The organism is Mesorhizobium sp. M0815 (assembly GCF_040319995.1).
In the GTDB taxonomy this organism is placed as follows: domain Bacteria; phylum Pseudomonadota; class Alphaproteobacteria; order Rhizobiales; family Rhizobiaceae; genus Mesorhizobium.
In genome coordinates this window covers 1-206,351 of sequence record NZ_JAMYOU010000007.1, presented here as the reverse complement: position 1 = coordinate 206,351, position 206,351 = coordinate 1, and the positions used below count along the sequence as shown (strand labels likewise).

Below are 206,351 nucleotides of genomic sequence, written 5' to 3'. Positions count from 1 at the left end.
CTCGTATGCCGGCTATGAAGGTGAAGTGATGCGTGGCGCCTTCGCCGGTGTACCGCATGGCCAACTCGAGGCGGCCCGCGCTTTCGGCATGAGCCGTTGGAAAATCTTCAGGCGAATATGGCTCCCGCAGGCGATCAGCCGGGCGCTGCCGACGCTGGCGGGTGAAACCGTTCTCCAGCTGAAAGCAACACCGCTGGTGGCAACGATAACCATGGTCGACATCTATGCCGTAGCCTCGCGGGTGCGCCAGGATCTCTTCGTCACCTACGAACCCTTGCTGCTTCTGGCGTTGGTCTATATGTCCATCACCGGTATCCTGGTGTTCGGCTTCCACCGGCTCGAGGCGCGGATCCCGAGCAAGCTAGGCTAAAGCTGTTAAAGTCGCGAATTCAGGGCAGCTACCATGCAACTCAGTCTCGACCAGGCGACAGGGCTGTGCCGGATGGCCGCACTTGGCGCCGGCGCCAACGAAGAGGCGGCGCAGTCGCTGGCTGCCTCGATCGTCGCGGCCGAGGCTGAAGGACTGTCGACCGTCGGGCTGTCGCATTTCATTGATTATCTCGAAGCGCTGGAAGCCGGCCGTATCGACGGCAATGCCGATCCTGTCATCACCAGGCCAGCGCTCGCGGTTTATCTCTCCGATGCCCGCGGCGGACTGGCGCATACCGGTTTCGACCGCACGATCGATGACCTCGCCAAGGCGGCGCGGCTGTTCGGCGTTGCCATCTTTTCGCAGAAGAATGCCTATACGTGCGGCGCGCTCGGCTATTTCACCGGACGGCTGGCCGCGCAGGGATTGGTGTCGTTCGCCGCGACCAACGGCCCGGCCGTGCTTGCCGGCTCGGGCTCGGTCAAGCCGGTCTACTGCACCAACCCGATGTCCTTTGCCGCACCCGCCGCGGACGGGGCGCCGCTGGTCATCGACCAGTCGTCGAGCGCCACCGCCTTCGTCAACATCCGCAAGGCCGCCGAGGATGGCAAGAAGATCCCCGAAGGCTGGGCTCTGGACGCCAGCGGCAATCCAACCACGGACCCGGCAGCCGCCATGAAAGGCGCCATGCTTGCCTTCGGCGGCCAGCGCGGCGCCAACATCGCGCTGATGGTCGAGGTACTGGCTGCGGGCCTGTCGGGCGCCAACTGGTCCCTCGATGCGCCATGGTTCAGCGGCGGGCCGGACAGTCCGGGAACCGGCCTGTTCGTGCTCGCCGTCGAGCCCAAGCTGCTCGATCCGGACTTCGAGAAACGGATGAAGGACCAGCTCGACCGGTTGCGGCGGCGCTATGGCGTGCATGTGCCGGGGCGTGCCCGGGCCGAGGCCGCGGAGAAGGCGGCGGCGCGCGGCATAAGCGCGCCGAAAGCCGTGGTGCAACGCATTTCCGAATTCGCCGCGCGCTATTCGTCCTGAAGAAATTCGTTTGTCCGATGAGCGGCTGAGGAGGCCGGCCGATCCGGCAGCGCGAGCCTACTTCCCGCAATAATGATCGTTGATGACGTTCGCCGCATTCGCGTCCGGTCCTACCCTGTTGTAGGAGCAGGGTTCGGCGGCCGTCGTGAACAGGTGGTTGTCATAGTAGCGCGGGCCGCCGAACAGAATGTCGATGATGTCTCCGTTGGCCGGAACGTAGCGTTCGGGTTGAGCTTGGTGGTGATGCCGGTTTGCCGCGAATGCCGAGGCACCAATGCTGCAGCCTGTTGCGAAAGCCAGAGCGAAGAGCGCAACGCGTTTTGTCGTCATCGGCAATATCCTCCATTCGGAATCAAACCATACATCTAAAATCGCCGGCCGAACAAAGGTTCCTGTTTCGAATGGAGTTGCCGTAAAGCCGGGCGGCGGCGGCGTTTACTGCCATTTCGAACGGATATCAGAAATCATGCTTCAACAATGCCGGGCGACCGATGGTCGCCCTTTGCCTTTGGCGCGAAACCGACTATGAAACGGCTTCAATCAAGCCCATCTGGATAGCCCGCCGGAGCCAGCCATGACCGAAATCCTGCAGACCCCAAAGCTCGTCGTCGTCTTCGGCGGCTCCGGCTTTGTCGGTCGTCATGTCGTGCGGGCGCTGGCCAAGCGCGGCTACCGCATCCGGGTCGCCTGCCGCCGGCCCGATCTCGCCGGCCACCTGCAGCCGCTCGGCAATGTCGGGCAGATCCAGCCGGTGCAGGCCAATGTCCGGGTGCGCTGGTCGGTCGACCGCGCCGTGCAAGGCGCCGACCACGTCGTCAATCTGGTGGCAATCCCGTATGAGGCCGGCCGGCAGAAATTTACTGCCGTCCACGAGTTCGGCGCGCGTGCCATCGCCGAAGCGGCGCGCGCCGTCGGCGCCGGCGTCACCCATATCTCGGCTCTGGGTGCGGATCTCCACGCGCAATCGGACTATGCGCGCACCAAGGCGCTTGGCGAAAAGGCCGTTCTTGAGACGGTCCAGGACGCTGTGATCCTGCGGCCATCGATCAATTTCGGGCCGGAGGACGGTTTCTTCAACCGCTTTGCCAACATGGCCCGCTTTTCCCCAGTCCTGCCGCTGATCGGCGGCGGTCAGACGAAATTCCAGCCGGTCTATGTCGGCGACGTCGCCGAAGCGGTGGCGCACTCGGTCGACGGCAAGGTCCAGGGCGGCCATATCTATGAGCTCGGCGGGCCGCAGGTGCTCACTTTCAAGGAATGCATGCAAGAATTGCTTGTTATCATCGAACGCAAGCGGTTTTTGCTGCCTATGCCGTGGTGGCTGGCGAACCTCCAGGCATCAATTCTCGGGCTGCTGCCCAATCCGTTGTTGACCAAGGACCAGGTTCTGCTGTTGCGCCAGCACAATGTCGTGTCGGATGCCGCCGTCAAGGACAACAGGACGCTCGCCGGCCTCGGAATCCAGCCACGGTCGATCGGAACCATCCTGCCCAGCTATCTCTGGCGCTACCGCGCCGCGGGCCAGTTCCAACGCAAGTCCGCCGCATAGTACCGGCGCGAATGGACGTTCAGCCGCTTACGAGGCGCGCCGGGTGACTTGCATCGGCAGCCCGCCTTGCGGTTGCGTCGTCAGCTTCTGCACCGGCCAGGGGCGGGTCTCCGCGGTGGTGTCGAAGCGGTAGCGCGACAGCATGATCGCCAACGCAATGATCGCCTCCTGCATGGCGAAGCTGGCACCGATGCAGACGCGGGGGCCGGCGCCGAACGGCAAATACTGGAAACGGTCGATCTTTTCGCGATTCCCCGGATGAAAGCGCTCCGGCATGAAAGCGTCCGGTCGGTCCCATAATTTCCTGTGGCGATGGACGACCCACGGCATCACCAGCACCGCGGCGCGGCGCGGTATATAGAGGCCGTTCCAGGTTTCGGGTTCGATCGGTTCGCGGTTGATCGACGGCGCCGGCGGATAGAGCCTGAGCGCCTCGTCGAAGGCGGCACGGGTCAGCGGCATGGCGTCGAGCCATTTCGTCGGGTCGGGCTCACGCGCCAGCACAGCATCGATCTCGTGCTCGATCTTTTCGCGCTCCCACGGCGCTTCGGCAAGGCAGTAGAGCGTCCAGCCGAGCGCCCTGGCTGTAGTCTCATGGCCGGCGCCGATGAAGGTGATGATGTTGTCCTCGACCTCGGCCCGGGTCAGCCCGCCCGGTCCCTCCGCCTTCAGCAGCAGCGTGAGAAAATCCTGCGGCACCGTGTCCGGAGCGCGCCTCAGCCGCGCCTCGCGCATCTGCACCGTGTCGGTTACGATCTTGCGGAAGTAGGCCATGGTCTTGCGGCCGCGGATGCGCGTCAGGCGCGGCAGCCAATCGGGCGCACGCAAAAGGTCGAGCGGATCGACCCGGCCCATCGTCTCGAACAGGCGGTCGATCTCCTTGGCGAAGCTGCCCGGCTCGCCCGATATCTCGCCCGAAAACAGCGTCTCAGCCAGGATGTCGAAGGTGAGCAGCGTCATGTCGTGGGCGATATCCGACGTGCCACCTAGCTCGTAACGGGTGACGAATTCGAGCGTGCGTTTCAGCATCGGCTCGGCGAAGCCGAAAATGTGACGCGGCGTGAATACCGGCGCCATCGCCTTGCGCGAACGCCGCCACACCTCGCCTTCGGCGGTCAGCAGCCCGTCGCGCAGGATCGGCCGCAGGATCTTCTGGCGCACCGTCGCCATCTTGTAGTTCTTGGCGTTGTCGACCAGCACATGGCGGATGAGGCCGGGATCGTTGGCGATGACCAGCGGCCCACCGACGCCGTTCACCGAAATCCAGGGCTCGTTGTAGGTCGCCTCGCCCCACAGTTCGAGCGGATTGCGATAGACGATGCGGATCATCTCCAGCGTCGAAGGCGGCGCGGTGCGCGGCTTCGGCGCCGGCGGGACGAAGGGGACGGGCTGACTGTCCATGGCTTGCTCCGCTGACCCCTCAATGTAGTGGCTGGCAAGGCAAGCGTCCATGTGGCCGGACGACAAGGCGAGCATCCGCTCTCTGGAATGTGACCGGGGCACCGGAAAGTGCCTGCTTGCTGTGTCCGGCTGTGTGTCTTAGGTGGCAGCACCACAGATGCCACTAACCGGCGGGAGCCTGCCTTGAAGCACCAGTTGAACGTCATCATCGGCAGCACCGGCCGGGCCGCGCCGGACCCGTTTTCGCAAGGTGGTTGGAAAGTTTTGCGCGCGAACACGGCAAATTCGAGCCATTGCTCACCGATATCGCCGCCTTCAACCTGTCGGTGCTGGACGAGCCGCATCATCCTAGACTCGGCAGATACGAAAACAGCCACACGAAAGCCTGGTCGAAAGCAATCGACGCCGCCGACGCGTTCGTCTTCGTAGCGCCGGAATACAATTATTTCGCAGCCCCCGCGATCGTCAACGCGGTCGACTACCTGCTCAGGGAATGGCGATACAAGCCGGCCGCCATCCTCAGCTACGGCGGTGTCTCCGGTGGCTTACGAGCGGCGCAGGCGGTCAAACCGTTGCTGACCGCGGTCGGCGTCATGCCGATTCCGGAAGGCGTGGCGCTCCCGATGTACCAGAAGCTGCTCGACGAGACCGGCGCCTTCCTGCCCAGCGAGCAGGTGCTCGGCGGAGCCAAGACCATGCTGGACGAGCTGTCCCGCTGGAGCGAAGCGCTGAGGCCGATGCGCGCCAGCTAACAACGCGAACGGCCGGGCTTGCCGATGCCATAACTTGCTCATGCCATAAAGAGATGGAATGCTCCGGGAAATGACCGGGCCGGGGCGGTTCGATTTGCGTCTTCTGTTTGCTGTGCTGCTGATCCTCTCGACGGCCTCCGGTGCCATGGCGGAGCGGCGCGTTGCGCTGGTCATCGCCGAGAACGACTACCGGCTGATCCGGCCGCTCGCCAATCCCGTCAATGACGGCGAGGTCATGGAAACGGTGCTGAGGAAGCTCGGTTTCGAGGTCTTCCTCGAAACCAACCGCGACCTGCGGCGCATGCGCCGGGCGCTCGACGATTTCCGCGAGGATGCTAAAGGCGCCGACGTGGCACTGGTGTTCTTCTCCGGCCACGGCGTCGAGATCGCCGGCGAGAATCGGCTCCTGCCGGTGGATGCAGACGCGTCGTCGCTCGCTACGCTGGAAGGGACCAGCCTGCCGCTGGAGGAGATCCGCGCGGCCGTCGCCGCCACCAGCAAGGTCGGACTGATCGTGCTCGATGCCTGCCGCAGCGATCCGTTTGCTGCCACGGGCGGCGAAGGCCGCGGCGCAACGGCGCTGGTAAAAGAGGTCAGCGACAAGGTCCGGCCGGGTCTTGGCCGCATCGGGCGGGCAGAAAACATCCTGTTTGCCTTCTCGGCGGCGCCCGGCGAGACCGCGTCGGATGGGACCGGCCAGAATTCGCCGTTCACCGCGGCGCTGACGAAATACCTCGGCACCGAGGGTCTTGAGATCCGCTCCGTGCTGACGCTCGTGCAGCAGGAGGTCTACGATCTCTCGCGCGGCAGGCAATTGCCCTATGTCGAGAGCGGCCTGCCGCAGTTGTTCTTTGCCACGACAGCCAAGGAGAAACTGCCGGAGCGCGAACGCTTGTTGCTGGCCATGGCCGAGGTGACGCCCGCGATGCGTGGCGAGGTGGAAAAGATCGCCAGCGACGCCGACATGCCGCTGGCACCGCTCTATGGCGCGTTGATCAGTTCCGATGCCGGCCGCCTCTCCGCGGACAGTCTGAACGCCAGGCTGCGTGAGGCAGCCGACGCCTTCGTCAAGGTGCGGAGCGAAATGCAGACGCTTTCCTCCGACGATCTCAGAGTGGCAGCGTTGCGCCGGCAGGCGGAAGAGCAGCTTTCGCTGGGAGCGTTCGATGCCGCGCGGAAAAAGCTTGCCGAAGCAGCCGAGATCGACAATATCTCGCGCAACGCGCTGAAGGCCAATTTCGTCAGTCGCACGCTTTCCGAAGCCGCGACGCGCTATTTGTCCGGCGGGGCAGCGCGCGCCGACCTCGACTACGCCACAGCCATCAAGGATTATGAATCCGTGCTCACGCTTTATGGCGAAGCCGGACAGGTGGTGCTGTCGCTCGACGACGCCGACCGCTTGATCCGCACGCTGGACGAGCTCGGCAAGCTCTATACCACGGTCGGCAACATCGATGCTGCTGGCCGCGCCTTCGAGGCGCTGCAAGCCGATCTCGAGCGGCGGTCGCGCCACGAAACCGATCCCAACGTGAAGCGCGACTTCGCCGTCAGCCACGTCAAGCTCGGCAACGTGCGGATGGCGCAAGGCAATCTGCCGGCAGCGCTGCAAAACTATGAAACGGCCAAGACCATTCTGCAGGACCTGACCGAGGCAGAGCCGGACAATCTGGAGTGGTTCGGCGATCTCGCCATGACCGACGACAAGATCGGTAACGTGCTGGCGACGCAAGGTGATCTGGCCGGCGCCGCACAGGTCTATCAGGAAAGCCTGTCGATCAAGAAACAGCTCGCTGCCGGAGAGCCCGACCGTGCCGAACTGCAGCGCGACCTGACCATCACCTATGATGAGATCGGCCACCTTGCCCATGTCGCAGGTCAACTGGACAACGCACAGGCGGCCTATCAAGAGAGCCTGAAGGTGCGGCTGGCGCTGGCGGCGGACAGACCGGGAGACGCCGATCGGCAGCGTGACGTCTCGGTCAGCCACGATACGATAGGCGACCTGCTGCGCGAACGCGGCGACGCCGCTGGGGCGCTGACGGCCTACAAGGAAGGCCTGGCGATCGTCAAGCAACTGGCGAAACGCGATCCGGACGACACCGAGCTGAAACGCGACCTGTCCGTCGGCAACGCCAAGGTCGGCAACGCGCTGAGCGACCAGCAGAATTGGCCGGCGGCACTTTCGGCTTATCGTCAGGCACTCTCGCAAGCCAGCGCGCTCGCCGCCGGCGACCCGAACAACACCGATTGGCAGCGCGACCTGTCCGTGTGCCTCGAGAAGGTCGCCGGCGTCCTGGCGATACAGGGCGACCACAAAGGCGCACTGAAAGCCTATCTGGACAGCTACGCGATTGCGGAGAGGCTGGCGAAGCTCGATTCCGCCAATTCCGACTGGCAGCGGGACTTGTCGATAACGCTGTCCGAAGTCGCCACGCTCCGCCTCAGGCAGCGCGACGTCAGGGGAGCCCGGCAAGCCCTTCAGGACAGCCTTGCCATTCGCGAGAAACTTGCCCAGTCAGATCCGGACAACGCCACCTGGCAGCGCGACCTGGTGGTTGCCTATATCGACTACGCCCAAGTCGCAAAGGACCCGAAAGCCGTCCTTTCCAAGGCACTCGACATGACGCTGGAGCTCGACCGGACCGGTCGGCTGGCGCCGCGATACAAGTTCATGATCAAGTTTTTGCGTGAGCGGCTGGCCAGGATCGAAGCCAGGCGCCGGTAGCGGGTTCACGCGACGGTCATTCCGTTCGGAAATGCCTGCAAACCTTGGAAAAACCGCCTTTTGCGCCTATATCTACGATACTAGGAATGCGCGATTCGACGCCGATTTTTCGCGCTCTGCACACGGCACCAATCAGACAGGTTTTCATGAGCGACCAGACCGACATCGCCAACGGCGTTGAAGCCGAATACGGCGCCGATTCCATCAAGGTTTTGAAGGGCTTGGACGCCGTTCGCAAGCGGCCGGGCATGTATATCGGCGACACCGACGACGGCTCGGGCCTGCACCACATGGTTTATGAGGTGGTCGACAACGCCATCGACGAAGCACTGGCGGGCCATGCCGACCTGGTGACGGTGACGCTCAATCCGGACGGCTCGGTGACGGTCATCGACAATGGCCGCGGCATTCCGACCGATATCCACACCGGCGAAGGCATTTCGGCGGCCGAAGTGATCATGACGCAGCTGCATGCCGGCGGCAAGTTCGACCAGAACTCCTACAAGGTGTCGGGCGGCCTGCACGGCGTCGGCGTGTCGGTCGTCAACGCACTGTCGGCCTGGCTGAAACTGAAGATCCGCCGCAACGGCCAGATCTACGAGATGAGCTTCACGCATGGCGATGCCGACGCGCCGCTGCGCATCACCGGCAGTTATGAACAAGACAAGGTCCCCGGCACCTATGAAGGGCGCAGCGGCAGCGAAATCACGTTCTTGCCGTCGTCCGAGACCTTCACCATGGTCGAGTTCGACTATGGTACGCTGGAGCACCGGCTGCGCGAGCTCGCCTTCCTGAACTCCGGCGTGCGCATCGTTTTGACCGATGCCCGCCATGCCGACATCGTGCGCCATGAACTGCACTATGATGGCGGGCTGGAAGAGTTCGTCCGATATCTCGACCGAACGAAGAAGCCGTTGCTCGACAAGCCGATTTCGATCCGCGCCGAGCGCGACGGCATCACCGTCGAAGTCGCCATGTGGTGGAACGACAGCTACCACGAGAACGTGCTGGCCTTCACCAACAACATCCCGCAACGTGACGGCGGCACGCATCTCGCCGGTTTCCGGGGTGCGCTGACACGTCAGATAACCGGCTATGGCGACTCCTCGGGCCTGACCAAGAAGGAAAAAGTGTCGCTGATTGGCGACGATTGCCGCGAAGGGCTGACCGCGGTGCTGTCGGTCAAGGTTCCCGACCCGAAATTCTCCTCGCAGACCAAGGACAAGCTGGTGTCGTCCGAGGTTCGCCCGGTGGTCGAAGGCCTCGTCAACGAGGCGCTCGGCACCTGGCTCGAGGAGCACCCGACCGAGGGCAAGGCGGTCATCGAGAAGGTCATCCAGGCCGCTGCCGCGCGTGAAGCCGCGCGCAAGGCACGCGACATCACCCGCAAGAGCTCGCTCGGCGTCACCTCGCTGCCCGGCAAGCTGGCCGATTGCCAGGAGCGCGATCCGGCGAAATCCGAGATCTTCATCGTCGAGGGCGACAGCGCCGGCGGCTCGGCCAAGGGCGGCCGTTCGCGCCAGAACCAGGCCATTCTTCCGCTGCGCGGCAAGATCCTCAATGTCGAGCGCGCCCGCTTCGACCGCATGCTCGGCTCCGACATGATCGGCACGCTGATCACTGCGCTCGGCACCTCGATCGGCAAGGACGAGTTCAATGCCGACAAGCTGCGCTACCACAAGATTATCCTGATGACCGACGCCGATGTCGATGGCGCCCATATCCGCACCTTGCTGCTGACCTTCTTCTTCCGCCAGATGCCGGAACTGATCGAACGCGGTCATCTCTATATCGCGCAGCCGCCGCTCTATAAGGTGACACGAGGGAAGAGCTCGCAATATATCAAGGATGAAGCCGCCTTCGAGGAATTCCTGATCGGCTCGGGGCTGGAAGAAGCGTCGCTTGCGCTCAGCACGGGCGAGGTGCGGGCCGGACAGGATCTGCGCAGCGCCATCGACGATGCCCTGGCTGTCCGCCAACTCATCAACGGATTGCATACGCGCTATAACAGAGGCGTGGTGGAGCAGGCAGCGATTGCCGGCGCGCTCAACCCCGAAATCTTCACCGACCTCGGTCGCGCCAACGAGATGGCCGAGCGCGTTGCCCGCCGTCTCGACATTATCGCCGAGGACACCGAGCGCGGCTGGACAGGCCGCATGTCGACCTCCAACGAGGGCGTCGGCGGCTATGTATTCGAGCGCACGGTGCGCAGCGTCAAGGAGTTCGCGCATCTCGACCTGGCGCTGATCAATTCCGCCGACGCACGCCAGCTCGACCGCTATGCGCCGCGCCTGGCAGAAATCTATGGCGAGCCGCCGGTGCTGCGCCGCAAGGATGTCTCCGAAACAATTTCGGGGCCGCTGGCACTGCTCAATGCCGTGTTTGCCACCGGCCGCAAGGGTCTGACCATGCAGCGCTACAAGGGCCTTGGCGAAATGAACGCCGAGCAGCTCTGGGAAACGACGCTCGACCCGAATGTGCGCTCGCTCTTACAGGTCAAGGTCAATGACGCGACTGACGCGGACTCACTGTTTTCGCGACTGATGGGCGACGAGGTTGAGCCAAGGCGCGAATTCATCCAGGAAAACGCGCTGTCGGTCGCCAATCTGGACATCTGAGCCGCCATCCAGAATACCCAGCCTGCAGGCATGAAGTGCATTGGTGCATCTTGGCGCACCGACGCCGACTGCTGCACCGCAACAAAGATCACCGAGGATCTCCCGGAACGGAAAGTCTTTCAAGGCATTGTAGTTGATCACAATCGCCGCAGGAGGCATTCATGGGACGTGGCATTTTGCTCTGGCTTCTCGGAGTCCCGATTCCGATCATTATTCTGATTCTGCTTTTTGCAAGGTAGGAGGCTTCCATGCCGTCCACCCTAACGACTACCGAGGTTTCCGCACCGACGGAATCCTCATCCCCCGCCGTCAGCTGGGGACCAATCGTCGCCGGCGCCTTTGCTGCGTCGACGCTTACCTTCATCTTGATGCTGCTCGGCTCCGGGCTTGGACTTAGCATGGTGTCGCCATGGTCCGGCTCGGGTGCGTCAGTCACAACTTTCGCCGTTTCCACCGCCGTCTGGCTGATCGTCGTGCAGTGGCTGTCGTCGGCCCTCGGCGGCTACCTCGCCGGACGCCTGCGCACCAAATGGGTCGGCATCCACACCGATGAAGTCTTCTTCCGCGATACCGCTCACGGCTTCCTGGCCTGGGCGCTGGCGACGCTGCTCGTCGCCGGCGTGCTCGGCACGGCGCTTTCGGCCGCGATAGGTACCGGTGTCCAGGCCGCTTCGACTGTGGCATCCGGCGCGGCAATGGGCGCTTCGGCAGGTGCTGCTGCAAACGCTGGTGGCGCCTCGACTGACAACGCCACATCGTATTTCGTCGATACGCTGTTCCGCCCGGCCGATCCGGCAAGGCTCGCTGCCGCCAATCCGGAGAGCGACGCCGCGGCAACGGCGCAGGCATCGCGCATTCTGATCGCGAGTGCCGCAGCAGGCGAAATATCGGCCGACGACAAGACCTATCTGTCGCGGCTGGTGGCCGCCCGCACAGGCCTGTCCGAAGCCGATGCCACCGCTCGCGTCGATGCGGTAATCGCCAAAGCGCAGGAGGCCAAGGTCAAGGCCCAGCAGGCGGCCGACACCGCCAGAAAGGCAGGCGCCACCTTCTCACTGATTGGCGCGCTGTCGCTGGTCGTCGGGGCTTTCATTGCCAGTGCGGCTGCAGCACTTGGCGGCAGGCAGCGCGACGACGAGGAAGCGATTTTCCTGACCAATCGTTGATCGGCGCCTAAGCGAACTCGGTCCGCTTCGAAGATTACCCCGAAGCGGACCTTGCTTTGAGCTGTCGGCGCAGCATTGTCGTGCGTTGCTCGCCACCGACAGCTCAGTCCCCCAGCTTGCGGCCGAGATCGACCGCATCGCGCAGCACGGCAAGGTGCGAGCGCGGCACGCCGGACGGTGCGTTGGCCTCGACGCCGCTCGCCGTCAACGACCAGTAGAGCGTGTGTGTGAAGACGCGGCCGAGCGAGCCGCGCAGCTCGACCTGGATGTTTTCCACGCCCGGACCAAAGTTCTCCGTCATCGGCCCGGAGATCGGGTCGCCGGTCAACCAGCCATTGCCTCTGTCGAAAATGTTGGTCCAGCGCATCGCGGCAAACATCGCGCCATGATGCACCGCCCGCTGTGGCTTGCCCGAATGGCTGCGGCCTTCCTGATAGAGCATAGTCCCGCCCGCCGCCCTGTCGGCGATCGGCGGGCATGCCGAGAACAGCCGCTCGGCGATGCCGCGCCTGAACTCGGCAAGATTGTAGGTCACCAGAAACTCGCTGTGGGTCAGCGGACTGCCGAGCGTGACGAAATCGCTGATCTTCCACGGCAGCGGATGATCGGCGTCACTGTCGCGAAGCTGCCGGTAGAGTTCCCATTGGCCGCGCCGGAATGTGGGGAGGTCATCGAGGCGGTCGGGCCAGGCGGAAGCATCGGTGGCCAGCATCGCCTTATCGACGGCGTGGATCGCCTTCAGCCTCGCTCTGTCGCGAATGGCTTCCAGCTTTCGAGGCCTGAAATCGGCCCATAATATCTGCAACAGATCATAGGCTATGATCGACCCCAGGCTGTGCGAGACCAGCACGATGCGGTCGTAGGCGTCGTCCACCATAAGGCGCTTCAGCAGCTTGAGGCCACGCTCGCGGACCAGCGCGCGCTTCTCGACCGTCGCCGCTTCGGCCCGCACATAGGCGGCGGCATCGCCGAAATAGGGCAGGCCAAACTGGTCCACCGACCAGATAACGAACGACGCCAGGACGGTGACAAGCACGCCGGTCGTCCAGGAGATATAGCCTTGCCAGGCCGACGTTGCGAGCGCCAGCGCCGCGCCAAGGACGACGATGGTGGCCAAAAGCGTGACGACATAGAGTTTGCGCACATCGCGCGGAATATCGGCGGGCTTGCGCCAGAGCAGGGTCGTCACCCAGGCAGCAAGGCGGCTCCGGGTCGTGCCCTGGGTGATGTCGGCCCAGTAAAGCTCGTAGAAATCGGTGCGGCGGCCATCGACATCATACGGTGTGGTGATCCGGCGAAGCTCGTGCGAATTGGTCCGGCTGTCGGGCGTGATCCAGCTCTGGTTGATCTTCGCACCCATTGGGTCGGCCGGATCAGCGACATGGGCATAGAACGGAGCACGGGCCGGATCGTGGCTCCAAACGGCCTGGACAAATCCCCTCAACGTGTCCATGGGCCGCTGTTCGCCCATACCGTGCACGACCACCACCGCCTGGCTGCGCTTGCGCGGCACCTTCTCTGCTGCGGTCAGATCGGCGGCCGGCGACGCGGCAGAACCAGGGTCGGGCACAGCACCTCCACCGATGACGCCGTTAGACAAGACGACGGGTCGCTATCGTAGCTTCAGAACCGGTAACAGCCAAGAAAAAGCCCGGCGCGGAGCCAGGGCTGTATTTCGACGACCGGCAGTGAGTTGGCAACGACGCCGTTTCAGTGATCAATCGCCTTGACGATCTCCTCGGTCATCTTCTTGGCGTCGCCGAGCAGCATCATGGTGCCGTCCTTGTAGAACAGCGTGTTGTCGATGCCGGCATAGCCGGACCCGAGCGAGCGCTTGACGAACAGGCAGGTGCGCGCCTTGTCGACGTCGAGGATCGGCATGCCATAGATCGGCGACGATTTGTCGTCGCGGGCGGACGGATTGGTGACGTCGTTGGCGCCGATGACATAGGCGACATCGGCCTGCGCGAACTCAGAGTTGATGTCCTCCAGCTCGAACACTTCGTCGTAAGGCACGTTGGCTTCCGCCAAGAGCACATTCATGTGGCCGGGCATGCGGCCGGCCACCGGATGGATGGCGTATTTGACGTCGACGCCGTTGGCCTTGAGCTTGTCGGCCATTTCGCGCAGCGCGTGCTGCGCCTGGGCGACGGCCATGCCGTAACCCGGCACGATGATGACCTTTTGCGCATTCATCATCAGATAGGCGGCATCCTCGGCAGAGCCCTGCTTGACGGTGCGCTCGATGCCGTCGTCGGCAGCGGCTGATGTCTCGCCGCCGAAGCCGCCGAGGATGACCGAGATGAAGCTTCGGTTCATGCCTTTGCACATGATGTAGGACAGGATGGCGCCCGATGAGCCGACCAGCGCGCCGGTGATGATCAGCGCCAGATTGCCGAGCGTGAAACCGAGTGCCGCCGCTGCCCAGCCCGAATAGGAATTGAGCATCGATACGACCACCGGCATGTCGGCGCCGCCGATCGGGATGATGAGAAGGACGCCGAGCACGAGCGAGGCGGCAACGATCAGCCAGAACACCAGCTTGGACTCGGTGGTGACGAGCAGCATGATCAGCACAATGAGCGCTATGCCCAGGGCTGCGTTGATGAAGTGACGGCCGCCGATCATGATCGGCTTGCCCGACATGCGGCCGTCGAGCTTCAAGAAGGCGATGACCGAGCCGGTGAAGGTGACGGCGCCGATGGCAACGCCGAGGCTCATCTCGATCAGCGCCTGGGCATGGATATCGGCGACGGTGCCGATGCCGAAACTTTCCGGCGCATAGATGGCGGCGGCCGCCACCATGACCGCGGCAAGACCGACCAGCGAGTGGAAGGCGGCGACCAGCTGCGGCATCGAGGTCATGGCAATGCGCCGTGCCGTGACCGCACCGACCGAGCCGCCGATGGCGAGGCCGAGCACGATCAGCGCAAAGCGGCCGGCGGAAGGGGTGGCCAGCGCCAGCGTCGTGACAATGGCGATGCCCATGCCGATCATGCCGTACATGTTGCCCTGGCGGCTGGTGGTCGGATGCGACAGGCCGCGCAATGCCAGGATGAACAGGATGCCGGAGACCAGATAGAGGAAGGAGGCGAAGTTGGCGTTCATAGCGGCCTACTTTTCCTTCTTCTTGTACATGGCCAGCATGCGCTGGGTGACGAGGAAGCCGCCGAAGATGTTGACCGATACCAGCATCAGCGCAACAAAGCCGAAGCCGGTGGCGATGCCCGAGGCCGAGATGCCGACGGCAAGCAACGCGCCGACGACGATGACGGAGGAAATGGCGTTGGTGACCGCCATTAATGGCGTGTGCAGCGCCGGCGTGACCGACCAGACGACGTAGTAGCCGACGAAGATCGCCAGCACGAAGATGGCGAAGCGGAAGACGAAGGGATCGATCGCGCCGCCGGACAGCGCGTGCGCGGCGTCACCAGCGGCCTCGGTGCCGGGCGCGGTGGCCAGGTTCTGGACCGCAAGGCGGACGGCAGCTGTGGCCTGGTCGAGCTGGTCGAGGGCTTTCTGCAGGGTCTGATCCATCACGCGATCCCTCCGGTGGTCTTGGGCTTCCTCGAAGCGGCCGGCCTCTTCGCAGCCGGCTTTGCCGAAGCCTCGGCAACCATCGTCTTGGCCGGAATGGCCGGCGGTTCGACATGTTGGCCCTTTGGCGGCTCCTGCTCAGCCCTGACGAAGGCGGGATGCACGACCTTGCCAGCATCGGTCAGCATGGTTGCCTTGACCAGCTCGTCGTCGCGGTTGATGGCAAGCGTCTTCGTCGCCTTGTCAACCAGCGTCTCGAGGAAGGCATAGAGGTTTCTCGCATAGAGCAGCGAGGCGGAGGCGGCGACGCGACCGGGAACGTTGAGATGGCCGACGATCTTTACCCCGTTGGCGGTGGTCACCACCTGCCCCGGAACGGCGCCCTCGACGTTGCCGCCACGCTCGACCGCAAGGTCGACGATCACCGAGCCGGGTTTCATCGAGGCGACCATTGCCGCAGAAACCAGCTTCGGCGCCGGCCGGCCCGGTATCAGCGCGGTGGTGATGACGATGTCCTGCTTGGCGATGTGCTCGGCGGTCAGCGCCGCCTGCTTGGCCTGATACTCCCTGGACATTTCCTTGGCGTAGCCGCCGGCCGTCTCGGCCGCCTTGAATTCCTCGTCCTCGACCGCCAGGAACTTTGCGCCGAGCGAAGCAACCTGCTCCTTGGCAGCCGGGCGCACATCGGTGGCGGTGACCACGGCGCCGAGGCGGCGCGCGGTGGCGATGGCCTGCAGACCGGCGACGCCGACGCCCATGATGAAGGCCTTCGCCGCCGGTACCGTGCCAGCCGCCGTCATCATCATCGGCAACGCCCGGTCATATTCGGCAGCCGCGTCGATCACCGCCTGATAGCCGGCGAGGTTCGCCTGGCTGGATAGAACGTCCATCGACTGGGCGCGGGTGATGCGCGGCATGAACTCCATGGAAAAAGCAGTAGCACCGGCCCTGGCCAACGCGGCGACGCCGGCATCGTTGCCATAGGGATCCATGATGGCGATCACGGCAGTGCCCGGCCGATAGACTTTCAGCTCGGCATCGCTCGGCCGGCGCACCTTCAGCACGACATCAGCCCTGGAAACATCGCCGGCCTTGCCGATCGCGGCGCCGGCCTTGGCAAACTCCTCGTCGGGAATGCGCGACGCCGCGCCGGCGCCAGCTTCGACGACCACGTCGAAACCCAGCGCCGCCAGCCGCTTCACCGTGTCGGGCGAGGCCGCGACGCGCGGTTCGTTCGCGTCGAGCTCACGAGGGATGAAAACCGTCTGTCCCACCGCATGATCCTTTCGGCCGCAACCCGTTACCGCAAGACGCCGGCCGGCCCCCGGCGGCGTCCTCGACAAAAATTGGAGGAGTTATCGGAGAATAAAGGCGCCGACGGCCAGGATCAGAACGAACAGGATGGTCCCCGAGAAGAAGCCGCCCACAAAGAAGCCGAACGCCATGGCCAGAAGCACTGCGGCGCAAAACAGCGACCCGTATTTGGCCAGCATCAGGAAGCCGGCATAGGTGCGGTCGTGCTCGGCATAGTCCATCTTCGCGCCCAGTTCGACAGGACCGGTCGGCGTGTGTTCAGCCATAGGAATACCCCTTCGAAGACATCTTTCAGGCACATAGCGAAAAGCCGCGTTAAGGGCAATGGCGCTATTGCCGCATCGCCGCAGCCAACAGTCTCAAGCGAAACTTGAAATCGCTGCGTCAATGATGTGGCGCAACGTGCGCAGCGGCTATGACTGACCCAACCCCCGAAACGAGGCGGGTCGGAGCGCGGCGATACCAATCACAATGGATGGCAGGTCCGCTATTGCCGATGTCGTTAGCTGGCGAGATGCGGGAACAGCCCGAGCAGGCCGACAACGATCAGATAAAGGGCGACGATATAATTGAGCAGCCGCGGCATCACCAGGATCAGCACGCCTGCAATCAGTGAGATAAGCGGGGTGAGGGCGAGCGTGGAAATGGTCATATCGGTTCCTTTGATCGGATGGCTGTCGAAGCGATACGTGGCGGATATCGGCCGTGCCGACCTACCACCAGCACCCTTGCCGTTATCCAGAACGCCGAAGCTACCGGAAGGCTCCATGGGCTCGTTCAGGCGGCTTCGCGAAAATACTTGGCGGTTGGCAGGATGGTCAGCGGAGCGAGTTCGCCGGCACCGGGCGCATTGAATAACATACGCTGCTCCATTGGCGTCGAACGGAAGAATGGAAAGCGCGACAGCGACCGTTCGCGAATAGCGCCAACATCAGCACGGTAGAGCACGACCTTGTTATAGACGCCAGGATAGGCACGAGGCTCACTGATCTTCTCGGCGTAGTAGATCCGCTTGTAGAAGCCGGCGTGATCCTCGCGGATGGTCGAAAGGCAATAGGGCGCGTTGAAGTGAAAACATGCCATGCCGGCGAGCCGCAGCGTGAGATAGGGTATTTGCGGATAGACGCGCGACCATTCCGGGTCGGAGGCGAACCGACTGGGGCAGACGAAGCTCATGCCCTCCTCGAGCATCGGCATGACGATGTCACCGAAAGCTTTGGTGGAAGGCGATCTTGGCGTCGACAGCGTTACGTGATGAATACGCAGTGTGCTGACGAGTTCCTGGTCGATGTAGACACCGAACCGGAAGACGTTAGGCACCTCGTCGAGTTCGTCGTGAATGGTGTGGTTCTCGTTATCGGGAACCATATCGTTGGAACGGTACGACTTGTAGCGCAGGCGATAGATGTCCTCGAGATCCTCGCCCTTGTCGCAACGGCGGTATTCCGTCCGCTCCAGCATCGCCGAAACATTCCTGGCGAAACTAGACATAGTTTCGGACGAATTTTCACCGCCCGCGCTCGCCGCATGGCCGAGCGAACTCAACTGGGCACACATGAACTCTATTCCCCGCGATTACCGCCACCAGCCGACACTACGGACGGGTCATGAGATGTAAAGATGAAAATAAGTACGAGCTCGTTTACCGCTCGTTAAGGTTAACAATTAATAAAATTATACTAAAATACGCGGTTTTCAGCGCAAATCAGCGCCGCGGCGCCTTCCTTGCGGTCTGGATGTCTTTGGCGAATGGCCAGACGGTGCTTGACATCGTCTCGATGCCGGACGCGCTGAGTGCCGACCCGAACAGAAAGCCCTGGACCAGGTCCGGCTTGACCTGCAATGCTAGGATCTTGAGCTGTTCGAAGGTCTCGACACCTTCGACGGTAACCGAAAGTCCCAGCGGCCGTGACAGGTTGACGATGCCCTTGAGCAATTCGAGCGACCGGCTGTTCTGGGTAACGTCGATCAGGAACGAGCGATCGATCTTGATCTTGTCGAGCGGCAGTTTGTGGAGATAGCTGAGGCTCGAATAACCGGTACCGAAATCGTCGAGCGCGATGCGAACGCCGAGCCGCTTCAATTCCTCGATATATTGGCGTGTCAGCGACTTGTCATCGAGCAGCGCCGTCTCGGTGACCTCGATCTCGAGGCGGTCGGCCGGCAGACCGGAACCGGCCAGCGCATCGCGAACCTTCTGGATGACATCACGATTGCGGAAATCCTTGGCCGAGAGATTGACCGACACGCTGGTCTGGGCCGGCCATTTGGCGCATTCCGTGCAGGCCGCATGCAGGACGAAAGTGCTGATGTCGGAAATGATGCCCATTTCCTCCGCAAGAGGAATGAAGATACCGGGGGAGATCGGCCCGAGGTCGGGATGATCCCAGCGGCACAGCGCCTCGCAACTGGCGATCCGCATCGTGTTCATCGCGACGATCGGCTGGTAGACGACTCGCAGCTCCTTGTTTTCCACCGCACTGCGCAGATCCGCCTTCATCAGCTGGCGGCTGCGGAAGGCAGCGTCCATGGAGGCCTCGAACAGCCGCCAGCCGTTCTTGCCAAGCTCCTTTGCCTTGTAGAGTGCAAGGTCGGCCTTGACGATCATGGCATCGACGTCGGTATCCCTGACCCGCGAGAGCGCCGCACCTCCGCTGGCCTGGATGCGCAATCCGTGGCCGGCGACATCGACCTCGCCCTGTAGATTGACAAAGATCTCATCAACCTGGCCGGTCAGATGGCTTTCATCTTCGATGCGTTCGAAGAAGATCATGAACTCGTCGCCGCCGAAGCGGCTGACGGTGATACCTGGCCCGGCGATCGCGGCCAGCCGCTCAGCGACGGCGTAGATCAAACCGTCACCGACCGGATGGCCGAGCGTATCATTTACGCTCTTGAAATCGTCGAGGTCGAGCACGACCAGCCCGCAGAGACGATCCGGATCGCCCGAGGCCATGGCCTCCACGACCAGCTCATGGAAATAGGCGCGATTGGGCAGACCGGTGAGACTGTCGTAGCGCGCCATGAAGCGGATCTTGTCCTCCGCCTCGACGCGGGCGGTCACATCCTCGAAAGTGATGACGCCCAGTTCCTGGCTGCCTTCCCGGGCAGAAAATTCATAGTGCTGGCCGTTGGCGAGCGAGACCAGAACCTTGCGGTCGCGGCCCTCGCGCAGGGCGCGCGTCAGTTGGGCTTCGATGTAGCGGCAATCCTTCGGCGCCAGCATGCCGCCGGCAACGCCGCGCATCAGCAGACCGTGGATCGACCGTCCGAGCAAGGCATCCGGCGATTTGAGCGACATCAGGTGCGCGGCTTCGGCATTGGCCACCGCTACCCGGCCGTCCGGACCGAGCATGACAAGACCATGCGACATGGTGTTGAGGGCGCGGTTGAAACGCTGTGCGATGCGGTTCGCCTTTTTTTCCTCCGAGACGGCGGCAAAAAGCACGTCGCGGACCGTGTCGGCGAATTTGCGAATAGCAAACAGGAATGGGGCGGACAGGAGCCCGAGAAGGATGTGGTAGATATCGCCACGTAAAAGGAACCCCAACGAGATCGGCCACGTCAAGGCAAGCGTCAGGATGGTGACCATGCGCGGGGAGCCATAGTTGCGCCCGGCAATGGAGGTGGCCGTGGCCAGCGTCAGGCAGACGGAGGCGATCTCAGCGAAATTGTCGCGCGCAAAATAGATGCCAAGCAGGCAGAAGGCGCCAAGCGTGAGCCCGTGCAAGGAGCCATAGAGGATGTAGTCGTTCTCGCGCTTGTGCGCCTCTTCCCAGGTCGCCGGCGGGGGCAAGCTGTTGTATTTGCGGAAGTTTCTCATACGGAAGATGCCGACGAGAACCATCGCGATCGCGACAAGCAGATAAAGCGGGTCGCCGCTTTTCCACCAGACAAGGCCGATCAGGAAGGTCTGCGCGACAATGCCGATCGAAAGCGTAACGCCGTCGCGAAACAGAGTTTCCACGAACGGAATGTAAACGTCGACCGGAATCTCGTTTTGTCTTTTCAGATTCACGCCTGGATCCCAACCCTTGGGAACCCAGCAGTGTCACATTGGCCTTAAGAAAGGTTTAGAGAGGCGGTTTGAGACCTGCCGGGATCCCCCGCTGACGCTGCGGAAACAGGGAAACTACCGTTCAGGTAAACAAGGCGTATCACGGTGCGGAATCATTCGGCGGCTTGAAGCTGCGGCCGCAGTGGCGCCGTCGAAAGGCGGTCGAGCAGACGCTGGCGTTCGCCGGCGGCTTTTTCGGCACTGGCCCGCTTGACGTGGCCATAGCCGCGGATGAGCGCCGGCACCGAGACAAGCGCGGCAGCGGCCTCGATCTTGCCCGGTGCCAGCGCGCCGGCGACAAGCTCCAGGTCGGCTTCATAGATGGCAAGAAGCTGCCGCTCCATACGCCTCTCGGCGCTGTAGCCGAACAGGTCGAAAGCGGTGCCGCGCAGGCCCTTCATCGCCGCCAGCAGGCGGAACCCGTTCATCATCCACGGACCAAAGCTCGATTTCTTCGGCTTGCCGTCACTGCCGCGCCTGCCCATGATCGGCGGTGCGAGATGGAATTCGAGCCTGTCGTAACTCTGGAACTGCTTTGCGAGATCTGCGGCAAAGGAGCCGTCGGTATAGAGCCGCGCCACCTCGTATTCGTCCTTGATAGCCATCAGCTTGAACAGGTTCTTTGCGGCAGCTTCGGTCACCACGGTCGAACCGGGCACGACCTTGGTTTCGGCCTTACGCAGCGCTGCCAGTCTGTCGGCATAGCGCTTGCCATAGGCGGCGTTCTGATAGGCGGTCAGGAAGGCGACGCGGCGGGCAATGATGTCGGCCAGCGTCTCGGCAATCGCGGCAGGCTGCGTGGCCTTGCCCGGCTGGGTGAGAAGGCCGCGCACGAAATCCGGCTGGTGGGCGGCGCGGCGACCCCAGCGAAATGCCGCGATATTCATCGCCACCGCCTCGCCGTTGAGCTCGATTGCCTTCTCGACCGCCTCGTCCGACAGCGGCAAGCCGCCATGCTGGAAGGCAAAGCCGAGCATAAACATGTTGGCGCCGAGCGAACTGCCGAACAGCGCGGTGGCGGTGCGGGTGGCGTCGAAGAAATGCGCCTTGTCGTCGCCCGCGGCAGTTCTTATCGCTTTCTTCAGCCGCTCGATAGGCAGCGAGAAATCGGCCGAACGGGCGAACTCGCCCGGCATGATCTCGGCGGTGTTGGCGAGGAAGATGGTATAGCCTTCGCGCACCGCGGCCAGCACCTTCTTTGCACCCGAAACGACGAGATCGCAGCCAAGCACGAGATCGGCCTTGCCGGCCGATACGCGAATGGCGTGGATGTCGTCCGGCGTGCGGGCAATACGGACATGGGTGAACACGGAGCCGCCCTTTTGTGCGAGGCCGGCCATGTCGATCATGCCGCAGCCCTTGCCTTCGAGGTGGGCTGCCATGCCGAGCACTGCGCCAATGGTGACGACGCCGGTGCCGCCGACACCGTCGATGATTGCCGCCCAGCCTTGTTCACCGAGCGTAAATTGCGCCGGCGCCGGCACCCCCGCGAGCGGGTCGGCCGCGCCGGCTATGCCTTCGGCTTTCCTGATTTTGGCGCCGTGGACGGTGACGAAGGACGGGCAGAAACCATTGACGCAAGAGAAGTCCTTGTTGCAGCTCGACTGGTCGATCTTGCGCTTGCGGCCGAATTCGGTCTCGACCGGCTGGATCGAGACGCAATTCGACTGCACGCCGCAATCGCCGCAACCTTCGCAGACCAGCTCGTTGATGAAGATGCGCTTGTCGGGATCGGGGAAGGTGCCGCGTTTGCGGCGGCGGCGCTTCTCGGCGGCGCAGGTCTGGTCGTAGAGCAGCACCGAGACGCCCTTGACCGAACGCAACTCGCGCTGGACGAGATCGAGGTCGTCGCGGTGGTGGATGGTGGCGCCGGCGGGAAATTCCACCTTGCCGGTATATTTGTCCGGCTCGTCGGTGACGATGGCGATGCGCTCGACGCCCTCGGCGCGCACCTGCCTGGCGATCATGTCCACCGTCAGGCCGCCCTCGTGCGGCTGCCCGCCGGTCATCGCGACGGCGTCATTGTAGAGGATTTTGTAGGTGATGTTGGCGTCGGTCGACAGCGCGAAGCGGATCGCCAGCACACCCGAGTGGTTGTAGGTCCCATCGCCCAGATTCTGGAAGATGTGCTCGCGCTTCGAGAACGGCGCCTGGCCGACCCACTGCGCGCCCTCGCCGCCCATGGCAGTGAAGCCGACGGTGTTGCGGTCCATCCACAGCGCCATGAAATGACACCCGATTCCGGCGGCGGCGAGCGAGCCGTCCGGCACCTTGGTCGAGGAATTGTGTGGGCAGCCGGAGCAGAAGAAGGGCGTGCGCGAGGCGATGTCTGACGTGTCGGCCAGCATCGCCTGGAACTGGCGCAATTTCGCCACCCGTGCGGCAATTTCTTCCGACGGGCCGATCGTTAGCAAGATCCTCTCGCCGAGTGCGATGGCAATGTCGTTGGGGTCGAGCGCGCCCTTGGCCGGGAACAGCCAGTCGCCGCGTTCGTTTTTCTTGCCGACGATGACCGGCTGCGTGGCGGTGCCGTAAAGGTTCTCGCGCAGTTGCACCTCGATCAGCGAGCGTTTCTCCTCGACGACAACGATGGTGTCTAGGCCGCGAGCAAAGTCGGCGATGTGCTGCAGGTCGAGCGGCCACGGGCAGCCGACCTTGAACAGCCTGATACCGATACGATTGGCGGCCACTTCGTCGATGCCTATGTCTTCGAGCGCCTGCCGAACGTCGAGATAACTCTTGCCGATGGTGACGATGCCAAGCTTCGGGCTGCTGCCGCCTGAATAGACGATCCGGTTCAGCCCGTTGGCGTGGATGAAGGCCGAAGCAGCGGCGCGCTTGTATTCATGCAACCGCTCCTCCTGGCCGAGCATGTCGATCTCGTTACGGATGTTGAGGCCGCCGGGCGGCATGTCGAAGTCCGGGATGACGATATCTAGCCGGTCGAGCGCGGCATCGACCGAGGCCGTCGATTCGATGTTGTCCTTGACGCATTTGATCGCCGCCCAGGTGCCGGCATAACGCGACATGGCAAAGCCGTAGAGGCCGTAGTCGATGATCTCCTGGACACCGGCCGGATTGAGGATCGGCACCATGGTGTCGACAAACAGGAACTCGGTGGCATGCGCGTTGGTCGAGGATTCGGCCATGTGGTCGTCACCCATCAGGGCCAGCACGCCGCCATGTTTCGACGAGCCGGCGAGATTGGCGTGACGGAACACGTCGCCGGAGCGGTCGACGCCCGGACCCTTGCCGTACCAGACCGAAAAAACGCCGTCACGAGTGCCCTCGCCCAGCAATTCGGCCTGCTGCGAGCCCCAGCAGGCGGTGGCGGCGAGCTCCTCGTTGAGACCGGGCTGGAAGACGATGTCCGACTGCGCGAGCTGGTCCCGGGCCTTCCACAGCTGCATGTCGAGGCCGCCGAGCGGCGAGCCGCGATAACCGGAGACGAAACCGGCGGTGTTCAGGCCAGCCCGGCGGTCGCGCTCGCGTTGCATCAGAAGCATGCGGATGACTGCTTGGGCACCCGACAGGAAGATGCGCTCCTTTGCCAGGTCGAACTTGTCGTCGAGCGCGACATTGTGCAGCGTCATCAGGCATTTCCTGTGCGGAAGCCGCACCTGGAGGGTGCGCGGCCAACGTCGGAGTCAAGTACCTATAGTCTTTCTTCCCTTGCCGGGGAGGTCAAACAAAATCGAAGCCGCCAGGCGGTCCGCAACAAATCATCAACGCCGCGCCCGCCGGCGTAAGAAACCGCGCGTCGGCTGTTTTCGACAGCAATAAAATTCCGCGCCATCCGATGCCGTCGAAAAATGCGTCAGAGACCTTTCGAACAGTCGGGCTTAGGTTCGTTCGGCAACTTGCCGTCCGGGTGGCCGGCAAGGTCCGGATTGGGCGTATAAAGCTGATCGATGACCAGCGGCCGGTCGGGCAGGACGGACTGGTCCTCCGTCGACATCAGAGTGGTGTCGATCTTCTGGAGGATCGTGCCGTCAGCGTCCTTGATGCTGATCGCGATCGCGTAAGGCTTGTCCTTGACGACGCATTGAAGCGCCGGACTCTCCAGCGTCACCTTGTCGAGCTTCGGCCAGATTTTCTGCTCGACTGCCAGCGGCTCGCCGCCGGCCGGGTTTTGGAAGCTGGCGACCGCGACCTGCCCCTCCCCCATCGGCCGCAACGGCCGCAGCGTAACGAGGTAGGTCGCCCTGGCGAGGCGATAGTTGAACACGAATATCTTGCCTGAAATCTCGAACAATTTGCCATCGCCGTTGTCGTCCGTGCCCGTCTCGCGACAGGCGCCGAGCGCTGCAGCCACAATCAGCGCAACCCCGACAACGATCGAGCGCGAAAACAGCCTAGCCATTCTGGACCTCGCCATTGTGGACCTCGTTCGCCGCCGTCCGGCGGCGATAGTGACGGTTTGCCTTCTGGCGGTTGCCGCATACCGCCATGTCGCACCAAAGGCGGCTGGAATTGCGGCTTCGGTCGACAAACAGCCAGCTGCAGTTGGGACAAATCTTCAGCCTGGCGATGGTGTCGCCGCGCAGCAGCGACAGCGCCGAGACCGCCAATGCCGCCTCAAAGGCGATCGGCGTCGCCGGGTCGCCGAACGGTTTTCCAAGCGTCCCGATTTCGGTGCGGCCATGGGCGAGGCCGTCGGCGCAGGCTTCCAGGAATTCAGGCATGTCGGCGGTGGCGATCGCACCTTTCGACACCGCGCGGCGAAACAGCCGATCGGTGGTTTCGCGGATCGACAGTACCACCGGCGCGATCTTGTCCGGCGACGGGGCCTCCAGCCGCCTGCCGCCGAGCTCGGCGGCGCGAAAGCCGCTGGCGGCTTCGGCAAAGCGGGCAATCTCGGCGGGATCGTCGAAACGGTCGAAGGTTTTCTCCGGATGGTGCCGCAGCACAACGGTGTTCGCCGTGTCGAGCGCAAGCATGCCGCCGGTGAAGCGGTGCGGAGTCCAGGATACCGTCATGCGATGAAATCTAACCGATAAATCGCATTTGACAAGTTAGATTCCGAGTGCAACGCTCTTCACGGCTGCGAGCGCCGCGGCTTGTAGCACTTTGATTTTGTGCATGATCCCAGCGAAAGTCGATTTCCGATTATTCGGAGCCATGCACCGAGGATTTTGCATGCTCTATTTCTTCCAGCAGGTTCTGAACGGGCTGCATTCGGGCGCGCTCTACGCACTGCTTGCCTTCGGCTATGTGCTGACTAACGGCATCCTGCACCGCACCAATCTTGCCTATGGCGCGCTGTTCGCCTTTTGCGGGCAAACGATGATCCTCACCGCGGCATTCGGCTATCAGGCACTGTGGCTGACGCTGCTTGCATCGGTCGCGCTCGGCATAGTTGCGGCGTTTCTCTACGCGGCGCTGATCAGCCACGTTCTGTCACGAAGCATCTTCGAACCCTTGGCCGACCGCTCGCCCAATGCGATCGTGGTGACAACGCTCGGTATATTGCTGGTCTTGTCGGAAGCCAGCCGCATCGCCGCCAACACCCACGATCTGTGGTTGCCACCGATGCTGGCCCAGACCATCGTCTTCGCGCAGAGTGCCAGCTTCAAGGCGACGTTGACGCTGATCCAGTTGCTCGATTGCGCTGCCGTGCTGGCGGCCATTGCGCTGGCTGCGTGGGGCTTCACACATTCGAGCTTCGGCCGCAGTTGGCGCGCCGTTTCCGACGATCCCAAGGCTGCTGCGATGTGCGGTGTCGATGTCCGCGCGGTGTTTCGGCGTGCGGTGCTTTTCGGCGGCCTTTGCGCTGCGCTGGCCGGCGTGCTCGCCGGCTTCTACTACGGCAACATCAGCTTCGGCACCGGCCTGGTCTACGGGTTGAAGATCCTGTTCGTGACGGCAGTAGGCGGCTATCTTTCGCCGCTGCGGGCGGCACTGGGCGCCGCCGCTTTCGGCATGGCCGAATCGCTATGGGCCGGCTATTTCCCGCTCGAATGGCGCGATGCCTGGATGTACCTGTTCCTCGTCGCCATGCTTGTGCTGATCGGCGCCGGCCGCGACCAACAGAAGATCGCCTGAGCCGCACCCGACTTTGGTTGGTGAAAGAGCCGCATGTCCTTGGACATGCAAAGGACGCGGCAGCTTTTTTGCCGGTCGTCACCTCACAACTGTGTTTATGCGGGCAGGCCCGTGTTGACCCGCCGAACCACGCACTGCATACCGTTGGTCCACAGCGGCGCAACGGACAGGGAACCGCCGCGCTCTGACACAAGGGAGGAATGCATGGCAGGGCTTCTCGCTCTTTCCAGAACCATTGACCGTTTGAACGAATTCATCGGCAAATGGGTATCGAGGCTGATCCTGCTCGCAATTCTGGTAAGCGCCGCTAACGCCGTCATCCGCAAGCTGTTCGACATGTCCTCGAACGCCTGGCTGGAATTGCAGTGGTATCTGTTCGGCGCCGCCTTCATGCTGGCCGCCGCCTACACGCTGAAGCAGAACGACCATATCCGCATCGACATCGTCTACGGCATGTTCTCGCGCCGCGTGCAGCACTGGATCGACCTTTTCGGTCACGTCTTCTTCCTGATGCCGTTCGTGACATTGATGGTGGTCTATTTCGTTCCCTATGTGTCGCTGTCGTATCGCAGCGGCGAGATGTCGAACAATTCCGGCGGGCTGATCATCTGGCCGGCGAAGGCGATCCTGCTGGTCGGCTTTTTCCTGCTTGCGCTGCAGGGCATTTCCGAAATCATCAAGAAAATCGCCATCATGCGCGGTCATATGGACGATCCCACTCCATTCATATCGGTGCATGAACAGGCCGAGCTAGAAGCCAAGGCGCTCGTCGAAGAGGTGCGCTCGTGATCGAGTTCATCGCCCAGAACATGGCGCCGATCATGTTCGCCTCGCTGATCTTCTTCCTGCTGATCGGCTACCCCGTCGCCTTCTCGCTTGCCGCCAACGGCCTGATGTTCTTCTTCATCGGCGTGCTGCTGTCGCCCTATTCGGGCGGCTCGATCAACCTCGCCTGGCCGTTGCTGCACGCGTTGCCGGACAATTTCTACGGCAGCCGGGTGATGTCGAACGACACGCTGCTGGCGATCCCGTTCTTCACCTTCATGGGCATCGTGCTCGAACGATCCGGCATGGCCGAAGACCTGCTCGACACGATCGGCCAGTTGTTCGGACCGGTTCGTGGTGGCCTGGCCTATGCCGTGATTTTCGTCGGCGCGCTGCTGGCCGCGACGACCGGCGTGGTGGCGGCTTCCGTCATTGCCATGGGGCTGATTTCGCTGCCGATCATGCTGCGCTACGGCTACGACCGGCGGCTAGCATCCGGCGTCATCGCAGCATCGGGCACGCTCGCCCAGATCATCCCGCCGTCACTGGTGCTGATCGTGCTGGCCGACCAGCTCGGCCGCTCGGTCGGCGATATGTACAAGGGGGCGCTGATCCCCGGGCTCATTTTGACCGGCATCTACATGCTCTACATCCTGCTCATGTCGATCGTCCGGCCGAAGTCGATGCCGGCACTGCCGCTGGAGGCCCGCACGCTCGGTCACGGTGTGCTGTCGCTGCTGGCGGCGCTGCTGGCGGCGGTGGTGGTTTCCTATGCCGCGTATCGCTACCTCGCGCCAAACCATGGCGGCAATGCCGATATCCTCGGCGCCACCATCGGCGTGATCTTCATCTATGTCGTGGCGATCATCGACCAGCGCCTGAAGATCAACCTGATGTCGAGGTTGGCACAGCAGGTGATCATCGTGCTGATCCCGCCGCTGGCGCTGATCTTCCTGGTGCTGGGTACCATTTTCCTCGGCATCGCCACGCCGACGGAGGGCGGCGCCATGGGCGCCGTCGGCGCGCTGGCGATGGCGGCGATGAAGGGGCGGCTGTCGCTCGACGTGGTCAAGCAGGCGCTGGCCTCAACGACGCGGCTGTCGTCCTTCGTGCTGTTCATCCTGATCGGCGCGCGGGTGTTCTCGCTGACCTTCTACGGCGTCAATGGCCACATCTGGGTCGAGCACCTGTTGACGTCGCTGCCGGGCGGTGAAGTCGGTTTCCTGATTGGCGTCAACATCCTCGTCTTCGTGCTCGCCTTCTTCCTCGATTTCTTCGAGCTCGCCTTCATCATCGTGCCGCTTTTGGCGCCGGCGGCCGACAAGCTCGGCATCGACCTGATCTGGTTCGGCGTGCTGCTCGGGGTTAACATGCAGACCAGCTTCATGCATCCACCGTTCGGCTTCGCGCTGTTTTATCTGCGCTCGGTCGCCGCACGCGTGCCCTATCTCGACCGGCTCACCGGCAAACAGATCGCGCCCGTCACCACCGGGCAGATCTATTGGGGCGCAGTGCCGTTCGTCTGTATCCAGGTGATCATGATCGGCCTGACCATCGCCTTCCCGCAGATGGTGATGCACTACAAAGGCGCCGTCGTCGATCCAGCGACGATCGACATCAAGGTGCCGGAGATGCCCAGCCTGTCGCCGCTCGGCACGCCGCCGGCCGGTGGCAGCACGGCACCCGCTGCGCCCGGCGCGCAGGACCTGTCGCAGCCGCCAAGCTTCGACGAAAAGCCGCCCGCGAAACCGGCGGCACCGGCAACCGATCTGTCGCAACCACCGAGTTTCAATTGACGAAGGCCCGGCAGCCATGAAGGCGGTGCGACTGGAGCGAGTGGGCGGCCTCGCCGTGTGCGAGGTCGAGAAACCGACTGCCGGACCGGACGAGCTGCTGGTGCGGATCGAGGCGTGCGGCGTCTGCGGCACCGACCGGCATCTTTTCCATGGCGAATTCCCGTGCACGCCGCCGGTGACTCTCGGCCATGAATTCTCCGGCATCGTCGAGGCGATCGGACCTGCCGTATCCGGCTTTGCCGTCGGCGACCGCGTCACCGGCGATCCCAACATCGCCTGCGGCCGGTGCGCGCATTGCCAGGCCGGCCGGGTCAACCTCTGCGGCAATCTGCGTGCCATCGGCATCCATCGCGATGGCGGCTTTGCCGAATATCTTGCCCTGCCGCAGAAACAGGCTTTCGTCCTGCCAGGCGATCTGACGCCGACGCATGGTGCGTTCTGCGAGCCGCTCGGCTGCTGCCTGCATGGCGTGGACCTTGCCGCGATCAGACCAGGTTCGTCGGTTGCCGTGCTCGGCGGCGGCGTGATCGGCCTGCTCACCGTTCAACTGGCAAAGCTCGCCGGTGCGACGACCATCATCCTGTCGACGCGCCAGGCCTCGCGGCGCGCCCTTGCCGAGGAACTTGGCGCAACGGCGACGGTCGATCCCAGCGCTTCCGACATCACCGACGCGATCGTCGGCCGGTCGGGTTTGATGCCGGGCGGCGTCGACGTGGTGTTCGAATGCGCCGGCGTGAAAGACACCGTCGAGCAGGCGATGCGGCTGGCCAAGGCGGGCGGCACAATTGTCGTCGTCGGCGTCATGCCGCAAGGCATGAAAGCGGCGTTCGAACCGTTCGACCTGCTGTTCCGCGAGTTGAAGGTCCTGGGCTCCTTCCTCAATCCCTTTACCCATCGCCGGGCCGCCGATCTCATCGCCTCGGGTGCGATCGAGGTAGACCGGCTGATATCGCGACAAGTCGACCTCGACGAGGCGGTGGCGATCATTGCCAACCCGTCGGCACCAGGTGAGGTCAAGGTCCTGGTAGTGCCTCAGGGCTGATCGATCGGGCCAGTTGCCACCGGCGGGGCGACCGGTTACAGAAACTACGCCGAAAAAGACATTGCCGGTTCGGTAGTCCGGCTCTTCCCGTCCTGAGCACGATGCTCGGGGAAGCCTGTTCGCCACATTACTTGTGGGAGAACCCGCGGCCGGCAAGCGAGGCGAAACTCGCGAGCCGGTCGGGTCACGTCCGGATTTTCGGATGTAGCGGTCCCGCCGGTTTGCGCTCTTCGGTCGAAGCCTGTCCGCATTCAACCCGTGGCAGGAGACGCATCATGAAACTGAACCACATAAATCTCGTCACCACCGAAGTTGCCGGCCTTGCCCGCTTCTTCACCAGCCATTTCGGCTTTGAATTTGTCGCCGTGCGCGGCAAGGACGCCTTCGCGGTTCTGCGTGGCATCGATGGCTTCATCCTCAATCTGATGAAGCCGGGGAAAGGCGAGCCCGCCAGCTATCCGGACGGCTTTCACGTTGGCTTCTTCGTCGGCAAGCCGGAGTTTGTGCATGCAAAGCGAGCCGGGCTTGCCGATGCCGGCCTGCAACCGGGCGAGGTCCAGCAGCTAATGCGCGGCCGCATCCAGTCGACGACGTTCTATTGCCATGCGCCGGGTGGAGTACTGGTCGAAGTCAGTGCGTCCGAAGGCTGACAGGGAAGGACCGCGGGGCGTGGCTCGCGGTCCTTTGACGAGATCCATCAAACGCCTGGAGCGGAATGCATTCAAACCAAACGGGACATCCGCTTTGTTTTAGCCCTTTTCTGCGACGCCGAGTGGAGCCACTCGGCGTCGCAGAATATTCTAGAGCTTGCCGTTGCGCTGCTGGACCATCATGAAGGTGTCGTAATTGTACTCGGCCACCTGCGCCCAGAGATAATGCTCCTTGCGGAACGCCTTGATCGAGTCCCAGATCTTCTTGAACGGCGCGTTCGAGGCTTCCATCTCGGCATAGACTTCGTTGGCCTTTTCGAAACAGGCGGCCATGATCTCCTGGCTGAACGGGCTCAACTTGGCGCCGCCGGCAACCAGCCGCTTCACCGCCGCCGGGTTGAGGTAGTCGTATTTCTGCAGCATGTTGGCGTCGGCCGCTTGGGCGGCAGTGTGCACCAGCGACTTGTAAGCCGGCGAAAGTTCGTCGTATTTCGCCTTGTTGAACATCAGATGGACGGTCGGTCCACCTTCCCACCAGCCGGGATAGTAGTAATAGGGCGCAACCTTGTAGAAGCCGAGCTTCTCGTCGTCGTAGGGGCCAACCCATTCGGCGGCGTCGATCGTGCCTTTTTCCAGCGCCGGATAAATGTCGCCACCGGCGATCTGCTGCGGAACTACGCCGAGCCTTTGCACCACTTTGCCGGCAAAACCACCGATACGCATCTTGAGGCCGGAAAGGTCGGCGACCGTTTTGATCTCCTTGCGGAACCAGCCGCCCATCTGCACGCCGGTATTGCCGCCCGGCAGCCCGAACAGACCCTGCGTCGCCAGGAACTCGTTGAACAGATCGATGCCGCCGCCATGATAGTGCCAGGCGTTTATGCCGCGCGCGTTGAGCGAAAACGGAACCGCCGCCCCCAGCGCCCAAGTCGGGTCCTTGCCCCAGTAATAGTATGCCACCGTATGGCAGGCCTCGACGGTGCCGGCAGTGGTGGCGTCGGCGGCCTGCAGGCCGGGAACGAGTTCGCCGGCGGCGAAGACCTGGACCTGGAAGTTGCCGTCGGTCGCCTCCGACAGCATCTTGGAAAACACTTCGGCGCCACCATAGATCGTATCGAGCGACTTCGGGAAGGACGACGCCAGCCGCCAGGTCACTTTCGGGTTGGACTGGGCGATGGCCGGCGCAGCAAGTGTCGCGGCAGCCGCCGCGGCGCCGAAACCGGTGGTGCCGGCCTTGCGGATGAACGAACGACGATCCATGAAGTTCCTCCCTTTGGATCAACTGACCGACATTCGGGACGCTTCGGGGCCCGGATCGGCTTCGAGCCCGACAATACACAGGCAAGGAGTCGAGTCCAGCGTGGCAGCCCGGTTTGAGTGGCGCATTTCGGGGAAATTCACGGCGTTGGGGCAGATCTTGCAACTATAGTCTAAGGTCGATTAACTGGCCTACGCGACACGCCGAAACTTGCCATGGAAATGCGCCTTCGGATCGCCTATTTTGCAGGCAGATAATTCGTTGCACCCGATGGGATCCGGACCAAATGCACCAGCCGCTCGTCGCCATATCGACCGACGTCCGCCAGTTCGACAATTACATCTGGCATGCCGCCCCACAGCAATATCTTGAAGCGGCGCTTTCGGGTGCAGGCGTGTTCCCGCTGCTGGTACCGTCCTTCGGCGACCGGCTCGACTTCGATGAACTGCTTTCCGCCGTCGACGGCGTCATGGTCACCGGTTCGAAGTCCAACGTTCATCCCTCGCTCTATGGCGGTGACGCCAGCGAAGCCAATGGTCCTTACGACTCCGCCCGCGACGCGACGACGTTGCCACTGATCCGCCGGGCGGTGGAGCGCGGGGTACCGCTGCTCGCCATCTGCCGCGGAATCCAGGAGATGAATGTGGCACTGGGCGGCACGCTGGCGACCGAAATCCAGGAACGCGTCGGTTCGCTCGACCATCGTGCGCCGGCAAGCGACAATCAGGACGAACGCTTCGCCATCCGCCAGAGCGTGTCGATAAAACCCGGCAGCTGCCTGGCCGGGGTCTTCGGCGCCGGCGACATCCTGGTCAATTCGGTGCATCGCCAGGCCATCGATCGGCTTGGCCCGAAGCTGCAGGTCGAAGCGGTCGCCGCCGACGGCACTGTCGAGGCGGTTTCGGTCAAGGACGCCCGCGCCTTCGCTGTTGGCGTGCAGTGGCATCCAGAGTACTGGGTCGAATCTGACAACATCTCGGCAAAGATTTTCCGCGCCTTCGGCGACGCTGTACGTCTGCATCAGGCGGCGAAATCGGGCGCGCGCGCAGCGGCAGAATAGCGCTCGTCAGTTGCCGGCCGACGCCAGCGATAGCAGCGGCAGCGCCGGCGCGTAGGATTCGTAACCGTCGCCATCGGCGACTGAGAACATGACGATTGGATCGGTGCCGTTGGCGCTGAATGTGACCGTGCCGTCATTCTGCTCTCGCCAGAACTTCGCCTGCTCGACACCGGGCAACACCCGGCGGCAATTCGCGGCGACCGTCAACAGCGACAAGCCTTGCGAAATCTCGGCGCCACGGCTGACCGCACAAGACGCCTCGTCACCATGGGCTACCAGCCGGTAGTTGCCGGATGAAGGTGGTGACTCACTGGCTGCACGGCTTTCACCGCTACCGGCATAAAACAGCTGGACGCTGCCGAACAGCACAGCAACCGCCATCAATGCAGGAAGCGTTTTCATCCTGTTTCTCCGCGCATTTCAAGCGCGCCGCGTTCGAAGAGATCAGGAGGCGCGCTTCATCTTGCTGTCATGTGCTGTCAGGCGGACAGACACTAGGAAGGGACCAGAATGATTCCGAAGGGTTAAGCTGAAGTTAATAGATATGGCAGCCCGCTTACGGCCTTGCCTTGACATTTGCCGTCTCCGGCACCGGCGTCAGTGCCTTGCGCTGCGAAAACCACGAGACCAGATTGTCGACGCATAGGTCCGCCATGGCGCGGCGGGTGTGCTGCGAGGCGGAGCCGACATGTGGCAAAAGCGAGGTGTTGGGCGCGGCAAGCAACGCCGCTGGCACATTCGGCTCGTCGGCAAAGACGTCTAGCCCGGCAGCGGCGATGCTGCCGCTGGCAAGTGCGGCGGCAAGGGCTGGCTCGTCGACCGTGCTGCCCCGGCCGATATTGACGAAGACGCCGTTCGGCCCAAGAGCCGAGAGGATTTCGGCATTGACTGCCCTTTCCGTCGCGGCCCCGCCGGGCGCCACCGAGATCAGTGTGTCGACCGCCTCGGCGAGACCTTTCAGCGTCGGGTGATAGTCATAGGACAGGCCTTCGACGCGGCGCCGGTTGTGGTAGGCGATGGGCAGCCCGAAAGCGTCGAGCCGGCGGGCAATGGCGAGGCCGATGCGGCCCATGCCAAAGATACCGACATGGCGCCCGCGCAGGGTCAGCCGGCTCAGCGGATAGTTGCCTTTGCGCAGCCAACTTCCGTCGCGCAGCCAGGCCTCGGCGCGCGGCAGTTCGCGGATGGTGTTGATCAGCAAGCCGAGCGCCGTATCGGCGACCTCTTCGGTCAGCACATCCGGGGTGTTGGTGACCATGATGCCGCGCTGTACGGCGTGGCGGACATCGACAGAATCATAGCCGACGCCGAAATTGGCGATGATCTCGAGCTTTGGCAGCGCGTCCATCAACGCGGCGCTTATGCCGCCGAAGGCGGCTATGCCGCGCACCGTACGGCGCATGTCGTCGGTGACCAGCGACGGATCGGCGCCTTCGATCCGGACGCGGCTGAACGCCCCGTCGATGCGGCCGACCGCATGGTCGTTGAACTGGCCCGGCACCAGAATGGCGACAGCTTGCTGTTCGGTTTTTGTCATGCACGTTCCACCGGTTTGCCGGTCGACTGGCGCACATGCAGTTCCGGCTTGATCAGTTCCTGCGACGGCCGCACCGTCTGTCCGTTGAGTTTGTCGAGCAGCGCGCTGGCGGCGCGGCGGCCAACCTCGCGCTGGCCGTTCCAGACCGTGGTCAGTGCCGGCGTCGCGATCGCCGCTTCCTCGAGGTCGTCATAGCCGGTAACGGAGATGTCGATGCCCGGCACCAGCCCCGCGCGCGCAATGCCGTTCATCAGGCCGATGGCGACGAGGTCGTTCCAGCAGCAGGCCGCGGTAGGCCTGTCTTTCAGCGCCAAGAACTGCCCGGCAGCCTCGAAGCCGGCCTGCTTGGTGCGCGGGCCGGCGATACGCCATGACGGCCTGACCTCGAGCCCTGCCGCCTCCATGGCGTTGACATATCCCTGATAACGGTCGCGGCCGGTCGACGTCTGGTCGGTACCGCCGATCATGGCGATGCGCTTGTGGCCAAGCGAGATCAGATGATTGGTAGCAAGCCCGGTGCCATAGGCATCGTCGCCGCGAAACACCGGCACGTCGGCACCTTCGACGGTGCGTGCAATCAGCACTGCCGGGAGACCGTTCTCCTCGGCCATGATTATGTCTTCGGGCGGTGTGCCGATGGCCGGCGACATGATGACGCCGTCAGCGCCGAGCTGCAGAAGCGTGTCGATGAAGGTGCGCTGTTTCTCGAGTTGGTCGTAGTGGTTCGACAGGATGAAGGTCTGCCGGCTGCGGTCGAGTTCGCTCTCGATCGAACGCAGTATCTCGGCAAAGAACGGGTTCATGATGTCGTGGACGACGACGCCGACAATGCCCGAGCGTGAGGTGCGAAGGCTGGCGGCGCGGCGGTTGTAGATATAGCCGATGGCGCGTGCATGTTCCTTGATACGGTCGCGGGTGCCGCCGGCGACCAGCGGGCTGTCGCGCAAGGCCAGCGAGACCGTGGCCGTGGACACGCCGAGCGCATCCGCGATGGTCGAAAGCTTGATCTTCTGTGCCAGCGCCCTGCGCTCCCGAAGCAATTTAAACTGTTTAAAGGCCGGCTCTTATGCCATCGATCCCGAGCAAATCAAAGTTTTTTTGCCAGCGCTTCCGCCTCCGCGTCCAGCGTCGCGCGGTTGTGCAAGCGAAGCCGGTGCTCGCGGTGGACGATGTAGAGGCCGCTGGCGACGATGACGGTGGCACCGACCAGCGTCCAGCGGTCGGGAAACTGGTTGAAGACGATCAGGCCGGAGATGATCATCCAGATCATCTGCGAATAGGGATAGGGAGCCAGGGCCGTGGTGGTGGCAAGGCGATAGGCCTGCACAAGAAGCCAATGGCCGATGGCGCCGAAGACGCCAAGCATCAGCAATATGAACCAGTGCCAGCCATCCTGCGGCAGCGAAAGCGAAAACGGCAGTGTCGGCAGCAGCAGCACGGCCGGCGCCAGCGCCGAAAACAGGATGAGACTTTCCGAGGTTTCCGTCGCCGACATACGGCGCGTCATGATGACGTAGAAACTGTTCGATAGCATCGAGCCGAGCGCAAAGAGATGGCCGACGCCAAAAACCCCGATGCCCGGCCGGGTGATGATGAGGACGCCGACAAAGCCGCTCATGATCGCCAGCCAGCGCCGCCAGCCGGCCCATTCGCCGAGCAACGGACCGGCAAGCGCGGTGATCACCATCGGGCCGAAGAAGTAGATCGAGGTGGTTTCCGCCAGCTGCAGCGTCCGCAGCGCCAGAATGTTGAACATGGTCGATCCGAACAGGAGCAGACCGCGCGTGAGATGCGCCGGCAGGTTGGCGGGACGAAAACGCAACGGCTCACGCCATCCGCGCAGAAAGACGCCGACAAGCAGGACATGGACCGCGAAGCGGGTCCAGGCGACGATCAGCGCCGAGACGCCAGCCAGCACAAGGTACTTGCTGCTGGTGTCGAGGAAGGTGAAAAACACATAGACGGAAAGCATGCACAGGATCGCCGCCGGCGACGTCGCGCTTTCGTCTTGTCTTGGGGGAGCATTCAATTTCAGGCCGGACGGGAAGCAAGGCAGTCCCTCACCAATGCGGGAATTGTCGCCAGCGGGCAAGCCAAAAGAGGCTGGCACACCGACAGGCGACGACAGGCTCAGTTTTGTTCCTGGTGGCCGGAGAGTCAGGTGTGCATGCGGGCACCCTTGGTGATCTTGTCGACGAGCTTCTTTTCGGCGCGAAGCGCGATGCCGACCACCTTGGCATCCTCCGGCGCAAATTCGGCAAAGACGGCACGGTTGGCCAGATCGTACCCAGTCGAAAACATTTCCTCGACATAGAGCGAAACCGTCACACCACGCTCCAGCGCCCGCCGCTGGATCGTTCCGAGCGCCTGGCCGTCTGCCGAAAGCACGATGACCGGCTGGATCGATAGCGGGTTGTAGATATTGCCGGCGCGGTCACGGTAGGGCTCGCCGATGAGGTCGGGAAACTGCGCGACGATGCCGCTGGTCAGAAAGGCGGTGACGTTGAGCTTCTGCCAGACGGGAAGATCGTCCCTGAGCACGATTGCAAATTTCGTATCGAACATGCGACAGTTTCCAATCCGAAAGGGGGCCAATCCGAGGCTGCGAGTGAAGCGATGCCGCACGGTCTAGACGGGGAAGCCTTTCAGGGTCTTGGACGTTTGTGCGTGGATGCAGCCGAGAACTGCATCGTATCGGCACCCGGTACTGCCGGCATGGAACGCATCGAGGCCCGGTTCCACGGCAACGCCTTCGATCTCCATCGCCACGACACCTATGCAATCGGGGTGACGCTTTATGGCATACAGAGCTTCCGCTATCGCGGCGCGACGCATCAGAGCCTGCCTGGCCAGATCATTATCCTTCATCCCGACGAAATGCACGATGGCGGCGCCGGCACAGAAGACGGATTGCGTTACAGAATGCTGTATTTGGAGCCGTCCCTGATGCTCGATTGCCTCGGCGGCGGGTCACTGCCGTTTGTCGGGGATGCCGTGATGACAGACCGCGATTTCCGCGCGACGCTGCTTTCGGCGCTCGGGCCGCTGGATCAGGAACTGGACGAGCTGTTTGTGGTCGATTTCATGACGCAGCTGATGCAAAGCCTGGCCCGGCACGCCGGTCAGCCGGCGAAACCGATAGCGAAAACTGCGTGGCGTGCCGCCAGTCTGGCGCGCGACTATCTGGAGGAAAATGTCGCGCGGATTGTACGTTCGGATGAATTGGAGGCGATCACCGGATTGGACCGTTATGCCCTGTCGCGGCATTTCCGCGCCACCTTCTCCACCAGCCCGCACCGGTTCCTGTTGATGCGCCGGCTTCAACGAGCCCGTCGGATGATCGAATGCGACGAGCCGCTGGCGCAAATCGCCATCGCAGCCGGCTTCAGTGACCAAAGCCATTTCAATCGGCATTTCAAGAAGGCGTTCGGCGTCACACCCGGACGCTGGTCGGCACTGACGCGGCGGCCGTCAGCGGCGAACGCGTGACCTATTCAAGGATCTTGTCCTCGATATCCAGTTCGTCATCGGGGAGCACCATTTCGCCGTTCGAAAGATTCGCTTCGACACGGGCAAGCAGCTTGAACAGCGATTTCTGATCCTTCTTGTCGAGACCCTTCAATGCCTGCTTTTCGGTCTTCTTCACCGATTTCTCGATGGCGTGGATAATTTCGCGGCCGGTGTCGGTGAGGAAAATATGCGCCTGGCGGGCATCGGCGGAGGAGGCCCGCTTTTCCAGAAAACCCTGCGCCTGCAGCCGGTTGATGGTCTTGGTGATGGTCGGCGGACGCACGCCGAGGCGGCCGGCAAGATTGCCGGGCGTCTGCCCGTCCTCGCGGTCGAGCGCCAGCATGATCTGGTCCTGACCGGCATAGAAGCCATGCGCCAGAAGCCGGGCGGCGAGCGCCGTGCGCGCCAGCCGCGCCGCCGAATGCAGCCGGCTCATTGTTGCAGTCTTGTCCGCCTTGGCCATGCTCATCCCTCCTCGGCCGAACCGGTGCGGACAGCATAGAAGCAGGCCGCCGATTGGCAATGACGATCGAAAACATTCCGGCTCGGAAAATAGCTTTGCCGGCAAGCATCGCGGTGTTCGCCGTGGCTAATGCCAGATGTTTATTTCAGTTAGATGACAAACGACTTTCCGCGACGGCTGGATGGCGACGTGACGAGGTGTCCTCAACCGGCCCTCACCGCGACCACCATCAAGGCCTGATAGGCGTCCGCCATTTCCCGCAGCGCTGCCTGCGACGGCGGCCCGGCCTGCCGCGCAATGCCGTCCCGCATGTTCGATGTATCGCGTTTGCCGGGGCGATCGTTATAGGGCGCGACGGTGGCGAATATATGCTCGCTCAAGCTGTCGGGGAAGAACATCTGGCCGGTCATTGCCGAGCGGTCGTCGGGGAAGATCTTGAAATGGATGTGGGTGGTGCGGCCGCGATACCAGCCGGGATAGATGGTGGCGAAAGAAGCGATGCCGCTTCCATCGCTTCTCTGCCAGCCGCGCAGAAAGCTCTGGCCGGACGTGTCGATATCCTGCCCGTCGCCCTGTCCGGGATAGCCGGAATAGGCGCCCTGGGCGTCGCAATGCCAGATATCGACGCGTGCGCCGGGAAGCGGCCGGCAGGCGGCGTCGACGATTTGCAGCCGCACATTGAGGGCGACGCCCTTCTTGCCCTCGGTGATATCGGCGCGTTCGAGCTTCGGGTCGAAATAGAACGGTCCTTCGGTGACCTCGGGCGTCATGGTGCAGACGCCGGCACCGGCTTCGAACAAAGCAAGCCCGGCATAGGGCGAGACCTGCCCGGCCCTTGCGCCGGCGGGCAGGAATATGCCGCCCGTGGTGACCGCTACAAGACCGAGAGCCTGCCGCCGGCTTAATGGCAAGGACTTGTCGGACATCTGGCGCCTCCTCAGTGCGAACAACCCCTCGCCCTATCTAGGCCCCACCGCCAGCCCGCGCCAATGAACGTTCGGCAATGTGAGGAAAGTTCGGCAATACCGGCCTCTTTGGCGCATCGGTTTGCCTCGTGCAAAAGCCGAGCACACATCCTATATGGAGCCGACAATCCCTATTCGAGGCACAATATGAGCGACGCACAGACGCAGATCCCCGTTACCGTCCTTACCGGCTATCTCGGCGCCGGCAAGACGACACTGCTCAACCGCATCCTTTCGGAAAACCATGGCAAGCGCTACGCCGTCATCGTCAATGAGTTCGGCGAGATCGGCATCGACAACGAGTTGATCGTGGAATCCGACGAGGAAATCTACGAGATGAACAATGGCTGCATCTGCTGCACCGTGCGCGGCGACCTGATCCGCGTCGTCGAAGGTCTGATGCGCAGGCCCGGCCGCTTCGACGCCATCGTCGTCGAGACCACAGGCCTCGCCGATCCCGTGCCGGTAGCGCAAACCTTCTTCATGGACGACGATGTGCGTTCCAAGACCAGGCTCGATGCGGTGGTGGCGCTGGTCGACGCCAAGCACCTGCCGCTGCGCCTCAAGGATTCCCGCGAGGCCGAGGACCAGATCGCCTTTGCCGATGTCGTCGTGCTCAACAAGACCGACCTGGTCACCCCCGAAGAGCTGAGCAAGGTGGAGGCGACGATCCGCGCCATCAACCCGGCGGCACGCATCCATCGCACCACACGCGCCGGCGTGGCGCTGTCCGAGGTGCTCGATCGCGGTGCGTTCGACCTGTCCCGGGCGCTGGAGAACGATCCGCACTTCCTCGAGGCGCATGACGATCACGACCATCATGATCATGATCACCATGATCACGAGGGCCATGATCATCACGATCATGACGGGCATGACCATCATCACGCGCACCCTTCCGACATCCATGATGTGACGGTGCAGTCGGTGTCGCTGCGCGGCGGCGAGATGGACCCGAAAAAGTTCTTCCCGTGGATCGAGAAGGTCACCCAAATGGAAGGCCCGAACATCCTGCGGCTGAAAGGTATCATCGCGCTGAAAGGCGATGACGAGCGCTATGTCATCCAGGGCGTGCACATGATCATCGAAGGCGACCACCAACGCGCCTGGAAGGACGGCGAGAAGCACGAGAGCCGGCTGGTGTTCATCGGCCGCGAACTCGACGCCGAGCGGCTGAAGACAAGCTTCCAGGCCTGCCACGCCGCTTGATTTAGCTGCCCTTTCCCCCTTCTCCCCTTGTGGGAGAAGGGGCGCCCGCAACGCTGGCGCTCTCTCCTCACGACGATCCGAAGCACGGGTTGAGACCCGCAGCTCAACCCCTTAAGGGTGGGGCAGCAGAAATCTCGAACGGAATGGTCTCTCATGCCGACAGTCGCCCCGCTCGATCTCGAAGGCCACTGCCTCGCCGCCGTGTTCCTTGGCGACGTGCCGCATTTCGCGCTGGCCGACGGCACAATCCATCGGCTCGACCATGGCCACAAGACGGTGCAGGCCAATGACGGGCTGCTCGCCGCCCTTCACGATGGCGCAAACGACCGGCTGATCACCGGCGGTGAGGACGGCAAGATCTTTGCCGTGACCGCAGGCGGCAATACTGCGGAATTGGCGACCGCAGGCAAAAAATGGATCACCAGCGTCGCCGCCGGGCCGCAAGGCGCTGTTGCGTATGCTTCGGGCAAAATTGCCTGTGTGCGTTTTGCTGACGGCAAGACCAGGGAATTCTCGCATCCGCGCTCGGTCGAGGGGCTGGCCTTCTCGCCCAAGGGCATGCGCTTCGGCGTTGCCCGCTACAATGGCGCGACGCTGCATTTCCCGGCCGCCGACGGCAAGCCGGTCGAGCTCGAATGGGCCGGCGCCCACACCGGCATCACGTTTTCGCCGGACGGCGGCTTCGTCGTCACCACAATGCAGGAAAACGCGCTGCATGGCTGGAAACTCGCCGACGGCAAGCACATGCGGATGTCCGGCTATCCCGGCAAGGTCAAAAGCCTGTCGTGGAGCGCCAAGGGCAAATGGCTGGCGAGTTCGGGCGCTCCGGCGGCGATCGTCTGGCCGTTTTCGGGCAAGGATGGGCCGATGGGCAAGGCGCCGCTGGAACTCGGCACGCGCGGCAATGCGATGGTCACCTCCGTCGCCTGCCATCCGAGCCAAGATGTAGTGGCGATAGGGTATGATGACGGCATGGTGATGGCGGTGCGCTTCGCCGACGCCAGGGAAGTGCTGCTGCGCCGGCCAGGCAAGGGCGCCATCACATCGATGATGTGGGACAAGGAAGAGCGCCGCGTCGCGTTCGGCAGCGCCGCCGGCGATTGCGGCGTCATCGACATTTCCGCCTAGCCCGTTAGTCGGCTCCGCAAGATACTTTGCCGGTCAATTCAGCCGGCTTGCCATCCTTTTCGGCATCGTCCGTTACATCATAGATTGAGAGCAAATAGCGGCCGTCATAGACGCCTTCGTCGCTGGCCTTGGTCAGGATCGCCAGTTCGACATAGTCGTAGGCGTTTTCGACCTGCCGTTCGCGATAGACGAGCAGCCGCAATTCCTTGTTGTCGAGCCAATATTGCGTGAGGTTCTGATCCTCGAACACAGTCTTGCGCAGACTGTCGCCGACTGGCCTGCCCAGAATTTCGAGCTCGCCGCGAAAATTGAAGGTCGGCCCGCCCATGCCTCTGGTGACCCCGGCATCGACCTCAAATTTGACGGCTGCATCCTCGGCGGAACACCAGATGCCGCCGGATGCCAAAGCCGCACCAACCGACGACAGCAGCGTTGCCGCGCAGATGATCGCCCGCACCATCGTGTCCCCTCCAGCCGAAGTGCCATTGGCGCCCGAAGGCGGCTCGCGGTCAAGCGCCTGTTCCATTCAAATGACCGCTGACCCAACACAGGGCAGCCGCCCGCCAATTGCGGTGGCGGATGCCGATTGTCTAAAGTGCGGCGGAGAGGGCCGCCATGAACGTCATCGACCATTCAAAGACCTCCATCGGCGGCATCGGCCCGGCCCGGATTGCCGAGTTGCGCGAGACCGAGGCAGAAGCCTTCCGCCAGGCGCGGCCGAAATCGATGGCGAAAATCGGCAATGGCCTGCCCGGCTTCTTCGGCGGCGTGCCGATGCACTGGATGAACGACTGGCCGACGCCGTTCCCGATCCTCGTTGATAAGGCCAAAGGCACCGCCATCAGAGATATCGACGGCAACCGGCTCGACGATTTCTGCCTCGGCGACACCGGCTCGATGTTCGGTCATTCGCCGCCGCCGGTCGCCCGCGCCATCCGCCGGCAGGCCGGACGCGGTCTGACCTACATGCTGCCTGCCGAGGACGCGCTCGCCATCGGCCCGCTGCTGCAACAGCGCTTCGGTCTGCCGTTGTGGCAGATCGCGACGACGGCAACCGACGCCAACCGCTTCGCGCTGCGGGTTGCCCGTGCCGTTACCGGCCGGGAGAAGATCCTGGTCTTCAACGGCTGCTATCATGGCTCGGTCGACGAGACGATGGTCCGGCTGGTCGACGGCAAAGCGGTGAACCGACCGGGACTGGCCGGCGAATTCCGCGACCTGACGCGGGCAACTGATATCGTCGAGTTCAACGATCTGCCGGCGCTTGAGGCCGCACTTCAGGGCAACGATGTCGCCTGCGTCATCGCCGAGCCGGTGCTGACCAATTCCTGCATGGTGCTGCCCGAAGCCGGCTTTCATGACGGCTTGCGGCGTCTCACCCGTGCGACCGGCACGCTGCTTCTAATCGACGAGACGCATACGATCTCGACCGGTCCCGGCGGCTATACAAGCAAATACGGGCTGGAGCCGGACCTGTTCGTGCTCGGCAAGCCGATTGCCGGCGGCATACCGGCGAGTGTGTGGGGCATGAGCGAAGGCGTTGCGGCGCGCTATGCCGCTTATATCAGCCGGAAAGAGCCCGGCTATTCCGGCATGGGGACAACGCTGTCGGCCAATCCGCTGCAATTCGCGGCGATGCGTGCCACGCTCGAAGACGTCATGACCGACGAGAACTACAGCCATATGGACCATCTGGCGCGGCGGCTCGACGCCGGGCTGACTGCCGTTATCGATCGCTATCGCCTGCCCTGGCATGTTGCTCGGGTCGGCGCCCGCGTCGAGTTCATCTGCGCGCCAGGCCCGCTGAGGAATGGCGGCGAAGCCGAGAGGGCGCATGCGCCGGAGCTCGAAGCGGCGATGCATGTCGCGCTGGTCAATCGCGGCGTGCTGATCGCACCGTTCCACAATATGATGCTGATCTCGCCGGCAACTCGCGCCGCCCAGGTGAACCGGCTGATCACCGCCTTCGGCGCGGTTGCGGCAAAGCTTACGGCATGAGACAAGCTGGCAGCATGAAACAAGCGCCCAAGCAAAGTTTGAACCTGGTCACGGCATCCCCTTCGGGCTCGACGCCCGCCGAGGCGCAGGCCTTTCTCGACGCCCATCCGGAGATCGAAGCGTTCGACATCGTGCTGACCGACGCCAATGGCGTGGGGCGCGGCAAGATCGTGCGCCGACATGAGTTGATGAGCATCTTCGAGGGCGGCCGGCACATGCCGATCTCGATCCTCGGCCTCGACATCACCGGCGAGGATGTTCACGAGACCGGGCTGATCTGGACGACCGGCGACGGCGACCTGCGGGCGTGGCCGATCCCCGGCACGCTGGTGCCGCTGTTCGGCACCCAGCCGCCGCGCGGCCAGGTGTTGATGGCGATGTACCATCTCGATGGCCAGCCGATGTCGTCCGACCCGCGGCTGGCGCTCGCCCGCCAGGTAGATATCCTCGCGGCCAAGGGCCTGCATCCGGCCGGCGCCTTCGAGCTCGAGTTCTTCCTGCTCGCCAATGAGCGCGATGCCGAAGGCAAGGTGCAGCCGGCGCATGCGGTGCTCGACGGCCGCCGCTCGGCCAAGACAGAGGTCTATTCCGTCGACCATCTGCACGGCATGGAGCCGCTGTTTTCCGACATCTATGCCGCGGCCAAGGTGCAAGGCATCCCGGCCGAGACGGTCATCTCGGAATATGCGCCCGGCCAGTACGAACTGACGCTCAATTACCGCAAGGACGTGATGCGGGCGGCCGACGATCTCGTCATGCTCAAGCGGCTGGTGCGGGCGCAGGCACGCCGTCATGGTGTCACCGCTTGCTTCATGGCCAAGCCGATCGAGAAGTATGCCGGCTCTGGCATGCATTTTCATGTCTCGCTGCTGGATGATGCCGGCAAGAACGTCTTTGCCGAAGCCGGCGGCGAAAGCTGGTCGCTTCCGCTGCTGCGCGGTCTCGGCGGACTGATCCAGACGATGGCGGAATCGATGCTGGTGTTCGCGCCGCACGCCAATTCATGGCGGCGCTTCGTATCGCAATCCTATGCGCCGGTGGCGCCGACCTGGGGCGTCAACAACCGTTCGGTGGCGCTGCGTGTGCCAGCCGGCGATGCCAAGAACCGCCGCATCGAGCACCGGCCATCGGGCGTCGACGCCAACCCTTATCTAGTCGCGGCAACGGTGCTGGCCGGCATCACTAGGGGTCTCGACGAAGGTCTTGACCCCGGCCCTGAAACCACCGGCAATGGCTACGAATCCGCCGTCACGCGCACGACGATGCCGGTCGACTGGCGTGCCGCGATCGAGGCGGCAAGGGCGTCGACCTTCCTCAAGGGCGCATTGGGCGAAGACCTGCACCGGACATTCGTGGCGATCAAGCAGTCGGAATATCTGCGCGTGGCGCGCACGGTCAGCGAACTGGATTATCACCTCTATCTGCACGAGGTTTAGGGCTTCACATCGTCGGCCATCTGCCGGTGAAGGCCCATGCGGAATAATTTCAGCGGAACCTTCGGCGGGCTTTGCTCATTGCGTGTCTGATTGCAGGAGCGAACAAGGCCGCCTTAGTCATGATCGCCAGGATGCAGACAACCCCGACGCCGCACCATGCCAAGGTGCAGTCGAGAGGCTTGCCTGCAAGCAAGTCCCCGGACACGACAGAAATCGACGCCAGGACGATTCCTGAACTGCGCGAAACGGCCAAGATCTGCCGCCGCTGTCCGCTATGGCGCGATGCCACGCAGACCGTGTTCGGTGAGGGTCCTGATAAAGCCAAGGTGATCTTCGTCGGCGAACAGCCGGGCGACCAGGAGGACCTGGCGGGCAAGCCTTTCGTCGGTCCGGCCGGGAAGGTGTTCGACGCGATCCTGGATGATGCCGGCGTCGATCGGCTGAAAGTCTACGTCACCAACGCGGTTAAGCATTTCAAGTTCGAGCCGCGCGGCAAGCGGCGCATCCACTCCAAGCCGAATGCCGGCGAGGTGCAGGCTTGCCGCTGGTGGCTGGACAAAGAGATCGATCTGATCAAGCCCAACCTGGCGGTGGCACTCGGCGCCACTGCAGCGCAGGCGCTGCTCGGCAAGGTGGTGCCGATCATGAAGATGCGCGGGGCGGTAGTGGAGCGCGACGATGGCTTGCGTGTCTTCGTCACCATCCACCCGTCCTTCATTCTGCGCATTCGCGAGCCGGCGGACAAGCGGGCCGAACGCGAGCGGTTCCTGCAGGATATGAGAGCGGTGAAAAGGCTGATGGCGGCCTGAGCTATTTGATCAGTATCGCCCGGAGATCGTTGATGTTTGTGCCGGTCGGACCGGGTACGAAAAGGTCATCTACGGCATTGAATGCCGTCCAGGCGTTGTTGCCGGCAAGCATGGCCTTGGCATCGACGCCCGCCGCGCGCATCCGCGAAACTGTCGAGCCGTCGGCGAAGGCGCCGGCATTGTCTTCCGAACCGTCAATGCCGTCGGTGTCGGCGGCCAGTGCGTGCACGCCCGCCATGCCGGTGATGCCGATGGCGAAGGCGAGCAGGAATTCCGAGTTACGGCCGCCTTTGCCTTTCGCGCGCAGGGTCACCGTCGTCTCGCCGCCCGACAGGATCAGCACCGGCTTTGCAAATGGCCGGCTGCGCGTCGCCACCTCGCGCGCGATTGCGGCGTGGATGCCACCGACCTCGCGTGCCTCGCCCTCGATGGAATCGGAGAGAATGACGGCCTGAATACCTCGGCGCTTCGCTTCGGCCGCTGCTGCTTCCAGCGAGACGCCGGCCGAAGCGATCAGATGCACCTCGTTGCGGATAAAACGCGGATCGTCCGGACGTGGCGCATCGGCCGCCGGCGACTTGATATGCGCCATGACCGAAGCCGGCAGCTTCATGCCATAGGCAGCGATCGACGCCAGTGCGTCCTCACGGCTGCCTATGTCCGGCACGGTCGGACCAGAAGCGACCAGAGCCGGATTGTCGCCCGGAATGTCTGATACCACCAGCGAGACCACCTTGGCCGGATATGCGGCGGCCGCCAGCCTGCCGCCCTTGATGGTGGAAAGGTGCTTACGGATCGTGTTCATCGCGGTGATCGGCGCACCGGAGGCGAGCAGCGCCTCGTTGACGGCGATCTCATCGGCCAGCGTCAGACCTTCGGCGGGTGACGGCAGCAGCGCCGAGCCGCCGCCGGAAATGAGCGCCACGACAAGGTCGTCCGCAGTCAGTCCCTGGACTTTTTCGAGCAGCCGCCGCGAAGCTTCCAGCCCGGCGGCATCCGGCACCGGATGCGCCGCCTCGATGATCTCGATGCGCCGGCAGACCGCGCCATAGCCGTAGCGGGTGACGACCAGCCCTTCGATCGGCCCGTCCCACGCTTCCTCGAAAGCAGCCGCCATCTGCGCCGAGCCTTTTCCTGCACCGATGACGATCGTGCGGCCCTTCGGCCTTGCCGGCAAATGATTCTTGATCGTCCTCTGGGGATCGGCGGCGGCAACGGCGGCGTTGAAGATGGATATAAGGAAGGATTTCGGGTCGAGAATGGTCATACTGAGCTGCCACCGACGTTCTGCGAACTTCTGCGGCGTCTGCGCTGCCCCTCACCCTTACCCTCTCCCCGTCCAGAGACGGGGAGAGGGGGTCGCAACCCATCTATCAACTGGACACGCCAGCGTTGGAGCGCTTCCCTTCTCCCCGTCGCTACACGGGGAGAAGGTGCCGGCAGGCGGATGAGGGGCGGCGCCAACGTCACGATGTTGCTTCCGGCGGCAGGACCAACTCCTGGCTATCGACGCCCAAGTAGCTACACAGCGCATCGACGACCACGCCATGGTCCTCACGCTCCGGCAGGCCCGAGACGGCGATCACGCCGATGACACCGGCGCCCTTGACAGTGATGGGAAAGCCGCCGCCGGCCAGCACGTAGTCGACAATGTCCAGCCCCTCGCCAGGCTTGAAGCTGCGGTCGGGGCGCTGCTGCTCCAGCACCATGCGGTAGGTGCTTTTCAGGAACCGCCGCACGACGTTGATCTTGCGCCGCGCCCAGTCCGGATTGGAAGCGTTCGAGCCGGGCATTGCCGCATAGAACAGCGGCCGATCGAAGGTTCTGATATCGACGATGATCGGCAGGTTCTCGGTCAAAGCCCGGTCGCGGATCGCCGAGCCGATCTCGAAAGCGACAGCCTCGTCAAAGGCGGAGAAAACAAGCGCGGCTTCCTGTTTCTTGATCAGAGCGATGTCGTCCGCAACGGCCATGTCGTTCCCCTGTTAATCTCGTCGCACGCTTTGGCCGATGGCTGCCGTTCGGTCAAGCCGGGACGCCGGGACCAGCTAGGTCGCCATGTCCGCCTTAACTGCCCGACCGGCGACATAGACCTCGTGCACGGCGCGGTCGTCGCCTAGCGTCTGCAGCAGAAACAATTCCTCGGCGAGCGTGTCCGCCGTCTCCACCCGCAGCCGCATCGCCGGCGTGGCGCGGGCGTCGAGCACGACGATATCGGCGTCGCTGCCTTCCTCCAGAGTGCCGATCTTTTCCGCAAGCGACAAGGCCTCGGCATTGCCGCGGGTCAGTTGCCAGAATGACTGAAACGGATTGAGCTTCTCGCCATTCAGCGCGATCACCTTGTAGCCCTCGTCCATGGTGCGCAGCATCGAATAGTTGGTGCCACCGCCGACATCGGTGGCGGCGGCGATGCGGAGCGGCTTCTCGCGGCGGCGATAGCGCTGATAATCGAACAGGCCCGAGCCGAGAAACAGGTTGGAGGTCGGGCAGAACACCGCCACCGAGCCGCTATCCGAAAGCACATCCGCCTCGCGTTCCGACAGATGAATGCAGTGGCCGAACAGGCTTTTGCGGCCGAGCAGTCCATACTGCTCGTAGATGTCGGTATAGTCCCGCGTCTGCGGATACAATTGCTGCGTAAAGGCGATCTCGGCGTGGTTTTCCGACAGATGCGTCTGCATATGCAAGTGCGGATATTCGCGGCAGAGCGCGCCCGCCGTTTCCAATTGCTCGGGTGACGAGGTGATGGCGAAGCGTGGGGTGATGGCATAGTGCTGGCGCCCCTTGCCGTGCCACTCCTCGATCAGCGCCTTGCTGTCGTCATAACCCGATTGCGGCGTGTCGAGCACGCCGTCCGGCGCGTTGCGGTCCATCATCACCTTGCCGGCGATGTTGAGCATGTTGCGGTCATGCGACTCGGCAAAGAACGCCTCGGCCGATTCCTTGTGTACCGAGCAATAGGCGGCGACAGTCGTCGTGCCATGACGCAATACTTCATCCAGGAACAGCCTGGCGATACGGCGGCCATGCTGAGCGTTCCCGAATTTTGTCTCTTCCGGAAAAGTGTAGGTGTTCAGCCAGTCGAGCAGCTCGGCGCCGAAGGAAGCGATGACCTGCATCTGCGGAAAATGCGCGTGCGCATCGATGAACCCGGGCAGCAGCAGATGCGGCCGATGGTCGACCTTTCTTGTTCCCTCGCCCGCCTTTTTCTCGACCTCGGCATAGGCGCCGGCGGCAATGATCCTACCATCGCGGAGCAGCAGGCCGCCATCTTGCTCGTAGCGCCAGGCGGAATGGTCGTCGACGGTTTCGGGCCAGCGCAAAAACGACAGCGTGCGGCCGCGCAGGAGCGTGCTGGTCATTTCCTTGCGCCTTCGAACCATGCCACCAGCAGCGCCCGTTCCTTGTCGGTGATCTGGGTGACGTTGGCGGGCGGCATGGCGTGGCTGCGGCCGGCCTGCAGGTAGATCTCGCCGGCGTGCTCGGCGATGCCGGCATCGGTGTCGAGCATCACGCCCTTCGGCGCGTGGTAGATGCCCTCGTAGGACGGCTCCGCGGCGTGGCACATCGAACAGCGGCCAAGCACCGTATCGCGCACGGCAGGGAAATGCGCCGAGGCAACGTAGACCTGGGCCGCCGCCGACGCCTTCGCCTCGCCGGTCAGCAACTTCGGCACCGTCGACAGCCAGATGATGACCAAGAACAGCACGGCCGCCGCCAGCCAGGTCCAGGTCGGATTGCCTTTGCGCGCATGCCTGGTGTTGAAATAGTGCCGGATCAGCACGCCGATGATGAACACCAGCGAGGCGATGACCCAGTTGAACTCTGTCCCGAACGCCAGCGGATAATGGTTCGACAGCATCAGGAACAAAACGGGCAGCGTCAGGTAGTTGTTGTGCAGCGAGCGCTGCTTGGCGATCTTGCCGTATTTCGGATCGGGCTTACGGCCGGCGATCAGGTCGGCGACGACGATCTTCTGGTTGGGGATGATGACCATGAAGACGTTGGCCGACATGATCGTCGCGGTGATGGCGCCAAGATGCAGGAACGCGGCGCGGCCGGTGAACAGGTGGGTCAGTCCCCAGGCCATGAATACCAGCACCCCATACAGCACCAGCATCAGGCCGGTGTCGCTGTTGCCGAGCGGCGAACGGCACAGGAGATCGTAGACCACCCAGCCGACGCCGATCGTCGCCAGCGACAGCAAGATGCCTGTAGGCACCGACATGGCAAGCACATTCGGATCGATCAGGAACAGGTCCGCCCCGGCATAATAGACCACGCACAGCATCGCGAAGCCTGACAGCCAGGTGGCGTAGGATTCCCACTTGAACCAGGTCAGGTGCTCGGGCATTTCGGCCGGTGCCACCAGATATTTCTGCACGTGGTAGAAGCCGCCGCCATGCACCTGCCATTCCTCGCCGAAAGCGCCTGCAGGCATGCCCGGGCGTTGGCGCAGGCCGAGGTCGAGCGCGACGAAATAAAAGGACGAGCCGATCCAGGCGATGCCGGTGACGACGTGCAGCCAGCGCACGGCGAAACTCAGCCAATCCCAGAATATCGCGAAATCCATCATGAAAAATCGTCCCTGCCGATCGACTGACTTTACGGACTGGAGCGCAAACGGAAAGGGCTGAGGTGCACGATGACTTTCAAAAAAAATTGGAAAATACTAGGCTGATCATACGCAGCCACATGAGAGCCCCGAAAGCCGCATGGCCTATCTCGATAACATCGCCGTTTTTGTTCGCGTCGTCGAACTCGGCAATTTGTCGGCGGCTGGGCGCGACATGCGCATTTCGCCGGCGGTCGCTTCCAACCGGATCAAGGAGCTCGAGAAGCATCTCGGTGTCAGGCTGTTCAACCGCACGACGCGGCAGTTGATGCCGACCGAGCACGGCACGGTGTTCTATTCCGGCGCCAAGCAGGTGCTCGAGGCGGTCACCGAGGCCGAAGCTGCGGTCAGCGCGTTATCCGGCCAGCCGCGCGGCACCATAAAGGTGACAGCGCCGCTCGGCCTCGGGCGGAGACTGGTGGCATCCGGCATCCCGGATTTCCACGACAGATACCCAGATATCGAGGTGCGGCTCCGGCTTTCCGACCACAATGTCGATATCATGAAGGAAGGCATCGACGTTGCGTTCCGGCTGGGCATCATCGAGGATTCCAGCCTCAGGATGCGCGGCATCATGGACTGCGAGCGAGTGCTGGTGGCGGCTCCGCAATATCTGGAGGCGCGCGGCGAGCCGAGCGAGCCGAGCGAGTTGATCGGCAAGAAGCACGATTGCCTGATGCTGCGCTATTCCGGCGCGCGCGAATATGTCTGGACCCTGCAGACGCGGAACGGGCCGCAAAAGTTCGAAGTGCACGGCCCCTACGATACCGATGACGGCGACGTGCTGACCGGCTGGGCGCTGTCCGGCCGCGGCATCATCAACAAGCCGCGCTTCGAGGTCGAGCCGTTTATCCGCGACCAGCGGCTGAAGGTGATCCTGAGCAAAACGCCGCCGACGCCGGTGCAATTCGCCGCCGTCTACCCGCATAAGAAGCTGCAGGATCCGAAGGTGCGGCTGCTGCTCGACTTCATGGCCGAGCGCTGCCAGCGGCTGATCAGGGATATTCTGGCCGGCAAATGATCGCCGGCTGGCCGGTTGCTTTCCGTCCAGCCGGCGAAGATATTTCTTATGGAATCTCACTCACCAGGGAAGACCGATGGCCAGCGGCGCCACAATGCATCTAGCCGTTTCACTAGCTCCGGAAACTGCTCCCTCCTCTCCGTCCGACGTCGTTCCGGATTTCAGTCTGCTGACGCGGTCCGTGCAAAAAGCCGAAGCGGCCGGCCTGGATATGGTGTTGCTCGCCGATTCCGCGCCGGTTGCAGGCGGACCGAACCGGCAAATGCGCTTCGAAGCAACGACCTTGCTGGCAGCGCTGGCGACGGTGACAAGCAGGATCGGTCTCATCGCCGCGGCGTCAATGGTCGCCCACCAGCCCTATAATCTCGCGCGCCGTTTCGCTTCGCTCGACATTATCAGCCATGGCCGCGCCGGCTGGAACGCCAGCATGATGCCCGACCCGCGCGAGGCGGCCAATTTCAGCCGACCGGAAGGGTTTTCCGGCGACGCATTCCGCCTGCGCGCCGAGGAATTCGTCGGCATCGTGCAAGGCTTGTGGAAAGGCTGGGACGCAGACGCGCTTCTGTTCGACAAAAGTGGCGGCCGCTTCTTCGATCCCGAGAAGATGCACCTTCTCGACCACAGGGGCGAATATTTTTCTGTGCGCGGGCCGCTCAACGTGGCGCGGTCGCCGCAGGACACGCCGGTGCTGGTCATGTCCGGCCTGTCCGAGCCCGACATGGATATCGCCGCCCGCACCGCCGATGTTGTCCTGCTAGACCAGCGATCGATCGACTGGGCTGACGATCTGAAGCGCCGTGCGCTTGCCTTCGGGCGCAGGCCGGAGGGGCTGAAGGTGCTGATGAATGTTGTCACGGATGGCGAGATGGCCGCCATGCCGGATATGTTTGCGGATAGGCTCGAAGAGTGCTTTCGCTCGAAAGCCTGCGACGGTTTCAACATCGCCGTGCCGCTCACGTCGGCGCTCGACGATTTCATCGGTCTCGTGCTGCCGGAGCTTCGCCGCCGCGGCCTTGTCCGGTCCGGCTACAGCGCAGCGACACTGCGGGCCCATCTCGGGCTTGCAGGGGAGGATCGGCAATGAGCGCCGGTCGAGGCCAGATGAAGCTCGGCGCCTTCCTATGGGCGACAGGCCACCACATCGCCGCCTGGCGCCATCCGCAGGCGCATGTCACGGCTGGCATCGACATCGATCATTACATCCAGCTGGCGCGGACGGCGGAAGCGGCGAAGTTCGACATGATCTTCTGCGAGGACGCCGCCGGTGTGCGCGAGGCCAATGTCGACATCGCCAGCCAAACGTCGCGCTCGATTGGCTTCGAGCCGATCAGCCTGCTTGCGGCGCTCGCGGTGCAGACGGAGCGCATCGGCCTCGTCTCCACGGCATCGACGAGTTACAACGAGCCTTACGGGCTGGCGCGGACCTTCCTGTCGCTCGACCATCTGAGCGGCGGGCGTGCCGGCTGGAACCTTGTCACTTCGGCCAGCCAGATCGAGGCCGCCAATTTCGGCTCGACCGGTCTGCGCCCGCATGCGGACCGTTACGGGCGGGCGCGCGAATTCGCTGCCGTGGTTGCCGGCCTTTGGCGAGGCCAGGGTGGACACGAAGGCAGAAGTTTTTCGGTGCGTGACCCGCTCGATCTGCCGCGCTCGCCACAAGGTGCACCGGTCATGGTGCAAGCGGGAGCGTCGGACGAGGGTCGTGACCTCGCCGCCCGGACCGCCGACGTGGTCTTTACGGCGGCGCAGACATTCGAGGAAGCGAAGGCCTTCTACGACGACCTCAAGGGACGGCTGGCTGCCTATGGGCGCAAGCCGGACGACCTCAAGATCATGCCTGGGGTGGCGCCGGTCGTCGCGGCAAGCGAAGCGGAAGCCCGGGCAAAACATGATGAACTGCAGGAGCTGATACCGGACGATGTCGGCGTTGCGCTGCTTTCCAGCTATCTCAGCATATCCGATCTCTCGCGCTATCCCATCGACGGACCGCTGCCGCAGCTGCCGGCCAGCGAAGGCATGCAGAGCCGGCAGGCGCTCGTCATCGAGCAATCGCGCCGCGACAACCTGTCCATTCGCCAGCTTGCCCGTCATTTCGCCGGCGCGCGCGGCCATTGGCGCGTCGTCGGAACTCCGGCCCAGATCGCCGACCAGCTCGCAGCACGCTTCGAGGGCGGCGCGGCAGACGGTTTCAACGTGATGCCATCCTATTTTCCCGGCGAACTCGATGCCTTTGCCACGCTTGTCGTGCCGGAGCTGCAGCGGCGCGGTCTGTTCCGTACGGATTATGACGGCAGCACGCTGCGCGACCATCTGGGCTTGAAAAGGCCGGCGTAAACGAAGAGCGGAACGAAAGTCGGAGATCGCCGTTTTGGGATGCTGTGCCGCGGCGATGAGGGCGTCTGCGCGCATGCTCGATTGACCTTCCACAAACTTCGCCCTCTTCAAACCACGCGGACGCAACCGCCACAGGAGCCGATCATGGATGCCATCGCCACCCGCAACGACCTGCAATCCAATGCCAAGAAAGAGTGTATCGATCTTCTCAACGCCCGCCTCGCCGACGCCATAGATCTGGCCTTGATCACCAAGCAGGCGCACTGGAACGTCAAGGGGCCGCAATTCATCGCCATCCATGAGATGCTCGACACGTTTCGCGAGGAGATCGACGGACATGTCGACACCATTGCCGAGCGCGCCGTACAGCTCGGCGGCACGGCGCTCGGCACATCGCAGGAGGTGTCGAAGGCGACTATGCTCGAGGCCTATCCGACCGACATCCACAAGACCCGAGATCATCTGGCGGCGCTGATCGACCGCTATGCCGCGACCGCCAAGCGGGCACGCGCGGCGATCGACGAAGCGGCGGGAGCGGGCGACGCCGACACCGCCGACATCTTCACCGCCTATTCACGCTCGCTCGACAAATTGCTGTGGTTCCTCGAGGCACACACGCAGGAACAGGAATAGAAGGAAACGTCAGCCCGCCATCGCCTTGCCACGACGTGCTTTGGACGGAGCTGCCGGTTCTATCGCGTGGGCGGCCAACGCCGTCATGATCTCGGCTGCGGCGAGTGCGGCGATCACTTGCGGGCGCTTGTCCTTGACGGCATCGCCGCCGATCGGCGAGACGAGGCGGTCAAATTCCGCCTCGCTTCCGTCCGCCGACTTAAGGAACCAGTTCCGAAACGTCGCCTTCTTGGTTCTGGAGCCTATCATGCCGACATAGGCGGCATCCCGGCGTTTCAGCGCCTCGGCGACGATCAGGAAATCCAGCGCGTGGTCATGGGTAAGGACGACGAAGGCGGATCCAGCCGGGGCTTCGCGCACCATCGCCTCAGGCATCGGCGTCAAACAGGTTTCGACCGTGTCTGGCATGCCCTCCAGCGCTTCGGCTCGCGTCTCGGCAATGACGACATGCACCGGCAGCAAAGCCACCGCCGAGGCCAGCGCATGGCCGACATGGCCGCCGCCGAAGATGTAGACATGCGGCAGCTGCGCCTCCTCGGCTTCCGCCGCCGCGACCAACTTGGCCTCAAGCGCGGCGTCAACCAGCCGGATCAGCACCTCGACCCTGCCGCCGCAGCACTGCCCGATCTCCGGGCCGAGCGCGACGTCGAGCGTCGCGACAGCGTTGCGGCCAGCCCCCTTCTCCCCGTAACTATACGGGGAGAAGGGGCAGGCAGGCGGATGAGGGGCGGCGCCAGCCTCGACAGATTCGCCAGAACCTGAGGCCGATCGACCAAGCATCTGCCGCGCTTTGTCGATCGCCATATATTCGAGCTGGCCGCCGCCGATCGTGCCGAAAGTGGCCGATCCTGAGACGAGCATGAAGGCACCCCTCTCGCGCGGCGTCGAGCCTTTTGTCCCGGCCACCTCAACCAAGGCGACCCGGCAGGCACCGGCAAGAAAGGCTTTCAGGCTCTGCATTTTCGCGTTCATCATTCGCGTTCCCTGTTGGGAAATATAGAGTTTTTCGGCCTGAATTGCACGTTTTCCGGGATTCAAGTGCCGGTCCTGGCTTCTCGCTTCAGCCGTTCGATCGCCATCAGCACCCGTTCCGGCGTGGCAGGCGGGTCAAGGCGCGGGCAGATCTTGTGGCCAGCAACGCTCGCCACCGCATCCGACAGCGCATGCAGCACCGACATTGCGAGCGGAAAGGGCGGCTCGCCAACCGCCTTGGAGCGGTGCACCGTCGGCTCGCCTGCTTCCGCCCAGTCGGCCAACGTGATGTTGAAAATCTTCGGCCGGTCCGAAGCGAGCGGGATCTTGTAGGTCGACGGCGCATGGGTGCGCAGCCGCCCCTTGTCGTCCCACCACAGTTCCTCCGTGGTCAGCCAGCCCATGCCCTGGATGAAGCCGCCCTCGATCTGGCCGAGGTCGATGGCGCGGTTCAGCGAACGCCCGGTTTCGTGCAGAATATCGGTGCGCTCGACGACATATTCGCCGGTCAGCGTGTCGACCGAAACTTCCGAGCAAGCCGCGCCATAGGCGAAATAATAGAAGGGGCGACCCTCGCCCTTGTCGCGGTCCCAATGGATTTTCGGCGTCTTGTAAAAGCCAGCCGCCGAAAGCTGGATGCGCGCCATATAGGCCTGCCTGACGAGATCGGCGAAGGCGATCTCCTGATTACCGATGCGCACCCGGTTTGGCAGGAATAGCACCTGGTCGCGGGGCACCTGGAATTTCTCGGCGGCGAAATTGGTCAGCCGGTCCTTGATCTGGCGGGCGGCGTTCTGCGCCGCCATGCCGTTGAGGTCGGAGCCGGAAGACGCGGCAGTGGCCGAGGTGTTCGGCACCTTGCCGGTCGTCGTCGCGGTGATCTTGACCTGATCGAGGTCGATCTGGAACTCTTCCGCCACAACCTGCGCCACCTTGACATAGAGGCCCTGCCCCATCTCGGTGCCGCCGTGGTTCAGGTGCACTGAACCATCGGTATAGACATGCACCAGCGCGCCGGCCTGGTTGTAATGGGTGGCGGTGAACGAGATGCCAAACTTGACCGGCGTCAGCGCCAGTCCCCGCTTGATGAAGCGGCTGTTGGCATTGAAAGCATCGATGGTGCGGCGGCGCCTTGCATAGTCGGAACTCGCCTCCAGCTCGGCGACGATGCGGTGGATGATGTTGTCCTCGACCGTCTGGTGGTAGGGCGTGATGTTGCGGTCGCTGGTGCCGTAGAAATTCTTCTTGCGGATTTGGAGCGGGTCCTTGCCGACGGCAAACGCGACTTCGTCGATGACGCGCTCGGCGCCGACCATGCCTTGCGGGCCGCCGAAGCCGCGAAAGGCGGTGTTCGATACCGTATTGGTGTAGAGCGGCGCCGATTGCGCGTGCACCGCCGGCCAGAAATAGGTGTTGTCGCAATGGAACAGCGCGCGGTCGGTGACCGGGCCGGAGAGGTCGGCCGAGAAGCCGCAGCGCGCGGCGAACATGAAATCTACGCCGAGAATATTGCCCTCATCGTCGAAGCCGACCTCGTAGTCGACGAGGAAATCGTGGCGTTTGCCGGTGGCGATCATGTCGTCGTCGCGGTCGGGCCGGATTTTCACGGCCCGATGATGTTTCTTCGCGGCGATAGCGGCCAATGCCGCAAACTGATTGCCTTGCGTTTCCTTGCCGCCGAAAGCGCCCCCCATCCGGCGGATTTCCACCGTCACCGCGTGGCTCGGAACACCGAGCGCATGGCTGACCATGTGCTGGATTTCGCTCGGGTGCTGGGTCGAGGAATAGATGGTGACGTCGTGGTCCTCGCCAGGGATGGCCAAGGCGATATGACCCTCGAGATAGAAATGCTCCTGGCCGCCGATGCGCATCTGCCCTTTCAGCCGGCGTGGCGCTGCCTTGATCGCAGCCGCTGCATCACCGCGCTTCAGGGTCAGCGGCGGCGTGACCAGCTTGTCTTTCCGGGGATCGAGCTCGCCAATATCGGCGACGAACGGCAATTCCTTGTATTCGACCTTGGCCAGCCTCGTCGCCCGGCGCGCCTGCTCGCGGGTTTCGGCGATGACGCAGAAGATCGGCTGGCCGAAGAATTGCACCTTGCCGTCGGCAAGCACCGGCTCGTCGTGGCGGCCGGTCGGCGAAATATCGTTTTCGCCGGGCACGTCGCTCGCCGTCAGCACGTCGATGACGCCGGGTGCGGCGCGGACCCCCGACAGGTCCATGCTGGTGACGGTGGCATGCGTCGCCGCCGAAAGCCCAAGACAGCCGTGCAGCGTGCCGGCCGGTTCCGGCATGTCGTCGATATAGACGGCCGTGCCACTGACATGCTTGTGCGCGGAATCATGGCGCTGATCGGTGGCGACGCCGCCGGCGATTTTTTGCGCCTTCAAGTTCGGAGTGGCGTGCTTGTTCATCATGCCGCCTCGTGCCGTGATACCTGGATCGGCGCCCGGGTGCCCATGGTTTCGGCAAAGAAGCGCAGCAGCAGGTTGCGCGCCGCCAGCGCCCGGTATTCGGCGCTTGCCCGCATGTCGGTCAGCGGGGTGAAATCGCCGGCGTACGCGGCCATCGCCGCCTCGACCGTCGCTTCCGTCCAGGGCTTGCCAAGCAATGCCTTTTCTACGCCAAAGGCGCGCTTCGGCGTTGCCGCCATGCCGCCATAGGCGATGCGTATCTCCGCCACCGTGCCGTCCGCGGCCAGCGTCAGGAAAAACGCGCCTAGCGCTGCGGTGATGTCTTCGTCGCGGCGCTTGGTGATCTTGTAGACGGCAAATTTCGTCTCGCTGCCCGGCAGCGGAACATGCACGGCCTCGACGAATTCGCCGGGCTGCCGGTCCTGTCGGCCATAAGCAATGAAAAAATCCTCGAGCGGGATCGTCCGCCGCTTGTCGCCGCGGCGCAGCGTCAGGCGGGCACCGAGTGCGATCAGCGGCGGCGGCGTGTCGCCGATCGGCGAACCGTTGGCGATATTGCCGCCGATGGTGCCCATGTTGCGCACCTGGTCGCCGCCGATGCGGTCGAACAGCGGGCCTAGCGCCGGGATGCGTTTCGCCAGCATCGAGAAGGCTTCGCTATAGGTGACACCGGCGCCGATCGAGATGACGCCCTTGTCCTCGGACATCTCGCACAATCCATCGAGATTGCCGATGAAAACCGCCGGCGCAATATCGCGCATGTGCTTGGTCACCCAAAGGCCGACATCGGTCGAACCGGCGACGATAGTGGCGCCCGGCTCCTCGACCAGCACGCTGGCGAGATCGTCGGCATTGGCCGGCACGATCAGCCGCTTGTTGCCGGAGCCGATCTCAATGCGCGAACCGTCCTTCATCGCGTCGAGCTTGGCCGTGACTGCCTTGCGCTCGGCCGCCAACGGATCCTTTGCCGCCTTGCCGTAGCTGGAGATGGCACGTGCGGCGCGCATGATCGCCTCGTAGCCGGTGCAGCGGCAGAGATTGCCTTGCAGTGCCTTTTCGATGGCGGCGTCCGACGGCTCCGGCGACCGCATCCACAGCGCATAAAGCGACATGACGAAACCCGGCGTGCAGAAGCCGCATTGCGAGCCGTGGAAATCGATCATCGCCTGCTGCACGGGGTGCAGTTTTCCTGCGTCGCCGCGCAGATGCTCGATGGTCACGACATGCGTGCCGTCTAGCGAGCCAAGGAAGCGGATACAGGCATTGACGCTTTCATAGACCAGTGTTCCACCGGAGAGCCTGCCGACCAGCACCGTGCAGGCGCCGCAGTCGCCCTCGGCGCAACCTTCCTTGGTGCCGCGCAGCGAGCGGTCGAGCCGCAGCCAGTCGAGCAGTGTCTGGTCGGGTGCAACCGTGCCGAGCGCGACGTCCTCGCCATTGAGGATGAACCGGATTTCGTTGCGTGTCTTGATCCCGGCCATCTCAGCTTCCCCGGTAGGTCGAATAGCCGTACGGCGACAGAAGCAGCGGCACATGATAGTGCATCGGCTCGGCCATACCGAAGCGGATGGGCACATGGTCGAGGAAGGCCGGTTCCGGCAGTTTTGTCCCCTGCCGGCGCAGATAATCGCCGGCCGCAAAGACCAATTCGTATTCGCCGGTACGGAACTCCGCGCCGGCAAGCAACGGAGCATCGCAACGGCCGTCATCATTGGTGACGACCGTTTTCAGATGCGTCCGGGCCTGGCCGTCAAGATGATAGAGCTCAATCGACAGACCGGCCGCCGGTTTGCCGGCCGCGGTGTCGAGGACATGGGTCGTCAGGCGCCCGCCTTCGGCTTTCGACGTTTCCGCCACTGGCTGCTCCATTCCCTGCACAGTCGAACACTATTCATGAATTGTGCGCCAATTAAAGGCGATGCATAAGTCCCGGTCGAGCGGAGCGCGACAAAAACACTTTCAAAAATTTCGGGGGAATGCGCAGGCACTCCTTTCGACTATCCTGATCACAATTTCCGGCAGGAGCGAGAATGCGTTACGAACGAGACATGCGCGGCTACGGAGCCAATCCGCCGGATCCGAAATGGCCCGGCGGGGCGCATGTCGCGGTCCAGTTCGTCGTCAATTACGAAGAGGGCGGCGAGAATTGCGTCCTGCACGGCGACAAGGCCTCGGAGGCTTTCCTGTCGGAGATCGTCGGCGCCGCGCCCTGGCCCGGCCAGCGCCACTGGAACATGGAATCGATCTACGAATACGGCGCCCGCGCCGGCTTCTGGCGATTGCTGCGCCTGTTCAGCGCGGCACAGGTGCCGGTCACCTGCTACGGCGTCGCCACGGCCCTGGCGCGCTCGCCCGACCAGGTCGCAGCGATGCAGGAGGCCGGCTGGGAGATCGCCTCGCACGGGCTGAAATGGATCGACTACCGCGACCACGCGCCAGAAGACGAGCGCCGCGACATGGAAGCGGCGATACGGCTGCATTATGAGGTGACAGGCGCGCGGCCGACCGGCTGGTACACCGGCCGCACGTCGATCAACACGGTGCGTCTGGCGGCGGAAGAAGGCGGCTTCGACTATGTGTCGGACACCTATGACGACGAACTGCCCTACTGGTTCGAGCATGTGACACCGAACGGGTCGGCGAAGCCGCAGCTGGTCATCCCCTATACGCTCGACGCCAACGACATGCGCTTTGCCACGCCGCAGGGCTTCAACTCCGGCGACCAGTTCTTTGCCTATCTCAGGGATAGTTTCGACACGCTCTATGCCGAGGGCAAGGCAGGGCGGCCGCGCATGATGAATATCGGCCTGCACTGCCGCCTGGTTGGGCGGCCGGGCCGGGTCGCGGCACTGAAGCGCTTCATCGACTACGTCAAATCACACGACAAGGTCTGGCTGGCACGGCGCATCGACATTGCAAAACATTGGCAGGAGACGCATCCGTTCCGGTTGCCGGCATTGCGCCCGTCGAAAATGGAATTCGAGGCCTTCGTCCACGCATTCGGCGGCGTCTTCGAACATTCGCCGTGGATTGCCGAGCGCGCCTACGAGTTGGAACTCGGCCCGGCGCATGACAGTGCCGGCGGCCTGCACAACGCGCTCTGCCGCGTCTTTCGCGCGGCCAGCGAGGCCGAGCGGCTTTCCGTGCTCAATGCCCACCCCGACCTTGCCGGAAAACTGGCGCAGGCCAAGCGGCTAACCGCGGAATCCTCCAGGGAACAGGCTTCGGCCGGGCTAGACGCGCTGACCGACAACGAGCGCGAGCTGTTCGCAAAGCTCAATGCCGCCTACGTCACCGGTTTCGGTTTCCCGTTCATCATTGCGGTGAAGGGCAAGACCAAGGAGGACATCCTGGCCGAGTTCGAAACGCGTATCGGCAACAGCCGCGATGTCGAATTCGAAACCGCCTGCAGACAGGTCGAGCGCATCGCGCTGCTTCGTCTCAAGGACATGCTTCCACAATAGGCTTTGGCTGCCGCGATGGGCCCTGGCTTCCGCAACAGGCTTGAATTTATGGATATGATGAAAATGGCCGAGCGAACCTATTATGCGCCGCAGGGCGGACATCCCGGCCAGAGTGAATTGCTGACCGGACGCGCCGTGTTCACACAGGCCTATGCCGTAATCCCCAAAGGCGTGATGCAGGACATCGTCACCAGCGCCTTGCCGTTCTGGGATGGGACACGGGTCTGGGTGCTGTCGCGGCCGCTGTCGGGTTTTGCCGAGACGTTTTCGCAATACATCGTCGAGCTCGCGCCCGGCGGCGGCAGCGACCGGCCAGAACCGGATGATGATGCCGAGGGCGCGATATTCGTGGTTGAAGGCGAGCTGAGCGTGTCGCTAGCCGGAAAGAAGCATGTGCTCAGGCCGGGCGGGTTCGCGTTTCTGCCGCCAGCGAGCGGGTGGACGGTGCGCAACGAAAGCGGCGCTGCCGTCCGCTTCCACTGGATCCGAAAGGCTTACGATGCGGTCGACGGCATCGAGCTGCCGCAAGCGTTCTTCGCCAACGAACAGGATATCGTACCGACGCCGATGCCAGGTACCGAAGGCCGCTGGGCAACAACGCGCTTCGTCGATCCTGAAGACATCCGCCACGACATGCATGTCACCATCGTGACGCTCGAGCCGGGCGCGGTCATTCCCTTCGCCGAGACGCATGTCATGGAGCACGGGCTTTATGTGCTGGAGGGCAAGGCGGTCTACCGTCTCAACCAGGACTGGGTCGAAGTCGAGGCCGGCGACTATATGTGGCTGCGCGCCTTCTGCCCGCAGGCTTGTTATGCCGGCGGGCCAGGCAAATTCCGCTACCTCCTCTACAAGGACGTGAACCGCCACGCCAAGCTCGGCGGTGTGGGCATCGAGGGTCGCGCGCGGTGATCCGCATCGTCGCGCGGCCGCTGACCCGCGAGAATTTCGCCGAATTCGGCGACGTCATCGATATGGGCGGCGACAACCATTATCCGATCAATGGCGGCAAGGCCGAGCGCTATCACGATCTCGCCACCGCTGAAGCACGAGGGCCGAATGCGCACGTGCTGATCTCGATGGTGCGTGGCACGCCCTATGAGCTGCCGTTGAAGCTTACCATGGTCGAGCGCCATCCGTTTGGCAGCCAGGCCTTCATTCCGCTGTCACCACGGCCGTTCCTGGTCATCGTCTGCCATGACGGCGAGGAAGGCCCGGGCGAGCCGCATGCGTTCATCACCGCGCCCGGGCAAGGCGTCAACTATCCGCGCAATTTGTGGCACGGCGTGCTGACGCCGATCGGCGAGCCCCAGGACTTCCTGGTCGTCGACCGGGGCGGCGACGGCTCCAACCTCGAAGAGTGCCACTTCTCGCACGCTTATGAGATTCATCTTCCCGATGGGAGCCGGTGATGGCTGACATTTCGCTGATCGACCGCCTGCTCGACGTCATAGAGCACGACATCGTGCCGAAGACGGCGAAGGGTGTCGCGCATGGCAACAAGTTGTTCGGCGCGGCGATCCTGCGCAAGGACGACAGCTCGCTGGTGCTTGCCGAAACCAACAATGAGACGGAAAACCCGCTGTGGCACGGCGAGGTGCATTGCCTGAAGCGCTTCTACGAAATGCCGAAGGCCGAGCGCGTCGACACCGCGGATGCCATCTTTCTCGCCACGCACGAACCTTGCTCGCTCTGCCTGTCGGCGATCACCTGGACCGGCTTCGACAATTTCTACTATCTGTTCAGCCACGAGGATTCGCGCGACAGTTTCGCTATCCCGCACGATTTGAAGATCCTGAAAGAGGTCTTCACCCTCGATCCCGGCGGCTACAATGCCGAGAATGCCTATTGGAAGAGCTTTTCGATCCGCAGACTGGTACGATCGCTGTCGGGGCCTGAGCGCGAGCGGCTGGAGGCGCGGATCAGCGCCATCTCTGCAATCTACGACGAACTGTCCGGCGCTTACCAGGCGAGCAAGGCCGAAAACGACATCCCGTTGAATTGACGCGGATTGACCAGCCGAATTCGTTGGCTGGCCCACGACGACATCCTGCGGACTCCATCATCTGGCGCTCCTGGAGTCTGCCGGCATGAAAATCGTCACTGAATTCCCACGAAAGATCGTCGAATTTCCGGATATGGGGATCGTCATGCCGGACGGCTGCCGGCTGTCGGCGCGGGTGTGGATGCCGGCCGATGCCGCCGACGATCCGGTGCCGGCAATCCTCGAACATCTGCCCTATCGCAAGCGCGACGGCACGATCTATCGTGATCAGCTGACGCATCCCTATTTCGCAGGCCACGGCTACGCCTCGATCCGCGTCGACATGCGCGGCAACGGCGATTCCGAAGGGCTGATGGACGATGAATATTCCGAGCAGGAATTGCAGGACGCTTGCGACGTCATAGCCTGGGCGGCGGCGCAGCCCTGGTGCAACGGCAATGTCGGCATGATGGGCATTTCGTGGGGCGGCTTCAACTGCCTGCAGGTAGCAGCCAAGCAGCCGGCGGCGCTGAAGGCGGTTATCAGTCTCTGTTCGACAGTCGACCGCTACGCCGACGACATCCACTACAAGGGCGGCTGCCTGCTGATCGAGAATTTCGGCTGGGCTTCGACCATGCTGTCCTATTCGTCGCGGCCGCCGGATCCGTTGCTGGCCGGCGACAACAGATGGCGCGAGCTGTGGCTGACCCGGCTGGAGAACCAGCCCTTCCTGGCGCCGCTGTGGTTGAAGCACCAGCATCGCGACGCCTATTGGAAGCGCGGCTCGATCTGCGAGGACTATTCCGCCATTCATGCCGCGGTGCTGTCGATCGGCGGCTGGCATGACGGTTATCGCAATACGATTTCCCATCTCGCCGCCAATATCGAGGCGCCGGTCAAGGGCATCGTCGGCCCGTGGATCCACAAATACCCGCATTACGCCGCGCCCGAACCGCGCATCGGCTTCCTGCAGGAGGCGTTGCGCTGGTGGGACCGCTGGCTGAAGGACCTCGACACCGGCGTAGAGGCCGACCCGGCCTACCGCGCCTATGTGATGGACAGCGTGCGTCCGGCGCGCTGGCATCCCGAGCGGCCGGGCCGCTGGGTCGCTGAAACGGAATGGCCGTCACCCAACATCAAGACGCAAGAGGTTGAGCTTATCGCTGAAGGCAACCACGCTATCGTCACTTCGCCGCAAAGCTGCGGCCTTGCCGGTGGCGAATATTTCCCCTTCACCTTTGGACCGGAACTGCCGGGTGACCAGCGCCCCGACGATGCGCTGTCGGTGTGTTTCGACCAGCCGGTGCTGAACGAAGCGATCGACATCGTCGGTGCTCCCGAATTTGCGGTCAGGGGCTCGGCGGACCGGCGCCAGGCGAACATCGCGGTTCGGCTGTGCGACGTCCATCCGGACGGAGCGTCGGAGCTGATCTCCTACGGCGTGCTCAACCTGACGCATCGCAACTCGCACGAATTTCCCGAAGCGCTGGTGCCCGGCGAAATCGTCAACGCCCGGGTGGTGCTCGACCAATGCGCCTATCGCGTGCCGGCCGGTCACCGCTTGCGTGTGGCCATTTCCAACAGCTATTGGCCGATGATCTGGCCGTCGCCGGAGCCGGTCCAGCTGGAATTGTCGGCCGCGACATTGATGCTGCCGCTGCGCCCGCCGGCGACAGGCGACGAGGTCACCTTCCCCGCCCCCGAAGGCGCCACGCCCTGGGCAACCGAAACGGTCCGCGCCGCCAATTCCGAGCGTCATGTCGATCGCGACGAAAAGACCGGAATGATCACGCTTTCCATCGTCGACGATTTCGGTGAGGTGCGCGACCTGGAACACAGCCTTGCCAATGGCAGCATCGCGAGAGAGACGTGGGCGATCCATCCTGACGATCCGCTGTCAGCCTTGGGCAAGACGCATTGGACCCAGACGCTGTCGCGAAATGAATGGTCGGTGCGCACCGAAACCTTCGCCGAAATGCGCTCCGACGCGCAAAGCTTCATGGTTAGCGCCAGAATTGAAGCCTATGAAGGCGAGAAACTGGTCTTCGAGCGCGACTTCGAGGAGAATATCCCGCGGGTACTGCTTTGAGCACTTATAGCGATTGGTCCAATTGCGACGCACGATTTACGCCACGGCATGTCGCATTCGGTCTTGCTTACCCCTTTCCCTTACGGTCATTATTCTCCCGATTGAAATGAGAAAAAACGACCATAAGGTCGGACCAACAGAGTGAGGAACTCAACATGTCGAACGAACTGGAATATCTGAGCCGGCGCGTTGCGTCCGGCAAGCTGAGCCGTCGCGATTTTCTCGGCCGGGCGGCAGCGCTCGGCGTCACCGCAACCTTCGCCAATTCGCTGCTTTCCAGCGCTTCCCGCGCGGCGGGTCCGGTCAAGGGCGGCACGCTCAAGGCCGGCCTCGTCGGTGGCGAATCCACCAACAGCCTCGATCCGGCGCTGTTCATGACGCAGGTGCCGTTCGCCTTCGGCAAGATGTGGGGCGAACTGATCGTCGAGCTGTCTCCCGAAGGCAAGCTCGAGAACCGCATTGCCGAGGAGATCGGCTCGTCGGACGACGCCAAGACCTGGACGCTGAAGATCCGCGACGGCGTCGAGTTCCACAACGGCAAGAAAGTGACTGCAGAGGACGTGGCCGCCACCCTCGAACGCCATTCGGACGAGAAGTCGAAATCCGGCGCGCTCGGCTATATGAAAGGCATCGAGAGCATCAAGGCCAGCGGCAAGGAAGTGGTGTTGACGCTGAAGGAGCCGAATGCCGATCTTCCCTATCTGCTTAGCGACTATCACCTGATCATCCAGCCGAACGGCGGCAAGGACAAGGCCGATGCCGGCATCTCGGCGGGTCCTTACAAGGTCACCACCAACGAGCCCGGCGTGCGCCATGGCGGCGAGCGCTTCGCCAACTACTGGCAGGGCGACAAGATGGGCCATGCCGACCAGATCGAGATCATCGTCATCAACGACGCCACGGCGCGTACGGCGGCCCTGCAGGGCGGCCAGGTCCACATGATCAACCGCGTCGAGCCGAAGATCGTCGACCTGATCAAGCGTGTGCCCGGCGTCACCATCCGCAACCATTCGGGACCCGGCCACTACGTCTTCATCATGCACTGCAACACCGCGCCGTTCGACAACAACGATTTGCGCATGGCGCTGAAGCTGGCGATCGACCGCGAGGAGATGCTGAACAAGGTGCTGCGTGGCTATGGCTCGCTCGGCAACGACTTCCCGATCAATGCATCGTACCCGCTATTCACCGAGATCGAGCAGCGCAAATACGATCCCGACAAGGCCAAGTTCCACTACAAGAAGTCGGGCCATGACGGTGCCGTCCTGCTCCGGACGTCGGACGTCGCCTTCCCCGGTGCCGTCGATGCCGCACAGCTGTTCCAGCAAAGCGCGGCCAAGGCCGGCATCAAGCTGGAGATCAAGCGCGAACCGGGCGACGGCTACTGGTCGGAAGTCTGGAACAAGCAGCCCTTCTGCGCCTCCTACTGGGGCGGCCGGTCGACGCAGGACCAGATGTACTCGACTGCCTATCTGTCGACGGCCGACTGGAACGACACACGGTTCAAGCGTCCGGATTTCGACAAGATGGTGCTGGCGGCTCGCGCCGAGCTCGACGAGGCCAAGCGCAAGGCAATGTACCACGACATGGCTGTGATGGTGCGCGACGAGGGCGGCCTGATCCTGCCGATGTTCAATCAGTTCATCGACGCGACGGGCGCCAAGGTTGCCGGCTGGGTGGATGATCCGCATCAGGAGTTGATGAACGGATATGCTCTCGCGAAGTGCTGGCTCGAAGCCTGAGCCCGGCCTTGCGGATATGTCCTCACCCATCGTGAAACTGGTGGCCCAGCGCATTGCGCTGGGCATCATCCTTCTATTGGCCGTTTCGGTCCTGATCTTCGCCGGCACCCAGATCCTGCCCGGCGATGTTGCGCAAGCCATTCTCGGGCAGTCGGCGACACCGGAGTCGCTCGCCAATCTGCGCGAACAGCTCGGGCTCAACGATCCGGCTTACATCCGTTATTTTCGCTGGCTCGGCGGCATTCTGACCGGTGATCTCGGCACGGCTATGTCGAGCGGTCAGGATATCGCAACCTCTATCAAGGGAAGGCTGTGGAACACGCTGTTCCTCGCCTTCTGGGCGGCGGTCGTCGCGGTGCCGCTGGCGATCATCCTCGGGCTGATCGCGGTGCGCTACCGCAATGGCTGGGTCGACAAGCTGATCTCGGGACTGGCGCTGGCCTCGACGTCCTTCCCGGAATTCTTCGTCGGCTATGTGCTCGTCTTTTTCTTCGCGGTGCAACATCAATGGTTTCCCGCCATTTCCACCGTCTATGACGGAATGCCGTTCGGCGAGCGCATCCAGGCCATAGCACTGCCGGCGGCGGCGCTGACCTTGGTGGTGCTCGCCCATATGATGCGCATGACGCGCGCCGCGATCCTCAATGTCATGCAGTCGGCCTATGTCGAAACCGCCGAACTCAAGGGGCTTTCCGCCTTCGCGGTCATCCGCAGGCATGCCTTCCCCAATGCTATTGCGCCGATCATCAACGTCGTAATGCTCAACCTGGCCTATCTCATAGTCGGCGTCGTCGTTGTCGAGGTGATCTTCGTCTATCCGGGTATGGGCCAATATCTCGTCGACCACGTCACCAAGCGTGACGTGCCTGTGGTGCAGGCGGTCGGGCTGATCTTCGCCGCCGTCTACATCAGCCTGAACATCATCGCGGACATAGCGGCAATCGTCGCCAATCCGCGCCTTAGACATCCGAAATGAAGGGGTCGGGTATGCTCGTCATCAAACGCATCCCCATCCCGGCATTGATCGGCATCGTGCTGACGGCGCTGTTCGTTCTGGCGGCGATTTTTGCGCCGTGGATCGCGCCGCATGGCAATGCCGAGATCGTCAGCGACGTCCCTTGGGAACCGATGTCGGCGGCGCATTGGCTGGGCACCGACAATCTGGGCCGCGATCTGTTGTCGCGCATGATCTATGGCGCCCGCATCACCCTGTTCATCGCGGTGCTGGCGACCGCGCTATCGTTCTCGCTCGGCGCTATACTCGGCTTCTCGGCGGCGGTTTTCGGCGGCTGGTTCGACACGCTTCTGTCGCGTCTCGTCGATCTCCTGATGTCGATCCCGACGCTGATCATGGCCCTTGTCGTGCTTTCCGTGCTGCCATCCAATCTGGTGACGCTGATCCTGGTCATGGGCGTTCTGGATTCGACCCGCGTCTACCGCCTGTCGAGGGCGGTCGCCGTCGACATCAACGTCATGGATTACGTCGAGGCGGCCAAATTGCGCGGCGAAGGCAGCGGCTGGATCATCTTCCGCGAAATCCTGCCCAATGCGCTGTCGCCGCTGGTTTCGGAACTCGGCCTGCGCTTCATCTATGCCGTGCTGTTCCTGTCGACGCTGTCCTTCCTTGGGCTTGGCGTACAGCCGCCGGACGCCGATTGGGGCGGTATGGTCAAGGAAAACAAGGATGGTATCGTCTTCGGCATAGGCGCCGCCCTCATTCCGGCGGCGGCGATCGCAGCGCTAGCGATTTCCGTCAATCTCGTCGCCGACTGGGTGCTCAACCGCACGACAAGCCTGAAGGGAGGACGCGGGTAATGGCTGACAAGCAACCTAAGCCCGGGCAACCGAGGTCCGGCGTGCTGCTCGACATCCGCAATCTGCGCATCGAGGCCACGGTATATCCGCCGGGCGAGGCGCCGAAGAACATCGTGCTGGTGCACGATGTCTCGCTGACGCTCGAAAAGGGCAAGGTGCTCGGATTGATCGGCGAGTCCGGCGCCGGCAAATCGACCATCGGCCTGTCGTCGATGGGCTACGGCCGCGGCGGCGTGCGCATCACCGGCGGCGAGGTCATCCTCAATGGCCGCGACATCCTGAAGGGCGGCAACGAAGGGTTCCGCAAATTGCGCGGCCGCGAGGTCTGCTATGTCGCGCAATCGGCGGCAGCTGCCTTCAACCCGGCGCACAGGCTGATGGACCAGGTGGTCGAGGCAGCACTGCTGCACGGCACGGCGACGCGGGCCGAAGCCGAAAAGCGCGCCGTGGCGCTGTTCAAGAAGCTCAGCCTGCCGAACCCCGAAAGCATCGGCGAGCGCTTCCCCCACCAGGTGTCGGGCGGTCAGCTGCAGCGCGTGATGACGGCAATGGCGCTGTGCTCGGAGCCCGACCTGATCGTCTTCGACGAGCCGACCACGGCGCTCGACGTGACGACGCAGATCGACGTCTTGGCGGCGATCAAGGATGCCATCCGCGACACGCATGTCGCGGCGCTCTACATCACCCACGATCTTGCCGTCGTCGCCCAGGTATCGGACGAGATCATGGTGCTGCGCCACGGCCGGCTGGTCGAATGGGGCGGCACGCGCCAGATCATCAAGGAGCCGCGCCAAGAATACACCAACGCGCTGGTTTCAGTGCATGAGATCGAACATCAGGAGCAGAAGCCCGGCACGAGCCCGTTCCTGTCGGTCAAGAACATCACCGCCGCCTATGGCCGCAGCCACATCAAGGTGTTGAAGAACGTCTCGGTCGATATTTTCCCGGGCCAGACGCTGGCGGTGGTCGGCGAGTCCGGCTCCGGCAAATCGACGCTGGCGCGCGCCATCACCGGCCTCTTGCCGCCCGAACAAGGCACCGTCACCTTCGACGGGCGGCCGCTCGCCAACCGGCTTGCCGACCGGCCGAAAGAGGATCTGCGCCAATTGCAGATGATCTACCAGATGGCCGATGTGGCGATGAACCCGCGCCAGACGGTCGGCACCATCATCGGCCGGCCGCTGGAATTCTATTTTGGGATGCGCGGGCGCGAGCGCGACAAACGCGTCGCCGAACTGCTCGACAAGATTGAAATGGGCAAAGGCTATATCGACCGCTATCCGGCCGAGCTTTCGGGCGGCCAGAAGCAGCGCGTCTGCATCGCCCGCTCGCTCGCCGCCAAGCCGAAGCTGATCATCTGCGACGAGGTGACCTCGGCGCTCGACCCGCTGGTCGCCCATGGCATACTGGAGCTGCTGCTCGGGCTGCAGAAAGAGGAAAACGTCGCCTATCTGTTCATCACCCACGACCTGGCCACGGTCAAGTCGATCGCCGATTCAATCGCGGTGATGTATCGCGGCGAGGTGGTGCGCTACGGCGCCAAGAGCACCGTGCTGACGCCACCCTTCGATGCCTACACCGATCTTTTGCTGTCGTCGGTGCCCGAAATGGAGATCGGCTGGCTGGAAAAGGCGATCAAGGGACGGCGCATGGCCAGCGCGGGAAATTAGACACTCCCGTGGCGCTCAAGACAAAACTTTTGGTCATCATCCTCGACGGCGTGCCTTACCGGAACTGGCGGCGGCTGATGGGCAATCTCGAAGGCTGGGTGCAATCAGGCGAAGCCCGCGTATGGAAAATGCGCTCCGTCCTGCCGTCGACCTCGGCATCCTGCTACGCCTCGATCCACACCGGCGTGCCGCCCCAAGTGCACGGTATCCTGTCGAACGAGAACCGGTTTCGCGTCGAACAGCCTGATATTTTTTCCGAAGTCAGCAGGGCCGGCGGCAAGACGGGTGCGGTCACCCATTCCTACTGGTCCGAATTCTTCCGGGCCTATCCGTTCGACCTGGTCGAGGACATGGAGTTCGACGAGCCGGGCGGGCCGATCGGCCACGGCCGGTTCCACACCATGACCGGCTATAATGCCAGGAACCAGATGACGCCGAGCGACGTCGACCTGTTCGCTACCTTGACCATGCTGACCAGGCGCTACGGCATCGACTACGGCATCCTGCACAGCTGCACGCTGGACTCGATGGGCCACCGCTTCGGCCATGACTGCCATGAGATGGATCATGCCGTCTATGCAATGGACGCCATGCTCGCCGGCTTCCTGCCGCGCTGGCGGGAGGCCGGCTACGAGGTGATCGTCACCGCCGATCATGGCCAGACCGATCGCGGCCATCATGGCGGCCACGACGAGGAGATGCAGGATTTCGCACTTTACTACTTCGGATCCGGCGAGGGTCCGGAAGCCAAGACGCTGCTCGATCAGCTGCAGCTCGCGCCAACGGTGCTTGCGCGCCTCGGCGTGCCGGTGCCGGCGACGATGAAGGCAAAGCCATTTCTCGACTGATTGGTGCCTGGCCTGCTTTGCTTGCGGAGAACATAAAGCCGGTCGAAATGCGCGACGCCAAATGGAGGCCAGATACAGGAGTCAAAGTTCGAGACAGACCTTGCCAAAATGCTTTTGGGACTCGTAGTGCTTGAAGGCATTGGCGATCTCCTGCAGGGGAAAACCGCGGTCGATCGCAGGCTTCAAACGGTTGGCCTCTATGGCACGGATCATGTCGTTCTGGTCTGCCCTGCTGCCAATCGAGATTCCGCTGATCCTGATCTGATTGGAAAACAGGGCCGGGATCGAAACTTGCCCGGCAAAACCAGTCAAGACACCGATCAGTGCGATGTGGCCGCCCATCCTGCAAGCTGTTATCGACTGCGCCAATGTGCCGGGCCCGCCAACCTCGATCACATGATCGACGCCGCGTCCGTCCGTCAATACCCTTGCCTTCTGGCCCCAATCCGGCACCGCCTTGTAATTGACGACAATGTCGGCTCCAAATCGCTTTAACTTTTCCAGCTTCTCCTCCGATGAGGAGGTGGCAATAACCCGAGCGCCTGCAATTTTTGCGAATTGCAGCGCGAACAGCGATACACTTCCCGTGCCAAGGACCAGCACCGTATCACCAGGCTTCACCTGGCCGCACACCATCAGGGCTTTCCAGGCGGTGACGCCGGCACAAGTAAGCGTTGCCGCCTCCACATGCGTGAAGTCTGCCGGTGCCCTTGTGAAGGCATGCCAGGGCATGCACACATACTCGCGGGCATAGCCGTCAACATCATCTCCCAATTCGCCCTTCTTATTGGCTGGCGTCGGTTCGCCTGCCAGCCAATGGGGCCAATAGGTGCTGACGACGGCATCTCCGACCTTGAATTCTTGGACATCGTCTGAGACCGCAACCACCTCTCCGGCGCCATCGGACAGCGGGATACGGCCATCGGCGCACGGTTTCTTTCCCAGCGCCACCATACTGTCGTGGAAATTCAACGAACACGCTCGTATCCTGACAAGCAACTCACCCGGCCCTGGTTCTGGGCAATCTTCCTCGACCAGCTTGAGATTTTCCAAGCCTCCCGGCGCTTTCAGCCTAATCAATCTCATGGAAAGCTCCTTCCGACCGCGCAAGGCTTCATGCGCCCCACCACTCGCGTGGACGCTTGACCGCGGCGAACACCGCCATGGGCGACTGATCCACGAGAATCGCGGCCGCAAAGCTGTTGTTGGTCATAACATTTCGTTTCTTCAGGCTGGATTGCCATTTGCGATCGGGACCTTAGTCGCCCGGCAGCGGACTGTTGAGTTACAAAACTGTCGGGAATCCCTGCACGGCGATGGCGTCCAATTACGCCTCGCCCGAGGCTGAACGACTGCACCTTACCCGATGGTTATGAGCCGCCTTGTGGCCGCCGTCATTGCGAGCCTGACGGCCGAGACAGTATCGCTAAAAAGGGGGAGAACGGTACACTCTGGCAACCTCTCCGCTCTTCGGTTAGCCTCCGCAAATATCCGGCGGAGGCGGTGAACCCTTTTTGGGCCGATCAGCGACAGATGCCCGAAGTGGAGATCGGCGGGCTGGAGAAGGCGAATCAAGGGACGGCGGATGGCAAGCGCGGGAAATTGAGCACCTAGGGATTCCCTCGCGTCACGGGAAATGCCGAGGATCGGTGCGCGGATCACGTGCGAGAACGGGTACTTTCGGGAGGTCACGTCGCGGCGAGCTTTGCGAGCCGGCGATAATCGCAATCCACCAGATTGGGGAGGCGCTGAAGTTCCTCGACATCAAACCACCGGATCTCGGTGTGTTCCTCGCAAATGTTGCTTGGATCCCCGCCTTCCCAGCCGATGACCTTGAAAACGTGGTGCAACGCCTTCCCATAGAGCTCGGGATGGCGCTCTCCAATGCACCGCATCCAACCGAAATCTGTTGGCGTCACTCCAATTTCTTCCTGAATCTCGCGAACGAGTGCCTCTTCCAGCGTCTCTCCGGCTTCAACGCGGCCGCCGATCGTGTCCCAATGCCCAGGCCACGCGCTCTTCCAGGCAGCGCGAAGACCCATCAAGACCTTCCGGTCGTGGTTCACCAGCAATGCACCGACCGTAACTGTGGGATTCCTGATCATTTGCGGAGCGTATTCGCTGCAGCGATGTTTGCAAAGGCGGCGTCTTCCCTCCCCCGCAGGGAGAAGGAGAAAGCGCACCTCTGGCAACCTCTCCGCTCTTCGGCTAGCCTCCGCAAATATCCGGCGGAGGCGGTGAACCTTTTTGGGCCGATCAGCGACAGAGCAGGCAGGAGCCAGGCGGCTCGACCGGCGATGACGGCCGCGGAGACCGATCGCGCGCTCGTCGAGCGGGTCGCGAAGGGCGACCGTGCCGCCGTGCGGCTCCTGTTCATGCGCCACCACGCGCGAGTCTACCGCTTCGTGGCACGCCAGACGGGATCGGAACTGATGGCCGACGATATCGCGAACGAGGTGTTCCTCGAACTCTGGCGGCAGGCGCCGGCCTTCGAGGGGCACTCGGAGGTCTCGACATGGCTGCTCGGCATTGCCCGCTTCAAGGCGCTGTCCCTGCTGCGCAAGAAGAAGGAAGACTGGATCGACGACGATGACGCGGCCCAGGTCGCCGACGGTGCCGACACGCCGGAAGTCGTGACGATGAAGGAAGACAAGGCCGCTGCCTTGCGACGCTTCATCGATGCCATGCCGGAAGAGCATCGCACGGTGATCGACCTTGCCTATTATCACGGGCAATCGGTGAGCGAGACCGGCGAGGTGCTCGGTATTCCGGTCGCCACGGTCAAGACCAGGATGTTCTACGCCCGCAAGAAACTCGGCGAAGCTCTCAGGGCCGCCGGTTACGACAGGGGGTGGCCATGAGCGCCGCTGAAAAAATGTCACGCCGCGACGAAATGGAAATGCTGCTGCCGTTTTATCTGAACGGCTCGCTGGAAGGCGCCGAGTTGGAAGCCATCGAGGAATGGCTGGAGAGCGATCCGGTGGCGATGGCCGCGCTTGGCGAGGCCGAGGCCGAATTCTCAGGCACTGCTGCCGCAAACGAGGCAATCCGCCCGCCGGCCGATGCGCTCAGCCGCTTTGCCAAGGCGCTCGACGCCGAGGCCGGCCCGGCCCGCGCGCCGGCGGCGTCACCCTGGCTGGCGCAGGCCTGGAGCCGCTTCATGGCGGTGCCGGCCGGCGTCGCCTGGGCCGCGGCCGCGGTGCTGCTGGCCCTGGTCGTCGCGCAATCCTTTGTCCAGACCCGCAGCAGAGGTGGCGACTTCGAGATTGCCGGATCGGCAGACGATCTGGCCAAAATGCCGTTTGCACTGGTGAAGTTCAAACCGGATGCGAAGCTGTCCGATATCGTCGCTTTTCTCGACCAGAACCAGTTGAAGATCGCCGGCGGGCCGACCGCCGACGGTGTCTTCCGCCTCGGCGTTCCGGCCAAGACCGCCGCCGACTATCAGAAGCTGCTTGGCCTTATTGCCGCCCAGCCTTTCACCGAAGCTGCCCTGGAGGGAAGGAAACCGGCTGATGGCGGCTAAGGCGGTCATTCGATTGACGGCGGCGATGACAATCTTCGCCACGTCCGCGATGGCGCAGACCAACGACCCGAACCTCACCCAGGCGGAGATCGACTGCCTGAACCGGGCAAGTGCCGCCGGCACCGACTGCGCCAAGGACGGCGACGACGGGAAGGATAGCGGCGGCAAAACGCCGGCTAAGGCTTCAACGGTGAGTGCCGTGTTTCTTCCCGCGCTGATCGTCGACTTGTTCCCCAATCCTGCCGTAGTCACCGAGGCGCCGATACCTCCCGGCAATACTGCGGCCCCGCCGACCGCTCCGCCTTCGGGTCTGCCGGCAATACCGGCGGCCGCGCCGGGCGGTCCGGTCGTAGCGCCCACCGATCTTGTCGCAACCGAGCCGCCGCGCGCCGTGATCGGCGATTTCGTGCCCGACGAGGTGCTGGTCACGGTCAATGGCGATGCCGGCGCGGTCCAGCAGATCGCCGCCTCGTTCGGCCTCGAAATACGCTCGGAGCGGCAGTCGCGGCTGCTCGGCAACACGCTGGTGCGCTTCGGCATTCCCGATGGCCGCCCAGTCGGCGTCGTGCTGGCGCAGCTTGCCGCCGACGGCCGCACTTTGCGGCGTGAGGCCAACCACGTCTATTCGCTGCAGCAGGCGGCCAGCATCGTCAATTATGCGTTCGAGCGCATCGCGCTCGACGCCAAGGAAGCCAGCGGCGAGAATGTCCGCGTCGGCGTCATCGACACCGGCATCGACGACAGCAATCCCGCGCTCTCCGGTGTCATCGCCGAGCAGTTCGATGCCATGCCCGACGTGCCGATCAAGGCGCGCGACCACGGTACTTCGGTCGATGGACTGATCGCCGGCACCGGCGCGTTCAAAGGCATGGCGCCGGGCGCCAGGATCTATCACGCCCGCGCCTTCGAGGGCGGCAAGTCGACCATGGACGTCATCCTTTCGGCGCTCGACTGGGCGGCGGAGCAGGATGTCCGCATCATCAATATGAGCTTCGTCGGCCCGAAGAACGACCTGCTCGGCATCGCCTGCCGCAATGCGCGCGCGCTCGGCATCGTGCTGGTCGCCGCCGCCGGCAATAACGGGCCGAAGGCGCCCTATGGTTATCCGGCCGCCTTCGACGGCGTGATCGCGGTGACGGCCACCGATGCCAAGGACGGGCTGATGCCGCAGGCCAATCGCGGCGCCTATGTCTTCATCTCCGCCCCGGGCGTCGAGATGGTGGCGCCAAGCGGCGCCGGCTCGGATGTGGTGACCGGGACGTCCTTTGCAGCAGCGATCGTGACCGGTGCCGTCGCCAACCTGTTGCATGCCGCGCCAGACCGCTCCGCCGATTGGGTCGAGAAAGCACTTGCCGCCACGGCAAAGGATCTCGGCCCCAAGGGACGCGACAATGATTTCGGCTTTGGCCTGCTGGACACCAAGGCGGCCGAGGCGGCCAAGGACTAAGTCTCGTGTTTGAACCGAGCCGTCTCATAACGCTGTCACGAAACTTGTCTCACGCCGTGCTATAATGACCAAGCCAACCTGCACTACGCCGCAGTAGGGAAAATGCTTCACCGCTGCGGGCACACAGAATGTGGACCTGTGGTCGCCAATCCGGATCAGAAATAAAAACGACAGGGAGGATGACGTGTCCCTCGACGCCAGTGGCTTCGATCAAGCAGTTGAAGAATACCACCTGGCTCTGGATGAGTTCATGAAAGGAAACCCCGCGCCAGCGAAGAAGCTCTTTTCCCAACGAGACGATGTAACACTGGGCAATCCCTTTGGCCCTTTCGCGCATGGATGGAAGCAGGTCGTTGAGACGATGGAGCAAGCGGCATCGAACTACAGGGACGGCGACGCTACCGGCTTCGAGAACATAGCGAAGTGTGTGACGTCTGAGCTGGCATACATCGTCGAAGTGGAGCGGCTCAGGTCCAAGGTTGGCGGTCGGAGCGATGTCACGCCTGTTGCGTTACGCGCGACGAGCGTCTTTCGCCCAGAAGATGGTCTGTGGAAGATTGTGCATCGTCATGCCGATTCGATAACGACGGCTCAGCCGGCCGATTCGGTACTCCGCCGATAGCGGTTGTGGTATTGGGGAAGCGATCGATCTCCTTTGCTGCTGCAGCGCGGCTATTCTTCAGTCCGTTCTCTGCTAAGGGTTGGCCCGCGTCATCGGGCTCGCAGGGTCGACGGCCGCTCTGGGTCGAACTCGGTTGCCGGGAGCGATCGAGTTTTGACCTTTACATCGGCGCGCCGGCCCTGGATGCCCTGACCACTGGTCGAACGGCCAGACCTCGCCGCGCGCGGCCTGCTCCGGCCGGAGATCCGCGACGCCAGCCGTTCGGCAATGCGCGCGCCGGCCAGGCGGATCGACTACGACGGCTCAAGTCGCGTTTTGCCGAGGACGCGCCAGAAAATAGAACGCGGCGATGTGCGTGATCATCAGCAGCGGTACGTAGATGATCGGGATCGCGTAGGTGGCGCCCAGTTCCCCCGCGCGTGCAGGAAGCCCGATCTGAATGGCGTGGTAATAGTCGACGATGAGGTCGACCGTCCCGACGACGTTGAAGGCGACGACCAACGGCCAGAAGAGCGGGCGTATCCTCACCGTGAGCAGCGCCAGCATGGCCAGCACGCCAGTCGCGAAATCGCCGTAGGCGGCAAACACGGCGAAATCGGCGGGCAGATTGGGGCTTACGACGCCCGGAACGATGAAGACGAGCCCGAAGAAGCGGAAGCTGTGCAGCGTAGCGATAGCACGTTGCGCTGCGACCCGGTCCATCGACCTGAGCCACGGCAAACCGTATGCGCCGAAGCAAAGCAGCCACGCGACATAGCCGAGAACAAGATGGGTTTGGAACACTATTTCCGTGGACATTTGGCCTTCTCTCAACAGTTGATTCACGCGGCTTTAAGCCCGCTACCGCAATTCGACTATCCGGTGTAATCACAACAACCTATGAAGCAGAACTACACAGTCCGACATGGTGCGCTGGAGGGCGTCGAGGCGTTCCTGGCCGTCGCCAGGCGCCGCAACTTCCGCCGTGCTGCCGCCGATCTCGGCGTGACGCCGTCCGCTGTGAGCCAAGCGGTGCGCGCGCTGGAAGCTCGCCTGGGTACGGCGCTGTTCGTCCGCACGACGCGGAGCGTCGGTTTAACCGAACCTGGCCAGCGGTTCCTCGACCGTGCCGGCCCTGCATTCGAAGAGCTCGTCGCGGCCGGCGAGGCTGCCCGCGATATCGGCCAACGGCCGACCGGTCTGCTGCGTCTGTCTGTGCCCCGCGCCATCGTGCCATTGATGTTGGAGCCGGTGCTCGCGTCGTTCTGCCAAGCCTATCCTGAGATCGAACTGGAGATCGCCGTGAGCGACCAGATGGTTGATCTGGCGACCGGCGGGTTCGATGCCGGCATCCGCCTCGGCCAGCTCATCGCCGCCGACATGGTCGCGGTGCGGCTGACTCCGCCGTTCTCGTTCGTGGTCGTCGGCAGCCCTGATTATCTCGAGCGCCACGGCCGTCCCGAGCGTGTCGAGGACTTGCGCCACCACGCCTGCTTACGCTTGCGCCGCTCGAATGGCGCGATCGCGCCCTGGTCCTTCGTCGACGGCAATGGCGCGATCGAAGCGATCGTCTCAGGCCCGCTGATCGCGCACGACTATTCGACATTGGTCGGGGCTGCGACGCGGGGCGTTGGGCTGGCGCAGACACCACGACCACTCGCCGAAGGTCTGATAGAAGAAGGAAAACTCAAGTCGGTGCTGGACAGCATCGCCACGACGACGCCGGGTGTCTTCCTCTATTATCCAGGCAAGCGCCAAGTCCTGCCGAAGCTGCGCGCCTTCATCGATCACCTCAAATCTGCGGCCTGACACCAGGACGCACTCGCTGGTGCTGGCCAACAGCCGCCAAGAGTCGACCTCGGCCGTTCAGAGTGATTGCCTCTAGGCCGGTGCGCCGGCGACCGATCCCCTGACCACCAGGTCGACCGGCCAGACCTCGCCGCGAGCCCCCTCCTCCAGGCCGGAAATCCGCGCCGCCAGCCGTTCGGCGATGCGCGCGCCGGCCAGGCGGATCGACGAACGCGTCGTCGACAGCGGCACCGAAAAATTCTCCGGCTTCAGCCAGGGAAAGACGTCGTCATGGGCGATCAGCGACAGGTCGCCCGGAATGGTCAGGCCGAGATCGCGCACCGCGCGCACCACGCCGAGCGCCATGATCAGGCTGGAGCAGGCGATCGCCGTCGGCGCGTCGCTTTGTTCCAGCAAGCGCCGGGCAGCGCGGTAGCCATTCTCCTCGGTCATGGTGAGGGAACAGACATGCTGATCACCAAGCACCAGGCCGCTTGCCGCTAGCGCGCGCCGAACGCCGCGCTCGCGGTGGATGGCGAAGGTCTCGCGATCGTCGCCATTGATCAGCGCCAGACGCCTGTGACCGAGCTGGACGAGAAGCCGCGCCGCCTCGTGGAAGGCGCCCTCATTGTCGATGTCGGTGAAGGGATAGTCGAAATCGAAGCCTTCGCTGCGGCCATGGACGATGAAAGGAATGCCGAGCGTATTGACCAGCGCCACCCGGCGGTCGGCCGGCCTCGGCGACGAGATATAGACCGCGTCGACCTGCCGGTTGGCGACAATACGGCGGTAGGTCGTCTCCTGGTCGTCGGCATCGGCCGGTGACAGCACCAGGTCGAGCTCGTGCGAACGCGCATAGTCGCCGAGGCCGGACAGGAACTCGACGAAATGCGGGTCGATGTCGACGGTCGTCCCCGTCGGCAGCACATAGCCGATCATGCCGGTCTTGCCGGTCGCCAGCCGGCGCGCGCTCGGATTGGGGCGATAGCCGTGACGCTTGGCGGCATCGACCACCCGCCGGCGCGTTTCCTCGTTGACTTCCGGGTAGCCGTTCAATGCGCGGCTGACCGTGGTCTGCGAAAGCGCCAGCATGTGGGAGAGCTGCTTGAGGTTCACCGGAGGCCTCCAAAACCTCAAAGCGCTTTTAATCTGAATCGAGCTGGCCGCTACGAACCGCCTTGCCGAGCGCAATGACCATACGCACGGTTCGGACCGGTTTGAAGCCGAATTTGCTGCTGCACCGCCAGAAAACTGTGCTGCAGCGCACTTTCGCTGGCACTCGGCCGCAGAAATTAAATCGATTAGCGTGGCTTTCTCTTGACTCCGGATCAATTCAGTGGCGTGATCAAAATCACCAAAGCGCTTTGGAAGACTCTACGAAAGGTTGCAGTTCCTTTCCGACTGAGTCACAGTCCTGCAGCGCCGGCGGACGGAATGGAGGTTTCGTTCGGTGTTTGTCACCACTGGGAGGGAATACCGATGAAGAAAATGCTTCTGCTGGGCGCTGCGTTTGCCACGCTCGCCCTGGCCATGCCGGCGCAAGCCGAACTGAAGTTCAAGCCGGGCGAAGATCCCCGTTTCAACTGGGCCAACTACGAGGAGCTCAAGAAGGTCGACCTCAAGGGCGAGACGCTGACGATCTTCGGACCGTGGCGCGGCGAGGACGAAGGGCTTGTCCGCACCGTTCTCGATTATTTCTCCGAAGCCACCGGCGCCGAGATCAAGTACTCCTCGTCGGAGAATTACGAGCAGCAGATCGTCATCGACACGCAGGCCGGCAGCCCGCCCAACATCGCCGTGCTGCCGCAGCCGGGTCTGATCCAGGATCTGGCATCGAAGGGGCTTTTGACGCCGCTCGGCGACGACACCGCCACCTGGGTCAAGGACAATTACGGCGCCGGCCAATCCTGGGTCGACCTCGGCACCTTCAAGGACAAGGACGGCAAGCCCGGTTTCTTCGCGTTCCCCTACAAGGCCGACGTGAAATCGCTAGTCTGGTACTCGCCGGATAATTTCGAGGAAGCCGGCTACAAGGTGCCGAAGACGCAGGAAGAGCTTGCCGAGCTCGAAAAGAAGATCATCGCCGACGGCGGCACGCCATGGTGCATCGGGCTTGGTTCGGGCGGCGCCACCGGCTGGCCTGCGACCGACTGGGTCGAAGACATCATGCTGCGCACCCAGACGCCCGAGACCTACGACAAATGGGTGAAGAACGAAATTCGGTTCAACGATCCGGCCGTGGTCAACGCCATCGACATTTTCGGCAAGATCGCGACCGACGACAAAATGGTCGAGGGCGGTGCAAAGGCGGTTGCGGCGACCGATTTCCGCGACAGCCCGAAGGGCCTCTTCTCGGTGCCGCCAAAATGCTATCTGCACCACCAGGCATCATTCATCCCGACCTTCTTCCCGCAAGGCACCAAGATCGGCGAGGATGCCGACTTCTTCTATTACCCGCCCTACGCCTCCAAGCCCGATCTCGGCACTCCGGTGCTGGGCGCCGGCACGCTCGCCATGATCACCAAGGATAGCAAGAGTGCCCGCGCGTTCATCGAATTCCTGAAGCTGCCGCTCGCTCATGAGATCTGGATGGCGCAGGGTGGCTTCGTGACGCCGTTCAAGTCGGTCAACAAGGACGCCTATGCCAGCGACGCGCTGAAGAAGCAGGGCGAAATCCTGGCCAACGCCTCGACCTTCCGCTTCGATGGGTCCGACCTGATGCCGGGCAAGATCGGCGCCGGCGCCTTCTGGACCGGCATGATCGACCTGGTCGGCGGCAAGTCCGCCCAGGACGTCGCCACCGATATCCAGAAAAGCTGGGACGCGATCAAGTAAGCGGCCGGCTTGCGTTCCCAATGTGATGCGGTCCGGGCCTCAAACGGCCCGGACCTTATCCGGTGCTTGGCGTCGCGTCGATTGTCGTGAGCACAACGCATTCCGGCATGATGCGCGCCCAGTGACCTGCTTTTCGGCTGGTCGCGCTCCAGACAACTGAATCGGCGCATGATCCCGCCGCCAAAGCCATTCTCGACTGGCGGATCCGTGCGCAGGGGGAGGGACCCATGGCGGCTCAGATTTTTTCGGCGATATTCGTCATCATCATCGGCGTGGGCGGCTGCGTCGCCTATTTCTGGGGCGCCAACAAGGCACTCGATACGATCTTTCCGGCACGCGGCGTTGCCGGCAAGGCGGCGATTAACAATCTGCGGCGGCAGGGGGTGATCCGGCCGTGGCTGTTCGTCGGGCCGGCGATGATCATCCTCACCATCTACCTGATCTACCCGGTGGTGGAGACGCTGAGGCTGTCGTTCCTCGATCGCGGCGGCGGCCATTTCGTCGGCTTGGCCAACTATCACTGGGCGTTCGGCGACCGCGAGTTCCGCAACTCGATCCTCAACAACATCATCTGGCTGGCAGTGGTGCCGGCCGCCTGCACCTTCCTCGGGCTGATCATCGCCGTGCTCACCGACAAGATCTGGTGGGGCACCATCGCCAAGAGCCTGATCTTCCTGCCGCTGGCCATCTCCTTCGTCGGCGCCAGCGTCATCTGGAAATTCATCTACGAGTATCGCGGCGACGGCCAGACGCAGATCGGTCTGCTCAACGCCATCATCCAGTATTTCGGCGGCCAGCCGCAGGTCTGGATATCGCTGCCGTTCTGGAACAACTTCTTCCTGATGGTCATCCTGATCTGGATCCAGACCGGCTTTGCCATGGTCATCCTGTCGTCGGCCTTGCGCGGCATTCCGGAAGAGACGCTGGAAGCCGCCGTCATCGACGGCGCCAATCCTTTCCAGATCTTCTGGAAGATCATGGTGCCGCAGATCTGGGGCACCATCGCCGTAGTCTGGACCACCATCACCATCCTGGTGCTGAAGGTTTTCGACATCGTGCTGACCATGACCAACGGCCAGTGGAACAGCCAGGTGCTGGCCAATCTGATGTTCGACTGGATGTTCCGCGGCGGCGGCGATTTCGGCCGCGGCGCCACCATCGCCATCATCATCATGATCGCGGTCATTCCGATCATGGTCTGGAACATCCGCCAGGCGAACAAAGAGACGGAGGGACATTGAGATGGCCGTGGCGACCGGAAAGTCCTTTGTCAGCCGTTTCGGCGTCCATATCGCCGTCTTCATCTTCGTTGCGATCTGGACGATCCCGACGCTCGGCATCCTGGTCTCGTCGCTGCGCGACAAGGACCAGATCATCGCTTCGGGCTGGTGGAACTCGTTCACCAGTTCCAGCCAGACGGAAGCCGGACGGCTGCCGCCCGCTTCGGCGCAGGTCGAGAAGGACGGCAAGTTCGTCCTGCAAGGCAATATCTTCGGCGACGGTCCTGCCCGCAACATCAGCGCCTTCGGCGTCAAGTCGGCAGCGCCGACGCAATATCCCGCCGGCACGACAGCCGATCTCGGGGACGGCGTGACCCTGCAGCTCAATGCCGACGGCAGTTTCGTCATGACCTCGCCGAAGGCTTTCGAAAGCGAACGCGGCCAGCGCGTCTATTACGCCTCGTCGGCGCCGCCGAAATTCACCACCGACAATTACGACACGGTGCTGTTTTCGGAAGGCATCGGCCGCTCCTTCATGAACTCGCTGACAGTCACTATTCCGGCGACCGTGATCCCGATCCTGATCGCCGCGTTCGCCGCCTACGCTTTGGCGTGGATGCGCTTTCCCGGCCGGGCGCTGCTCATCGCCGTCATCATCGGCCTCCTGGTCGTGCCGCTGCAGATGTCACTGATCCCGCTGTTGAAGCTCTACAACGGCGTCGGCAGTTTCTTCGGCGTGCCGTCGAAAACCTATCTCGGCATCTGGCTGGCGCATACCGGCTTCGGCCTGCCCTTCGCCATCTATCTGTTGAGGAGTTATATTGCCGGCCTGCCACGCGAGATCATGGAATCGGCGCGGATCGACGGCGCCAGCGATTTCGAGATCTTCGTCAAGATCGTCCTGCCATTGTCGTTCCCGGTGCTGGCCTCGTTCGCCATCTTCCAGTTTCTCTGGGTGTGGAACGATCTGCTGGTGGCGATGGTTTTCCTCGGTACCGAGGGCGACCAGATCGTGCTGACCGCCAAGCTCAATGCGTTGCTCGGTTCGCGCGGCGGCGACTGGGAGATCCTGACGACATCGGCCTTCGTCACCATCATCGTGCCGCTGATCGTGTTCTTCTCGCTGCAGCGCTATTTCGTCCGCGGGCTGCTTGCCGGCTCGGTGAAAGGAGGTTGAAATCATGCAATCCGCTTTGAAGGCGACCCCGAAGCCCGATCTCGCGATCGATCGCGACTGGTGGCGAGGTGCCGTGATCTACCAGATCTATCCGCGCAGCTATCAGGATTCGAACGGCGACGGCATCGGCGACCTCAGGGGCATCATCGGCCGGCTGCCGTACATCGCCTCGCTTGGTGCCGACGCCATCTGGATCTCGCCATTTTTCAAATCGCCGATGAAGGATTTCGGCTACGACGTGTCGGATTATTGCGACGTCGATCCGATGTTCGGCACGCTGGCCGACTTCGACGCGCTGACCGCAGAGGCGCACCGGCTTGGCCTCAAGGTGATGATCGACGAGGTGCTCTCGCACACCGCCGACATCCATCCATGGTTCAAGGAAAGCCGTTCGAGCCGCAGCAATCCAAAAGCCGACTGGTATGTCTGGGCGGATGCCAAGCCGGACGGCACGCCGCCCAACAACTGGCTGTCGATCTTCGGCGGCTCGGCCTGGCAGTGGGACACCAGCCGCCAGCAATATTACCTGCATAATTTCCTGGCCGAGCAGCCCGACCTCAACTTCCACAGCCGCGCGGTCCAGGACGCGCTGCTCGATGTCACCCGCTTCTGGCTGGAGCGCGGCGTCGATGGCTTTCGCCTCGATACCATCAATTTCTACTTCCACAGCCAAGGCCTGGAAGACAATCCGCCGCTGCCGCCCGAGCAGCGCAACGACCAGACGGCGCCGGCCGTCAACCCCTACAACTACCAGGACCATCTCTACGACAAGAGCCGGCCTGAAAACCTCGGCTTCCTCGAACGCTTCCGCGCCTTGCTCGACGAATATCCGGCGACGGCCGCGGTTGGCGAAGTCGGCGATTCGCAGCGTGGGCTGGAAGTGGTGGCGGCCTATACGGCAGGCGGCAAACGCGTGCATATGTGCTACTCCTTCGACTTCCTGGCGCCGGAGAAGATCAGCGCGGCAAAGGTCCGCTCGGTGCTGGAAACCTTCGGCAAGGTGGCCAGCGACGGTTGGTCGTGCTGGGCCTTCTCCAACCATGACGTGATGCGCCCTGCCTCGCGCTGGGCTGCCGGCGAGCCCGACCCGACCGCCTACCTCAAGGTCATCTCGGCGCTGCTGATGTCGTTGCGCGGCTCGGTCTGCATCTATCAGGGCGAGGAGCTCGGGCTTAGCGAGGCCGAGCTCAGCTTCGAGGATCTGCAGGACCCATACGGCATCCGCTTCTGGCCGGAATTCAAGGGCCGCGATGGCTGCCGCACGCCGATGGTTTGGGACGGCGCTGCCCGCAATGGCGGCTTCTCGACGGCAAAGCCCTGGCTGCCGGTGCCCAGCAAGCATCTTGCGCAAGCGGTCAATGTGCAGCAGGGCGACGGCGGCTCGCTGCTCGAGCACTATCGGCGCTTCCTGGCTTTCCGCCGCGCCCATCCGGCGCTGGCCAAGGGCGATATCGAGTTCATCGAAAGCGAGGGCGACACCGTCGCCTTCACGCGCCGCGAAGGCAACGAGCAGATCGTCTGCGCCTTCAATCTCGGAGCAAAGCCGGCCGAGGTCGATCTCGGCGGCCGCTCACTGCAGCCCTTGCCGGGACACGGGTTTTCGGGACAGACTGGCGCCGGCACTATCCGCCTCGGCGGCTACGGCGCCTGGTTCGGGCGTATCGACTGAATTCAAGGAAGAACTGGAGGGTACCATGGCCGATGTCACGCTAAGGCAAGTGAAGAAATCATACGGCAATCTCAACATTCTGCACGGCGTCGACCTCGACATAAAGTCGGGCGAATTCATCGTCTTCGTCGGTCCGTCTGGTTGCGGCAAGTCGACCTTGCTGCGCTGCATCGCCGGGCTGGAGGAGATCACCTCAGGCGAGCTCAAGATAGACGGCGAAATCGTCAACGACGTGCCGCCGTCGAAGCGCGGCATCGCCATGGTGTTCCAGTCCTATGCGCTCTATCCGCACATGACCGTCTACGACAACATGGCGTTCTCGATGAAGATCGGCAAGGAAAGCAAGGCCGAGATCGACAAGCGGGTGCGCCAGGCGGCCGAGATCCTGCAGCTGACCAAATATCTCGACCGTCTGCCCAAGGCGATGTCGGGCGGCCAGCGCCAGCGCGTCGCTATCGGCCGCGCCATCGTGCGCAATCCCAAGGTCTTCCTGTTCGACGAGCCGCTGTCCAACCTCGACGCGGCGCTGCGCGTCGCTACCCGCATCGAGATCGCCAAGCTCAAGGAATCGATGCCGGCCACAACGATGATCTACGTCACCCACGACCAGGTCGAGGCGATGACGCTGGCCGACCGCATCGTGGTTCTGAAGGAAGGCCATATCGAACAGGTCGGCACGCCGATGGAGCTCTACAAGCGGCCCGGCAATCTGTTCGTCGCCCAGTTCATCGGCTCGCCGGCGATGAACATCCTGCCGGCAACGATCGACAGGACCGGCGACCCCACCGTCGTCAGCCATGTCGGCGGCCGCAAGGCAACGGTGCCGATCACAACACCCGCCTCGGTGAAAGGCGCTGCGGTGAGCTTCGGCGTGCGGCCGGAGGATCTGATGATTGCCACCGGCGCCGACTATTTGTTCGAAGGGACGGTCGATTATGTCGAGCAGCTCGGCGAGGTCCAACTCGTCTATGTCGACATCGGCCGCGCCGACCTGCCGCTGGTGACCAAGCTGCCGGGCAATGTCGAGGTCAAGCGCGGAGCGACGCTGCGGCTGACGGCGGACGCAGGCGACCTGCATATTTTCGACGCCGACGGGCGCTCTTTCGCGCTCCATGAAGCAGAAGCAAAGGCGGCTTGAAGCAGGCGCTTTTCCGCCATGCAAAGACAAGAGCGGCGGGCATGGCCCGCCGCTCTTGTTTGGAATTCCAGTTCGGCTGTTAGAGCGGTTCATCGTTTCGTGGAAACGCCGAACCGCTCTATCTCTTTGTTTTGACGCAATTCCGGACGGAAAACCGTTTCACACTTTTCCTGGAATTGCTCTAGTTGTTACCGAAGAGGTTGCGGTCGGCGCCCTGAGGCGCGGACTTGGGCACATCGCCAGACGAATTCAGCAGTTTGTAGATCGGCGAATTGCTGTCACGTACCGAAAACGTCTGCGTCTTGTCGACGTTGACGGTCGACTGCTTGTTGATGTCGGTCCCGCCAACATTGTCGTTGCGGGCATAGGCGCTGCCGGCGGCAATCAAGAGAGCGAAGGCAGTAAGAACAATCTTTTTCATTTGGGTACTCCTGGATTTTCGAATCAAGCGGCGGGCTCACCCGCCGCTTTGATGCTGGGATCGGCTATTAGTTGTTGCCGAAGAGGTTGCGGTCGGCGCCCTGGACGACCGGCTGCTTTTCAGCATGGTCCGACGTCTTGACGGAAGCCGTGTACGAGCTATCGACGGAAGGCGCAGGCTGGTTGGCACCGTTGGAACCATAATTGTCGCTAGCGGCGAAAGCGCTGCCGGTGATGGCCAGAACGGCGGCGGCAGCAAGAACGATCTTTTTCATTTTAATACTCCTGAATTTCTCGGGTCCCGGGCGGCGGATAATGCCCGCCGCCCTGATGCTGGGATCGGCTGTTAGTTGTTGCCGAAGAGGTTACGGTCGGCGCCCTGGACAGGCTGCTCGTCAGCATGAGCCGGCTTCTGAATGGAAGCCGTGTACGAGCTGTCGACCGAAGCGGCAGGCTGGTTCGAACCCTTGGAACCAAAGTTGTCGCTGCCAGCGAAGGCGCTGCCGGTGATGGCCAAAACGGCGACGGCGGCAAGAGCGATCTTTTTCATTTTAGTACTCCAGTATCTCAGTTTTTCCGTCCGGCGAGCGGCGTGTCTTGGGAGGAATTCGCGTCGTTCGGACAGCCCCGATGTGGGAAAGGCAATGGCCAGTTTCCAATCACGAAGTTGTTTGGTGTGGACCAAGAATCTACACCTTGAAATTGTGCCAGAGATTCCCTCCGCCACAATTTTATTGCTAAATATCAAGTAGATAGCCCATAGCATCGGTCTGGCTGCAAGGTGGCTTGGAGAGGCAGCGTTCACAGCGTCCTGCACGCATTGTCAACAGAAACGAACCGTTCGGTTCGATTTTTTAAACCGATAAAAGTAGCAGCAGCGGTTGTTTGTCGAATCGTTAACCATTTCAGCCAAACGCGACCTTGCCGTTCTACCTGTTTTCGGCCCGTTTATGCCGGGCAGCGAAGACTGCAACGGAGCAAGCAGAACCGGATCAGACCCCGTAGCGTTCGGTGCGGATGAGTGCCGCCGGGACGCCGGCATCGATCAGTGCCTCGGCGGCGGCCGTCACGAATGCGTTCGAGCCGCAGACGAAGGCCAGCTTCGGCGGCGCGGGCAGCCTCGTCATGGCTTGCACCATCATCGCGGCGTCGATCCGCCGCGCATAATCCGCCGGACGGCGGGCCGGCTCGCGCGTCAGCGTCAGCACCAGGTCGAAGCCATCCCGGCGCTCGGCGAGGTCGATCAACTCGTCGCGAAAGATCACCTCGTCCCAGACCCGCGCGGAAAATACCAAGGCGGCGGCGACCAGCGACCCCCGCATCGCCCGGTGACGGACCATCGACATCAGCGGCACTACGCCCGACCCGCCGCCGACGAGCAGGAGCGGTCCGCCATCGCTGTCGGACCAGACGAAATGGCCGCCGAGCGGCCCGCGCAATTCGACGTCGTCGCCCACCGCCGCAATCTCGTGAAAGAACGGCGAGACCTCGCCGTCCTCGAGTTTTTCAATCGCCAGTTCGATGGTCTCGCCGGTCTCCGGCGCCGAGGCGATGGAATAGGAGCGGCGCGCCTGATAACCGTCAGGCGCCGTCAGCCTGACGTCGACATGCTGTCCGGCACGGTAAGCGAAGGGCCGCGATGGCTGCAGGAAAAAGCTGGTGACGCGCGGCGTGCGCTTTTGGATGCGGGTGATGGTGACTGTCTGCCAGGGCGACTGCGCCGCCGGTGCGTCGCTCATGGATCGTTCGTGTAGCGCTGCTCGCGCCACGGGTCGCCATAGATATGATAGCCTCGCAACTCCCAGAAACCCGGCTCGTCACGCTCGGTGAACTGCAGCCCGTTCAGCCATTTGGCCGATTTCCAGAAATAGAGATGTGGAACGAGCAGCCGCGCCGGCCCGCCATGATCGGGGGTGATCGGCTTGCCCTCGTAAAGCAGTGCCACCATCGCCTTGCCGCCGGTGAGATCCTTCGTCGGCACGTTGGTGGAATAGCCGTCGAAACCCAGCGCCAGCGTGAAGGCGGTGGGCGGCTCGATGCCGGCGTCGGCAAGGATGTCGTCGACCAGCACGCCCTGCCACGCCGTGTCGAACTTGGTCCATGCGGTCACGCAATGGATGTCGCGCGTCATCTTGGTCAAGGACAGCGCATTGAACTCGGCCCAGTTCCACTTCTTGATCGGCCGCGGCCCGTGCTTAAGCGTGAACGACCAATCCTCGGTGCGCACATGCGGCGTCGGGCCGGCCGACAGGACCGGGAAACCTTGCTCGAGATACTGCCCCGGCGGGATACGTGCATTCGTATCCGTCGGGGGCTTTCGTCCGGAAGAGAAGCCTCGGGTAACCATCGAGAATATCCGTTTGCGCAAGGTCCAATCGACCCTTGTCAGTTTTCTCGAAGACGCGCCCGCGGGCAACCGAAATCTTGGCTCGGCCTGGCGGCAGTGCTCTACGTCGATTTTGGCAGCGCGGCGCGTGCCTCAGCCACTGGCAAAGGGCACGGCGACAAACATCTGGGCGTCGCCGCGCTCGACAAGCAGCAGCACCGATTTCTTGCCGGATTTGGCAGCCTGAGAAATCGCCTGGTTAGCCTGCCTGGCGCTCCTCACCGGATGCTGGTCGACGGCGACGATGATGTCGCCGGGCTGAATGCCGGAAGCCGATGCCGCCTTGTTCGGGTCGACGCGCTCGACCAGTGCGCCGTGCTGGTTGCCTGTCATGTTCATTGCCTGGCGCACATCCGGGGTGACGTCCATCAGGCCGAGACCGAGCGTCGGTGCGCGAAGGCCCTGCTCCGTCGACGGCTGACCCTGATCGCCGGCCACCGATCCCGTCGCCATATCGTCTTCGTTGCGCCCGATCTCGACGGAGATCTGCAGGCCCTTCCCCTTGCGCCAGACATTGAGCGCTTCCCTCGTGCCGGGCGCAATGTCGGCGACGGCGCGTGACAGGTCCCTTGGATCCTTTATGTCCTGGCCGGCGAAGCTGGTAATGACATCGCCTGTCTCGATGCCGGCCTTGGCGGCCGGCGATCCGTCGCTGACCTGCGCGACCAGCACGCCGGCGGGGTGATCGAGGCCGATGGCGCTCGCCATATCAGGCGTCACCGGCTGGATCTGGACGCCGAGATAGCCGTACTGGATGGAGCCGCCCTTCATCAGCTTGGCGACGACCTTTTGCGCCTGGTCCGAGGGGATGGCGAAGCCGACGCCGACGCTGCCGCCATTCGGCGAAAAGATCGCCGTGTTGATCCCGACGACATTGCCGTTCACATCCGTCAGCGGGCCGCCGGAATTGCCCCGGTTGATCGGTGCGTCGATCTGGATGAAGTCGTCAAACGGCCCGCTGTGCAGGTCGCGGCCGCGCGCCGAGACGATGCCGGCCGTGACGGTGGTGCCAAGGCCGAAAGGATTGCCGAAGGCGAGCACCTGATCGCCCGGCATGAGCTTGTCGGAATCGCCCCATTTGACGGTCGGCAAGGGCTTGCCGGCTTTGACCTCGAGCACGGCAAGATCGTTCTTGGCGTCATGGCCGATCAATTTGGCGGGAAGCTCGGTGCCGTCGTCGAGCGTCACCTTGATCGACTGGGCGCCGTCGACGACGTGATTGTTGGTGACGATGGTGCCGTTGGCGCCGACGATGAAGCCTGAGCCGAGGGCCTCGGTGCGCGGCGCCTGTTCCGGCGGCGTCTTGGGGGCGGGCTGTCCCTGGCCATCGAAGAAATGGCGGAAATAATCGTCGAAAGGCGAGGTTCCGCCAAAGGGAGAGCCATCGCTCGTGGTGTCCGGCTGTTGGGCTTTCATGACCGTCGTGATGGTCACCACTGCCGGTTTGTCGGCCGCCACGACCGGAGCGAACGAACCGCTGGGAGCGGTCATGCCGGTGACAGGTGGCGTCACTGTTGCCGCCAGGACATCATTCAGCCTGGGAGCGAGAGGCAGGGCGAAGGGGCTGACGATCAGCGCGGCGCCCAGCAAAGCGGCGACGCGATGTCTGCGAAGGGTCTGGATTGGTGACATGGCCGTTGTCCGGGCGAGAGATTGATCGGGCGCCGCAGCGTTCCGTCACCGGAGCGCTCTATCGGCGTGTCGGCCTTGCCTGTCTCGCCTGGCACGGCGGCCGACCGGATCGACAGCCCCGCATCTAGGGCGCCGATCATGGTTTCCAGATAATATTACGAAGATTTAATTTCCGGCTGGCAACCGCCTTGCGCGTTGGCGCCGAAAGCCGAAAATAAAAAACCCGCCTCGAGGGGCGGGTCGTTGGGGCAAATCAGCACCATACCCAAATTAGTAGCATAGCTGCCGGCACAAAGCAAGAACAAAATAGCTACCCAAGACAAATCGCCTCAGGTTTGTGCCGCCCCTCACCGCCCCTGCCGAGGCTTCCTATGCCGCTGTCCCGTCCGTTCGCCTGAGATACGCCGAGGCGATCTCGCGCATCCGCCTGCCGTCGAAGCTCGGTCCATGACCGCCATGGCCGATGCGGATCGGCAGCTCAAGCAGCCGCTGCATCGTGCGGCGATAGGCGGCACGATCCGAATCCGGCAGGTCGTCGATCAGCGTGGCGTCGTAGATGGCGTCGCCGGCGAAGAACAGGCCGTCGGCCTCGTCGAACAGCGCGATCGAATCAGGAGAGTGGCCGGGCAGATGCAGGACGCGGAATTGGCGGTCGCCGAGGTCGACCCTATCGCCCTCGTCCAGGGTCCTAGTCAGCGGCGCCGGCGGAATCCTGTAATCGGCGGCTTTCCAGCCCTCCGCCGGCAGCCTGGAGACAGCCCCTTCCAGATCATGGAACATGTAGGCGTAGGTCACTGCTTCATCCATGCTGCCGAACTGCGCGGCGCTGTGGCGCGGCCCTGCCCGCAACGGAAACTCGTGCAGCGAGCCGACATGATCGAGATGGATATGCGTGGCGACGGCGAGCAGCGGCTTGCCGGCCGGCGTGTCGATCTGCGGCGCCAGCGGGCAGATCCCCATGCCGGTGTCGACCAGCAGGTCGACGTCGCGGCCGCGCAAATGCCAGATATTGGCGCGCACGAATTCATGCACGAAGGGCTCGGTCAGCATGGTCGTCTCTGCGTCGACGATGGTTTTGCTGAACCAGTTGTCCATCAGATCAAGGCCGGCATCAGACGAACGGCTTGCCGACCTTGTATTTTTGCGGGACCAGCCGCTTCAGATAGGCCATCCCCGCATCGGACAGCCGGTTGACATCGGGCAGCATGAAATCATCCGGCATATGGCGCGTCTTGCCGGCGACGTTCTTCAGCGGCACCTTCTTCAGCACGGTTTTCTTGCCGTCATATTGCAGCGCCACCGAACCGCCGCCCTCGTCGGCGACCGTGACCGCGAAGGCGCCGGCGTCGAAGGCCTCCTGCGCGTCCACCGCGCTGATGGCGCCGACATAGCCGCGCGGCATGTAGCCGAGCGCATCGACGCGCGCCCGCTTGCCCGGCAATCCCTCGGCCAGCGCGCGCTCCAAGGCTGCCGGCAGGTCGCTGCCCGACAGCTTGACGTTGCCGTGCTGGTCGCGCTCCAGCCTTTCCGGCGGCACCAGGCTTTCGACCAGCGCCTTGCCGTCGGCGGTGCTGACGCCTTCGGAGACGGCAACGATGCAGCGCTTGTGGCGGTCGAGCGTGGCGCGCACGTCGTCGATGAAGCCGGCCGCCGAGAACGGCCGCTCCGGCACGTAGACGAGATGCGGGCCGCTGTCCTGGTCGAGCTGCCATGCCGCGGACGCGGCCGTCAGGAAACCGGCATGCCGCCCCATGACGATGCCGACATAGATGCCCGGCAGAGCGCGGAAATCGAGATCGACCGAAAGAAACGCCCCGGCGACGAACTCGGCCGCCGACATGAAGCCGGGCGTGTGGTCGTTCTCCTCGAGATCGTTGTCGATGGTTTTCGGCGCATGGACGAAGGCGATCTTGCCGCCGGCGGCGTCGGTCAGGATCTGCTGCGTGCCCGACGTGTCGTTGCCGCCGATGTAGATGAAGGCGTCGGCGCCGGCTTTCTTCAAGCCGTTGAGGATGAGGTCGCAATAGGCGGCATCCGGCTTGTCGCGCGTCGAACCAAGCGCGGCGCTCGGCGTCGCCGCGATCAGCCGCAAACGGTCCTCGGGGATGGCGGAAAGATCGACGTAATTGCCGTCACGAATGCCGCGCACGCCGTGGATGGATCCCAGCACCTTGGCGCCGGGATGCCGCTTGCGGATTTCGAGCGCGGCGCCGACCACCGTCTGGTTGATGACGGCGGTTGGGCCGCCGCCTTGCGCGATGACAAAAGTTCCGGCCATTGGTCACGTCTCCCGGGCGATGAAAATCGCAGGCACATTCGCCTGTCTTGCGGCATCGCGCAACGGCAGAGTGATCGCTGAAAGCGAAGCCGCCGGTCAGACGACGACGACCGGATTCTTCTTGGAGACGCGGCTGTAGAGATCGATGATGTCCTGGTTGATCAGGCGCACGCAGCCCGACGACATCGCCTGGCCGATGCTCCGCCATTCGGGCGAGCCGTGGATGCGATAGCCGGTATCGCTGCCGTTCTGATAGATGTAGAGGGCACGCGCGCCGAGCGGATTGTCGAGGCCGCCCGGCTGTCCGCTCTGCCATTTCACCAGCTCCGGCTTGCGGGCGATCATCTCGGGCGGTGGGGTCCAGACCGGCCATTCCTTGCCGTACTGGATGTTGGCGCGGCCCGACCAGCGGAATCCGTCCTTGCCGATGCCGACGCCGTAACGGATCGCTTCGCCGCCGGGCTGCACCAGATAGAGCAGCCGCTCCTGCGAGTGAACGACGATCGTGCCGGGTTGCTCGCCGGTCGGATCGACGACAATCTGGCGGCGGAACTCCGGCTTGACCTTGAGGTAGGGCACCTCCGGTACATTGAAGCCACCGTCGGTGAGCGAAGCGTACATCACGTCGGGGCTGGTGATGTTCTTGTCGACGCTGATGCTCGGACGCACGGGCCGGATCGAGCCGGTGGTGACGTCGTCGAGCTGGAGCGACGGCAGATCCAGCGTCTGGCTGCAGCCGGCGACGCCGAGCAGCGCCAGCGCACCGGCGCCGGACAGCACCGTGCGGCGGGAAAGCTGTATTTCGGTTTCGATTGCGTCGCCATTATGCGGCAGCGACAGACCGTGCGGCAACTCACGCATTTACCCAAACCCTACGCTATCGGCGGGAAACACGGTCCGGCCGGATAGCAGGCATTTTCACCAATCATGGTTGAAAAAGCGTGAAGGCCAGCCATCTGCCGTTAACGAGGGGCTTTTTCGGTTTTTGCCTCTTTACATCTTCGCGAGGCCAAGGATTTATCCTCTTCTTTGAGCTCAAGGAGAAGAAAATGTCCTTCGAAAACTGGGCCGCATTTGCCGCCGCCTCGGCAGTCCTTCTGGTCATTCCGGGCCCGACCATCCTGCTGGTGGTGTCCTATGCGCTCGGCCAGGGCTGGCGCACCGCGCTGCCGATGGCAGTCGGCGTGGCGCTCGGCGACTTCACCGCAATGACACTGTCGATGCTGGGCATCGGCGCGCTGCTGGCGGCGTCGGCGACCGTATTCACCGTGCTGAAGGTGATCGGCGCCGGCTATCTGATCTATCTCGGCATAAAGCTGTTTCGCGCCGGCGGCGCGCTGCGGGCCGAACCGCGCACCGATGCGGTGTCATCGGCCAAGATGACGGCACATGCCTGGCTGGTTACCGCGCTCAATCCGAAAAGCATCACCTTTTTCGTCGCCTTCCTGCCGCAGTTCCTCGACCGGCATGCGGATTTCTGGACACAGATGCTGATCTTCGAGACGACCTTCCTGGCGCTCGCCTTCGCCAATGCCTTCGGTTATGCGCTGATTGCGGCAAGGGCGCGCAACGTCGTGCGCAATCCCAAGGCGATCCGCATCTTCAACCGCACCGGCGGCACGCTGCTGGTCGGCGCCGGCATCGCCACGGTGGCGATGCGCTCGGGCAACTGAGGACAAGCCATGGCGGTCAGGGATGCATTTGGCCTAGCGCTGTCTGGCGCGACGGAGGCCGGGTTTTCGTCCTACAGCCAGGCTGTGCGCGAATTGCAGTGCTTCATCGGCGATCCTGTCGGTTCCGTTGACCGGGCAATCGCCGAAGATCCCGGCTTCGTCATGGCGCATGTGTTCAAGGGTTATCTCTTTGGCCTCGCCACCGAGCGTGAAGCGACGGCGGTGGCCAAGGCATGTCACGAGGCAGCGCTGCCGCTTGCCGCGACGACGCGCGAGCAGGCGCATGTCGCCGCGCTTGGCCACCTTGCGGAGGGCCGCTGGCACGAGGCCGCCCGCGTGCTGGAGGATATCGCCATCGAGTTCCCGCTCGATGCGCTGGCGCTGCAGACCGGCCACCAGATCGACTTCTTCACCGGCAACGCCCGCATGCTGCGCGACCGCATCGGCCGCGCGCTGCCGTCCTGGCAGAGCGGCATGCCGGGCTACCACGCCATACTCGGCATGCAGGCCTTTGGCCTGGAGGAAATGGGCGACTACGCGCGCGCCGAAAAACTTGGCCGCACGGCGGTCGATATCGAGCCGCGCGACGGCTGGGCCCAGCATGCCGTCGCCCACGTCATGGAGATGCAGAGCCGGCAGAAGGACGGCATTCTGTGGATGCGCGCCAACCCCGAAGCGTGGACGCGGGAAAGCTTTCTGCAGGTGCACAATTGGTGGCATCTGGCGCTGTTCCACTACGACCTCGGCGAGACCGACGACGTGCTGGCGCTCTACGACGGGCCGATCTATGGCGAGCGCTCGACGCTGGCGCTCAACATGGTCGATGCCTCGGCGATCCTGTGGCGCCTGCATCTCGGCGGCGTCGATGTCGGCGACCGCTGGACGGCACTGGCCGCCAACTGGTTGCCCAAGGCCAGCGCCGGCCATTATGCCTTCAACGACGCCCACGCAATGATGGCGTTTGTCGGCGCCGGCCTCGAAGCGCCGGCCCGCGGCTTGCTCGAGGCGCAGCGCGAGGCGATGCAGGGCAAAGACGACAACGCTGGTTTCACCAGGGATGTCGGCCATCCCCTGACGCTCGCCATCAAGGCATTCGGCGACGGTAATTATGCCGGGACGATCCGCCTGATCCGGCCGATCCGGGCGATCGCCCATCGCTTCGGCGGCAGCCACGCCCAACGCGACGTCATCGACCTGACGCTGATCGAAGCGGCAGTGCGTTCCGGTGATGGCGCGCTGGCGCGGGCGCTTGCGGCGGAACGCGCGCTGGCACGGCCGGACAGCCCGCTATCGGCACTGTTTTCACGGCGCGCAACCGCTCTCGCGGCGAATTGACCAAGACTAAATCTTGCCTTAAAAACTGCCCCGGCAAGATTTTTTCGAGTGTCGAAAAAATCTTCGCGTGTTGACCGGAGCGCTTGTCCGGCGGCACGATTGCCGGGATATCTTCGCCGCCTCTGTCGCAGGCAGAGGCGGGGAGCAAGAAAGACCGTCGCCGCCAGGCCTGACGGACATGGGAGGAAACATGTATCTCGGCCTCGATCTCGGCACGTCGGGCGTCAAGGCGCTGCTGATCGATGCAAGGCAGAGCATCGTCGGTTCCGGCCATGCGCCGCTCGACGTGTCGCGCCCGCATCCCGGCTGGTCCGAGCAGAACCCGGCTGAGTGGATCCGCGCCTGCGAAGCGGCGATCGCCGAGCTGCGATCCGCGCATGCGAAGGAGCTCGCGGCGGTCAAAGGCATCGGCCTTTCCGGCCATATGCATGGCGCCACCCTGCTCGACGCCGCCGACCAGGTGCTGCGCCCCTGCATCCTGTGGAACGACACACGCAGCCACGCCGAGGCGGCCGCACTCGACGCCGACCCGCGCTTTCGCAAGCTGACCGGCAACATCGTCTTTCCCGGCTTCACCGCGCCAAAGCTCGCCTGGGTGAAAAACAACGAACCGGCTGTTTTCGCCAAGGTGGCAAAGGTCCTGCTGCCGAAGGACTTTTTGCGGCTCTGGCTCGCCGGCGAGCATATTTCGGAAATGTCGGATTCGGCTGGCACGTCGTGGCTCGACGTCGGCAAACGAGCCTGGTCCGCCGAACTGCTCGCCGCCACGTCGCTCGACGAAAGGCAGATGCCGTCATTGGTCGAAGGCACGGCAAAGGCCGGTGCCTTGCGCAGCGAACTGGCTGCGAAATGGGGCATGCAGGCGGGCATCCCGATCGCCGGCGGCGCCGGCGACAACGCGGCCTCGGCCTGCGGCATGGGCACGGTCGGTGCCGGCCAGGCTTTCGTCTCGCTCGGCACGTCAGGCGTGCTTTTTGCCGCCAATGCGTCCTATCTGCCCAACCCGGAAAGCGCCGTGCATACATTCTGCCATGCCCTGCCCGGCACCTGGCATCAGATGGGCGTCATCCTGTCGGCAACCGATTCGCTCAACTGGCTATCGGCAATCGCGGGCAAAGGTGCTGGCGAGTTGACCGCCGAACTCGGCGATGCGCTGCAGGCGCCGACCGGTGTCTCCTTCCTGCCCTATCTCTCAGGCGAACGGACGCCGCACAATGATTCCGCCATTCGCGGCGCGTTTACGGGGCTTGCACACGAATCCGGCCGCGCGGCGCTGACCCAGGCCGTGCTCGAAGGCGTCGCTTTCGCTTTCCGCGACAGCCTGGAAGCTCTGGCCAAGGCCGGCACGACGCTGACCCGGGTGACGGCGATCGGCGGCGGCTCGCGTTCGCGCTACTGGTTGAAGGCCATCGCCACCGCGCTTGGCCTGCCCATCGATATTCCCGCCGAGGGCGATTTCGGCGCCGCGTTCGGTGCGGCCCGGCTTGGCCTGATCGCGGCGACCGCTGCCGATCCGCGCGCCGTGTGCACGGCGCCGGCGACGGACGCCACGGTCGAGCCGGTCGCCGCCCTCGGCGACGCCTATGCGCAGGCCTATCAGCGCTACCGCCAGCTTTACCCGGCGATCAGGGCTGTAACCGCGTGAGCTGGCGCTTACCCCCCTCTGGCCTGCCCTCTTTGCCACCATTTGGCATCTCCCCCTCAAGGGGGGAGATCGGCAGCGTCGACGGCTATGCAAGTCTTGCAAGATCGGTGATTGGCGAAGGCGGAAAGGCCAGCCAATCTCCCCCCTTGAGGGGGAGATGCACGGTAGGGCAGAGGGGGGTGCTTGGCCCCCACTTTGCCGAGATTTCCTCACTGTGCCGGCACCTTGTCGAGAAAGCCGGTGACGCTTTTCAGCCGGCCATTTTCGATGACGCCGATATCGGTGCCTTCGATGACGGGCTCGGTGCCGTCCGGCCCAAGGTTCCACGAAAAGCGGATGGCGTCAGCGAATCCGTCCGGCTCGCCTTTCAGCGAGAACCTGAAGCCGGCAAAGCGCTGCTGCACGCCTTCGATCAGCGCGGCGATGCCGTCATGGCCGTCGCCCTGCATGATCGGATCGCGGTAGCCGACATCCTCGGTGAAGGTCGTCTTGAGCAAGGCTTTCCTGCGCGCGGCGTCACTCTCGTTCCAGGCGGCGATGTAGTTTTCGGCAATGGTGTTGAGGTCGGTCATGGTCTGTCTCCTTCGTTGGATGCTCTTGACATGAGCCTTTTCGACCAGCGCCAGCGCGAAACCAATTACGCTTGAGGTAATCAGGCCGAACCATGCGAGAGGAAAAGAACATGACCAGCGGTTTTTTCGGCGACATCCAACAGATCAAATATGAGGGACCGGATTCGACCAATCCGCTGGCCTACCGGTTCTACAATCCCGACGAGATCGTCGCCGGCAAGCGGCTGGAAGACCATCTGCGCTTTGCCGTCGCCTACTGGCATTCCTTTGCCTGGCCAGGCGGCGATCCGTTCGGCGGCCAGACGTTTGACCGGCCGTGGTTCCCCAAGGCCGGCGGTACCGACACGATGGAGCTGGCCAAGCTCAAGGCCGACGTCGCCTTCGAGATGTTTTCGCTGCTGGGCGCGCCTTATTTCTGCTTCCACGATGCCGATGTGCGGCCGGAGGGCCGGGACTTTTCCGAAAGTGCGGCGCGGCTCGACGAGATCGCCGATTATTTCTCGGGAAAGATGAAGCAGACTGGCGTCAAGCTGTTGTGGGGCACGGCCAACCTGTTCTCCAACCGCCGCTTCATGTCGGGCGCCGCCACCAATCCCGATCCGGACGTCTTTGCCTATTCGGCCGCGACGGTGAAACACTGCATCGACATCACCAAGCGGCTGAACGGCGAGAACTACGTGCTGTGGGGCGGCCGCGAGGGCTATGAGACGCTGCTCAACACCGACCTTGCCCGCGAGCAGGAACAGGCCGGCCGCTTTCTCAATCTGGTCGTCGACTACAAGCACAGGATCGGCTTCGAAGGCACCATCCTGATCGAGCCGAAGCCTCAGGAACCGACCAAGCACCAGTATGATTACGACGTCGCCACCGTCTATGGCTTCCTCAAGCGTTTCGGACTGGAGAACGAGGTCAAGCTCAACATCGAGCAAGGCCACGCCATCCTGGCCGGCCATTCGTTCGAGCATGAACTGGCGCTGGCCAATGCGCTCGGCATTTTCGGCTCGATCGACATGAACCGCAACGACTACCAATCGGGCTGGGACACCGACCAGTTCCCAAACAATGTACCGGAGATGGCGCTCGCCTATTATCACGTACTGCAGGCGGGCGGCTTCAAGACCGGCGGCACCAATTTCGACGCCAAGCTCAGGCGCCAGTCGCTCGATCCGCAGGATCTGCTGATCGGTCATATCGGCGGCATGGATTGCTGCGCTCGAGGCCTCAAGGCAGCGGCACGCATGGTCGAGGACAAGGCGCTGTCGGCGCCGCTCGCCGAGCGCTATGCCGGCTGGGATTCGGCCGAGGCCAAGGCGATGCTTGCCGGCAAGCGCACGCTGGAGGAAATTGCTGATCGCGTCGTCAAGGAGAAGATCGAGCCGCAGCCCCGATCCGGCCGCCAGGAACTGCTCGAGAATATCGTCAACCGGTACGTCTGAGGCGTACCGATTCGCGGCCGCATTGTTCAGCGGCCGCCGGCTGACGACTTTCCGCGGGGCCGAAACCGACAAGGTTTGCCCCCTTGCGAAACTTTCGGTCTGCTTGCTGACCGGGCCTGGCATTTGCCCTAGCCGTGATCGAGGCCTCTCAAATAGGCGCAGAACATGTCGGCCATGGCGTCGGCGTAGGCTTCAATCTCCGTGGCGGTTCGAGGCGCCTCCGAGAACTGCTTCCCCACCGTGCTCAGCGTCGTCATGACGAGGTCGCCGGCCAATTCGCGGGTCACTTGCGCGGCGTTGGGCAACGCCTCCTGCATGAAGAGCTGGATGGTGCGGTCTCCGGACGCCCTTGCCGCCCGCGCCTCAGGCGCGTCGCGGTAAAGCGGTGCGGCGTCGTCGAGCGCCACACGCACCGCGGCCTCGTCACACTCCGAGCGGAGGAAGGCGTGGACCAGGCCGCGCAGCCTTTCAAGCGGCGGTTTCCTGATATCCTCGAGGATGTCGCGCAGCAAATCGGTCGTCTGCCGCCATTCGTCACTCTGGAGCCGGAACAGGATCGCCGCCTTGTTCGGAAAATACTGATACAGCGATCCGACGCTGACACCGGCCTTCTCGGCCACCCGCGCCGTGGTGAAGCGCTGCGCGCCTTCCCTCGCCAAAACCTGAACAGCAGCCTCCAAAATCGCAGCAACGAGCTCCGCCGAGCGGGCCTGCTTGGGCTGTTTTCGCGAGGAAATCCGCGGACTTCGGTGATCGCTCATTGAGAGGCGCGCCAATGCGATTATTGAATGCGAATGATTAGTCGTATTTTGAATGCCGCACAAGAACGCATTCAATTTTGACTGGAGACCAATATGACCACACTGACGACAACGCCGCTGGCGCCCCTGCTGGACCGCCTGTTCGAGGAAGCCGCTGCGGCAACGAGCCCTGCCGTGGCGGAGCTCTCCGCCGAGGAGCGGCCGCTTCATTCGGAGCAAGACCGAATACCTCGATTTCTACGGGCGGCTAAAGGATCTCTGGCTTCCGTTTCGCGAGAGACCGGCACGCTGCTCTACATGCTGGCACGGAGCAGCGGCGCCCGGACGATCGTCGAATTTGGAACCTCGTTCGGCATCTCGACCCTGCACCTTGCCGCAGCCTTGCGGGACAATGGCGGCGGCCGCCTGATCACCAGCGAGTTCGAGCCATCCAAGGTGGCGCGCGCCAGGAGCAACCTCACAGCAGGCGGTCTCATCGACATGGTGGAAATCCGAGAGGGAGACGCGCTGCAAACATTAAGCGTCGATCTTCCCGAAACGGTCGACCTGCTGCTGCTCGATGGCGCCAAAGCGCTCTATCCCGAGGTCTTGACCCTAGTTGAAAGTCGCCTCAGGCCGGGCGCCTTGGTCGTTGCCGACAATGCCGATCTTTGCCCCGAATACCTCTCGCGGGTGCGCTCGACCGGAAGCGGCTACATGTCCACGCCGTTCGGCGAGGATGTCGAACTGTCCATGCGGCTCGGCTGACGCACCGCCTGATCTGTCGGAAAGATCGTGCCCAAGATGGGCGGCGGCGGACAAAACTTTGCCCGGCATCGCCCATCAATCGCCTCGCTCTTGCCTTCAAACAGCCGTCACGGAGTTCCTATAGTGTGGTTCGTGGCGGGAATCAGAAAGAAGGAGGCGAAACGATATGCAGCACGAACGCGAAATCGACGCCCTGCTCTCATCTGGCGAGGCCGGATCGATCATCGACCGGCTGATGGCGCTGCCGCACCCCAAGCATGGTGCGCTGAGTGCAAACGAATGGGATCGCGCGGTCGCCAGCCGCTTCGAGACCCATCTGGCGAGACAGATGCGCTCGCAGATCGACGGCAACAAGCGTCCGCCAAGACGCTGCCTGATCCACCTTTGTCTGTGCATGTCGTTACCCCAAAACCGCTACGCACTTTTGGGCGACATGCATTATCCTCGACGCAGCCTGACCGGCGCTTCGCCGAACGCTCTTGAAAACGCTCTGGAAAATGCCGCGGCGGACGAAAACCCCGTTCGCCCGGCAATGTCCGCCATGGCGATGCGCGTATCGACCACCAGCCGGCGCGCGGCGCCGAGGCGCAGCCTGAGATAATAGGCGCCCGGCGTTTCGCCGATCGACTTGCGAAAGATACTTTCCAGCGTCCGCCCCGTCACCCCGGCGCGCTTGGCCACGGCGGCGACAGTCAGGGGCTGGTCGACATGCGCTTCCATCAGCCGGATGGCTTGCGCCAGCCTGGGATCGTAGCCGTCAAGACGGCCGAGCGAGACCAGCGGCTGCGCGTCCGTCGCGGCGCGCGCCTGGTCGTAGATGAAGACGCTCGCGACATCGAGCGCCACGGCCATGCCGAGCCGCGTGCGGATCAGATGCAGCATCAGGTCGAAGGTCGGCGAGGCGCCGCCAGAGGTGAATACGGGACCGTCGATGACGTAGCGGTCGGGGCGCACGTCGACGCCGGGAAAGGCCGAAGAAAAATCCTCCATATCCTCCCAGTGGGTGGTGGCGCTGCGCCCCTCCAGCAAGCCCGCGCGCGCCACCAGCCAGGTGCCGGCCTCGACGCCGCCGCAGGCGCGTGCCGCGCGCGCCGCCCGGCGCAGTCCGGAAAGCAAGGCTGAAGTGGCGTAGTTCTGCGTGCCGAAGCCGGCGACGACGACCAGCATGTCGGTTGTGTCAGCCGCATCGAAGCGGCCGCTGACCGCCACCGGCAGGCCGCATGTGGTGACCGGCGCCTCGCCTGTGACCGAGACCAGCCTGAAATCGAACAGCGTCTCGCCGGCAATACGGTTGGCGGCGCGCAACGGGTCGACGGCCGACGCGACGCACATGATCGACGAGCCGGAGAATACCAGCAGCGTCACCTTGAGCGGCAGACGTTCGGCACGAAAGATCGTCGGTTTTTCGGTTTTGGTCACATGATCTTCGTAAAACGCAAAACAGTTTCCGGCAAGTCAGGCATTCTTGCCCTACGTTCTATTGGGAGAGAGTCCGATGCCGTTAGCGATGAACCGTGAGGTCTTCATTACCTGTGCCGTGACCGGGTCCGGCAGTTCGCAGGACCGCAGCCCGCACGTGCCGCGCTCGCCCAAGCAGATCGCCGATTCGGCCATTGAGGCGGCAAAGGCAGGGGCTGCGATCGTGCACTGCCATGTGCGCGATCCCGAGACCGGCAAGCCTAGGCGCGACGTGCACCTCTACCGCGAGGTGACCGAGCGCATCCGCGCGGCTGACGTCGACGTGGTTTTGAACCTGACCGCCGGCATGGGCGGCGACATGGTGTTCGGCCCACCGGAAAAGCCGCTGCCGCTGAACGAAAAAGGCACGGACATGGGCGGCGCGACCGACCGCATGGAACATGTGCGCCAGTGCCTGCCGGAAATCTGTACGCTCGACTGCGGCACGATGAATTTCGCCGAGGCCGATTATGTCATGACCAACACGCCCGGCATGCTGCGCGCCATGGGCGGCATGATGACGACGCTCGGCGTCAAGCCGGAGATCGAGGCCTTCGACACCGGGCATCTGTGGTTTGCCAAGCAATTGGTCGAGGAACAAGTGCTGAAGCCGGACGCGCTGGTGCAATTGTGCATGGGTGTGCCGTGGGGGGCGCCGGACGACCTCAACACCTTCATGGCCATGGTCAACAATGTACCGTCGACCTGGAACTGGTCGGCGTTCGCCATTGGCCGAAACCAGATGGCCTATGTCGCTGCCGCGGTGCTGGCCGGCGGCAATGTCCGTGTCGGGCTGGAGGATAATCTCTGGCTCGACAAGGGGGTGCTGGCGACCAATGCGCAGCTGGTCGAGCGGGCGGTCAGTATCGTGTCGAATATGGGCGCCAGGGTCATCGGCCCGGATGAGGTGCGAAAGAAGCTGAACCTGACGAAGCGCGCACCGCTTTGAGCAAGGGCGGGAAGAACCCGGTTGGGAGGAGCCGCCGATGAAGACCGTGAAGTTCACCGCCATGAAGGACGGCGACCGCGAGGATTATGCCTTCCTCACCGAGCATGAGATCGACCATGCGGCAAAGACCGGCGAGCGTCTGCTCGACGCGCTTGTCCAGCTCGACGAAGGGCTGTCGGGCTACAAGATCACCCGGCTCGGCCATTCGCTGCAGGCGGCGACGCGGGCCTGGCGCGACGGCGCCGACACCGACTGGATTGCCTGCGCCTTGCTGCACGACATCGGCGACATCTACGCGCCCTATAATCACGACGAGTATGCGGCGTCGATCCTGAAGCCCTTTGTACGCGAGCAATGCACCTGGGTGGTGGAAAAGCACGGCGACTTCCAGCGCCTCTATTACGCACATCACCTCGGCGGCAACCCGCACGCCCGCGACCGTTTCGCCGGGCACATCTACTTCGACGATTGCGATGAGTTTTGCGAGCGCTGGGACCAGTCGAGCTTCGACCCGGATTACGAGACATTGCCGATCGATTTCTTCCGGCCCTTCGTGCTCGAAGTGTTCGCGCGCAAGGCCTATGACGCGTCCGTGATCCGTGCCGGCGAGCGTGTCGCCCTCACCGACCCCGCAACAGCCAGCACAAGAACCGGAGCCTCCGCATGAGCATCATCAACAAGGCGGCAGCCATCGGCGGCGGCGTCATCGGCGCCGGCTGGGTCGCGCGGCTGCTGCTCAACGGAATCGACGTGTCGATCTTCGATCCCGACCCCGAGGCGTCACGCAAGGTCGGCGAGGTGATGAAGGGAGCGCGACGCGCCTACAAGCAGATGCTGCCCGGCGGCCTGCCGAAAGCGGGCAAGCTCACTTTCGCCAAGACGATCGCCGAGGCGGTCGCCGATGCCGACTTCATCCAGGAAAGCGTGCCGGAGCGGCTCGACCTCAAGCACCGCGTGCTGGCCGAGATCGACCTTTATGCGCCGGCCAACGCCATTGTCGGTTCCTCCACCTCCGGCATCAAGCCGACCGACATGCAGGTGGCGATGAAGAAACATCCGGAGCGGTTGGTGGTCGGCCATCCGTTCAACCCCGTCTATCTCTTGCCACTGGTCGAAATCGTCGGCGGCGAACAGACCTTTCCCGAGGCGATCGAAGTCGCCAAGGAGATGTATGCCTCGATCGGCATGAAGCCGGTGGTGATCCGCAAGGAGATCGAAGCCTTTGTCGGCGACCGCCTGCTCGAAGCGGCCTGGCGCGAGGCGCTGTGGCTGGTCAAGGACGGCATCTGCACGGTCGAGGAGCTTGACGACATCATGCGCTATGGCTTCGGCCTGCGCTGGGCGCAGATGGGCATGTTCCAGGTCTATCGTGTCGCCGGCGGCGAGGCCGGCATGCGCCACTTCATGGCGCAGTTCGGCCCGTGCCTGAAATGGCCATGGACCAAGCTGATGGATGTGCCGGAGTTCAACGACGAATTGGTCGAGCTGATCGCGACCCAGTCGGACGACCAGGCGCACGGTCTGTCGATCCGCGAACTCGAAAAGATCCGCGACGACAATCTGGTCGCGATCATGGAGGCACTGTCGAAGCAGAACAAAGGCAAAGGCTGGGGCGCCGGCGCCCTGCATAAGGACTATACCAGGCAGCTGGCCAAGCTTGCGGCGAAGAAGCCCACCGCCTCCAAGGCTGCCGAGAAGGCCAAGGCTGAAAAGCCGAAGAAAAAGAAGAAAGGCTGAGACCATGGATTTTGGTCTTTCGGAGGAACAGAAGCTCATCGTCGAGACGACGCGGGCCTTCGTCGAGAACGAGCTTTACCCGCATGAGCGCGAAGTGGAGCGCACCGGCGTGCTGCGCCGTGAGCTGATCGAGGAGATCAAGGCCAAGGCGATCGAAGCTGGTCTCTATGCCGCCAACATGCCGGCCGATGTCGGCGGCGCCGGGCTCGATACGGTGACCTGGCTGCTCTATGAAAAGGAGCTCGGCCGCGCCAATTACGCGCTGCACTGGACCTGCGTGGCGCGGCCTTCCAACATCCTCCTTGCCGGCACGCCGGAGCAGCGCGAGAAGTATCTGTTCCCGTGCATTCGCGGCGAAAAATGGGATTGCCTGGCAATGACCGAGCCGGGCGCCGGCTCCGATTTGCGCGGCATGAAGGCAACCGCCGTGCAGGACGGCGACGACTGGGTGCTGAACGGCACCAAGCATTTCATAAGCCACGCCGACCTCGCCGATTTCGCCATCGTCTTCATGGCCTCGGGTGAAGAGGATTCTGCGCGCGGCAAGCGTAAGAAGATCACCGCCTTCTTCGTCGACAAGGGCACCAAGGGCTTTACCGTGCGCGACGGCTACCGCAACGTCTCGCATCGCGGCTACACCAATGCCATCCTCGAATTCGACGATTGCCGTCTGCCGGCCACTCAGGTTCTGGGCGAGGTGCACAAGGGCTTCGACGTCGCCAATTCATGGCTTGGCGCGACGCGCCTGCAGGTCGGCGCCACCTGCCTCGGCCGCGCCGAACGGGCGCTTGGCCACGCCATCGAATACGCCGCGCAGCGCCAGCAATTCGGCCAGCCGATCGGCAAGTTCCAGGGCGTGTCGTTCAAGCTCGCCGACATGGCGACCGAGCTGAAGGCCGCCGACCTGATGGTGTTCGAAGCCGGCTGGAAGTACGATCAGGGCACCGTTACCGACCAGGACATGGCCATGGCCAAGCTGAAGGCCACCGAGATGCTCGCCTTCGTCGCCGACGAGGCGATCCAGATCCATGGCGGCATGGGGCTGATGGACGATCTGCCGCTGGAACGCATCTGGCGCGACGCCCGCGTCGAGCGCATCTGGGAAGGCACCTCGGAAATCCAGCGCCACATCATCTCGCGGGCGCTGCTGCGCCCGTTCGGGGGCTAGAGCATGATCCCAAAAAGTGGAATCTGGTTTTTGGAAAAGATCATGCTCAAACGAAAAGATGACGATGCACAAACTTGAGCGGCTTTTGCGCCCACGAACGATCGCAGTCTTCGGTGGCGTGCAGGCTGCTGCCGTCGTCGCGCAGTCGATCAAGATGGGCTTTGCCGGCGAGATCTGGCCCGTGCATCCGAGCAAGGACGAGGTCGCCGGCCGCAAGGCGTATCGCTCGGTGGCCGAATTGCCCGGTGCGCCGGATGCCGCTTTCATCGGCGTCAACCGGCACTTGACCATCGAAGTGGTCAAGGCGCTGGCCGAGCGCGGCGCCGGCGGTGCGGTCTGCTTCGCCGCCGGCTTCCTCGAAACCGAGGCCTATGACGAGGACGGCGAGCGGCTGCAGGCCGAGCTGGTCGCGGCGGCGGGTCCCATGCCGATCATCGGGCCGAACTGCTATGGGCTGATCAATTACGCCGACGGCGCGCTTTTGTGGCCCGACCAGCATGGCGGCATCAGGCTGCCTGAAGGCGGTCGCGGCGTTGCCATCATCACCCAGTCGTCGAACATCGCCATCAACATGACGATGCAGAAGCGCGGCCTGCCGATCGCCTTTCTGATGACCGCCGGCAACCAGGCGCAGACCGGGCTTTCCGAAATGGCGCTCGGCCTGATCGAGGACGACCGCGTCACCGCGCTCGGCCTGCATATCGAGGCCTTCGACTCGGTAGCCGGCTTCGAAAGGCTGGCGGCACGGGCACGAGAGCTGAAGAAGCCTGTTATCGCCATGAAGGTCGGCCGCTCCGAGCAGGCGCGGCAGGCGACCGTCTCGCATACCGCGTCGCTGGCCGGCTCGGACGCAGCGTCCGGCGCGTTCCTGAAGCGGCTCGGCATCGCCCGCATCGATTCGATCCCGGCCTTCATCGAGGCGCTGAAGCTGCTGCACGTCACCGGTCCCCTGCCCGGCTACCGGCTGTCGTCGATGAGCTGTTCGGGCGGCGAGGCGTCCGTCATGGCCGACAGCGCCGAAGGCCGCTGGGTGACCTTTCCGCCTCTCACCGCCGAGCATCGCATTCAGGTCAAATCGACGCTCGGCCCGCTGGTCGCGGTGGCCAACCCGCTCGACTACCATACCTTCATCTGGAACAACGAGCCGGCGATGACCGCCACCTTCACCGCCATGGTGTCTGGCGGCTTCGACCTCAACATGCTGGTGCTCGACTTTCCGCGCCCCGACCGCTGCTCCGACACCGACTGGTGGGCGACGCTGCGCGCCTTCGAAGCGGCGCTGAAGACCAACAGCGCGCAAGGCGCGATCGTCTCCTCGCTGCCGGAGAACCTGCCCGAGGAATACACTGCAGGGCTGATGGCGCGGGGCATGGTGCCGCTGTTCGGCATTTCCGAGGCCATGGACGCCGCCCAGGCGGCAGCCTTCATCGGCTGGGCGTGGCGCGAGCCGCTGGCGCAGCCGATCGACACCTCGGCGTCTGGCGCGCCGGCCGGCGACCATGTCACCCCGGACGAGGCGGAGGCGAAAGCGCGGCTCATCGAGGCCGGGCTCCCGGTGCCGAAGGGCGAGCGCGCCGGCAACGCGGTCGAGGCTGTGATCTCCTCGATGGCGCTCGGCTTCCCGGTAGCGCTGAAGGCTCTTGGCGTCATCCACAAATCCGAGCTCGACGCGGTCCGGCTCAATTTGAGGGATGCCGAATCCGTCAGCACCGCCGCCCATGATCTCGGCCCGCTCGGCACCGGCCTTTATGTCGAGCGCATGGTGCGCGATGGCGTCGCCGAGCTGCTGGTCGGCTTCACCCGCGACCCGATGTTCGGCGCGGTGATGACGCTCGGCACCGGCGGCGTGCTGGTCGAGCTGTTGCGCGACAGCGTCACGCTGATGCTGCCGGCGACCCGTGACGACATCGAGGCCGCTTTGCGCGGGCTGAAACTGTTCCCGCTGCTCGACGGCTATCGCGGCCGGCCGAAGGCCGATGTCACGGCGGCAATAGAGGCGATATCGGGCATTGCCGGCTTCGTGCAGCAAAATGCCGGCGAGATCGAGGAACTCGACATCAATCCGCTGATCGTCTGCGCCGAGGGCAAGGGCGCCTGGATCGCCGATGCGCTGCTGGTGCTGGGAGGCAAGAAGAATGGCTGAAATCATCACCACCCGCCGCGAGGGCACGATCCTCGAAGTCACGCTCGACCGGCCCAAGGCCAACGCCATCGACCTGAAGACGTCGCGGCTGATGGGCGAGACGTTCAAGGCGTTCCGCGACGATCCCGAGCTGCGCGTCGCCATCGTCAAGACCGCCGGCGACAAGTTCTTCTGCGCCGGCTGGGACCTGAAGGCCGCGGCCGGCGGCGACGCGGTCGACGGCGACTATGGCGTCGGCGGCTTCGGCGGGCTGCAGGAACTGCGCGACCTCAACAAGCCGGTGATAGCCTGCGTCAACGGCATGGCGGTCGGCGGCGGCTTCGAGCTGGCGCTGTCCTGCGACCTCATCTATGCGTCGGACCACTCCTCCTTCGCGCTGCCCGAAATCCGCGCCGGCACGCTGGCCGATGCGGCGACGATCAAGCTGCCGAAGCGCATCCCTTATCATGTCGCAATGGACCTTCTGCTCACCGGCCGCTGGATGGATGTCGCCGAGGCGCATCGCTGGGGCCTGGTCAACGAGGTGCTGCCCAAGGAAAGACTGGAGGACCACGTCTGGGAGATCGCGCGGCTGCTCGCCAGCGGCCCGCCGCTGGTCTTCGCCGCGATCAAGGAGACGGCTCGGGTCGCTGAATCGCTGACGTTCCAGGACGCGATGAACCGGGTGACGCGCCGGCAGCTGCCAACGGTTGACGCACTCTACGGCTCGGAGGACAATCTCGAGGGTTTTCGCGCCTTCGCCGAGAAGCGCGACCCGGTGTGGAAGGGGAAGTGACGCTGCGGAGATGATGGCGATCCTTCACACCCCCCTCTGCCCTGCCGGGCATCTCCCCCGCAAGTGGGGCGATCGGATGTCGCATCGGATTTCGCCAATTTCCAGCGTTGCAGGACAAGCGGCAAGGCCAAAGCTGCCGATCTCCCCCCTTGCGGGGGAGATGGCCGGCAGGCCAGAGGGGGGTGTCCAAGCTCAACCTTGGCGGCCCATTCGGCGCCCATGACCAACTACAAAACCCTCATCGACGCCGAGACCTGGGCCTTCATCGAGCGGACCAATTCCTATTATCCACCCGATACGATCGACTACACCATCGCCGAGCAGCGCGAGATCTATAACCGGATGTGCCGCGAGTTCTTTGCCGGCTATCCCCAAGGCGTCACCGCGGAAACCACAGCCATTGCCACACCCTGGCACATCCCGACCCGCGTCTACCGCGCCCCGGCGCCGGAAACGGCGGCGATGGTGCTGTATTTCCATGGCGGCGGTTTTATCCTCGGCGGGCTCGACAGCCATGACGACCTATGCGCCGAGCTTTGCAGCCGCACCGGCTACGAAGTGGTTTCGGTCGACTACCGGCTGGCGCCGGAACACCTTCATCCGGCCGCCTTCGACGATGCCATCAGCGCCTTCGAATGGGCGTCGACCACCTACGAACGGCCTATCCTGCTCTGCGGCGACAGTGCCGGCGGCAATCTCGCCGCGTCCGTCAGCCACGCGACCCGCGGCCATGCGCGCAAGCCGATCGGCCAGATTCTGGTCTATCCCGGCCTTGGCGGCGACAGCTCCGCCGGTTCCTACGTCACCCACGCGGAAGCGCCGATGCTGACGGCGCGTGACCTCGTTTTCTACAGGGACATCAGGACCGGGGGCGAGGACCGCACCGGCGATCTCACCTTGTCGCCGCTCGCCGACGCCGACTTTGCCAATCTGCCGCCCACCGTCGTGATCACCGCCGAATGCGACCCGCTGTCGTCGGACGGCGAAGCCTATCGCGACCGCATCGTTGCCGCGGGCGGACGTGCCTGGTGGCTCGACGAGCCGGGGCTGGTGCATGGCTATTTGCGCGCCAGGCACACGGTCGGCCGCGCCCGCTCGAGCTTTACCCGGATTGTCGATGCAGTGACGGTTCTGGGGAAGGGCGAATGGATCTGGTGAGGGATGTCCTCCTCACCAGAACGGGCTTTTATCGGCCGGTACAGCTCTATTTGCGGCGGCGTCGCCGGCCGGAAACCTGCTTCAGCCAAGGTCCTAAATGAAAGGCGCTCATCAGCAGGTACATCGGGACCATGCCGGCCAGCGGTGACGCTTCTTGCCCGGTCGAGCACATCATATCCGGCGCGCCGCCGAGCAGTGTCAGCAACGCCATGGTTGCGAAGGTCGGCGCGGCGGCGAAGGACAGCCAGTCGGCTGCGCCAAGGGCGGCCGGGCTCGCATCGCCGCCGGATCCGCCTGCATGAATCTCGCTCATGTCCGTTGTCCCTGGTAGTGAGCGGGATGCGTTCGAATGAACAGCGCATCCCGCTCCTCCATTTGTCTTAGCCGCATTTCGGCGACGCCAAAGATGTTCTATTCGGTGCGATTCCGGAACGCGGCCTCTCCGGCGTCCGATATCTCGACCCATTTTTTGTCGGGGACGGCTTCGGCGCCGTAATTGTCGTGCCAGTTCCACCACTTGTATGTCGGCGTCTGCGGATAGCCCTCGGGCGAATCCTCCCAAACCTCCTGGCGGCCGAGCGGCGTCAGGTCGAGGTAGCTCCATACGGTCCCCATCGCCTCGTCGCCGCGGTTGTTGATGAAGTAGGTGCGGAACACGCGATCGCCGTCGCGGATGAACACGTTGTGGCCGTGCCACTCGTCAACGCCGAAATCAGCATCGAAGCTGTCGGTGATGGTGTACCAGGGCATCTTCCAGTCCATCCGCGCCTTTAGCCGCGCAATGTCGGCCTGCGGTGCGCGCGAGGCGTAGGCAAGCGTGGTGTCGCGCGCGTTCAAATGGGCGAGATTGCCGACCTGATCCGCCCCCAGCGAACAGCCGCGGCAGGCGTGATCGGGCCAGCCAAATACGCCGGGCTCGAAGAAGGCACGGTAGACGACCAGCTGGCGGCGGCCCTCGAACAGGTCGAGCAGGCTCACCTTTCCGTCAGGCCCTTCGAACATATAGGACTTCTCCACCGCCACCCATGGCATCCGCCGGCGCTCGGCGGCCAGTGCGTCGCGAGCCCGGGTCATGGTCTTCTCCTTCACGAGCAGCTGCTGGCGCGCGGCCTCCCATGCGTCAGGCGAAACGACCGGTGGTGTCTTCATCGCGAGCCGCGTCGCCTGCTCGCCTGTGCCATTCTGATGTGCCGTCATTGTGCATCTCCCTTGCTGGTTTGTCGCCCGCACCGGCGCGACGTGTTGGGTCGTGAGATAGGATAGGGGCTGATAGCGGATTGGCGAGAGTGACAAGTGTGACGCGATTCCGACGGGTTCGCTGATCACGGCCAATTTCGCCGCCAGCGACGCCTCTGCGCTCATTCGCGCCCGGACTGCTGAATGGGCCGTGCGCCGGCCAGGTAGCGATCATTGTCAAACGGCTCGGCCTGGTTGCTTTCCGGGCTCCACAGCTGCCGGTGGGTTCGTGTGAGATCGCCGAGATAGACATGCAGCGCACCTGATCGCGCGCTGCCGGTATTCGCAACCGAATGCACGGTATTTGACGCCATGTGCACCACGGCAGGCGCTGCGATGTCCTGCCTTTCGGGGACATCGAGTTCGCTGCCGGCAACAGGATAGATGAAGTTCGTCTCGCTGCCCTTGTAGATGCCGATCAAGGCATCCATCAGGTGGTTATGAGGCGGGTACTGAAGGCCGGGCGACAGCGTGATGTGATAGATCGTCAGGTTCGGGCCCGCATGCAGAAGCACCTCGTCGTCGTCCTCTTCGTGAGCGAGTGTTCCCGATGCGTGAAAACGGTTGGTGTAGTCGCCCAGGACCGCCCTTACCGCTTCGAGGGGATCTGGCCCCTTCGCGGCATTGACGATATCGTCGGCAACGGCGTAGAGAGGCGAGTTGGCGGGCAAAGGCATATCAGTTTATCCTCCCTGAAATGCTCAGATTTACAATCTGAGATGCTCACGCTAGCGAATGCTGAGGCCAGCGTCAACGGGACAGCCAGACGGACAGAATATGAAAACGACGAAGTTGACCGCCGAACCGGCAAGACCGGCCACGGTCGAGGCGACAGCACTGTCAGCCGCCGACGTCCTTCGCAGGGAACAGGCATATGAGCAGCTGAGGAACGACATCATTGCCTGCGTGCTGCGCCCCGGCGAAGCGCTGACCGAGAAACAGATCGGCGATCGATACCTGATCAAAAAGGCGACCATCCGCGCGGCGTTGGCCCGCCTGATGCAGGAAGGGTTGGTCAGGAGCGAGCCGCGCCGCGGCTACGTCGTTGCGACGCTCAGTCTGCGGGACGTCAACGAGATCTTCGATGTCCGCAGCTTGATCGAGCCGGAAGTGTTCAGGGTGGCGGCATCGAACATGACCGAGCGCGGGCTGGAGGATATCAGGCTGGCAGCGAAAAAAGTGCTGAAGCCGGAGACGCTACGCAGCCACATTGCCTTCCTTGCGGCCGATCGTGCTTTTCGTCTGGCCCTGGCGGAGCTCTCGGGAAATTTACGACTGGCGCATCTACTGGACCAGATACTCGACCAGTCGGCGCGGGTTCTCCACCTGGGCTTCAAGTCGCGCGACTTCACCCAGTTGATCATCGCCCAGCAAAAGGAACTGGTTCTTGCCTGCGAGGCAGGCGACGTTTCGGCCATCGTGAAACTTGCTCGTGCGCAGTGCCTGTTCCTCAAGAAGCAGGTGCTCGAGGCTTTGCTTGCCGGTTCCAAGCTTCAAGACGTCAATTTGCAACCCTTCGCCTAAAGCGCCTTGTTTCACCCCACCGCTCGCGCCGCTGCCCGTCCGGCACTGCGGCCGGAAAAGATGCAGCCGCCGAGAAACGTACCTTCGAGCGCTGCATAGCCGTGCATGCCGCCGCCGCCGAAACCGGCTGCCTCGCCCACCGCGTACAGCCCTTCGACCGGTTGGCCGCCGGCGCCCAGCACGCGGCTGTCGAGGTCCGTCTCAAGCCCGCCGAGCGTCTTGCGGGTCAGGATGCCGAGCCTGACCGCGATCAGCGGGCCATTGGCGGGATCGAGCAGCTTGTGCGGCCTTGCGGTACGGATCAGCCGGTCGCCGAGATAGGCGCGCGCGCCGCGCAGCGCGGTAATCTGCATGTCCTTGGAGAACGGATTGTCGAGCTGCCGGTCGCGAGCGCGGATTTCGCGCTCGACCTGCGCCAGTTCGAGCAGCGGCTCGCCGCCGGCCAGTGCGTTCATGCGGGCGACCAGCGCCGGCAGTTCGGGCTCGACGATGAAATCCTCACCCTTCTCCATGAACGCCTTGACCGGCGCGGGCACGCCGCTGGTGGCACGGCCAAGCACCTGGCGCCAGCTTTTCCCCGTCAGATCGGGGTTCTGCTCGGAGCCGGACAGCGCGACCTCCTTCTGGATGATCTTTTTGGTCAGGATGAACCAGGAATAGTCGAAGCCCGTGCTCATGATGTGGCTGAGCGTCGCCAGCGTATCGAAGCCGGGATAGAGCGGCACCGGCAGGCGTTTGCCGCGCGCATCGAGCCACAGCGATGACGGGCCGGGCAGAATGCGGATCGCATGATCGGTCCAGATCGGTGCCCAGTTCCTGACGCCCTCGACATAGTGCCACATGCGGTCGCGGTTGATGAGCCTGCCGCCGGCGGCCTCGGTGATCGCCAGCATGCGGCCGTCGACATGATCGGGAACGCCGGTGATCATGCGTTTTGGAGGCGCACCCAGCCGTTGCGGCCAATTCTCCCGGACCAGCTCGTGATTGGCGCCGATGCCGCCGGAGGCGACGATGACGGCCTGCGCCTTCAACTCGAAATCGGCTGTGATCTCGCGCGAGCTCTTGCGGCCGCGCTCGGCATCGCTCGCCGCCAATATGTCGCCGCGCACGCCGTCGACGGCAGCACCCGTCCGGCTCAATTCGTTGACCCGGTGACGGAACCTGAAGCTGATCAGCCCGCGCTTCTCGGCCTCGCGCACGCGCTGCACGAACGGTTCGAGCACACCAGGCCCGGTGCCCCAGGTGACATGGAAGCGCGGCACCGAATTGCCGTGGCCGACGGCGTTGCCGCCGCCGCGTTCGGCCCAGCCGACCACCGGAAAGAATTTCAGGCCGCGCTGCATGAGCCAGGAGCGCTTCTCGCCGGCGGCGAAGCCGAGATAGGCCTCGGCCCAGCGGCGCGGCCAGAGATCTTCCGTGCGGTCGAAGGCTGCAGTGCCCAGCCAATCCTCGAGCGCCAGCTCATACGAATCGCGGATGCGCATGCGCCGCTGTTCGGGCGAATCGACAAGGAAGATGCCGCCGAGCGACCAGAACGCCTGGCCGCCAAGCGACTGCTCCGGCTCCTGCTCGACGATGATGGTCTTCTTGCCGGCCTCAGTCAGTTCGGCCGCCGCGACAAGACCGGCAAGGCCGGCGCCGACAATGATCACATCCGCGTCGTTTGGCATCTATTTGGCCATGATCTCGTCCAAAAACCGGTCCCTCATTTTTTGAGATCATGGCCGGCCTAGACTGTCTCCCAGCCTTCCTTCTCGCCGGCGCGGAAGATGGCATCGATGACCTTCTGGTTGAGCACCGATTCTTCCAGGGTGAAAACGCGGTCCTTGCCGCCCTGTGCCGCCCGCGCGAAGGCCTCGACTTCCAGCCGGTATTGCTGCGTGCCGGGAAAGCGGAATACCTGCGCCTCGCTGTGGTTCTGGTTGTGCAGCTCGACGCGGTGATGGTCATAGAGCCCGGCGTTGAACGGTGAGAACACCTCGATGAATCCCTTCTCGCCGTGGAACACCATCACCTGGCGTGCCGCCATCTGCGTCGACAGGTAGAATGACAGCTCGAAATCGCCGAAATCGGCGCGGATCGAGGAATAGATGTCGGTGCCGAACGTCTTGTCGCGCTCGATCGTCGCCTGGACGCGCAGCGGCTCCTTGCCCGTCGAAAAGCGTGTCGACACCGTCGGGTAGACACCGATGTCGGGCAGCGCGCCGCCGCCGAGATCGAGCTTGTTGCGCATGTTGTTGGGGTCGACATTGTAATAGGAGAACGCGCCCTGGACATGGCGCAGCCGGCCGATGGCGCCGTTGGCGATCAGCTCGCGCACCTTGATCCATTGCGGATGGTAGACGACCATGAAGGCTTCGCAGACCAGCACCTTCCTGGCATCGCGCAGCTTGATCAGCGGCGGAATATCCTTGGCATCGAGCGCCAGCGGCTTTTCGACCAGAACATGCTTGCCGGCCTCGATCGCCTTGGCCGTCCATTCGACATGCTGCGAGGTCGGCAGCGGAATGTAGACGCCGTCGATGTCGCTGGAGGCGAGCAGCTCCTCATAGGAGCCGAAAGCGTGGCGCGCGCCGAAGCGTTCGCCCAGTGCCCGGGCTTTCGACAGATCGCGGCTGGCGATCGCCGACAGCACGCCGTTCTCCGCCTCGACGATTGCCGGCAAAAGCTGCTCGCGGCCGATCTTGGCCGTCGACAAAACACCCCATCGGAACATCAGATTTCTCCTCTCGATTGCAGGCCTGGAGGTTTGCCCTAATTCAGGAGAAAAGCCAATGCGGGAGCCTGGCGGCGAACAGGGCGATCATCTGCGGCTTTTCCGGATGCCGGCGCTGCTCTTGCGGGGGCGACGAACCCAGGTCCTGCAAAGACTATCCCCTTCTACCCGTCAGCGTCATGTCGAAGTCGACGACGTTGGAGTAAATCGGCGTGCCGACATCCATGCCGTAGCGCGACCGCAACACCTTGCCGGTGACATGGAATTTTATCGTGCCCGCCCTGAGGCCGCCGAGCTCGGCCGTGAACTTTTCCTGAAAGGTCTTGCCGCGCGCCGTCAGCCGGCCGGTGACAAGGGCTGACGTGGCGCCGGTGCGTTTGACGCTGGTCGAACGGAACTGGATCTCCGGATTGTTGGCCGCGTCGAAAACCGCGTCCGAGCGAAGAAAGGCGTCGATGCGACTTTGGCCGGTACCGACGCTTTCGGGGAAGATGGTGAAATTGACCTGGGACCGGCCGACATCGCTGTTGTCGATGAGGATACTGCCCTTGAAGCGGGAGAAAGCACCGTCGAGCCCTCCGCCGCCGAGCTTGCCGATCGAGAAGTGGATGCTGGAACTCCCCGGGCTGATGGTGTAGCTGCCGGCCGCGTCGCCAAGGGCGACGGCGGCGAAAACAGGCATAGCAAAACAAGCGGCGGCTGCCGCAAATCCGAAGATGCGCGCGTACATGGAAATGGTCCTCTTGGCAGGCAACGCTTTCTTGCGTCCTCGCCCCATGAACGAATGAGCCGCCCGCTCTATTCCGTGTCGCGATGTGACGAAGCCGTGATCATGCGCATCAGCACGGTATCCCTCAGCCAGAAATGATGACGCAGCGCCGCGGCCAGATGCAAAGCGACAAGTCCGATGCCGGCATAGGCGAGATACCAGTGCGTCGCTGCCCAGAAGCTTTCAGCCACGTCCGATTCGCCAAGCGGCAGATTGGGCATAACAAACAGATTGAACGGCACGCTCGGGATCTCCAGCACCGAGACCGAGACCAGCGCCCAGCCGGACAGCGGCAGAGCGAGCTGAAACGCATAAAGCGCAAGATGGACAAGTGGCGCGATGCGGCGCTCGAACGGGCCGACCGAGCGCGGCAGCGGCGGGGCCGGTCTGCCAAGGCGCCAGGCGATGCGCAGGATGACCAGCCCAAGCAGCAGGAAGCCGAAGGATTTATGCAGCTGGATCAGTTCGAAGGCGGTGCGCTGGCTGGACAGTCGCACCATGACGAAGCCGAGCACGAACTGGCCGATAAAGAGCGCCGCGATCAGCCAGTGAAGGATGATCGCCGTCCAGCCGTAGCCGGTGGCCTGGTTTTTGGGCAGTGCTGACATGGTCGGTGAACGAATGCCAGGTCGGCTTTCTTCCACCTCTCCCTTATGGGGAGGGTTGGCTTACTCGCCGACCTTGAAGAAATCGACAAAGGCCCTGAGCGCCGGCCGCATCTGGCGGCGGCTTGGGTAATAGACGAAGAAGCCGTCGAAAAGCGGGCACCAGTCCTCCAGCACGCGAACAAGCTTGCCGGCGGCGAGCGCGTCGCGGACATAGTCCTCGAACACGAAGGCGAGCCCGGCGCCGTCGACCGCGGCGTTGGCAATCAGATGGTCCTCGTCGAGGATCAGCGGCCCTTTCACCGGGATTTCGATCTCCTCGCCGTTCTTCTCGAATTCCCAGCGATAGAGAATGCCGCTGGAGAAGCGGAAGCGGATGCAGCGGTGACCGGCAAGATCGCGCGGATGCTGCGGCTTGGGCATGGTCTCGAAATAGGATGGCGCGCCGACGACTGCGCCGCGAAGGTCCGGCCCGATGCGCACGGCGATCATGTCGCGCTGCAGGCTCTCGCCCAGCCGCACGCCGGCATCGAAGCCGCCCTCGACCACATCGGTGAAGCGGTCCTCGATGACGATCTCCAGCACGATGTCGGGATAGGCAGCGGCAAAGGCGCCGAGCCTTGGCGTCAGCGTCAGGTGGGCCGCGGTGCGCGGCACGGTCAGCCTGAGATTGCCGGCCGGCCGGTCGCGCGCCTCGATCGCCGATTCCAGCGCCAGGTCGATCTCCGACAGCGCCGGCCTGAGGCGCTCGAGCAGCTGCGCGCCCTCCTCGGTCGGAGCGACGCTGCGCGTGCTGCGCGCCAGAAGGCGCACGCCGAGGCGCGCTTCGAGGCTGGAAACCGCGTGGCTGACCGCCGATGGCGCGATTGCCAGTTCCTTGGCCGCGCCGCGAAAACTGCCGCATTGGGCGACCGTTGCCAGTACAGCGAGCTGTGAAAGATGGGTTCGCTTCATTGATCTATTTTTTGGAACAGCCTGTGCAAATTAGAGCCGATTATCGAACGCAGCGCAAGACGCTATCTCTGCGGCATCACAACCATCACAACAAGGAGATACGTGATGCAAACCCGCAAGCTCGGCAATGAACTTGACGTCTACCCGGTCGGCCTCGGCTGCATGGGGATGACCTTTGCCTATGGTGGCCAGCCGGAGGCGGACGCGATCGCCACGCTGCGCCACGCTGTCGACATCGGCGTCAATTTCTTCGACACGGCCGAAGTCTATGGCCCCTACGAGAACGAAATCCTGGTTGGCAAGGCGCTGAAGCCGGTGCGTGACAAGGTGACGATTGCGACGAAATTCGGCTTCAAAATCCTGGAAGAAGGCAGCGGCATGGAGCGCATGGCCGGCGTCGACAGCCGCCCGGAACACGTCAAGGCGGTTGCCGAAGCGTCGTTGAAGCGGCTGGATACGGAGGTCATCGACCTCTATTACCAGCACCGCGTCGATCCCAACGTGCCGATCGAGGATACGGTCGGCGCCATGGCCGAGCTGGTGCGCGAGGGCAAGGTGCGGGCGCTCGGCCTGTCGGAGGCGAGTGCGGCGACCATCCGCCGGGCGCATGCGGTGCATCCGATCGCCGCGGTGCAGAGCGAATATTCGCTGTGGAGCCGCGATCCGGAGGAGGAGGTGTTTGCCGTCTGTCGCGAGCTCGGCATCGGCTTTGTCCCCTATAGCCCGCTCGGCCGCGGCCTGCTCACCGGCACGATCGCCAAGCCCGATGTTCTCGGCGCCGACGACTGGCGCCGCGGGTTGCCGCGCTTCCAGGCCGACGCCATGGCGGCCAATGCGGCGGTCGTCGCCGTGCTGGAAAAGATGGCCGCCGAGAAGGGCGTGACGCCGGCGCAGCTGGCGCTCGCCTGGGTGCTGCATCAGGGCGACTTCATTGTCCCGATCCCCGGCGCGCGAAAAATCCGCCATCTGGAGCAGAATACGGCGGCAGCCGATATTGTGCTGAGCCAGGCCGAAGTGGCGTCCATCGGCGACGCGCTGTCGCCGGAAAAGGTGGTCGGCAAGCGCTATACCGAGGAGCTGCTGGCCCTGGTCAACGGTTGAACGGCGATCGACGGCGTAATCGAAACGGGGCGTTTCGGCGCCCCGTTTTCGGTCGCACCGCAATGCAAATAATTGCGAGATATTGGCGCGAGGCACCCCCCTCTGTCCTGCCGGACATCTCCCCCTCAAGGGGGGAGATTGGACGTCACCTCGGCTTTCGCCAATCACGGACGTTGCAGGAGCGAGCGGATCGCCGAAGCTGCCGATCTCCCCCCTTGAGGGGAGATGTCCGGCAGGACAGAGGGGAGTGCTGTCCCGCCGACATTTCCTACCAAGGCACGACACTGATCTCCGGCCAGTTCTCCCTCGCACGCGCGCCCTTCATCTCGTGCGTCTGCCGATTATCCAGTGCACGGTTCGGGGTAACGCGAAACGAGAAGATGTCGTCGAGCCCGAACGGCGCCACGAGCGCGAGTTGCCCATCGGTGCCGAATCTAACGCCGACCGCATGGGTTTTCGAAGCGAAATAGGACAGCGCCTCGGCGGACGACGACAGTCTGGGATAGGAACCGCCAAAGCGCGCCTCAAACCACAGATGCACCCGCGCCTGGTTGCGCACTTCGACCGGCAGCGTCAGTCCTTCGAACTGCTTCGCCGCCCGGCGGATGACCGTGTCCTCGGCCTCGTAAGACAGATCGCTCTCATCGAAATAGAACAGATCGACATCACGAATGCCATATCCCGAAGGCTTCGCCGTCAGATGATTCCAGACGCTGTTGTAAAGCGCGCCGGACACGACCAGCCAGTCGGGGAGGTCGAGCGCCCGTACCCGCGACAGCGTCTCGCCGACCAGCGGATCGGCCGAGACGATATCGAGAAAGGCTGCACGCTGTTCCTCGAAGGGCAGCCCTGAATAGCGCAAATGGTTCATCGCCCTTTGGAGGGCGATTCGCCATGCGTCCGCAATCCCTCAGCCGCGCAGCACGCCGCCGGTCTGTTTGCCGACATTCTCGACGATGCGCTTGGCCAGCGCCTCGAAATCCTCGTCGGTCAGCGTCTTTTCGACCGGCTGGATCGAAACTTCGATGGCGATCGACTTCTTCGCCGCGCCGAGCGCTGCACCCTCGAAAACATCGAACACCGAGACGCCGGAAATCAGCTTCCGGTCTGCGGCAAGGGCGGCGCGAACGAGTGTGCCGGCTTCGACCGCCTTGTCGACGACGAAGGCGAAATCGCGCTTGACCGCCTGGAAGGCGGACAGATCGAGCCTCGGCTTTGTCCGCGTCGGCTTGGCCTTCGGCTCGGGCACGGCATCGATGAACACCTCAAACCCGCAAAGCGGACCGGAGACGTCAAGCCCCTCCAGCGTCTTCGGGTGGAACTCGCCGAACGTGCCAAGGATTACCTTCGGCCCGAGCTTGATCGTGCCGGAGCGGCCGGGGTGATACCAGGCCGGGCTGCCGGCCTCGATCTGCAGCCGCTCGACTGGCGCGCCGCAGGCTTCGAGTGCTGCGATCGCATCGGCTTTGGCGTCGAAGACGCCGACGGCGCCGGCGTTGCCGGCCCAATGACGGCCGGAGCCCTCGAGCTTGGCGGTGCCGCGCCGAACGCCGGCGGCAACACGCCGCTGCTGGTCGGCGCCGTCGCCCTCGTAAGTGCCCGACACTTCGAACAGCGCGACATCGCCGATGCCCTTGGCGGCGTTGCGCTGCGCGGCTGCGATCAGGCCCGGCAGCAGCGACGGCCGCATGTCCGACATATCGGCGGCGATCGGGTTGGCAAGCTTCAGCGCCTGCTGGCCGCCGCCGAACAAATCGGCGTGTTTTGCCGGAATGAACGACCAGGTGACGGCTTCCATCATGCCGCGCACGGCAAGTGCCCGCTTGGCGGCGCGGGTGCGGATCTGCAGCACAGTCAGGATCTTGGCGTTGACCGCGTCGTGGCTGCCGAGCGGCTGCGGCGCGATATTGTCGACGCCGTGGATGCGCATGACCTCCTCGACCAGGTCGGCCTTGCCGTCGACATCCGGCCGCCAGGACGGGACCGCCACATTGACGACATCGCCCGTGCCCTCCGGCTTGAAGCCGAGGCGGGCAAGAATGTCGAGGCTCGTCGAGCGCGGCACGTCGATGCCGGTCAGCCGCTTCACGTCCGACAATGGGAACGAGACGATCTTCGGCCGATGGCCGGCATAGCCGACGACTTCGGTTTGCGTCGGCGTACCGCCGCAGAAATCGAGCACCAGCCTCGTCGCCAGCTCCACACCGGGAATCATCATTTCCGGGTCGACGCCACGCTCGAAGCGGTAGCGTGCATCGGTGATGATGCCGAGCGTGCGGCCGGTGCGGGCGGTGGCGATCGGGTCCCAAAGTGCCGACTCGATCAGCACGTCGGTGGTGTTCTCGTCGCAGCCGGAATGCTCGCCACCCATGATGCCGGCGATCGACTCGATACCATCCTGGTCGGCGATGACGCACATCTCCGGCGTCAGCGTGTATTCGCGGCCGTCGAGCGCCAGCACCTTTTCGCCGTCGCGTGCCCGGCGCACGGTGAGATTGCCGGTGACCTTCGCAGCGTCGAAGACATGCAGCGGCCGGCCGCGATCGAAGGTGACATAATTGGTGATGTCGACCAGCGCACTGATCGGCCTCAAGCCGATGGCGAGAAGCCTTTGCTGCAACCATTTCGGCGACGGTCCGTTCTTGACGCCGCGCACCAGGCGCAGCGCAAAGCCGGGACAGAGCTCCGGCGCTTCGATCGTCACCTTGACCAGCGTCTCGCCCTTGCCGGGGATCGGCTCTATCGGCGCGCTCTTCAGCGTGCCGAGCCCGCTCGCCGCCAGATCGCGGGCGATGCCATAAACGCTGGTCGCATCCGGCCGGTTCGGCGTCAGATTGATTTCGATCAGCGGATCGTCGAGATGGGCATAGGCGGCGAAACTGGTGCCGACCGGCGCATCGGCCGGCAGGTCGATGATGCCGTCATGCTCCTCGGACAGTTCGAGCTCGCGCTCGGAGCACATCATGCCGTGGCTTTCGACGCCGCGGATCTTGCCGACGGTCAGCGTCACGTCGATGCCGGGAATATAGGTGCCCGGTGCTGCAAAGGCGCCGATCAGGCCCGCGCGGGCGTTCGGCGCGCCGCAGACAACCTGCACCGGCGCCCTGCCGTCGCCGGTGTCGACGGTCAGCACGCGCAGCCGGTCGGCGTCGGGATGCTGGACTGCCGTCAGCACCTTGGCGATGACGAAAGGTTTCAGGCTCGCCCGGTCGTCGACATGCTCGACCTCGAGGCCGATCGAGGTGAGACGTTCGACGATTTCCGCCAGCGAGGCATCGGTCTCGAGATGATCCTTGAGCCAGGAGAGGGTGAGTTTCATGACTGTGTTCCGTCTGGTCTGGGCACGCTGCACTTGAAGCTATGCGGCCGCGCGTCGGACATGTGCAGGAAGGCGACCTGCCCGCGGATTTGCTGCGGCCCGATTGTCATGCGCTCAAGCCCCCAAACAGCGTCGGCATGTCGAGCGGCCTAAAACCGTAATGCGACAGCCAGCGCACATCGGCGTCGAAGAAGGCGCGCAGGTCCGGCATGCCGTATTTCAGCATGGCGATGCGGTCGATGCCCATGCCCCAGGCAAAGCCCTGGTATTCGTCGGGATCGAGCCCGCCGTAACGGAGCACATTGGGGTGGACCATGCCGCAGCCGAGGATCTCCAGCCAATCTGAGCCTTCGCCGAAGCGCACCTCGCCCGGCCGCGAACGGTCGCACTGGATGTCGACCTCGAGGCTGGGCTCGGTGAAGGGGAAGAAGGACGGCCGGAAGCGCATCTTGACGCTCGGCACCTCGAAGAAGGCCTTGCAGAACTCCTCCAGTACCCACTTCATGTTGGCGACGTTGGCCGATTTGTCGATCACCAGCCCCTCGACCTGATGGAACATCGGCGAGTGGGTGGCATCGGAATCCTGCCGGTAGGTCTTGCCAGGAATGACAATGCGGATTGGCGGCTTCTGCATCTCCATGGTGCGGATCTGCACCGGCGAGGTGTGGGTGCGCAAAAGCTTGCGTTCGCCCTGCTCGTCCGGCTGGAAGAAGAAGGTGTCGTGCATCTCGCGCGCCGGGTGGCCTTCCGGGAAGTTCAGCGAGGTGAAATTGTAGTAGTCGGTCTCGATGTCGGGACCTTCGGCGATGGCAAAGCCGAGATCGCCGAAGGTCGCCGCGATCTCGTCGATAACCTGGCTGATCGGATGGATGCGGCCGCGCTCGGCCGGCGATTGTCGCACCGGCAAGGTGACGTCGACCTTCTCGGCGGCAAGCCGTGCCGTGATCGCCACATCTTTCAGCTCGGCGCGGCGCGCCGAAAGTGCCTCTGTGACGCGGTTCTTGAGGCCGTTGATTGCCGGGCCTTTGACCTGGCGCTCCTCGGCGCTCATCGAGCCGAGTGTCTTCAGTATCTCAGAGACCGAACCCTTCTTGCCGAGGGCAGAGACACGCACCGCCTCGATTGCCTGCTCGTCGGCGGCAGAGGCGATCTCGGCCATCAGGGAATTTTCGAGAGTTTCCATGTCACTCATGTTCCAGACCCGATTGGAAGCAAAGAAAAACCCGCGCCAGCCCTGCCAGCGCGGGTTTCCCAAATCAAGTGTCGAATAGCTTGGGAAGCGCTGGTCTTAAGCGACAGCGCTTTCAAAAGCGTTCGGCGTGGTGTTCTTGAGGTATTCGAGCGCGACCTTGGCCTTGGCCACGAGTGCGGCAAAAGCCTGCGGCTCGTGGATGGCCATGTCCGACAGGATCTTGCGATCGATCTCGATGCCGGCCTTGTTGAGACCGTCGATGAAACGGCCATAGGTCAAGCCATGCTCATGCGTCGCCGCATTGATGCGCTGGATCCACAGCGCGCGGAACGAACGCTTGCGATTCTTGCGGTCGCGATAGGCGTACTGCAGCGACTTTTCCACCGCCTGCTTGGCGATGCGAATGGTGTTCTTGCGGCGGCCGTAAAAACCCTTGGCGGCTTTCAGGACCTTCTTGTGCTTGGCGTGCGAGGTGACGCCTCTCTTTACGCGTGCCATGTCATGATCTCCTTAAAAGCAATTCCAGGAAAAGTGCCTAGCGGTTTTCCGTTCGGAATTGCGTAAAACAAATGCGTGTCCAGACCGAATGCCCTTATTTTGGCGCATGATGTTTTCCAAAAAGTCTGCAACTTTTTGGCATCATGCCCTAGAGGCCGTTCGGCAGAAAATTCTTGATGACCTTCTTGCCATCCGGTTCAGCCAGAACCATCGTGCCGCGGGCATTTCGAATGAACTTGTTGGAACGCTTGATCATGCCGTGACGCTTGCCGGCCGCAGCCGACAGAACTTTACCCGTACCTGTGATCTTGAACCGCTTCTTGGCGGCCGATTTGGTCTTCATCTTGGGCATTTTGCTACTCCGTTTATATGCGCACCAATGCGCTTTTTGTTCGCTTCAGGCCGACCAAAGCCCGAAAAGCAAATGAAACCGCCACGGCATGCCCTGCCGGGCGGTTTTTTTGGAACGCAGTCATATACGTCAAAGCGAGGGCGCGCGCAACACCCAGCGCTCAGCAACCTTGTAGTGCTCAGGGGAAACGGAACAGCACCGGTAATATGCCCGACTGCTGGGCGCCGTCGATCAGTTCGAAAGCCGGCAAGGCAAGGAGGAACACCAGCCCGTCCAGTAACGTGGTTCGCAGCAGGCGCGGCTTGAAGCTGCCGGTGTCGCCTTCCTGATACAGTGACAGTTTCGGGAAGAAGCGCGGCACTTTCGCCAGATAGGCCTGGTATGGCGCGCCGAGAACCTCCTTGAGGAATTTCTCCTCGCGCAGGATAACGATGTAGAAGGCACCCGCGCAGAGCGCTCCAAAGCCGATCGTGGCCGCGATGGAGCCGATCTGTGCGCCGACACCAGCGGCAGCTAAAGTGGAGAAAAGGTAGAGTGGGTTGCGCGTGATCGAATAGGGTCCGCCGGTCACCACTTCGGAGGATTTGCGTCCGCCGATGTAAAGCGTCGACCACAAGCGCCCGACGATGCCGAGAAAGATCAGCACGACGCCGACCATTTCGATCGTTTCATGCACTGGCGTATCGGGCGGGAAAACCGACTGGCCGAACAGCAGCGCCGCGAACATCACCATGATGAGAACGGCAAGTACCATCCTGCGCATATGCTGGTAGCTGCCAAGCCCGTGCTTAACTTGCGCGTATCTGACTTCATTGACCATGTCGGGAATCCGATCGTCGAGGGAACCAGAGCGTCGTTGCTCTCGCCGGCGATCGCAGCGTCTGGCCAAGAAAACAGGCGCCCCGCCGATCGCCGGGACGCCTTGCAACATGATTCAGGCGGATTTAATGCATGTCGCCCAAAAGTGCGCAGCGGTTTTGGGACAACGACATGCACAAAACAGAACCAAAGCGCAACGCGCTTTAGCGGGGCGCCAGCACCATCATCATCTGGCGGCCTTCGAGCTTCGGTTCGGCTTCGACCTTGGCGATGGGCGCCACTTCCTCGCGAACCTTGTTCAGAAGCTGCATGCCGAGTTCCATGTGCGCCATCTCGCGACCGCGGAAGCGCAATGTCAGCTTGACCTTGTCGCCTTCCTCGAAAAAGCGCCGGACGGCCTTCATCTTGGTCTCATAGTCGTGGCTGTCGATGTTCGGGCGCATCTTGATCTCCTTGATCTCGATGACCTTCTGGTTCTTGCGCGCCTCGGCCGCCTTCTTCTGGTTGGCGTATTTCAGCTTCCCGAGATCGAGGATCTTTACGACGGGCGGCACTGCATTGGGCGATATCTCGACCAGATCGAGCCCAGCCTCTTCGGCGAGCAGCAATGCGTCGTTGATGGAGACATCGCCCCGGTTCTGGCCTTCGGCGTCGATTAGCTGGACCCGGGGAACCCGGATATCACGGTTGGAGCGCGGGCCTTCCTTGGTGGGCGCCGCTGCTTTGAAAGGTCTGCGAATGGTCGTGGTCTCCTTGAGCCGTTTCGTTAAGGGGTTCTTCAGTTCAGAATTGCGAACGCGCAATGTGGTGAGCGCGCGGTCGGAGTCAATAGCACAGCATTCTCAGGAAATCACCTGCTCGATGAATGCTCCTCTGCACCAAGCGAAGAAAGTAACAGAGCACTTTTCGTTGAACCCCCGCTTGTGCCAAAAGACCGGCGCGAGGGAATACACCATGAGCACCACCACCCCGATCTTCCTAGACGTCGACGGGACGAGCATCGCCGTCAGGCATGCGGCAGGTGCCGAGCCCGGCATCGTCTGGCTTGGCGGCTACAAATCCGACATGCTGGGCACCAAGGCCGAAACCCTGTCGGAATGGACGCGCAAAGAAGGCCGGGCCTTCCTGCGCCACGATTATTCCGGCCATGGCGAATCGGGTGGCGCCTTTGCCGACGGCACCATCTCGAAATGGCTGGGCGAGAGCCTGGCGGTTTTCCGCCGCTTCACCCAGGGCAGGCAAATCCTGGTTGGTTCGTCGATGGGCGCGTGGATCGCGCTGCGCATGGTGCAGGAATTGCGTAAGGCGGGCGAGAACAGCGTCGCCGGCCTTGTGCTGCTGGCCCCGGCGCCCGATTTCACGTTCGAACTGGTGGAGCCGGTGCTGACCGGAGCGCAGAAGCGCGACCTCAGGAAAAAGGGTTTCTTCGAAGAGCCGTCGGACTATTCCGTCGAACCGTACATCTACACGCGCGCACTGATCGAGGACGGCCGCAGCAACCGGGTGATGACCGGGCCGATCGACACGCACTGCCCGGTCCATATCCTGCAAGGCCTGGCCGATCCCGACGTGCCGTCGAGCCATGCGCTGAAGCTGGTCGGCCAGCTGCCGGCCGACGACGTCACGCTGTCGCTCATTCCGGACGGCGACCACCGCCTGTCGCGACCTCAGGATCTCGACATGCTGGTGCGGGCGGTGGACGCGATGGTGCGGCAGGCGGGATAGAGATATGCGCATTTCCATTCCGGTGTCCGCCTTTGTGGCGGCGATCGTCGGCTTCGGCGGTACGCTGGCCATCGTCATTGCCGCCGCCAAGGCGGTCGGCGCAACGCAGGTCGAGACCGCAAGCTGGGTGACGGCACTCTGCCTGGCGATGGCCATCGAGAGCCTGTGGCTGTCGTGGCGCACGAAAATGCCGGTCATCACCGCATGGTCGACGCCGGGCGTCGCGCTGATCGCCGCATCGACCGGCTTTTCGATGGGCGAGGCGGTTGGCGCCTTCATCGTCACCGGGGTCCTGCTGGTCGCCACCGGCCTGTTCGGGCCATTGACCAAGCTGATCGCCAGAATACCGGCTTCGGTCGCGTCCGGAATGCTGGCCGGCATCGTCGTAACCTTCGCCATCAATGCGGTGAAGACCGTGCCCGTCGACCCCTGGCTGATCCTGCCGCTGGTTGCGGTCTTCTTCGTCATCCGCCTGTTCAACCCGGCGCTGTCGGTGCTGTTGGTGCTGATCGGCGGCGGTCTCGCGGCCTTTCTTACCGACCGGGTCGGCGGTCTGCCGGCACCGGAACTCTCGAGCTTGACGCTGGTAATGCCGCAGTTCACCGCCGCTTCGATCATCGGCCTGGCATTGCCGCTCTATCTGGTCACCATGGCCTCGCAGAACCTATCCGGCCTCGCCGTGCTGAGGGCAGCCGGCTATCATCCCGAACCCGGGCCGCTGATCGGCGTCACCGGCCTGTTTTCGCTGCTGACGGCGCCGTTCGGCGCCTCGACGACCAATCTTGCGGCGATCTCGGCGGCGATCTGCACCGGACCCGACGTGCATCCCGATCCGGCCGAGCGCTGGAAGACCGGCCCGTTCTACGCGCTGGCCTATCTTGTCTTTGCCCTGTTCGGCGCCTCGCTGGTGGCGATCTTCGCCGTATTGCCGCAGAGCCTGATCGCGCTGGTCGCCGGCCTGGCGCTGATGGCACCGCTCGCCAATGCGCTGTCGATCGCCTTGAAAGACGAGGACGAGCGGATGGCCGCTACCGTCACCTTCGCCGTCACCGCATCGGGGCTGACGCTGTTCGGCGTCGGTGCGGCGTTCTGGGGCCTGATCGCCGGATTGGTCGTGCTTTTCCTTGAAATGCTCAAAAAGCGATAATCATTTCAGCCGCTTGTCCGGTTTTGGCGGTTGCTGTCTTGAATCGCCGTTTTCTCCATCCCATTTCGATTCCACGCAGCCGGATTTGGCTGTCTCCAACTGAAGGATTGGGAGAAATGAACACATCTGCATTGATCCGTCCGGCCTGGACGCCGGCGACCATCGCGCTGATGGTGATCGGGTTCATGGTGTTCTGGCCGCTCGGCTTCGCCATGCTCGCCTACATCATCTGGGGCGACCGGCTCGACGGCTTCAAGCGTGACGTCAACCGCGCCACCGACGGCATCTTCGCCGGCTGCCGCCGCGGTTCCGACAAGGCCGCGCGCTGGGGCCATGGCTCCGCCCGCACCGGCAACGTCGCTTTCGACGACTGGCGCGAAAAGGAACTCGAGCGGCTTGCCGAGGAACGCCGCAAGCTCGACGAGATGCTGAGCGAGTTCGACGAATATGCCCGCGAATTGCGCCGCGCCAAGGACCAGGAAGAGTTCGATCGTTTCATGGCCAACCGCAACAAGTCGACGTCTCCCATGACCGGGTCGACGACGAACAACAAAACCACCGGCAAGCCCACGCCAGGCCTGCTCGACGAGTAAGGGTCCCGTGCCCAGATAGATAATCCAACGGCGTCGCGTCAGCGGCGCCGTTTCTTTTTTGTTCTAGTCGTTTCCCTCGAATCACGTATCGTCCCGGAATGTCCTTCGGCTTCTTTCGCACCCCGACGAAACCCAAGCCCACGCCCGTCGTGGAGCGCGAGCATTGCGTTGCCGGCCGCACGCTGCCGCTCAAGATCGTCGAGAACGACAGGGCGCGGCGCCTGACGCTGCGCATCGATTCCGGCGGCCGCGGCCTGCGCATCACCGTGCCGCCGGGGCTGCGGCGCGGCGAGGTGGAAAAATTCCTCGACCGTCATCAGGACTGGCTGGAGCAAAGGCTGGCCAAGGTGCCCAACCGGCCGCAGGTGCGGCCCGGCATCAAGATACCGGTGCGCGGTGTGCCGCATCGCATCGTCCATGAACCGTCGAAACGCGGTACAGTCACGCTGTCGCGCGACGAGCGCGGTCCGCTGATGATCGTGCACGGTGAGCGCCTGCATCTGCCGCGCCGCATCGCCGATTTCCTCAAGCGCGAAGCCAAGCGCGAGATCGAGGCGCTGGTGACCAAGCACAGTGCTGCGGTCGGCAAGCGCGCCAAGGCGATCCGCTTCAAGGATACGTCGAGCCGCTGGGGGTCCTGCACGTCGGACGGCAATCTGTCGTTTTCCTGGCGCATCATGATGGCGCCGCGGCCGGTGATAAACTACCTCGTGGCGCACGAGGTGGCGCATCTCAAGGAGATGAACCACGGCCCGAAATTCTGGAAATTATGCGAGCAGCTGTGCCCGGACACCGAGCGCTGCAAGGATTGGCTCAAGCGCAATGGCGGCGCGCTGCAGGCGATCACGTTCGAGTAGTTGTCCAATCAATCGTCATTCGCCGCGTTCAACTCCTCCGGCCGCAACCCCTCATCGACATGGCGCGGCCAAGGCAGAAAATCCTTCTCGAAGCCATCGTTGCTGAAATAAGCCAGCGCCCGATGCGCCTCCGCGCCGTTGAAGGCTGCCTTGTCCATCAAATGAGCGATGACCTCATGGGCCTGCGCCAGCTTTTGCCTGAGTTCCGCGACGGTCTTTTCCGGCATGGTCTTTGTTCTCCCGCCTTTGTGCCTGAGCAAGGTAGCGCGTTGCGCTCTTATATTAGCAAGGTGGCGCGTTCCGCTCTTACATTAGCAAGGTAGCGCGTTCCGCGCCGGCGGCAAACAGGATGCTTTTTCTCGACTCTTTGGTCGTTTCGTGCCAATCCCGCGCCATGGCGCTGGACATCAAGATATGCGGATTGAAGACTGACAAGGCACTGGCCGCGGCATTGGCCGGCGGCGCCAGCCATGTCGGCTTCAATTTCTTTGCCAAAAGCCCGCGCTATGTCGAGCCGGTGGAAGCCGGCCGCCTGCGCGAAGCGGCGCGCGGCAAGACCAAGGCGGTTGCGGTGACGGTCGACGCCAGCGACGCGTTCCTGGACGAGATCGTCGAAAAAATGCAGCCCGACATGCTGCAGCTTCACGGCGCCGAAACGCCCGACCGGGTGGCTGAGGTGAAGGCGCGCTACGGCTTGCCGGTGATGAAGGCACTGCCGGTCAGCGAGGCTGCCGATCTCGAGCGGGTTAAACCCTTCATCGGCATTGCCGACCGCTTTCTGTTCGATGCCAAGCCGCCTAAGGGTTCGGAACTGCCGGGCGGCAACGGTCTTGCCTTCGACTGGCGCATTCTGACCGGCCTTGACGCCGGCGTCGATTACATGCTTTCCGGTGGGCTCAATGCCGGCAATATCGGCGACGCCCTTCGGCTGGCGAACCCGCGCGGAATAGATCTTTCCTCAGGCGTGGAAAGCGCGCCGGGGGTCAAGGAACCGGCGCTGATCGAACAATTTTTCCGGGCCGTCGGGGCAGCACGCGACAACCGCGCCGCCTGACCACGCTTCAAACCACAGACCAGGAGATCGGCGATGGATAAGCCGGCGATACCGAATTCCTTCCGCACCGGCCCCGACGAGCAGGGCATGTTCGGCATTTTTGGCGGTCGTTTCGTTGCCGAAACGCTGATGCCGCTGATCCTTGAGCTGGAGCGGCACTGGAACGAGGTCAAGAACGATCCGGACTTCAAGGCCGAACTGACCGATCTCTCGACGCATTACGCCGGGCGGCCGTCGAAGCTCTATTTCGCCGAAGGCTTGACCAGGCATCTTCGCGAGGTTTCCGCAGCGAAGGGCCTCGGGGGCGGCGCAAAGGTCTATTTCAAGCGCGAGGATCTGAACCACACCGGCTCGCACAAGATCAACAACTGCCTCGGCCAGATCCTGCTCGCCAAGCGCATGGGCAAGACGAGGATCATCGCCGAGACCGGAGCCGGCCAGCATGGCGTCGCTTCCGCTACAGTGGCGGCGCGCTTTGGGCTTCCCTGTATCGTCTATATGGGCGCGACCGATGTCGCCCGGCAAAGCCCCAACGTCTTTCGCATGAAGCTTCTGGGCGCGGAAGTGCGGCCGGTGACCGCCGGCCACGGCACGCTGAAGGACGCCATGAACGAGGCGTTGCGCGACTGGGTGACCAATGTCGAGGACACCTATTACCTGATCGGCACCGCCGCCGGCCCCCACCCCTATCCAGAGCTGGTGCGCGACTTCCAATCGGTGATCGGCACCGAGGCGCGCGCCCAGATCCTCGAGCAGGAAGGCCGGCTGCCGGACACCATCATCGCTTGTGTCGGCGGCGGTTCCAACGCCATCGGCCTGTTCCATCCCTTCCTCGACGACAAAGAGGTTCGCATCATCGGCGTCGAAGCCGGCGGCCGCGGCCTCGATGGCATCGAGCATTGCGCTTCGATGAGTGCCGGCGCGCCCGGCGTGCTGCATGGCAACCGTACCTACCTCCTGCAGAACGCCGACGGCCAGATCATGGACGGCCACTCGATCTCGGCCGGGCTCGACTATCCCGGCGTCGGGCCGGAGCACTCGTGGCTGCGCGATTCCGGCCGCGTCGACTATGTGCCGATCCTCGACGACGAGGCGCTCGAGGCGTTTCAGCTGACGACGCGCGTCGAGGGCATCATTCCGGCGCTGGAATCCGCCCACGCTATCGCGCAGGCGGTGAAGATCGTGCCTGATATGGACAAGGACCAGATCGTCATCGTCAATCTGTCCGGCCGCGGCGACAAGGACGTGCATACGGTGGCCAATATGCTGGGCATGGAGATCTGATCATGACCACCCGTATCGACCGCCGCATGGCGAAGCTGAAGGCCGAAGGCCGACCGGCACTCGTCACCTATTTCATGGGCGGCGACCCCGACTACGACACGTCGCTGTCGATCATGAAGGCGCTGCCTGGCGCCGGCAGCGACATCATCGAGCTCGGCATGCCGTTTTCTGATCCAATGGCCGACGGCCCGGCGATCCAGGCGGCCGGCCTGCGGGCGCTGAAGGGCGGCCAGACACTGGTCAAGACGCTGAAGATGGCCTCGGAATTCCGCGCCGGCGACAATGAAACGCCGATTGTCTTGATGGGCTACTACAATCCGATCTACATCTACGGCGTCAAGCGCTTCCTGAGCGACGCGCTGGCCAGCGGCATAGACGGGCTGATCGTCGTCGACCTGCCACCGGAGATGGACGAGGAGCTTTGCATCCCGGCACTCAAGGCCGGCATCAACTTCATCCGGCTGGCGACCCCGACCACCGACGACAAGCGCCTGCGCAAGGTGCTGCAGAACACGTCGGGCTTCGTCTACTATGTCTCGATGACCGGCATTACCGGCTCGGCGCTGGCCGACACCGGCAAGGTGGCGGCAGCGGTCAAGCGCATCAAGAGCCATACCGACCTGCCCGTCTGCGTCGGCTTCGGCGTCAAGACCGCCGAGCAGGCGCGCACCATCGGTGCCTCGGCCGACGGCGTCGTCGTCGGCACGGCGATCGTCAATGCGGTCGCCAACGTGCTCGGGCCGAAGGGCGAAAAGACCGCCGATCCGGCAGAAGCCGTCGCCACGCTGGTCAGCGGGCTGTCGCAAGGGGTTCGCGCGGCTCGCCTTGCTGCCGCCGAATAGTCTTGATCATCTGGTTGACCATGATCTTTGCCGAAAACCGGTTTCCACTTTTCGGGATCATGGTCTAACTCTTCGTAAGGACAGGAGCCGAAGCGATGAACTGGATCACCAATTACGTCCGCCCGAAGATCAATTCGATGCTCGGCCGCCGCACCGACATGCCGGAAAACCTGTGGATCAAGGATCCCGAGACCGGCGAAATGGTGTTCCACAAGGATCTGGAGCAGAACCAGTTCGTCATCCCGTCCTCCGGCCACCATATGAAGATATCGGCCAAGGAACGGCTGAAGTTCTTCCTCGACGACGGCAAATACGAAACGCTGGAAAACCCCAAGGTGGTGCAGGATCCACTCAAGTTCCGCGACGAGAAGCGCTATGTAGACCGGCTGAAGGATGCCAAGGCCAAGACCGGCATGGAAGACGCCATCATCAATGCGCTGGGTACCGTCGGAGGCCTGCCGGTGGTGGTGACGGTGCAGGATTTTGCCTTCATGGGCGGCTCGCTCGGCATGGCGGCCGGTGACGCCATCGTGCATGGCTTTGAGGTCGCCCTGCAGCGCAAGCGGCCGCTGATCCTGTTTGCGGCCTCCGGCGGCGCCCGTATGCAGGAAGGCATCCTGTCGCTGATGCAGTTGCCGCGGACCACGGTCGGCGTCGACAGACTGAAGGAGGCCGGCCTTCCCTACATCGTCGTCCTGACCAACCCGACGACCGGCGGCGTCACCGCCTCCTACGCCATGCTGGGTGACGTGCACATTGCGGAGCCCGGCGCCCTGATCGGCTTTGCCGGCCCGCGCGTCATCGAGCAGACCATCAGGGAAAAGCTGCCCGACGGCTTCCAGCGCGCCGAATATCTGATGGAACACGGCATGGTCGACATGGTGGTGTCACGGCTGGAGATGCGCCAGACGATTGCGCGGCTGCTGAGAATGCTGCTCAAGCTGCCGGAAGAGCAAAAATCGCAGGAGCCGGAAATCCTGCCGCCGTCGGTGATCCCGGTCGAGGCCAGGCCGCAAGCCTGACACGACATCATGCGGCGCGGGCGGCTGTTGTGTGCCGTTGTGCGCACGCTTAGGATTCCTTCATGACCACGCTTGCCGCCGACCGCGAAATCGAAAGCCTGATGGCGCTTCACCCGAAGGGCTTCGACCTTTCGCTTGACCGCATTTCGCGGCTACTCGAGCGCCTCGGCAACCCGCAGGACCAGCTGCCGCCGGTCATCCACATCGCCGGCACCAACGGCAAGGGCTCCTGTGCCGCCTTTTCACGGGCGCTGCTCGAAGCCGCCGGCTACCGCGTCCATGTCCACACATCGCCACATCTGGTGAACTGGCATGAGCGCTACCGACTGGCCGCCGATGGCGGCGGCAGGCTGGTGGACGACAAGGTCTTCGCCGAAGCCATCGCCCGCGTCGCCAAGGCCAATCAAGGCCAGAAGATCACCGTGTTCGAAATCCTCACCGCAGTCACCTTCGTGCTGTTTTCCGAATATCCGGCCGATGCCGTCATCCTCGAGGTCGGCCTTGGCGGCCGATTCGACGCCACCAATGTCATCGCCGAGCCGGCCGTGTCGGTGATCATGCCGGTCTCGCTCGACCACGAAGCCTATCTCGGCGACCGCGTTGAACTGATCGCCGCCGAAAAGGCCGGCATCATCAAGCGTGGATGCCCGGTCGTCATCGGCGCGCAGGAAAGCGAGACGGCGCAGCAGGTGCTCATCGAAACCGCCGAACGGCTCGACTGCCCCGCCTTCGTCTATGGCCAGGATTTCCTCGCCTATGAGGAAAACGGCCGCATGGTCTATCAGGACGAAGACGGATTGATGGACCTGCCGCCGCCGCGCCTGCCGGGGCGCCATCAATTCGCCAATGCGGCAGCGGCGATCGCAGCGGTCAAGGCGGCGGGCTTCGAGATCAGCCACCGCGCCGCCGAGAAGGCGATGACGAATGTCGCCTGGCCGGGCCGCATGCAAAAGCTGCCTCAGGGCCGGCTGAGCGAACTGGCGCCGAAGGGCGCCGACATCTGGCTCGACGGCGGCCACAATCCCGGCGCTGGCGTGGTCGTCGCCGAGGCGCTGGCCGAGCAAGAGGACAAGAACCCGCGGCCGCTGTTCCTGATCTCGGGCATGATCAACACCAAGGACCAAAGCGGCTATTTCCGTGCCTTCAAAGGGCTGGTGCGGCACGTTTACACCGTGCCGGTGAGCACGAGCGACGCGGGCGTGCCGAACGACGAACTGGCGACGCGCGCCATCGAGGCCGGCCTGTCGGCCGAACCCGTCAGTTCCGTCGCCAATGCGCTGATGCTGCTGCGCGACACGTGGGACGGACCGTCGCCGCGAATCCTGATCGGCGGATCGCTTTACCTGGCCGGTGCGGTATTGGCCGAAAACGGCACACCGCCGGTTTGAGGCGTGCCTCCACCCGGGCCATGATGACGCCACACCTATCAGATCACCGCGAGGAGCCAATCATGATCAAGGTAAAGCAGCTCGCTCACGTTTGCATTTTCGCGAATGACCTAGAGAAGACGCGAAGCTTCTATCGGGACGTCCTCGGCATGGATACGCAGTTCAATTTCCTGCGCGACGGCAAGATTTTCGGCTTCTATCTCAATTGCGGCAGCCGTAGCCATGTCGAGGTGTTCCAGAAAGACGGCGCGAGCTATAGCGACTTGAACCAGATCAACCACTTCTGCCTCGAAGTGGAAAACATCGACGCCGCGATCGCCCACCTGAGGTCAAAGGGGGTTGATGTCACCTCAAAGAAACGCGGGTGCGATGACACCTACCAGGCTTGGATCCGCGACCCCAACGGCGTGAAGATCGAACTGTTCGAATACACTGAGAAAAGCGCACAATTCGTCGGCGGCGATCGTATCGCGGATTGGTGATCGCGCGTCGCCGGACAATGTGGCGGCGCAGCCGATGCTTGGTGGATTACTTCAGCTCGACCTCGATAAAGGCGAATTCGCCGTCGTTCGCGCTGATGACGTCATGTTCGACGCCCTCGTTGCGGAAATACGGCGCGCCCTTCTTCATTTCGGCGAAGGATTCGCCATCCTTGGTCAGGAGCTTCACCTTGCCGTCGGTCAACGGCACGATCACATAGTCGTGGCCATGGCGGTGCCAGCCGGTGTTGTCGCCCGGGGCGAAGCGGTATTCGGTGACGATGACGCGCTCATTGTCGATGAAGACGGTGGCCTTGGCGGATCCGGTCATATCGCTTCTCCTTTGTATTCAGAAGAGAAGAATACGGGGCGGCAAGCCGCGAGTGCCAGAGCGGCCCACCAATGACGCCAGCAAAAGAAAGCCCGGCGCGAGGCCGGGCTTTTCTGCAAAATTTTGATCGGATCAGGCGAGACTGCCGTTGATCCAGTGCGACAATGCCGTTTTCGGCGCAGCACCGACCTTCATATCGGCGACTTCGCCGCCCTTGAAGATCATCAGCGTCGGGATCGAGCGCACGCCGAACTGCGCGGCCAACTCAGGATTCTCATCGATGTTGAGCTTGGCGATCTTTATCTTGCTGCCGAGTTCGATGGCGATATCCTCAAGCGCCGGGGCGATCATCTTGCACGGGCCGCACCATTCCGCCCAGAAATCGACCACGACCGGCTCTTTGGCGTTGAGCACGTCGGCCTGGAAATTGCTCTTGTCGACCTTGACGGTGGCCATGCTGAGATCCTTTCGATTTGTTCGTCGCACCAAATGTGGTGGTGATCGTGTCCGTCTTCAAGCAAGTGTTGTGTCACGCTCCCGTGAGTCTAGCAAGCGCGTCGTCCATTGCGGCCGCCGGCAGTTCGATCAGCCGCGGCGCCTCGGTGAACAGCAGCGCCGCCGAGACCTCGCGTCCCGGATAGAGCGGCTGAAGCAGCGCGCGATAAAGTGCGAGTTGCAGAACATAGGCTTGCGGCACTTCGGCGAGCGTAGCTGGCGCTGGCCGATTGGTCTTGTAGTCGACGATCGAAACCTTGTCCGGCGTTACTGCCAGCCGGTCGATCTTGCCGGAGATCAAGCGCAGTTTGCCCCTCACCTCCAGGCTGCCCATGATGGCGACTTCAGCGCGCGAGTTTGGTGCAAACAGCGGCGCGAAGCGGCTGTCGGCAAGAATTCTGGAAACGCCAGCCAAGGCTTTGTCGCGCTCGTCTTCAGGCCATTGAGCTCCGGCGCGCGCCAAATAGCGCTCGGCGGCATCCTGGCGTTTTCCCTCGGCGATGCCGGGCAGCATCTGCAGCAATTTGTGCAGCGCCAACCCGCGAATCACGGCAAAGCCGGGCTCGGCGTCGGCATCCAATACCGGCGAACGCGTGTCGGCCACCGCTTGCCGCGCCTCGTCGATCAGCACCGAGGCGCCGGACGGCGAGAGCGGCCGCGGCAGTTCCTCGAAAGGCGGCAAAGGCTGGAACAGGGTTTCCGGCAGTGGCGCAAAGCGTTCCGCCTGCCGTGCCTCATCCACTGCCGCCAGTGGCATGGGCGGCAGCTTCGTCACCTGGAAACGATGCACGGTCTCGCCAGTGGCGGGATGCCGGCGTTCCGCGCTTTCAGCGGCGCCGACCAGCGCGCGGCTGACGACCGAATGCCAGGTGCCGGTATTCTGCGCCCGCTTGCCATGGTAGCCGCAGACGATCAGCCGATCCTCGGCGCGAGTCATGCCGACATAGAGCAGCCGGCGGTATTCGTCGTCGGCGAGCTCGCGGGCGCGGGCCGATGCGGCGCGTGAAAATCCATTGGCGACATCGCTGGCCGACCGCCAGAGATAGCCCTTGCCCTCCCAGCAGTCGCCCGACCCTTCGAACGGCATCAATCTCGGCAGGTGCTGGTCGCTGAACGGCGCGGAGCCGCCATCGACCAGGAATACCACCGGCGCTTCCAGGCCCTTGGCGGCATGCACGGTCATGACGCGAACCTCGTCGCGGGTCTGGTCCATTTCGCGCTTGATCTCGGGGCCGGCGTTTTCCAATGTCGACAGGAAGGATTCCAGTCCCGGCAGGCCGGTCCGCTCCTCGGCCAGGCAGAAATTCAGGAATTCGTCGAGGATGTCGCCGGCCTCCGGACCGAGCCGCGCGATCATCTTCTTGCGCAGGCCGTCGCGGGCGAGAGCTCCGGCGTAAAATTCGAACACCGGCTTGAATGCGACTTCGTTCGACCATGTGTCGAGCCGGCTGACGACGGCGGCCAACGCCTCGCTTTCGCCGGCATGCCGGCGCAGCGAGGCGAACAGCGAGACGCCCGACGGCCTCTCGGCAGCAAGCGCGAAAAGCTGCTCTTCCGAGACATCGAAGATCGGGCTGCGCAGCACGGCGGCCAGCGACAGATCGTCCTGCGGCTGGATGAGAAAATGGCCGAGTGCGATCAGGTCCTTCACCGCGATGTGGCCGGGCAGGCTGAGCCGGTCGGCGCCGGCCACCGGAATGTCGCGGCGCTTCAGCGCCCGCGTCAGCGCATGGACGAAGCGATCGCGCTTGCGCACCAGCACCAGCACGTCGCCGGGCCGCAGTTTCTTGCCGCGGCCTTCGATAGTCTCGCCGCCGCCGATCCAGCCGGCAATGGTTGCCGCGACGTTTTCAGCGACGCGTACTGCCGGCGCATGGGCATGGTCGACCGCTTGCGTCCAATCGTCTGGTTCGTCGACGACATCGGCGCCGATCGACGGCCAGACCTCGACATAACCCGGCGCATCGGTGCGGATCGCCTTGTGGTCGAGCGGATCGGGATCGTGGCTGATGCCGCGCCGCACGTTCGGGTCGGCAAAGACACGATCCACCGCCGCAAGCACGTCGTCGGTCGAGCGGAACGACCAGGTCAGCTTGAGATCGGCGAAGGCGGCGGCGGCGCTTCTAACTTTGCCGGCAAACAAAAGCCGGCTGTCAGCAAAGGAATCCGGGGCGGCCCCCTGAAAGGAATAGATCGACTGCTTTTCGTCACCGACCGCAAAGATGGTGCGGTGGACGGCGTCGCGGGCGCCGAGCCCGGCAAAGAACTCCTCCGCCAGCCGCTTGACCACGTCCCACTGGTCGGGACTGGTGTCCTGCGCCTCGTCGAGGAGGATGTGGTCGATGCCCTGGTCGAGCTTGTATTGCACCCATGGGCCGGCGTCGGGCCGCGCCAGTAGATTGACAGTGCGGGTGATCAGGTCGTTGAAGTCGAGGAAGCCGCGGGCGCGCTTCAATTGCTCGTAGCGGGCGATCAGCCAGTCGGCGATGGTCAGCGCGGCACGCGTGCCTTCCAACATCCTGAACAAGGCCAGGCGGTCGGAGATTTCGAGAATGGCGTCGACCGCCACGAGATAACGTTCGGCAAGATCGGGCAGCCGGTCGAGCAGCGCCTTCTTGAACGTCTTTGCCGGATCATAAGGCTCGCCATCGGCCCTCAAGAAAGCCTTGGAGAGCAAATTCAGGCGTCGGACCGGATCGTCCTCGGCAAAGGCAAGACGGGCGTATGGCAGCAGATTGTTCAGCACGATGCGCGCATCGGCGGCCTCGGCCGCCCGTGAAAAGGTGACGAGATAATCCGGCAGGAAGCCGGGCAGCGGCCAGACCGAGGCGGCGATGCCTTCGGCGGTCTGGCCGGCGCGGAAATGGAACTCGTCGAACAGCGCCTGAAAACCATCGCCGCCGGCCGCGGCGACGAAGGTGCGCAAACCGTCGCGCTTGCGCACGATCTCGCCTAGCAACGCGTCGAGCCCATGTTCGCCGCCGCGCTCCAGCACGGTGGCGAAAGCCTCGGCCAGTGCCGCATCGCCTGCAACGCCGCCGGAGATCATGTCGCGGCGGGCGGCGGCGAACAGCGAAGCCTCCATTTGCGGATCAAGCATTTCGAAATGCGCCGGGATGTTGGCTTCCAGCGGGAACTGATGCAGCACCGATTCGCAGAAGGCGTGAATGGTCTGGATCTTCAGCCCGCCCGGTGTTTCCAGCGCCTCGGCAAACAGCCGCCGCGCCTGGCGCATGGTTTCGCGGTCGGGCTGGCGGCTGTCCAGCGCCTCTATCCGTGTCGAGAGCTCGGCATCACCAAGCGCCGTCCATTGCGATAGGGTCGAAAACACCCGGTTCGACATGTTGGCGGCGGCGGCGCGCGTATAGGTCAAGCACAGGATCTTGGACGGATCGGTGCCGCGCAGCAAAAGCCGGATGACGCGCTGGGCGAGCACATGGGTCTTGCCCGATCCGGCGTTTGCCGACACCCATGCGGAGTTATGCGGGTCGGAGGCGCTCGCTTGGCTGGCGGCGGTGTCGCTCGGGATGGGATAGGCCTTCTTCACGCCTCCCCTCCCTCCTCGTCGGCGTCGCCGCCGGCGGACCATTCCAGCACGCGGGCGAGATGGTCGTAGTCGCCGTCGGTCTCACCTTCGCGGAACGGCAGCGCCCGCGACAGATAGCCGGTCGCCGGGTCGGCGTAGTGGATCAGCAGTTTTTCCAGCCGCGCCCAAGCCTCTTCGGCGAGATCGGCGGCGGTTCGCGGCTTGCGGTTGTATTCGAGGATCGATTCCTCGAACACCTCTCCGTTCGGCTTCAGCCGCACGAAGGCCAATTGCGACGGCTCGCATGCGCCAAGCTCCTTGAAGGCGCCGCGACGCAGCAGCGCGCCCTCCAGCGCCAGTTGCGGCGCGAGCAGCGTGTGCGCCTGCGCTTTGGATGGCGAGGAGCCGGTCTTGTAATCGAGGATGTCGGCCATGCCGCCGGCCAGCAGATCGATGCGATCGGCATAGCCGGACAGGGTCACGCCGGATCGGCCGACGCCGGTCTTTTCGGCGCGTTCCTCGGCGTGCCGCCGTACCACGGCGGCGGCCCGGCCGCGCTCCCATTCGATAATGCCGGCGGCAAGCTTTTCGAAGCGCGGCCACCACACCGCCTCGACATCGGCGGGCAGGGCAGCCTCGGCAAAGCAGGACCGGCCGGCGGCGATGAGCCCGTCCAGCGCCTCCGGCGCGCGCGGGTCGGCCACCCTCGCTGAGAAGAGGTGCAGAATGGCGTGAAACAGCGTGCCGCGCTCGGCAGCGCCCGGATCACGAACGACCGGATCGAGTGGCATCAGGCCGAGTATCCTTCTGGCATAGACCGCATATGGGTCGCGACGTAGCGTCTCGATCTCGGTGACCGAGAAGTGGTGCGGCCGCAGGGCGAGCGGCGGTTTCGGCTGCGGCCTCGGCGCAAAGTCCTGCTTTTCGCCGGCATCAAGCGCACGCGCCCAGGCAAGCAGTTCATCGCCGCGCCGGCGAAGTGCCACAGCATGGTCCTCGCCGACGAAGGTAAGGATACGCTGCAGCCAGCGCGACGGCACCGACGGAGCGTCGCCGGAACGGGCGGAGCGAGCCAGCACCACTTTTTTGGCGCCCATGGCCATCTGGAAATCATGGGCGGCAAGGCCGATGCGCCGCTCCGGCGGTTCAAGATCGATGCCGGTCTTCATCAGCCGCGACATAAAGCGGTCACTCTCCGGCTTGCGCGGCCACACGCCTTCGTTGAGTCCGCCGACGACCAGCGTGTCGATATCCTGAAGCCGCGCTTCCAGCACGCCCCAGATGGCGATGCTCCTGTCGGTGCCCTGCGCCGGCTTGACCATTTCGGGCGCAATCAGCGCCTCCATCACATCGGGCCATTCGTCCGCGGCGAAGGAGAACGACACCGAGGCCGCGACCAGACCGCGCAAGAGCTCGGCAAGCTTTTCACCGGCATCGCCGGCATAGAGTTCGCTGAGGCTTCCGTCAGCAGCGCGGCCGAGGCTTTCGAGCACGCCGACACTGGCGCGCACAAGCGTGGCAAGATCGGCATTCTCCTCGCCGCGAAAGGCAACCAGCGGCGCCAGCGCAGCCGTTAGCCGGATCAGCAGATCGCGCGCCTGTTCGATGCGCCTGACCGAGAGGCGCGATCGCCAGAAAGGCGGGCGGCGATTGCCGCCGTCGTCGAATTCGGCAAGCCGGGCACCGAAGAGTTGCGGCAGCGACGCGACGTCCGGGCGACCGGTGCCGCCGCGCAGCGCCACGAGTTCGACGATTTCGGCCGCATGGCGGACGCTTGCCCGCTCCAGGCCGAGGCCAAGCAAGGGATGCTTGAGCAGTGACAGCAGGGCGACCGGATCGCCCGGGCGGAACGCCGCCTGAAGCGCCAGCCGGAGCAGGCTGGCGGCTGGCGTGTTGATGAGCGGCGTGCCGCCGGAATCGTCGGCGGCGACGCCGAAGCGCAACAGCTCGACCGAGACGCGTCGCGCCAGCGCGCGGTCGCCGGTGACCAGTGCGGCGCGCTGGCCGGGCCGTTCGACGGCCTGTTTGAGCGCAACGGCGATCGCCACGGCTTCGTCGCGTTCGCTGGCGGCCTCGAGAAGCGTCACACCAGCGAAGGCCTCGGCACTATCGCCAGCGGTGAAGCGCGCGCGCGTCTCGGCCCAGAGCTCGGTGGTCTCCGCCGGCCGCAGCGCCTCGCCGACAAGTGCGGCGCGCAGCGCAAGTGGCCGCGGCGCAACAGCAAGCTCCCCGACATCGGCCCGAAGCACCCCGATCTTGCCGATCAACTTTGCCAGGCCGTATTGCGGATGGCCAAGCAAAGCCGGCCGCGCACCAGGTGCACTGACGGCGGCAAAGGACGGCTCGTCCAGCGTCCGGTCGAGGCCGGGCAGCACAACAGCGCCATTGGGCAGACCGGCGATTACGGCAAGCAGCTCGGCCGTGGCGGGGATGGAGCCGGTAGAGCCGGCGGCGATCACCGGCCCGGCGGGTGGATTGCGCTTCAGCCGCGCCGCTTCCAGCCTTATCAGGGCATTGCGATGCGCTGCCGGATTGGAGCGACGGCGTTCCTCGAGCAGCTTCGGCCAGTTCTCAGTCACGATGGTCAGGAAATCGAGCGTCACCTGCCACCAGCCTGCAAGGTTGCCGGTTACAAGGTCGGCGAGCCTCGCCCAATCCGTGCCTTCCGTCTCGATCTCATCCATCAGCCGTGCAAGGTCGCGCGCCAGCCAGATGGCGTCGGCGGCGGAGGCCGGGATGACGATCTCCTCGTCGAACAATGCCGCGACATGTGCCGGCAGGCGGCGTTTCCACGCCCGCACCAGCGGCGCAAGCAGCAGAAGACGCTCGACCGCGGCGATCGGCGGCGCAAAGTCGATGGCGGCCGAAGCTTCCGTCTCGAAGGCGGCTTCATCTTCATCAAACTCACCAAGTGGGCGGATGACCGGCAGGATCGCCGAACGGCTTCCCGAGCGCGAGAGAGCATCGACGAAGACGCCGCGGAGCGCCCGCGCTGCACGGCGCGTCGGCACGTAGATGGTGAGATCGGCCAGCACCAGCGGATCGCCATCATAGGCAAAGCCGGGAACCAGGCGCCCTGCAAGCAGCGCCTCGGCCAGCGTCGGCAGGAACGGCGCTCCGGGCGGGATCGAGAAAACGCGGCGGGAGCCGCTCATTTCGACTCGGTAAGAGCGCCGGGTGCCTCAGCAAGAGCATCAGGCGTGCCGGCAAGCGCGGCGGCGACCGCTGCTTCCGCCCGCGGGATCGCGTCGGGTGTACCGACAGTGATCCAATGGCCACGCATCGTCATGCCGAACAGGCGGCCGGCGGCGATTGCCGCATCGAAATAGGCGTTGAGCGACAGCGGGCCGGCCGGCGCGTCCTTGAAGATGCGCGGATGGACGATTGCGGCGCCGGCATAGATCAGGCCGGCCGGATCGTTGTTCGCACGCCGCAACGCGCCGTCCGGCGCCATCAGGAAATCGGTGCCGCCGCTATGTCCGGTTGCCGACTGGAGATCCGCAAGCATCAGCAGAATGTCCATTGTCGCGCCCTCCCATGCAAGGGCAAGTCGCCTGAGATTGGAAACGCCCCTGTCGATCCAGAAGGTGTCGGCGTTGAGCACATAGAAGGGTGCCCCTAACTTGGGCAATGCCTTGACGATGCCGCCGGCAGAGTCGAGCAGGCCGCTGCTCTCATCCGAGATGACGATTCTCGGCGCACTGCGGCGGGCTACATGGTCCACGATCTGTTGCGGCAGGTAATGGACGTTGACGACGGCCTTGGCGACACCGGCTTCGGCTAGGCTGTCCAGCCCCCAGTCGAGCAATGTCCTGCCGGCGACCTTGACCAGCGGCTTCGGCATGGTCTCGGTGATCGGCCGCATGCGCTTGCCGAGCCCGGCGGCAAGCACCATGGCGGTCGTCGGCATCGGTCCCGACGCTTTCAGGCCCAAATCCTTAGCCTTCAAATCGAGCGTTCCTCCAGCAAGCCGTGGGCGATGTAGAAATCCTGCAGCCCGGCCAGCGCCGGATGCGCCAGCGCCCGGCGAAGATAATCGCGGATGCGCGGCAGATGCTTCAGATAATAAGGCTTGCTGTCGCGTTTTTCGAGCCGCACGAAAATGCCGAGGATCTTGGAATTGCGCTGTGCGGCCATGATTGCATAGGTTTCGCGGAATTCGTCTTCGTCGAAGACGCCGGCGTCGCGTCGCGCGGCGATATAGGCGGCGAGCGTGTGCTTTTCGATTTCAGGTGAAATGGTGACGCGCGCGTCCATGGCGAGCGAGGCGACGTCGTAGGCTGACGGACCGATGAGCGCATCCTGGACATCGACGACGCCGAGACGATCGTGACCGGAACGGTCACCGCGCCAGATCAGGTTGGGCGAATGGAAGTCGCGCAGCATTAGCGTGTATTCGCGCCCCTCGAGCCGATCGAGCACCGCATTCCATTCGCTGCGATAACCGGCGCGCAACGCCTCGCTTGGCGGAGCGCCTGATATCGCAGGGACATACCAGTCGACCAGCAATTCGGCCTCGATCATCATGGCGTCGCGATCGAAAGGCGGCACCTCGTGGAAGACGCCGGGGCCGGCCTGCATGCTGGCCGGCCATGTTTTGCCGTGCATCATGGCAAGCAGTTCGGCCGCCGCCGCGTAGCGCTCGGCCACCGGCTGGCCGCGCTTGTCCAGGAACCCTTGGGACCCGAGATGCTCCAGCAGCAGAAAACCCTGGTCGAGATCCTGAGCATGGATTTCCGGGACGCTGACGCCGCCGGCCCGCAAGGCACGGTCAATGGCGACGAACGCCGAAACGGATTGCGCGGTGTGGGCGATCTCGGCATAGGGTTTGCCGTCGCGGACTGGCGGTCCGAGCACCAGCCTTGGCGAGTTCATCAGCACGCGCGGCGGAAATCCGGCGAGCGTGACGATCTCGTAGGAGCGAGCCGAGGCATCACCGATGAAATATCGCCGCTGCGCTTCGCCCCAACCGGCCTGGCCGAGAAAATCGCGCATGGCCAGCGATCGCGCCGCGCGCTCGAAGGCGGCGCCCCCTCCCGATAGTCTCGCCAATCGGCCGTCGCCCTGCTGGAGAAGTTCGACCAGCACCGAGGTTTTCGGCAAATATGCCTCTGCCCGTTCCGGCCATTCGACCAGTGCGGCCCCTTGCGTCAGCGCCTCGTCGAAACCCAGCTCGTCCAACTCGGATGCCGCGCCCAAGCGGTAGAGATCGAAATGATGGACCGGCACACGCGTGTCGTAACTCTGGACCAGCGTAAAGGTCGGGCTCGGCACGTCGAGGCCGGCATCGTCGGCCAGTGCCTTGACCAGCGCCCGCGCCAAGGTCGACTTGCCGGCGCCGAGATCGCCCTTGAGAGCGAGCACGTCGCCAATGCGCAGCGACATGGCGAGGTCCTCACCAAGCCTTGCCGTCGCAGCCTCGTCGGCGAGAAAACGCTCCAGCACCAATACCGCCATCGAACGCGCTACTCGGCCGCCGCGCGGATGCCGGACGGCGTGTCGGGAAAGGCGCAAACAACCGTAGTGCCCTTGTCCCTGCCGGTCTCGATGCGGACGCTGCCGCCATGCAGTTCGACAAAGCTCTTGACGATCGACAGGCCGAGCCCGGCGCCGCGGCGGCGGCCGCCATTGGTGCGCGGCTCGAAGCGCCGGAACACCGAGTCAAGCAGGTCCGGCGGCATGCCAGGGCCGTCATCGTGAACGGAAAATTCCACGCCGTCGGCAAGTTGGCGGCAGGCGAGCGTTATGGTGCTCGCCTCCGGCGCGTAATTGGCGGCATTGCTGAGCAGATTGTAGAGGATCTGGCGGACCCGGATTTCGTCGCCGTGGAAGGTTTTCGGCGCGGCCGCTGCGTCGATCCTAAGCTTGATCGCATGTTCCTCCAGTCGGTCGGCGACCAGTTCGGCGGCGGCTGTAATGGTTCGATCGATGTGAACTTCGGAAATGTCGAGTTCCATGATGCCGGCATCCACCGTCGCCAGATCGAGGATGTCGTTGACGATGGTGAGCAGGACCGAGGAGGACGAGCCGACATGCCCGATATATTCGCGTTGCTTCTGGTTCAATGGACCAGTCGACGGCAGTGAAAGAAGCTCGGTAAAGCCGATGATGTTGGTGAGTGGCGAGCGCAGCTCATAGGAGACGTGCTGCACGAATTCGTTCTTGATCTGGTCGGACTTTTGCAGCGCCTCATTCTTGTCCTTCAGCGCCCGCTCGACATTGACGCTGTCGGTAACGTCGACGAAGGTCATCATCACCTGGCCGTTGGGCAAGGGGATGACGGCGTAGCGCAAAACGGTGCCGTTGTTCAATTCGGTCTGGCCGTGGCGGTCGCGGCGCTCGTCGTCGAAGCCGGTGATGGCGGCAACGAACCCGCCCCACGGACTGTCGACGGCACGGCGGTCGCAAAGGTCGCGGATCGTCGAGACATGGACGTTGGGTTTTGAGGCATCGGCATCCAGCCCCCACAGTGCTGCGAAGGCCGGGTTGGACAATCTCAGCCTGCCGTCGGGACCGAATACAGCGACGCCTTCGGCAAGGTTGTCGAGCGTCTCGCCCTGAACCCGGACGGCGGTCTGGTAGCGGCTTTCAAGGTCCATCTTCTCGGTCAGGTTCTCGAACACCCAGGTGACGCCGCCCTTGGGCTGCGGGTTGGCGACGACGCGAATGGTCTTGCCGTCCGGCAGATGCCACCAATGCTCCTGCGATTCAACCGCGCGATAAGCGCCGAGCAAGCTCTCTTTCCAGCGCCGCCATTCGGGCTGCTCGGCAATCTTGCCTTCGCTGCGCAGGCGGTCGAGCAGCAAGGCGTTGTCCGGCGCGCTGTGCAGGAAGCCGCTGTCGAGGCCCCATAGTTTCTGGAACGCCTGATTGAAAAACCGCAATTTCTCGTCGGTATCGAAAATCGCCACGGCAGTGTTGAGCTGATCGAGCGTATCGGCGTGGCTCTGCACGGTCCGCTCATACTCGGCGCGAATGGCCTCGATGGCGCTGATGTCGCAGGCAAGACCAGCCGAACCATCCGCCCCGGCAAAGTCGGTCACGGCAAACATACGGCGGTCGCCTTCGATCACAGTGGAGAGCGTCTGTTCGAAGACGGGGTGCGACTTGTGCTGCGCAGCAATCGTGTCGCGCGCCTGGCCGCCGAGGAATTCCTTGCTGTCACGAACCGCCGATTCGGCATTCTCGGCCTCGACCGCTTCGGCATAGGCCCGGTTGACCCATTTCAGCCGCCCGTCGACGGTGCGTAGCCATGACGGCATCTTGAGCGCATCGAGAAGTCCGATCAGCGTCTCATGGTCGGCGGCCAAGCGCTGGTTCTCGATCTTCAGCCTGGCCTGGCTTCGCTGTGTCTCCGAAAGCGAGACGAAGCGAACCAATACATGCGCCGCACTCTTGCGGCCGTGAACCTCGAGCGGCTGGCCGGCCTGCGATTCGATGACCAGATCGAAGGGCTTTGCCTTGTCCCGCAGCGCCGCCACGGCATGTTCCAACGCGGCCGCCGAACGCGGCATCAGCCAGCGGCCGAAAGCCAGGAAGGCCGCCCGGTCCTCCGGCGCGCCGCTCTCGATCGGCAATGTTCCGACAAGCTCGGGTTTCTTGTTTTCGGCGGCCCATACGACCACGCGCTGGTCGCGGGAATGGAGCAGCGCCTCGGAGCGCTGCAGCGCGGCATTGACGTCGGCGATGCGGGTCCTGAGCTCGGCATTTTCCGCCGCGGTGCGCGCCCTTTCGCGGATCAGAAAGATGGCCGACAGCAATGCCGCCCCCATGACGCCGACAAACATGGCGAGTTGCATGACCTCGACCGTGCTGACCGACAGCCCGGCCTTTTGCGCCACGCGGGTTTGGGCATGTGCGGCAAAGCCAAGCAGCGGACCAACCAGCGCGGAAGAAGCAAGCAGCACCCCGACACGGCTGCCGGCACGGCATAAAAGGCTGCCGCCTCTGGCAGCGGAGCCCGTGATCGAATCGTTATGGCCGCCGGAAACGGCCTGTCCCGCGCAAGGCGGGTTATCCCCCGGCATGTCTTGGTCCTCTTCGCCGCCTGAATGCAAGACCGCCCTGATGCGTGCGCCCGGGCCTCGTCCCCGGACCGCGAATCAGCACCATAGCGCTTGCGCGAATCGGCGTGAAGAATCAATCAGCGCAAAAATAAAGCCGGGCGAAAAGTCAATCGCCCGGCTTCAATATCTAGTGGCAAGTTTCGTCGTGGTTAATAGCGGTAGTGTTCCGGCTTGAACGGTCCCTGCGGGGTGACGCCGATATAGGCGGCCTGTTCGCCGGACAGTTCGGTCAGGCGGGCACCGAGCTTATCGAGATGCAGGCGCGCGACCTTTTCGTCGAGATGCTTCGGCAGGACATAGACCTGGTTCTCGTACTGACCGGGCTTGGTGTACAGCTCGATCTGGGCCAACACCTGGTTGGTGAAGGACGCCGACATGACGAAGCTCGGGTGGCCGGTGGCGTTGCCGAGGTTGAGCAGACGGCCTTCCGACAAAAGGATCATCCGCTTGCCGTCCGGGAAGGTGATCATATCGACCTGCGGCTTGATGTTGGTCCATTTCAGGTTGCGCAGCGACGCCACCTGGATCTCGTTGTCGAAGTGACCGATGTTGCCGACGATCACCATGTCCTTCATCAGGCGCATGTGGTCGAGGGTAACGACGTCCTTGTTGCCGGTGGTGGTGATGACGATGTCTGCCGTCGGTGCCGCGTCTTCGAGCGTGACCACCTCGAAACCGTCCATCGCTGCCTGCAGCGCGCAGATCGGATCGACCTCGGTGACCTTGACGCGGGCACCGGCACCCTTGAGCGAAGCCGACGAGCCCTTGCCGACGTCGCCATAGCCGCAGACGACCGCGACCTTGCCGGCCATCATCGTGTCGGTGCCGCGGCGAATGCCGTCGACAAGCGATTCCTTGCAGCCATATTTGTTGTCGAATTTCGACTTGGTGACGGAATCATTGACGTTGATCGCCGGGAACGGCAGCAGGCCTTTTTTCTGCAACTGATAGAGCCGGTTGACGCCGGTCGTCGTCTCTTCGGTGACGCCGCGGATCGCTTCCTTCTGCTTGGTGAAGAAGCCGGGCGATGCCTGCATGCGTTTCTTGATCTGGGCAAACAGGATCTCTTCCTCTTCGCTGCCCGGATTGGACAGCACATCCTCGCCGGCCTCGGCGCGGGCGCCGATCAGGATGTACATGGTGGCATCGCCACCGTCGTCGAGGATCATGTTGGAGGTGCCGCCATCGGCCCACTGGAAGATCTTGTCGGTGTAGACCCAATAATCCTCCAGCGTCTCGCCCTTGACGGCAAACACCGGAATTCCGGCCTCGGCAATGGCCGCGGCAGCGTGGTCCTGGGTCGAGAAGATGTTGCAGGAAGCCCAGCGGATATCGGCGCCGAGCGCCTTAAGCGTTTCGATCAGCACCGCGGTCTGGATGGTCATGTGCAGCGAGCCGGTGATGCGCGCGCCCCTGAGCGGCTTCTTGTCGCCGAATTCCTCGCGGCAGGCCATCAGGCCCGGCATTTCGGTTTCGGCGATCTCGATCTCCTTGCGGCCCCAGCCGGCAAGCGCGATGTCGGCGACCACATAATCCTTGCTACCCGTCATGGCAGTGCTCCGATGCGAATTGATTGCGGGACGCGCCCCGCCCCGAAGGCGTGTGGGAGGGCGCGAGTTGCCGGCCTGACTAGCAGATCGGGAGTCGGACGACAATGGGATATAAAGAAATCTTTATCCGTGCATGTCTTCAGCGGCAACCAACACGAGAGAGCGCCGTCAGCATTCCTCGCCAAAACGGGAAGCAACCAGTTGCTCCAGCGCATCGATGACCTCTTCGGCCTGCGGGCCGCTGGCGGTGACGCGGATCGAATAGCCGGGGCTCGCCGCCAGCATCATCAGGCCCATGATCGAGGTGCCGCCGACCTTGACGCCGTCCTTCTCGACCTGGACCGTGGCATTGAAGCCGCTGGCAATTTGAACGAACTTGGCCGAGGCGCGCGCGTGCAGGCCGCGCTGGTTGACGATCGGAAAGTCGCGAACGATCTTGTCCTTTTCCGGCAACAGCGCGCTCATTTGCTGCTCAGGAGCTGACTGGCGACGTTGATGTATTTGCGGCCGGCAGCCTGCGCCTCATCCAGCGCGGCCGCCATGTTGTCGCCTTTGCGAACGCTGGACAGCTTGATCAGCATCGGCAGGTTCATGCCGGCAATGACCTCGATGCGGCCGGATTCCATCACGGAAATGGCGAGGTTGGAGGGCGTGCCGCCGAACATGTCGGTCAAAACGATGACGCCTGATCCGGTATCGACGCGGCCGACTGCGTCGATAATGTCGCGGCGGCGTTGTTCCATATCGTCGTCGGCACCGATCGCCACGGTCTCGAAATTGTCTTGTGGCCCAACGACATGTTCCACGGCATTGCGGAACTCGGCGGCCAGTTGACCGTGCGTTACAAGCACGAGTCCGATCATTCTTTGGTGGCTCCCGTCATCGCCGCTTCACAGGCGCATTTTATGCTCGCCGACCGTTCCAGGTGGCGGGAGCGCTATCTTGTCGACGCAAGGCCCGTTGACAAGCCCAAAATTGCGCCGGCCCAGACCAATTTGACGCATTGCAGCAAAAAATCCAAATCGGATCAAAGGAAAGGCGCAATCGACAGGCGCGACATCACTGCCGGCAAGGCCGCCGCGACATTGCGCCCGGCAAGATCGATGCGCGGCACTGGTACGCCGAAAACGAGTTCGCTGCAGTCTTCCTGGAAGCGGGCCATTTTGCCGGCTGGCACCAGCCGGATAATGAGGTCGATCACGCAGCTTGGCTCGAATGGTATCGGCTTGGGGCCGAATCCCGGCACCTCGACGAGGCCGGCTATGCTGACTGGTGCGCGGCAGACCAGCCGCCCCTCGCAATCGGCAGCATAGAGCTGGTCATCGCCGATCAGCCGCGAAAACAGCCCGCGCTGGCTGCAATGATCGATCAAGGCGAGCGCCAGCGTCGTTTTGCCCAAGCCGGACGGTCCGGTGATGAGAATGCCGCAATCACCTATCAGGATGGCGGTGCCGTGAATGTTTTCAGGCTGCACAATAGGACCAGGCGTGATTGGAATTCATCCGTCAGCCTTCGGCCGGCAGCGTCACCACGAAGCGGGCGCCCTTGATCTCGCCAGGCTTGGTGCCCGGGATGTTCTCGGCGCTCAACGTGCCGCCATGGGCTTCGACGATCTGCCGGGATATCGACAGGCCAAGGCCCGAGTTCTGGCCGAACGCCTCGCCGGCCGGCCGGTCGGTATAGAACCGCTCGAAAATGCGATCGATGTTGTCGGCCCGGATGCCGGGGCCATTGTCGTCGACGGTGACGATGTTGAACTTGCCGGCGCGCGCCAGCGATATGGTGATGTGGCCACGTTCTTCGGGAACGAACGAGCGGGCATTCTCGATCAGGTTGGTGATCACCTGGCCGATCCTTAGATCATGGCCGACGACGAAGTAGCCTTTCACGCCCTGCGGCAGTTTGGCGACCTTGAATTCGATCTCGACCGCCTTCTTGTTGCGTGTGGCCTCGCGCGAGACGGCGACCAGATCGGTGATGAACTTCTTCAGGTCGACAGTTCCCGCGTCTTCCCGCGCCAGTTCGGCATCGAGACGGGAGGCATCGGAAATATCGGTGATCAGGCGGTCCAGGCGCCTCACATCGTGCTGGATGATATCCATCAGCCGGCTGCGCGAATTGTCGTTCTTGGCCAGCGGCAATGTCTCCACCGCGCTGCGCAGCGAGGTGAGTGGGTTCTTCAATTCATGCGAGACATCCGCGGCAAAACTTTCGATCGCCTCAATGCGGGCGTAGAGCGCATTGGTCATGTCGCGCACGGCGATCGACAAATTGCCGATCTCGTCCTGGCGGTCGGAGAAGTCGGGAATTTCCTCGCGGTTCTTGACACCGCGGCGAACCCTGACCGCCGCCGCGGAAAGCCGGCGCAGCGGGTTGGCGATGGTGGAGGCCAGCAGCATCGACAGGATAGCGGTAACCAGCGCGGCGATGCCGAACACGCGCAGGATCGCCTTGCGCTCGGCCGCGACGATCTTGTCGATGTCGCCACCTTCGGTCGACAGCATCAGTACGCCGAGAACGGCACGGAAGCGCTGGATCGGCACCGCCACGGAAACGATCTGCTCGCCCTGCTCCGAGATCCGCACGATCGTCGACGGACTGCCGGTAAGCGCCTTGACCACTTCGGGAAACGCAGCACCGTTGCCGCCCGGCTGCTCGCGATAGACGGGCAGCTGCTTATTGCGGAAGAAATCGAAGACGAATTTCTGGATGCGCTCCAGAAGATCCGGCTGCTCCTCTTCGACCGGCGGCAGATCGTAGCGAAGGATCTGACCGCGCGAATAGAGATGGCGGGAATCGAGCAGCAGGTTGGCGTCGCGGTCGTAAATGCGGGCGCGCGTGCGCGTCGGCGAGATCAACCGCCTGAGCACCGGCGCCACGCGCTCCGGATTGATCGGGAAATCGAGATTGTCGAGCTGATCGGAGCCCGGGCCGAGGCTTTCGCCAGCCTGCAACTCAAGCAGCTTTTCCGGATCGATGCTGATCGAATCGGTCTCGACCGTCGCCGATGCAGCAATCGCGCCGGCAATGATCTCGCCCTGGGTCATCAGGCTCTCGACACGGGCGTCGATCAGCCCGTCTCGAAAGGTGTTGAGGTAGAGAATGCCGGTGACCAGGACGGCCAGGCCGGCAAGATTGAGAAAGAGAATACGCCGCGTCAGGCTGGAAAAGATGTGATGGCCGAGAAACCGGCGCATCGGCACCGTGATTTTCGACACGAAGGCGGGCAGAATCCGCGGCGGGCGCCTGGCGGCGCCCGATCGTCTCACTCGCTCTACTTCCACTGCCATCGAATAGCAGCTCCCGCTCGACTCAAGCTTCGCGGAACCGATATCCGACTCCGTAAAGGGTTTCGATCATTTCGAAGTCATCATCGACGGCCTTGAACTTTTTGCGCAGCCGCTTGATGTGACTGTCGATGGTGCGGTCATCGACATAGACCTGCTCATCATAAGCCGAATCCATCAGCGCATCACGGCTTTTTACGACGCCTGGACGCTGGGCCAGCGAATGCAGGATGAGGAACTCGGTGACGGTAAGCGTCACCGGCTCGCCCTTCCAGGTGCAGGTGTGGCGCTCCTGGTCCATGACAAGCTGGCCGCGCTCAAGCGACCGAGCCTGCTGGTTGGGCGCCTTGGCGGCCGCCTCGCGGGTACTGGCGCGGCGCAGCACGGCGCGGACGCGCTCGACCAGAAGACGCTGCGAGAAGGGTTTGCGAATGAAGTCGTCGGCGCCCATCTTGAGGCCGAACAGTTCATCGATCTCGTCGTCCTTGGAGGTCAGGAAGATCACCGGCAGGTCGGATTTCTGGCGCATCCGGCGCAGCAGCTCCATGCCGTCCATGCGCGGCATCTTGATGTCGAGGATGGCGAGGTTCGGCGGGCGCGCCGCCAGTCCCTCCAGCGCCGACGCCCCATCCGTGTAGGTTTCAACCCGATAACCCTCGGATTCGAGGGCGATCGAAACCGAAGTCAGAATGTTGCGATCGTCGTCGACAAGCGCGATTGTTGCCATTTCAAGCGGCTCCCTCATGAGCTGTCCCTTCTTTCGTCGAGAAGGGGCTTTTGCAGGACAAATTAGGTACAAAATGTGGCATAGGCTCTATCCGCTGTCACGCGCGGCATGCCGGCGGCCACAATTGTACCTCGATATGGATTGGACGAATGAACATCGCCAATCCTTTGGGCAACCATCAGTGTTTTTGCACATATAAACGATTTAAACAACTTTCAAAATATTTAAATCGATTAATGATTTGATATCATTCGCCTTTTCTGGTTTTGACGTTTTTAGCTCCTGCAATGGGGGTTCCGGAATTCGCCGGTAAAGACGCGGTAAATCGAAGAAGGGACACCCATGTCGGAAGCCGGCAAACGCAATCCTGCATGTATAATCGATCGGATCGGCCTGAGAACCACGGGCGTGGTGCGCTATAATTTCGGCGCGGCCGCGCTCTACGAGGAGGCAATCCGCCGTGGCGAGGCCCGACTCACCGCCCATGGCGCGCTTGCCGCCGAAACCGGGCAGCACACCGGCCGCTCGCCCAGGGACAAATTCGTGGTGCGCGACGAAAGCACCGCGCCGCATGTATGGTGGGACAACAACAAAGCGATTTCGCCGGGGCAGTTCGATACGCTGCTTGCCGATTTTCGCGCCCATGCGGCTGGAAAGGACCTTTATGTGCAGGACCTGGTCGGCGGCGCCGACGAGGAGCTGAAGCTGCCGACCCGGGTGATCACGGAGCTTGCCTGGCACTCCTTGTTCATCCGCAATCTGCTCATCCGGCCGGCAGCCGCCGAACTCGAGCATTTCGTGCCCGATTTGACGATCATCGACCTGCCGTCGTTCCGCGCCGATCCCGCCCGCCACGGCACGCGCGGCGAAACGGTGATCGCCGTCGATCTTTCGCGCATGATCGTGTTGATCGGCGGTACCTCCTATGCCGGCGAGATGAAGAAGTCGGTATTCACCGTGCTCAACTATCTGCTGCCGGCAAAAGGCGTGATGCCGATGCATTGCTCTGCCAATGAAGGACTCGCCGGCGACGCGGCCGTCTTCTTCGGCCTTTCCGGGACCGGCAAGACGACGTTGTCGGCCGACCCGTCGCGCACGCTGGTCGGCGATGACGAGCATGGCTGGGGACCGCACGGCATCTTCAATTTCGAAGGCGGCTGCTATGCCAAGACGATCAAGCTTTCGGCCGAAGCCGAGCCGGAGATCTTCGCCACCACCCAGCGCTTCGGCACGGTGCTGGAGAATGTCGCGCTCGACGCCGGTCGCGTGCCGGATTTCGACGATGGCGGGCTGACCGAAAACACACGCTGCGCCTACCCGCTCCACTTCATTCCGAACGCCAGCAAGACGGGGCGCGCCAACCACCCGAAGAATATCATCATGCTGACCGCCGACGCGTTCGGCGTGATGCCGCCGATCGCGCGGCTGACCCCGGCGCAGGCGATGTACCATTTCCTCTCCGGCTATACCGCCAAGGTGGCGGGGACCGAGAAAGGCGTTACTGAACCCGAAGCGACATTTTCGACATGCTTCGGCGCACCGTTCATGCCGCGGCATCCGTCGGAATACGGCAATCTGCTGCGCGAGCTCATCGCCCGCCACGGCGTCGATTGCTGGCTGGTCAACACCGGCTGGACCGGCGGCGCTTACGGCACCGGCAAGCGGATGCCGATCAAGGCAACGCGGGCGCTGCTTGCGGCAGCACTCGACGGCTCGCTGAAAGCGGCCGACTTCCGGACCGACGCCAATTTCGGTTTCGACGTGCCGGTGACGGTTACCGGCGTCGACCGCGCCATTCTCGACCCGAGATCGACCTGGATCGACAAGCCCGCCTATGACCGGCAGGCGGCAAGGCTGGTTGGCATGTTCGTCGACAATTTCGAAAAGTTCGAGGCCCATGTCGACGCAACCGTGCTCGGCGCTGCACCACGCATGCAGGTAGCGGCTGAATAGCCGTCGCGCTTCAAGGCCCGGCTTCGATCGGGCCTTTTCTTTTTTCGCCTGCCGCGCCATGACTGCGGCATGAACGCCGACGAAAAAATCATCATCACCGACGATGCGGTGATTAATCCGGGTGACCTGCACGAGGACTTCATCCGTTCGTCCGGCCCGGGCGGCCAGAACGTCAACAAGGTGGCGACGGCGGTGCAATTGCGCTTCGATGCTGCCAATGCACCGGGCCTGTCGGAGCGTGTGCGCGAACGGACCATCAAGCTTGCCGGCCAGCGCGCCACCAAGGACGGCGTCATCGTCATCGAAGCCGGACGCTTCCGCACGCAGGAGCAGAACCGGGCGGACGCCCGGGCGCGGCTGACGGCACTGGTCGCCAAGGCCGCCGAACCGCCGCCACCGCCGCGCAAGAAGACAAGGCCGTCCAAGGGCGCGGTCGAAAGACGGCTGAAGAGCAAAGCCGGGCGCGGCTCGATCAAGAAAATGCGTGGCCGGGTCGAGGATGACTGACAGCCGAATCGGCTTCGGATCCCAGATCGCCGGTGTGAAATGTGCAGCCACTGCCGGAGGCGGCTTTCGGGTCGCCGTTTTCGTTTGACGGTGGCATTCTGATTTTCCAGACCAACGGATCAAGCGACCCGATGCTCGTGCTGCCCAAAGGCGTCCGCCATATGCCTGGTTACCTGTCGCGCGCCATGCAGGAAGTGCTGGTGGAAGATATCAGGGAGGTCGTGCAGGAAGCCCCGCTGTTCGTGCCGGCGATGCCGCGTACCGGCAAGGAGATGAGCGTGCGCATGACCAATTGCGGCCCGCTGGGCTGGGTCACCGACAAGGAGCACGGCTATCGCTACCAGCCGACTCACCCGGTGACCGGAAGGCCATGGCCGCCGATCCCGGAGATGCTGCTCGAACTGTGGCGGGACGTATCTGCCTATGCGCACCCGCCGGAGGCCTGCCTGGTCAATTTCTATTCCCAGGATGCCAAGATGGGTCTTCACCAGGATCGCGACGAGAGCGATTTCTCCGCGCCTGTCGTCTCGGCCTCACTCGGCGACGATTGCCTGTTCCGGGTCGGCCAGACCATGCGCGACGGCGCCACCAAATCGTTCAGATTGAAGAGCGGCGACGTCGTCGTGCTCGGCGGCGAAGGCCGCCTCTGCTTTCACGGCGTTGACCGCATCTACCCCTCGACCTCGGCATTGCTCAAGAACGGCGGCCGCATCAATCTGACGCTGCGTCGGGTGACGATGCCGAAATAGGCTGTTCGGGTGGCCGGTCGCCCGGCCGGACATAATCGTCGCGCAGATAGATGCGCTCGGTCTCGTCCTCGACGAGAATGCGATAGTGCGCCAGGATCGCGTCAAAGCCAAAACGCTCCATCAGTTGGCTTGTCCAAGGGCCATCATCTTTCCTGATAACTTTCGTAGAGATAATAATATCAGGGCGCAGACGCTCAAATTCTTGGCGTTTGCTTTCAGCGTAACGCTCCATGATCATCTCGTAATGCGTGGCTTGGGCGACGTCACGCGAAAGCGTGGCTTGCCGGGACAGAGCCATTGCAAACGCTCCAAGCCAGTCATTGGGATCGGCCGAAACGAACTGGCCGCCGATCATGCGGCTTAGTGGATGTCCAGTGTCTATATCTGGACTGATCAAGGCGACGTTTGGTCGATCGGTCGCGGCGCGTATCACGGCGACCAACACCGCGCCTGGCTTCTGAGTGCCCCAGTTCGGTAAGAAGGCAGCCACAATCGCCAGCGACACCAAGGCTCGCGGGGGAGCCGCCAGGCGGGAGAGCAGCCCTGCCGATTGCCGCTCGCTTCTCGGCAAGGCCAGCAAGCAAAGACTAGCCGCTACAGCGTAAAAAATCGATGGGTAGGCATGATACGTCCAGCCTTTGTCCTGGTAGAACAGCGGGAACAAGCCGGCAATAGATGCTGCCAGCGCTACGGCAGCCAGCTCTGGGAAATGGCCGACCGGCCACGACCACCAGCCGCGTCATGGTTTTTCCGAGGCCTTGCTCAATTCGGGTGGCCGGTCGCCCGACCGGACATAATCGTCGCGCAGATAGATGCGCTCGGTCTCGTCCTCGACGAGAATGCGGTAGTGCGCCAGGATGGCGTCAAAGCCAAAACGCTCTGTCAGTTGGCTTGTCCACATCGCGTTGTTTTTCTTGAAGACAATGATATCCGGGCGCAGACGCGCGAATTCTTTGCGTTTGCTTTCGACGTAACGCGCCATGATGGCCTGGTAACGCGTGGCTTCAGCGGTATCACCGGAAAGGGCTGCCTGCCGGGACAGGGAAAGCGCGAACACTCCGAGCCAATCGCTGACATGGGTCGAAACGAACTGCCCATCGATCATGCGGGTCAACGGATGTCCCGAGGACATATCCGAACTGATCAACGCAATAGTAGGCCGATCGGTCGCGGCGCGAATGGCGGCAACCAGCGCCGGCCCCGGTTTCTGGGTGCTCCAGTATGGCAAGAAAGCGATTGCCACCCCCGCCAGTGCCCAAGCTCGCGAAGGCGCCGTCACGAACGCCAACAGCTTCGACGGCTGCCGCACGATCCTGGGCACTGCCAGCAGGCACAAAATGGCTGCCACGGCGCAAAAGATCGCGGGATAGGCATGATAAGACCAGCCTTTCGCTTGGTAGAACAGGGGAAACATGCCGGCGATCGATGCAGCCAGCGCTACCGCCGCCAGCTCTGGAAACCGCCCGGCCGGCCACAGCCACCAAATCAGGAAGACGAGGAAACACCACGCGAAACCGTGGCCGATCACGATGGGCCAAAAGATGCCGAGCTTTCCATAAACATCCGCCAAGAGGGGATAGATGTCGCGCAGGAATTCCGGATGGATCAGCGTGACCGCGCCGAGATAGACAATGCAGATGCCGCCAATGACCCAGTGTTCCAGGGCGAAGATCGATTTCAGGCTGCGCCGGCGCACTGCAACGACCAGCGCTGGCGCCAACACCATGATCGCATAGTAGGGCTTGACCAGCAGCAAAATGCTGCCCGACAGGCCGGCGAGTACGGCGATCCCCGGGCCTGGTTGGGCGGCTGCATCTCTGCGCGCACGCCAGGCGTGAAGCGCAAGCAGCGGCATGAAAAGCGCCATGCCGATATGCTCTCGCTCGCTGAAGGCGTTGCCGGGGAAGATCACCAGCATTGCGCAAAACGCTGGCCCCAGTGCAAACAGTGATGCAGTTTCGGTGAAACCCCCGCGCTTGACGATCACGCCCGAGAGCGAAAGTCCGATAAGCACGGCAAGGTATGTCCAGGCCTCAACCAGGATTTCCGGGGCGGCGCCCAGCAATCTGGCCACAGCCACTGGCGGCAGATAGAGCCATACGCTGAATGGAGGGTTGGTCTCGTGGATCTGCGAGTAAAGCCGCTCACCGGAGAGCATCCGCTCGCATACCGTGATCAGCCAGCTAGTATCGGGAACAGTCCCCCAACGCCGCTGCCAGACGATGGAGAACACGGTGACTGCGGCAATGGCCAGGACATTGCGGCTAGGAAGCAGCGCCGCCGCGATATTCCGGCCGCGCCACCGGCTCAAGCCGTCAATGTCGTTCGAGACGCTCATGATGTTGCACCGAGGCTCTCGAGCTCGAGCCATACGTCGTCCAGCGGAGCGATTGGATCCAGCCGTGCCATGGTCTTCCGGGAGCCTCTGCTCAATTGGTTTGGAGCGGCGCAGGCGCCGTGTAACGCAGATAGACAGTGATTTCCGGCTCGTGGTGCAGCAGACGATAGTCGGCCAAGGCGGCTCCGATCCGCTTGTCCTGCAGCATCAGGGCTGTCCGCGCGGGCGAGCCTGACAGCACGACATCGGGCTTCTTCGCTGATATCTCGGCGGCGTATTCGCCGATCACCCGATCGCGGATGCTTTCAAGTTCCCGTCTCCGTTCGAGATCGCCGGTGGCGCGGGCGAGCGTGTCAGCGTTGGAGACCGCCCAGGCGCTCGGATGGCGTGATATGAACCTGCCGTCGACCAGCCTGGCGAGGGGATGGGCAACCTGCATCCGGTCGGCGATCGACATGATGGTCGGGGTTTCGACCGTTGCGCGGATCGCGGCGACAGAGCGCCCGATCGGGCCGTTGTCCGTCGTCAGCGCCGCGTACTGTGCCCTGACCGCTAGTTGCAGCACCAGCACGCAGCCGAAGATCAGGGCGGCCTTGCGAATGAAGCCTGCACTGCGGAATGTGCCGAACCGCAGAAGCTGGATGCCAAATGCAAGTGTTGCAACAACGACCATCGCCAGGGCGTGATTGGGCCAACCCTTGCCCATGACGATGAAGGCCGGAATGAACCCCAGTGCGGTCAGAAGCGGAATCCTGACGTCCCAGTTCGTCTGCCTCAGGCCGCCGGCCGCAAGCACGGTAGCGGCGGCCAGAAGCAGCACCACTTTCGGCCAGTTCGCCAGCATATCGGCGGTAGAGGCCCTCAACGGAAGATAGACCTCGCTGACCAAGGGCAGGACTTCGCTTAAATAAGCACGGTCGAAGAGCGCGATGGACGCGACATAGGCGGCCACGATCGTAGCGCCAAGCAAGTTCTCCACGACGAAGAGCGGTTTCAGCGACCGCCTTTCAACCGCAAGACAGAGTGACGGCAACATGAAGGCCAGCGCAAAATAGGGCGGCTTGACCATGACCACGATCGCCGCGCCGAAGCCCGCGACCATGTGCTCCAGGCGCGAGCCGGCGCTGAAATCCGGGTTCCGCTGACGTGTGCATTGCAACGCCACCCAAGGCAGAATGGCAATCAACGCGAAGTGCTCGCGTTGGCCGAATTGATCCGGCATGAAACAGAGAACCCAGCCCAGGGCCGCCGCTGCTGCCCAGAACGCATGGGGCTGCCGGTAAACCGGTTCATCGCGCGCGAGAATGCGGACAGAAACGAAAAGACTGGCCAGGCTCAGGCAAACGACACCAAGCGTCAGCCAGAATTCCGCACGTATGCCGGTGAGCTTTTCCAGGAGCATGAACGGCATGTAGAGCCAGATCGAGAAAGGTGGGTTGGTCTCCATGATGTCGGTGTTGAGCCGCTCTCCGCCAAGCAGCCGATCACAGACGACCAGAAGCCATGACACGTCGACATTGGTCGGTATCGCAATTGTTGTCAGCCAGACGGCGTATATGACGACCAGGCAGGCCAGCAGCAACGGGGCGCCCGCCACGCCCGCAAACGGCGAGAAACGGTTGGCACCGGGCAGCAGTTCACTGAGGGATCGCGCGCTAGAGACCACGAAACACCCAGCGTCCGAGGACGACATAGTTGATGACCGGCACGGCAATGCAGGTAAGCAGGATCGGGACTGCGGCAGGGACGCCGAGCATCTGGGTCAAAAGCCCCGGCAGGGCGATTGCGACAGCGAGGCCGGAAGCGGTGAGCAGGAGAAAGCGGGGCAGTTCCATCGCGTGGCTGCCGCCCGAGGTGAAGGTGAAATATTTATGCCCGGTGTAAGAAAACAGCGCGGCAACGGCGTAGGCCGCAAACGATGTGAGCGCCGCCGGCAGGGCCGCCGTCGCCTGCCCACGCGACAGCAGGAGAGCACAAACGGCATAGATCAGCGTCGACGCAATGCCAATTAGCGCAAAGCGCGATAGTCGACGATACGAACCGGTGCCCATTGCGCGGTCAAGCTGCCAATTTCTCGTCGAGGCGACCGGTTTCGACGGCGTCGTCCTTGCGGAATACCGCCAGCAGCGAAACACCGAAGGGCAGGCTTGCATTTGGTATGATGCGGCCTTCCGCCGAAAACACTGCCTTCATCGCCGCATTCAGTGGTTTCGACGGCGTTGCATGGCCGGCTGGCAAGGCGGGCTTGCGCAACCTATCCACCAGCCGTGCCAGTGCCGCTACAGGAAAGAGTGCGGCATTTGTGTAGCTCAGCCGGTCGATCCTGAAACCAGCCCTTTCAATTCGTTCACGCAGCAGATTGCGTGAATAGCGCCGCATATGATGCAGCCCCACATCATGCGTGCTCCACAACCATTGGTGTGCGGGCACCGTAAGGATGACGCTGCCGGCTGGTTTCAGCATCTGGCGGATCGCGGCAAGCGATGCCTCGTCTTCGGCGACATGTTCCAGCACGTCGAACAGGCAAACCAGGTCGCAGCTTTGCGGCGTGACAGGAATGTTGTCCGGCAGATGTCCGGCAAGGAAGTCGCGGCCGGTCTTTTCCCAGGCAATCCTGCGTGCGAGATCGCTCATCTCGACTGCCGTCACGGTGCCGAACTGCTCCAGCATCCGGATGTTGCCGCCGGTGCCGGCGCCGATCTCGACGATGCGCGCCTTTTCGGGCAGGTCGATGCTGCGAATGACCGCCTCTGCGATGGCGCGACGCCCGCAGAACCACCAATGCTCGTCTTCGGTGGCGGCCATCTGTCGGTAGGCGTCGAGCTCCATTAGCTCATTCCCTCATATTTGCGGCGCACAATGTAGATCGGACGCTGCTTGATCTCGGCGTAGACCCTGCCGAGGTATTGTCCGATGATGCCGATGCCGAGCAACTGGATGCCGCCAAGAAAAAGAACGCTGACCAGCAGCGAGGCGTAGCCGGGCACATCAACGCCAAAGATCATTGTCTTGGCGACGATCAGCAGGCCGTAGAGGAACGACAGCGCGGAAATCGTCGCGCCGACATAGGTCCAGATTTCAAGCGGAGCGGTGGAGAAGCTGGTGATGCCTTCGAGCGCGAAGTTCCACAGCTTCCAGCCGGAGAATTTCGACTGGCCGGCGATCCGCTGATCGCGGACATATTCGACGCTTGCGGTGCGGAACCCGACCCAGGCGAACAGGCCCTTCATGAAACGACGGCGTTCGGGCAAAGACCGCAGCGCCTGGATGACCTGACGGTCGATCAAACGGAAGTCGCCGACATCGTGCGGGATCTTCTGCTGCGCGATCCAGTTGTGAACGCGGTAGAACATCGAGGCGGAGCGCTGCTTGAGAAAGCTGTCGCTCGACCGGTTGGCTCGCTTGGCAAGAACAACCTCGAACCCCTCGCGCCACTTTTCCACAAGCAAGGGGATGACATGCGGCGGATCCTGCATATCGACGTCCATCGGGATCGCGGCATCGGCATCGCAGCTGTCGAGGCCCGCGGTCATCGCGGCTTCCTTGCCGAAATTGCGTGAAAGGTCGATTATGTGGATGCGAGGGTCTGCTTGTTGGGCTTCGATCAGCTTTTCGAGCGTCGTATCGCTGCTGCCGTCGTTGACGAAGATGAACTCGAGGGCAACGCCATTGTCCTTCAGCGGAGCGGTGCTTTCGCACACCGCCTTCAGGAACGGGGCAATCGCGCCTTCCTCATTGTGGACCGGCACGATCAGGGCAATCGTGGCGGCGCCGCTGCCCGGATGTGCGACGCGGTCCGCTGCCGGCCGATCAATATTTAGGAATGGCGCATTCATTGTTTGCCGAGCCCGCAGATCAGGCCTGACAATAGGAAGACGGGGTTAAGATGACTTTAAGGAATGAATCGGGATTTCACAGTTTTCGGAGCGCCACTTCCTCGACCAGATGATTGGCGCCCTTGCGCAGGATGAGATCGGCGCGGGCGCGGGTCGGCAATATATTCTCGCGCAAGTTCTTCAGGTTGATGTTGGTCCACAGGCCCTCGGCGATGGCGCGGGCCGCATCCTCGGAAAGTTGCGAATAGCGGTGGAAGAAGGAGGCTGGGTCGCGGAAGGCGGTTTCGCGCAGCCGCATGAAGCGGGCGATATACCAGTGATGGATAAGCGCCTCCTCGGCATCGATATAGATGGCGAAGTCGAAGAAATCTGACAGGAAAGGCACGATCTTGCCGTCCTTCGGCAGCTTGCCAGGTTGCAGGACATTGATGCCCTCGAAGATCAGGATGTCCGGCCTGTCGATGGTCTGGAACTCGCCCGGGATAACGTCATAGGTCAGGTGCGAATAGACCGGCGCGCGGACGTTGCGCTGCGCCGATTTGATGCCGGACAGGAAACGCAGCAGCGCGCCGACGTCGTAGCTGTCGGGAAAGCCCTTGCGCTCCATCAGATTGTTGCGGCGCAGGACTTCGTTCGGCAGCAGGAAACCGTCGGTGGTGACCAGATCGACCTTGGGACTCGACGGCCAGCGCGCCAGCAGCTCCTTTAGCACGCGCGCCGTGGTCGATTTGCCAACCGCCACGGAACCGGCAATGCCGATGATGAACGGTGTCTTGGCCACGTCCAGCGCGTTGAAAAAAACCTGGCGTTGCCTGAACAGGAGTTGACTGGCTTCGACATGGGCCGACAACAGCCGCGACATCGAAAGGTAGATGCGCTCGACCTCGTGGAGATCGACCGGATCGTTCAGCGACCGCAGACGACGGACCTCGTCCTCGGTGAGCGTCATCGGCGTATCGGCGCGGAACCGCGACCATTGCTCCGCCGAGAAGAACCGATAGGGTGAATACTTCTCGGTAGGAGCGAGCTGGTCCATCGAGTTCCTCCGCAGCGATCAGCCCCGGTCCAGCCGAGACGCCTTTTCGGCGATGCCCGAACGACCGGTGCGGCGTTCAAGCTCGTTGAGCACATCGCTCAGCGGAATGTCCGCTATGCCGAGAACGACAAGCCAATGATAGATGAGATCGGCGCTTTCCGAAACAAGCGCGTCCCGGTCGGCGCTGACGGCTGCGATCACCGTTTCGACCGCCTCTTCGCCGAGTTTCTGCGCTGCCTTGCTCATGCCGCGCTGAAAGAGCTTGGCCGTCCACGAATCCGGATCGCCGGAACGTGCGCGTTCGCCAATGATCTTCTCCAGATCGGAGAGTGAGAACTCGGTCATAACGGCGTTTACAGCCTCTTCTTAGCCGGAAAGGCTCTAGGACCGATTACCCGGCGAGTCCAGCCGCATCGGCAGTCCGGCCTGAGCCATATGCATCTTGGCTTCGGCGATGCTGTAGGTGCCGAAATGGAAGATCGAGGCTGCCAGCACCGCGCCCGCATGGCCGTCGCGAATGCCTTCGACCATGTGATCGAGCGTGCCGACGCCACCGGAAGCGATGACCGGCACGCGTACGGCGTCGGCGACCGCGCGGGTAAGCGCTATGTCGTAGCCGGCCTTGGTGCCGTCGCGGTCCATCGACGTCAACAGGATCTCGCCGGCGCCGAGATCGACGATCCGCCGAGCGAACTCGACGGCATCGATGCCGGTCTTCTCGCGGCCGCCATGGGTGAAGATCTCCCAGCGATCAGCCTCGCCCGCAGCGGACACTTTCTTGGCGTCGATGGCGACGACGATGCACTGGTTGCCAAACTTGTCGGCAGCCTCGGCGACAAAATTTGGGGTTTTCACCGCCGCCGTATTGATCGACACCTTGTCGGCGCCGGCCAGAAGCAGCTTCCTGATGTCGGCGACCTGGCGGACGCCACCACCGACAGTCAGCGGCATGAAACATTGTTCGGCCGTTCGGGTAATGACATCGAAGATGGTCTCGCGGTTTTCCGACGAGGCAGTGATGTCGAGAAAGCAGAGCTCGTCGGCGCCGGCCGCGTCATAGGCTTTTGCCGCTTCGACGGGATCGCCGGCATCGACCAGGTCGACGAAATTGACGCCCTTGACGACGCGACCGTTCTTGACGTCGAGACAGGGGATGACGCGGGCTTTCAGCATCAGATCCTCTCGATCGCCGCAAGAAAGTCGACAAGCAGCTGGCCGACGACGGACGGAACCTCGGACTGGGAATCAAAGGCCGGATCGTAGGCCGAGAGCGTCACGCCCACGATCGGGATGGATCTGGCCAGCCCGCAGGCAAGCTGCCGCAGCTGTTCCGGACTCGGACCGCCCGGATGCGTGTAGCGGTTCACCTGCAGCACATCCGGATCGAGGACATCCAGGTCCAGATGCAGATGTCCCCGAACAGCCCCTGCCGCTGTGAGCTTTCCCACCATATCGAGCGCACCGGCACATTCGGCGCGCACGATCGGCAAAGTTTCCAGCAGGCGCTTTTCGTCGGGATCGAGGTCGCGGGCATCGACCAGCATGCAGTGCGCCGGGTCCATCGGCCGGAATCCCGGAATTGCTGCCGCCATCGGACGCCAGCAGAGCCCGAGTGTCGCCGCCAGCGCCATGCCGTCGAGAAAGCCGTAGGCGGACGTCTCTGGCGTGTTGAGATCGCCATGCTGATCGATCCAGATAATCGAATCCGCGTCTTCACCGGCAACCGCACCGGCGGCGGTCAGGCAATTTCCAGCAAGGACAATGGGGAAGCCTCCTCCGTCGCGGGCGAGGCCGACCTTGGCCGCGACGGCGTTGCAGACGGCGAAGCCGGTTGCGATTTCGCGCCCCTGCTCGTCTCCCACCTTGCCGATATCTTCGACGGCGACGTCATGGCCGGCCACGGTCAGAGCTTCGACGAGCCCACCGCCGATGATGGCGTCCGGCCCCTGGCCGCACCCTTCATGATGGTGCCCGCTGTCATAGGGGGCGAGGATAATCGAGACTTTCATGATGACGCCCCTGCCATCGGTTTGCCACGCAGGATCGCCAGTGCCTCGGCCGGGTCGATGCGGCCGTCGTAGAGCGCGCGGCCGGAGATCGCGCCTTCGAGCTTCCGCGCATCGGGCATGGTCATGCGCACAATGTCGGCGATCGAGGCGAGCCCGCCCGAGGCGATGACCGGGATCGAAACCGCCTCGGCGAGATCGATGGTGGCGTCCCAGTTGATGCCGGTCAGCACCCCGTCTCGATCAATGTCGGTGTAGATGATGGCAGCAACGCCGGCGCCCTCGAATTTCCTCGCCAGTTCGATGACGCCGAGGCTCGAGGCCTCCGCCCAGCCTTCGACCGCGACCTTGCCGCCCTTGGCGTCGATGCCGACGGCGATCTTGCCCGGGAATGCCTTGCAAGCCTGCCTGACCAGATCCGGATCGCGCACCGCCACAGTGCCAAGAATGACGCGGGCCAGCCCACGGTCGAGCCAGTCCTCGATCTGCGCCAGAGTGCGGATGCCGCCGCCGAGCTGCACCGGGTTGTTCGTCGCCTTGAGGATGGCGCCGACTGCCGCGCTGTTGACGCTCTGGCCCTTGAAGGCGCCGTTGAGGTCGACGACGTGCAGCCATTCGAAGCCCTGCTCTTCGAAGGCGCGCGCCTGAGCGGCGGGATCGTCATTGTAGACCGTCGCGGTCGCCATGTCGCCATGCTTGAGGCGCACGCATTTGCCGTCCTTGAGGTCTATCGCCGGAAACAGGATCACCTTCAGGCGCCTTCGACGATGACAAAGTGGCCGGTCGAGCCGGCGAGCCTGTACTTCAAGGCCTCCTGGTATTCAGGCGAGCCGTAGCAGGCGATCGCCGTCTCGTAGGATTCGAATTCCACCAGCACGTGGCGATTGCCTGTCGGCCCTTCCGGGCTGGTATACCGTCCGGCGCGCACGGGAAACTTCGCGCCGTATTTCGCAAAAGCCGCGGCATTGGCCTCGATGTACTGCTTGTAGACCTCGGGGTCGCGGACATCGACCATCGCCATCCAATAGCCCTTCTTGCTCATGACCTAGGGCCTCCATTGCAGGAAGTTGGTGATCAAAGCGAGGCCGAGCGCCTGGCTCTTCTCGGGGTGGAATTGCGTTCCGGCGAGATTGCCGCGGGCGACAGCGGCCGTCACCGGGCCACCGTAGTCGGCGACCGCCAGCACCTCGTCCTCCTTCCGTGCATCGAGATGGTAGGAGTGGACGAAGTAGGCGTGCAGCCCCTTCCCGCCCGTCGCAATGCCGGAAAACAGCGGATGCTTGCGCTTCAGGTCAATCGTGTTCCAGCCGATCTGCGGGATCTTCAGTGTCGGATCGGCCGGCGTGATCTCCTTGACGTCGCCGGCGATCCAGCCAAACCCTTTCGTAACCGTTTTCTCCAAGCCTCGCTCCGACATCAGCTGCATGCCGACGCAGATGCCTAGGAACGGCCGTCCCTTGACGATCGCGACCTCCTCGACCGCTTCCCACATGCCGGCCACAGCGCGCAGTCCAGCGGCGCAATCGGCATAGGCGCCAACGCCGGGCAGGACGATGCGGTCGGCGGTCCTGACCCGCTCGGCATCGGCTGTGAGTTCAATCGCGGCGGCAATGCCGGCTTCATGAGCGGCACGCTCGAAGGCCTTGGTGGCCGAGCGCAGATTGCCCGACCCGTAATCGATGATCGCGACCCGCATCTCAGCGCTTTCCCGGAATATGGGTCAGCCCCAGTGCCATGCCCATCGGCGTCGGCCGGGCAAGTGCTGCGTCCGGGACGATGCGCTGTGCGGGGGACCGTGCATTCGAATCCGCATCGGTTTCCAACGCGTAGCGAATGTCGGCATCGTCGAGCCTGTCGGCCTCGACGACACCCCATTCACGCCAGCCACGGCGGCGCAGTGCTGCGATCCGCAGGGCCTGCCCTTCCAGTCCGACAAAGAGCATGACAAGGAGGGACAAAAGCGAGCCTGCGCTTTCCAGGCCCAGGCTTTCGCCCAGCATCGAAAGCAGGCCCATGGCGACAAAGGCCAATGCCGCCTCGACCCACAGCCGGTGCCAGGCCAGCCACAGCGGCGGCAATAGGAAGCCGAGCCAGGCAAAGCCGTCACGGACAAAGGTGGTGTCCACCCTTTCGCTGCGGCCTGGCGGTTCCATCGCGACATAGATGGCCATGGCGCTACCCTTTCAGGGATCCCTTGGTGGAGGGAACCGCGTCCGGCTGGCGCGGGTCGCGCTCGAGCGCCGAACGCAGCGCACGCGCCACGGCCTTGAAGCAGGTCTCGGCAATGTGGTGGTTGTTGGCGCCGTAATGATTGGTGACATGCAGCGTGATGCCGGCATTCTGCGCCAGCGCGTGGAAGAATTCGCGCACCAGCTCGGTGTCGAACGTACCGATCTTCGGCGATGAGAACGAAACATTCCAGACCAGAAAAGGCCGGCCGGAGACGTCGATCGCCGCCCGCGTCAGCGTCTCGTCCATGGCGAGATCGATCGAAGCATAGCGCATGATGCCGCGCCGCTCGCCCAATGCCTTGGCCAGCGCCTGCCCAAGCGCGATACCAGTATCCTCGACCGTGTGGTGGTCGTCTATGTGCAGGTCGCCCTTGGCCTTCACCGTCATGTCGATCAGCGAATGGCGCGATAACTGGTCCAGCATATGGTCGAAGAAGCCGACGCCCGTCGAAATGTCGGATTTGCCCGAGCCGTCGACCTGAACCGACACGGAGATGTCGGTTTCCTTGGTCTTGCGGCTTATCTCGGCGGAACGGGGCACCATGACCTCATCCTTGTCTCAGATTTGCACGATTCAGGCGTTCACATGCCTGAAAACGAAAGCCTTCTAGCAGCATGATCCGGCGATTGCCAGTTACCGCTGCGGAGCACTATCCGGCCCGGTGGATGGCCGGTTTGCAATCGTCTGGCCTATGCATACATATGGCCGATCAAGTCACTCGTAACGCGCCAATCGCCTTGATGGGATCGGTGCTGACCGGAGCAGAAAATGTCTAATGAACTGACCATGCATGCCACGACCATCCTAACCGTGCGCAAGGGCGGCAAAGTGGTGATCGCCGGCGACGGCCAGGTCAGCCTCGGCCAGACCATCATGAAGGGCAACGCCAAGAAGGTGCGCCGCATCGGCAAGGGCGGCAACGTCATTGCCGGCTTCGCCGGCGCCACCGCCGATGCCTTCACGCTGCTGGAGCGGCTCGAAGCCAAGCTCGAACAATATCCCGACCAACTGACACGCGCCTGCGTCGAGCTCGCCAAGGACTGGCGCACCGACCGCTATTTGCGCCGGCTGGAAGCAATGATGCTGGTGGCCGACAGGTCGGTGTCGCTGGCGCTGACCGGCACCGGCGACGTGCTGGAGCCCGAATTTGGCGTGATGGCCATCGGCTCCGGCGGCAACTACGCGCTGGCCGCGGCCCGCGCCCTGATGGATACCGATAAGGACGCCGAGGAGATCGCCCGCAAGGCGATGCAGATCGCGTCCGACATTTGCGTCTACACCAACAACAGCTTCGTCGTCGAAACCCTCGATGCCGCCTGAGCGGAGCCTCCGCTACGGTTTTCGGCCGGTGACCGAGAGGGACCTGCCGATGATCGCCGGCTGGCTTGCCGAGCCGCATGTCACCGAATGGTGGAACGACCCAGAGACCGAGATCGCGGAGATCCGCGAGCATATCGACAGCATTTCGGTCGAGCCGCTGATTATCGAGCTCGACGGCAAACCCATCGGCTATTTGCAGAGCTACGATCCGCATCTGGAGGACGGTCATCCCTATAGCGACCAGCCGTTCGGCACGCTCGGCATCGATCTGTCGATCGGCGTGCCGGAGCTTGTCGGGACCGGCCACGGCTCGGCGATCGTCCGGCAGTTCGTCGAGCAGCTTTTCGAGGAAGGTGCGCCGCGCGTCATCATCGACCCGGACCCGGCCAATGCACGGGCTATCCGTGCCTATGAAAAAGCCGGTTTCAGGGCTATCGATCGCAGGAAGTCGGAATATGGCGATGCCGTGCTGATGGCGATTGATGCCCCAGAGGGTGATGCCGAACAGGGTGACGCAGAAGAGGGGCAATAGCAGCATGAGCGTATCCAGCGACAAAACCGTCTCGGCCTACGAAGACAGTTGGCGAATGGGGCTTCTGTTGGTTCTCGGTCTGGTCATATTCCAGGCAGGGGTCCTCTACGGCATGGGGCGGACGCCGATTTGCACCTGCGGCTACGTCAAGCTGTGGCACGGCATCGTGCAGAGCTCCGAGAATTCCCAGCATATCTCCGACTGGTACAGCTTCTCGCACATCATTCACGGCTTCCTGTTCTATGCGCTGGCGTGGTTTCTTTTCCCGCGCTCGCCGATCGGGCTCAGGCTGGCCTTTGCGGTGGTGATAGAGGGCGGCTGGGAGCTGCTCGAGAACAGCCCTTTCATCATCGATCGCTATCGCGCCGGCACGATCTCGCTCGACTATTATGGCGACAGCGTCATCAATTCGGTGTCGGACACGCTGGCCATGGTGCTGGGGTTTGTCATGGCGCGAAGGCTTCCTATATGGGTGATCGTAACCCTCGCCCTCATCTTCGAATTCGGTGTCGGCTATCTCATCCGGGACAATCTGACACTCAACGTGATCATGCTGCTGCATCCGTTCGAGTCCATTCGGCAGTGGCAAAGTGGAATTTAGTGACATGAGCACCTTCTCTCCCCGCGAAATCGTTTCGGAACTCGACCGCTTCATCATCGGCCAGAAAGACGCCAAGCGTGCCGTGGCGATTGCCTTGCGCAACCGCTGGCGCCGCCAGCAGCTCGAGGGCCAGATGCGCGAAGAGGTGATGCCGAAGAACATCCTGATGATCGGCCCGACCGGTGTCGGCAAGACCGAGATTTCTCGCCGCTTGGCGCGCCTTGCCGGTGCGCCTTTCGTCAAGGTCGAAGCCACCAAGTTTACGGAGGTCGGCTATGTCGGCCGCGATGTCGAGCAGATCATCCGCGATCTGGTCGAGATCGCCATCGGGCTGGTGCGCGAGAAGATGCGTGAGGACGTCGAGGCGCGTGCCCACATCAACGCCGAGGAAAGGGTGCTTGAAGCGCTCGTCGGCAAGACGGCGAGTCCGGCCACCCGTGACAGTTTCCGCAAGAAGCTGCGCGACGGCGAGCTTGACGACAAGGAGATCGAGATCGAAGTGGCCGATACCGGCAATGGCGGCATGCCCGGCTTCGAGATCCCCGGCATGCCGGGCGCCAATATCGGCGTGCTCAACATCAACGACATGCTGTCGAAAGCGATGGGCGGCAAGAAAACCAAGATGCGCAAGACGACCGTTAAAGAGTCCTACGGGCTGTTGATCAGCGACGAGTCCGACAAGTTGCTCGACCAGGACGAGGTGGTGCGCAGGGCACTCGAATCGACCGAGAATGACGGCATTGTCTTCCTCGACGAGATCGACAAGATCGCCTCGCGCGAAGGCGGCATCGGTGCCGGTGTTTCGCGCGAGGGCGTGCAGCGCGACCTGCTGCCGCTGGTCGAAGGCACCACGGTTGCGACCAAATACGGACCGGTGAAGACCGACCACATCCTGTTCATCGCTTCAGGTGCGTTCCACGTCGCCAAGCCATCCGACTTGCTGCCGGAATTGCAGGGCCGCCTGCCGATCCGTGTCGAGCTGCGGGCGCTGGAGAAGGACGATTTCGTCCGCATCCTCACCGAGACCGAAGCCAGCCTGATCAAGCAGTATATCGCACTGATGAAGACCGAGGGAGTCGACCTGGTCTTCACCGATGACGCGATCGACTCGTTGGCCGGCATCGCTGTTGACCTCAACGCCAGCGTCGAGAACATCGGCGCCAGGCGGCTGCAGACGGTGATGGAACGGGTGCTGGACGAGATCTCCTATGACGCACCGGACCGCAACGGCACCTCCGTGACCGTCGATGCCGCCTATGTGGAGAAGCATGTCGGCGACCTCTCCAGAAACACGGATTTGTCGCGTTTCATCCTGTAGGAGACGCTTCATCCTCAAAGAGGCCGGGGAATTGCTCCCGGTCTCCGCCAAATTCAGCCCGGCATTTCCGATGTGTGGCCAAATGGAAGCATCCGGCGAGCTTTCGTCCCGTCGGGTGCAGGCGTCTCTCGACTCCCGTTGGAGCATTACCTAGTTTGCCCGGCGACTATTTGGGCGGCGGCGCATGAAAAAACTGATCCTCGTCATTCTCGGGCTGACGCTGGCGGCAGCCATGTTCGCCGCGCAAGCGGCAACCATGGTGCCGCCCGGCAACCGCAACACCGAGCAGCCCGACATACCGGGCGCATCCAGCCGGCGCACCCAGGCGACCAACACCACCTTCCAGGCGAAATACCGCAAAGTGTTTGCGCTGCTCCAGAACGATGCCGAGCTGCGTGGCAAGATCATGCAGGCAGCCGCGGCCTATGGCATCGACCCGATGCATATCGTCGGCGCCATCGTCGGCGAGCACACCTACAATGTCGATGCCTACGACCGGCTGCAGACCTACTACGTCAAGGCGATCTCGTATCTGTCGAGCAAACTCTCCTTCGCCTATGAAGGCGAAGACATCACCGATTTCGTGCAACGGCCGCAATTTGCCAAGTGCGCGGGCAAATCGGACAGTTACGAACTCTGGGAATGCCGCGAGCAGGTGTGGAACCGGTCGTTCCGCGGCAAGACCGTCAACGGCGAGAGCTTTCCCAACGACCGCTTCGGCGCGACTTTCTTCCAGCCCTATTATGCCGGCCAGACTTTTGGTCTTGGCCAGCTCAATCCGCTGACGGCACTGCAGATGAGCGATCTCGTGCACAAGGTTTCCGGCCTGCCGGAGCTCGACGTCGGCGACCCGAACGCGGTCTACAAGACCATCATGGATCCTGACCTGACCCTGCCTTATGTCGCGGCAACGATCCGGAAGTCGATCGACGCCTATAAAAGCATTGCCGGCTTCGACATCTCAGGCAATCCCGGCATCACGTCGACGCTCTACAATGTCGGCAATCCGGAACAGCGTGCCTATGCGCTGAAGGCCGAGAACGACAAGCGCCGCGCTGCGGGCGAGCCGGAAAAGCTGCCTGAGGAAAATTACTATGGCTGGCTAGTCAACGACAAGCTGCCGGAGCTGAAGGCGCTGTTTTAGCGGTGAAGGTCTGCGGTGGAGCCTGCGCCAGGAAATCGCCTATCTGCTTGAACTCTGTGGCTTCGAACCCGTCGATCCTTTCAAGGGATCGCCCCCGGCTGGGGAACAGCTTTGTCGCGCGCGCGATCTGATGGGCAGCAAGGGGTGGATATTGTTGAAAAAAGTCCGGCGCATCCCTAAGCGAACGCCGCCAGCAGAATCCCATTTCCATTGTCAGATCTCTTGCGGAATCTGGATCCGTAATAGGTCTCCGTTCGGTTGCCTACTAAGAGAGGTAACGGGATGCATAAGCGTATGCGAAGTTGGGGCAAAGGAGTGCAGATGAGTGATCCGCTTAGGTCCATTGATCGGCCCGGTTTAGGGCGTGCAACGATGGGCTACCAGCCGGCCGAGAATGATTTGTTGAGCGAGGTGCTGCGCGATCTACGCCTTGCCCATGCGAGATATGGCCGCAGCGAGTTGACGGCGCCCTGGGGCATCGCCGTGCCGTTCAGGGAGGGTGTACGTTTTCATGCGATGCTCGAGGGTCATTGCTGGATACAAGCCAAGGGCTTGCCGCCGCTGCTGCTCGAAAACGGCGATGTGCTTCTTCTTCCCCACGGAACAGAGCACACTATGTCCGATCGGCCAAAACGGCGAACCTTGCCGCTCGCCGATGTCAAACCAGCGTTGATCGGGAACGGAACTTACGAGTTGAAGTCTGGCGGCGGCGGCGCGCGATCGTTGATCGCATGCTGTACGATCGGCTTTGAGGGCCCGACAGCAAATCCGCTGCTGGAACTGCTACCTTCTGTGATGCACATCCGGCATGCCGAGCATGGCGATACTGACCTACCAAGCCTCATTGCGATGATGGCGCGCGAGGCTGAAGGGCAAAGAATCGGCTCGGCAACGATAATGGCGCGCCTTGCCGATATTGTCATGACGCAAGTAATCAGAACCTGGGTCGAGACATGTTCCGACGATCTGACTGGTTGGCTGGCGGCCGTGCAGGATCCACAAATCGGGTCGGCGCTTGCAAGAATCCATCGCTCCCCTGGGGAAGACTGGCCAGTCGATCGCCTGGCTGCATTGTCCGGGCTGTCGCGATCGAGGTTCTCGCAGCGGTTCAAGAGCCTGTTGTCGGTATCCCCCGCCCGCTATCTCCTGCAATGGAGGCTTCGGCTGGCGGCATCCTGGTTGCGTAACGGATATATGTCGCAGTCACAGATCGCATCGGAGTTGGGATATGAGTCCGATGCGTCCTTCAGCAGGGCGTTCAAACGCTTCATGGGTGTCTCACCCGGCGCTATCCGAGATTCAGGGCTGCGTGTGAGCGGAACAGAATCCTGATCGGGTTCATGCGAGGCTGTTTCGACCAGCCGCAGATACGCTCCTGTTGCGACCGCGTGTAATACGGAAAATACGCGCGACAAACGGTCAAATATTCAGTCGTTTCTGCCATAGCAACGCCATACCAGCATCTGCCAATTTCAATGGCCGCAACCACTTCGGTCGGCCGTTCCGGCAGGAGTACCACATGGCGCTGACGTTGCCTGATCTTCCTCGACCAACCGCTGGCGAAGACACGCCCTATTGCGTTATCGCTAAGCATCGCGCCACTCCCGGCCAAGGCTCCGCGCTTGTCGCCCGTATGCTTAAAGATCTCCAAGCGACGAGATCGGAAGCCAGCTGTCTTCAATTCCACATCCATCGAGATCGGACCGACCCCGATCTCATCGTTATCTACGAGGTCTGGCGCAGTATCGATGCACTCAAGAGCCACTTCGGCGAAGCCTATGTCCAGAGCTTCGTCGTAGATGCTGGTGAGCTCGAACCGGGCGACATGGAGACGCAGTGGCTGGAGATGCTGAGTCCGTATGCCAGCGGCAGAGATCCAGGATGAACGGTGACGAGCAGTCTCTTTCGAATCAGCGTGTCGTGATCGTCGGCGGGACAAGCGGCATGGGCATGGGTGCGGCCCGCGCAGCCTGTCAAGCAGGCGCCGACGTCATTGCGCTCGGGCGGCGCCCTTCAGCGAGAATGGTTGCAGAGCAAAGGGTCCACGGTTCGATCACGTTCCAGTCGCTGGACATGACCGATGATACAGCGGTCGAGCAAATGTTCGAAACACTAGGGACGCTCGACCACCTTCTCATCACCGCGACCCCGCCGAGTCCGGGAGGTCCCTTCCTCTCCCAGACGATGGCCAACGCGCAGGCCGTTCTGCACGGCAAGCTCTTGGGCAGTTGGTCTTGCGCGCAGCACGCAGCGCCTAGGATGCCGAAAGGTGGTTCGATCACATTCACGACCGGTGGCTTGGTGACCAAGCCTCGCATGGGCGCATCGATGATGATGGTCGCCTTTGCTGGTCTGGAGGCGCTGACGCGAGCCCTTGCGCTCGAACTCGGTCCGATCCGCGTCAACACAATCCGACCAGGCGTCATAGACAGCGAAATGTGGGCCGGCATGCCGCAGGCGAAGCGCGCGGCGTTTTTCGCGCTTGTGCGTCAGCGCTTCCCGGCAGGACGCGTCGGAAAAATCGACGATATCGGCAAGGCCGCACTTTTCCTGATGGCCAATGACTTCGTGACCGGCGCCGTTATCGAAGTTTCCGGTGGTGAAACGCTGGTCAGCATCGAATGACGGAGAGGTATGAGATGAGTATCCACGAGTTCACCCGACAAAATTCGCAACGATTGCCCCAACTGAGCGCGTCATAGCAATTCCCGGGCGAGCGATGAGCTGGAGATAAAGTATGATCAAGACACTACACGTTGCCCTATTCGTCGTTGCGTTCGTCCTCCCCATTCCTTTCGGCGCATTGGCTCAAGGCAGCTCGGCTGCAGCCGAGCCCCCGACCCAGTCGGAGTTGCCGAATTGGCTTCGCCGTGGATTGCCGGGCCCGGGGCATGAGGTCCTGGCGCCAATGATCGGCACCTGGCGCGTCCAGATGAGCTTCTACGGCACACTCGGCCGTAGCCCCGATCAGCCGCCGCTCGTGACGGACGATCTCATTAGCCATCGTCAGTGGTTGGCGGGCGGCCGTTACATCGAAGACATAATGGAGGGAACGCTGGATGGAGCGCCGGTCTGGCGCAAAGGATGGCTCGGCTACAGCATCATGGACGGACGTTACGAGTGGGTCACGATCGATCCTGTCAACACAACCATGATGTATTTTAAAGGCGTCCCTAATTCGGGGGATCAAAGGCCGATCAGCATGTCCGGCACCTTTACCGACCAGGGCGTGGCGGGCGAAGAAACAGTCGGCAAGCAGGTCGGCATGCGCACTGTAATCAAAATCGAGAACAACGATCGCCACATCATTGAGCTCTATTTCACGCGTCCCGGACAGCAAGAAACACTGGCAACGCGCGCCGTCTATACGCGACTGAAGGCGTGAGCGATCGCTCAAGGGTGGCTCGGACGTTGTAAGTAGCTTGCGCGGGTTCCATCGCTCGGCCGGGATATGCCGGGAAGGTCGAGTTCAGTTCCGACGATCTCAAAGCGTCCAGTTCGGCGCCTGGAACTGCTTTGAAAGACGACCGGACGCTGAGCGCCCGGCAAGTCAGAGATCGGACTCTGAACGAAGCGCGTTCTCGGAGCTGAGATGAGGATCAGTCCAGCGAACATTGCCCCGAGCAGGCACACCTCTCCGACTTCTGCGCCGATCGCGGTGGAGAGACCGGCCATCGCTAGCTCCTCTATCAACTCGCTCAGCCGGACGACAGGGTCGGCAGTCGAAGCAGGCTGGTTCTATCGACGGCGGCCGCCTTGCCACGGCCTGCCAATGCGGGATCGATTCCGGCATCGCGTAGCTGGCGGTCGCTAAGTTGAGCCAGCTCACGCCGTTGCGCTGCGGCCCTAAGGGATCGGGCGACGACCAGGTGCATAACACGGAGAACACACTGGACTGGAGGCGTCATGATAGCCTCTTTTCACAGAGCCCCGGCCGTATACGGGCAGGGCGGCGGGCTGTGGTCAGCCCGTCTACTGAGGAGAGAGGGTCGCGCTGCGATTTCAGAAGGAGGAAATTCGGTTACATCTGAAACTCGGTTGGCTGGAAGGGGTCGTCTCGGCCGTGACGGCAAGCGCTTAGCTGACATCTGGGATCGAGATCGGATCATTCGCCTCATGGCAACCTTTCGGCGCAAAGTCGCGCGAACGACCCCGTTCCAACCCTCATGAGACGTTTCCATCGCGGGCAGGAACGACCGCTCAGGGTCGTCTCCCGCCATCAGGTGCAGGATTGTCACCACCAGAACGGCAAGCGCTCCGCAAGTTCTTTCAAATGGCTCTGGAACCCGCGCTGGCTCATGTCGCCAGCAGCGACTTCAGCTTGATAGTTTGCGAGCCTAGCGCTTCCGGCGCCGGCTTTGCCCTTTTCGCGATCAGCATCTCGGCCAGCCTTATGTCGCGGGCGACCGCGTTGCCGGGGCCGATGCCACTTGCCGCAACCAGCCTGCCGTCCTCGGCGAGATGGAACAGGATGAAGGCGCCGTCGCCGAGCTCGCGACGCACAATGCTGCGGCCTTCGTCCGACAGGCCGGCGATCTGCAAGGTCAGGCCGTACTGATCCGACCAGAACCATGGCACCGCCGCGTGGGCCTCGCCGGCGCCAAGCATGTTCCTGGCCGCAAGCGCGCCCTGCTCCTGCGCATTGCGCCAGGCTTCCAGCCGCACTCGCCGGCCGCCATAGATGGCGAGCGGAAACGAGCAGCAATCGCCGGCGGCAAAGATGTCGGGGTCGCTGGTGCGAAGCTCGGCGTCGACGGCGATACCATTGTCAATCGTCAGCCCTGCCTCCGCGGCAAGTCCGGTCACCGGCACGGCGCCGATGCCGATCACGGCAAGATCGGCGACAATGTCGTGTCCACCGGCAAGCACGATGCGCACTTCGGCGCCGTCATCGGCAATGGCGTCGATGCCCTCGCCGCACAGGATTTTTACGCCTTCGGCTTCATGCGCCTGATGGATAACCTGCGCGATCTCGGCCGGCACGCCGCGCATCAGAATGCGCGGCTGCGCCTCGATAACGGCAACAGTGGCGCCGAGCCTGCGTGCCGCCGTGGCGAGCTCGAGACCGATGAAGCCGCCGCCGATGATGGCGACGCGATTTCCGGCGCTGAGATGAGCGCGAATGGCCAGTGCGTCGTTGAAGGTCCGCAGATAGACGCAGCGCCCGCCAAGGCCCGGAATCGGCAGCTTGCGCGGCAGCGACCCTGTCGCCAGCAGGAGCTTGTCGTAGGCCAGGACCGAGCCGTCCGACAGGCGCACGACATGCGCCACGCGGTCGATCGCCATCGCCTGAACCGAATGGATATGCCTGATCGATCTTTCGGCCAGGACCGCCTCACTGGCGATCGCCTTGATCAGGGGCGCGTCGGCGACCATCGCGTCTTTCGACAGCGGTGGCCGCTCATAGGGCAGATGCGGCTCGTCGCCGACCAACGTCACCGGGCCATCATAGCCGAGCTCGCGCAGCGCAAGGGCGGCGCGCCCGCCGCATTCGCCGGCGCCAATGATGACCATTCCCTTCGTCATCATCAACCGATCCGGACAAGGACTTTGCCGGCGTCGACTTTGACCGGATAGGTCCTGAGATCGACGCAGACCGGCGCGCCCCTGGCAGCCCCAGTCTTGTAATTGAAGCGGCCATTATGCTTCGGGCATTCGATGATATCGTCCATCACCAGCCCGTCGGCCAGATGCACCTTCTCATGCGTGCAAAGCCCGTCGGTGGCGAAATACCCGTCCTCGGGGCTGCGGTAGATGGCGAAGGTGCGACCGCCATGGTCGAACCGCATCACATCCTCCTCGTCGATGTCCTCGGCGTCACAAGCCTCGACCCAGTCGCTCATTTGCGCCTTCCCCGATTCTTGGTGCCCCGGCGTAGGCTTGTCATTCAGCAGCCACCGCAACAGCAGCGTTATCGTTGTGGAAATCCTCGCGATAGGGCCTCGCCGTCGGCGGCAGTTCGCGCTTGATGAAATAATCCTCATTGCGCAGCTGGCGCAGGAAAGCCGGTATCATCTCGCGATAGCCGGCCAGGATGGACGGTGTCGGCGCCGGCAGATCGTGCTTGATCAGCTCATGCAGCCTGGGCAGCGCATGGTAGGGCACCATGGGGAACATGTGATGCTCGACGTGGTAGTTCATGTTCCAGTAGATGAAACGGCTTATCGGGTTCATGTAGACGGTGCGGCTGTTCAGCCGGTGATCGGTGACGTTTTCAGCCAGGCCGCCATGCTGCAGCAGGCCGACCATGACATGATGCCAGGCACCGTAAAGCCTGGGCAGCCCGACCAGCATCAGCGGCAGGAACGAGCCGGTAAGAAGCGCCAGCGCGACCGTCGCGGCATAGATCGCCGTCCAGATGCGAGCAATGCGGATTGCCTTCGGCTGCTCCTGGTCGGGAATGAAGGTTCTTTCGGCCGGACTGATGATGCCGGCCGCATTGCGCAGCATGTCGCTCATCGCATGCCAGGCATCGAGAATGCCGACGAAATTGAGCACGACGCGCAGCAGATCGGGCGGGCGCATGACCGAGATCTCCGGATCGCGGCCGACGATGATGGTATCGGTATGGTGGCGCGTGTGGCTCCAGCGCCAGGTCACCGGGTTGCGCATGATCATGAAGCAGGCGATCTGATAGACCACGTCGTTCATCCACTGCGTCCTGAAGGCGGTGCCGTGGCCGCATTCGTGCCAGCGTGAATCGGTGGAGGAACCGTAGAGGACGCCATAGACGAAGAAGAACGGCACGCACCACCAGCTGCCCCAGAACAAGGCGGCGCCCGCGCCGCTGAGGATCATGGCGCCGAGCCAGATGATGGTATCGCGGATCGCCGGGCCGTCGGAGCGCTGCATCAGCTCCTTCATCTGCTTGCGCGGCACGTCGGTGTGATACCACTCGGCCGCCGCCAGCCCGCTCTCGACGGCAAGCTTCGCGTCGCGGCCGACCAGGCTGTAGTCGCGTTGGGACGCTGCTGCTGAGGTTGTGTTCCCGGTTTGGAGTCCAATATCCACCATGGCGGAGGCCTCGATCATATTCGGTCAGTGTTCAAAATAACGCCGAGCGCTGATAGACTCAATATCACAAAGATAGTTTCTATCATTTTCCATCAGAATGGTTTAAAAGAGTCGGATAGTTGGAGCGAGGCAGCGATGGCGAAACGGCCGACGATCACCGACCTGGCACGCATTTCGGGGGTCAGCGTTGCCACCGTCGACCGGGTGCTGAACAACCGCTTGCCGGTGCGCGAGGAAACCGCGCGCCGCGTCTATGACGCCGCGACCAGCATCGGCTATCACGCGGCCGGATTGATCAAGCAGCGGATGCGCCATGAATTGCCGGAGTATCGCCTCGGATTTCTGCTGTTGCGGCGGGAAGACGTCTTCTACAGCGAATTTGCCCGCGAACTTGAACTGGCAGTATCGCAGTCGCCGCGCTTTCGAGGCGTGGCGACCATCGACTTCGCCGATTCGCTGGCGCCGGATGAGATCGTCGAGCGGATGCGCAAGCTGGCAGCCAAATCCAGGGCCGTCGCCTTGGTCGGGCCTGATCACCCGACGCTGACGGTGGCCGTCGAGGCGCTCAAAGCCAACGGCGTACCGGTGTTCTCCCTGCTTTCCGACTTTGCGTCCGGCATTCGCGAGGGCTATGTCGGCCTCGACAATCGCAAGGTTGGCCGCACCGCTGCCTGGATGATCTCGAAGGCCGCGAAGAGACCTGGCAAGGTCGCCCTCTTCGTCGGCAGCCATCGCTTCCACGGCCACGAGCTTCGCGAGATCGGTTTTCGCTCCTTTTTTCGCGAGCAAGCGCCGGAATTCACTCTCCTTGAGACGTTGGTCAATCTGGAAGCGAACCAGATCACGCATGATGCAATGATCGAGCTTCTGGCCCGCCACCCCGATCTTGCCGGCTGCTATGTCGCCGGTGGCGGCATGGAAGGCGCGATCTCGGCGCTGAGGGAGGCAAAGCCGGCAGAGATGCCAGCGGTCGTCTGCAACGAGATCACGCCTGACTCCCGCGCGGCGCTGGCGGATAATTTCCTGACGATGGTGATCTCGACGCCTCTGGCAGCGCTTTGCCGCGAGCTTGTCGGGCTGATGGCGCATGCCATCGAGACCGGCGCCGCGAATGCGCCGGGTCAGACCTTTCTGCCCTTCGACATTTATCTGCCGGAAAACATCTGACGTCGCGGTCATTGGCGGCAGACATGATGTAATCTATCAGAACGCTTTCAGGCCTGGCTTGCCTGAGCGTTCGTCTAAAAGAGCTCGAAATGCCGAAAATCCATTCCTCATGGCGAAATCTCGCTTGACGCCCACGCGAAATGGAATAAATATTTCACCAACTGAGCATTTTGGTTCTTTCGTTCCGGAAGATCTGTTTCAGGCAAATGCCTTCCGGAACTAAAATGGCAATCGGGAGAGAATTCCCTGCGAGATCGGGGATTCCGGGTAGATCGGTGCAGCCGGACACCAATGTGGAGGAGAAATAAAATGAAAAAACTGCTTTTGGGCGTCGCGTTCGCGGCGCTAATGAGTTCGTCCGCCTTTGCTGCCAAGATCGGCGTGTCGATGGCGTTGTTCGACGACAATTTTCTCACCGTGCTGCGCAACGGCATGATCGAGCAGGCCAAGGGCATGGACGGCGTCGAGCTGCAGGTGGAAGACGCGCAGAACGACGTCGCCAAGCAGCTCGACCAGATCAAGAACTTCGCCGCCTCGGGCGTCGACGCAATCATCGTCAACCCGGTCGACACCTCGGCCACCCAAGCGATGTCGGACGCAGCCGCCGCTGCCAAAATTCCGCTGGTCTATGTCAATCGCGAGCCGGTCAACGTCGACACGCTGCCGGAAAACCAGGCTTTCGTCGCCTCGAACGAAGCCGATTCTGGCACGCTCGAGACCAAGGAGGTCTGCCGCCTGTTCAAGGAAGCCGGCAAGAAAGAGGCCAATGTCTATGTGATCATGGGCGAGCTGTCGAACCAGGCCGCGGTGCAGCGCACCAAGGACATCGATGATGTGATTGCCACGCCGGATTGCAGCTTCATCAAGATCATCGACAAGCAGACGTCGAACTGGAAGCGCGAAGAAGCGCAGAACCTGATGACCAACTGGCTGTCGACCGGCAAGCCGTTCGACGGCGTCATCGCCAACAATGACGAGAGCGCCATCGGCGCTATCCAGGCGATGAAGGCCGCCAATATCGACATGAAGTCGGTTGTCGTCGGCGGCGTCGACGCTACCCAGGACGCGCTAGCGGCGATGCAGGCGGGCGACCTCGATGCGACGGTGTTCCAGGACGCAGCCGGCCAGGGCGCTGGCGCGCTTGATGCTGCGCTCAAGCTAGCGAAGGGCGAGAAGGTCGAGCACAAGGTCTACATCCCGTTCCAGCTGGTCACGCCGGCAAATATCGACAAGTTCCTAAAGAAGAACTGAGGCGGACCTGTCCGATACGGAGCGGCGCGCCAAAGTAAGACAGCGCCGCTCCGCTTTTTCCCCCTCGGCCTGAACAGCGCCGGGTGGAGACCGTGGCTGACGGAGGAAGCACGATTGGCACAGACATCTCACGGCGTCGGCGGGCTCAGCTATGATGCGAAGCGGCGCGCATGGCCGGCCGAATTCAACGTCTTCCTGGCGCTCGTCATCCTGGTCGGCGCTTTCGAGCTGATCGGCCGGGTTTTCCTGGGCGACAGCTTCCTGTTCAATACCCGCGACAATATCGATGCGATCTTCAACGAAGCGCGCCTGCAGATCATCATCCTGCAGGTGTCGATCGTCGGTATCATTGCCATCGGCGTGACGCAGGTGATCATTACCGGCGGCATCGACCTGTCCTCGGGTTCGATCGTCGGCGCCACGGCGATGATAGCCATGAGCTTCGCCCAAGTGGCGACGGTCAACGGCAACCCGAACCCCAAGGCGATGTTCATTGCCCAGGGCTGGACCGACCTGCCGGTGATCGTGCCGGTGCTCGTCGCAATCGGCTGCGGCCTGCTGGCCGGCCTGGTCAACGGTGCCTTGATCGCCTACACGCGCATCCCGCCGTTCATCGCCACGCTTGGCATGATGGTCACCGCGCGCGGCATCGCCAAATGGTGGTCGAAGGGGCAGCCGATCTCGTTTCCGACCGAGAGTTTCGCCGCCATCGGCAAGGGGCTGATGCCGGTCATCATTTTCATTTCGCTGGCGGTGCTGTTCCAGCTGATCCTGAGCTACACCAAATATGGCAAGCACTGTTATGCAATCGGCTCCAATGAGGATGCCGCGCGCATGTCCGGCATCAACATCGCCAACCACAAGATCCTCGTCTACGTCATTGCCGGCATCCTTGCCGCGCTCGCCGCCGTGGTGTTGAGCTCGAAGAATCTCACTGCCCAGGCCGGCATGGGTGTGATGTACGAGCTCGATGCGATCGCCATGGCGGTCATCGGTGGCGTGTCGCTGTCGGGCGGCCGCGGCTCGATTATCGGGACGGTGATCGGCTCGCTGATCTTCGGCGTCATCATCTCCGGCTTCACCTTTTTGCGCCTCGACGCCTATTATCAGGAGATGGTCAAGGGCGTGATCATCGTCGGCGCAGTCGTTCTCGACCAGTGGCGCCAACGCCTGCGGGCAATGAGGGCTTGATCATGTCGGACATCGTCCTGAAAACCGAAAACCTGACCAAGTATTATGGCGGCGTCCATGCGCTGGAGGGTGCCAACTTCGAGCTGCGCAAGGGCGAGCATGTCGCCATCATGGGCGACAACGGTGCCGGCAAATCGACCTTCGTGCGCCAGATCACCGGCGTCGAGCAGCGAACCAGCGGCAGGATGTCGTTCGACGGCAAGGAAGTGAATTTCGCCGGGCCGATCGAAGCCCGCGAGGCGGGCATCGAGACGGTGTTCCAGAACCTGGCGCTCGCCGACGACCTCGACGTGCCGTCGAACCTGTTCCTCGGCCGTGAAAGAGTGCTGTTCAATCTTGGGCCCTTCTCGATCCTCGACCGCAAGTTCATGCGCAAGGCGACCGAAGCAGCCCTGGTCCGCACAGCGGTCAAGATCCCCAACCTTTCCAACACCATCCGCCACATGTCGGGCGGCCAGCGCCAGTGCGTGGCGATTGCCAGAACCGCGACCTTTGCTTCCAAGCTCATCATCATGGATGAGCCGACGGCGGCGCTCGGCGTGCAGGAGACGATGCAGGTCGAAAACATCATCCGCACGCTGAAGGAAAATGGCGAGCCGCTGATCCTGATCTCTCACAACATGCGTCAGGTGTTCGATCTGGTCGACCGCATCGTCGTTTTCCGGCGCGGCCGCATCGTCGCCAATTTGCGCAAGCAAGATACCGATGGCAACGATATCGTCTCCTACATCACCGGCGCCAAGACCGGGCAGGCGGAACTTGCGGCGTAAGGCCAACGTCGTGTTACGGGGGCTGACACGCCTTCTCTTTCCAACCATTCTCAAAGGAAATTCTTCATGCTTCGCTTTGCTCTTCTCGGTGCCGGCCGTATCGGCAAGGTCCACGCCCGTGCGGTGGGCTCCAACCCGCAGGCCAGGCTGGTTGCGGTTGCCGACGCCTTCGAGAAGGCGGCGACCGATTTGGCCTCTGCCTATGGCGCCGAAGTGCGCAGCATCGATGCCATCGAAACTGCCAGCGATATCGATGCGGTCGTCATCTGCACGCCGACCGACACCCATGCCGATCTGATCGAACGCTTCGCCAGGGCGGGCAAGGCGATCTTCTGCGAGAAGCCGATCGATCTCGACGCCGGCAGGGTGGAACAATGCCTGGCCGTCGTCGACAAGGCCGGCGCCACCCTGATGGTCGGCTTCAACCGCCGCTTCGATCCGCATTTTGCCGCCGTGCGCAAGGCGATCGACGACGGTGCGATTGGCACAGTCGAAATGGTGACCATCACCTCGCGCGATCCCGGTCCACCGCCGCTCGACTATATCGGCCGCTCGGGCGGCATCTTCCGCGACATGACCATCCATGATTTCGACATGGCGCGCTTCCTGCTCGGCGAGGAGCCGGTGGCGGTCAGCGCGCACGCTTCGGTGCTGGTCGACAAAAAGATCGGCGAGGCCGGCGACTTCGACAGCGTCAGCGTCATCCTCGAAACTGCCTCCGGCAAGCAATGCGTCATCTCCAACTCGCGCCGAGCCACCTATGGCTACGACCAACGCATCGAGGTGCATGGCTCGAAAGGCATGATTGCGGCCGAGAACCAGCGGCCGGTGTCGATCGAACTCGCCAATGAGAAAGGCTATACGCGGCCGCCGCTGCACGATTTCTTCATGACTCGTTATCTCGACGCTTATGCCAACGAGATCGCTGCCTTCATCGCGGCAGCGACGTCAGGCAAGAAGGCGGCGCCGAGCGGCAAGGACGGGCTGGTGGCGCTCAGGCTGGCAGATGCGGCGCTGAAATCGGCCAAGGAAGGCAAGACCGTCCGCCTCGACAAAACAATCTGACTATCAAGCACAGGAGCAAGGCGATGAACGGTTCAGCCGGTCGCAATTCCGAAACACGCGCCATCGTCACCGGCGGCGCACAAGGCATCGGCTTTGCCGTCGCCGAAGCGCTGGCCGATGAGGGCTGCCGGGCGCTAGCGCTGATCGGCCGCTCGAAGGAGAAGGGCGACAAGGCTGTCGCCATCCTCAAGGGGGCAGGCGTCGATGCCATCTTCATCAGCGCCGATGTCGCCAAAGTCGCCGACTGCAAGCGTGCGGTCGAAACGGCGATTGGCCATTGCGGCACCGTCAACGCGCTGGTCAACGCCGCCGCCACCTCGGCTCGCGGCTCACTGGTCGAGACCTCAGAGGATCTATTCGACCAGATATTCCAGACCAATGTGCGCGGCCCGTTTTTTCTGATGCAGGGCGTGGTGGCGCATCTGCTGGCGCGCCAGGCACCGGGCTCGATCGTCAACGTACTGTCGATGTCGGCGCATTGCGGCCAGTCGTTCCTGGCGCCCTATTCATCGAGCAAGGGAGCGCTGGCGACGCTGACCAAGAATGTCGCCAATGCCCATCGCGGCAATCGCATCCGCTGCAACGCGGTGCTGCCCGGCTGGATGGACACCGAGGGCGAGGCAATCGTGCAGAAGAAATGGCATGACGCGCCGGACGACTGGCTTGAAAAAGCCGAGGCCGCGCAGCCGATGGGCCAATTGGTGAAGCCGGCGCAACTTGCCCGATTGATCAGCTATATGATCAGCCCGCAGTCCGGCGTCATGACCGGGTCGCTGGTCGACTACGACCAGAGCATCGCGGGGGCGTCACCGGAATAGGATCAGCCGTGTAGCCTTGCGTCAGAAGCAGTTTGCCATGAGTGGCCGAGATGCCCCAAAATATCAAAGCCGGCATAATCGGTTCCGATCGACCTCACTCAGGCACACGGGCTCTGAAACCCTCTCCTTCCCTGTTGCCGCCGTATCGCCATTCCCATATAGTCAAGATAGTCAGAATGGTCATGGGAGGTCGAAATGCCGTCTGCGCCCAGAGAGGATACTAACTGGACGGTCGCTGGGGCAAAGGCCCGGCTCTCGGAGGTTATCGAGCGCGCGCAATCTTCGCCGCAGACGATCACCAGAAACGGTAAGCCAAGCGTGGTTGTCGTCTCGGCCGAGGAATGGCAGCGGAAGACCGCGCGCAAGGGTACGCTTGCGGAGTTCCTGCTGGAGTCGCCGCTGCGCGGCGCCGATCTCAACCTTGAGCGCCAGCGCGACGAACCGCGTGATCTGCCGCTGTGAGGCTTCTGCTCGATACGAATGTCCTGTCCGAGGTGACAAGGCCGGCGCCGGATGTGCGCGTTCTGGACTGGCTGGGCGGGCTTGATGAGGACCGCTCATTCATTAGCGTCGTGTCGATCGCGGAGATCCAGCGCGGCGTCGCCCTCATGGACGAGGGCCGGAAACGCGAGGCACTGGCCGAATGGCTCGCACGGGACCTGCCGCAGCGCTTCGAGCAGAGAGTTCTTCCGGTGGACGAACCGGTTGCCTTGGCGTGGGGCGACCTGATGGGCCTTGCGAAGCGCCGCGGTCGCGGTCTGTCGTCGATGGACGGCCTGATTGCAGCCACGGCGATTGCGCAGGAACTCACCTTGGCAACGCGTAACACGAAGGATTTCGAAGACTTCGGAATTGAACTCGTCGATCCCTGGACTGCATGAACCCGCTCGGCGCTGCATGCTGGGCCACTACGTCAGTAGCATCATCAGACACGTGACAATCGCCTCGGCTTCGACTATATGAGCCTCATGATCAACCTGACCGCCACCTATTGGTACTTTAGCAGCTCGCTGGCGGCGGGAGGATTGCGCTCGATCTGAAGATTGCAGCAGCAAGATCCGAACAGCCGCCAGACCTGGCGGCTTTTTTGTTTCAGCCGGCAGGTCTCCCAATCAGGAGCAGAAAGCCGTGTTGACCACCACAGACGATCTTCGGGTCAAGGAAATAAGGGAATTGAGTACGCCGGACGAGGTGATGCGGGAGATACCGCGCACACTGACGGCGACGCGGACCGTTGCCGCGTCACGCAATGCTGTCCATGCCGTGCTGACCGGCACCGACGACCGGCTGGTGGTCGTCGTCGGCCCCTGTTCGATCCACGACCCGGCCGCTGCCGTAGACTATGCCAGCCGCTTGGCATCGCTGCGAGAGAGCCTGTCGGACCGGCTGGAGATCGTGATGCGGGTGTATTTCGAGAAGCCGCGCACGACGGTCGGCTGGAAGGGCCTGATCAACGATCCCGACCTGGACGGCAGCTTCAACATCGACAAGGGGCTGCGGATGGCCCGCAACGTGCTCGCCGCCGTCAACAATCTCGGCCTGCCGGCGGCGACCGAATTCCTCGACATGGCCACCCCGCAATATATCGCCGACCTCGTCGCCTGGGGCGCGATCGGCGCGCGCACGACCGAGAGCCAGATCCATCGCGAACTGGCATCGGGCCTGTCCTGCCCGGTCGGCTTCAAGAACGGCACTGACGGCAATCTGCGGATCGCCGCCGAGGCGGTGAAATCGGCCGCCCAACCGCATCATTTCATGGCGGTGACGAAGGGCGGACGCAGCGCCATCGCGACGACTACCGGCAACGAGGACTGCCACGTCATCCTGCGCGGCGGCATTCAGCCCAATTATGACGCAACAAGCGTCGCGGCTGCCTGCGCGGAACTCGGCCGGATCGGCGTGGCGCCGCGGCTGATGATCGATGTCAGCCACGCCAACAGCAGCAAGAAGCCGGAAAACCAGCCAGGGGTGGCGGCTGACGTGGCTGGCCAGGTCGCGGCAGGCGACGAGCGCATCATCGGCGTCATGATCGAGAGCAACCTCGTCGCCGGCCGGCAGGACGTCGTGCCGGGCAAGCCGCTCGTCTATGGCCAGAGCATCACCGATGGCTGCATCGACTGGGCAGCCACCGAGACGGTGCTTCACGGCCTTGCCGACGCCGTCGAGCGGCGCCGGTCGGTGCGCCGAAGCATGATATCAAGCCGTTCAGGCGCCGCCTGAGCACTTCTCCTTCTCCCCTTGTGGGAGAAGGTGGATCGGCACGCAGCGCCGAGCCGGATGAGGGTGCTGGAAGAAACTCGGCGTAAAATATTGAGGGATTTTAAGCGCTTATTTCTTCGCTGTAGCGATCCGTCCAACACCCCTCATCCGACCGAGCTTCGCTCGGCCACCTTCACCCTCAAGGGGAGAAGGGGAAGCCAGCGCCGGGCTTACTACCGCACAGCGATCCAGCGCTGTTCCGCGAACGAGCGCGCCATCGCGTGCACCGTGCGCTCGATCTCCAGGCCTTCGTCGAAGTCGATGATCCGCGCCGGCTTGCCGGCAAGCCGCGTCAACAGTTCCCGGCATTCGATGATCTTGAGGTCATTAAAGCCAAGGCCGTGGCCGGGCGCCGGCAGGAAGGCGTCGTAAGGCCTGTGGTGCGGGGCAACCAGGACTGTCCGATAGCCTTGCTCCGTCGGTCGGTCGGCTGTCAGATAGAGCTGGAACTCGTTCATCCGCTCCTGGTCGTACAGGATCGAGCCCTTCGAACCAAAAATCTGGATGGCGATCCGGCCCTTGCGGCCCCAGGCCGAACGGTTGACCAGCAACGTGCCGGCAATGCCGTTTTCGAGATGCATCAGGATGCTGGCGATGTCATAGGTCTCGACGGCGCGGCGCCCGCCCGAGGCGACGCGGCGTTCGGCATAGGGCCTGGCCATGTCGCACATGACTCGGGCGACGCGGCCGAACAGTACCGCTATGAGCGACAGCGGATGCACGGCGAAATCGTCGAGCGCGCCGTAACCGGACGCCGCCTCGTGCTTCCAGAAGAACAGCGCCTCCGGATCGGCCATGAAGTCCTCGTCCATCTCGATACGCAGATGGTTGACCTCGCCGATGATCTTCTCGTCGAGCAGCGCGCCGATATGGCGGATCGCCGGGTTCTGAATATAGTTATAGCCCAGCGCGGCAACCTTGCCGGATTTCCGCGCGGCCGCAGCCATCGCTTGCGCCTCCGCAAAACTTGGCGCCATCGGTTTTTCACACCACAGATGCTTGCCGGCTTCGAGGATGGCGATGGCCATTTCCGGGTGGAACTGGTTCGGCGTAGTCAACGAGATGACATCGACGTCGGGATCGTCGACGACTGCGCGCCAGTCGCCGGAGGCCTTGGCGAAGCCGAATTCGCTGGCACGGCGTTTGGCAAGGTCCTCGTTGACCTCGCCCAGATGGACCAGCCTTGGCTTGTCGACATCGGGGAAGACGGTGCCGACCGCGTTCCAGGCAATGGCGTGGCACTTGCCCATGAAGCCCGTGCCGATAAGACCTACCCCGACCATCCGCTTGCCTCCCTGTGTGCAAAATTTTGTGTGGATGAATTAGTCCATTTTGTTTGCAAATGGAACGCTTGTCTCATTTTTTATGGTGTTCTTGCACAGGTCCGCTATGATGGGGCACAGAGGGAACCGACGATGAGCCTGGGCGGAGCGACGATGGACGAACGGGTGCCGCGCGATTTCGAAACGCTGCGGGCGACGATCCTGGAGCGGCGTCAGAGCCTGCCGAAACGTATCGCCCAGATCGCCGCCTATGCGCTCGACAACCCCGACGATATCGCCTTCGGCACCGCTGCCAGCATCGCCGCCTCCGCCGGTGTTCAGCCTTCGACCCTGATCCGCTTTGCCCAGCAGCTTGGCTTTGACGGTTTCACCAGCCTGCAGCTGGTGTTTCGCGAGCGCCTGCGCGAGCGCAACTCGTCCTACGATGAAAGGCTGGCGGCATTGCGCGCCAAGGCCGAGGAAGGCGCCGGGCACCGGGCGATTTTCGACGGTTTCGTCGCCGCAGCCAGCACCTCGCTCAACGACATTTCGCGCACGCTGAATGAAGACCATTTCGAAGACGCAATCGCCGTTCTGGCCAAGGCGGAAACCATTTATGTGCTGGCCAAGCGGCGCTCCTACCCGGTCGCCTCCTATATCGCCTATGCGTTGGGCAAGCTCAAGATCCGCAACCAGCTGATCGAATCGGCCGCCGGCCTGAACGCGGAGATGATCGGCTTTGCCTCTCCAAGGGATGCCGTCATCGCCATCAGCTTTTCGCCCTATGCCCCTGCCACCATCGAGGAGGCGCGCGTCATTTCGGAGCAAGGCGTGCCGATCGTGGCGATCACCGACAGCTCTTTTTCGCCGCTCGCCCAATTCGCCAGGGTCTGGTTCGAGGTCGCCGAGGCCGATTTCGCCGGCTTCCGCTCGCTGTCGGCGACGATGGCTTTGGCCATGGCGCTGACCGTTGCCGTCGGCGAGAAGCGGCGCGATAGCGGCCGCAAGCGCAAGGCCTAGATCACCTCTATTGCCGTTTCGCCTTCTGCCAAAAGCCGCGCTGCGTCGCGGGCAGGCGGCGACCCGAACTGGCGGGCATACTCCCGGCTGAACTGGGAAGCACTCTCATAGCCGACAGCGAAGGCGACACGCGCCACGTTGCCCGGCTGAGCAATCAGCAGATGGCGGGCTTCCAGCAAGCGGATTTGCTTTTGATACTGGATTGGGCTCATGGCCGTCGCCGCCTTGAAGTGACGATAAAACGCAGCACTGCTCATATGGGCGATCTCGGCCAGATCGCCGACCCGGACCGGCTGATGGGGGTGCGAACGGATCCAGGCGATCGCCCTGCCGATCCGGGACAGATGGCCATCGGCGCGCGCAAGTTCACGAAGCTTTCCGCCCTGGGGGCCTTGCAGGAGCCGAAACAGCATCTCCCGCTCGAGCATGGTCGCGAGCACGGGAATCTCCGCTGGCCGGTCAAGCAACCGCATCATTCGACGCAACGCGTCGAGCAGATCGTCATCAACGGGAGTGGTGGAGAAGAAACTGTCGCCACCGAGGGCTGGCGCGTGCTCGACGAGGAGCGCGGCGACGGCTTGCAGGTCAAGGGTCAAGCCAATGGCCAGATAAGGACGCGCCGCGCTCGCTTCGACTATCTGGCTGATAGTGGGCGTCTCGACAGTGTAGATGAAATAGCTGGCCGGCTTGTAACGAAGAGCCCGGGAGCCGATCAGGACCGTCTTTGCGCCCTGCAATACGAATAAGATCCCCGACCCCCACACACCCGGCAATGGTGCCGTGGCGACTTCGCTGCAGCCGATCGAAACGCGGGGAACCGCCGTTCTTGTTCGTCGCCCGCGCGCATGGCGGCCGGCGATCTCGATCAACTCCTGCAGCGCCTCGTTCATTGCGCCAGCATCGCGCATTCACGCTGGCCGCGCAACAGCGTGAGAGGATTAGGCAAGAGCCTGAGAATTTCCGGCGCGCGGCGCCCGCTGCCTCGCGCCATTTGTGGGTCTTCCACAAGAAAAATGGAGAGACCGAAATGACGACTTCGAAGACCGCGCTGGTGACCGGCGCCAACAAGGGTATAGGCCGCGAAATCGCCCGGCGACTGGCGACCATGGGCTTCAAGGTCTGGCTCGGCGCCAGGAGCGCCGAACGCGGCATGGCGGCGGCGCAGGCATTGTGCGCGGAAGGCCTCGACGCAGAGTGGCTTGAGCTGGACGTCACGAGGGATGACAGTGTGAAGGCGGCAGCCAAGGCGCTCGGGCAGGCCAGCCCCTGCCTCGACGTGCTGGTGAACAACGCCGGCGTCGCCATCAATTACGACCTGCCGCCGAGCCAGCAGCGGATCGCCGACATCCAGGCCACCTACGACGTCAATGTCTTCGGCCCGATCCGCGTGACACAGGCATTCCTGCCGCTGCTGCTGGCAGCACCTGCTGCCCGTATCGTGATGGTGAGCAGCTCCACCGGGTCCATCGGCCGGGCGCTCGATCCCGCCACCGCGAATCACGCCGTCAATATGATGGGCTACGGCAGCTCCAAGACAGCCTTGAACGCCATCACCGTGGGCTTCGCCAGGGAGCTCGCGCTCCAGGGCATCAAGGTCAACGCCGCGGCGCCCGGCTATACCGCCACCGATCTCAATGGGTATAAAGGTCAGCGCACGGTGCAGCAGGCAGCCGAGATCGTCATTCACCTGGCGACCCTGGACGCCAATGGCCCGACCGCCGGGTACTTCAACGATGACGGCCCGCTTCCTTGGTAAATCAGCTGGTTTCAGCGGCAGACGCTTGACGTTCGTCTGACTTCAAAGTTTCTCACCGCGCCGGCCTTTGCAGAGCACTTTTCGGCCTTGGGAATGCTCGTTCCATATTGACTATGGATTGGAATTATTATTTCATATTACCGGCGCCACGCTGCCGCTCGCGCGTGTTACCCAAGACAACAAAGCCGATGGGAGGTTCGAATGGGCGAAGCCGTGGAAGCGAGACATGCGCCGCTCGACATCATCACGATCGGCCGTGCGTCCGTCGATCTCTACGGCCAGCAGATCGGCTCGCGCCTGGAAGATATCACCTCCTTTGCCAAGTCGGTCGGCGGCTGTCCAGCCAATATCGCGGTCGGCACTGCCAGGCTCGGCCTGCGCTCGGCGTTGCTCACCCGCGTCGGCAATGAGCAGATGGGCCGCTTCATCCGCGAGCAGCTGACCCGCGAGGGCGTTTCGGTCCAAGGCCTCAAGACCGATCCGGAGCGGCTGACCGCCCTGGTGCTGCTGTCGGTCGAGGATGAGGGCGTCTCGCCGATGATCTTCTATCGCAGCGATTGCGCCGACATGGCGCTTTCGGAAGACGATATCGATGAGGCCTTCATTGCTTCAGCACGCGCGGTCGTCGTCACCGGCACGCATTTTTCACGGCCCAACAGCGACGCCGCGCAACGCAAGGCGATCCGTGTCATGAAGGCCAAGGGCGGCAAGGTGGTGTTCGACATCGACTACCGCCCTAACCTGTGGGGCCTCGCCGGCCATGCCGAAGGCTTCGAGCGCTATGTGAAATCCGACCGCGTCTCGGCGCAGTTGAAGACGGTGCTGCCCGACTGCGATCTCATCGTCGGCACCGAAGAGGAGATCATGATCGCCTCCGGCGCAGACGATTGCCTGAGCGCGCTGAAAACCATCCGCTCGCTGTCGACGGCGACCATAGTGCTGAAGCGCGGTGCCATGGGCTGCATCGTCTATGACGGGCCGATCAGCGACGATCTCGAGGACGGTATCGTCGGCAAGGGGTTTCCGATCGAGGTCTACAATGTGCTCGGCGCCGGCGACGCTTTCATGTCGGGCTTCCTGCGCGGCTGGCTCGGCGAGGAAAGCCTGGCGACGGCCGCGACCTGGGCCAATGCCTGCGGCGCCTTTGCCGTATCGCGGCTGCTCTGCGCACCTGAATACCCGACTTTCGAGGAATTGCAGTTCTTCCTGAAAAACGGCAGCAAGCATCTGGCGCTGCGCAAGGACGAGGCGATCAACCACATCCATTGGGCGACCACGCGCCGGCGCGACATCCCCTCTCTGATGGCGTTCGCCTGCGACCACCGCGTCCAGCTGGAGGACGTCGCGGCAAAGGCCGGCGCCGATCCGTCGCGAATCCCGGCTTTCAAGGTGCTGACGGTCAAGGCTGCGGCAAAGGTCGCGGCTGGCCGCGGCGGCTATGGCATGCTGCTCGACGAAAAATACGGGCGCGAGGCGATGTTCGAATTCGCCCACCATTCCTTCGCCTGGCTCGGCCGGCCGGTCGAGTTGCCGGGTTCGCGGCCGCTTCGCTTCGAGTTCTCGCAAGACATAGGCTCGCAACTGACCGAATGGCCGGTCGACCACTGCATCAAATGCCTGTGCTTCTATCATCCCGACGATCCCGCGGCGCTGAAGAGCGAACAGCAGCAGAAACTGCGCGCTTTGTTCGAGGCCGCGCGGAAAGTGGGGAGAGAACTTCTGGTCGAGATCATAGCCGGCAAGCACGGCAAGCTCGACGACATGACCATCCCGCGGGCGCTTGAGGAACTCTACGCACTCGGCATCAAGCCCGACTGGTGGAAGCTCGAACCGCAGGCATCGACCGGCGCATGGGCAAAGATCGAGGCGGTGATCCTGAAGAACGATCCGTGGTGCCGCGGGATTGTACTGCTGGGTTTGGAAGCACCGCAGGACGAATTGGAAGCGGCCTTCGCCGCCACCGCCAAGGCGCCCATCGTCAAGGGTTTCGCTGTCGGCCGTACCATCTTCATCAACGCGGCCGAACAATGGCTTGCCGGCAAGATGTCGGACGATGAGGCGGTTGCCGACATGGCGTCGCGCTTCGAGAGGCTGACCGAGGCATGGCTTGCCGTGCGCGGCCGCAAAGCAGCATAAGAAGGCGCGGCATAAGGACTGCGGAGGAAAACGACATGACCAAGACAATCCGCCTGACGATGGCGCAGGCGCTGACCCGCTTTCTTGCCCAACAGATGGCCGAGATCGACGGCAAGAAAGTGCCGATCTTCGGCGGCGTCTGGGCAATCTTCGGCCACGGCAATGTCGCCGGCGTCGGCGAGGCGCTCTACCAGGTCCGCGACGAATTGCCGACGTTCCGTGCCCATAACGAGCAAGCGATGGCGCATGCGGCGATCGCCTATGCCAAGTCCAATTTCCGCCGCCGCTTCATGGCGGCGACCAGTTCGATCGGCCCTGGCGCGCTGAATATGGTGACGGCGGCAGCACTTGCGCATGTAAACAGGTTGCCTGTCCTGTTTCTGCCCGGCGACGTCTTCGCCAATCGCATTCCCGATCCCGTCCTGCAGCAAGCCGAGGATTTTTCCGACGGTACGGCGACGGTCAATGACTGCCTCAGGCCGGTGTCGCGCTATTTCGACCGCATCACCCGGCCGGAGCAGATCATGCCGGCGCTCAACCGCGCCATGCAGGTGCTGACCGATCCGGCTGAGTGTGGCCCGGTAACGCTGGCGCTGTGCCAGGACGTGCAGGCCGAGGCCTATGATTATCCCGAGAGTTTCTTTGCCGAGCGGCTCTGGACCCAGCGGCGAGCGCGCCCGGACCGCCAAGAGTTAGCAGCTGCAGTGGCGGCGCTGAAGAGCGCGAAGAAGCCATTGGTGATTGCCGGCGGTGGCGTGCTCTATTCGCAAGCGTCGGATGAATTGGCGAAGCTGGCGCAAGACGCTGGCATTCCGGTGTGCGAGACGCAAGGCGGCAAATCCTCGCTGCCCGACGATCATCCGCTGAACATGGCGGCGGTCGGCGTTACCGGCACTTCGGCTGCCAACAGGCTGGCCGAAGAGGCCGACGTCGTGCTTGCCGTCGGCACCAGGCTGCAGGATTTCACCACTGGCTCCTGGGCGTTGTTCAAGAATTCCGGCAAGACCATGATCGGGCTCAACGTCCAGCCTTTCGATGCCGGAAAGCACCAGGCGCTGCCGCTGGTCGCCGATGCGGCTGAAGGGCTCGCCGAACTCGGTGCGGCGCTGAAAGGCTGGAAAGCTCCTTCTGGCTGGACCGACAATGCGATCAGCGGCAAGAAGGACTGGCAGGCGGATGCCGGCAAGGTGACGGCGTCGACCAATGCCGCCTATCCGTCCGACGCGCAGGTGATCGGCGCCGTACAGCGCGCCATGGGCTCCGGCGTGGTACTGCTCCATGCCGCCGGCGGCTTGCCCGGCGAATTGCACAAGCTATGGCAGGCGGGCGCGCCCGGCTCCTATCATGCCGAATACGGCTTCTCGACCATGGGCTACGAAATCGCCGGCGGGGTTGGGGGCAAGATGGCCAAGCCCGACGAGGAGGTTGTGGTGATGATCGGCGACGGCTCCTACCTGATGCTCAATTCCGAGGTCGCTACGTCGGTGATGCTCGGCCTCAAGCTGACCATCGTGCTGCTCGACAACCGCGGCTATGGCTGCATCAACCGGCTGCAGATGGCGACCGGCGGCGCCAACTTCAACAATTTGCTGAAGGACGCTCGTCACGAGACCTTGCCCGAGATCGACTTCGCCGCGCATGCTGCAAGCATGGGTGCGATTGCCGAAAAAGTGGCGTCGATCGCCGGGCTGGAAACGGCCCTGGCGCAAGCGAAGAAGAATACGCGAACGACCGTGCTGGTCATCGACACCGACCCGCTGGCTTCGACCGAGGCCGGTGGAAGCTGGTGGGATGTCGCAGTGCCGGAAGTCTCGGCACGGCCGCAAGTGAACGCGGCGCGCAAGAAATATGAGGAAGCGCTGAGCGGGCGGCGGTTTTAACGCGCCCGCCAACGCCGCCTCGAATGTCAGAAATTGGAGTGACGACTTGAAAGCCAAACTGGGCATGTCCCCGATTGCATGGTGGAACGACGATCTTGCCGAACTCAGCGATGATGTGTCGCTGGAGGAGTGCCTGCGCCAGTCGCGCTCGGCTGGCTTTACCGGCATGGAAATGGGCCGCCGCTTTCCCAACGATCCGGAGATCATGCTGCCGATCCTGAAAGAGGCCGACGTGACGCTGTGCGGCGGCTGGTTCTCCGGGACGCTGGTCGACGAAGACATGGCGAAGAACAAGGTTCGTATCCAGCCGATGATCGACCTGTTCAAGGCGGTGAATGCGCCCTGCATCGTCTATGGTGAAGTCGGCCGTTCCATCCAGGGCGACCGCTCGAAACCGCTTGCCATCAAGCCGAGGCTGTCGGACGATGAGATGAAAGCCTACGCTAGGCGGCTAACCGAGTTCGGCGAATGGTGTGCCGGGCAAGGCATGCCGCTCTCCTACCATCATCATATGGCGGCGGTGATCGAGACCGAGCCGGAGCTCGACGCTTTCATGCGCTATTCGGGAGAGGGCATTCCGCTGCTGCTCGATGCCGGTCACCTGGCCTTTGCCGGCGGCGATGTGCTGCGCGCGATAGACAACCACCACCGGCGCATCAACCACGTGCATGTCAAGGACGTACGCATGCAGGTGATCCAAAAGCTGGATCGCAACAAGCAATCCTTCCTCGACGCGGTAGCACTTGGTGCCTTCACCGTGCCGGGAGATGGATCGCTGGATTTTGGCGCCATCGTCCAGAGGCTCGCCAACCACGGCTATGAAGGCTGGTTCGTGGTCGAGGCCGAGCAGGATCCGAAGAAGAACCCGCCACTCAAGATGGCACAGGTCGGCTACAAGGAATTGATGCGGGTGATGACGGCGGCCGGCTATACGGTTGAGACACTGGGCTTTCCCAATGCTTGAGAGTTCGCGAGGAAGGGCTGACCCGATGCCGGCGTTTATCCGATGAAAGACTCCGAGCACCCGTTTTTCCGGCCTTTGTGGCGGCGCGTCGCCATTGTCGCGGTCTGCCTGGTCTGGTCGGTGATCGAATTCGCTACCGGCACGCCGTTCTGGGGCGTGATCGCGCTCGGCTTCGCCGGCTATGCGGTCTGGCAGTTTTTCTACCTCTACAAACCGGCCGACGAAGACAAGCCATCGGCAAACGCCAAACCGAAGGAATGACCATGTCGAAGCTGCTCGTCAAAGCCAATAAGGGCCACGGCCGCATAGCCCATGTGACGCCGCAAAACGCCGGCTGGACCTATGTCGGCTTCGATCTGCATCGGCTGAGGCCCGGCGACACCGCTTCCGGGCAAACCGCGGATCGTGAGGTCTGTCTGGTATTCGTCACCGGCAAGGGCAAGGTCAAGGCCGGCGGCAAGGATCTCGGGCTCCTGGGCGAACGCATGTCGCCGTTCGAGGGCAAGCCGTGGTCGGTCTATGTGCCGCAGGGCTCGGAGTGGTCGGTGAGCGCCGATACCGATCTCGAACTCGCCGTGTGCTCGGCGCCGGCGCTTGGCGGCGGTCTGCCGGTCCGCATCATTGCGCCGAAGGATCTCGGCCAGGAGACCCGCGGCAAAGGCACCAACACGCGCTACGTCACCAACGTCCTGCCGGAGGGCGAGCCGGCCGATTCCCTGCTGGTGGTCGAGGTCATCACGCCCGGCGGCCACACATCGAGCTATCCGCCGCACAAGCACGACCAGGACAATCTGCCGGCCGAATCCTATCTCGAAGAGACCTATTACCACCGCCTCAATCCGCCGCAGGGCTTTGCTTTCCAGCGCGTCTACACCGATGCCGACCAGAACGGCTCTCGTTCGCTCGACGAGGCGATGGCGATCGAGGACGGCGACGTCGTGCTGGTACCCAAGGGTTATCACCCCTGCGCCGCCTGCCACGGCTATGATCTCTATTATCTCAACGTCATGGCCGGACCGAAGCGGACGTGGAAATTCCACAACGCGCCCGAGCACGAATGGCTGATGGCCTGACCGTTTCCCCTTCGCTTCTCAACCGCTGGTCCAAGCCGAAAAAATCGTCGGCTAATGACCAGGCTGTGTCGTTTGTTACCGAAAACGCTGCAAAGCTTCGTCATTTCGTCATGCAAATCGCCTATGGCAGCGGGGCTGACGAGGAACTTCGATGCGCTACGCGATCTATTTCACCCCCCTGCAGGACGAACCGCTGGCGCGGATCGCCGCCAATTGGCTCGGCCGTGATCCCTTCGGTGCCGCCACGAGGCCGGTCGAGGCGGTGGGCGAGTTGTCGGCAGCGGAAGTTGCCTTCCATACCGCCTCGGCGCGCCGCTACGGCTTTCATGCGACGCTGAAGGCGCCCTTCCGGCTGGCTTCAAACGAGACGGAGGCCTCGCTTCGCGCCGCACTCGACGATTTTGCCGAGGCGACGCCGGTGGTGACGGGCCCGCGTCTCGTCGTCAGCCAAATCGACAGCTTTTTCGCGCTCGTGCCGGAAGCACCGCTGCCGGGGCTCAACCGTTTCGCCGATGATGTGGTGCGCGGCTTCGACCGCTTTCGCGCGCCGCTGACAGACGCGCAGATTGAACGCCGCAGCCCCGACTCGCTGAAGCCCGATGAGTTCCGCAATCTCTGCCAATGGGGCTACCCCTATGTCTTCGAGACGTTTCGTTTCCATATGACCCTGTCCGGCCGGGTGTCGTCACAGGAAAGCCCTCGTCTTCGCCGAGCAATCGACAGCCTGTTTGCGGACGTGCTGCAACGGCCGGTGCCGGTGGACGCGCTGACGCTGTTTGTCGAAACTGAGCCGGGTGCGCCGTTCATGGTGCTGTCCCATCACGCGCTCGGGCGCCCGGCCAGAAGAACTGCCTGAGATGACTATTTGCTTTAACCGCATTGTGCGACGCCAATCCATTTTCAGTTGGCTGCAAAATGCTCCGAGGACTGCCTGAAATGACCGCCGAGACCGTTCTTGACAACGCCCGCATCGTGCTTGCCGACCAGATCGTCGAAGGGTCGATCGTGCTGCGCGACGGCGTGATCGCCGACATTGCTCCCGGCGCTGGCCGCAGCGGCAAGGACATGGGCGGCGACTTCATCATCCCTGGGCTGGTCGAGCTCCACACCGACCATCTCGAAGGCCATTACGCGCCACGGCCGAAAGTGCGCTGGAACCCGATCGCCGCGGTGCTCGCCCATGACGCGCAGGTGGCAACCGCCGGCATCACCACCGTGCTCGACGCCTTGCGCGTCGGCATGGACGAGGACGCCGACCTGACAGCGGCCGACATACGCAAGCTGGCCGAGGCGATTGAGGACAGCGTCCAGCAGGACCGGCTCAGGGCCGACCATTTCATCCATCTGCGCTGCGAGGTTTCGGCGCCGGACTGCCTCACAGCCTTCGCCAATTTCGACGGCGACGAGCGGGTCAGGCTGGCGTCGCTGATGGACCACGCGCCGGGACAGCGGCAATTCGTCGATCTCGAAACCTATGCGTATTACTACCAGCGCAAGCTGAAGCTGACCGACCGCGATTTCCAGAAATTCTGCGAAAAGCGGATGGCGGAATCGGCGAAGAACTCGAGCCCGAACCGCAGCTTCATCGCCGCTGCCTGCAAAGAGCGCGGTATCGTGCTCGCCAGCCATGACGACGCAACCGTCAGCCATGTCGATGAAGCGATCGAGCAAGGCGTCCGTGTCGCCGAGTTCCCGACCACCGAGGAGGCGGCTCGGGCTTCGAAAGAGGCAGGGCTCGGCGTTTTGATGGGCGCGCCGAACGTCATGCGCGGCGCTTCGCATTCGGGCAATGTCTCGGCCCGCACACTGGCCGGCGACGGCCTGCTCGATATCCTGTCATCGGACTACATTCCGTTCAGCCTGATCCAGTCGGCCTTTTTCCTCGGCGACGTGGTCGAGGGCATCTCGTTGCCTCAGGCAGTGGCGATGGTGTCGAAGAACCCGGCCGAGGCGGTCGGCCTCACCGATCGCGGTGTCATCGAGCCCGGCCGGCGCGCCGATCTGGTTCGCGTGCGCGTCGACGATCACGTCCCGGTTGTCCGCACGGTGTGGCGGCAGGGACGGCGGGTCGCATGATGGTGTCGGCATCGGTCGAGCGTGAATTGTCCGCCGCGGGATTTCCAATCCGCGACGGTGTCTTCGTCGCCGTCGTCGGACCGAGCGGTGCCGGCAAGGACACGGTGATCGGCTATGCGCGCGCCATGTTTGCCGACGAGAGCCGACTGGAGTTCGTTCGCCGGGTGATCACCCGGCCGAGCGATGCGGCCACCGAGGATCACGATACGCTAGCCGACGCTGCCTTCGTCGAGGCCGAAGCGGATGGCGCCTTCGCGATTTCCTGGGAGGCGCATGGCCTGCGCTATGGCATCCCGGCCGAAGTCGACTGGTCAGTCTCCAACGGCCGTGTCGCGATCGCCAACGTCTCGCGCGCGATCATCCCGACGCTGCGGGACTGCTACGCCAATCTGGCTATCGTCGAGATCACGGCTGCACCGGAGATCCTGGCCGAGCGGCTGGCCTTGCGCGGGCGCGAGTCGCGCGGCGAAGTGCTGGCACGGCTGGCGCGCAGCGCCAATGTGGCGCTGTCCGGACCGGGCGTCACCTCCATCGACAATAGCGGCCCTCGTGAAGCCGCCGGCGAGCGCTTCACCGAGGTGCTGCGCAAGGCCATGGCCTTCTCCGACATGTCGGGCCTCATCTAAGGAGCGCCCATCCGATGCATTCGGGATGGGCGCTACTTGTCTAACCCATATCTTTTTGGAAACCGGTATCCACTGTTCGGGATCATGGCCTCATGCGGCGTGCCGGTCCCGACCAGCGTGATGAGTATCCGTGCTAGTGGTTGTCGAAGGCTTCGCTGGTGCATCCGCCGGTGTATCCAGAACTGCAACGTGATGCCGATAGACCATCTCCCAGCCCTTCCAGCCGGTGAACAGCAGTATGCAGACCACTATGAACGACAACAGCGCGCCCCACGGTCGGACCGCGGCCTCGGCGCCTTGGGCATAGCGAAGGTAGAAATTGATCAGTGCCACAACGACCGCGGTCAAGTTGCCCAGCATGTGGTACCAGGCGTCGGACAAGGCGCGAATGCGCGGCTCGTTGAGAAAGTCGATGAAACCGGCTGTGGCAGCGAGAAGCGCCATTACGATAGCTGCCCCGATCAGCCACATCGATGCCCGTGCCCAGAAGGCGTCGGCAGTCCCCCAGAAAACCAGGTCGGTGACAAAGGCACCGACAAGAAACGCGACAGGAAAAGGTATCAGCATCGGGTGGAGGGGGTGAGTTCCTACCTTTGCGGTACTTACTGGATTCATGGGCATGGGACGCCTCCGCGTAGCAAAGCTTAAATAAACGCTCAGATACGGGTTTCGTTCCAAATAGAGATTAACCTGAATTGCTGTCGCGAAGCTCAGGCTGACCTTTTCATGCCTGCCAATGGCAGTCGGCGTATTTCATCCAGCTATTTTTGCGTCATTCCGCGGCAGCACCCGCCACGCCCTTGCGGGTGGCTTCCAGCATCCGCCGCCGCGCCCTGAACACGCCCCATTGCTGGTCGACCAGAACGCCGATGAGGATCACCCCGCCCATCACGGCGAAGTTGAGCGAGGACGGGATACCGAGCAGGTTGACGAGGTTCTGCAACTCCTGCAGCAGCACCGTGCCGAGCAGGACGCCGATCAGCGAGCCTTCGCCGCCGCGCAGCGAGAAGCCGCCGAGCACCGCTGCCGCGATGGCGTAGAGCTCGTAGAACTGGCCGTGGCTCGCCGGCGAGATCGAGCGTGTGTACATGGCGAAATAGATAGCCGACAGCGCCGTCAGCACGCCGCAGATGACATAGGCGGCCATGACGATGCGGCCGGTGCGGATGCCGGAATATTTCGCCGCTTCCTCGTTCTTGCCGATGGCGTAGAGATATCGCCCGAACACCGAACGGTGCAGCACCACCCACATGACGACGGCGATGACGATCAGCGCGATGAAACTGTTCGGCACGCCCCAGGACCGCCCCGCCGTCAGGAACTCGAGTTCCGGGAAGTTCTGTCCGAAGGCAAAGCCGGCGGTGCCGTCGGCGGTATAGAAGCGCGCCACGCCGCGATAGATCAGCAGGCCGCACAAGGTCACCACGAAAGGCTGCAATTTGAGCCGGGTGATCAGCCAGCCATGCGCCAGCCCGATGATGCCGCCGAGCACCAGGATCAGCGGCAGGGCGACCGGCCAGGCCATGCCGCGCGTGGCGATGAAGTCGATGAACAGCACGCCGAGCAGCGCAACCACCGAGCCGACCGACAATTCGATGCCGCCGGTGATGATGACGAAAGCCTGGCCGATCGACAGGATGCCGAACAACCCGATCAGGTTCGAGGTGTTGGCGAGATTGATCGGCAGCAGGAAGCGCGGGTTGATGATCGCTACCACCGCGCCGACCGCCAGGATCAGGATCAGCAGGCCGAGATCTTTCTTGCTCATCGTCGTCTCCCAATGCCGGCGAACTATTTCGGCTGCTTGCCGACCGCCAGCAGCAGCACGTTTTCCTGGCTGAACCGTTCCTTGTCGAGAATGCCGGAGATCTGGCCTTCATGCATGACGGCGATGCGGTCGGAAACACCGATCACCTCCTCCATGTCGCTGGAGATCATCAGCACGGCGACGCCGGCATCGGCCAGCGCCCGCATCAGCCCGTAGATCTCGGCCTTGGCGCCAATGTCGATGCCGCGTGTCGGCTCGTCGAGGATCATCACCTTCGGCTTCATCGCCAGCCATTTGGCCAGCACGACCTTTTGCTGGTTGCCGCCCGACAGCGTGCCGGTACGCGTCTGCACGGAGGGCGCCCTGATGCCCAGATCGGTCTTCTGTTTCTCGGCGGTGGCGGCCTCGGCGCTGGCCGAGACCAGCGAGCGCCGCGAATGCGCCGGCAGATTGGGCAGCGAGATGTTCTGGGCAATCGACAGATCGAGCAGGATGCCGGTCAGCTTGCGGTCTTCCGGGACGAGGAAAATACCGTTGGCCACTGCGTCCGCGGCCGAACCAAGAACCCGATCTTTTCCGTCAAGTTGGAACGAGCCGCCAAAGCTCTTGTCGATGCCGAACAGCACGCGCGCCAGCTCCGTCCGACCGGAGCCGACGAGACCGGCAAGGCCGAGGATCTCGCCATGCCTGACGTCGAGGTCGACGGGCCGGTCGGGATAGGCGGCGGTGCGAATGGCCTTGACCGACAGCGCGACAGAGCCCGGCGGGCGCGCCGATTCTGCGGCCTTCTCCCTCTCCTTGAGCATGCGGCCGATCATCAGCTTGACCATCTGGTCGTGATTGATGGCGCTCTTCGGCAAAGTTCCGGCGAGCATGCCGTCCCTGAGCACGACGACGCGGTCGGCGACGCGCTCGACCTCGTGCAGGCGGTGTGAGATGAAAATGACGCTGATGCCGTCTGCCTTCAGCGCCTTGATGACACCAAGCAGCTTGTCGGTTTCGGCGATCGGCAGGCTCGAGGTCGGCTCGTCGAGGATAACCAGCCTTGCCTTGATCGACAGCGCCTTGGCGATCTCGACCATTTGCTGCTGGGCCAGCGACAGCGCCGATACCGGCGTATCGGCCGAGAAATTGGCGCCCACGCGTTTGAGCAGCGGCGCCGCCAGCGCTCGCAGCCTGGCGCGGTCGACCAGCTTGAGCGGGCCGGCGCGCAGCGGTTCGCGGCCGAAGAAGATATTGGCGGCAACGTCGAGGTTTTCGAACAGGTTGAGTTCCTGGTGGACGAAGGCGATGCCCGAACCGATGCTGGCCTCGACAGTCAGCCCGTCATGGGCGGCGCCATCGACAATGATGGTGCCGGTGTCCGGCCTGGTGACGCCGCCGAGGATCTTCATCAGCGTCGATTTGCCGGCGCCGTTTTCGCCGACCAGGCCGATGACCTCGCCGGGCCTGACCTCGATCGAGAACCCGTCCAGCGCGACAACGCCGGGATAGGTCTTGCGCACACCGTTGAGGCTCAGGAACGGAGCGTCCGTGGATGCAACGATGGATGGGTCGGAATAATTCATCACGCCTGACAGCAGCCGGTGAGCCGTTTTGGACTCAGACTGACGGGCCTCGCGAGGCCCGTCAATAGAACGCCGGCGCAAGGCGCACCGTGGGGCGGCGCAACCGAGGTTGGTGAGTTTGCAGACATCGCCGTGGGGGGGGGGGGGGTGGCGTGGACATCGTGCGTGGCGGTGATAGTGGTGGGGG

General features: G+C 63.1%; 196 protein-coding genes and 1 pseudogene. 98 read left to right on the top strand and 99 right to left on the bottom strand.

What is annotated here, in order from left to right; all coding sequences use genetic code 11:
• Together NKI01_RS11380 and NKI01_RS11375 are read left to right on the top strand one after the other, a co-directional pair.
• On the top strand, nucleotides 1-370 hold a 370-nt coding region (locus NKI01_RS11380), incomplete at its 5' end, for an ABC transporter permease subunit (RefSeq protein WP_352484391.1).
• Between the two features lie 33 nt (nucleotides 371-403).
• Nucleotides 404-1,405 carry an Ldh family oxidoreductase gene (locus tag NKI01_RS11375; protein ID WP_352547920.1) on the top strand — a complete coding sequence of 334 codons (1,002 nt, stop codon included), beginning with the start codon at nucleotides 404-406 and terminating at the stop codon, nucleotides 1,403-1,405.
• 57 nt (nucleotides 1,406-1,462) lie between these two features.
• Here NKI01_RS11375 and NKI01_RS11370 read toward each other — a convergent pair whose 3' ends face one another.
• Nucleotides 1,463-1,735 (bottom strand): hypothetical protein, encoded by a 273-nt coding sequence (locus NKI01_RS11370; protein WP_292660454.1) that lies wholly within the window; start codon nucleotides 1,733-1,735, stop codon nucleotides 1,463-1,465.
• 244 nt (nucleotides 1,736-1,979) lie between these two features.
• Between NKI01_RS11370 and NKI01_RS11365 the strand changes: the two genes are divergently transcribed.
• Nucleotides 1,980-2,954, top strand: coding sequence for a complex I NDUFA9 subunit family protein (locus NKI01_RS11365; protein ID WP_352484388.1), 975 nt, complete (start codon nucleotides 1,980-1,982; stop codon nucleotides 2,952-2,954).
• Between the two features lie 27 nt (nucleotides 2,955-2,981).
• Here the strand turns inward: NKI01_RS11365 and NKI01_RS11360 are convergent, their stop codons facing one another.
• Nucleotides 2,982-4,355 (bottom strand): cytochrome P450, encoded by a 1,374-nt coding sequence (locus tag NKI01_RS11360; protein ID WP_352963184.1) that lies wholly within the window; start codon nucleotides 4,353-4,355, stop codon nucleotides 2,982-2,984.
• Between the two features lie 183 nt (nucleotides 4,356-4,538).
• On the opposite strand from NKI01_RS11360, the pseudogene NKI01_RS11355 reads away from it, so the two are divergent.
• The 4 genes and pseudogenes from NKI01_RS11355 to NKI01_RS11340 all read left to right on the top strand — a co-directional run bounded on the left by NKI01_RS11355 (nucleotide 4,539) and on the right by NKI01_RS11340 (nucleotide 11,616).
• Nucleotides 4,539-5,107: pseudogene (locus tag NKI01_RS11355) on the top strand (NADPH-dependent FMN reductase).
• A 58-nt stretch (nucleotides 5,108-5,165) separates the two neighbouring features.
• Nucleotides 5,166-7,832, top strand: coding sequence for a caspase family protein (locus NKI01_RS11350; protein WP_352716432.1), 2,667 nt, complete (start codon nucleotides 5,166-5,168; stop codon nucleotides 7,830-7,832).
• Nucleotides 7,833-7,978: 146 nt separating this feature from the next.
• Nucleotides 7,979-10,450 carry a DNA topoisomerase (ATP-hydrolyzing) subunit B gene (gene gyrB / locus NKI01_RS11345; protein WP_352716434.1) on the top strand — a complete coding sequence of 824 codons (2,472 nt, stop codon included), beginning with the start codon at nucleotides 7,979-7,981 and terminating at the stop codon, nucleotides 10,448-10,450.
• A gap of 248 nt (nucleotides 10,451-10,698) precedes the next feature.
• Nucleotides 10,699-11,616, top strand: a complete 918-nt coding sequence (locus NKI01_RS11340; protein WP_023718037.1) for a hypothetical protein — start codon at nucleotides 10,699-10,701, stop codon at nucleotides 11,614-11,616.
• 103 nt (nucleotides 11,617-11,719) lie between these two features.
• On the opposite strand, the gene NKI01_RS11335 is transcribed toward NKI01_RS11340, so the two are convergent.
• From NKI01_RS11335 to NKI01_RS11285, 11 genes are all read right to left on the bottom strand, one after another.
• Entirely contained in the window at nucleotides 11,720-13,186 is a 1,467-nt protein-coding gene (locus NKI01_RS11335; protein WP_352484386.1) for a hypothetical protein, read from the bottom strand.
• 140 nt (nucleotides 13,187-13,326) lie between these two features.
• A complete protein-coding gene (locus NKI01_RS11330; RefSeq protein WP_352484385.1) occupies nucleotides 13,327-14,724 on the bottom strand; it encodes an NAD(P)(+) transhydrogenase (Re/Si-specific) subunit beta in 1,398 nt (465 codons plus the stop codon).
• Between the two features lie 6 nt (nucleotides 14,725-14,730).
• Nucleotides 14,731-15,153 (bottom strand): NAD(P) transhydrogenase subunit alpha part 2, encoded by a 423-nt coding sequence (locus tag NKI01_RS11325; protein ID WP_036244434.1) that lies wholly within the window; start codon nucleotides 15,151-15,153, stop codon nucleotides 14,731-14,733.
• Nucleotides 15,153-16,427: a Re/Si-specific NAD(P)(+) transhydrogenase subunit alpha gene (locus tag NKI01_RS11320; protein WP_352484384.1), complete on the bottom strand. Its 1,275-nt coding sequence runs from the start codon at nucleotides 16,425-16,427 to the stop codon at nucleotides 15,153-15,155. Before NKI01_RS11320 ends, NKI01_RS11325 begins: the two co-directional genes overlap by 1 nt.
• 81 nt (nucleotides 16,428-16,508) lie before the next feature.
• Nucleotides 16,509-16,733, bottom strand: a complete 225-nt coding sequence (locus NKI01_RS11315; RefSeq protein WP_023718042.1) for an aa3-type cytochrome c oxidase subunit IV — start codon at nucleotides 16,731-16,733, stop codon at nucleotides 16,509-16,511.
• A 236-nt stretch (nucleotides 16,734-16,969) separates the two neighbouring features.
• A complete protein-coding gene (locus NKI01_RS11310; protein WP_023718043.1) occupies nucleotides 16,970-17,119 on the bottom strand; it encodes a DUF3096 domain-containing protein in 150 nt (49 codons plus the stop codon).
• A gap of 125 nt (nucleotides 17,120-17,244) precedes the next feature.
• Nucleotides 17,245-17,928, bottom strand: coding sequence for an N-acyl amino acid synthase FeeM domain-containing protein (locus tag NKI01_RS11305; RefSeq protein ID WP_245278538.1), 684 nt, complete (start codon nucleotides 17,926-17,928; stop codon nucleotides 17,245-17,247).
• A 244-nt stretch (nucleotides 17,929-18,172) separates the two neighbouring features.
• Nucleotides 18,173-20,485 (bottom strand): putative bifunctional diguanylate cyclase/phosphodiesterase, encoded by a 2,313-nt coding sequence (locus NKI01_RS11300; protein ID WP_023718046.1) that lies wholly within the window; start codon nucleotides 20,483-20,485, stop codon nucleotides 18,173-18,175.
• 152 nt (nucleotides 20,486-20,637) lie between these two features.
• Nucleotides 20,638-24,117 (bottom strand): indolepyruvate ferredoxin oxidoreductase family protein, encoded by a 3,480-nt coding sequence (locus NKI01_RS11295; protein ID WP_352963178.1) that lies wholly within the window; start codon nucleotides 24,115-24,117, stop codon nucleotides 20,638-20,640.
• 224 nt (nucleotides 24,118-24,341) lie between these two features.
• Nucleotides 24,342-24,887: a hypothetical protein gene (locus tag NKI01_RS11290; protein ID WP_023718048.1), complete on the bottom strand. Its 546-nt coding sequence runs from the start codon at nucleotides 24,885-24,887 to the stop codon at nucleotides 24,342-24,344.
• Nucleotides 24,880-25,503 (bottom strand): CGNR zinc finger domain-containing protein, encoded by a 624-nt coding sequence (locus NKI01_RS11285; protein WP_352963175.1) that lies wholly within the window; start codon nucleotides 25,501-25,503, stop codon nucleotides 24,880-24,882. The genes NKI01_RS11290 and NKI01_RS11285 overlap by 8 nt, the downstream gene beginning before the upstream one ends.
• A 160-nt stretch (nucleotides 25,504-25,663) precedes the next feature.
• Between NKI01_RS11285 and NKI01_RS11280 the strand changes: the two genes are divergently transcribed.
• The 5 genes from NKI01_RS11280 (at nucleotide 25,664) to NKI01_RS11260 (ending at nucleotide 30,822) form a co-directional block, all read left to right on the top strand.
• Nucleotides 25,664-26,569 (top strand): branched-chain amino acid ABC transporter permease, encoded by a 906-nt coding sequence (locus tag NKI01_RS11280; protein WP_023718050.1) that lies wholly within the window; start codon nucleotides 25,664-25,666, stop codon nucleotides 26,567-26,569.
• A 204-nt stretch (nucleotides 26,570-26,773) separates the two neighbouring features.
• Nucleotides 26,774-27,358 carry a TRAP transporter small permease subunit gene (locus NKI01_RS11275; RefSeq protein ID WP_352963172.1) on the top strand — a complete coding sequence of 195 codons (585 nt, stop codon included), beginning with the start codon at nucleotides 26,774-26,776 and terminating at the stop codon, nucleotides 27,356-27,358.
• A complete protein-coding gene (locus tag NKI01_RS11270) occupies nucleotides 27,358-29,130 on the top strand; it encodes a TRAP transporter large permease (protein WP_031193698.1) in 1,773 nt (590 codons plus the stop codon). Before NKI01_RS11275 ends, NKI01_RS11270 begins: the two co-directional genes overlap by 1 nt.
• A 16-nt stretch (nucleotides 29,131-29,146) precedes the next feature.
• Nucleotides 29,147-30,172 carry a zinc-dependent alcohol dehydrogenase family protein gene (locus tag NKI01_RS11265; RefSeq protein WP_023718053.1) on the top strand — a complete coding sequence of 342 codons (1,026 nt, stop codon included), beginning with the start codon at nucleotides 29,147-29,149 and terminating at the stop codon, nucleotides 30,170-30,172.
• A 275-nt stretch (nucleotides 30,173-30,447) separates the two neighbouring features.
• Nucleotides 30,448-30,822, top strand: a complete 375-nt coding sequence (locus NKI01_RS11260; protein ID WP_352484380.1) for a VOC family protein — start codon at nucleotides 30,448-30,450, stop codon at nucleotides 30,820-30,822.
• 150 nt (nucleotides 30,823-30,972) lie between these two features.
• Here NKI01_RS11260 and NKI01_RS11255 read toward each other — a convergent pair whose 3' ends face one another.
• Nucleotides 30,973-32,082, bottom strand: coding sequence for a TRAP transporter substrate-binding protein (locus NKI01_RS11255; protein WP_023718055.1), 1,110 nt, complete (start codon nucleotides 32,080-32,082; stop codon nucleotides 30,973-30,975).
• Nucleotides 32,083-32,366: 284 nt separating this feature from the next.
• On the opposite strand from NKI01_RS11255, the gene NKI01_RS11250 reads away from it, so the two are divergent.
• Nucleotides 32,367-33,140, top strand: a complete 774-nt coding sequence (locus NKI01_RS11250; RefSeq protein ID WP_352484379.1) for a gamma-glutamyl-gamma-aminobutyrate hydrolase family protein — start codon at nucleotides 32,367-32,369, stop codon at nucleotides 33,138-33,140.
• A gap of 6 nt (nucleotides 33,141-33,146) precedes the next feature.
• Here the strand turns inward: NKI01_RS11250 and NKI01_RS11245 are convergent, their stop codons facing one another.
• The 5 genes from NKI01_RS11245 to NKI01_RS11225 all read right to left on the bottom strand — a co-directional run bounded on the left by NKI01_RS11245 (nucleotide 33,147) and on the right by NKI01_RS11225 (nucleotide 37,242).
• Nucleotides 33,147-33,542: a hypothetical protein gene (locus NKI01_RS11245; protein ID WP_352484378.1), complete on the bottom strand. Its 396-nt coding sequence runs from the start codon at nucleotides 33,540-33,542 to the stop codon at nucleotides 33,147-33,149.
• A 154-nt stretch (nucleotides 33,543-33,696) separates the two neighbouring features.
• Entirely contained in the window at nucleotides 33,697-34,677 is a 981-nt protein-coding gene (locus tag NKI01_RS11240; RefSeq protein WP_023718057.1) for a 2-hydroxyacid dehydrogenase, read from the bottom strand.
• Complete coding sequence (locus tag NKI01_RS11235) at nucleotides 34,674-35,696, bottom strand: LacI family DNA-binding transcriptional regulator (protein ID WP_023676245.1); 1,023 nt, start codon at nucleotides 35,694-35,696, stop codon at nucleotides 34,674-34,676. The genes NKI01_RS11240 and NKI01_RS11235 overlap by 4 nt, the downstream gene beginning before the upstream one ends.
• A 68-nt stretch (nucleotides 35,697-35,764) precedes the next feature.
• A complete protein-coding gene (locus NKI01_RS11230) occupies nucleotides 35,765-36,649 on the bottom strand; it encodes a DMT family transporter (protein ID WP_352484377.1) in 885 nt (294 codons plus the stop codon).
• 185 nt (nucleotides 36,650-36,834) lie between these two features.
• Nucleotides 36,835-37,242, bottom strand: a complete 408-nt coding sequence (locus NKI01_RS11225) for a DUF2000 family protein (RefSeq protein WP_023718059.1) — start codon at nucleotides 37,240-37,242, stop codon at nucleotides 36,835-36,837.
• Nucleotides 37,243-37,293: 51 nt separating this feature from the next.
• Here NKI01_RS11225 and NKI01_RS11220 point away from each other — a divergent pair, with 51 nt between their 5' ends.
• Nucleotides 37,294-38,166, top strand: a complete 873-nt coding sequence (locus NKI01_RS11220; RefSeq protein ID WP_023718060.1) for an AraC family transcriptional regulator — start codon at nucleotides 37,294-37,296, stop codon at nucleotides 38,164-38,166.
• Nucleotide 38,167: 1 nt separating this feature from the next.
• Here NKI01_RS11220 and NKI01_RS11215 read toward each other — a convergent pair whose 3' ends face one another.
• A complete protein-coding gene (locus tag NKI01_RS11215) occupies nucleotides 38,168-38,650 on the bottom strand; it encodes a MarR family winged helix-turn-helix transcriptional regulator (protein WP_023718061.1) in 483 nt (160 codons plus the stop codon).
• Nucleotides 38,651-38,853: 203 nt separating this feature from the next.
• On the bottom strand, nucleotides 38,854-39,576 hold the full coding sequence (locus NKI01_RS11210) for an intradiol ring-cleavage dioxygenase (RefSeq protein ID WP_352484376.1): 723 nt from the start codon (nucleotides 39,574-39,576) through the stop codon (nucleotides 38,854-38,856).
• A gap of 186 nt (nucleotides 39,577-39,762) precedes the next feature.
• Here NKI01_RS11210 and NKI01_RS11205 point away from each other — a divergent pair, with 186 nt between their 5' ends.
• Both NKI01_RS11205 and NKI01_RS11200 read left to right on the top strand, forming a co-directional pair.
• A complete protein-coding gene (locus NKI01_RS11205) occupies nucleotides 39,763-40,824 on the top strand; it encodes a CobW family GTP-binding protein (RefSeq protein WP_023718063.1) in 1,062 nt (353 codons plus the stop codon).
• Nucleotides 40,825-40,977: 153 nt separating this feature from the next.
• A complete protein-coding gene (locus NKI01_RS11200; RefSeq protein WP_352963169.1) occupies nucleotides 40,978-41,952 on the top strand; it encodes a WD40 repeat domain-containing protein in 975 nt (324 codons plus the stop codon).
• Between the two features lie 4 nt (nucleotides 41,953-41,956).
• Here NKI01_RS11200 and NKI01_RS11195 read toward each other — a convergent pair whose 3' ends face one another.
• The gene (locus NKI01_RS11195) at nucleotides 41,957-42,478 is read right to left on the bottom strand and encodes a hypothetical protein (RefSeq protein ID WP_348633211.1); all 522 of its coding nucleotides are present in this window, start codon (nucleotides 42,476-42,478) and stop codon (nucleotides 41,957-41,959) included.
• Between the two features lie 89 nt (nucleotides 42,479-42,567).
• On the opposite strand from NKI01_RS11195, the gene NKI01_RS11190 reads away from it, so the two are divergent.
• From NKI01_RS11190 to NKI01_RS11180, 3 genes are all read left to right on the top strand, one after another.
• Nucleotides 42,568-43,950, top strand: coding sequence for an aspartate aminotransferase family protein (locus NKI01_RS11190; RefSeq protein WP_023718066.1), 1,383 nt, complete (start codon nucleotides 42,568-42,570; stop codon nucleotides 43,948-43,950).
• Nucleotides 43,951-43,964: 14 nt separating this feature from the next.
• Entirely contained in the window at nucleotides 43,965-45,386 is a 1,422-nt protein-coding gene (locus tag NKI01_RS11185) for a glutamine synthetase family protein (protein ID WP_352547943.1), read from the top strand.
• 86 nt (nucleotides 45,387-45,472) lie between these two features.
• Nucleotides 45,473-46,195 carry a UdgX family uracil-DNA binding protein gene (locus NKI01_RS11180; protein ID WP_280940411.1) on the top strand — a complete coding sequence of 241 codons (723 nt, stop codon included), beginning with the start codon at nucleotides 45,473-45,475 and terminating at the stop codon, nucleotides 46,193-46,195.
• A gap of 1 nt (nucleotide 46,196) precedes the next feature.
• On the opposite strand, the gene NKI01_RS11175 is transcribed toward NKI01_RS11180, so the two are convergent.
• From NKI01_RS11175 to NKI01_RS11160, 4 genes are all read right to left on the bottom strand, one after another.
• Nucleotides 46,197-47,462 (bottom strand): glycerate kinase type-2 family protein, encoded by a 1,266-nt coding sequence (locus tag NKI01_RS11175; protein WP_352789371.1) that lies wholly within the window; start codon nucleotides 47,460-47,462, stop codon nucleotides 46,197-46,199.
• Between the two features lie 199 nt (nucleotides 47,463-47,661).
• A complete protein-coding gene (locus tag NKI01_RS11170) occupies nucleotides 47,662-48,168 on the bottom strand; it encodes a heme-degrading domain-containing protein (RefSeq protein ID WP_352963166.1) in 507 nt (168 codons plus the stop codon).
• 75 nt (nucleotides 48,169-48,243) lie between these two features.
• Entirely contained in the window at nucleotides 48,244-49,557 is a 1,314-nt protein-coding gene (gene guaD, locus NKI01_RS11165) for a guanine deaminase (RefSeq protein ID WP_352963163.1), read from the bottom strand.
• Complete coding sequence (locus NKI01_RS11160) at nucleotides 49,554-50,771, bottom strand: urate hydroxylase PuuD (protein WP_023718072.1); 1,218 nt, start codon at nucleotides 50,769-50,771, stop codon at nucleotides 49,554-49,556. The genes guaD and NKI01_RS11160 overlap by 4 nt, the downstream gene beginning before the upstream one ends.
• A 139-nt stretch (nucleotides 50,772-50,910) precedes the next feature.
• Between NKI01_RS11160 and NKI01_RS11155 the strand changes: the two genes are divergently transcribed.
• The 4 genes from NKI01_RS11155 to dps all read left to right on the top strand — a co-directional run bounded on the left by NKI01_RS11155 (nucleotide 50,911) and on the right by dps (nucleotide 54,798).
• Nucleotides 50,911-51,831, top strand: a complete 921-nt coding sequence (locus tag NKI01_RS11155; RefSeq protein WP_023718073.1) for a LysR family transcriptional regulator — start codon at nucleotides 50,911-50,913, stop codon at nucleotides 51,829-51,831.
• A gap of 76 nt (nucleotides 51,832-51,907) precedes the next feature.
• On the top strand, nucleotides 51,908-52,915 hold the full coding sequence (locus NKI01_RS11150) for an LLM class flavin-dependent oxidoreductase (RefSeq protein WP_031193704.1): 1,008 nt from the start codon (nucleotides 51,908-51,910) through the stop codon (nucleotides 52,913-52,915).
• Nucleotides 52,912-54,165: an LLM class flavin-dependent oxidoreductase gene (locus tag NKI01_RS11145; protein ID WP_352547948.1), complete on the top strand. Its 1,254-nt coding sequence runs from the start codon at nucleotides 52,912-52,914 to the stop codon at nucleotides 54,163-54,165. The genes NKI01_RS11150 and NKI01_RS11145 overlap by 4 nt, the downstream gene beginning before the upstream one ends.
• Nucleotides 54,166-54,309: 144 nt before the next feature.
• The gene (dps, locus tag NKI01_RS11140; RefSeq protein ID WP_023718076.1) at nucleotides 54,310-54,798 is read left to right on the top strand and encodes a DNA starvation/stationary phase protection protein Dps; all 489 of its coding nucleotides are present in this window, start codon (nucleotides 54,310-54,312) and stop codon (nucleotides 54,796-54,798) included.
• Between the two features lie 9 nt (nucleotides 54,799-54,807).
• Here the strand turns inward: dps and xdhC are convergent, their stop codons facing one another.
• From xdhC to uraH, 4 genes are all read right to left on the bottom strand, one after another.
• Nucleotides 54,808-55,770 (bottom strand): xanthine dehydrogenase accessory protein XdhC, encoded by a 963-nt coding sequence (xdhC, locus tag NKI01_RS11135; protein WP_352789439.1) that lies wholly within the window; start codon nucleotides 55,768-55,770, stop codon nucleotides 54,808-54,810.
• A 62-nt stretch (nucleotides 55,771-55,832) separates the two neighbouring features.
• Nucleotides 55,833-58,184, bottom strand: coding sequence for a xanthine dehydrogenase molybdopterin binding subunit (xdhB, locus tag NKI01_RS11130; RefSeq protein ID WP_023718078.1), 2,352 nt, complete (start codon nucleotides 58,182-58,184; stop codon nucleotides 55,833-55,835).
• Entirely contained in the window at nucleotides 58,184-59,665 is a 1,482-nt protein-coding gene (xdhA, locus tag NKI01_RS11125) for a xanthine dehydrogenase small subunit (RefSeq protein WP_352963160.1), read from the bottom strand. The genes xdhB and xdhA overlap by 1 nt, the downstream gene beginning before the upstream one ends.
• A 1-nt stretch (nucleotide 59,666) precedes the next feature.
• Complete coding sequence (uraH, locus tag NKI01_RS11120; RefSeq protein WP_023676223.1) at nucleotides 59,667-60,041, bottom strand: hydroxyisourate hydrolase; 375 nt, start codon at nucleotides 60,039-60,041, stop codon at nucleotides 59,667-59,669.
• A gap of 173 nt (nucleotides 60,042-60,214) precedes the next feature.
• Between uraH and puuE the strand changes: the two genes are divergently transcribed.
• From puuE to NKI01_RS11070, 10 genes are all read left to right on the top strand, one after another.
• Complete coding sequence (puuE, locus tag NKI01_RS11115) at nucleotides 60,215-61,648, top strand: allantoinase PuuE (RefSeq protein WP_023718080.1); 1,434 nt, start codon at nucleotides 60,215-60,217, stop codon at nucleotides 61,646-61,648.
• 63 nt (nucleotides 61,649-61,711) lie between these two features.
• Entirely contained in the window at nucleotides 61,712-62,560 is an 849-nt protein-coding gene (locus tag NKI01_RS11110) for a bifunctional allantoicase/(S)-ureidoglycine aminohydrolase (RefSeq protein WP_023718081.1), read from the top strand.
• Nucleotides 62,557-63,060 carry an ureidoglycolate lyase gene (locus tag NKI01_RS11105; RefSeq protein ID WP_023718082.1) on the top strand — a complete coding sequence of 168 codons (504 nt, stop codon included), beginning with the start codon at nucleotides 62,557-62,559 and terminating at the stop codon, nucleotides 63,058-63,060. The genes NKI01_RS11110 and NKI01_RS11105 overlap by 4 nt, the downstream gene beginning before the upstream one ends.
• Nucleotides 63,060-63,653: a nucleoside deaminase gene (locus NKI01_RS11100; RefSeq protein WP_023718083.1), complete on the top strand. Its 594-nt coding sequence runs from the start codon at nucleotides 63,060-63,062 to the stop codon at nucleotides 63,651-63,653. The genes NKI01_RS11105 and NKI01_RS11100 overlap by 1 nt, the downstream gene beginning before the upstream one ends.
• An 85-nt stretch (nucleotides 63,654-63,738) precedes the next feature.
• The gene (locus NKI01_RS11095) at nucleotides 63,739-65,721 is read left to right on the top strand and encodes a CocE/NonD family hydrolase (protein WP_352963157.1); all 1,983 of its coding nucleotides are present in this window, start codon (nucleotides 63,739-63,741) and stop codon (nucleotides 65,719-65,721) included.
• Nucleotides 65,722-65,876: 155 nt separating this feature from the next.
• Nucleotides 65,877-67,463, top strand: coding sequence for an ABC transporter substrate-binding protein (locus NKI01_RS11090; protein ID WP_352464554.1), 1,587 nt, complete (start codon nucleotides 65,877-65,879; stop codon nucleotides 67,461-67,463).
• Nucleotides 67,464-67,479: 16 nt separating this feature from the next.
• Nucleotides 67,480-68,439 (top strand): ABC transporter permease, encoded by a 960-nt coding sequence (locus NKI01_RS11085; RefSeq protein WP_023718086.1) that lies wholly within the window; start codon nucleotides 67,480-67,482, stop codon nucleotides 68,437-68,439.
• An 11-nt stretch (nucleotides 68,440-68,450) separates the two neighbouring features.
• Entirely contained in the window at nucleotides 68,451-69,278 is an 828-nt protein-coding gene (locus NKI01_RS11080; RefSeq protein ID WP_023718087.1) for an ABC transporter permease, read from the top strand.
• Entirely contained in the window at nucleotides 69,278-70,948 is a 1,671-nt protein-coding gene (locus NKI01_RS11075; RefSeq protein WP_352847758.1) for an ABC transporter ATP-binding protein, read from the top strand. The genes NKI01_RS11080 and NKI01_RS11075 overlap by 1 nt, the downstream gene beginning before the upstream one ends.
• Before the next feature lie 8 nt (nucleotides 70,949-70,956).
• A complete protein-coding gene (locus tag NKI01_RS11070) occupies nucleotides 70,957-71,796 on the top strand; it encodes an alkaline phosphatase family protein (protein WP_023718089.1) in 840 nt (279 codons plus the stop codon).
• An 81-nt stretch (nucleotides 71,797-71,877) separates the two neighbouring features.
• Here NKI01_RS11070 and NKI01_RS11065 read toward each other — a convergent pair whose 3' ends face one another.
• Entirely contained in the window at nucleotides 71,878-72,882 is a 1,005-nt protein-coding gene (locus NKI01_RS11065) for a zinc-dependent alcohol dehydrogenase family protein (protein WP_352547952.1), read from the bottom strand.
• A gap of 602 nt (nucleotides 72,883-73,484) precedes the next feature.
• Complete coding sequence (locus NKI01_RS11060; protein ID WP_031193706.1) at nucleotides 73,485-73,901, bottom strand: NUDIX hydrolase; 417 nt, start codon at nucleotides 73,899-73,901, stop codon at nucleotides 73,485-73,487.
• A gap of 192 nt (nucleotides 73,902-74,093) precedes the next feature.
• On the opposite strand from NKI01_RS11060, the gene NKI01_RS11055 reads away from it, so the two are divergent.
• The 4 genes from NKI01_RS11055 to NKI01_RS11040 all read left to right on the top strand — a co-directional run bounded on the left by NKI01_RS11055 (nucleotide 74,094) and on the right by NKI01_RS11040 (nucleotide 77,391).
• Entirely contained in the window at nucleotides 74,094-74,657 is a 564-nt protein-coding gene (locus NKI01_RS11055; RefSeq protein WP_352963154.1) for a sigma-70 family RNA polymerase sigma factor, read from the top strand.
• A complete protein-coding gene (locus NKI01_RS11050) occupies nucleotides 74,654-75,322 on the top strand; it encodes an anti-sigma factor (protein ID WP_352963152.1) in 669 nt (222 codons plus the stop codon). Before NKI01_RS11055 ends, NKI01_RS11050 begins: the two co-directional genes overlap by 4 nt.
• On the top strand, nucleotides 75,312-76,769 hold the full coding sequence (locus NKI01_RS11045) for a S8 family serine peptidase (protein WP_352963150.1): 1,458 nt from the start codon (nucleotides 75,312-75,314) through the stop codon (nucleotides 76,767-76,769). The genes NKI01_RS11050 and NKI01_RS11045 overlap by 11 nt, the downstream gene beginning before the upstream one ends.
• Nucleotides 76,770-76,953: 184 nt before the next feature.
• Nucleotides 76,954-77,391, top strand: coding sequence for a YybH family protein (locus NKI01_RS11040; protein ID WP_352963148.1), 438 nt, complete (start codon nucleotides 76,954-76,956; stop codon nucleotides 77,389-77,391).
• A 303-nt stretch (nucleotides 77,392-77,694) separates the two neighbouring features.
• Here NKI01_RS11040 and NKI01_RS11035 read toward each other — a convergent pair whose 3' ends face one another.
• Complete coding sequence (locus NKI01_RS11035) at nucleotides 77,695-78,189, bottom strand: DUF8737 domain-containing protein (protein ID WP_352484362.1); 495 nt, start codon at nucleotides 78,187-78,189, stop codon at nucleotides 77,695-77,697.
• A gap of 81 nt (nucleotides 78,190-78,270) precedes the next feature.
• Here NKI01_RS11035 and NKI01_RS11030 point away from each other — a divergent pair, with 81 nt between their 5' ends.
• Nucleotides 78,271-79,179: a LysR family transcriptional regulator gene (locus NKI01_RS11030; protein WP_352963146.1), complete on the top strand. Its 909-nt coding sequence runs from the start codon at nucleotides 78,271-78,273 to the stop codon at nucleotides 79,177-79,179.
• A gap of 72 nt (nucleotides 79,180-79,251) precedes the next feature.
• On the opposite strand, the gene NKI01_RS11025 is transcribed toward NKI01_RS11030, so the two are convergent.
• Nucleotides 79,252-80,274 carry a substrate-binding domain-containing protein gene (locus tag NKI01_RS11025; RefSeq protein ID WP_352495219.1) on the bottom strand — a complete coding sequence of 341 codons (1,023 nt, stop codon included), beginning with the start codon at nucleotides 80,272-80,274 and terminating at the stop codon, nucleotides 79,252-79,254.
• A 363-nt stretch (nucleotides 80,275-80,637) separates the two neighbouring features.
• Between NKI01_RS11025 and NKI01_RS11020 the strand changes: the two genes are divergently transcribed.
• From NKI01_RS11020 to NKI01_RS11000, 5 genes are all read left to right on the top strand, one after another.
• Complete coding sequence (locus tag NKI01_RS11020; RefSeq protein ID WP_352963144.1) at nucleotides 80,638-81,993, top strand: ABC transporter substrate-binding protein; 1,356 nt, start codon at nucleotides 80,638-80,640, stop codon at nucleotides 81,991-81,993.
• Between the two features lie 227 nt (nucleotides 81,994-82,220).
• Nucleotides 82,221-83,234, top strand: coding sequence for a carbohydrate ABC transporter permease (locus tag NKI01_RS11015; protein WP_352963142.1), 1,014 nt, complete (start codon nucleotides 82,221-82,223; stop codon nucleotides 83,232-83,234).
• A gap of 1 nt (nucleotide 83,235) precedes the next feature.
• Nucleotides 83,236-84,390, top strand: coding sequence for a carbohydrate ABC transporter permease (locus NKI01_RS11010; protein WP_023718340.1), 1,155 nt, complete (start codon nucleotides 83,236-83,238; stop codon nucleotides 84,388-84,390).
• 4 nt (nucleotides 84,391-84,394) lie between these two features.
• On the top strand, nucleotides 84,395-86,059 hold the full coding sequence (bglA, locus tag NKI01_RS11005) for a beta-galactosidase BglA (RefSeq protein ID WP_352963140.1): 1,665 nt from the start codon (nucleotides 84,395-84,397) through the stop codon (nucleotides 86,057-86,059).
• 25 nt (nucleotides 86,060-86,084) lie between these two features.
• On the top strand, nucleotides 86,085-87,197 hold the full coding sequence (locus NKI01_RS11000; protein ID WP_352963138.1) for an ABC transporter ATP-binding protein: 1,113 nt from the start codon (nucleotides 86,085-86,087) through the stop codon (nucleotides 87,195-87,197).
• Nucleotides 87,198-87,378: 181 nt separating this feature from the next.
• Here the strand turns inward: NKI01_RS11000 and NKI01_RS10995 are convergent, their stop codons facing one another.
• The 9 genes from NKI01_RS10995 to NKI01_RS10955 form a co-directional block, all read right to left on the bottom strand.
• On the bottom strand, nucleotides 87,379-87,618 hold the full coding sequence (locus NKI01_RS10995) for a DUF680 domain-containing protein (protein ID WP_352963136.1): 240 nt from the start codon (nucleotides 87,616-87,618) through the stop codon (nucleotides 87,379-87,381).
• 67 nt (nucleotides 87,619-87,685) lie between these two features.
• Complete coding sequence (locus NKI01_RS10990) at nucleotides 87,686-87,892, bottom strand: DUF680 domain-containing protein (RefSeq protein ID WP_023718336.1); 207 nt, start codon at nucleotides 87,890-87,892, stop codon at nucleotides 87,686-87,688.
• Nucleotides 87,893-87,963: 71 nt separating this feature from the next.
• A complete protein-coding gene (locus NKI01_RS10985) occupies nucleotides 87,964-88,167 on the bottom strand; it encodes a DUF680 domain-containing protein (protein ID WP_352963194.1) in 204 nt (67 codons plus the stop codon).
• Nucleotides 88,168-88,609: 442 nt separating this feature from the next.
• Nucleotides 88,610-89,356 (bottom strand): FAD-binding oxidoreductase, encoded by a 747-nt coding sequence (locus NKI01_RS10980; RefSeq protein ID WP_023718334.1) that lies wholly within the window; start codon nucleotides 89,354-89,356, stop codon nucleotides 88,610-88,612.
• Nucleotides 89,353-89,964, bottom strand: a complete 612-nt coding sequence (locus NKI01_RS10975; protein WP_352817125.1) for a molybdopterin-dependent oxidoreductase — start codon at nucleotides 89,962-89,964, stop codon at nucleotides 89,353-89,355. The genes NKI01_RS10980 and NKI01_RS10975 overlap by 4 nt, the downstream gene beginning before the upstream one ends.
• Before the next feature lie 132 nt (nucleotides 89,965-90,096).
• Nucleotides 90,097-91,635, bottom strand: a complete 1,539-nt coding sequence (locus NKI01_RS10970; RefSeq protein WP_352963134.1) for a DegQ family serine endoprotease — start codon at nucleotides 91,633-91,635, stop codon at nucleotides 90,097-90,099.
• A gap of 369 nt (nucleotides 91,636-92,004) precedes the next feature.
• Nucleotides 92,005-92,730 (bottom strand): MBL fold metallo-hydrolase, encoded by a 726-nt coding sequence (locus NKI01_RS10965; protein WP_352910668.1) that lies wholly within the window; start codon nucleotides 92,728-92,730, stop codon nucleotides 92,005-92,007.
• Between the two features lie 16 nt (nucleotides 92,731-92,746).
• A complete protein-coding gene (locus NKI01_RS10960) occupies nucleotides 92,747-93,913 on the bottom strand; it encodes a diphosphate--fructose-6-phosphate 1-phosphotransferase (protein ID WP_352451606.1) in 1,167 nt (388 codons plus the stop codon).
• Nucleotides 93,914-94,009: 96 nt separating this feature from the next.
• Complete coding sequence (locus NKI01_RS10955) at nucleotides 94,010-94,774, bottom strand: L,D-transpeptidase (RefSeq protein WP_352484715.1); 765 nt, start codon at nucleotides 94,772-94,774, stop codon at nucleotides 94,010-94,012.
• 188 nt (nucleotides 94,775-94,962) lie between these two features.
• Here NKI01_RS10955 and NKI01_RS10950 point away from each other — a divergent pair, with 188 nt between their 5' ends.
• The 3 genes from NKI01_RS10950 (at nucleotide 94,963) to xylB (ending at nucleotide 98,566) form a co-directional block, all read left to right on the top strand.
• Complete coding sequence (locus NKI01_RS10950) at nucleotides 94,963-95,586, top strand: LysE family translocator (protein ID WP_023718327.1); 624 nt, start codon at nucleotides 94,963-94,965, stop codon at nucleotides 95,584-95,586.
• Between the two features lie 9 nt (nucleotides 95,587-95,595).
• On the top strand, nucleotides 95,596-96,921 hold the full coding sequence (locus NKI01_RS10945) for a tetratricopeptide repeat protein (RefSeq protein WP_352963131.1): 1,326 nt from the start codon (nucleotides 95,596-95,598) through the stop codon (nucleotides 96,919-96,921).
• 190 nt (nucleotides 96,922-97,111) lie between these two features.
• The gene (gene xylB, locus NKI01_RS10940) at nucleotides 97,112-98,566 is read left to right on the top strand and encodes a xylulokinase (RefSeq protein WP_352547959.1); all 1,455 of its coding nucleotides are present in this window, start codon (nucleotides 97,112-97,114) and stop codon (nucleotides 98,564-98,566) included.
• A 209-nt stretch (nucleotides 98,567-98,775) separates the two neighbouring features.
• On the opposite strand, the gene NKI01_RS10935 is transcribed toward xylB, so the two are convergent.
• A complete protein-coding gene (locus tag NKI01_RS10935; protein ID WP_023718324.1) occupies nucleotides 98,776-99,138 on the bottom strand; it encodes a nuclear transport factor 2 family protein in 363 nt (120 codons plus the stop codon).
• Nucleotides 99,139-99,248: 110 nt separating this feature from the next.
• Between NKI01_RS10935 and xylA the strand changes: the two genes are divergently transcribed.
• A complete protein-coding gene (gene xylA / locus NKI01_RS10930; protein ID WP_023718323.1) occupies nucleotides 99,249-100,574 on the top strand; it encodes a xylose isomerase in 1,326 nt (441 codons plus the stop codon).
• 128 nt (nucleotides 100,575-100,702) lie between these two features.
• Here xylA and NKI01_RS10925 read toward each other — a convergent pair whose 3' ends face one another.
• The gene (locus tag NKI01_RS10925; protein ID WP_352484707.1) at nucleotides 100,703-101,335 is read right to left on the bottom strand and encodes a TetR/AcrR family transcriptional regulator; all 633 of its coding nucleotides are present in this window, start codon (nucleotides 101,333-101,335) and stop codon (nucleotides 100,703-100,705) included.
• 93 nt (nucleotides 101,336-101,428) lie between these two features.
• On the opposite strand from NKI01_RS10925, the gene NKI01_RS10920 reads away from it, so the two are divergent.
• On the top strand, nucleotides 101,429-102,082 hold the full coding sequence (locus NKI01_RS10920; protein ID WP_352963128.1) for an O-methyltransferase: 654 nt from the start codon (nucleotides 101,429-101,431) through the stop codon (nucleotides 102,080-102,082).
• Between the two features lie 438 nt (nucleotides 102,083-102,520).
• Here NKI01_RS10920 and NKI01_RS10915 read toward each other — a convergent pair whose 3' ends face one another.
• Complete coding sequence (locus NKI01_RS10915; protein ID WP_352963126.1) at nucleotides 102,521-103,501, bottom strand: GlxA family transcriptional regulator; 981 nt, start codon at nucleotides 103,499-103,501, stop codon at nucleotides 102,521-102,523.
• 76 nt (nucleotides 103,502-103,577) lie between these two features.
• On the opposite strand from NKI01_RS10915, the gene bcoG reads away from it, so the two are divergent.
• The 7 genes from bcoG (at nucleotide 103,578) to NKI01_RS10880 (ending at nucleotide 111,470) form a co-directional block, all read left to right on the top strand.
• Complete coding sequence (gene bcoG, locus NKI01_RS10910; protein ID WP_023718318.1) at nucleotides 103,578-104,489, top strand: 3-dehydrocarnitine:acetyl-CoA trimethylamine transferase BcoG; 912 nt, start codon at nucleotides 103,578-103,580, stop codon at nucleotides 104,487-104,489.
• 37 nt (nucleotides 104,490-104,526) lie between these two features.
• On the top strand, nucleotides 104,527-105,156 hold the full coding sequence (locus tag NKI01_RS10905) for an HD domain-containing protein (protein ID WP_352484703.1): 630 nt from the start codon (nucleotides 104,527-104,529) through the stop codon (nucleotides 105,154-105,156).
• Nucleotides 105,153-106,226 carry a 3-hydroxyacyl-CoA dehydrogenase NAD-binding domain-containing protein gene (locus NKI01_RS10900; RefSeq protein ID WP_023718316.1) on the top strand — a complete coding sequence of 358 codons (1,074 nt, stop codon included), beginning with the start codon at nucleotides 105,153-105,155 and terminating at the stop codon, nucleotides 106,224-106,226. Before NKI01_RS10905 ends, NKI01_RS10900 begins: the two co-directional genes overlap by 4 nt.
• Nucleotides 106,227-106,230: 4 nt before the next feature.
• A complete protein-coding gene (locus NKI01_RS10895; RefSeq protein ID WP_352484702.1) occupies nucleotides 106,231-107,394 on the top strand; it encodes an acyl-CoA dehydrogenase family protein in 1,164 nt (387 codons plus the stop codon).
• A 64-nt stretch (nucleotides 107,395-107,458) separates the two neighbouring features.
• On the top strand, nucleotides 107,459-109,537 hold the full coding sequence (locus NKI01_RS10890) for an acetate--CoA ligase family protein (protein WP_352484700.1): 2,079 nt from the start codon (nucleotides 107,459-107,461) through the stop codon (nucleotides 109,535-109,537).
• Nucleotides 109,530-110,312, top strand: a complete 783-nt coding sequence (locus tag NKI01_RS10885; RefSeq protein WP_352484699.1) for a carnitinyl-CoA dehydratase — start codon at nucleotides 109,530-109,532, stop codon at nucleotides 110,310-110,312. The genes NKI01_RS10890 and NKI01_RS10885 overlap by 8 nt, the downstream gene beginning before the upstream one ends.
• A gap of 219 nt (nucleotides 110,313-110,531) precedes the next feature.
• Nucleotides 110,532-111,470 carry an alpha/beta hydrolase gene (locus tag NKI01_RS10880; RefSeq protein WP_352963123.1) on the top strand — a complete coding sequence of 313 codons (939 nt, stop codon included), beginning with the start codon at nucleotides 110,532-110,534 and terminating at the stop codon, nucleotides 111,468-111,470.
• A gap of 46 nt (nucleotides 111,471-111,516) precedes the next feature.
• Here NKI01_RS10880 and NKI01_RS10875 read toward each other — a convergent pair whose 3' ends face one another.
• From NKI01_RS10875 to NKI01_RS10865, 3 genes are all read right to left on the bottom strand, one after another.
• A complete protein-coding gene (locus NKI01_RS10875) occupies nucleotides 111,517-111,783 on the bottom strand; it encodes a hypothetical protein (protein WP_023718311.1) in 267 nt (88 codons plus the stop codon).
• Between the two features lie 98 nt (nucleotides 111,784-111,881).
• The gene (locus NKI01_RS10870) at nucleotides 111,882-112,619 is read right to left on the bottom strand and encodes a DUF899 domain-containing protein (protein ID WP_352855822.1); all 738 of its coding nucleotides are present in this window, start codon (nucleotides 112,617-112,619) and stop codon (nucleotides 111,882-111,884) included.
• Between the two features lie 209 nt (nucleotides 112,620-112,828).
• On the bottom strand, nucleotides 112,829-113,383 hold the full coding sequence (locus tag NKI01_RS10865) for an autotransporter (RefSeq protein WP_352963121.1): 555 nt from the start codon (nucleotides 113,381-113,383) through the stop codon (nucleotides 112,829-112,831).
• A 100-nt stretch (nucleotides 113,384-113,483) separates the two neighbouring features.
• Here NKI01_RS10865 and NKI01_RS10860 point away from each other — a divergent pair, with 100 nt between their 5' ends.
• Complete coding sequence (locus NKI01_RS10860) at nucleotides 113,484-114,230, top strand: GntR family transcriptional regulator (RefSeq protein ID WP_352591855.1); 747 nt, start codon at nucleotides 113,484-113,486, stop codon at nucleotides 114,228-114,230.
• Nucleotides 114,231-114,241: 11 nt separating this feature from the next.
• Here NKI01_RS10860 and NKI01_RS10855 read toward each other — a convergent pair whose 3' ends face one another.
• From NKI01_RS10855 to NKI01_RS10835, 5 genes are all read right to left on the bottom strand, one after another.
• Entirely contained in the window at nucleotides 114,242-115,900 is a 1,659-nt protein-coding gene (locus NKI01_RS10855) for an FAD-binding dehydrogenase (protein WP_352963119.1), read from the bottom strand.
• Nucleotides 115,901-115,959: 59 nt separating this feature from the next.
• Nucleotides 115,960-116,946 carry a Gfo/Idh/MocA family protein gene (locus NKI01_RS10850; protein ID WP_352484691.1) on the bottom strand — a complete coding sequence of 329 codons (987 nt, stop codon included), beginning with the start codon at nucleotides 116,944-116,946 and terminating at the stop codon, nucleotides 115,960-115,962.
• 154 nt (nucleotides 116,947-117,100) lie between these two features.
• On the bottom strand, nucleotides 117,101-117,676 hold the full coding sequence (locus NKI01_RS10845) for a YceI family protein (protein WP_352484690.1): 576 nt from the start codon (nucleotides 117,674-117,676) through the stop codon (nucleotides 117,101-117,103).
• A gap of 68 nt (nucleotides 117,677-117,744) precedes the next feature.
• Nucleotides 117,745-118,323 (bottom strand): cytochrome b, encoded by a 579-nt coding sequence (locus NKI01_RS10840; protein ID WP_352484688.1) that lies wholly within the window; start codon nucleotides 118,321-118,323, stop codon nucleotides 117,745-117,747.
• Nucleotides 118,324-118,383: 60 nt separating this feature from the next.
• Complete coding sequence (locus NKI01_RS10835) at nucleotides 118,384-119,274, bottom strand: LysR family transcriptional regulator (RefSeq protein ID WP_352484687.1); 891 nt, start codon at nucleotides 119,272-119,274, stop codon at nucleotides 118,384-118,386.
• Between the two features lie 105 nt (nucleotides 119,275-119,379).
• Between NKI01_RS10835 and NKI01_RS10830 the strand changes: the two genes are divergently transcribed.
• On the top strand, nucleotides 119,380-120,375 hold the full coding sequence (locus NKI01_RS10830) for an aldo/keto reductase (RefSeq protein ID WP_352963117.1): 996 nt from the start codon (nucleotides 119,380-119,382) through the stop codon (nucleotides 120,373-120,375).
• A gap of 268 nt (nucleotides 120,376-120,643) precedes the next feature.
• Here the strand turns inward: NKI01_RS10830 and NKI01_RS10825 are convergent, their stop codons facing one another.
• The 7 genes from NKI01_RS10825 to infC all read right to left on the bottom strand — a co-directional run bounded on the left by NKI01_RS10825 (nucleotide 120,644) and on the right by infC (nucleotide 127,295).
• Complete coding sequence (locus NKI01_RS10825) at nucleotides 120,644-121,246, bottom strand: nucleotidyltransferase family protein (RefSeq protein WP_352858938.1); 603 nt, start codon at nucleotides 121,244-121,246, stop codon at nucleotides 120,644-120,646.
• 39 nt (nucleotides 121,247-121,285) lie between these two features.
• Entirely contained in the window at nucleotides 121,286-123,694 is a 2,409-nt protein-coding gene (gene pheT, locus NKI01_RS10820) for a phenylalanine--tRNA ligase subunit beta (protein WP_352963112.1), read from the bottom strand.
• 106 nt (nucleotides 123,695-123,800) lie between these two features.
• Nucleotides 123,801-124,886: a phenylalanine--tRNA ligase subunit alpha gene (gene pheS / locus NKI01_RS10815; protein ID WP_352963109.1), complete on the bottom strand. Its 1,086-nt coding sequence runs from the start codon at nucleotides 124,884-124,886 to the stop codon at nucleotides 123,801-123,803.
• 96 nt (nucleotides 124,887-124,982) lie between these two features.
• On the bottom strand, nucleotides 124,983-125,384 hold the full coding sequence (gene rplT / locus NKI01_RS10810) for a 50S ribosomal protein L20 (protein WP_006201247.1): 402 nt from the start codon (nucleotides 125,382-125,384) through the stop codon (nucleotides 124,983-124,985).
• Nucleotides 125,385-125,532: 148 nt separating this feature from the next.
• Nucleotides 125,533-125,736, bottom strand: a complete 204-nt coding sequence (gene rpmI / locus NKI01_RS10805) for a 50S ribosomal protein L35 (protein WP_006201248.1) — start codon at nucleotides 125,734-125,736, stop codon at nucleotides 125,533-125,535.
• Nucleotides 125,737-125,914: 178 nt separating this feature from the next.
• Entirely contained in the window at nucleotides 125,915-126,556 is a 642-nt protein-coding gene (locus NKI01_RS10800) for a methyltransferase family protein (RefSeq protein ID WP_023718299.1), read from the bottom strand.
• A 202-nt stretch (nucleotides 126,557-126,758) separates the two neighbouring features.
• Entirely contained in the window at nucleotides 126,759-127,295 is a 537-nt protein-coding gene (gene infC / locus NKI01_RS10795) for a translation initiation factor IF-3 (protein WP_023677573.1), read from the bottom strand.
• Between the two features lie 214 nt (nucleotides 127,296-127,509).
• On the opposite strand from infC, the gene NKI01_RS10790 reads away from it, so the two are divergent.
• The 4 genes from NKI01_RS10790 to NKI01_RS10775 all read left to right on the top strand — a co-directional run bounded on the left by NKI01_RS10790 (nucleotide 127,510) and on the right by NKI01_RS10775 (nucleotide 130,877).
• On the top strand, nucleotides 127,510-128,280 hold the full coding sequence (locus NKI01_RS10790; RefSeq protein ID WP_023718298.1) for an alpha/beta hydrolase: 771 nt from the start codon (nucleotides 127,510-127,512) through the stop codon (nucleotides 128,278-128,280).
• Nucleotides 128,281-128,284: 4 nt separating this feature from the next.
• A complete protein-coding gene (locus NKI01_RS10785) occupies nucleotides 128,285-129,427 on the top strand; it encodes a benzoate/H(+) symporter BenE family transporter (protein ID WP_352484470.1) in 1,143 nt (380 codons plus the stop codon).
• A 116-nt stretch (nucleotides 129,428-129,543) separates the two neighbouring features.
• Nucleotides 129,544-130,020, top strand: a complete 477-nt coding sequence (locus NKI01_RS10780) for a DUF2852 domain-containing protein (RefSeq protein ID WP_352963106.1) — start codon at nucleotides 129,544-129,546, stop codon at nucleotides 130,018-130,020.
• 98 nt (nucleotides 130,021-130,118) lie between these two features.
• Entirely contained in the window at nucleotides 130,119-130,877 is a 759-nt protein-coding gene (locus tag NKI01_RS10775; RefSeq protein ID WP_352963103.1) for a M48 family metallopeptidase, read from the top strand.
• Between the two features lie 8 nt (nucleotides 130,878-130,885).
• On the opposite strand, the gene NKI01_RS10770 is transcribed toward NKI01_RS10775, so the two are convergent.
• The gene (locus NKI01_RS10770; RefSeq protein ID WP_023718294.1) at nucleotides 130,886-131,104 is read right to left on the bottom strand and encodes a hypothetical protein; all 219 of its coding nucleotides are present in this window, start codon (nucleotides 131,102-131,104) and stop codon (nucleotides 130,886-130,888) included.
• A gap of 167 nt (nucleotides 131,105-131,271) precedes the next feature.
• Here NKI01_RS10770 and NKI01_RS10765 point away from each other — a divergent pair, with 167 nt between their 5' ends.
• The 6 genes from NKI01_RS10765 to NKI01_RS10740 all read left to right on the top strand — a co-directional run bounded on the left by NKI01_RS10765 (nucleotide 131,272) and on the right by NKI01_RS10740 (nucleotide 136,949).
• Nucleotides 131,272-131,931: a phosphoribosylanthranilate isomerase gene (locus tag NKI01_RS10765; protein ID WP_352963191.1), complete on the top strand. Its 660-nt coding sequence runs from the start codon at nucleotides 131,272-131,274 to the stop codon at nucleotides 131,929-131,931.
• Between the two features lie 33 nt (nucleotides 131,932-131,964).
• Nucleotides 131,965-133,215: a tryptophan synthase subunit beta gene (trpB, locus tag NKI01_RS10760; protein ID WP_023718292.1), complete on the top strand. Its 1,251-nt coding sequence runs from the start codon at nucleotides 131,965-131,967 to the stop codon at nucleotides 133,213-133,215.
• A 2-nt stretch (nucleotides 133,216-133,217) separates the two neighbouring features.
• Nucleotides 133,218-134,057 (top strand): tryptophan synthase subunit alpha, encoded by an 840-nt coding sequence (gene trpA, locus NKI01_RS10755; protein WP_352484473.1) that lies wholly within the window; start codon nucleotides 133,218-133,220, stop codon nucleotides 134,055-134,057.
• A 95-nt stretch (nucleotides 134,058-134,152) separates the two neighbouring features.
• Nucleotides 134,153-135,079: an acetyl-CoA carboxylase, carboxyltransferase subunit beta gene (gene accD, locus NKI01_RS10750; protein WP_352547985.1), complete on the top strand. Its 927-nt coding sequence runs from the start codon at nucleotides 134,153-134,155 to the stop codon at nucleotides 135,077-135,079.
• Nucleotides 135,080-135,141: 62 nt separating this feature from the next.
• Nucleotides 135,142-136,467 carry a bifunctional folylpolyglutamate synthase/dihydrofolate synthase gene (locus NKI01_RS10745; RefSeq protein WP_352847680.1) on the top strand — a complete coding sequence of 442 codons (1,326 nt, stop codon included), beginning with the start codon at nucleotides 135,142-135,144 and terminating at the stop codon, nucleotides 136,465-136,467.
• Nucleotides 136,468-136,529: 62 nt separating this feature from the next.
• Nucleotides 136,530-136,949: a VOC family protein gene (locus NKI01_RS10740; protein ID WP_352963100.1), complete on the top strand. Its 420-nt coding sequence runs from the start codon at nucleotides 136,530-136,532 to the stop codon at nucleotides 136,947-136,949.
• 46 nt (nucleotides 136,950-136,995) lie between these two features.
• Here the strand turns inward: NKI01_RS10740 and NKI01_RS10735 are convergent, their stop codons facing one another.
• The 13 genes from NKI01_RS10735 to NKI01_RS10675 form a co-directional block, all read right to left on the bottom strand.
• A complete protein-coding gene (locus tag NKI01_RS10735) occupies nucleotides 136,996-137,277 on the bottom strand; it encodes a cupin domain-containing protein (protein WP_023718287.1) in 282 nt (93 codons plus the stop codon).
• 132 nt (nucleotides 137,278-137,409) lie between these two features.
• A complete protein-coding gene (gene trxA, locus NKI01_RS10730; protein ID WP_023677558.1) occupies nucleotides 137,410-137,733 on the bottom strand; it encodes a thioredoxin in 324 nt (107 codons plus the stop codon).
• Between the two features lie 73 nt (nucleotides 137,734-137,806).
• The gene (gene addA, locus NKI01_RS10725) at nucleotides 137,807-141,319 is read right to left on the bottom strand and encodes a double-strand break repair helicase AddA (RefSeq protein WP_352963097.1); all 3,513 of its coding nucleotides are present in this window, start codon (nucleotides 141,317-141,319) and stop codon (nucleotides 137,807-137,809) included.
• Nucleotides 141,316-144,453, bottom strand: a complete 3,138-nt coding sequence (addB, locus tag NKI01_RS10720; protein WP_023718285.1) for a double-strand break repair protein AddB — start codon at nucleotides 144,451-144,453, stop codon at nucleotides 141,316-141,318. Before addB ends, addA begins: the two co-directional genes overlap by 4 nt.
• Complete coding sequence (locus NKI01_RS10715; protein ID WP_352963094.1) at nucleotides 144,450-145,208, bottom strand: nucleotidyltransferase family protein; 759 nt, start codon at nucleotides 145,206-145,208, stop codon at nucleotides 144,450-144,452. Before NKI01_RS10715 ends, addB begins: the two co-directional genes overlap by 4 nt.
• A gap of 35 nt (nucleotides 145,209-145,243) precedes the next feature.
• Complete coding sequence (tsaE, locus tag NKI01_RS10710; protein ID WP_352484478.1) at nucleotides 145,244-146,755, bottom strand: tRNA (adenosine(37)-N6)-threonylcarbamoyltransferase complex ATPase subunit type 1 TsaE; 1,512 nt, start codon at nucleotides 146,753-146,755, stop codon at nucleotides 145,244-145,246.
• Between the two features lie 8 nt (nucleotides 146,756-146,763).
• On the bottom strand, nucleotides 146,764-149,325 hold the full coding sequence (locus NKI01_RS10705) for a sensor histidine kinase (RefSeq protein ID WP_352484479.1): 2,562 nt from the start codon (nucleotides 149,323-149,325) through the stop codon (nucleotides 146,764-146,766).
• Nucleotides 149,326-149,513: 188 nt separating this feature from the next.
• Nucleotides 149,514-150,914: an adenosylhomocysteinase gene (ahcY, locus tag NKI01_RS10700; RefSeq protein WP_352495247.1), complete on the bottom strand. Its 1,401-nt coding sequence runs from the start codon at nucleotides 150,912-150,914 to the stop codon at nucleotides 149,514-149,516.
• A 168-nt stretch (nucleotides 150,915-151,082) separates the two neighbouring features.
• Complete coding sequence (locus NKI01_RS10695) at nucleotides 151,083-151,379, bottom strand: HPr family phosphocarrier protein (RefSeq protein ID WP_023718281.1); 297 nt, start codon at nucleotides 151,377-151,379, stop codon at nucleotides 151,083-151,085.
• Nucleotides 151,376-151,777 (bottom strand): PTS sugar transporter subunit IIA, encoded by a 402-nt coding sequence (locus NKI01_RS10690; RefSeq protein ID WP_023718280.1) that lies wholly within the window; start codon nucleotides 151,775-151,777, stop codon nucleotides 151,376-151,378. Before NKI01_RS10690 ends, NKI01_RS10695 begins: the two co-directional genes overlap by 4 nt.
• 164 nt (nucleotides 151,778-151,941) lie before the next feature.
• Nucleotides 151,942-152,388 (bottom strand): HPr kinase/phosphorylase, encoded by a 447-nt coding sequence (locus tag NKI01_RS10685; protein WP_023718279.1) that lies wholly within the window; start codon nucleotides 152,386-152,388, stop codon nucleotides 151,942-151,944.
• A 31-nt stretch (nucleotides 152,389-152,419) separates the two neighbouring features.
• The gene (locus tag NKI01_RS10680) at nucleotides 152,420-154,204 is read right to left on the bottom strand and encodes a sensor histidine kinase (protein WP_352484482.1); all 1,785 of its coding nucleotides are present in this window, start codon (nucleotides 154,202-154,204) and stop codon (nucleotides 152,420-152,422) included.
• 22 nt (nucleotides 154,205-154,226) lie between these two features.
• Complete coding sequence (locus tag NKI01_RS10675; RefSeq protein WP_023677547.1) at nucleotides 154,227-154,928, bottom strand: response regulator transcription factor; 702 nt, start codon at nucleotides 154,926-154,928, stop codon at nucleotides 154,227-154,229.
• Nucleotides 154,929-155,270: 342 nt separating this feature from the next.
• Between NKI01_RS10675 and NKI01_RS10670 the strand changes: the two genes are divergently transcribed.
• The 3 genes from NKI01_RS10670 to NKI01_RS10660 all read left to right on the top strand — a co-directional run bounded on the left by NKI01_RS10670 (nucleotide 155,271) and on the right by NKI01_RS10660 (nucleotide 158,137).
• Nucleotides 155,271-156,881, top strand: coding sequence for a phosphoenolpyruvate carboxykinase (locus NKI01_RS10670; protein ID WP_352963091.1), 1,611 nt, complete (start codon nucleotides 155,271-155,273; stop codon nucleotides 156,879-156,881).
• Between the two features lie 69 nt (nucleotides 156,882-156,950).
• The gene (gene arfB, locus NKI01_RS10665) at nucleotides 156,951-157,388 is read left to right on the top strand and encodes an alternative ribosome rescue aminoacyl-tRNA hydrolase ArfB (RefSeq protein WP_023718277.1); all 438 of its coding nucleotides are present in this window, start codon (nucleotides 156,951-156,953) and stop codon (nucleotides 157,386-157,388) included.
• 131 nt (nucleotides 157,389-157,519) lie between these two features.
• Nucleotides 157,520-158,137, top strand: a complete 618-nt coding sequence (locus NKI01_RS10660; RefSeq protein WP_352484500.1) for an alpha-ketoglutarate-dependent dioxygenase AlkB — start codon at nucleotides 157,520-157,522, stop codon at nucleotides 158,135-158,137.
• Here NKI01_RS10660 and NKI01_RS10655 read toward each other — a convergent pair.
• From NKI01_RS10655 to hisB, 15 genes are all read right to left on the bottom strand, one after another.
• A complete protein-coding gene (locus NKI01_RS10655) occupies nucleotides 158,100-158,801 on the bottom strand; it encodes a hypothetical protein (RefSeq protein ID WP_352484484.1) in 702 nt (233 codons plus the stop codon). The genes NKI01_RS10660 and NKI01_RS10655 overlap by 38 nt on opposite strands.
• 75 nt (nucleotides 158,802-158,876) lie before the next feature.
• Nucleotides 158,877-160,370 (bottom strand): hypothetical protein, encoded by a 1,494-nt coding sequence (locus NKI01_RS10650; RefSeq protein WP_352591231.1) that lies wholly within the window; start codon nucleotides 160,368-160,370, stop codon nucleotides 158,877-158,879.
• A gap of 196 nt (nucleotides 160,371-160,566) precedes the next feature.
• The gene (locus NKI01_RS10645) at nucleotides 160,567-161,877 is read right to left on the bottom strand and encodes a hypothetical protein (protein ID WP_352963088.1); all 1,311 of its coding nucleotides are present in this window, start codon (nucleotides 161,875-161,877) and stop codon (nucleotides 160,567-160,569) included.
• 253 nt (nucleotides 161,878-162,130) lie between these two features.
• The gene (locus NKI01_RS10640; RefSeq protein ID WP_023718272.1) at nucleotides 162,131-162,526 is read right to left on the bottom strand and encodes a GtrA family protein; all 396 of its coding nucleotides are present in this window, start codon (nucleotides 162,524-162,526) and stop codon (nucleotides 162,131-162,133) included.
• Between the two features lie 7 nt (nucleotides 162,527-162,533).
• The gene (locus NKI01_RS10635; RefSeq protein ID WP_023718271.1) at nucleotides 162,534-163,304 is read right to left on the bottom strand and encodes a class I SAM-dependent methyltransferase; all 771 of its coding nucleotides are present in this window, start codon (nucleotides 163,302-163,304) and stop codon (nucleotides 162,534-162,536) included.
• Nucleotides 163,304-164,311: a glycosyltransferase family 2 protein gene (locus NKI01_RS10630; protein WP_031193759.1), complete on the bottom strand. Its 1,008-nt coding sequence runs from the start codon at nucleotides 164,309-164,311 to the stop codon at nucleotides 163,304-163,306. The genes NKI01_RS10635 and NKI01_RS10630 overlap by 1 nt, the downstream gene beginning before the upstream one ends.
• A gap of 76 nt (nucleotides 164,312-164,387) precedes the next feature.
• A complete protein-coding gene (gene coaA, locus NKI01_RS10625) occupies nucleotides 164,388-165,347 on the bottom strand; it encodes a type I pantothenate kinase (RefSeq protein ID WP_023718269.1) in 960 nt (319 codons plus the stop codon).
• Nucleotides 165,348-165,365: 18 nt separating this feature from the next.
• Complete coding sequence (locus NKI01_RS10620; protein ID WP_254815934.1) at nucleotides 165,366-165,692, bottom strand: phosphoribosyl-ATP diphosphatase; 327 nt, start codon at nucleotides 165,690-165,692, stop codon at nucleotides 165,366-165,368.
• A 36-nt stretch (nucleotides 165,693-165,728) separates the two neighbouring features.
• Entirely contained in the window at nucleotides 165,729-166,523 is a 795-nt protein-coding gene (gene hisF, locus NKI01_RS10615) for an imidazole glycerol phosphate synthase subunit HisF (RefSeq protein ID WP_023718267.1), read from the bottom strand.
• On the bottom strand, nucleotides 166,520-167,356 hold the full coding sequence (locus NKI01_RS10610) for an arginase family protein (protein ID WP_023718266.1): 837 nt from the start codon (nucleotides 167,354-167,356) through the stop codon (nucleotides 166,520-166,522). The genes hisF and NKI01_RS10610 overlap by 4 nt, the downstream gene beginning before the upstream one ends.
• Nucleotides 167,353-168,102: a 1-(5-phosphoribosyl)-5-[(5-phosphoribosylamino)methylideneamino]imidazole-4-carboxamide isomerase gene (hisA, locus tag NKI01_RS10605; RefSeq protein WP_023718265.1), complete on the bottom strand. Its 750-nt coding sequence runs from the start codon at nucleotides 168,100-168,102 to the stop codon at nucleotides 167,353-167,355. The genes NKI01_RS10610 and hisA overlap by 4 nt, the downstream gene beginning before the upstream one ends.
• A 2-nt stretch (nucleotides 168,103-168,104) precedes the next feature.
• Nucleotides 168,105-168,395, bottom strand: a complete 291-nt coding sequence (locus NKI01_RS10600; RefSeq protein ID WP_352484487.1) for a DUF1330 domain-containing protein — start codon at nucleotides 168,393-168,395, stop codon at nucleotides 168,105-168,107.
• Between the two features lie 3 nt (nucleotides 168,396-168,398).
• Nucleotides 168,399-169,049 carry an imidazole glycerol phosphate synthase subunit HisH gene (gene hisH / locus NKI01_RS10595; protein ID WP_352484488.1) on the bottom strand — a complete coding sequence of 217 codons (651 nt, stop codon included), beginning with the start codon at nucleotides 169,047-169,049 and terminating at the stop codon, nucleotides 168,399-168,401.
• Nucleotide 169,050: 1 nt separating this feature from the next.
• Nucleotides 169,051-169,524, bottom strand: a complete 474-nt coding sequence (locus NKI01_RS10590; protein WP_352484489.1) for a DUF2628 domain-containing protein — start codon at nucleotides 169,522-169,524, stop codon at nucleotides 169,051-169,053.
• 4 nt (nucleotides 169,525-169,528) lie between these two features.
• Nucleotides 169,529-170,128, bottom strand: coding sequence for an imidazoleglycerol-phosphate dehydratase HisB (hisB, locus tag NKI01_RS10585; RefSeq protein ID WP_023718261.1), 600 nt, complete (start codon nucleotides 170,126-170,128; stop codon nucleotides 169,529-169,531).
• A 225-nt stretch (nucleotides 170,129-170,353) separates the two neighbouring features.
• Between hisB and hslV the strand changes: the two genes are divergently transcribed.
• The 9 genes from hslV (at nucleotide 170,354) to NKI01_RS10540 (ending at nucleotide 177,885) form a co-directional block, all read left to right on the top strand.
• The gene (gene hslV, locus NKI01_RS10580; protein WP_023718260.1) at nucleotides 170,354-170,905 is read left to right on the top strand and encodes an ATP-dependent protease subunit HslV; all 552 of its coding nucleotides are present in this window, start codon (nucleotides 170,354-170,356) and stop codon (nucleotides 170,903-170,905) included.
• The gene (locus NKI01_RS10575) at nucleotides 170,895-171,437 is read left to right on the top strand and encodes a GNAT family N-acetyltransferase (RefSeq protein ID WP_352495253.1); all 543 of its coding nucleotides are present in this window, start codon (nucleotides 170,895-170,897) and stop codon (nucleotides 171,435-171,437) included. Before hslV ends, NKI01_RS10575 begins: the two co-directional genes overlap by 11 nt.
• Before the next feature lie 4 nt (nucleotides 171,438-171,441).
• Nucleotides 171,442-172,038 carry a DUF2585 domain-containing protein gene (locus tag NKI01_RS10570; protein ID WP_023718258.1) on the top strand — a complete coding sequence of 199 codons (597 nt, stop codon included), beginning with the start codon at nucleotides 171,442-171,444 and terminating at the stop codon, nucleotides 172,036-172,038.
• Nucleotides 172,039-172,042: 4 nt separating this feature from the next.
• On the top strand, nucleotides 172,043-173,356 hold the full coding sequence (hslU, locus tag NKI01_RS10565; RefSeq protein WP_023718257.1) for an ATP-dependent protease ATPase subunit HslU: 1,314 nt from the start codon (nucleotides 172,043-172,045) through the stop codon (nucleotides 173,354-173,356).
• 184 nt (nucleotides 173,357-173,540) lie between these two features.
• Nucleotides 173,541-174,500: a DUF1402 family protein gene (locus NKI01_RS10560; RefSeq protein ID WP_023718256.1), complete on the top strand. Its 960-nt coding sequence runs from the start codon at nucleotides 173,541-173,543 to the stop codon at nucleotides 174,498-174,500.
• A 321-nt stretch (nucleotides 174,501-174,821) separates the two neighbouring features.
• A complete protein-coding gene (locus tag NKI01_RS10555; RefSeq protein ID WP_352495256.1) occupies nucleotides 174,822-175,832 on the top strand; it encodes an AraC family transcriptional regulator in 1,011 nt (336 codons plus the stop codon).
• Nucleotides 175,833-176,019: 187 nt separating this feature from the next.
• Nucleotides 176,020-176,385 (top strand): putative quinol monooxygenase, encoded by a 366-nt coding sequence (locus NKI01_RS10550; RefSeq protein WP_023718254.1) that lies wholly within the window; start codon nucleotides 176,020-176,022, stop codon nucleotides 176,383-176,385.
• Complete coding sequence (locus NKI01_RS10545) at nucleotides 176,382-177,125, top strand: SDR family oxidoreductase (protein ID WP_352816613.1); 744 nt, start codon at nucleotides 176,382-176,384, stop codon at nucleotides 177,123-177,125. Before NKI01_RS10550 ends, NKI01_RS10545 begins: the two co-directional genes overlap by 4 nt.
• Nucleotides 177,126-177,237: 112 nt before the next feature.
• Nucleotides 177,238-177,885: a DUF1579 family protein gene (locus tag NKI01_RS10540; RefSeq protein ID WP_352495258.1), complete on the top strand. Its 648-nt coding sequence runs from the start codon at nucleotides 177,238-177,240 to the stop codon at nucleotides 177,883-177,885.
• Between the two features lie 313 nt (nucleotides 177,886-178,198).
• On the opposite strand, the gene NKI01_RS10535 is transcribed toward NKI01_RS10540, so the two are convergent.
• The 4 genes from NKI01_RS10535 to NKI01_RS10520 form a co-directional block, all read right to left on the bottom strand.
• Entirely contained in the window at nucleotides 178,199-178,375 is a 177-nt protein-coding gene (locus tag NKI01_RS10535) for a YjiS-like domain-containing protein (RefSeq protein ID WP_352963187.1), read from the bottom strand.
• 421 nt (nucleotides 178,376-178,796) lie between these two features.
• Nucleotides 178,797-180,026, bottom strand: a complete 1,230-nt coding sequence (locus NKI01_RS10530) for an NAD(P)/FAD-dependent oxidoreductase (RefSeq protein WP_023718251.1) — start codon at nucleotides 180,024-180,026, stop codon at nucleotides 178,797-178,799.
• Between the two features lie 2 nt (nucleotides 180,027-180,028).
• Nucleotides 180,029-180,343, bottom strand: coding sequence for a MocE family 2Fe-2S type ferredoxin (locus NKI01_RS10525; RefSeq protein WP_023718250.1), 315 nt, complete (start codon nucleotides 180,341-180,343; stop codon nucleotides 180,029-180,031).
• 40 nt (nucleotides 180,344-180,383) lie between these two features.
• A complete protein-coding gene (locus NKI01_RS10520) occupies nucleotides 180,384-181,514 on the bottom strand; it encodes a fatty acid desaturase family protein (protein ID WP_051409640.1) in 1,131 nt (376 codons plus the stop codon).
• Nucleotides 181,515-181,649: 135 nt separating this feature from the next.
• Here NKI01_RS10520 and NKI01_RS10515 point away from each other — a divergent pair, with 135 nt between their 5' ends.
• The 9 genes from NKI01_RS10515 to NKI01_RS10475 all read left to right on the top strand — a co-directional run bounded on the left by NKI01_RS10515 (nucleotide 181,650) and on the right by NKI01_RS10475 (nucleotide 189,996).
• The gene (locus tag NKI01_RS10515; protein ID WP_023718248.1) at nucleotides 181,650-182,681 is read left to right on the top strand and encodes a LacI family DNA-binding transcriptional regulator; all 1,032 of its coding nucleotides are present in this window, start codon (nucleotides 181,650-181,652) and stop codon (nucleotides 182,679-182,681) included.
• 309 nt (nucleotides 182,682-182,990) lie between these two features.
• Nucleotides 182,991-183,932: a sugar ABC transporter substrate-binding protein gene (locus tag NKI01_RS10510; RefSeq protein ID WP_023718247.1), complete on the top strand. Its 942-nt coding sequence runs from the start codon at nucleotides 182,991-182,993 to the stop codon at nucleotides 183,930-183,932.
• A gap of 114 nt (nucleotides 183,933-184,046) precedes the next feature.
• Nucleotides 184,047-185,123 carry an ABC transporter permease gene (locus NKI01_RS10505; RefSeq protein ID WP_352495260.1) on the top strand — a complete coding sequence of 359 codons (1,077 nt, stop codon included), beginning with the start codon at nucleotides 184,047-184,049 and terminating at the stop codon, nucleotides 185,121-185,123.
• A gap of 2 nt (nucleotides 185,124-185,125) precedes the next feature.
• The gene (locus tag NKI01_RS10500; RefSeq protein WP_023718245.1) at nucleotides 185,126-185,893 is read left to right on the top strand and encodes an ATP-binding cassette domain-containing protein; all 768 of its coding nucleotides are present in this window, start codon (nucleotides 185,126-185,128) and stop codon (nucleotides 185,891-185,893) included.
• Between the two features lie 66 nt (nucleotides 185,894-185,959).
• A complete protein-coding gene (gene iolG / locus NKI01_RS10495) occupies nucleotides 185,960-186,958 on the top strand; it encodes an inositol 2-dehydrogenase (RefSeq protein WP_023718244.1) in 999 nt (332 codons plus the stop codon).
• A gap of 23 nt (nucleotides 186,959-186,981) precedes the next feature.
• Nucleotides 186,982-187,776, top strand: coding sequence for an SDR family oxidoreductase (locus NKI01_RS10490; RefSeq protein WP_023718243.1), 795 nt, complete (start codon nucleotides 186,982-186,984; stop codon nucleotides 187,774-187,776).
• Nucleotides 187,777-187,971: 195 nt separating this feature from the next.
• Complete coding sequence (locus tag NKI01_RS10485; RefSeq protein ID WP_023718242.1) at nucleotides 187,972-188,238, top strand: type II toxin-antitoxin system Phd/YefM family antitoxin; 267 nt, start codon at nucleotides 187,972-187,974, stop codon at nucleotides 188,236-188,238.
• Nucleotides 188,235-188,657: a type II toxin-antitoxin system VapC family toxin gene (locus NKI01_RS10480; RefSeq protein ID WP_023718241.1), complete on the top strand. Its 423-nt coding sequence runs from the start codon at nucleotides 188,235-188,237 to the stop codon at nucleotides 188,655-188,657. The genes NKI01_RS10485 and NKI01_RS10480 overlap by 4 nt, the downstream gene beginning before the upstream one ends.
• 247 nt (nucleotides 188,658-188,904) lie before the next feature.
• Entirely contained in the window at nucleotides 188,905-189,996 is a 1,092-nt protein-coding gene (locus tag NKI01_RS10475) for a 3-deoxy-7-phosphoheptulonate synthase (RefSeq protein WP_352963085.1), read from the top strand.
• Between the two features lie 212 nt (nucleotides 189,997-190,208).
• On the opposite strand, the gene NKI01_RS10470 is transcribed toward NKI01_RS10475, so the two are convergent.
• A complete protein-coding gene (locus NKI01_RS10470; protein ID WP_023718239.1) occupies nucleotides 190,209-191,318 on the bottom strand; it encodes a Gfo/Idh/MocA family protein in 1,110 nt (369 codons plus the stop codon).
• A gap of 153 nt (nucleotides 191,319-191,471) precedes the next feature.
• Between NKI01_RS10470 and NKI01_RS10465 the strand changes: the two genes are divergently transcribed.
• Nucleotides 191,472-192,317 carry a MurR/RpiR family transcriptional regulator gene (locus tag NKI01_RS10465; RefSeq protein WP_352484502.1) on the top strand — a complete coding sequence of 282 codons (846 nt, stop codon included), beginning with the start codon at nucleotides 191,472-191,474 and terminating at the stop codon, nucleotides 192,315-192,317.
• Here NKI01_RS10465 and NKI01_RS10460 read toward each other — a convergent pair.
• Nucleotides 192,314-193,207 carry an AraC family transcriptional regulator gene (locus NKI01_RS10460; protein ID WP_023718237.1) on the bottom strand — a complete coding sequence of 298 codons (894 nt, stop codon included), beginning with the start codon at nucleotides 193,205-193,207 and terminating at the stop codon, nucleotides 192,314-192,316. The genes NKI01_RS10465 and NKI01_RS10460 overlap by 4 nt on opposite strands.
• A gap of 137 nt (nucleotides 193,208-193,344) precedes the next feature.
• Between NKI01_RS10460 and NKI01_RS10455 the strand changes: the two genes are divergently transcribed.
• The 9 genes from NKI01_RS10455 to phnN all read left to right on the top strand — a co-directional run bounded on the left by NKI01_RS10455 (nucleotide 193,345) and on the right by phnN (nucleotide 202,828).
• Nucleotides 193,345-194,073, top strand: coding sequence for an SDR family NAD(P)-dependent oxidoreductase (locus NKI01_RS10455; RefSeq protein ID WP_023718236.1), 729 nt, complete (start codon nucleotides 193,345-193,347; stop codon nucleotides 194,071-194,073).
• Nucleotides 194,074-194,274: 201 nt separating this feature from the next.
• On the top strand, nucleotides 194,275-196,209 hold the full coding sequence (locus tag NKI01_RS10450) for a bifunctional 5-dehydro-2-deoxygluconokinase/5-dehydro-2-deoxyphosphogluconate aldolase (RefSeq protein WP_023718235.1): 1,935 nt from the start codon (nucleotides 194,275-194,277) through the stop codon (nucleotides 196,207-196,209).
• A gap of 35 nt (nucleotides 196,210-196,244) precedes the next feature.
• Nucleotides 196,245-198,089: a 3D-(3,5/4)-trihydroxycyclohexane-1,2-dione acylhydrolase (decyclizing) gene (iolD, locus tag NKI01_RS10445; protein WP_352963082.1), complete on the top strand. Its 1,845-nt coding sequence runs from the start codon at nucleotides 196,245-196,247 to the stop codon at nucleotides 198,087-198,089.
• A 46-nt stretch (nucleotides 198,090-198,135) separates the two neighbouring features.
• Nucleotides 198,136-199,053: a myo-inosose-2 dehydratase gene (gene iolE / locus NKI01_RS10440; RefSeq protein WP_023718233.1), complete on the top strand. Its 918-nt coding sequence runs from the start codon at nucleotides 198,136-198,138 to the stop codon at nucleotides 199,051-199,053.
• 42 nt (nucleotides 199,054-199,095) lie between these two features.
• On the top strand, nucleotides 199,096-199,314 hold the full coding sequence (locus NKI01_RS10435; RefSeq protein ID WP_023718232.1) for a DUF3329 domain-containing protein: 219 nt from the start codon (nucleotides 199,096-199,098) through the stop codon (nucleotides 199,312-199,314).
• A 2-nt stretch (nucleotides 199,315-199,316) separates the two neighbouring features.
• Nucleotides 199,317-200,126: a 5-deoxy-glucuronate isomerase gene (iolB, locus tag NKI01_RS10430; RefSeq protein ID WP_352495021.1), complete on the top strand. Its 810-nt coding sequence runs from the start codon at nucleotides 199,317-199,319 to the stop codon at nucleotides 200,124-200,126.
• Nucleotides 200,127-200,277: 151 nt separating this feature from the next.
• Nucleotides 200,278-200,982, top strand: a complete 705-nt coding sequence (locus tag NKI01_RS10425) for a DUF1045 domain-containing protein (RefSeq protein WP_352963079.1) — start codon at nucleotides 200,278-200,280, stop codon at nucleotides 200,980-200,982.
• Between the two features lie 80 nt (nucleotides 200,983-201,062).
• On the top strand, nucleotides 201,063-202,202 hold the full coding sequence (locus tag NKI01_RS10420; RefSeq protein ID WP_352495023.1) for an alpha-D-ribose 1-methylphosphonate 5-triphosphate diphosphatase: 1,140 nt from the start codon (nucleotides 201,063-201,065) through the stop codon (nucleotides 202,200-202,202).
• On the top strand, nucleotides 202,199-202,828 hold the full coding sequence (gene phnN, locus NKI01_RS10415; RefSeq protein WP_352963076.1) for a phosphonate metabolism protein/1,5-bisphosphokinase (PRPP-forming) PhnN: 630 nt from the start codon (nucleotides 202,199-202,201) through the stop codon (nucleotides 202,826-202,828). Before NKI01_RS10420 ends, phnN begins: the two co-directional genes overlap by 4 nt.
• Nucleotides 202,829-202,918: 90 nt before the next feature.
• Here the strand turns inward: phnN and NKI01_RS10410 are convergent, their stop codons facing one another.
• From NKI01_RS10410 to NKI01_RS10400, 3 genes are all read right to left on the bottom strand, one after another.
• Nucleotides 202,919-203,449, bottom strand: a complete 531-nt coding sequence (locus tag NKI01_RS10410) for a DUF2231 domain-containing protein (protein ID WP_352640268.1) — start codon at nucleotides 203,447-203,449, stop codon at nucleotides 202,919-202,921.
• A 151-nt stretch (nucleotides 203,450-203,600) separates the two neighbouring features.
• On the bottom strand, nucleotides 203,601-204,596 hold the full coding sequence (locus NKI01_RS10405; protein WP_023718226.1) for an ABC transporter permease: 996 nt from the start codon (nucleotides 204,594-204,596) through the stop codon (nucleotides 203,601-203,603).
• Nucleotides 204,597-204,619: 23 nt separating this feature from the next.
• On the bottom strand, nucleotides 204,620-206,164 hold the full coding sequence (locus NKI01_RS10400; protein WP_352846938.1) for a sugar ABC transporter ATP-binding protein: 1,545 nt from the start codon (nucleotides 206,162-206,164) through the stop codon (nucleotides 204,620-204,622).
• Nucleotides 206,165-206,351: the final 187 nt, after the last annotated feature.

Excerpts from the sequence above, each read along its gene's own strand:
- NKI01_RS10600 (WP_352484487.1), bottom strand. The coding sequence starts at position 168,395 with ATGAGCAAGAAGGGCTATTGGATGGCGATGGTCGATGTCCGCGACCCC.
- NKI01_RS10410 (WP_352640268.1), bottom strand. The coding sequence starts at position 203,449 with ATGCCCATGAATCCAGTAAGTACCGCAAAGGTAGGAACTCACCCCCTC.
- bcoG (WP_023718318.1), top strand. The coding sequence starts at position 103,578 with ATGCCGTTAGCGATGAACCGTGAGGTCTTCATTACCTGTGCCGTGACC.
- NKI01_RS10545 (WP_352816613.1), top strand. The coding sequence starts at position 176,382 with ATGAACGGTGACGAGCAGTCTCTTTCGAATCAGCGTGTCGTGATCGTC.
- NKI01_RS11250 (WP_352484379.1), top strand. The coding sequence starts at position 32,367 with ATGCACCAGCCGCTCGTCGCCATATCGACCGACGTCCGCCAGTTCGAC.
- NKI01_RS10970 (WP_352963134.1), bottom strand. The coding sequence starts at position 91,635 with ATGTCACCAATCCAGACCCTTCGCAGACATCGCGTCGCCGCTTTGCTG.
- NKI01_RS10620 (WP_254815934.1), bottom strand. The coding sequence starts at position 165,692 with ATGACCGAGTTCTCACTCTCCGATCTGGAGAAGATCATTGGCGAACGC.
- NKI01_RS11175 (WP_352789371.1), bottom strand. The coding sequence starts at position 47,462 with ATGACCATTCTCGACCCGAAATCCTTCCTTATATCCATCTTCAACGCC.
- NKI01_RS10540 (WP_352495258.1), top strand. The coding sequence starts at position 177,238 with ATGATCAAGACACTACACGTTGCCCTATTCGTCGTTGCGTTCGTCCTC.
- NKI01_RS10490 (WP_023718243.1), top strand. The coding sequence starts at position 186,982 with ATGAACGGTTCAGCCGGTCGCAATTCCGAAACACGCGCCATCGTCACC.
- NKI01_RS10790 (WP_023718298.1), top strand. The coding sequence starts at position 127,510 with ATGAGCACCACCACCCCGATCTTCCTAGACGTCGACGGGACGAGCATC.
- xdhA (WP_352963160.1), bottom strand. The coding sequence starts at position 59,665 with ATGGCCGGGATCAAGACACGCAACGAAATCCGGTTCATCCTCAATGGC.
- phnN (WP_352963076.1), top strand. The coding sequence starts at position 202,199 with ATGATGGTGTCGGCATCGGTCGAGCGTGAATTGTCCGCCGCGGGATTT.
- xdhB (WP_023718078.1), bottom strand. The coding sequence starts at position 58,184 with ATGAACAAGCACGCCACTCCGAACTTGAAGGCGCAAAAAATCGCCGGC.
- NKI01_RS10865 (WP_352963121.1), bottom strand. The coding sequence starts at position 113,383 with ATGCCTTTGCCCGCCAACTCGCCTCTCTACGCCGTTGCCGACGATATC.
- trxA (WP_023677558.1), bottom strand. The coding sequence starts at position 137,733 with ATGGCCACCGTCAAGGTCGACAAGAGCAATTTCCAGGCCGACGTGCTC.
- NKI01_RS11085 (WP_023718086.1), top strand. The coding sequence starts at position 67,480 with ATGTCCTCACCCATCGTGAAACTGGTGGCCCAGCGCATTGCGCTGGGC.
- NKI01_RS10770 (WP_023718294.1), bottom strand. The coding sequence starts at position 131,104 with ATGCCGGAAAAGACCGTCGCGGAACTCAGGCAAAAGCTGGCGCAGGCC.
- accD (WP_352547985.1), top strand. The coding sequence starts at position 134,153 with ATGAACTGGATCACCAATTACGTCCGCCCGAAGATCAATTCGATGCTC.
- NKI01_RS11370 (WP_292660454.1), bottom strand. The coding sequence starts at position 1,735 with ATGACGACAAAACGCGTTGCGCTCTTCGCTCTGGCTTTCGCAACAGGC.
- gyrB (WP_352716434.1), top strand. The coding sequence starts at position 7,979 with ATGAGCGACCAGACCGACATCGCCAACGGCGTTGAAGCCGAATACGGC.
- tsaE (WP_352484478.1), bottom strand. The coding sequence starts at position 146,755 with ATGGCGGTATTGGTGCTGGAGCGTTTTCTCGCCGACGAGGCTGCGACG.
- NKI01_RS11275 (WP_352963172.1), top strand. The coding sequence starts at position 26,774 with ATGGCAGGGCTTCTCGCTCTTTCCAGAACCATTGACCGTTTGAACGAA.
- NKI01_RS10400 (WP_352846938.1), bottom strand. The coding sequence starts at position 206,164 with ATGAATTATTCCGACCCATCCATCGTTGCATCCACGGACGCTCCGTTC.
- NKI01_RS10800 (WP_023718299.1), bottom strand. The coding sequence starts at position 126,556 with ATGGTCAATGAAGTCAGATACGCGCAAGTTAAGCACGGGCTTGGCAGC.
- NKI01_RS10515 (WP_023718248.1), top strand. The coding sequence starts at position 181,650 with ATGGCGAAACGGCCGACGATCACCGACCTGGCACGCATTTCGGGGGTC.
- NKI01_RS10510 (WP_023718247.1), top strand. The coding sequence starts at position 182,991 with ATGAAAAAACTGCTTTTGGGCGTCGCGTTCGCGGCGCTAATGAGTTCG.
- rpmI (WP_006201248.1), bottom strand. The coding sequence starts at position 125,736 with ATGCCCAAGATGAAGACCAAATCGGCCGCCAAGAAGCGGTTCAAGATC.
- NKI01_RS11170 (WP_352963166.1), bottom strand. The coding sequence starts at position 48,168 with ATGGCCGTTGCGGACGACATCGCTCTGATCAAGAAACAGGAAGCCGCG.
- NKI01_RS11220 (WP_023718060.1), top strand. The coding sequence starts at position 37,294 with ATGCCGCACGGTCTAGACGGGGAAGCCTTTCAGGGTCTTGGACGTTTG.
- rplT (WP_006201247.1), bottom strand. The coding sequence starts at position 125,384 with ATGGCACGCGTAAAGAGAGGCGTCACCTCGCACGCCAAGCACAAGAAG.
- NKI01_RS10525 (WP_023718250.1), bottom strand. The coding sequence starts at position 180,343 with ATGAGCGACTGGGTCGAGGCTTGTGACGCCGAGGACATCGACGAGGAG.
- NKI01_RS10555 (WP_352495256.1), top strand. The coding sequence starts at position 174,822 with ATGAGTGATCCGCTTAGGTCCATTGATCGGCCCGGTTTAGGGCGTGCA.
- NKI01_RS11145 (WP_352547948.1), top strand. The coding sequence starts at position 52,912 with ATGAGCGCCGGTCGAGGCCAGATGAAGCTCGGCGCCTTCCTATGGGCG.
- NKI01_RS10925 (WP_352484707.1), bottom strand. The coding sequence starts at position 101,335 with ATGAGCGATCACCGAAGTCCGCGGATTTCCTCGCGAAAACAGCCCAAG.
- NKI01_RS11310 (WP_023718043.1), bottom strand. The coding sequence starts at position 17,119 with ATGACCATTTCCACGCTCGCCCTCACCCCGCTTATCTCACTGATTGCA.
- NKI01_RS11095 (WP_352963157.1), top strand. The coding sequence starts at position 63,739 with ATGAAAATCGTCACTGAATTCCCACGAAAGATCGTCGAATTTCCGGAT.
- NKI01_RS10835 (WP_352484687.1), bottom strand. The coding sequence starts at position 119,274 with ATGAAGCGAACCCATCTTTCACAGCTCGCTGTACTGGCAACGGTCGCC.
- NKI01_RS10980 (WP_023718334.1), bottom strand. The coding sequence starts at position 89,356 with ATGAGCGACGCACCGGCGGCGCAGTCGCCCTGGCAGACAGTCACCATC.
- NKI01_RS10950 (WP_023718327.1), top strand. The coding sequence starts at position 94,963 with ATGTCCTTCGAAAACTGGGCCGCATTTGCCGCCGCCTCGGCAGTCCTT.
- NKI01_RS11035 (WP_352484362.1), bottom strand. The coding sequence starts at position 78,189 with ATGTCCACGGAAATAGTGTTCCAAACCCATCTTGTTCTCGGCTATGTC.
- NKI01_RS10630 (WP_031193759.1), bottom strand. The coding sequence starts at position 164,311 with ATGAATGCGCCATTCCTAAATATTGATCGGCCGGCAGCGGACCGCGTC.
- NKI01_RS10845 (WP_352484690.1), bottom strand. The coding sequence starts at position 117,676 with ATGTACGCGCGCATCTTCGGATTTGCGGCAGCCGCCGCTTGTTTTGCT.
- NKI01_RS11060 (WP_031193706.1), bottom strand. The coding sequence starts at position 73,901 with ATGATCAGGAATCCCACAGTTACGGTCGGTGCATTGCTGGTGAACCAC.
- NKI01_RS11080 (WP_023718087.1), top strand. The coding sequence starts at position 68,451 with ATGCTCGTCATCAAACGCATCCCCATCCCGGCATTGATCGGCATCGTG.
- NKI01_RS10635 (WP_023718271.1), bottom strand. The coding sequence starts at position 163,304 with ATGGAGCTCGACGCCTACCGACAGATGGCCGCCACCGAAGACGAGCAT.
- NKI01_RS10680 (WP_352484482.1), bottom strand. The coding sequence starts at position 154,204 with ATGGCAGTGGAAGTAGAGCGAGTGAGACGATCGGGCGCCGCCAGGCGC.
- NKI01_RS10575 (WP_352495253.1), top strand. The coding sequence starts at position 170,895 with ATGCCGCCTGAGCGGAGCCTCCGCTACGGTTTTCGGCCGGTGACCGAG.
- NKI01_RS11190 (WP_023718066.1), top strand. The coding sequence starts at position 42,568 with ATGAACGTCATCGACCATTCAAAGACCTCCATCGGCGGCATCGGCCCG.
- NKI01_RS11150 (WP_031193704.1), top strand. The coding sequence starts at position 51,908 with ATGGCCAGCGGCGCCACAATGCATCTAGCCGTTTCACTAGCTCCGGAA.
- hslV (WP_023718260.1), top strand. The coding sequence starts at position 170,354 with ATGTCTAATGAACTGACCATGCATGCCACGACCATCCTAACCGTGCGC.
- NKI01_RS10450 (WP_023718235.1), top strand. The coding sequence starts at position 194,275 with ATGGGCGAAGCCGTGGAAGCGAGACATGCGCCGCTCGACATCATCACG.
- NKI01_RS10425 (WP_352963079.1), top strand. The coding sequence starts at position 200,278 with ATGCGCTACGCGATCTATTTCACCCCCCTGCAGGACGAACCGCTGGCG.
- addB (WP_023718285.1), bottom strand. The coding sequence starts at position 144,453 with ATGAGCGGCTCCCGCCGCGTTTTCTCGATCCCGCCCGGAGCGCCGTTC.
- NKI01_RS10500 (WP_023718245.1), top strand. The coding sequence starts at position 185,126 with ATGTCGGACATCGTCCTGAAAACCGAAAACCTGACCAAGTATTATGGC.
- NKI01_RS11020 (WP_352963144.1), top strand. The coding sequence starts at position 80,638 with ATGAAGAAAATGCTTCTGCTGGGCGCTGCGTTTGCCACGCTCGCCCTG.
- NKI01_RS10420 (WP_352495023.1), top strand. The coding sequence starts at position 201,063 with ATGACCGCCGAGACCGTTCTTGACAACGCCCGCATCGTGCTTGCCGAC.
- NKI01_RS10785 (WP_352484470.1), top strand. The coding sequence starts at position 128,285 with ATGCGCATTTCCATTCCGGTGTCCGCCTTTGTGGCGGCGATCGTCGGC.
- NKI01_RS10850 (WP_352484691.1), bottom strand. The coding sequence starts at position 116,946 with ATGTTCCGATGGGGTGTTTTGTCGACGGCCAAGATCGGCCGCGAGCAG.
- NKI01_RS11215 (WP_023718061.1), bottom strand. The coding sequence starts at position 38,650 with ATGGCCAAGGCGGACAAGACTGCAACAATGAGCCGGCTGCATTCGGCG.
- NKI01_RS10470 (WP_023718239.1), bottom strand. The coding sequence starts at position 191,318 with ATGGTCGGGGTAGGTCTTATCGGCACGGGCTTCATGGGCAAGTGCCAC.
- NKI01_RS11205 (WP_023718063.1), top strand. The coding sequence starts at position 39,763 with ATGAGCGACGCACAGACGCAGATCCCCGTTACCGTCCTTACCGGCTAT.
- NKI01_RS10825 (WP_352858938.1), bottom strand. The coding sequence starts at position 121,246 with ATGAACCATTTGCGCTATTCAGGGCTGCCCTTCGAGGAACAGCGTGCA.
- NKI01_RS10880 (WP_352963123.1), top strand. The coding sequence starts at position 110,532 with ATGACCAACTACAAAACCCTCATCGACGCCGAGACCTGGGCCTTCATC.
- NKI01_RS11045 (WP_352963150.1), top strand. The coding sequence starts at position 75,312 with ATGGCGGCTAAGGCGGTCATTCGATTGACGGCGGCGATGACAATCTTC.
- NKI01_RS10610 (WP_023718266.1), bottom strand. The coding sequence starts at position 167,356 with ATGAAAGTCTCGATTATCCTCGCCCCCTATGACAGCGGGCACCATCAT.
- arfB (WP_023718277.1), top strand. The coding sequence starts at position 156,951 with ATGAACGCCGACGAAAAAATCATCATCACCGACGATGCGGTGATTAAT.
- xylA (WP_023718323.1), top strand. The coding sequence starts at position 99,249 with ATGACCAGCGGTTTTTTCGGCGACATCCAACAGATCAAATATGAGGGA.
- NKI01_RS11055 (WP_352963154.1), top strand. The coding sequence starts at position 74,094 with ATGACGGCCGCGGAGACCGATCGCGCGCTCGTCGAGCGGGTCGCGAAG.
- trpB (WP_023718292.1), top strand. The coding sequence starts at position 131,965 with ATGGATAAGCCGGCGATACCGAATTCCTTCCGCACCGGCCCCGACGAG.
- NKI01_RS11210 (WP_352484376.1), bottom strand. The coding sequence starts at position 39,576 with ATGTCCGACAAGTCCTTGCCATTAAGCCGGCGGCAGGCTCTCGGTCTT.
- NKI01_RS10745 (WP_352847680.1), top strand. The coding sequence starts at position 135,142 with ATGACCACGCTTGCCGCCGACCGCGAAATCGAAAGCCTGATGGCGCTT.
- NKI01_RS11290 (WP_023718048.1), bottom strand. The coding sequence starts at position 24,887 with ATGGCTAGGCTGTTTTCGCGCTCGATCGTTGTCGGGGTTGCGCTGATT.
- NKI01_RS11350 (WP_352716432.1), top strand. The coding sequence starts at position 5,166 with ATGCTCCGGGAAATGACCGGGCCGGGGCGGTTCGATTTGCGTCTTCTG.
- NKI01_RS11030 (WP_352963146.1), top strand. The coding sequence starts at position 78,271 with ATGAAGCAGAACTACACAGTCCGACATGGTGCGCTGGAGGGCGTCGAG.
- NKI01_RS10715 (WP_352963094.1), bottom strand. The coding sequence starts at position 145,208 with ATGCCGACGACCGCCATGGTGCTTGCCGCCGGGCTCGGCAAGCGCATG.
- NKI01_RS11230 (WP_352484377.1), bottom strand. The coding sequence starts at position 36,649 with ATGCTTTCCGTCTATGTGTTTTTCACCTTCCTCGACACCAGCAGCAAG.
- NKI01_RS11325 (WP_036244434.1), bottom strand. The coding sequence starts at position 15,153 with ATGGATCAGACCCTGCAGAAAGCCCTCGACCAGCTCGACCAGGCCACA.
- NKI01_RS10985 (WP_352963194.1), bottom strand. The coding sequence starts at position 88,167 with ATGAAAAAGATCGCTCTTGCCGCCGTCGCCGTTTTGGCCATCACCGGC.
- NKI01_RS10855 (WP_352963119.1), bottom strand. The coding sequence starts at position 115,900 with ATGCCAAACGACGCGGATGTGATCATTGTCGGCGCCGGCCTTGCCGGT.
- NKI01_RS11090 (WP_352464554.1), top strand. The coding sequence starts at position 65,877 with ATGTCGAACGAACTGGAATATCTGAGCCGGCGCGTTGCGTCCGGCAAG.
- NKI01_RS10530 (WP_023718251.1), bottom strand. The coding sequence starts at position 180,026 with ATGACGAAGGGAATGGTCATCATTGGCGCCGGCGAATGCGGCGGGCGC.
- NKI01_RS10895 (WP_352484702.1), top strand. The coding sequence starts at position 106,231 with ATGGATTTTGGTCTTTCGGAGGAACAGAAGCTCATCGTCGAGACGACG.
- NKI01_RS10550 (WP_023718254.1), top strand. The coding sequence starts at position 176,020 with ATGGCGCTGACGTTGCCTGATCTTCCTCGACCAACCGCTGGCGAAGAC.
- NKI01_RS10905 (WP_352484703.1), top strand. The coding sequence starts at position 104,527 with ATGAAGACCGTGAAGTTCACCGCCATGAAGGACGGCGACCGCGAGGAT.
- NKI01_RS10775 (WP_352963103.1), top strand. The coding sequence starts at position 130,119 with ATGTCCTTCGGCTTCTTTCGCACCCCGACGAAACCCAAGCCCACGCCC.
- NKI01_RS11265 (WP_023718053.1), top strand. The coding sequence starts at position 29,147 with ATGAAGGCGGTGCGACTGGAGCGAGTGGGCGGCCTCGCCGTGTGCGAG.
- dps (WP_023718076.1), top strand. The coding sequence starts at position 54,310 with ATGGATGCCATCGCCACCCGCAACGACCTGCAATCCAATGCCAAGAAA.
- pheS (WP_352963109.1), bottom strand. The coding sequence starts at position 124,886 with ATGAGTGACATGGAAACTCTCGAAAATTCCCTGATGGCCGAGATCGCC.
- bglA (WP_352963140.1), top strand. The coding sequence starts at position 84,395 with ATGCAATCCGCTTTGAAGGCGACCCCGAAGCCCGATCTCGCGATCGAT.
- NKI01_RS11360 (WP_352963184.1), bottom strand. The coding sequence starts at position 4,355 with ATGGACAGTCAGCCCGTCCCCTTCGTCCCGCCGGCGCCGAAGCCGCGC.
- NKI01_RS11160 (WP_023718072.1), bottom strand. The coding sequence starts at position 50,771 with ATGATGGATTTCGCGATATTCTGGGATTGGCTGAGTTTCGCCGTGCGC.
- NKI01_RS10535 (WP_352963187.1), bottom strand. The coding sequence starts at position 178,375 with ATGCACCTGGTCGTCGCCCGATCCCTTAGGGCCGCAGCGCAACGGCGT.
- NKI01_RS10460 (WP_023718237.1), bottom strand. The coding sequence starts at position 193,207 with ATGAACGAGGCGCTGCAGGAGTTGATCGAGATCGCCGGCCGCCATGCG.
- NKI01_RS10640 (WP_023718272.1), bottom strand. The coding sequence starts at position 162,526 with ATGGGCACCGGTTCGTATCGTCGACTATCGCGCTTTGCGCTAATTGGC.
- NKI01_RS10455 (WP_023718236.1), top strand. The coding sequence starts at position 193,345 with ATGACGACTTCGAAGACCGCGCTGGTGACCGGCGCCAACAAGGGTATA.
- xdhC (WP_352789439.1), bottom strand. The coding sequence starts at position 55,770 with ATGAACGCGAAAATGCAGAGCCTGAAAGCCTTTCTTGCCGGTGCCTGC.
- NKI01_RS10695 (WP_023718281.1), bottom strand. The coding sequence starts at position 151,379 with ATGAGCGCGCTGTTGCCGGAAAAGGACAAGATCGTTCGCGACTTTCCG.
- NKI01_RS10670 (WP_352963091.1), top strand. The coding sequence starts at position 155,271 with ATGTCGGAAGCCGGCAAACGCAATCCTGCATGTATAATCGATCGGATC.
- NKI01_RS10890 (WP_352484700.1), top strand. The coding sequence starts at position 107,459 with ATGCACAAACTTGAGCGGCTTTTGCGCCCACGAACGATCGCAGTCTTC.
- NKI01_RS10830 (WP_352963117.1), top strand. The coding sequence starts at position 119,380 with ATGCAAACCCGCAAGCTCGGCAATGAACTTGACGTCTACCCGGTCGGC.
- NKI01_RS10590 (WP_352484489.1), bottom strand. The coding sequence starts at position 169,524 with ATGGCCATCTATGTCGCGATGGAACCGCCAGGCCGCAGCGAAAGGGTG.
- NKI01_RS11185 (WP_352547943.1), top strand. The coding sequence starts at position 43,965 with ATGAAACAAGCGCCCAAGCAAAGTTTGAACCTGGTCACGGCATCCCCT.
- NKI01_RS10780 (WP_352963106.1), top strand. The coding sequence starts at position 129,544 with ATGAACACATCTGCATTGATCCGTCCGGCCTGGACGCCGGCGACCATC.
- NKI01_RS10465 (WP_352484502.1), top strand. The coding sequence starts at position 191,472 with ATGGACGAACGGGTGCCGCGCGATTTCGAAACGCTGCGGGCGACGATC.
- NKI01_RS10520 (WP_051409640.1), bottom strand. The coding sequence starts at position 181,514 with ATGGTGGATATTGGACTCCAAACCGGGAACACAACCTCAGCAGCAGCG.
- NKI01_RS11365 (WP_352484388.1), top strand. The coding sequence starts at position 1,980 with ATGACCGAAATCCTGCAGACCCCAAAGCTCGTCGTCGTCTTCGGCGGC.
- xylB (WP_352547959.1), top strand. The coding sequence starts at position 97,112 with ATGTATCTCGGCCTCGATCTCGGCACGTCGGGCGTCAAGGCGCTGCTG.
- NKI01_RS11110 (WP_023718081.1), top strand. The coding sequence starts at position 61,712 with ATGGCCGAGCGAACCTATTATGCGCCGCAGGGCGGACATCCCGGCCAG.
- NKI01_RS11225 (WP_023718059.1), bottom strand. The coding sequence starts at position 37,242 with ATGTTCGATACGAAATTTGCAATCGTGCTCAGGGACGATCTTCCCGTC.
- NKI01_RS10920 (WP_352963128.1), top strand. The coding sequence starts at position 101,429 with ATGACCACACTGACGACAACGCCGCTGGCGCCCCTGCTGGACCGCCTG.
- NKI01_RS11100 (WP_023718083.1), top strand. The coding sequence starts at position 63,060 with ATGGCTGACATTTCGCTGATCGACCGCCTGCTCGACGTCATAGAGCAC.
- NKI01_RS11375 (WP_352547920.1), top strand. The coding sequence starts at position 404 with ATGCAACTCAGTCTCGACCAGGCGACAGGGCTGTGCCGGATGGCCGCA.
- NKI01_RS10990 (WP_023718336.1), bottom strand. The coding sequence starts at position 87,892 with ATGAAAAAGATCGTTCTTGCTGCCGCCGCCGTTCTGGCCATCACCGGC.
- NKI01_RS11315 (WP_023718042.1), bottom strand. The coding sequence starts at position 16,733 with ATGGCTGAACACACGCCGACCGGTCCTGTCGAACTGGGCGCGAAGATG.
- NKI01_RS11285 (WP_352963175.1), bottom strand. The coding sequence starts at position 25,503 with ATGACGGTATCCTGGACTCCGCACCGCTTCACCGGCGGCATGCTTGCG.
- NKI01_RS11000 (WP_352963138.1), top strand. The coding sequence starts at position 86,085 with ATGGCCGATGTCACGCTAAGGCAAGTGAAGAAATCATACGGCAATCTC.
- NKI01_RS11195 (WP_348633211.1), bottom strand. The coding sequence starts at position 42,478 with ATGGAACAGGCGCTTGACCGCGAGCCGCCTTCGGGCGCCAATGGCACT.
- ahcY (WP_352495247.1), bottom strand. The coding sequence starts at position 150,914 with ATGACGGGTAGCAAGGATTATGTGGTCGCCGACATCGCGCTTGCCGGC.
- NKI01_RS10945 (WP_352963131.1), top strand. The coding sequence starts at position 95,596 with ATGGCGGTCAGGGATGCATTTGGCCTAGCGCTGTCTGGCGCGACGGAG.
- NKI01_RS10975 (WP_352817125.1), bottom strand. The coding sequence starts at position 89,964 with ATGGTTACCCGAGGCTTCTCTTCCGGACGAAAGCCCCCGACGGATACG.
- NKI01_RS10675 (WP_023677547.1), bottom strand. The coding sequence starts at position 154,928 with ATGGCAACAATCGCGCTTGTCGACGACGATCGCAACATTCTGACTTCG.
- NKI01_RS11010 (WP_023718340.1), top strand. The coding sequence starts at position 83,236 with ATGGCCGTGGCGACCGGAAAGTCCTTTGTCAGCCGTTTCGGCGTCCAT.
- NKI01_RS10740 (WP_352963100.1), top strand. The coding sequence starts at position 136,530 with ATGATCAAGGTAAAGCAGCTCGCTCACGTTTGCATTTTCGCGAATGAC.
- NKI01_RS10955 (WP_352484715.1), bottom strand. The coding sequence starts at position 94,774 with ATGCGTGAGTTGCCGCACGGTCTGTCGCTGCCGCATAATGGCGACGCA.
- NKI01_RS10765 (WP_352963191.1), top strand. The coding sequence starts at position 131,272 with ATGGCGCTGGACATCAAGATATGCGGATTGAAGACTGACAAGGCACTG.
- NKI01_RS11050 (WP_352963152.1), top strand. The coding sequence starts at position 74,654 with ATGAGCGCCGCTGAAAAAATGTCACGCCGCGACGAAATGGAAATGCTG.
- guaD (WP_352963163.1), bottom strand. The coding sequence starts at position 49,557 with ATGACCAGCACGCTCCTGCGCGGCCGCACGCTGTCGTTTTTGCGCTGG.
- NKI01_RS11200 (WP_352963169.1), top strand. The coding sequence starts at position 40,978 with ATGCCGACAGTCGCCCCGCTCGATCTCGAAGGCCACTGCCTCGCCGCC.
- NKI01_RS10570 (WP_023718258.1), top strand. The coding sequence starts at position 171,442 with ATGAGCGTATCCAGCGACAAAACCGTCTCGGCCTACGAAGACAGTTGG.
- NKI01_RS10645 (WP_352963088.1), bottom strand. The coding sequence starts at position 161,877 with ATGCTCCTGGAAAAGCTCACCGGCATACGTGCGGAATTCTGGCTGACG.
- NKI01_RS10660 (WP_352484500.1), top strand. The coding sequence starts at position 157,520 with ATGCTCGTGCTGCCCAAAGGCGTCCGCCATATGCCTGGTTACCTGTCG.
- NKI01_RS11255 (WP_023718055.1), bottom strand. The coding sequence starts at position 32,082 with ATGGATCGTCGTTCGTTCATCCGCAAGGCCGGCACCACCGGTTTCGGC.
- NKI01_RS10960 (WP_352451606.1), bottom strand. The coding sequence starts at position 93,913 with ATGGCCGGAACTTTTGTCATCGCGCAAGGCGGCGGCCCAACCGCCGTC.
- NKI01_RS11305 (WP_245278538.1), bottom strand. The coding sequence starts at position 17,928 with ATGCTGGAGCGGACGGAATACCGCCGTTGCGACAAGGGCGAGGATCTC.
- iolG (WP_023718244.1), top strand. The coding sequence starts at position 185,960 with ATGCTTCGCTTTGCTCTTCTCGGTGCCGGCCGTATCGGCAAGGTCCAC.
- NKI01_RS10560 (WP_023718256.1), top strand. The coding sequence starts at position 173,541 with ATGAAAAAACTGATCCTCGTCATTCTCGGGCTGACGCTGGCGGCAGCC.
- NKI01_RS10900 (WP_023718316.1), top strand. The coding sequence starts at position 105,153 with ATGAGCATCATCAACAAGGCGGCAGCCATCGGCGGCGGCGTCATCGGC.
- NKI01_RS11260 (WP_352484380.1), top strand. The coding sequence starts at position 30,448 with ATGAAACTGAACCACATAAATCTCGTCACCACCGAAGTTGCCGGCCTT.
- pheT (WP_352963112.1), bottom strand. The coding sequence starts at position 123,694 with ATGAAACTCACCCTCTCCTGGCTCAAGGATCATCTCGAGACCGATGCC.
- NKI01_RS10870 (WP_352855822.1), bottom strand. The coding sequence starts at position 112,619 with ATGAAGACACCACCGGTCGTTTCGCCTGACGCATGGGAGGCCGCGCGC.
- NKI01_RS11295 (WP_352963178.1), bottom strand. The coding sequence starts at position 24,117 with ATGACGCTGCACAATGTCGCGCTCGACGACAAGTTCGACCTGGCAAAG.
- NKI01_RS10705 (WP_352484479.1), bottom strand. The coding sequence starts at position 149,325 with ATGCCGGGGGATAACCCGCCTTGCGCGGGACAGGCCGTTTCCGGCGGC.
- NKI01_RS10735 (WP_023718287.1), bottom strand. The coding sequence starts at position 137,277 with ATGACCGGATCCGCCAAGGCCACCGTCTTCATCGACAATGAGCGCGTC.
- NKI01_RS10935 (WP_023718324.1), bottom strand. The coding sequence starts at position 99,138 with ATGACCGACCTCAACACCATTGCCGAAAACTACATCGCCGCCTGGAAC.
- coaA (WP_023718269.1), bottom strand. The coding sequence starts at position 165,347 with ATGGACCAGCTCGCTCCTACCGAGAAGTATTCACCCTATCGGTTCTTC.
- hisB (WP_023718261.1), bottom strand. The coding sequence starts at position 170,128 with ATGGTGCCCCGTTCCGCCGAGATAAGCCGCAAGACCAAGGAAACCGAC.
- NKI01_RS10405 (WP_023718226.1), bottom strand. The coding sequence starts at position 204,596 with ATGAGCAAGAAAGATCTCGGCCTGCTGATCCTGATCCTGGCGGTCGGC.
- NKI01_RS10840 (WP_352484688.1), bottom strand. The coding sequence starts at position 118,323 with ATGTCAGCACTGCCCAAAAACCAGGCCACCGGCTACGGCTGGACGGCG.
- hisH (WP_352484488.1), bottom strand. The coding sequence starts at position 169,049 with ATGCGGGTCGCGATCATCGATTACGGGTCGGGCAATCTGCGCTCGGCC.
- NKI01_RS10860 (WP_352591855.1), top strand. The coding sequence starts at position 113,484 with ATGAAAACGACGAAGTTGACCGCCGAACCGGCAAGACCGGCCACGGTC.
- NKI01_RS10965 (WP_352910668.1), bottom strand. The coding sequence starts at position 92,730 with ATGGACAACTGGTTCAGCAAAACCATCGTCGACGCAGAGACGACCATG.
- NKI01_RS10690 (WP_023718280.1), bottom strand. The coding sequence starts at position 151,777 with ATGATCGGACTCGTGCTTGTAACGCACGGTCAACTGGCCGCCGAGTTC.
- NKI01_RS11075 (WP_352847758.1), top strand. The coding sequence starts at position 69,278 with ATGGCTGACAAGCAACCTAAGCCCGGGCAACCGAGGTCCGGCGTGCTG.
- NKI01_RS11240 (WP_023718057.1), bottom strand. The coding sequence starts at position 34,677 with ATGACAAAAACCGAACAGCAAGCTGTCGCCATTCTGGTGCCGGGCCAG.
- NKI01_RS10885 (WP_352484699.1), top strand. The coding sequence starts at position 109,530 with ATGGCTGAAATCATCACCACCCGCCGCGAGGGCACGATCCTCGAAGTC.
- NKI01_RS11330 (WP_352484385.1), bottom strand. The coding sequence starts at position 14,724 with ATGAACGCCAACTTCGCCTCCTTCCTCTATCTGGTCTCCGGCATCCTG.
- puuE (WP_023718080.1), top strand. The coding sequence starts at position 60,215 with ATGCGTTACGAACGAGACATGCGCGGCTACGGAGCCAATCCGCCGGAT.
- NKI01_RS11245 (WP_352484378.1), bottom strand. The coding sequence starts at position 33,542 with ATGAAAACGCTTCCTGCATTGATGGCGGTTGCTGTGCTGTTCGGCAGC.
- iolD (WP_352963082.1), top strand. The coding sequence starts at position 196,245 with ATGACCAAGACAATCCGCCTGACGATGGCGCAGGCGCTGACCCGCTTT.
- hslU (WP_023718257.1), top strand. The coding sequence starts at position 172,043 with ATGAGCACCTTCTCTCCCCGCGAAATCGTTTCGGAACTCGACCGCTTC.
- NKI01_RS11340 (WP_023718037.1), top strand. The coding sequence starts at position 10,699 with ATGCCGTCCACCCTAACGACTACCGAGGTTTCCGCACCGACGGAATCC.
- NKI01_RS10485 (WP_023718242.1), top strand. The coding sequence starts at position 187,972 with ATGCCGTCTGCGCCCAGAGAGGATACTAACTGGACGGTCGCTGGGGCA.
- NKI01_RS10875 (WP_023718311.1), bottom strand. The coding sequence starts at position 111,783 with ATGAGCGAGATTCATGCAGGCGGATCCGGCGGCGATGCGAGCCCGGCC.
- iolB (WP_352495021.1), top strand. The coding sequence starts at position 199,317 with ATGTCGAAGCTGCTCGTCAAAGCCAATAAGGGCCACGGCCGCATAGCC.
- NKI01_RS11155 (WP_023718073.1), top strand. The coding sequence starts at position 50,911 with ATGGCCTATCTCGATAACATCGCCGTTTTTGTTCGCGTCGTCGAACTC.
- NKI01_RS10435 (WP_023718232.1), top strand. The coding sequence starts at position 199,096 with ATGAAAGACTCCGAGCACCCGTTTTTCCGGCCTTTGTGGCGGCGCGTC.
- NKI01_RS11065 (WP_352547952.1), bottom strand. The coding sequence starts at position 72,882 with ATGAGATTGATTAGGCTGAAAGCGCCGGGAGGCTTGGAAAATCTCAAG.
- NKI01_RS11015 (WP_352963142.1), top strand. The coding sequence starts at position 82,221 with ATGGCGGCTCAGATTTTTTCGGCGATATTCGTCATCATCATCGGCGTG.
- NKI01_RS11280 (WP_023718050.1), top strand. The coding sequence starts at position 25,664 with ATGCTCTATTTCTTCCAGCAGGTTCTGAACGGGCTGCATTCGGGCGCG.
- NKI01_RS10995 (WP_352963136.1), bottom strand. The coding sequence starts at position 87,618 with ATGAAAAAGATTGTTCTTACTGCCTTCGCTCTCTTGATTGCCGCCGGC.
- trpA (WP_352484473.1), top strand. The coding sequence starts at position 133,218 with ATGACCACCCGTATCGACCGCCGCATGGCGAAGCTGAAGGCCGAAGGC.